Source organism: Pseudomonas sp. Emmai, assembly GCF_055179735.1.
Window position 1 is genome coordinate 1,596,374 of sequence record NZ_CM143685.1, and the last position, 225,752, is coordinate 1,822,125.

Consider the following 225,752-nt stretch of genomic DNA (forward strand, 5'->3'; position numbering starts at 1 on the left):
GTAGCTCCTACAGGAATTTCAGAAGTCTCTGATATTGAGTCGCAGAGGGCTCAATGCTGTACTCCAGGCTCGGTTTGACGAGTTCTTGAGACAGTCGCAATGAAAAAGCCCCCCGCGCTGAAGGGCCGGTCCGACCCGGTGTTCGACCTGTTGGCGCAATCACCTCACAAGGAACGCCTGGCGGATTACCTGGCGCTGTTAAAGCCTCTGGACGATCAGGGCCGCTACCTGCCATTTGATGACCTGCGCTACCGCTGGGCGCCGGGGCTGGATACTCATCTCTGCTGGGCACTGGTCAAGAAGGCCCGAACCGCCCAGTACGCCAGCCTGTTGCCATTGGGTGAACCGATCCAGTGGGGCAGTTTCGTGCTGACACCCGTCGCGCAGAAAGCCATTTCGGCGGTCGATCGGCAAGCCACCACTGCGGCGCTGGCGTACATGAGCAGCCAGATCGGCGAGCACGCGCATTTCAGTTATCTGCTCAATGATCTGATCGAAGACGAGGCCATCAGCAGCAGCCAACTGGAAGGTGCGGCCACCACCACGCGGGTGGCCAAGGACATGCTCAAGCGCAAACGCCTGCCGCGCACGCCGGACGAGCGAATGGTCATTGGTAATTACAAAATGATGAATTTCGCCTGGGACAAGCGTTACGAACCCCTGAGCGTCGAGCTGATCGCAGCGATTCATCGGGTGGGTGTCGAATGTATCGATGACCCGCAATATGCGCCGGGGACCTTCAGGCTCAACGACAACGTCGTGGTGCAGGACGGTGAGGGCAACACCGTCCACACACCGCCTCCCGCAGCGGGGCTTGAGTCACGCTTGCAGGCACTGTCGACGTGGATCAACCAGTCCCACGACGCCTCTGATCAGGTTGATTACCTTCATCCGTTGATCAAGGCCATCGCGCTGCATTTTGCCCTGGGCTATGAGCATCCTTTTCGCGATGGCAACGGCCGTGTCGCACGGGCGCTGTTCTATTGGTTCATGTTCAAGAATGACTTTTCGGCCTTTCGCTACATAGCCATCAGCGTTTTGCTGCGTAACGCGCCGGTGAAGTACGGGCACTCGTATTTGCATACCGAGTCCGATGAGCTGGACCTGACTTACTTCATCGATTTCCAGTGTTCGGTCATCTTGCGGGCCGTCACCGGTTTTACAGAGGTCTATCGCAAAAACCTGGCATACACCGAGCGTTTTGACCGATGGCTGATGGCCTCCGGATTTTTTGACCAGCTCACCGAAAAACAGCGGGCTATTTATCAAGTGGCCAAGAGTGGGGTGGCGAAGGAGTTTACGGCGGCCAATGTGATGGACAATCTGAATTGCTCGTACAAAACAGCAGCGGCCACCCTGAACGGGTTGGTCGATCTGCAGGTGTTCGAGAAACGCAAGATGGGGCAGGAGTGGGTCTTCTTCTTGCGAACAGGCCCGTAAGAACTGCCGAAGGCTGCGATCTTGATCGTTCCCACGCTCTGCGTGGGAATGCCGCCATGGACGCTCTGCGTCCGCTTAAAAAGTGACGCGGAGCGTCACGGGATGCATTCCTTTGCTGCGCGAGGGAACGATCAAACGACCTGCAGCGGGTTTACAGCGTACCAAACACTTTCTTGGCCAAACTGGTCGCCGCAGCGGCCGGGTTCTGGCGAATGGTTTCTTCCTGTTTGCCGATCATCTCGAACAAGCCGTTCAACGCCTGCTCCGTCACGTAGCTTTCGATGTTGGCGCTCTTCGCGTCCACCACGCCCAACGTCGCCGCCTGGCCGGCGAACGAGTTGTATTGTTTGGCCAGGCCGACCTGGTCGGTGGCTTGCTTGACGATCGGCAGGAACTTGGCGCGGATCTGCTCACGGCTGGATTTATCCAGGTACTGCGTGGCCGAGTCCTTGCCGCCGCTGAGGATGCCCTTGGCGTCGGACACACTCATCTTTTTCACCGCATCAACGAGGATCGGCTGGGCCTGGGTCACGGCGGTTTCGGCCGCTTTGTTCATGCTGGTTTCCAGTTGATCAACCTGAGCGCCCATGCCGAAGGCTTTCATCTTGCTGGCGACTTTGCCCAGTTTGCCCGGCAGTTCGATCTTCACGTCCGGGTTGTTGCTGAAACCGCCCGGCGTGCCGAGTTGTTTGACGGCCAGTTGCGCGCCTTGGGTCAGGGCGTCTTTCAAACCACCCGTGGCATCGTTTTGCGACAGGTCATTGAGGGACAGCGCCAGGGCGCTGGCGGAAATCATCAAGCCTGCGCACAGGCCGGCGAAGCGAAGGGTAGGGCGGAGCATGGCGGCTTCCTTGTACGAATAAGGGAAATTAGCGGACGGCGTCGACGCGGATTTTCAGTGGTTGCGGATCGTTGCCGTCGAGTTGCACGGCATGGTGCTCGGTGGTGATGAACATCAGTTCACCGTTCACCTCAATGCGCGCACTGACCGAATAACGATGACTGGGTTTGACCTGCGCCGGGTCGTAGCTCAGGTGAAACGGCAGCGGGACCTGGCCTTTGACCGGGCCTTTCTGCTCATCGAGCACCACGGCGGGGGCGTCGGCCAGGGACACGTCCTGCAGGCTGACGCTCAAGGTGGCGCTCGGCGGCAAGGCGATGCGTTGCAGATAGAACACTTCGCCATCGAGGCTGGTTTTGGCGCCAGGGTGCAGGGTTTGGCAGGCACCGAGCAGAGTGGTCAGGCAAACAAGCATCAGTTTTTTCATCGAGGGCCTCTAAGACATTGGCGCCAGCAGGAACCTGGCGCCCGGGGAATTTAGCGGATTTTGCGGTGCACGTCGAAATTCAAACAATCGGCTGGCCGATAAATGCAGATCAGCGGGCCGAAACTTCTTTAAATCCAAACGGCACGAGTACGGCGAGATCGGGGTAGACAGAGATATCCTGGCCAAATCGGTTTTCCATGCCTTTCAATGTGTAACGTTTACCGGGAACTACTTGTGCCGGATCGTAATTCAGATAAAACGCCGTGGCTGTTTCTTCATCGCACTGTATACGCACCAGTTCAGCGCCCGGCTCATTATGTTCATGGGCGCGGATGGTAATCGCTTGATCGCGCTCGACAAGTTTTGGCTGTTGCGCCTCAACATAAAGTTGCCCGATCGGACTCAGGTGAAGTGTCTGGTAATGGGGCGCCTTGTCGACAGTAATGAAGTAGTCAAGGTCCAGTAACAAGGGCTGGCGGTTATGGCTGAGTTGAACATTGACCTGATATTTGACGCTCACATTTTCATAGTTGTGCGGGAATGAAAAATTCCACTGCCCGTCCGCGATGTCGGGATGAATTCGGTTCATGACAGTGATGGGGCGGGAGGTATTAATGATTTGAATGTTGATGCGTGTCTCACGCTCGCCCTCCGTTGGCACGGAATAAAAAGGCGGGAGCTTGAATGTCAGGGTGATCGTCGAGTTGTTATTCATCGCGATGTCCTTATCGTGATAATGAAAAAACTCAATTTATCCGTTAATTAACTAATAAGGAAACGTCCGTGTTTCCTTGTTAGTTGTCGGGAAGTTACAACGGGCTGGCGTCCGCCGCGTCTTCACTGCGATGCAACGCCACTTGACGGATCGACAAGCGAATCTCCGCCGGCAATACGCGCTTGGCCGCGCCTTCTGCCAACTCGCCGAGCAACTCGTGATAGCTCAGCTTGCCAGCCTCATCGCGCTTGAGTACGTCGAGGTCAAGCAGGGTCTGGATAAAGTGACGGAACAGGCTCTTGTCGAAGAACTCCGGGGCATTCAGGCCATGCAGGATCGACAGGCGCTGGGCCATGACTGTGCACAGGTCTTCCAGCTCTTCGGCGCTGATGCTGTTCTGGCCGCTGTTGAGCAGCAGGGACACCGTCATGTAGAAGCGTTGCAGGGTCTGGGCGATGCTTTTCGACAGCAGGGTCAGCAGCACGAAATGCCGCGAGCTAGGCGCCGGACGCAGGAACACATCGTTCTCGAACCGCAGCAGGCCTTGCTCGACAAAGGCTTCAAGCCATTGATCGACCACCGCCTCCAGTTCATCCATGGACCAGCGAATGAACAGTTCCGATTGCAGGTACGGATACAGCGCGCGGGTGTAGCGCAGAATCTGTTCGCGGCTCATGCGCGACGCGCTCTGGAAGAAGCTCGCCAGCAACGCTGGCAACGCGAAGATGTGCAACACGTTGTTGCGGTAGTAGGTCATCAGGACGGCGTTCTGCTCGTCCAGGTACAGAATCTTGCCCAAGGCATCGCTCTGCTCGGACAGCAGATCCATGTCCTTCACGTGCTCGATCAGCGCGCGACCGTCACCTTCCGGCAACGTGGTGTGCGGCGAGTATGGGACCTTGCGCAACAGCGCCAGATACAAATCAAGCACCCGCGCCATCGCACGATCATCCAGTGCCAGACGGCTGGTGGACAGCAGCGCCAGAGCGACCAGGTTCACCGGGTTGATCGCCGCTGCTTCGTTCAGGTGTTGGGCGACTTTCTCGCCGAGGCGGTTAGTGGTTTCGTTGAGCCAGGCCGGTTTGTACTGCGGGCCCAGTTCCTGTTGGCGCCAGTCCGGCTGTTCGCTGTCGAGGAATTCCGCGAGTTTGATCGGCTCACCGAAGTTCACCGCCACCTGGCCGAAGCGCTGTTTGAGGGCGCCGATGACTTTGAAGATGTCGAAGATCGACTCTTTCTTCTTGCTCGCGCCACGCAGTTCGCCGAGGTAGGTCCGGCCTTCCAGGACACGCTCATAACCGATGTACACCGGGATGAACACGATGGGCATGCGCGACGAACGCAGGAAACTGCGCAGGGTGATCGCCAGCATCCCGGTTTTGGGTTGCAGCATGCGCCCGGTGCGCGAACGACCGCCCTCGACGAAGTACTCGACCGGGAAGCCCTTGGTGAACAGGGTGTGCAGGTATTCGTTGAACACCGAGGTGTAGAGCGGGTTGCCCTTGAAGGTGCGGCGCATGAAGAACGCGCCGCCGCGACGCAGCAGGCTGCCGATCACCGGCATGTTCAGGTTGATGCCCGCCGCAATGTGCGGCGGGGTCAGGCCGTTGCGGAACAGCAAGTAGGACAGCAGCAGATAGTCGATGTGGCTGCGATGGCAGGGCACATAAATGACTTCGTGACCCTGGGCGACTTTCTGCACGCCTTCGATGTGGTTGACCTTCACCCCGTCGTAGATCTTGTTCCAGAACCAGCTCAGCACCACTTCCAGGAAACGGATGGCGGTGTAGGTGTAGTCCGAGGCGATCTCGTTGCCGTAGCGCAGGGCCTGGGCCTTGGCTTTCTCCGGGGAGATGTTCTCGCGCTCGGCTTCGTCGAGGATCGCTTGCTTGACCAAAGGCTGGTTGAGCAGGCCTTTGACCAGGTTGCGGCGGTGGGAAATGTCCGGGCCGATCACCGCAGCCTTCAGGTTGCGGAAGTGCACCCGCAGGATGCGCTGGGCCATGCGCACGGTGCGCTCGTGGCCCTTGTTGTGCTCGATCAGCTCGCGCAGATGGATCGGCGCCGAGAACTGCACCCGAGTCTTGCGCCCCAGCACGATGATGCTGAGCAAGCGGCGCAAACGCCCGGTGACCGCCCAGCTGTCGGCGAACAACAGCTTCCATGGGCTCGACTCGCTGTCCGGTGACTGGCCCCAGAACACGCTGACCGGAATGATCTGCGCATCTTCGGCAGCGTTCTGGCTCAGGGCGCTGAGCAGGCGGGTCAGGGTCGGCGGCGCGCCGCGTTTGTCCTGGCGGCCGAGCCAGTCGGGCTCCGGCGTCAGGTAGAAGAACGCGGCAGGCTCCAGCAGATTACCCACCGACACCGGCAGCACCGGGCGCGGCAGGCCGGCCTTGGTGCACTCGGCGTCGACCACGGCCAGGTCGGTCAGCGAAGGGTTTTGCAGGACGTAGAACACCGGACGGCTGCGGTCGAGGTTGAGGGTAAGGGACGACTGGTTGATCGTCTCCGAGCGAACCCAGAGGTACAACAGTCGGCGCAGGGTGCCAAACACAAGACGACGGAACGGGGAGCGGGTCATACGGCTTCTGCGTGAGTGAATAAAACCGAGCAGTTGCTCGGGGGGCGGACAGTGTGCCGTATTCGCCGAAAATCGGCAAAAAAGCACTCATCCAATCTGTAGTTGAGAGTTTTCGCGCCTGTCATATACTCGACCGCTCAAAATAAAAAGAAGAGGGACTGATACATGGCAACGCGCGAAACCGGCAATGTGAAGTGGTTCAACGACGCCAAGGGCTACGGCTTTATTCAACGCGAGGACGGGGTGGACGTGTTCGTGCACTACCGCGCGATCCGTGGCGAAGGCCACCGTTCGTTGGCTGAAGGCCAGCAGGTTGAATACGCCGTGGTGACGGGGGAGAAGGGGTTGCAGGCTGAGGATGTGGTGGGGTTGTAGACCCGATTCCCGGATTACGCATGACCTGACCGATCGTTCCCACGCTCTGCGTGGGAATGCATCCCGGGACGCTCCGCGTCCCTTCAACGGCCGAACGCGGAGCGTGGGAACGATCAAAATCACCTGTAGGAGCGAGGCTTGCCCGCGAAGCTTTTAGCGCCAGTGATGACGCCTTCGCGGGCAAGCCTCGCTCCTGCAGGTTTGTGGTGATGCTGCTTTTATGCGGTTTTCCAGGTGATTTCTTCTTCGCCGTCAGCGCTGATACGCATCCAGCGATCCGCCGCTTCTTCACCTTCTTCCTCGACCCACGTACCCGGCGCGCAACGCACTTCGACGTTCAACGCGGCAAAGGCTGCACGGGCGCAGGCGATGTCGTCGTCCCACGGGGTCTGGTCGCTTTCCAGGTACAGGCTGTTCCATTTGCCCACGGCTTTCGGCAGCCAGGTCACGGGTACGTCGCCGGCCTTGCACTTGTAGGTCTGGCCTTTCTTTACCCACTCGGTGCAGGTGCCGAGCGCGGTGTTCAGCCACTCTGCGACGGCTTTGTAGTCGACGTCGGCGTCTTTCAGGTAAATCTCGATATCGGGTTGGCGCATGGATGTCCTCACTGCGGTCTTGAAAAATCCATTCGCGGATTTAGCCGGCCTCAAGCTGTTGCTCAAGACCAAAAATTATTGAAGTACGAAGTAATCGTAACGCATCGACACGGTGACCTCGAACGGCTCGACCTGCTCGATGACGGCGGCGCGGCGTTCGGCACTGGCGCGCCAGCCGTGGGGCGTCATGGCTAACAGGTTGGCACGATCCTGACCACTTTCCAGTATCAGTTTGAATGCCAGGGTTTCGCTGTGCGCCAAAGCCATGCCTTCCGGCACCAGGGCCAGGTGCTTGTCGTCGGTGTACTCGCGCACTTCGTCGTACAGGCTTTCGCGCAATTCCATCAGGTGGCCGCTGGTCGGGCCGACTTTCATCAAGCCGCCGCCGGGGCTGAGCAAGCGCTTGGCTTCTTCCCAGTCCAACGGGCTGAAGACACTGGCGAGAAACTGGCAACTGCCGGACGCCAACGGCACCCGCGCCATGCTGGCGATCAACCAGGTCAGCTCGGGGTTACGTTTGCAGGCGCGTTTGACTGCTTCCTTGGAGATGTCGAGGGCGTAGCCGTCAGCATTCGGCAAGGCCTCGGCGATTTGCGCGGTGTAGTAACCCTCGCCACAACCGATGTCGAGCCAGCGCTGGGGCGCGTATTGCGCCGCCAGTTCCGCCAGGCGCTTGGCCACCGGCGCGTAATGCCCGGCGTTCAAGAAATCGCGGCGGGCCTCGACCATCGCCAGGTTATCCCCAGGGTCGCGGCTGTTCTTGTGCTGCACCGGCAACAGGTTCAGGTAACCCTGGCGCGCGCGGTCGAATCGATGCCCGGCGGGGCAGGCCACGCCGTTGTCCACCGCGTTCAGCGGTTCGCTGCAGATCGGGCAGGCAAGCATCAGGCGAGCAACTTGATCAGGGTCTGGTAGTAGATTTCGGTCAGCACGTCGAGGTCAGCGGCCAACACCCGCTCGTTGACCTGATGGATCGTCGCGTTGACCGGCCCCAGCTCAACCACTTGGGTGCCCATGGTCGCGATAAAGCGCCCGTCAGAGGTGCCGCCGCTGGTGGACGCCTTGGTTTCGCGACCGGTGATGTCCTTGATGCTCGATGCCACGGCATCCAGCAACGCGCCCGGTTCGGTGAGGAACGGCAGGCCCGACAGTGCCCAATCCACGTGCCAGTCCAGGCCATGCTTGTCGAGGATGTCAGCGACGCGCTTTTGCAGGCCTTCGACGGTGGATTCGGTGGAGAAGCGGAAGTTGAACACCGCCACCAGGTCACCCGGAATCACGTTGGTCGCGCCGGTGCCGGAGTTGACGTTGGAAATCTGGAAGCTGGTCGGCGGGAAGAAATCGTTGCCGTGGTCCCAATGCTCGGCGGCCAGCTCGGCCAGGGCCGGGGCAGCGAGGTGGATCGGGTTCTTTGCCAGGTGCGGATAGGCCACGTGGCCCTGAATCCCGCGCACGGTCAGCTTGGCGCCGAGGGAGCCGCGACGGCCGTTCTTGACCACATCACCGACCAGCGTCGTGCTCGACGGCTCGCCGACGATGCACCAGTCCAGACGTTCCTTGCGCGCGGCGAGGCGTTCGATCACGGCTTTGGTGCCGTGGTGCGCCGGGCCTTCTTCATCGCTGGTGATCAGGAACGCGACCTTGCCCTTGTGGTCCGGGTAGTCGGCGACGAAACGCTCGGCGGCCACGGTCATGGAGGCCAGGCTGCCTTTCATGTCCGCCGCGCCACGCCCGCAGAGCATGCCGTGTTCGTCGATCAGCGCGTTGAACGGATCGATCTGCCAGGCCGTCACCGGACCGGTCGGGACCACGTCGGTGTGACCGGCGAAGCACAGCACCGGACCGTCGTGTTTGCCGTGGGTGGCCCAGAAGTTATCCACATCTTCGATGCGCATTGGCTCAAGCATGAAACCGGCATCGCCCAGGCGCTGCATCATCTGCTTCTGGCAATCGGCGTCGACCGGCGTCACGGACGGACGGCGGATCAGGTCGATGGCGAGTTGAAGGGTCGGCGAAAGGTCGGCGTGGGCCGTCATGGAAAACTCCGGAAGCTCGATTTGTAGGAGCGAGGCTTGCCCGCGAAGAACGATAATGCGGTGTATCTGTTACACCGAGTCGCTTCATTCGCGGGCAAGCCTCGCTCCTACGGGGGTTAGGCTGGGCGCGCAAAATGGCGGTTATCTTAAAGCAAAACGGCGGCCATTGGCCGCCGTTTAGTGCATCTGGACTGATTTAGACGGCTGGTAGCGGCTCAGCCTCGGCGGCCGGTTTCGGCAGCGAAGACAGGAACGCCATGATCAGCGCCGCCAGGTACGGCAGCGACTGCACCAGCAGCATGATCACCCAGAAGCGGATGTCGTTGCTCGGCAGGCCCTGCACCAGGAAGATCCCCAGCGCCGCGCCCCACAACAGCAGCATGATGAACACCTCTTCCCGCGCCTCCGAAATCGCCACCCAGAAGCCGTGGTTGTCGGCGTTTTTCGGCGTACGGAAGAACGGAATGCTGCTGGTGAAGAAGCCGTACAGCACCGCTTTGGCGATGGTGTGCGACAACGCCAGCCCGGCCAATGCCGCGCAGAACGCATCTTTCAGGTTGACCCCAACTGCACGGCGGTACAGGAAGATGATCTTGGCCACCTTGAACACGAACAGCGCCAACGGCGGGATCGCGAAGATCAGCAGCGGCGGATCGACCCGCTGCGGCACGATGATCATCGCCGCCGACCACAACAGGGCGCCCACGGTGAAGAAGATGTTCATGCCATCCGCGACCCACGGCAACCAGCCCGCGAGGAAGTGGTAACGCTGGCCACGGGTCAGCTCGGTGTCCTTGCCGCGCAGCAGGCTGGCGGTGTGACGCTTGATGATCTGAATCGCGCCATAGGCCCAGCGGAAACGCTGTTTCTTGAAGTCGATAAAGGTATCCGGCATCAGGCCCTTGCCGTAGCTGGTGTGGTAATACGCCGCCGACAAGCCTTTCTCGAACACGCGCAGACCCAACTCGGCGTCTTCACAGATGCACCAGTCAGCCCAGCCAAGCTCCTCGAGCACCGAACGCCGGGTCATGGTCATGGTGCCGTGCTGGATGATCGCGTCACGGTCGTTGCGGGTGACCATGCCGATGTGGAAGAAACCTTTGTATTCCGCGTAGCACAGCTTTTTGAAGGTGCTTTCGTTCTGGTCGCGATAATCCTGTGGCGATTGCACCACGGCGATTTTCGGATCGGCGAAGTGCGGCACCATGTGCTTGAGCCAGTTCGGGTCGACGCAGTAGTCCGAGTCGATCACCGCAATCACTTCGGCATCCTTGGCGGTGTGCGGGATCAGGTAATTCAGCGCGCCACCCTTGAAACCGGCCAACGGGGCGACGTGGAAGAACTTGAAACGCGGACCGAGGGTTTCGCAGTAATCGCGCACCGGTTCCCAGACCGCCGGGTCCTTGGTGTTGTTGTCGATGATCAGGACTTCGAAGTCTGGATAATCGAGGTTGGCCAGGGCGTTGAGGGTCTGTTTGACCATCTCCGGCGGTTCGTTGTAGCACGGTACGTGAATCGAGACTTTCGGTCGGTAGTCCGAATCCCCCACGACCGGCAGGAATTCTCGCCGGCGCTTGTGGGTCCAGACCGCTTCGGCCAGTTCATGGGCTTCGGTCAGCAATACGATAAACACCCCGAGCGCACCGAGGGCGAGCAAGAAGCCCACCGTCAGGCTGAACCAGGTGCTGTATTGCTGGCTGTAGTCGTAGCCGATCCACACCAGAACCGAACCGCACAAAAACGCGATAAAGGTCAGGAAGGTGCGGCCCCGTTGACGCAGGGCCGAGCCGTCGATCATCAGCAAGGTCAGGGACAGCAGCGCCAGCACCGCCGAGCCGATCGCCAGTACCCGCCACTGTGGGATCGCCACGACCGGGCCTTCGAAGTTGAATTTCTGCTGACGCGCGGCGTTGAACACGCCCCAGTAAGCGCCCACCGAACCTTCGTCCGTGGCCTTCCACGGCTGGTCAAACGCTTCGATCACGAAGTAGTTGAAGCCTTGACGATTGAGCTTGTTAACCAGTGTGCGCAAGTAGATCGCCTGGTCCGCCGGGCTCGAATCGGTGCCGCCACGCATGCGGCCGTTGCTCGGCCAGCCAACCTCCGACAGCAGCAGCGGTTTTTTCGGGAACATCTTTTTCAGGTCCCGGGCGCGGTCGAGGACGAACTGGCCGGCCTTGTCCACCGGAACGAATTCCCAGTAAGGCAGAACGTGCGCGGCGATCAGGTCGACGTGCTTGGCCAGTTCCGGGTGTTCTTCCCAGACGTGCCATTGCTCGGACGTGGTCACCGGCACTTTCACGGCGGCGCGCACGCGGTCGAGGATGACGCTGAGTTCCGCTGCGGTAATTTCCTTACGGAAGATCGCCTCGTTACCAACCACCACGCGAACCACGCTGCGGGAAGTGTTGGCCAGTTCGATGGCGCGCAGGATCTCGCGTTCGTTGCGTTCCTGGTCCGGGCTGATCCAGATCCCCAGGGTCACCCGCAGGCCGAACTCTTCCGCCAGTTTGGGGATGTCCTGCAGCGTGCCATCGACCGAGTAGGTGCGGATGTTGTCCGTCAGCTTGCTCATGATCTCCAGGTCGCGACGCATTTCATCGTCGGACGGGTATTGGTCTTTCTGCGGGTACTGGCCTTGTTGGAACGGCGAGTAGGAAAAACCGGAGATCTGTTCAGGCCAATTGGGGGCGGTGACCGGGCGGTTGATCAGCGCCCAGAAGCCGGTAAACAAGGCTGCGATGGCAAGCACCACGACCAGGTTGAGTCCAAATTTACGCGATGACATAGCTTTTTCGGGTTCCAGAGGCTGTGGAACGAAGGAACGGTCGGCATGCTGCCAAGGGGCGCGCATCCTACACCGTGCTTCCGCTTACCGTACAGGCGGCAGCGAAAAGTCTGACGTTGGGCAATCCGCTTTCACATAAGTTCTTACACTTGTCGCTTGTAGCTTAGAACTTGTTGCTGCGTGGCCCTATAATGCGCGCCGGTTTTTGGGGTAATGGTCATGAGTACAGAAGATCCGCGGTTTGCCGGCATCGCTCGGTTGTATGGCATTGAAGGCCTGGAGCGCTTGCGCGCGGCCCATGTGGCGATTGTCGGCGTCGGTGGCGTCGGTTCCTGGGCGGCGGAAGCCGTGGCCCGCTGTGGTGTGGGCGAGATTTCGCTGTTCGACCTGGACGACGTCTGCGTCAGCAACGCCAACCGTCAGTTGCACGCGCTGGACAGCACTGTCGGCAAACCCAAGGTCGAGGTGATGGCCGAGCGCCTGCGAGGGATCAACCCGGATTGCACGGTGCACGCGGTGGCGGATTTCGTGACCCGCGAGACCATGGCCGAGTACATCACGCCGAACATCGATTGCGTGATCGACTGCATCGACAGCGTGAATGCCAAGGCTGCGCTGATCGCCTGGTGCAAGCGGCGCAAGATCCAGATCATCACCACCGGTGGCGCGGGCGGGCAGATTGACCCGACGCTGATCCAGGTCTGCGACTTGAACCGCACTTTCAACGACCCGTTGGCCTCGAAAGTGCGCTCAACCCTGCGCCGGGACTACAACTTCTCCCGCACCGTGACCCGCCATTACAGCGTGCCGTGCGTGTTCTCCACCGAGCAACTGCGCTACCCGAAACCGGATGGCAGCATTTGCTTGCAGAAGAGTTTTGTCGGCGATGGCGTGAAACTGGACTGCGCCGGTGGGTTCGGCGCGGTGATGATGGTGACAGCGACGTTCGGCATGGTCGCGGCGACCAAGGCTGTGGATAAGATTGTGGCGGGCGTGCGGCGCCCGGCGGATCGCATCAAACCTGCCTGACCTCCATGACCTGACAAAACCTGTAGGAGCGAGGCTTGCCCGCGAAGGCGTCGTACCTGACACACCGCTTTCGCGGGCAAGCCTCGCTCCTACAAGGGCGCAGCCAACTCATTCATCCGCTGTAACACGGCATTGAGGCCGTTACTGCGCGAAGGCGACAACTGCCGGCTCAATCCAAGCTGATTGAACCAATCCGGCAAATCCACCTGCTGCAACTCAACCGCCGACAACCCATTGACCCGCGCCAGCAACAAAGCCACCAACCCGCGAATCAACCGCGCATCACTGCTCGCAGCGAACTGCCAATGTCCATCCTGCAATGCCCCAACCAGCCACACCTGGCTTTCACAGCCATGCACCCGGTTAGCCTCGACTTTATCCACATCGCTCAACGCCGGCAGGCGCTCGCCCCATTGCATCAGCAGGCGCGCCCGTTGTTCCCAGCTCCCGGCCTGCTGAAAGGCTTCCAGTGCCGTAACGGCATCGGCCGGCATACTCATCGCAACAGCTCCAGCGCCTGATCCAGCGCTTCAAAGAACCGCTCCAGATCCTCGGAATCGTTGTACAACGCCAACGACACCCGAATCGCCCCGGCCAATTCGAAGCTTTTAAGCAACGGCATGGCGCAGTGGTGACCGGCGCGTACGGCGATGCCCTGTTCGGTCAGCAGGTGCGCCAGATCGGAGTTATGCACACCCTCGACGACAAAGCTGGCCAGTGCCAATTGCGGTTTGCCCAGCAGGCGAATGCCGTTGCGCGCCTCAAGGCCTTTCAATAGATAGTCGTGCAGCGCCGCTTCATGGGCAGACACAGCGTCTTGATCCAAGCCGGAGAGGTAATCCAGGGTCGCCCCCAGGCCGATCACGCTGGCAATCGGCGGCGTACCGGCCTCGAAACCCAACGGCGCCGGGCGGAAGCGGGCGTCGTGGTAGTTGGCGTCCAGCACCATTTCGCCGCCGAATTGCCACGGTCGCAGCTGTTCAAGGGCTGTATTGCGCCCGAACAGCACGCCCAGGCCATCGGGGCCGTAGAGCTTGTGGCTGGAAAATACATAGAAGTCGCAACCCAACGCCTGCACATCATGCCGGCCATGGACCACGCCTTGGGCGCCATCGATCACGGTCAGGGCGTTGTGCGACTTGGCCATTGCCAGCAACTCAGGCAATGGCTGCCAGACGCCGAGTACGTTGGACAGCTGACTGACCGCCAGCAAACGGGTGCGCGGGCCGATCAGTTGCGCGGCGGCTGCGAGGTCGATCACGCCGTTGGCATCCAGCGGCAATACCACCAGTTTCAAGTCGCGACGCAGGGCCAGTTGCTGCCAGGGCAGCAGGTTGGCGTGATGCTCCAGAGCGCTGATGACAATTTCATCGCCCGGGTTGAATAGGTGTTCCAGACCATAGGCCAGGAGGTTCAGCGCGGAGGTTGCGCCGTGAGTAAAAATGATCTGCCCGCAATCGCCCGCGTTGAGCCATTGCGCGACTTTGCTGCGGCTGTCCTCGAACGCCTGGGTGGCGTGGGCGCCGGGCAAGTGTTGCGCCCGATGCACGTTGGCTGCGCCATTGGCGTAGTAATGCGCCAGGGCATCCAGCAGGGCTTGAGGCTTTTGTGTGGTGGCGGCGTTATCCAGATAGGTCTGGTCTTGCCGTTGCAGAGCGGCGATGGCCGGAAAATCGGCGCGCCAGGGAGAAGGAATCATCATGCTATCGGGCCCTGGTAAACATGGGCGGGGGGAACGCCTGACCTTGCCCTTGACCTTGATGTTGATCTTGTAGGAGCGAGGCTTGCCCGCGAAGCTTTTGGCGGCCTCAAGGGCCCCTTCGCGGGCAAGCCTTGCTCCTACAAGGGCAGGGCGCAGGTATCGTCGAACGCTCTGCTTAGTTGTGAGCGTGCAGCGCTTCGTTCAGTTCGATGGCCGATTTGTGGGTTTTGCATTCCACGGCACCGGTTTCCGAATTGCGACGGAACAGCAGGTCAGGTTGACCGGCCAGTTCACGGGCCTTCACCACCTTGACCAGTTTGTTGTGCTCGTCCAGCAGCGCAACCTTGGTGCCGGCGGTCACGTACAGGCCCGACTCAACGGTGTTGCGGTCGCCCAACGGGATACCGATACCGGCGTTGGCGCCGATCAGGCAGCCTTCGCCCACCTTGATCACGATGTTGCCGCCGCCCGACAGGGTGCCCATGGTCGAGCAACCGCCGCCCAGGTCCGAACCCTTGCCGACGAACACGCCAGCCGAGACGCGACCTTCAATCATGCCCGGGCCTTCGGTGCCGGCGTTGAAGTTGACGAAACCTTCGTGCATCACGGTGGTGCCTTCGCCCACGTAGGCGCCCAGGCGGATACGCGCCGCGTCAGCGATACGCACGCCGGCCGGGACCACGTAGTCGGTCATTTTCGGGAACTTGTCCACCGAGAACACTTCCAGCAACTCGCCACGCAGGCGGGCTTCGAGTTGATGCTCGGCCAGTTCGGCCAGATCGATGGCGCCCTGGCTGGTCCAGGCGACGTTCGGCAGCAGCGGGAACACACCGGCCAGGTTCAGGCCGTGGGGCTTGACCAGACGGTGGGACAGCAGGTGCAGCTTGAGGTAAGCCTCAGGCGTGGAGGTCAGTTGCGCGTCGTCGGCCAGAATGGTCGCGACCAGCGGCTTGTGGCTTTCGGCCAGACGGGTCAGCAAAGCAGCTTGGCCGGCGTCGACGCTTTTCAGTGCTTCAGCCAGTTGCGAAGCCTGGGCGGTGGTGAACGCGATGGCCTGGTTGCCTTCGGTGTAACCCAGCACTGGCGCGATGGCCGCGACCAAATCGGCCGACGGGTTGAGCAGTGGCTGTGCGTAAAACACTTCCAGCCAGGCGCCTTGACGGTTTTGAGTGCCGACGCCGAAGGCCAGGCTGAACAGGGAATTGGACATGTTGAGACCTCTAACAAAAAGGAACGGGCTGCCTTACTTGAGTGCGGCCGCGTAGATATCTGGCTTGAAGCCAATCAGGGTTCGGTCACCGAGATCAAGCACCGGGCGCTTGATCATCGAGGGTTGTGCCAGCATCAGTTCGATGGCTTTCGCTTGGTCGAGATCGGCTTTGCGTTCGTCGTCGAGTTTGCGAAAGGTCGTGCCTGCACGGTTCAACACCACTTGCCAGCCGTGCTCGTCGCACCATTGGCTCAGGTGTTCACGGTCGATTCCGACCGCTTTGTAATCATGGAAGTCATAGCTGACAGCGTGTTCATCGAGCCAGGTGCGCGCCTTTTTCATGGTGTCGCAGGCTTTGATGCCGAAAAGGTGCAACGTTTTACTTGAAACGGTCAAGGAATTGCCCCCTTTACAGGTGCTGGAAAAAAATGGTGACGGATTATGCCATGGCCTTCCGGTTAAAGCGCAAAACCTGATGTGGGGTTGCGGGCTGCACGGGCCTGCCAGCAGTCTAGGCGGCAAATATGGCACTTCAAGGATATCTGTCTGATCCCGCTGATGCGGGTCGGCGGGTCACGCCCGATCGGAGGAGAGCCCGTGCCATTGGTGCAAACCGGCGCGGGCGTATTGTGCGAGGTGTTGGGTGAGGTGGAGTTGAGTGAAACCAGGCCAGGACAGCTCAAGTAGCAACTTAATTAGGCTCGTAGGGGTACATGGAACTGATCAATTCTTTATCCAGTTCGCTGAGCGTTGTGTTCTGGACAATTTCAAACTCACCGTCGGTAAATTCCTTTTGGACCATGTAGTGCATGATTGACGTGGTGTCGTAAGGCGTTCGACGTACGGACGCTGGAGGATATGTTGCAAAGAAATTCTGATGGATTTCATCTCTCGATACATTGAGTGCCCGGCCGTAATCTTCGTAAACCTTTTCTTTATTCCAAGGGATCTTTGATTCTGGATGTAAATGTTCATGCAGCAGTCCCAAGGCATGTCCGAATTCATGCAGCACCATGGCCTCAAACCCCTCGTCCGCAGGTTTGACGGCGATGTACATGGTCGGCTTGGACATCGTTCTGAAAAGCAGCGCATCAGTGCCGATGCTTGAAGCGTTTCGAGAGGTGTTGGTGGAGATTCTGATGTCCCCGTCATTCACGGGGCTGAACTCGATAAGCAGGTTGACGTATTGATCCCATTGCCAAATTACATGTTCGATGGCATTGCGCAGTTCGGCGGTTGGGTTGTCGGTAAAAGATATTCTCAATAACCGGTGCGGCGCCCAGTGTTTGTGAAAAGTGGCGGTCGCACGTTTGCCGCGTCCCCCGGATGACTTTTTTCCGGCATTGTCCGGGTTTTCAGCAATGGCAGTGTCGTAGGCTTCTTGTTCGTCGACATGTCGTATCACTGTACAGAGGAGAGGCAGGGTCATATTAACCTCCATGTTTCGTTGGTTGTTGTCTCAATGGGCGAGATTGAAATCAAATCCTCTCCATATAAGAGGACTTGATTGTGGGTCGGGCCAGCCTGGGCAGGTCAAGTAAGTCCAGGTTCGATGATAAAACCTGTGTTCTTTGCGTCCGGGCAAGGATAAGCCTCGGCCATGAACGCCTTGTCCTTTTCACTGAGCATCAGATTCAGGTCAATCTGAAGTGTCGTGGTCCTGGATTAAATCTTGATTGTCTGGACTGCGTATCAAAGCGTTTTAGTCGGGTGCGGGTGAAGTTTGTTATTAATCGATCGGCTGTTCGGCTTTTGGGTAAGCCTTGCGCATGTTTCGCCTGTCAAGTTTGCTGATGCGAGTGTTGTAGCCTACTTCCCAATCTCCCAGCGTGATTTCGTTGGGAATTGAATAGTGCATGATCGACTCCTTGTCGTAGGCACCGCTAAGAAGTCCGTTAGTGGGCAGAGTGCGGAACAAGTTGAAATCGACGTCATCCTCGGTCCATTTATCGAGTGTTTTATAAAACTCGTAAACCTTGGGTTTGTCCCAAGGGATATTCGCCTTGGGGTGCTGATGCTCGTGTTCGAGTCCCAAGGCATGTCCGAACTCGTGCAGCACGGTGGCTTCGAAATCGGTGCCGTCTGAAGGCGTGGCCAGGGTCAGGGTAGGCTGGTCTATCGGAATGCCTAAAGCATCGCTTCCAACAGCAGACGAGTTGTGCTCGGTGCCTGTCTGAATGCGGATGTCGCCGGGCAGGCTCGCGTCAAATGTGAATGTCAGGTTTGTGCTGGGCTGCCATTGCCGAATGATGCTTTCAATAGAATCTTGCAGGCATTGGGGCGCCTCATTGAGAAAAGTGATGTTCAGGGTCCGGTAGTTTCCCCAGAACTTGCTCCAAACACCAACGGAACGTTTACGTCTCCCGCCCGGGGCGGACTTTTTCTCGTTGGCCGGGTTTTCTGTAATAGCGGCCAGATAAGATGCTTCATCACTGATCGGCTTTATTACTTTGCAAGGGTTACGGTTCATGACTAACTTCCATGTGAGTTAAAAAGAATGCCTGAGTTGTTTTGGGTATTCAGGTCCACGGAAGATTAAGCGAGAAAGACTGACTTGTTAAGTTTGAATAAGGTTGGAGCTGTTACTTGATGTTGGCAAGTTCCCGCACGGCATTGCACCGTGCAGGAAATCAATAACTTGTTACTTGCGGGTAATGAACGCGCGAATGCGTTCCGCCGCTTCAACGCACTCTGCCAGCGGTGCAACCAGGGCCATGCGGATGCGCCCGGCACCGGGGTTGAAACCCTCGACATCGCGGGACAAGTACGAACCCGGCACCACCGTCACATGCTCTTTGACAAACAAGTCACGGCAAAACGCTTCGTCATCGCCTTCAATATTCGGCCACAAGTAGAAACCGCCGTCGGGACGTTGCACGTCCATCACCGGGCTGAGGATTTCCAGCACCGCATCGTACTTTTCGCGGTACAGCGCACGGTTGGCGCGCACGTGCACTTCGTCATTCCAGGCGGCGACGCTGGCCAGTTGCGTCTGAACCGGCATCGCGCAGCCGTGATAGGTGCGATACAGCAGGAAGCCTTTCAGGATGTCGGCATCGCCAGCGACGAAGCCCGAGCGCAGCCCCGGCAGGTTGGAACGCTTGGACAGGCTGTGGAACACGACGCAGCGCTTGAAGTCTTTGCGACCCAGTTCCACACAAGCGCTGAGCAGGCCTGGCGGCGGGGTTTGTTCGTCGAAATACAGTTCGCTGTAGCACTCGTCGGCGGCGATCACGAAGTCGTGTTCGTCGGCCAGGGCGATCAGCTTTTTCAGGGTTTCAACCGGGATCAACGCGCCGGTCGGGTTACCTGGGGAGCACAGGAACAGGATCTGGCAGCGTTTCCAGATGTCGGGCGAAACGGCGTCGAAATCCGGGTTGAAACCGTTTTCGTCCAGGCAGGGCAGGTAATGCGGCTTGGCCCCAGCGAGGAACGCGGCGCCTTCGTAGATTTGATAGAACGGGTTCGGGCTGACCACCAGCGCATCTTCGCCACGGTTGACCACGGTCTGGGTGAAGGCGAACAGCGCTTCTCGGGTGCCGTTGACCGGCAGCACATTGCGCGCCGGGTCGAGCCAGCCGTTCGGCACGTTGAAACGACGTTCACACCAGGCCGCAATTGCCTCACGCAGGGCCGGGATGCCGAGGGTGGTCGGGTACACGGCCATCTGATCCAGATTACTGGCCAGGGCTTCGGCGACAAAACTTGGCGAGCGGTGCTTCGGCTCGCCGATGGACAGCGCGATCGGGCGCTTGTCCGGGTTGGGCGTGACGCTACCGAGCAGGGCTCGGAGCTTCTCGAACGGGTAAGGCTGCAACTGGTTCAGAGCGTTGTTCATGCGGGGCCTCTTCTAATGTGGGAGCGGGCTTGTGTGGCGAGGGGGCTTGCCCCCGTTCGGCTGCGCAGCAGTCGCAAAGCCATTGCATGCGGTGTGTCTGAGACACTACGGATGCAGGTTTTGGGGCCGCTTCGCGACCCAACGGGGGCAAGCCCCCTCGCCACAGTAAAACCACCCCCACAGGGGAAATATGTTGGTTCAGATGCTGATGCGCGACAGTTTGATCTCGGGTTCCTGGCTGACGCTAAGCTGCTCGACGATCGCATCCTGCAAACGGCTGCACAGCAACGGGTCGGACAAAGGCTGGTTGTTGGCGTCGGTGATGAAGAACACGTCTTCCACGCGCTCGCCCAGCGTGGCGATCTTGGCGTTCTGCAGCGACAGGTCGAACTCCAGGAAAATCGTGCCGATCCGCGCCAGCAGGCCCGGGCGATCGGGGGCGCTGAGTTCCAGCACGGTCACCGGACGCTGGGCGTCGTTGTGGATCGTCACCTGGGGCGCAAAGGCGAAATGCTTGAGCTGGCGCGGCACCCGGCGCTGGATGATCGTCGGGTAGTCGTCCGGATTGCGCAGGGCCTCGGTCAGGCCGTCGCGGATCTGCTTGACCCGCGCCGGGTTGTCGCCGATCGAGTCGCCGTCGGTGTCGAGCACGATGTAGGTATCGAGGGTGAACTGGCTGCTGGAGGTGATGACCCGGGCGTCGTGAATGTTCAGGTTGAGCTGGTCCATCGCGGCCACGGTTACGGCGAAGAAATCGTGCTGGTCCGGCGCATAGATGAAGATCTGCGTGCCGCCCTCGAATTCGCGCTGGGTGGTCTCCTTGATCAGCACCAGCGGCCCGCCATCAGCCGGCTGTTGCAGGATCGCGTCGCTGTGCCAGGCCACGTCGCCGGCGGTGTGGCGCAGGAAATAGTCATCACCCAGCTGCGCCCACAATTGCTCGACATCGTCCGGATCGGTGCCGCCGCGCACCAGGATATCCAGGGCGGCGCTCTGGGTCTGGCGGATCTGTTCTTCGCGGTCCACCGGATTTTCCAGACCGCGGCGCAAGGCACGCTTGGTCTCGGTGTAGAGCTGGCGCAACAGGCTGGCGCGCCAGGAATTCCACAGCGTCGGGTTGGTGGCGTTGATGTCGGCGACGGTCAGCACGTACAGGTAGTCGAGATGGGTTTCATCGCCGACGATCTGTGCGAAATCGTGGATCACCTGCGGGTCGGACAAGTCCTTGCGCTGGGCGGTGGTCGACATCACGAGGTGGTTTTGCACCAGCCAGACAATCAGGCGGCTGTCCCATGTCGGCAACTGATGGCGCTGGCAGAAGGCTTCGGCATCCACGGCGCCGATGTCCGAATGGTCGCCGTGGCGGCCCTTGCCGATGTCGTGGTACAGGCCGGCGAGGTAGATCAGTTCGGGCTTGGGCAACTTGGCCATGAGCTTGCTGGCCAGCGGGAATTTTTCCGACACCTGGGTGTACTGCAACTTACGCAGATGCTTGATCAGGTTCAGGGTGTGGGCATCGACCGTATAGATGTGGAACAGGTCGTGCTGCATCTGCCCGACGATAAAGCCGAACTCCGGCAAATAGCGCCCGAGGATGCCGTAACGGTTCATCCGTCGCAGGTTGCGGTGGATGCCGATCTTGCATTTGAACAGTTCGATGAACAGGCTGGTGTTGCGGATATCGTTGCGGAAATCGTCGTCGATCAGGTGCCGGTTTTCCCGCAGCAGACGAATGGTATCGGCGCGCACGCCCTTGATTTCCGGCTGTTGGGCCATCAGCACGAAGATTTCGAGCATGGCGAACGGCGTGCGGCGGAACACGTTGTTGTTGCGTGCCTCGATGTAACCATCGTGCAGTTGGAACCGCGAATTGATCGGCTGCGGCGGCGCTTCATCTTCCGGCGCGAGGATGACTTCCTCGAAATGCTGGATGATCAGGTCGCTGAGCTGGGCAATGCTCATGACCACCCGGTAATACTGCTGCATGAAGTTTTCGATGGCTTGCTTGGCGTCATCGCCTTCGAAACCCAGCAGCCCGGCAATGGAGCGCTGGTGGTCGAACAGCAAGCGGTCCTCGGAACGCCCGGCGAGCATGTGCAGGGCGTAGCGGACCTTCCACAGGAATTCCTGGGACGAGGCCAGCAGGGCGTTTTCGCTCTCCACCAGGAAACCTTCGCCGGCCAGGGCCCGCAGGTTCAGGGTGCCGTACTCACGGCGGGCGACCCAGAGAATCGTCTGGATATCCCGCAGGCCGCCGGGCGAGCCTTTGACGTTGGGTTCCAGGTTGTACTCGGTGTCGTTGTACTTGTGGTGACGGGCCTTCTGCTCGGCGCGCTTGGCCAGGAAGAAGTCCTTGCTCGGCCACATGTGCGCGGTGCTGGTGACGTCGAGCATGCGCTGGCGAAGGCGCTCGGGGCCGCAGATGGTGCGGCTCTCCATCAGGTTGGTGACGACAGTCAGGTCGGCGCGGGCCTCGACGGCGCATTCGTCCACCGAACGAACGCTCTGACCGACCTCCAGGCCGATGTCCCACAACAACGTGAGAAAACGTTCGATGGAATCGCGGAAAACTTCGTGGTCGGCGCTGTCCAGCAGGATCAGCAAATCAATGTCGGAGTAGGGGTGCAACTCGCCGCGACCGTAGCCGCCGACCGCCACCAGCGCGATGTCGGCGTCTTCGCTCCAGTTGAACTGCTCCCAGGCCTTTTGCAGGATGTTATCGACGAACCAGGCGCGATCCTCGATCAGCCGGCGAATGTCCCGGCCGCTGCGAAAGCGCCCGTCGAGCACCTCGCGGGCCTGGCGAATCGCCTTCTTGAAGGCCGCGATCGGGCTGGCCTTCAGGGCCAGTTCAGCCTGGAACTGGCCACGGTCGAAGAGTTCGGGATCCACCTGCGGCATCGATTGGCTTTCCTTTCTATAAGCTATAAGGCTAGGGGCAGAACGGGTCGATCAGGCCGAAACACGCGGAATGGTGTCATCGGCGCGCAGGGTGAAGATCTCGTAGCCGGTGTCGGTCACCAGCAGGGTGTGTTCCCACTGGGCGGACAATTTGCGGTCCTTGGTGATCGCGGTCCAGCCGTCGCCCAGGACCTTGGTGTCGGCCTTGCCCTGGTTGATCATCGGCTCGATGGTGAACGTCATGCCCGCTTTCAGCTCCATGCCGGTGCCGGCGCGGCCGTAGTGCAGGATCTGCGGCTCTTCGTGGAACACCTTGCCGATGCCGTGGCCGCAGAACTCGCGAACCACCGAGAAACCGTTCTTTTCCGCGTGCTTCTGGATCACTTCACCGATGTCGCCCAGGCGGCAGCCGGGTTTAACGATTTCGATGGCCTTGTACATGCATTCCTGGGTGACCTGGGACAGGCGCTCGGCCCAGACCGGCACGGTGCCGACGTGGAACATGCGGCTGGTGTCGCCGTGGTAGCCGTCCTTGATCACGGTCACGTCGATGTTCACGGTGTCGCCATTCTTCAGCGGCTTCTCGTTCGGAATGCCGTGGCAGACCACGTGGTTGATCGAGGTGCAGATCGACTTCGGGAAGCCCTTATAGTTGAGCGGGGCTGGGATGGCTTGCTGCTCGTTGACGATGTAGTCGTGGCAGATGCGGTCCAGCTCTTCGGTGGTGACGCCCGGTTTGACATGTTCGGCAATCATTTCCAGCACATCGGCGGCCAGTTTGCCGGCGATCCGCATTTTTGCGATGTCCTCGGGGGTTTTGAGGGTGACGGTCATACAGGCTCTCTCTGCGCTCAACGGCGCTTACTAATTCGAAATGGGCATTGTGCGATCAAGCTTCGCGGCCCTGAAAAACGCGATTCTAACAGACGATCAGCGCAAATCTGAGCCTCTGTGCATCGCTTCTCTCTATAGATAGGCGCATTCTTGAGCGATTCCAAGGGCGTTTATAAAGGCGCGCGCCAGGAATCGAGAATCCGGGTTCCGTTTTTTGCAGCCCTGTGATATAAAATGCGCCGCTTTCCGGGGATACCCCGAGAAGCTTAAATCCACACACGTGTCGACACGATGACCTGGGTGCCTTCAGCTGATGCTGCTGGTTGGTCATTGGGATACGTGGAGGCCAAACCCGACTTATTAAGGAACTATCATGTCCCAAGTCAACATGCGCGATATGCTGAAGGCCGGTGTGCACTTCGGTCACCAAACCCGTTACTGGAACCCGAAAATGGGTAAATACATTTTCGGCGCGCGTAACAAGATCCACATCATCAACCTTGAAAAAACCCTGCCAATGTTCAACGAAGCTCTGACTTTCGTAGAGCGCCTGGCCCAGGGCAAAAACAAGATTCTGTTCGTCGGCACCAAGCGTTCCGCTGGCAAGATCGTTGCTGAAGAAGCAGCACGTTGCGGTTCGCCGTACGTCGATCACCGCTGGTTGGGCGGCATGCTGACCAACTTCAAAACCATCCGTGCTTCCATCAAGCGTCTGCGTGACCTTGAAGTGCAAGCCGAAGACGGTACTTTCGCCAAGCTGACCAAGAAAGAAGCGCTGATGCGCACTCGCGATCTTGAGAAGCTCGATCGTTCCCTGGGTGGTATCAAGGACATGGGCGGTCTGCCAGACGCACTGTTCGTTATCGACGTTGATCACGAGCGCATCGCGATCACCGAAGCCAACAAGCTGGGCATCCCGGTTATCGGCGTAGTCGATACCAACAGCAGCCCGGAAGGCGTTGACTACATCATCCCAGGCAACGATGACGCAATCCGCGCTATCCAGTTGTACATGGGTTCGATGGCTGACGCTGTAATCCGCGGTCGCAACCACGTTGCTGGCGGCACCGAGCAGTTCGTTGAAGAAGCTCCGGTAGCAGCAGCTGAGTAATTGACGCCTTGGCGTTGACTCAGTAAGCAAAAAGGGGGCTTGGCCCCCTTTTTGCCACCTCGAAAACCATTTGTCGGCAGCGCAGCTACAAGTTCTGTAACGTGCAGCGGCCTACAAGGGTGATTCGGGAAGAATTGAACGCCCGTTCGATCGGGTGGAATGGTTGATAACCTATCCAAGAGGATTTTTGAAATGGCAGAGATTACTGCAGCGTTGGTTAAAGAACTGCGTGAGCGTACTGGCGAAGGCATGATGGATTGCAAAAAGGCCTTGACCAAGGCCGGCGGCGACATCGAAAAAGCCATTGATGACATGCGTGCTTCGGGCGCCATCAAGGCTGCCAAGAAAGCTGGCAACGTTGCCGCTGAAGGAGCGATCGCTCTGAAAGAAGACGGTAAAACCGCCGTTCTGCTGGAAGTGAACTCGCAGACCGACTTCCTGGCTTTGCAGGATGACTTCAAGGCATTCGTTGCTTCCAGCGTTGAAAAAGCATTCGCTGACAAGCTGACTGATGTGGCTCCGCTGATCGAAGCTCAAGAAGCTGATCGCCTGGTTCTGGTCGGCAAGGTTGGCGAAAACGTCAACATCCGTCGCCTGGCACGCGTTGAAGGTGACGTTGTTGGTGGTTACCTGCACGGCAACAAGATCGGCGTAGCCGTTGTCCTGAAAGGCGGCACTGTTGAGCTGGCCAAGGACATCGCCATGCACGTAGCGGCGACCAACCCTGAATTCCTGCTGCCATCGGAAGTTTCCGCTGAAGCGGTTGAGCGTGAGAAGGGCGTGTTCCTGACCCTCAACGCCGACAAGATCGCTGGCAAGCCAGAAAACATCGTTGAAAACATGGTCAAAGGCCGTATCAGCAAGTTCCTGGCTGAGGCTTCCCTGGTTGAGCAGGCGTTCGTCAAGAACCCTGAAATCAAGGTTGGCGAACTGGCCAAGAAAGCCGGTGCTGAAATCGTTTCCTTCACCTACTTCAAAGTAGGCGACGGCATCGAGAAGCCGGTCGACAACTTCGCTGAAGAAGTTGCTGCCCAGCTGGCTGCCGCCAAGCAATAAGACGGTTTTTTAACTGTCGCCCTGAAGAGGCTGCCCGCTTACGCGCGCAGCCTCTTTTCAGATGGGCTACCAATTTTTATTGGTTTCCCTTTGGAACTGGCTTACAAAGCCATGTTCCGATGGCGCTGAAGCAGCGCCAAGCTAGAGTGAACGCCAGCTGTAAACAGCTCGCAAAGAATTTTTTAAAATACGCCGCAGGAGAGATTCGCAATGGCTCAGCAGGGCAGTGGTTATCAGGCTCGCTATAAACGCATTCTACTCAAGCTTAGCGGCGAGGCCCTGATGGGCTCGGAAGAGTTCGGGATCGATCCGAAAGTTCTGGATCGCATGGCGCTGGAAGTCGGCCAACTGGTCGGCATCGGTGTACAGGTCGGTCTGGTGATCGGTGGCGGCAACCTGTTCCGTGGGGCAGCGCTGAGCGCGGCCGGCATGGATCGGGTCACCGGCGACCACATGGGCATGCTGGCCACTGTGATGAACGCCCTGGCCATGCGCGACGCGCTGGAACGTGCCAATATCTCGGCCATCGTGATGTCGGCCATTTCCATGGTTGGCGTGACCGATCACTACGATCGCCGCAAGGCCATGCGTCACCTGAACGCCAAGGAAGTCGTGATTTTCGCGGCCGGTACGGGCAATCCGTTCTTCACCACGGATTCGGCAGCTTGCCTGCGTGCAATCGAAATCGATGCCGATGTCGTGCTCAAGGCGACCAAGGTCGATGGCGTCTACACCGCTGACCCATTCAAAGACCCGCATGCCGAGAAGTTCGATCATCTGACTTACGATGAAGTGCTGGATCGCAAGCTGGGCGTGATGGATCTGACGGCCATTTGCCTGTGCCGCGACCACAAGATGCCATTGCGCGTATTTAACATGAACAAGCCCGGCGCCCTGCTGAACATCGTACATGGCGGCGCTGAAGGGACCCTGATCGAGGAAGGCCAACAATGATCAACGAAATCAAGAAAGACGCTCAAGAGCGCATGCAGAAATCCCTGGACTCTCTGAACCATGCATTTGGTCAGATTCGTACCGGCAAGGCTCACCCAAGCATTCTGGGCAGCGTGATGGTGCCGTACTACGGCACAGACACGTCCATCACCCAAGTGGCCAACATCACCGTAAAAGACTCCCGGACCCTTCAGGTCGTGGCGTTTGAGCGCAACATGCTCGCGGCAGTCGACAAAGCGATCCAAAGTGCCGGTTTGAACCTCAACCCGACCAACCTGGGCGAGTTGCTGCTGATCTCCATGCCTGCCCTGACTGAAGAAACCCGCAAGGGCTTCACCAAGCAGGCGCGTAGCGCAGCTGAAGATGCCCGTGTTGCCGTGCGCAATATTCGTCGTGATGCACTTGGCGACCTGAAGAAACTGGTCAAGGACAAGGAAATCAGCGAAGACGAAGAGCGTCGTGCCGCTGCTGATATCCAGAAGCTGACCGACAAGGCTGAGGCCGATATCGACGCAGCGACCAAGCAAAAAGAAGCGGACCTGATGGCCGTATAAGGGTCGCGTTTTCATGGATAAGACCAAGCAGACTGCGCCGTCCGCGGTGCCGCGCCATGTCGCGATCATCATGGATGGTAACAATCGCTGGGCGAAAAAACGCTTTATGCCGGGTGTCGCCGGGCATAAAGCGGGTGTGGATGCGGTTCGTGCGGTTATCGAGGTGTGCGCCGAGGCCAAGGTCGAGGTGCTGACCCTGTTCGCCTTCTCCAGTGAAAACTGGCAGCGCCCGGCCGATGAGGTCAGCGCCTTGATGGACCTGTTCTTCAAGGCGTTGCGTCGCGAGGCCAAGCGCCTCAACGACAACAACATCAGCCTGCGCATCATTGGCGACCGTTCGCGTTTTCACCCCGAGCTTCAGGCAGCGATGCGCGAAGCCGAGGCGATTACCGCCGGCGCCAATCGCTTTATCCTGCAGATCGCCGCCAACTACGGCGGTCAGTGGGATATCGCGCAAGCTGCGCAGCGTCTGGCACGGGAAGTCCAGGCCGGGCATTTGCGCCCGGAAGACATCACCCCGGAACTGCTGCAAACCTGTCTGGTCACCGGCGATCTGCCGTTGCCGGACTTGTGCATCCGTACCGGCGGTGAGCACCGCATCAGCAATTTCCTGCTGTGGCAGCTGGCGTACACCGAGCTGTACTTCTCCGACCTGTTCTGGCCGGACTTCAAACACGAAGCCATGCGCACCGCGCTGGCCGATTTCGCTTCTCGTCAGCGCCGCTTCGGTAAAACGAGCGAGCAGATCGAGTCTGGAGCCCGGGTTTAATGCTTAAACAACGAATCATTACTGCGCTGATCCTGCTGCCGATCGCCTTGTGCGGGTTTTTCCTGCTCGAAGGCTCCGGCTTTGCGCTGTTCATCGGGCTGGTCGTGACCCTGGGTGCATGGGAGTGGGCTCGCCTGGCAGGTTTCACTGCCCAGCCGATTCGCGTTGCCTATGCGGCTGTGGTCGCGCTGATGCTGTTTGTCATGCATGTCCTTCCCGGGCTCGCGCCTTGGGTATTGGGCGCCGCTGTGCTCTGGTGGGCAGTGGCGACGTACTTGGTGCTGACCTATCCGCGCTCCAGCGAACACTGGGCCAGCGCCGCCTGCAAACTGGTGATCGGTCTGTTGATCCTGCTGCCCGCGTGGCAAGGTCTGGTCCAGATCAAGCAAGAGCCCTTGGGCAACTGGCTGATCATGGCGGTCATGGTGCTGGTTTGGGGGGCTGACATCGGTGCGTACTTCTCCGGGCGCAAGTTCGGCAAGCGCAAGTTGGCGCCGCAAGTCAGTCCGGGCAAGAGCTGGGAAGGCGTCTATGGTGGCCTGGCGTTGAGCCTGGTGATCACGCTGGTGGTCGGCCTGGTTCGCGACTGGACGGTGGCGGAGTTGCTTAAAGGCCTGGTCGGCGCCGCATTGATCGTGTTTATTTCGGTGGTGGGCGACCTCACCGAAAGCATGTTCAAGCGTCAGTCCGGGATCAAGGACAGCAGTAATCTGCTGCCCGGTCACGGCGGTGTGCTGGACCGTATCGACAGCCTGACCGCCGCGATACCGGTGTTCGCGGTGTTGTTGTGGATGGCTGCACCGTGAGCCGTCCACAGCAGATTACCGTCCTGGGGGCGACAGGCTCGATTGGCCTGAGCACCCTGGATGTCATTGCGCGTCATCCCGAGCGCTATCAGGTGTTCGCATTGAGCGGTTTTACTCGATTGAGTGAGCTGCTCGCCTTGTGCGTGCGGCATGTACCGCGGTTTGCGGTCGTGCCTGAAGCGGGTGTTGCCCGGGTCCTGCAGGACGACTTGCGCGCTGCCGGCCTGTCGACGCGCGTTCTGGTGGGGGAGGAGGGCCTGTGTCAGGTCGCTGCCGACCCTGAAGTCGATGCGGTCATGGCGGCCATCGTTGGTGCGGCGGGCTTGCGTCCGACCCTGGCGGCGGTCGAGGCGGGCAAGAAGATCTTGCTGGCCAACAAGGAAGCGCTGGTGATGTCCGGCGCCTTGTTCATGCAGGCCGTGCGCCAAAGCGGTTCGGTGCTGCTGCCGATCGACAGCGAACACAATGCGATTTTCCAGTGCATGCCCAACGATTTCGCCCGCGGTCTGGGTGCGGTTGGTGTGCGTCGGATTTTACTGACGGCCTCTGGCGGTCCGTTCCGGCAGACGCCGATGGCGGAATTGGCGCACGTGACCCCCGATCAAGCCTGCGCTCACCCGAACTGGTCGATGGGGCGCAAGATATCGGTCGATTCGGCCAGCATGATGAACAAAGGCCTTGAGCTGATCGAAGCCTGCTGGCTGTTCGATGCCAAGCCATCCCAGGTCGAAGTGGTGATTCATCCCCAGAGCGTTATCCATTCGCTGGTCGACTATATCGATGGTTCGGTATTGGCGCAGTTGGGTAACCCGGATATGCGTACGCCGATTGCCAACGCCCTGGCCTGGCCAGAGCGGATCGACTCGGGTGTCGCCCCGCTGGATCTGTTTGCCATTGCGCGCCTGGATTTCCAGGCGCCCGATGAACAGCGTTTCCCGTGCCTGCGCCTGGCGCGGCAAGCGGCAGAGGCGGGCAACAGCGCGCCGGCCATGCTTAATGCGGCAAATGAAGTGGCGGTCGCGGCCTTTCTCGACGGGCGGGTTCGTTACCCGGAAATCGCGAGTATCATCGAGGAAGTCTTGAATCTCGAGCCTGTGGTGGCGGTGAATGATCTCGAGGCGGTGTTCACCGCAGACGCCAAGGCGCGTGTGCTGGCCGAACAGTGGTTGAGTCGTCACGGGCGATAAGTGCTGCAGTACGTTTGCCCCCATGCAGCACTGGATAGGATTGCGGAGAAAGTAGATGAGCGCGCTCTATATGATTGTCGGCACCCTGGTAGCCTTGGGCGTGCTGGTCACCTTCCACGAATTCGGCCATTTCTGGGTCGCACGTCGCTGTGGGGTCAAAGTGCTGCGTTTCTCCGTGGGCTTCGGCATGCCGTTGCTGCGCTGGCACGACAAGCAAGGCACTGAATTCGTGCTGGCCGCCATTCCGTTGGGTGGCTACGTGAAGATGCTCGACGAGCGCGAAGGCGAAGTGCCGGTCGATCAGCTCGATCAATCCTTCAATCGCAAGTCCGTGCGTCAGCGCATTGCCATCGTTGCGGCGGGCCCGATCGCCAACTTTCTGCTGGCGATGGTGTTTTTCTGGGTGTTGGCCATGCTCGGCAGCGAGCAGGTGCGCCCGGTTATCGGCGCAGTCGAGTCCGGCAGTATCGCCGCCAAGGCGGGTTTGAGCGCGAATCAGGAAATTGTGGCCATTGATGGCGAGCCGACTTCCGGGTGGGCGGCCGTGAACCTGCAGTTGGTCCGTCGCCTTGGCGAGAGCGGTACGTTGCAATTGTTGGTGCGTGAGCAGGGCTCGACGGCCGATTCGCCGCGTGAGCTGGCGCTGGATCACTGGCTCAAGGGTGCCGATGAGCCGGATCCGATTCGCTCGCTGGGTATTCGCCCATGGCGTCCGGCCTTGCCGCCGATCCTGGCGGAACTCGATTCGAAAGGGCCGGCGCAAGCTGCGGGCCTGAAGACCGGTGACCGGTTGTTGGCGCTTGATGGCAAGTCTCTGGATGACTGGCAGCAAGTGGTCGATACAGTACGTATGCATCCGGATACCAAAATCATGCTGCGCGTCGAGCGCGATGGTGCTCAAATCGACGTCCCTGTGACGCTGGCAGCCCGCGGCGGGAGCAAAGCGCCTACGGGTTACCTGGGCGCCGGGGTTAAAGCAGTCGATTGGCCACCAGAGATGATTCGCGAGGTCAGCTACGGTCCGATAGCCGCAATTGGGGAGGGTGCCCGACGCACCTGGACCATGAGTGTACTGACCCTCGATTCGCTCAAGAAAATGTTGTTCGGCGAGCTCTCGGTAAAAAACTTGAGTGGACCGATAACCATTGCTAAAGTGGCGGGCGCTTCTGCCCAGTCGGGTGTCGCTGATTTCCTGAATTTCCTTGCTTATCTGAGTATTAGCTTGGGTGTTCTGAATTTGTTGCCCATTCCAGTACTGGATGGGGGGCATTTGTTGTTTTATCTGATCGAGTGGGTGCGTGGTCGCCCCTTGTCAGATCGGGTGCAGGGTTGGGGGATACAGATCGGTATCAGTTTGGTGGTCGGGGTGATGTTGCTTGCTCTGGTCAATGATCTGGGTCGACTGTAACGCTTCGCTGAATTGCGAATCTGCCGCATTTTGCGGCAGTTTGTTTATTGCCAGTTGGAATAAGAAAGGACTTCATGAAACGTCTGCTGCTAACTGCGGTTCTCACCGTATTGATGATCGCCGAAGTTCACGCCGAGTCCTTCACTATCTCTGATATTCGCGTCAATGGCCTCCAGCGGGTCTCCGCGGGTAGTGTCTTTGGTGCCTTGCCGTTGAACGTCGGTGAACAGGCGGATGATCGTCGCCTGGTGGAATCCACTCGTGCGTTGTTCAAAACCGGTTTCTTTCAAGATATCCAGCTGGGTCGCGAAGGCAATGTCCTCGTTATCACGGTCGTCGAGCGTCCGTCGGTCGCGAGTATCGAGATCGAGGGTAACAAGGCTATCTCCACTGAAGACCTGATGAAGGGCCTCAAGCAATCCGGCCTGTCCGAAGGCGAGATCTTCCAGCGTGCCACCCTCGAAGGTGTGCGTAACGAACTGCAGCGCCAGTATGTCGCGCAGGGTCGTTACTCGGCGACCGTCGACACCGAAGTGGTGGCGCAGCCGCGTAACCGCGTGGCGTTGAAGGTCAATATCAACGAAGGCACCGTTGCCGCTATCCAGCACATCAACGTGGTGGGTAACACGGTCTTCCCCGATGACGACCTGATCGACCTGTTCGAACTCAAGACCACCAACTGGCTGTCGTTCTTCAAGAACGATGACAAGTACGCTCGCGAGAAACTCTCCGGTGACCTGGAGCGTCTGCGCTCCTACTATCTGGACCGCGGCTATATCAACATGGATATCGCTTCGACCCAGGTCTCCATCACCCCGGACAAAAAACACGTCTACATCACGGTCAACGTCAACGAAGGCGAGAAATACACCGTTCGTGACGTGAAGCTCAGTGGTGACCTGAAAGTGCCTGAAGACCAGGTCAAGTCCCTGCTGCTGGTCCAGAAAGGCCAGGTGTTCTCGCGCAAGCTGATGACCACGACTTCGGAACTGATCACGCGTCGTCTGGGTAACGAGGGTTACACCTTCGCCAACGTCAACGGCGTGCCTCAGCCTCACGATGACGATCACACGGTAGACATCACGTTCGCTGTTGATCCGGGCAAGCGTGCCTACGTGAACCGCATCAACTTCCGTGGCAACACCAAGTCCGAAGACGAAGTGCTGCGTCGTGAAATGCGCCAGATGGAAGGTGGCTGGGCTTCGACCTACCTGATCGACCAATCCAAGACCCGTCTTGAGCGTCTGGGCTTCTTCAAGGAAGTGAACGTCGAAACCCCGGCCGTGCCGGGCGTGGACGATCAGGTGGACGTGAACTACAGCGTTGAAGAACAGGCTTCCGGTTCGATTACCGCCAGTGTCGGTTTCGCCCAGAGCGCCGGTCTGATCCTCGGTGGTTCGATCACCCAGAACAACTTCCTGGGTACGGGTAACAAGGTCAGCATCGGACTGACCCGAAGCCAATACCAGAGCCGCTATAACTTCGGTTATGTCGACCCGTACTGGACCGCTGACGGTGTGAGCCTGGGCTACAACGCGTTCTATCGCACCACTGACTACAAAGACCTCGATGTCGATGTTGCAAGCTATGCGGTAGACAGCCTGGGTGCTGGCGTCAGCGTCGGCTACCCGATCAGCGAGACTTCGCGTCTGACCTTTGGCCTGACTGCACAGCAGGACAAGATCAAGACCGGTCAATACACCGTCGACGAGATTTTCGACTTCGTAAACCGTGAAGGCGACAGCTACCTGAACTTCAAGGCGTCCGCCGGCTGGTCCGAGTCCACGTTGAACAAAGGCGTACTGGCGACCCGTGGCCATTCCCAGAGCCTGACTCTGGAAACCACGACCCCTGGCAGCGACCTGTCTTTCTTCAAACTCGATTACCGCGGTCAGTTGTTCCAGCCAATCACCGAGAACTACACCGTACGCCTGCACACCGAACTCGGTTACGGCGACGGCTACGGTTCAACCGACGGCTTGCCGTTCTATGAAAACTACTATGCTGGTGGTTTCAACTCGGTTCGTGGCTTCAAGGACAGTACCCTTGGTCCGCGCAGTACGCCGAGCCGTGGTCAGGGTGTAACGGGTAACGCCGGTACGCTAGCCGACCCGGACCAGGATCCGCTGCCGTTCGGTGGTAACGTCCTGATCCAGGGTGGCGTCGAAGTGTTGTTCCCGCTGCCATTCGTCAAGGATCAGCGTTCCCTGCGTACTTCGGTATTCTGGGATGTGGGTAACGTATTCGACTCCAAGTGCGACAAGACGACGAACGCCAATGTCGGTTCGACCTCTCAAACAGAGTGCAACGACATCAGCCTGAGCAACGTAGCCAGTTCCGTCGGTGTCGGCGTGACATGGGTTACCGCACTGGGTCCTCTGAGCTTCGCGTTGGCCATGCCGGTCAAGAAACCGGATAACGCTGAAACCCAAGTGTTCCAATTCTCCCTCGGCCAGACGTTCTAAGCGTCTGACCCATAACGACAATGGATTTTGTAGGAGTGCATCGTGCGTAAGTTGACTCAATTGGTTCTCCTGGCGACCGTACTGGTAGCAGGTCCGGCTTTTGCCGACATGAAAATCGCCGTCCTGAACTATCAGATGGCCCTGCTTGAATCCGACGCGGCGAAAAAATACGCCGTGGACGCGGAGAAGAAGTTCGGCCCGCAGCTGAGCAAACTCAAGACGCTGGAAAGCAGTGCCAAAGGTATCCAGGATCGTCTGGTAGCCGGTGGTGACAAGATGCAGCAAGGCGAACGCGAACGCCTGGAGCTTGAGTTCAAGCAAAAGGCCCGTGACTTTCAGTTCCAGTCCAAGGAATTGAACGAAGCCAAAGCCGTTGCCGACCGTGAAATGCTGAAGCAGCTCAAGCCGAAACTGGACAGCGCTGTGGAAGAAGTCATCAAGAAAGGTGCTTTTGACCTGGTCTTCGAGCGTGGCGCAGTGATTGATGTCAAACCTCAGTACGACATCACTCGCCAGGTTATCGAGCGCATGAATCAGCTGAAGTAATCCATGACAGCGACTATAAAGCTCGGCCAATTGGCCGAGTTCCTCGGCGCCACCCTACGTGGCGACCCGGAGAAAGAAATTACTGGGCTAGCCACTTTGCAAGAGGCTGGCCCAGCTCAGTTGAGCTTTCTGGCAAACCCGCAATACCGCAAATACCTGCCGGACAGTAAAGCCGCAGCCCTGTTGCTCAAGGCCGCCGACGCTGAAGGTTTTGCCGGTAATGCGCTGGTCGTGCCTGATCCTTACCTGGCTTACGCCCGTATTTCCCATCTGTTCGATCCCAAGCCGAAAGCGGCTGCCGGTATTCATCCGACAGCGGTCGTGGCGGCGGACGCGGTGGTCGATCCGGCGGCAAGCATCGGGGCCTTTGCGGTGATCGAAAGCGCCGCGCGTATTGCCGCGGGTGTGACCGTCGGGGCGCATTGCTTCATCGGTGCGCGATGCGAGATTGGTGAGGGAGGCTGGCTGGCTCCGCGGGTCACGCTGTACCACGACGTGCGCATTGGCAAACGCGTGGTGATTCAGTCGGGTGCCGTGCTCGGTGGTGAAGGTTTCGGTTTTGCCAATGAGAAAGGTGTCTGGCAGAAGATCGCCCAGATTGGTGGCGTGCTGGTCGGCGACGATGTGGAGATTGGCGTGAACACCGCCATCGACCGTGGTGCGTTGGCCGATACCATTCTTGGTAACGGTGTGAAGCTCGACAATCAGATCCAGATCGCCCACAACGTCCAGGTCGGTGATCACACTGCCATGGCCGCGTGCGTGGGGATCTCCGGCAGCACCAAGATCGGCAAGCACTGCATGCTCGCCGGCGGTGTAGGGCTGGTGGGGCATATCGAGATTTGCGACAACGTTTTCCTGACCGGGATGACCATGGTGACCCACTCGATTACCGAGCCGGGTTCCTACTCTTCCGGTACAGCCATGCAACCGGCTGCCGAGTGGCGCAAAAGCGCGGCACGCATCCGTCAGCTCGATGACATCGCGCGGCGTCTGCGACAGCTGGAAAAGCGAGTAGGGGAAGTGACCCCTGGCGGTAATGCTTCATCAGATGGCTGATACCATTTCCATATCAAGTGTGCACAGCCGCTAGACTGCCTCCTTGATTTGCTAGAGGGGTGCGCGTCAGTCGCGCTCTCCCAATCTTTACATAGGCTTCCCCCCGAAATGATGGACATCAACGAGATTCGCGAATACCTGCCTCACCGTTACCCGTTCCTGCTGGTGGACCGGGTCGTGGAACTGGATGTGGAAGGCAAGCGCATTCGCGCCTACAAGAATGTCAGCATCAACGAACCGTTCTTCAATGGTCACTTCCCTGCGCATCCAATCATGCCGGGCGTACTGATCATCGAAGCAATGGCTCAGGCTGCCGGTATCCTTGGTTTCAAAATGCTCGACGTGAAGCCTGCTGACGGCACGCTTTACTACTTCGTCGGCTCTGACAAGCTGCGTTTTCGCCAGCCTGTCACCCCAGGCGATCAGTTGATCCTCGAAGCCCGCTTCATCAGCTGCAAGCGCCAGATCTGGAAGTTCGAATGCCAGGCTTCGGTCGACGGCAAGCCAGTCTGCTCCGCTGAAATCATCTGCGCGGAACGCAAACTATGAGTTTGGTTGACCCTCGCGCAATCATCGATCCGACAGCCATCCTGGCTGACGACGTCGAGGTCGGCCCATGGTCGATCATCGGCGCTGGTGTGGAAATCGGCGAGGGGACAGTGATCGGGCCGCATGTGATTCTCAAGGGCCCGACCCGTATCGGTAAGCACAACCGCATCTACCAGTTTTCCTCGGTAGGTGAGGACACGCCCGATCTGAAATACAAAGGCGAAGAAACTCGCCTGGTCATCGGTGACCACAACGTTATCCGCGAAGGCGTAACGATTCACCGTGGCACCGTGCAGGACCGTTCGGAAACCACGCTGGGTGATCACAACCTGATCATGGCGTATGCCCATATCGGTCACGATAGCGTGATCGGCAACCACTGCATTCTGGTCAACAACACCGCGTTGGCCGGCCATGTGCACGTTGAAGATTGGGCGATCCTGTCCGGCTTCACCCTGGTTCACCAGTATTGCCACATCGGCGCCCATAGTTTCTCCGGCATGGGCACCGCTATTGGCAAGGACGTGCCCGCGTACGTCACGGTATTCGGCAATCCGGCCGAAGCCCGCAGCATGAACTTCGAAGGCATGCGCCGTCGTGGTTTCAGCGAAGACGCGATCCACGCGCTGCGTCGTGCCTACAAGGTGGTTTACCGCCAGGGCCTGACAGTCGAGCAGGCGCTCGCCGAACTGGCCGAACCTTCGGCACAGTTTCCGGAAGTCGCGGTGTTCCGTGATTCCATCCAGTCCTCGACCCGCGGCATCACTCGCTAATCATGGCTAATCTGCGTATTGCGCTGGTAGCGGGTGAGGCTTCCGGTGACATTCTGGGCGCCGGTCTGATGCGCGCGCTCAAGGCCCGGCATCCGGCGGTGGAATTCATCGGTGTCGGTGGTCCGCTGATGCAGGCCGAAGGCCTGACGTCGTACTTCCCGATGGAACGTCTTTCGGTCATGGGCCTGGTGGAAGTGCTGGGCCGCTTGCGCGAACTGCTGGCCCGACGCAAGAAGCTGATTGCGGATCTGATCGCCGAAAAGCCGGACGTATTCATCGGCATCGATGCCCCGGATTTCACCCTCAATATCGAACTCAAGCTGCGTCAGGCCGGGATCAAGACCGTGCATTACGTCAGCCCGTCGGTCTGGGCCTGGCGGCAAAAGCGGGTGTTGAAGATTCGCGAAGGCTGCGACCTGATGCTGACGCTGTTCCCGTTCGAAGCGAAGTTCTATGAAGAGAAAGGCGTGCCGGTGCGGTTTGTCGGGCACTCCCTGGCCGATGCGATTCCGCTGCAAGCCGATCGCGCAGCAGCGCGGGCTGAGCTGGGCTTGCCCGACGGTCCGTTGGTGGCGTTGATGCCCGGTAGCCGTGGCGGTGAAGTCGGCCGTCTCGGCGCGTTGTTCCTCGACACCGCCCAGCGCCTGCGCGCCCTGCGCCCCGGCGTGCGCTTTGTCATGCCATGCGCCAGTCCGCAGCGCCGGGCCCAGCTCGAAGAGCTGTTGGCCGGTCGCGATCTGCCGCTGACCTTGCTCGATGGTAAATCCCATCTGGCCCTGGCCGCCTGCGACGCAGTGTTGATCGCCTCTGGTACGGCGACGCTCGAAGCATTGTTGTACAAACGGCCGATGGTGGTTGCCTATCGCCTGGCACCGCTGACGTTCTGGATTCTCAAGCGCATGGTGAAAAGTCCCTACGTTTCGTTGCCGAACTTGCTGGCCCATCGCCTGCTGGTGCCCGAGTTGCTGCAGGACGATGCGACGGTCGAAGCCCTGGCCCAGACCCTGTCCCCGCTGATCGACGGCGGCGAAGAACAGACCCGCGGCTTTGATGAAATCCACCGCACCTTGCGTCTGGACGCCTCCAACCAGGCGGCGGACGCCGTGCTGAATCTGATCGGCCACGTACAATGAGTAAGACAAGCATGCAAATGGGGCTGGATTTCACCTTGGTCGCTGAAGTGGAAGATTTGGTTGCCGGTGTCGACGAAGTCGGTCGCGGTCCGCTCTGCGGCGCCGTGGTCACGGCTGCGGTGATTCTCGACCCGAATCGGCCGATCCTCGGCCTGAACGATTCGAAGAAGCTCACCGAAGCCCGCCGCGAAAAGCTCTACGACGAAATCTGCGAGAAGGCCCTGAGCTGGCACATCGCCCGGGCCGAAGTCGAAGAAATCGACGAGCTGAACATTCTGCACGCCACCATGCTGGCCATGCAGCGCGCCATCGAAGGCCTGCACATCCAGCCGAAACTGGCGATGATCGACGGCAACCGTTGCCCGAAATTGTCCATGCGCGCCGAAGCGGTGGTGCAGGGCGACGGCAAGGTGCCGGCCATCGCCGCCGCGTCGATTCTGGCCAAGGTCAGTCGCGACCGTGAAATGGCTGCTTTCGAATTGATTTACCCGGGTTACGGCATTGGCGGCCACAAAGGCTACCCGACGCCCGTTCATCTGGAAGCCCTGGCCCGATTGGGGCCGACCCCCATCCATCGCCGTTCGTTCGCCCCGGTCCGCCTGGCTTACGAGGCGCGGGAAAACCTGATCGAGAGTTAGTCGCAAGGCTGATGTTTTTCCCAAGGCCCGGTACAATCCGGGCCTTGTTGTCTTCACGTTTACAGACAGGATCACTATGCCGGCTTCATTCGTTCACCTACGCCTGCACACTGAATATTCCCTGGTCGACGGTCTGGTGCGGATCAAACCGCTGGTCAAGACCCTGGTCGGCATGAACATGCCTGCCGTGGCGGTCACTGACCAGAACAACATGTGTTCCCTGGTCAAATTCTATAAAGCCTCGATGGGCGCGGGCATCAAGCCAATCTGCGGCGCCGACCTGTGGCTGTCGAACAAGGATCCGGATAACGCCCTGAGCCGGATCAGCCTGCTGGCGATGAACGCCGTCGGCTATCGCAACCTCACCGAACTGATCTCCCGTGGCTTCATCGACGGCCAGCGCAACGGCTCGATCATCATCGAGCGCGAATGGGTGGCCGAAGCCAGCGAAGGCTTGATCATGCTGTCGGCGGCGAAAGAGGGCGAAATCGGCCTGGCCCTGCTCGGCGGCAACCCCGCCGAAGCCGAAACCCTGGCGCGTGAATGGATGACGGTGTTCCCGGATCGTTTCTATCTGGAGATCCAGCGCACCAACCGTCCCAACGACGAAGAACAACTGCACGGTGCCGTGGCCCTGGCCGAGAAGATCGGCGCGCCGCTGGTGGCGACCAACGACGTGCGCTTCATCAAGCAGGAAGACTTCGAAGCTCACGAAACCCGCGTTTGCATCGGTGAGGGCCGCGCCCTCGACGATCCGCGGCGTTCGAAAAACTACAGCGACCAGCAATACCTCAAAAGCGCCGAGGAAATGGCCGAGCTGTTCAGCGACATTCCCGAAGCGCTGGAAAACACCGTCGAGATCGCCAAGCGCTGCAACATCGAAGTGAAGCTGGGCAAGCACTTCCTGCCCAACTTCCCGATTCCCGATGGCATGACCATCGACGAGTATTTCCGCAAGGTGTCCTTCGACGGCCTGGAGGAGCGCCTGACCGTCCTGCTGCCCAAGGACACCACCGAAGACTACGAAGCCAAGCGCCAGGTCTACGTCGACCGGTTGAATTTTGAGCTGGATATCATCATCCAGATGGGGTTCCCCGGTTACTTCCTGATCGTGATGGACTTTATCCAGTGGGCCAAGAGCAACGGTGTGCCGGTAGGTCCGGGCCGGGGGTCGGGTGCCGGGTCGCTGGTGGCCTATGTGCAGAAGATCACCGACCTCGACCCGCTGGAATATGACCTGCTGTTCGAACGTTTTCTTAACCCGGAACGGGTATCGATGCCCGACTTCGACGTCGACTTCTGCATGGATGGCCGCGACCGGGTAATCGAATACGTGGCCGAGAAGTACGGCCGCAACGCGGTCAGCCAGATCATCACCTTTGGTTCCATGGCCGCCAAGGCTGTGGTCCGCGACGTGGCGCGGGTGCAGGGCAAGTCCTACGGGCTGGCGGATCGTCTGTCGAAGATGATTCCGTTCGAAGTCGGCATGACCCTGGAAAAAGCCTACGAACAGGAAGAAATCCTGCGCGACTTCATCAAGGTCGATGAAGAAGCCGCGGAAATCTGGGAAATGGCGCGCAAGCTCGAAGGCGTAGTGCGTAACGTCGGCAAGCACGCCGGTGGTGTGGTTATCGCCCCGACCAAGTTGACTGACTTCTCGCCGATCTATTGCGATGAGGCCGGTGACGGTCTGGTCACCCAGTTCGACAAGGACGACGTCGAGGCTGCCGGTCTGGTGAAGTTCGACTTCCTCGGTCTGCGGACCCTGACGGTTATCGACTGGGCGCTGAAAACCATCAACCGCGACCGCGCCAAGGTCGATCAGCCGCCGCTGGACATCGCTTTCATCCCGCTGGATGACAAGCCGACGTACCAGTTGCTGCAAAAAGCTGAAACCACCGCGGTGTTCCAGCTTGAATCCCGCGGCATGAAAGAGCTGATCAAAAAGCTCAAGCCCGACTGCCTGGAAGACTTGATCGCACTGGTGGCCCTGTTCCGTCCGGGGCCGTTGCAGTCAGGCATGGTTGACGACTTTATCAACCGTAAGCACGGTCGCGCCGAATTGGCGTACCCGCACTCGGACTACCAGTACGAAGGCCTCAAGCCGGTATTGGCGCCGACGTACGGCATCATCCTGTACCAGGAACAGGTGATGCAGATCGCCCAGGTCATGGCCGGTTACACCCTCGGTGGTGCGGACATGCTGCGTCGGGCCATGGGTAAGAAAAAACCCGAAGAAATGGCCAAGCAACGCGGCGGTTTCATTGAGGGTTGCGCCACCAACAATATCGACGCCGACCTGGCCGGTAACATTTTCGACCTGGTAGAGAAATTCGCCGGTTACGGCTTCAACAAGTCTCACTCGGCCGCCTACGGTCTGGTGTCGTACCAGACGGCGTGGCTGAAAACCCATTACCCGGCGCCGTTCATGGCCGCGGTACTGTCGGCGGATATGCACAACACCGACAAGGTCGTGACCTTGATCGAAGAAATTCGCACCATGAAGCTGCGTCTCGACGCGCCGGATGTGAATACGTCGGAGTTCAAGTTCACGGTGAACGAGGAAGGCCGGATCATCTACGGCCTCGGCGCGATCAAGGGTGTGGGCGAAGGTCCGGTGGAAGCGATCACCGAGGCGCGTCAGGCCGGTCCATTCAAGGATCTGTTCGACTTCTGCGCCCGGGTTGACCTCAAGCGCATCAACAAGCGGACCCTCGACGGTCTGATCCGCAGCGGTGCGCTGGATCGTCTCGGTCCTTACTTTCATGATGAGCAGAAAGCCTACCAGGCCAATATCGACCGTAACCGGGCGGTGTTGCTCAATGCCATGGAAGGGGCGATCAAGGCTGCCGAACAAACCCTGCGTACCAAAGACAGCGGTCACGTTGACCTGTTTGGCGGCCTGTTCGTCGAAGAAGACGCCGACGTCTACGCCAATAACCGCAAGGCCAAGGAACTGACCCTCAAGGAACGCCTGAAAGGGGAGAAAGACACCCTGGGCCTGTACCTGACCGGTCACCCGATCGACGAATACGAAGGCGAGATCCGCCGTTTCGCCCGCCAGCGCATCATCGACCTGAAACCGGCGCGCGATACCCAAACCGTCGCCGGCATGATCATCGCCCTGCGGGTGATGAAGAACAAAAAGGGCGACAAGATGGGGTTCATCACCCTTGACGACCGCTCGGGCCGGATCGAAGCGTCGCTGTTTGCCGAGGCGTTCCACTCCGCGCAGTCGCTGTTGCAGACCGACGCGATGGTGGTGGTCGAAGGCGAAGTCAGTAACGACGACTTCTCCGGTGGCTTGCGCCTGCGAGTCAAGCGGGTGATGAGCATGGAAGATGCGCGCACCAACCTGGCCGAAAGCCTGCGCCTGAAGCTGCACACCCAGGATTTGAAAGGCGATCAGCTACGCTGGCTGGGTGAGCTGTTCAAGCGTCACCGCGGTGCGTGCCCGATCACCATGGAGTACACCAGTCCTGATGCGAAGGCCTTGCTGCAGTTCGGCGAGACCTGGCGGATCGACCCGGCGGATGCCTTGATTCAAGCCCTGCGTGACCAGTTCGGGCGAGACAACGTCTTCCTCCAATACCGTTGACGGTCAGGCTCTATTGATAGGGCCTGATCTCGACCTGAATTTTTAATCTCGACCTGAACGCGCCTCTCCCTTAAGGTAGGGCGCGAATAGACAACCGGCCGGCCCAAGCTCCCTTGGAAGTCGACCCAAGACGGACGCCTATGAACCCGAATTTTCTAGATTTCGAACAGCCGATCGCCGACCTGCAAGCCAAGATCGAAGAGTTGCGCTTGGTCGGTAATGACAATTCGCTGAATATCGGCGATGAGATCTCCCGCCTGCAGGACAAAAGCAGCACGCTGACCGAAGACATCTTCGGCAAGCTGACCAGCTGGCAGATCGCGCGTCTGGCGCGTCACCCGAAACGTCCATACACCCTGGACTACATCGAACATATCTTCACCGAGTTCGACGAACTGCACGGCGACCGTCACTTCTCCGACGACGCAGCCATCGTTGGCGGCATTGCTCGTCTGGACGACCAGCCGGTGATGATCATCGGTCACCAGAAAGGCCGTGAAGTGCGCGAGAAGGTTCGCCGCAACTTCGGCATGCCGCGTCCGGAGGGCTACCGCAAGGCGTGCCGCCTGATGGAAATGGCCGAGCGCTTCAAGATGCCAATCCTGACCTTCATCGACACCCCGGGTGCTTACCCTGGCATCGACGCTGAAGAGCGCAACCAGAGCGAAGCGATTGCCTGGAACCTGCGTGTCATGGCGCGCCTGAAAACCCCGATCATCGCCACCGTCATCGGTGAAGGTGGTTCCGGCGGTGCGTTGGCGATTGGTGTTTGTGACCAGCTGAACATGCTGCAGTACTCGACCTACGCGGTAATTTCGCCGGAAGGTTGCGCCTCGATCCTGTGGAAAACCGCCGAGAAAGCCCCGGATGCCGCTGAAGCCATGGGCATCACCGCCGAGCGCCTGAAAGGCCTGGGCATCGTGGACAAGGTGATCGGCGAGCCTTTGGGCGGCGCCCACCGCGACCCGGCTGCCGCCGCTGCCTCGATCCGTGCCGAGCTGAGCTCGCAACTGGCGATGCTGAAGAAGTTTGATAATGAAGCGCTGCTCAAGCGTCGTTACGAACGTCTGATGAGCTACGGTCTCTGATCGAACGCTCCTGCATCACCCTGTAGGAGCGGGGCTTGCTGTGGCGAGGGGCTTGCCCCCGTTGGACGACGAAGTAGTCCCAAATGAAGTCGATGCGTTCGGTTGGAATGCATCGACTTTTTGCGACGGCTTTGCCGTCGAACGGGGCAAGCCCCTCGCCACAAGTCATCGCGGGCAAGCTTTGCTCCTACACGGTTTTGGTGCGTCCATGTCACTTCACGCGCAATTGCTCAAGCAACTTGATCCTTGGCGCAATGCCAATACCTGGCGCATCGCCTTCTCCGGCGGCCTGGACTCCACCGTCCTGCTGCACCTTCTAGCTCACCTCGCCAAAATCCAATCCCTGCCGGCGCTCAGCGCGATCCATGTCCATCACGGCCTCCAGGCTGCCGCGGATGCGTGGCCGGAACATTGCCAATCAGTCTGTGATGCCCTCGGTGTGCCGCTAGAGGTTGTTCGCGTGCAGGTTCGACCCGGCGCCAGCCTGGAGCGTGCCGCCCGGGATGCGCGCTATGGCGCCTTCATCGCGGCGACACACATCAACGATGTACTGCTGACCGCCCAGCACCGCGACGATCAGGCCGAAACCCTGTTGTTTCGACTGTTGCGCGGGGCCGGGGTAAGGGGGCTGTCGGGAATGCCGGTCGAACGTGGCTTGGGTCAGGGGCATTTGCTTCGGCCGTTGCTGGAGGTCACTCGGGCGGAACTCGAGGCTTATGCCGTCGAGCATCAATTGAGCTGGATCGAAGATCCTTCGAATGAGGATCAGCAGTTCTCGCGCAATTATCTGCGTCATCAAGTGTTCCCGGTGCTGACCCAGCGTTGGCCGCAAGCGCAGGCGACCATGGCCCGCAGTGCGGCGCATCTGCGCGAAGCCCAAGGGTTACTGGATGAGTTGGCGGTGATCGATTTGGCCGAGGCAGGCAGTCGCAGTGATTTCGATTGGCTGGGATTGCCGTCTCTGGCACTGGCTTCATTGGAAAAACTGTCCGGTGCACGTCAACGCAATGCCTTGAGTTGCTGGTTAAAGACGCGGACACGCCTGCCGGACAGTGACCATTGGTCGGGTTGGCAGGATCTGCGCGATGCCACCGGTGATGCTCGTCCGATCTGGCGTCTGGCGGACGGTGAATTGCACCGGGCGAGCGGGCGTATCTGGTGGCTGTCCGGTGCCTGGCTACGTACGCCACCGGTGGCCGGACGCTGGGCCGATCCCACATTGCCGCTGGCGTTGCCGGACAATGGCTTGCTCACGCTGAGCGGGCAAATCCCCGCTGGCCCGCTGCAGATCCGCTATCGTGAAGGAGGCGAGATCATGCATTTGCCCGACCGCGGTCACCGCGACCTTAAGCGTTTGCTTAACGAAAGGGCTGTCCCGGCATTCGCCCGTGGCAGATTGCCGCTGCTCTATCGCGGCGAGCAACTGCTGGCTGTAGCGGGGTTGCAGGGGTTGAATGGCTGCACAGCGGAAGGCTGGAATTTACAGTGGCAGCCGCAAACCGAAGATCAAGGTTTGAGCTGAAAGGGGCTTTCCGGTAGACTACGCTCCCTTCTTGATACAACTTCTGTGGATTCGCCTGAATTGCAGGAGTTGCCGATTACCAAGCAGTCTTTGCTGGGCGATTCCAAAAAATGTGTAGCGAGCAACGCACCGGTGTTTCATCTCCCGGTCTGTCCCAACGCGGCGGTTTTTTTGAAAGATGCACTGTGATTAATGCAGGTGATCGGGGGCTTCGGCCTTCCTTCGCTTTCCCCGGCGGCTCGGACCGCTTTAACGCAGACTTCTAGGGTTTTTCATGACGCGCTACATATTCGTCACGGGCGGTGTTGTTTCTTCATTGGGGAAAGGCATTGCCTCGGCTTCATTGGCGGCCATCCTGGAGGCGCGGGGACTTAAGGTCACCATGCTGAAGCTGGACCCGTACATCAACGTTGACCCGGGCACCATGAGCCCGTTCCAGCACGGTGAAGTGTTCGTCACCCACGACGGCGCCGAGACCGACCTGGACCTGGGCCACTACGAGCGGTTCATCCGCACGACCATGACCCAGAACAACAACTTCACCACTGGCCGTGTCTACGAACACGTGCTGCGCAAAGAGCGCCGTGGTGATTACCTGGGCGCCACCATCCAGGTGATCCCGCACATCACCGACGAAATCAAGCGCCGGATCATCAAGGGCGCCGGCGATGCCGACGTGGCCATGGTCGAGATCGGTGGCACCGTGGGGGACATCGAGTCGCAACCGTTCCTCGAAGCGATCCGTCAATTGCGTTTCGAAGTCGGCGCCAAGCGCGCGATGCTGATGCACCTGACACTGGTGCCGTACATCGCCACTGCCGGCGAAACCAAAACCAAGCCAACCCAGCACTCGGTCAAGGAACTGCGTTCCATCGGCCTGCAACCTGACGTGCTGGTGTGCCGCTCCGATCACCCGATCGACATCTCGTCCCGTCGCAAGATCGCGCAATTCACCAACGTTGAAGAACGTGCGGTGATCGCCCTGGAAGACGCCGACACCATCTACAAGATCCCGGGCATCCTGCATTCCCAGGGCCTGGATGATTTCGTTGTCGAGCGTTTCGGCCTGCAATGTGGCGGCGCCGATCTGTCCGAGTGGGAAGCCGTGGTCGACGCCAAGCTCAACCCTGAGCACGAAGTCACCATCGCCATGGTCGGCAAGTACATGGAACTGCTGGATGCGTACAAGTCGCTGATCGAAGCGATGAGTCACGCCGGCATCAGCAACCGCACCAAGGTCAACCTGCGCTACATCGATTCCGAAGACATCGAAAACCAGGGTACTGCGCTGCTCGAAGGTGTCGACGCGATCCTCGTACCGGGCGGCTTCGGTCTGCGTGGCGTGGAAGGCAAGATCACTGCCGTTCAATTCGCTCGCGAAAACAAGGTTCCGTATCTGGGCATCTGCCTGGGCATGCAAGTGGCCGTGATCGAGTTCGCTCGTAACGTGCTGGGCTGGAAAGACGCCAACTCCACCGAGTTCGATCGCACCAGCGGTCACCCGGTCGTGGGCCTGATCACCGAATGGGAAGATGCCACCGGCGCGGTCGAAACCCGTACCGAATCGTCCGACCTGGGCGGCACCATGCGCCTCGGCGCACAGGATTGCCTGCTGGAGCCGGGTTCGCTGGTTCACGATTGCTATGCCAAGGACGTGATTGTCGAGCGTCACCGCCATCGCTACGAAGTGAACAACAACCTGCTGCCGCAAATCATGGAAGCCGGGCTGAAAATCTCCGGTCGCTCCGGTGATGGCGCGCTGGTTGAAGTGGTTGAAGCCCCGGATCATCCTTGGTTCGTCGCTTGCCAGTTCCACCCTGAGTTCACCTCGACCCCGCGTGACGGCCACCCGCTGTTCACTGGCTTCGTCAAAGCAGCGTTGACTCAACACCAGAAGAAGGCATAAATCCGATGGCGCAGAAGATCATCCGTGTAGGCGATATCGAGATTGCCAACGACAAGCCAATGGTGCTTTTCGGTGGCATGAACGTGCTGGAAAGCCGCGACATGGCGATGCAGGTCTGCGAAGAATACGTAAAGGTCACCGGGAAACTCGGTATCCCTTACGTGTTCAAGGCCAGTTTCGACAAGGCTAACCGTTCCTCCGTGACCTCTTACCGTGGCCCCGGCCTGGAAGAGGGCATGCGGATCTTCCAGGACATCAAGCAAGCCTTCGGCGTGCCGATCATCACCGACGTCCACGAGCCTGAACAGGCCGCGGTCGTCGCTGAAGTCTGCGACATCATCCAGTTGCCGGCCTTCCTGTCGCGCCAGACCGACCTCGTGGTCGCGATGGCCAAGACCGGCGCGGTGATCAACATCAAGAAAGCCCAGTTCCTTGCACCGCACGAGATGAAACACATCCTGAGCAAGTGCGTGGAAGCGGGTAACGATCAGTTGATCCTCTGCGAGCGCGGTTCGAGCTTCGGCTACAACAACCTGGTCGTCGACATGCTCGGCTTCGGCATCATGAAGCAGTTCGAATACCCGGTGTTCTTCGACGTGACCCACTCGCTGCAAATGCCTGGCGGTCGTTCCGATTCCGCTGGCGGTCGCCGCGCCCAGGTCACCGATCTGGCCAAGGCCGGCATCAGCCAGTCCCTGGCGGGCCTGTTCCTCGAAGCCCACCCGGATCCGGACAACGCCAAATGCGACGGCCCTTGCGCCTTGCGCCTGGACAAACTGGAGCCATTCCTGGCCCAGCTCAAAGCGTTGGACGAACTGGTGAAGAGTTTTCCGACGGTAGAAACCGCGTAAACCTCTTTTCTCCGTGTAGGAGCTGAGCTTGCTCGCGAAGGCGCCCGAGAGAGCGCCGCTAGCCAACCAGTCTTATGTAACAATGCGACCCACAAGTTATAAATCGATCAGTACGAGCGTTTCGTCAACTTTGGAGTGTTTACAACAATGGCAAAAATCGTCGACATCAAAGGTCGTGAAGTTCTCGACTCCCGTGGCAATCCCACCGTCGAAGCGGACGTGCTTCTCGATAACGGCATCATCGGTAGCGCCTGCGCGCCGTCCGGTGCTTCCACTGGCTCGCGTGAAGCACTCGAGCTGCGTGATGGCGACAAGAGCCGTTACCTGGGCAAGGGCGTACTCAAAGCCGTAGGCAACATCAACGGTCCGATTCGCGACCTGCTGTTGGGTAAAGACCCAAGCGACCAGAAAGCCCTCGATCACGCGATGATCAAGCTCGACGGTACTGAAAACAAAGGTTCCCTGGGCGCCAACGCGATCCTCGCCGTTTCCCTGGCTGCCGCCAAGGCCGCAGCACAGGACCAGGACCTGCCGCTGTACGCTCACATTGCCAACCTGAACGGCACCCCGGGTGTCTACTCGATGCCGGTTCCGATGATGAACATCATCAACGGTGGCGAGCACGCCGATAACAACGTCGACATCCAGGAATTCATGGTTCAGCCGGTTGGCGCCAAGTCTTTCTCGGAAGGCCTGCGCATGGGCACCGAGATTTTCCATCACCTCAAAGCGGTGCTGAAGGCCCGTGGCCTGAGCACTGCTGTCGGTGACGAAGGTGGTTTCGCGCCGAACCTGGCGTCCAACGAAGATGCGTTGAAAGTGATCTCCGAAGCCGTGGCCAACGCCGGTTACAAGCTGGGCACCGACGTGACCCTGGCTCTGGACTGCGCGGCCAGCGAATTCTACGAAGACGGTAAATACAATCTGGCCGGCGAAGGCCATGTCTTCACCTCCGAAGGTTTTGCTGACTACCTCAAAGGCCTGACTGAGCGCTACCCGATCATCTCCATCGAAGATGGCCTGGACGAGTCCGACTGGGCTGGCTGGAAAGTCCTCACCGACAAGATCGGCGAGAAAATCCAACTGGTGGGCGACGACCTGTTCGTGACCAACACCAAGATCCTGAAAGAAGGCATCGACAAAAAGATCGCCAACTCGATCCTGATCAAGTTCAACCAGATCGGCACCCTGACCGAAACCCTGGAAGCCATCCAGATGGCCAAGGCCGCAGGTTACACTGCCGTGATCTCGCACCGCTCAGGCGAAACCGAAGATTCGACCATTGCCGATCTGGCCGTGGGCACGTCGGCTGGCCAGATCAAGACCGGCTCCCTGTGCCGTTCCGATCGCGTTTCCAAGTACAACCAACTGCTGCGTATCGAAGAGCAGTTGAATGGCAAAGCCAAGTACAACGGCCGCAGCGAGTTCCGCGGCTAAGCTGTACGTGGTAAAAAAAGACACCGGATTGTGTCGGAAAAATCGCGACAGCGACGTTTTTGCCACTAATCTGATGCCTTAAGAGCACAAGCCTGGGTCTTCCAGGCTTCGTGCTATCAGAAGCTTCATAGTTTTGGCATGGCTGTCTTTTTTCACTGGATACCTGATATTCGATGCGCAGTCCCAATTGGTTGTTCCTCGTCTTGCTCCTGCTGCTGGCTGGCCTGCAGTACCGCCTGTGGGTGGGAAATGGCAGTCTGGCGCAAGTGGCCGAGCTGACTCAGCAGATCGCGGATCAACATGCTGAGAATGAAGGCTTGCTGGAACGCAATCGGGTGATGGACGCCGAAGTCAGCGAGTTGAAAAAGGGCATGGAGACCGTTGAAGAGCGGGCTCGTCATGAGCTGGGCATGGTCAAGGACGGTGAAACCCTTTACCAGTTGGCTCAATGATCCAGACGTTACCGGCCTTCTGGGCCGTGATTCCTGCCGCGGGCGTCGGTGCCCGTATGGCCGCGGACCGTCCCAAGCAATATTTGCAACTGGGCGGGCGCACTATTCTCGAACACAGCCTCGGCTGTTTCCTTGATCATCCGTCCCTGAAGGGGTTGGTGGTCAGTCTTGCTATCGATGATCCTTATTGGCCGAACCTGGCCTGCGCTTCCGATGCTCGCATTCAGCGAGTCGAGGGCGGCGCGGAGCGGTCCGGGTCGGTGCTCAATGCGTTGCTGCATTTGCATGCGTTGGGGGCTGGCGATGAGGATTGGGTGCTGGTGCACGATGCCGCACGGCCGAACCTGGCCCGGGACGATCTCGACAAGTTGTTGAGTGAACTGGCGGACGATCCGGTCGGTGGGTTGTTGGCGGTGCCTGCGCGGGACACCCTCAAGCGCGTCGACAAAAACGGGCGTGTGCTGGAAACCGTGGATCGCAGCGTGATCTGGCAGGCTTACACGCCGCAGATGTTTCGCCTCGGTGCGCTTCATCGGGCGTTGGCGGACAGTCTGGTCGCGGATGTTGTCATCACCGATGAAGCGTCGGCGATGGAATGGTCGGGGCTCGCGCCGCGCTTGATCGAGGGGCGCTCCGACAATATCAAGGTCACTCGGCCTGAAGATCTTGAATGGTTGCGCCAGCGTTGGGCTAACCGCCGCTAAAAGATCGCAGCCTGCGGCCGCTCCTGCAGGGTGTACACAAGTCCCGCGGAGCTGCCGAAGGCTGCGATCTTTAGATCTTCAAACCCTCAATTCCGATACTCCGGCCGCTCAGCCAACCCTTCCTTCAAATAATCCACCAACTTGCGCACCTTCGGCGACAAGTGCCGTTGCTGTGGATAAAGCGCCCACACCGCTGTGTTCGGCGGTTGATGCGCCTCCAGCAATGAAATCAACGCGCCGCTGTGCAGATGCTCCAGCACGTAATAATCCGGCAACTGACACAGCCCGACCCCTTGCAGCGCCGCATCCAACACCGCTTGCCCACTGTTGCAGCGCCAGTTTCCCTGCACCCGTTGCGAAAATTCCCGCCCGTTCTGCTCCAGTTGCCACAGGTCCGAACTGCCGATGAGGCAATTGTGCCGGTTCAATTCCGACAAGCTGTGTGGGCGACCGTACCGTTCCAGGTAGGACGGGGACGCGCACAAATACATGCGTCGCGGTGCCAAACGGGTCGACACCAGCCGCGAGTCTTGCAGGCGACCGAGGCGGATCGCCAGATCCAGGCCTTCGTGCACCAGATCGAGCTGACGGTTGCTCAGTTCAATGTCGATACGCAATTGTGGATAGAGGCCCATGAATCGGGTCACCAGCGGCACAATGAAGCGTTCGCCATACGCCACGGCGCAGGTCATGCGCAGCATGCCCTTGGGTTCGCTGGTCAGGTCACCGACCGCACGCAACGCTTCTTCTCGTCCGTCCTGCAAACGCTGGCAATGTTGCAGGAAGGTTTGCCCGGCCTCGGTCAGGGTGACTCGACGGGTGCTGCGATACAGCAGTCGCGTCTGAAGGCGTTCTTCCAGGCGTACGATTTGTCGACTGACATGGGAGGACGAAACCCCAAGACGCTCCGCCGCCGCGGTGAATTGGCTGCACTCGGCGACGGCGACGAACTCGTCGATCCCTTCCCAGCGGTTTTCGGACATTTAGGATTATCCCTGTACGGCAATAATATTTTGCATTTGCCCCGATTATTCATCGTACGGCGGTGTATTACACTCCTTGTCTCGTTTTTATTCACTGGAGAGTCAGCATGATCAAGTCGCGCGCCGCCGTTGCCTTCGAGGCCAAGAAACCCCTCGAGATCGTTGAAGTCGATGTCGCCATGCCGAAGGCCGGTGAAGTCCTGCTGCGCGTCGTCGCTTCCGGTGTTTGCCACACCGATGCCTATACCTTGTCCGGTGCTGACCCGGAAGGCATCTTCCCGTCGATCCTCGGCCACGAAGGCGGTGCCGTGGTTGAAGCCATTGGCGAAGGCGTGACCTCGGTCGCCGTCGGCGATCACGTGATTCCGCTGTACACCCCGGAATGCCGCCAGTGCAAATTCTGCCTATCGGGCAAAACCAACCTCTGCCAGGCGATTCGCGCCACCCAGGGCAAAGGCCTGATGCCAGATGGCACTTCGCGCTTTTCCTACAAGGGCCAGCCGATTTTCCACTACATGGGCACCTCGACGTTTTCCGAGTACACCGTGTTGCCGGAAATCTCCGTGGCCAAGATCGCCAAAGAAGCGCCCCTGGAAAAAGTCTGCCTGCTGGGCTGCGGTGTCACCACGGGCATCGGCGCGGTGCTCAATACTGCCAAGGTAAAACCGGGCGATACCGTGGCCATTTTCGGCCTCGGCGGCATCGGTCTGTCGGCGGTGATCGGTGCGGTCAAAGCCAAGGCTGCACGCATCATCGCCATCGACATCAATCCTGCCAAATTCGAGATCGCCAAGCAGTTGGGTGCAACCGATTGCGTGAACCCGAAAGACTTCGACCGTCCGATCCAGGAAGTAATCGTCGACATGACCGATGGCGGTGTCGACTTTTCCTTCGAGTGCATCGGCAACGTGCAATTGATGCGTGCGGCCCTTGAGTGCTGCCACAAGGGTTGGGGCGAGTCGGTGATTATCGGCGTGGCCGGTGCCGGCCAGGAGATTTCCACCCGTCCGTTCCAACTGGTCACCGGTCGCGTCTGGCGCGGTTCGGCGTTCGGCGGCGTGCGCGGTCGTACCGAGTTGCCAAGCTACGTCGAAATGGCCGAAACCGGCGAGATCCCGCTGGATACCTTCATCACCCACACCATGGGCCTGGAAGATATCAACAAGGCGTTTGACTTGATGCATGAAGGCAAGAGCATCCGTTCCGTCATTCATTTTTAAGAGCAGCGCCAAGTTGGAAGCTTCAAGCTGCAAGAGCGTGGGCCTTTGCCTCCTCTAGCAGCTTGAAGCTTGGGGCTTGAAGCTGGGAGCATTCCCATGACTTTGGAAAACATCTCGTGCCAGAAAAGCTTCGGCGGCTGGCACAAACGCTACCGTCACCGCTCCGATGTGCTCGGCTGCGACATGGTGTTCGCCGTGTACCTGCCGCCGCAAGCGGAGCAGGGTGGCAAGCTGCCGGTGCTGTATTGGTTGTCCGGCCTGACCTGCACCGACGAGAACTTTATGCACAAGGCCGGCGCCCTGCGCATGGCCGCCGAGCTTGGGCTGATCATCGTTGCGCCGGACACCAGTCCGCGTGGTGCCGATGTGCCGGGTGATCCGGATGGCGCCTGGGACTTCGGGCTCGGCGCCGGCTTCTATCTGAATGCCACGCAGGAACCGTGGTCCCGGCACTATCGGATGCATGACTATGTCGTGCAGGAATTGCCGGCATTGGTCGAGGCGCATTTCCCGGCGTCGGACAAGCGCGGCATCAGCGGCCACTCCATGGGCGGTCATGGGGCCTTGGTCTGCGCGCTGCGCAATCCGGGGCGTTATCAGTCGGTGTCGGCATTTTCACCGATCAACAACCCGATGGATTGCCCGTGGGGACAGAAGGCGTTCTCCCGTTATCTCGGGGAGGACCGCTCGAAGTGGCGCGAATGGGATGCCTGCGCCCTGATCGCCGAGACCGATGAGCAACTGCCGCTGCTGGTCGATCAAGGCGATCGCGACGATTTCCTCGCCACCCAGCTCAAGCCTGAAGCCCTGCAACAAGCGGCCAAACTGGCCGGTCATCCGCTGACGTTGCGCCTGCAACCGGGCTACGACCACAGCTATTTCTTCATCGCCAGCTTCATTGACGACCACTTGCAGCATCACGCACGCGCCCTAGGCGCCTAATGCAGGTAGAATCACGCCCTGACAAAAATCGGGGCGTTTTTTTATGCGTATTGGCCACGGCTATGATGTGCACCGTTTCGCTGAAGGCGATTTCATTACTCTGGGCGGCGTGCGCATTGCACACGGCTTCGGGCTGCTCGCTCACTCCGACGGTGACGTCCTGCTGCACGCCTTGAGCGATGCCTTGCTCGGCGCCGCGGCGCTGGGTGATATCGGCAAGCACTTCCCGGACACCGACCCGACATTCAAGGGCGCCGACAGCCGTGTGCTGTTGCGTCACGTCGTCGCACTGATCCATGCCAAGGGCTGGAAAATCGGCAACGTCGATAACACCATCGTCGCCCAGGCGCCGAAAATGGCCCCGCATATCGAATCGATGCGCGCGCTGATTGCCGCGGATCTTCAAGTTGAGTTGGATCAAGTGAACGTGAAAGCTACCACCACCGAGAAGCTTGGCTTTGTCGGTCGCGAAGAAGGCATTGCCGTGCATTCCGTTGCCTTGTTGCTGCGCGCATGAACGAACTGCAACTGCTCGGCCCGCGCGCCTATGGCGACGCGCTCGGCACCGCGATACTGAAAGCCACGGCGGAAGATTTTCAGGTCGACGAAGTCCTCAACATTCCCTTGAGTGGCGACGGCGAACACCTGTGGATCTGGGTGGAAAAACGCGGTCTGAATACCGAAGAAGCCGCACGCCGGATTGCAAAAGCGGCCGGCGTGCCGTTGCGCACCGTCAGTTACGCGGGCCTCAAGGACCGTCAGGCGCTGACCCGCCAGTGGTTCAGCGTGCAACTGCCGGGCAAGGCCGATCCTGATCTGTCGGCGGCGGAAAACGACACACTGAAAATCCTCAAGACCGGCCGACACAAACGCAAGCTGCAACGCGGTGCCCATTCGGCCAACGGCTTCACCTTGCGTCTGACCCAATTTGCCGGTGACAAGGCGGCAATCGAAGAGCGTCTGCAACTGATCGCCCAAAAAGGTATTCCGAATTATTTCGGCGCCCAGCGTTTCGGGTTTGATGGCGGCAACGTGGTCGATGCCCGGGCCTGGGCGGCGCGCAAGGCGTTGCCAGAACAGCGAAACGTGCGTTCGCGCCTGCTCTCTACCGCCCGCAGTTTTCTGTTCAACCAAGTGCTGGCGGCGCGTGTCGCCAATGGCAGTTGGCAGCGCGCGCAGGTTGGCGATCTGTTGGCTTTCACCGACAGCCGCAGCTTCTTTCCGGCCGGTGAGGCTGAGTGCAGCGATCCGCGCCTGGCGATTCTTGACCTGCATCCGACCGGCCCGCAGTGGGGCGAAGGTGACTCGCCGACCACGGGCGCTGTCCATGAACTGGAGCAGGCAATCGCCAGCCGCGAAGCAGACTTGCGCGATTGGTTGATTAACGCCGGTATGAGCCACGAACGTCGCATCCTGCGGCTGCCCATTGGTGGGTTGACGTGGCATTATCCCGAGCCTGACATTCTGCAACTGGAATTCGTCCTCCCGGCCGGATGCTTCGCCACCGTATTGGTGCGTGAACTTGTCGATCTGGTGCCGGTGGGGCAGACGGACAGCCCATGCGTATTCTGATTTCTAACGACGATGGGGTAACCGCACCCGGTCTCGCCGCGCTTTATGCTGCGCTGGCGGATTTTACCGAGTGCGTGGTTATCGCCCCGGACCAGGACAAAAGCGGCGCCAGCAGTTCGCTGACGCTCGACCGTCCGTTGCACCCGCAAACCCTGGCCAACGGCTTTATCAGCCTCAACGGCACACCCACCGATTGCGTGCACCTGGGCCTCAACGGCTTGCTGGAGCGCGAACCGGACATGGTGGTTTCCGGGATCAACCTGGGCGCTAACCTGGGGGACGACGTGCTGTATTCCGGTACCGTAGCGGCGGCCCTTGAAGGGCGCTTCCTGGAGCGACCTTCGTTTGCCTTTTCGTTGGTCTCACGGCAAATAGAGAACCTTCCCACAGCCGCCTACTTTGCGCGCAAACTGGTCGAAGCCCATGCTGACCTCCAGCTGCCACCGCGCACGGTGCTGAACGTGAATATTCCGAACCTGCCGCTGGACCACATCCGCGGTATTCAGTTGACCCGCCTCGGGCATCGCGCCCGCGCGGCGGCGCCAATAAAAGTCGTCGATCCACGGGGCAAGTCCGGCTACTGGATTGCCGCCTCAGGGGATGCGGAAGACGGCGGTCCGGGTACCGATTTTCATGCGGTGATGCAGGGCTATGTCTCAATCACTCCACTACAACTGGATCGCACCTTCAATGATGCCTTCAGAAGTCTCGATGGCTGGCTGGAGGGGCTGCGTTAATGTCTCGTGAACAAGACGATATGCTGCGTCGTGGCATCGGGATGACCTCCCAACGGACCCGCGAGCGCCTGATTCAGCGGCTGTATGAAGAGGGGATCTCCAACGCCAAGGTGCTGGAAGTCATCCGCCGTACACCGCGTCACCTGTTCGTCGACGAGGCGCTGGCGCACCGCGCCTATGAAGACACCGCGCTGCCGATCGGCAACAACCAGACCATCTCCCAGCCTTATATGGTGGCGCGCATGAGCGAGCTGCTGCTGGAAGCGGGTCCACTGGACAAGGTGATGGAAATCGGCACCGGTTCGGGTTACCAGACCGCCGTGCTGTCGCAACTGGTGGAGCGGGTGTTTTCCGTGGAGCGCATCAAGGTGTTGCAAGATCGGGCCAAGGAACGCCTGGTCGAGCTGAACCTGCGCAACGTGGTGTTTCGTTGGGGCGATGGCTGGGAAGGCTGGCCGGCACTGGCACCGTATAACGGCATTATTGTGACGGCCGTTGCCACCGATGTGCCCCAGGCGCTGCTCGATCAGTTGGCACCGGGCGGACGCCTGGTGATCCCGGTTGGCTCCGGTGAGGTCCAGCAATTGATGCTGATCATCCGTGAAGAACAGGGCTTTTCCAGGCGCGTCCTGGGGGCAGTGCGCTTCGTGCCGTTGCTCAATGGGCCGCTGGCCTGAGCATTTGTTTTCATGCGCTGAATTCTCTTCGATCGGCCGTGTCTTACAGCGGCATCGATCTGTTAAACGGATTTCATCGTCAGACAGCAAACGTGTGCGCGAAGCGAATTCGCTTCATTAAAGGTAAAGCCTGTACAGCCCGTTATACTTGCGACATTTCGTGCCGGAACACGGCAATCCACATTTTCAGCCACCACAAAGGGAGCGGCGGGTGAGTCTCACAGTCATTGCGCAGCGTATGGGTACAACAAGCTTTCAGCGCCTGGTGACTGGCCTTGTCCTGAGCACGTTGCTGGTCGGTTGCTCCAGCACCAAGTCGAGCACCGTCGGCGTAGTGGATCGCAACAACAGGGTCGCCCAGCGTCCGGCAGTGACCACGGGTCAGTATGTCGTTCGACCTAAAGACACCCTGTTCTCCATCGCTTTTCGCTACGGTTGGGACTACAAAGCCCTCGCCGCCCGGAACAATATTCCTACGCCCTACACGATCCATCCGGGTCAGACGATTCGCTTCGATGGTCGTACCGGTTCAACGCCGACGGCGGTCGTCAGTTCGGCAAATTCAACGCCTTCATCGTCGCTGAAAACCACGGTAATCCGGCGCCAGCCGAATGGCGTAACGACCAGTACAGCGGTGGTTGCACCGTCCGTCGCGAACAAGCCGGCACCCGCACCACTGCCTCCTGCAGGCCCGGCCCCGACCGGCTGGGGGTGGCCTTCTAGTGGCATATTAATTGGAAAATTCTCTTCAAACGGTAGTTTGAATAAAGGAATTGATATCGCCGGGGATTTGGGACAGCCTGTTTTAGCTGCGTCTGATGGGACGGTGGTATACGCCGGGAGTGGCTTAAGGGGCTACGGCGAATTAGTCATCATCAAACACAGTGACACCTACGTCAGTGCCTACGGACATAACCGCAGGCTGTTGGTTCGGGAGGGGCAGCAGGTCAAAGTCGGACAGACAATTGCCGAAATGGGGTCAACGGGAACAGACCGGGTGAAACTGCATTTTGAGATTCGCCGACAAGGTAAACCTGTAGATCCGCTGCAATTCCTGCCACGTCGTTGATTTGTTGTCAGCCTGTTCCGTCACGTAGAGGGGACAGGCTCCAGCGTTGCCAAGGATAAAGGCGCCGCTTGAGCTTGGGGTCGAACTCACCAAAGGACTATAACAATGGCTCTCAGTAAAGAAGTGCCGGAGTTTGACATCGACGATGAGGTTCTCCTTATGGAGACCGGCATCGCTACGGATTCGATGTCGAATGATGAAGGGGCTGCTCCACCTTCCGTTCGTGCCAAATCCAAACACTCCGCTTCGCTAAAGCAACACAAGTACATCGACTACACGCGGGCACTCGATGCCACGCAGCTGTACCTCAATGAAATCGGCTTTTCACCACTGCTCTCTCCGGAAGAAGAAGTTCATTTTGCGCGCTTGTCGCAAAGTGGCGATCCGGCCGGGCGCAAGCGCATGATCGAAAGTAACCTGCGGCTGGTGGTGAAAATCGCCCGACGTTACGTCAATCGTGGCTTGTCGCTGCTGGACCTGATCGAAGAGGGCAACCTCGGGCTGATCCGGGCCGTGGAAAAGTTCGACCCCGAGCGCGGCTTTCGCTTTTCGACCTACGCAACCTGGTGGATTCGTCAGACCATCGAGCGCGCGATCATGAATCAGACCCGGACCATCCGGTTGCCGATCCATGTGGTCAAAGAGCTCAACGTGTACCTGCGGGCTGCACGGGAACTGACGCAAAAGCTCGATCACGAACCCTCACCCGAAGAAATCGCCAACCTGCTGGAAAAACCGGTAGGCGAGGTCAAGCGCATGCTGGGCCTGAACGAGCGGGTTTCTTCGGTCGACGTCTCGCTGGGTCCGGATTCGGATAAAACCCTGCTGGACACCCTAACCGACGATCGTCCAACCGATCCATGCGAACTGCTGCAGGACGATGACCTGTCCCAGAGCATCGATCAGTGGCTCTCGGAGCTGACCGACAAGCAACGCGAGGTGGTCATACGCCGCTTCGGGCTGCGCGGTCACGAGAGCAGTACGCTCGAAGATGTAGGCTTGGAAATCGGTTTGACCCGGGAGCGGGTCAGGCAGATCCAGGTGGAAGGCCTTAAGCGACTTCGAGAGATTCTCGAGAAGAACGGCCTGTCGAGTGAGTCGCTGTTTCAATAAGGCATTCACTCAACGGCACCAAAAAGCCCCGACTGGTTCGGGGCTTTTTGCTGTCTGGTAGAAATCTCGGGTTCGTAGACTCGCGCTGTAAGACTTTGCTTACTCTTTCGTAAGTGTTCGTTATTTTTACAGGTTGGCAGTTGTCTATTTTGTCTGCGGCATGGATTTAAATTACTGTTTTATAAGGTTATTTTGTTTTGTTTCTAGCATGTGACAAGCCGTTTCAGCCGTGAAGGGCGGTTGCTCATACCGGGGAATTCTCTAGTATCTGGGGTGTGTCGACGGATAGACACGCCCTTCAAGGATGAGGGGAAAGGACATCGCAGGACGCGATTCATCAGGACGATGAAAAGGAGTACAGGGAATAGGGAAATATGTGGGCGGGTCAAACCGCCCCTTTTTTTGCCTGCAGAAAAACAAAAAGGCCCACGAGGGGCCTTTTCAAGAACGCGGGGTCAATCAGCGTTCGAGGTCTTTGATCTTGCCTTTGACGCCATCCCACTCTTCGGCATCGGGCATCGATTCTTTCTTCTCGGTGATGTTCGGCCAGATTTCGGCGAGCTCAACGTTCAGCTGAATGAATTCCTGCATCTCTTCCGGGACTTCATCTTCGGAGAAGATGGCCACGGCCGGGCATTCTGGTTCGCACAGTGCGCAGTCGATGCACTCATCCGGGTGAATCACCAGGAAGTTCGGGCCTTCGTAAAAGCAGTCCACCGGACAGACTTCTACGCAGTCGGTGTACTTGCACTTGATGCAGTTGTCGGTGACGACGAAGGTCATTTCTAATTTTCTCCTCAGGCGGCGGCAGCGGAGCCCCTTCACGTTGGGGTCGCCAGGTTCGGGAGCGATAGTCTGCTGGCCAGGCTATGAGCCAGCAGCATCCCAAACCGCGCGAGATTCTAACAGCTTGCAGGCAAGTGCGTTAGATCCGTGTCTTTAGTGTATAGAGCATTTCGAGTGCGCGACGCGGACTCATATCGTCCAGGTCCAGTTTGGCCAGTTCGTCCAGCACCGGATGCGGCAGGCTGGCGAACATGTCGCTCTGCTGCGGCGCGGCCGGTTTGCCTTTGACGGGCTTCGGAACTTCGTGGGGCAGGGCGGTGGCTTCCAGGCGACCCAGGTGCTCGCGAGCACGCACGATCACTTCGCTCGGCACACCGGCCAACTGCGCAACGGCCAGGCCGTAGCTTTGGCTGGCGGGTCCCGGCAGCACGTGGTGCAGGAACACGATGCGTTCGTTGTGCTCGGTGGCGTTCAGATGCACGTTGGCCACCAGTGGCTGGGCTTCCGGCAACACGGTCAGTTCGAAGTAGTGGGTCGCGAACAACGTGTAGGCGCGCAGGTGCGCCAGACGCTCGGCGGCGGCCCAGGCCAGGGACAGACCGTCGAAGGTGCTCGTACCGCGTCCGACTTCGTCCATCAGCACCAGGCTGCGTTCGGTGGCGTTGTGCAGGATGTTCGCGGTCTCGCTCATCTCGACCATGAACGTCGAGCGACCGCCCGCCAAATCGTCGCTGGAACCGATCCGGGTGAAGATGCGATCCACCAGCGACAATTCGCAACTGGCCGCCGGCACGAAACTGCCGATGTGCGCCAGCAACACGATCAATGCGGTCTGACGCATGTAGGTGGATTTACCGCCCATGTTCGGACCGGTGATTACCAGCATGCGGGTGTTGTCGTCGAGGCTCAGGTCGTTGGCCACGAACGGCGTGCTCAGCACTTGCTCGACCACCGGGTGACGACCCTGGCTGATGCGCATGCACGGCTCGTCGACGAAGCGCGGGCAGTTCAGGTCGAGGTTCAGTGCGCGTTCGGCGAGGTTGCTCAGCACGTCCAGCTCAGCCAGGGCGGCCGCGGTGTCCTGCAACGGCGGCAATTGTGAAATCAGGTCTTCGAGCAGCGCTTCGTAGAGCATCTTCTCGCGGGCCAGGGCACGGCTCTTGGCTGACAGCGCCTTGTCTTCAAACGCCTTCAGTTCCGGCGTGATAAAACGCTCGGCGCCCTTGAGCGTCTGGCGACGGATGTAGTCCGCCGGCGCCGACTCGGCCTGTTTGCTCGGCAACTCGATGAAGTAACCGTGAATGCGGTTGTAGCCGACTTTCAGATGCGACAGGCCAGTGCGAGCCTTTTCGCGTGCTTCGAGGTCGATCAGGAACTGCCCGGCGTTTTCGCTGAGCGATTGCAGGTCGTCGAGCTCGGCGTCGTAACCGGTTTTCAACACGCCACCGTCACGGATGACCGCCGGCGGGTTGTCAATAATGGCTTTTTCCAGCAACGCCGCCAGTTCCGGGTAGGTGCGGGTGGTCGCGGCCAGTTGGATGATGTGCGGGGCTTCGAGCTCGGTCATGGCCACTTGCAACTCGGGCAGTGCGCCGAGCGCATCGCGCAGACGCGCCAGGTCGCGAGGACGGGCGTTACGCAAACCGATCCGCGCCAGAATCCGCTCGATGTCGCCGATTTCCTTGAGCTGTGGTTGCAGCTTTTCGAAACGGTAGCCGTCGAGCAGGCAAGTGATCGACGTCTGACGCGCCAGCAGCACGGTCAAGTCCCGCAACGGACGGTTCAACCAACGGGTCAGCAAGCGGCTGCCCATGGCGGTCTGGCAGCGATCAACCACCGATTGCAAGGTGTTCTCGCGCCCACCGGCCAGGTTGGTGTCCAGTTCCAGGTTGCGACGGCTCGCGCCGTCCAGCACCACGGTGTCGTCCAGGCGTTCATGACGCAAACTGCGCAAGTGCGGCAGGGCGGTGCGCTGGGTTTCCTTGGCGTAGCTGAGCAAGCAACCGGCGGCGCCGATGGCCAGGGTCAGGTTCTCGCAGCCAAAGCCTTTAAGGTCTTGGGTCGAGAATTGTTGGCAGAGACTTTTCAGCGCCGTGTCGCGCTCAAAATCCCACGGCGCCCGACGACGAACCCCACGGCGTTTTTCCGCCGGCAGATCCTTCGGCCAGTCATCCGGGATCATCAGCTCTACCGGGTTGACCCGCTCCAGCTCCGCCAGCAGGTTTTCCCAGCCCTTGATTTCCAGCACGGTGAAGTTGCCGCTGGTGATGTCCAGCACGGCCAGACCGAACAGACGCTCGTCACCCAGCACCGCCGCGATCAGGTTATCCCGACGCTCATCCAGTAACGCCTCATCACTGACCGTACCCGGGGTGATGATCCGCACCACCTGACGATCCACCGGCCCCTTGCTGGTGGCCGGATCGCCGACCTGCTCACAGATCACCACCGACTCGCCGAGCTTGACCAGTTTCGCCAGGTAACCTTCGGCGGCGTGGTAAGGAATCCCACACATCGGAATCGCCTGGCCCGCCGACTGCCCACGGGCCGTCAGGGTGATGTCCAGCAACTTGGCGGCCTTCTTCGCGTCTTCATAGAAGATCTCGTAGAAGTCACCCATGCGGTAGAACATCAGCTGGTCGGGGTGCTGATTCTTCAGGCGCCAGTATTGCTGCATCATCGGCGTGTGTGAGGACAGATCGGAGATAGCTTTATTCATCGGAAATCAGGAAAACTCGTTGAAAGGTGTAGGGCAAAGGAGGGGCATCGGCCCGGCTTTTCCGCGATGGGCGCAAGGTTAACATGAGCGGTCTGCCGGACGCAGGCATGAAAGGCCCAAGACCCATTGCGCTTTTATTGACGTTTTATGCGCTCTTTATGCAATTCTGCATTTGTTTTCCGGAAAAAGTTCAAGCACTATTCGCGTTATGCAAAAACGCAATGTTTCTTCAGTCTTAAGAGCGCTGCTCGATCAGCACGGGATCTCCCCTACGGAGCTTCACCGTCGCACCGGCGTGCCTCAATCCACACTCTCGCGCATTCTCAGCGGGAAGATCGTCGATCCTTCGGATAAGCACATCTCGAAAATCGCCGAGTACTTCGCCGTGAGCACCGATCAATTGCGCGGGCGCGCGGATGTCGCGCCGGCCGCCGGTGCGGGGCGCGAGTCCATACATTCCGAACTCAAGGACATAAGCTTGTGGGACGACGATACCCCTGTCGATGACGACGAGGTGTCGGTCCCCTTTCTTCGCGAGGTTGAATTGGCTGCTGGATCAGGAAGATTCGTCATCGAAGAAAGCGAGCGCTCCAGCTTGCGCTTCGGCAAGCGCAGTCTGCGTCACAACGGCGTGCAGTTCGACCAGGCCAAGTGCGTGACGGTACGGGGCAACAGCATGTTGCCTGTCCTGCGCGATGGCGCCACCGTCGGCGTGAATGCCGGTAAATGCGGGATTGGCGACATCGTCGATGGCGACCTGTACGCCATCAACCATAACGGCCAGTTGCGGGTGAAACAGCTTTATCGCCTGCCGACCGGTATCCGCCTGCGCAGCTTCAATCGCGACGAGCATCCGGACGAGGACTACACCTTCCAGGAAATCCAGGAAGAGCAGATCGTCATCCTCGGTCACGTTTTCTGGTGGGGCATGTACGCCCGCTAACCAAACCGCTGTCAGATAAAACCCGCCACCCGGCGGGTTTTTTTTCGCCTGTCGAAAACGGCCAACGCCTTGGCTGGCGGGGCTTCCATGCGCCTGTGCATTTGTCGTGCATAAATAAATGCGTTTATGCATTGACTGTATATGCATCCATGCATATTCTTGTCTCAAGCCGCTCAACAAAGCAGCTCGAAACGAAGCTCTTTAGTTCCACCACAAAGGCAGCGATGAACCGGCCTCAACGGTTCAGAGGGTTGGCAACTGACCCGGGTGTGCAGCGTAAAGCACCAGAAGCAGTTATCCGGCGGGCAGGGACCGCGGTCGGAAAAACAATTTGAATGGACTCGTACCGCGCCAGTAGCGCCGAAAAGTCAGCTTCCTTTTTTGCACACAGGATTAAAGGGAAGGCGAAGGACCGCATTACTGAAAAGCCCGGTTAATCGCCGGGCTTTTTGGAATGCCTACCGACCGTCAGGCATTTCAAGTCTCGGCGTCGCCCGGGCAAGAGGAAGGATCCGGCAAAAATCAAAAGGCATTGAAGATGTTGAGAGATTGCAGGTGTGGACATTGCAAACGACTACTCGCCCGAGTGGGTGAGTACACCGAACTCCAGATCAAGTGTTCCCGCTGTGGGACGTTGAATCATGAGAAGGCTGCGAGCCTCGAGCGATCGCCTATGAGCGACATGAAAGCGGAATCCTCCGCAAAAAATCATTCGACTTTATAGGTGATCAAATGGCAGGACGTACACGTACTCCGTTTCAAGGTAGCGGCACTTCGATTCTCCCCGCTTACCAGACAATGACGGCTGGTCAATTTCTCCTCTCGCCGAACGGCCGATTCAAGCTGTTGCTTCAGGCTGATGGCAATCTGGTCCTGCAGGATAATGGCGTAGTTGTATGGGTGGCTAATGAGGCACAGCCTTACAGTTCAACCGTTCCACTGCGTTACAACGTGGCGCCACAGTTCTACATCCAATATGGCGCGTTTCTGGATGATCCGGTTCGCAAGCGCACTTGGTTGTCCAACAACTCCACCTTTACCAGTGAGGACCAGTGGAACCGAACTCACCTTGTATTGCAGGACGACGGGAATATCGTACTTCTTGACTCTCAGGCCATCTGGAACGGCACCCCGTCTATCCCGCTCATTGCTGGCGCCAACTCTTCGGTGGTGATCGGTGGGCCGAATGAGATTGCCAGGGGTATTCCCTATTTTTCCGGTGACAGCGCCCTGATTTTCCAGGGTGACGGGAACGTTGTTGTGTACGGTCCGAACTGGAGCATTCGTTGGGCCAGTTACACGCAGAACAAAGGAGCGGTTCAGGCTGTCGTTCAGGCGGATGGCAACTTCGTTGTTTATGCCGCTAACAATGTCCCTTTGTGGAATTCCGGCACAGCGGGTCAGCCAGGCACCGTTCTGCGTCTGCAACCCAACGGTGGATTCTCCATCGTTAAAGAGACGCCAGTCTGGGCCCGATTCGGGTATCAGCCGACCTACCGTCCAATCCGCCTGATCGACGGTTCTTCCTTCAAAACCTTTGATATCTGGACCTGGAAAATCTGAGCGGCTTGTTGAACTCGTTTTGAACCCTTGCCTCGACGAGTCATTGCCCTACTTGAATCAACCAATCGTACAACTCGCTCACTCAGTGTGAGCGGGTTGTATTGCTGTGGAAAAGGGACGTGCAACACGCATTCAGTGCGTTCTTTAAGGGTTGGCAACAAGAGGACAGATGTTGAGACATCGGGTTACTGATTTAACCGCTTCATTACTGAACCCCTCATTGATTTATCAATCACCCCCAGGAGGCGTGACATGACAAACGAGCAACAAGCGTTGCTGGACATGCCGATCTGGCTTGTCATCGTCCTCGCCCTGGTGGGCGGGGTGTCCGGCGAAATGTGGCGCGCCGACAAGGAAGGCGCCAAAGGCTGGGCGCTGCTGCGGCGCCTGGCGCTGCGCTCCGGAGCCTGCGTGATCTGCGGGGTGTCCGCGATCATGTTGCTGTACGCCGCCGGTGTGTCGATCTGGACCGCGTGTGCGTTTGGCTGCCTGACGGCGATGGCCGGGGCGGACGTGGCTATCGGGCTTTATGAGCGTTGGGCGGCGAAGCGGATTGGTGTTTGCGACGTGCCATCCAACAACAAGAATGCTGAATAAAGGGATAACACGGGATATTTGAAAAGGAGATCAAGCATGTTGAGTGACTTTTGTTGTGGCGAATACGACCGGCGACTTGCAAAAGTACAGGTGCGTCTGAGCGTCCTCTCAGGACGTTTAATTAATTACTGCTGATCTTTGCCCTGCGTGATAGCGGGGCTACTTTTTTCAAACCCGCCCCGCCAATTGGCGGTTTTTTATTGCCCGGTGAATACCCATGAAAATCACCCCCCTGGTCGCACAACTACGCGATCAATGCCCAACCCTGGCCAATCGCATCGCGGCCGGCATCGACCTCGCCTCCCTGCAAGCCAACACCCCCCTCACCACCCCCTGCGCCTACATCGTCCCCCTCGCCGATGTCGCCAGCAAAAGCCTCGCGCAAAACCTGATGCTGCAACCGATCCGCGACCGCTTCGAAGTGACCCTGGTGCTCGACACCACGGACGCTACAAAAGCGCTGGATCTGTTGCACGACCTGCGGGCCGAGCTGTGGCGGGCGCTGGTGGGTTTCAAGCCTGGCACGGACTACGACGCCATCGAATACGACGGCGGTGAATTGCTTTCCATCAACGCCAGCCGCGCGTTGTATCGCCTGCGCTTTTTTGCCGAATTCCAGCTCGGCCGCAACCTGCCAAACCAACCGGCAGAGAGTTGGCACGAGCGTGAACTGGACGGGTTGTCGTCCTTTACCGGGGTCACGGTGCGGGTCGATGCGATCGATCCGGCCGACCCCAATCTGAAACGCCCAGGCCCCGACGGGCGCCTGGAAATGACTTTCTCTGGAGATGTAACCCCATGAGCAAACGCATCACCGTGCTGCCGGCCCCAGGCCGTGTCGTGCCGGACCCGGAAGCGGGCGATCTGTTGCCCCTCGAGGGCCGTGAAGTGCCGGACAACGCCTGGTGGCGTCGACGTCTGGCCGATGGCGATATCACTACCAAAGCCGTGAAAGCGGCCAAACCACAGGGAGCCAAATAATGGCGATCGGATTCAGCAACATCCCCGCGGACATTCGTGTTCCGCTGTTCTACGCCGAGATGGACAATTCGGCGGCCAATAGCGCGTCGTCGGCCATGCGCCGGTTGATCGTCGCTCAGGTTAACGACAACATCGCCCCGGCCGACGTCGGCAAACTGGTGCTGGTGTCCAGCGTTGCACTGGCCAAAAGCATTGGCGGCCAAGGCTCGATGCTGGCCTCGATGTACGAAACCTGGCGCAAGACCGACCCGATCGGCGAGATCTGGTGCCTGCCGCTGCACAACACCACGGGCAGCATTGCCAAAGGTGTGGTGACCCTGACCGGTGCCGCGACCCAGAGCGGTGTGCTCAACCTGTACGTCGGCGGCGTTCGCGTTCAAGCGGCCATCGTCAGCGGTTTCACGGCGGCCCAGGCGGCCAGCGCACTGGCGCTGAAAATCAACGCCTCTGCCGACCTGCCGGTGTCCGCTGTTGCGGCCGACGGCATCGTGACCCTGAGCGCCAAATGGACCGGCGACAGCGGCAACGACATCAGCCTGCAATTCAATCGCCTGGGCAAGAGCAACGGCGAAGAAACCCCGGCCGGCCTGACCTCGGCTGTGACCGCCATGACCGGCGGTGTCGGTGTACCGGATCAAGTGGCTGCCGTTGCGGCACTGGGCGATGAACCGTTCGAGTTCATCTGCATGCCGTTCTCGGACCTGAACACCCTGAACACCTGGCAAGCCGTCATGGATGACAGCGCCGGTCGTTGGTCCTGGGCCAAGCAATTGTTCGGTCATGTCTACAGTGCCAAGCGCGGCACCATCGGTACGTTGGTGGCTGCGGGCCAGGCGCGTAACGACCAGCACATGACCATCCAGGCGCTGGAACCGGGTGTGCCACAACCATTCTGGGTCCAGGCCGCTGCATTGGCCGCGCGCACGTCGGTGTTCATCTCCGCCGATGCCAGCCGTCCGACCCAAAGCGGCAGCCTGCCAGGTCTCGACCCGGCGCCGGCCAGCGAGCGCTTCACCCTGACTGAGCGTCAGTCGTTGCTCAACTACGGCATCGCCACCGCCTACTACGAAGGCGGCTACGTGCGCATCCAGCGCTCGATCACCACCTACCAGAAGAACGCTTACGGCCAGGCCGATAACTCCTACCTGGACAGCGAAACCATGCACCAGTCGGCGTTCATCGTGCGTCGTCTGCAAAGCGTGATCACCAGCAAATACGGGCGCCACAAACTGGCCTCCGACGGCACCCGCTTCGGCGCCGGCCAGCCAATCGTCACCCCGAGCACCATTCGCGGTGAGCTGATTGCCCAGTACGCCAAGCTCGAACTGGAAGGCCACGTGGAAAACGCCGAGCTGTTCGCCGAGCACCTGATTGTCGAGCGCGACGTGCAGGACCCGAGCCGGGTCAACGTGCTGTTCCCGCCGGATTACATCAACGGCCTGCGGGTGTTCGCACTGCTCAACCAGTTCCGCTTGCAGTACGACGACGCCGCTTAACAACAGCGTTTGAACGTGCGATTTCAGCCCACCTCGCGTGGGCTTTTTATTTGAAGGGAGAAACACCATGGGTCAACTGATTGCGGGCACCTGCTACGTCAAAGTGGACGGCGCTCAACTGACCATCAATGGCGGCTGCGAAGCGCCACTGATGTCCACCAAACGTGAAACCGTCGTACCGGGTTTCTACAAGGAAACCGACATCGCACCCTCGTTCAAAGTGACGGCGCTGCACACCCCGGACTTCCCGCTCAAGCAACTGGTGGCGGGCGTGGACATGACCGTCACTTGCGAATTCAGCAACGGCAAAGTCTACGTGCTGGCCGGCGCTTACCTGGTCGATGAGCCGGCGTCCAAGGGCGACGACGCCTCGATCTCGCTGGTCTTCAACGGTGTGAAGGGGACCTGGCAATGAGCGGCGCCGTGAAGCTTCAGGTTGCGATCGAAGCCCACGGCGAGCCTCTGACCGAACTCAACCTGCGCCGTCCGACGGTGCAGGAAGTGCGGGCGATCAAGGCGCTGCCGTACAAGATCGACAAGAGCGAAGAAGTCAGCCTGGACATGGACGTCGCGGCCAAATACATCGCGGTCTGCGCCGGCATTCCACCGTCGTCGGTCAACCAGTTGGACCTGGCTGACCTCAACGCGCTGAGCTGGGCCGTCGCGAGTTTTTTCATGAGTGCGGCGTCGGAGCCATCACCGACCTGATCGCAGTCGCCTATGACCTGGCCTGGTTCTGGAAGGTTGACCCCGAACAGATGATGGCCAGGCCACTGGATGTGCTCCGCGAATCCCTGGAGCACGCGCAACGGATCAATGCGATGCAGCAGGTGCAGTGATGGCAGACGAAGACACGATAAAAAAATCGGTGCTGTTGACCGGCATTGATGAACTGTCCCCCAAGCTGGCCGGCCTTGTTTCAAAGGTCGACAGCTTCAAGAAAAATCTGGAACAGGCCGGCCTCGGCAAACTGGATATCAGCGGCTTGTTCAAGGGCGGTAGCGTGATCACGCCGTTCGTGGACGGGATCAAGGCGTCCGATGCGTTCAAGGGCAAATTGGCCGAGGTGGGTGAAGCGACCAAGGCGGTGGACCTGCCGGGCGCACCCGAAAGTGCTGCGCAAAGCATGAATATTTTCAGCGCATCGATGGCCAAGGTCTCGACCTCCATCGACGCCGCGCTGGCACCGGCGGTCGCGACCCTGGTGGTCGGTCTTGAGCCCTTGTTGACCGGGATCGGCAGTTTGCTCAACGACAATCCGAAACTGGTCGAAAGCCTGGCGATTGGCGCGATGGCGTTCTCGGCCATGCAAACCGCCGTGACCGGTGCGACCCAGGTGTTCGACCTGATGAACATGGTGCTCAAGACCAATCCAATCATGCTGATTGCCATGGGCGTCGCGCTGGCGGCCGGTTTGATCATTGCCAACTGGACGCCGATTTCAGCGTTCTTCACCGGCCTTTGGGACGGCGTAAAAAACGTCGCCACGCAGGCCATGGCGGTGTTGAGCACGGTGTTCAGCTGGACGCCGCTGGGCATGGTGATCGCCAATTGGTCGCCGATTACCGGATTCTTTTCCGGGATCTGGGACGGCATCAAAGCGGTGACCGCGTCGGTGGTGGGCTTCCTCAAAACGGCGTTTTCCTGGACACCCCTGGGGATGATCATCGACAACTGGGCCGGGTTGACCGGTCTGTTCTCGGCGATCTGGGAATTGCTCAAGGCCCTGACGGTGCCGGTGATCGATTTCCTCAAGGGCCTGTTCGACTGGACGCCGCTGGGCATGATCATCAACAACTGGGGCGCGATCACCGGTTTCTTCGGTTCGATCTGGACGGCCCTGCAACCGGCGGCCCAGGTGATCAAGGATTTCTTCGGCACGCTGTTCGACTATTCGCCGCTGGGGATGATCGTCAACAACTGGGGCGCCATCAGCGCGTTCTTTGATCCGCTGTGGGCCGCGCTGCAAACCTCGGCGCAGGTGGTTAAAGACTTCTTCACCAGTGTGTTCGAGTGGTCGCCGATGACCCAGATTGCGGCCAACTGGCAGCCGATCAGCGAAGTGTTTTCGGCGTTGTGGGGCGTGGTGCAAGCGTTGGCCGCGCCGGCGCTGGAGTTCCTGCACGGGATGTTCGAGTGGTCGCCGCTGGGGCAAATCATCAAGAACTGGGAACCGATCACCGAGTGGTTCAGCGGTCTGTGGAAAAAGCTCCAGGAGGTCATCGCACCGATCAAGGAATTGTTCGACGGCGGCTTCGCGGGGGTGATCGCCAAAGTTACCGGCAAGGTTGAAGGTTTGGCCGAGGCCCAGAAGCAAACCAATGCCGAAGGCAAGGGTGAACTGGCGCCGGCGTTTTTTGGAGCCGGCACCGAGCCGGCGTCGACGACAGAACTGGCCCCCGGAAACCTGGCGCAAAAACCGTCGATGCTGACGGGCTCGCTGACACAAAACTCCAGCGCGCTGATCCAGCAAACCGCCGCTAACAACCGCACGCAACTTGAAGGCGGCCTGACCGTGCGCTTCGAAAACGCGCCGGCCGGCCTGCGCACCGATCAGCCGCAAACCAATCAACCGGCGCTGGCGCTCAATTCGCGCATCGGCTACCGCTCACTTTCCCTGGGAGGCTCCAATGAGCTGGCGTGACCGTTTATTGCCGGCGTCCTTTCGAGGTGTCGGTTTCTGGGTCGATCAGGCGAAAACCCCGGTCGGCAAAAAGGGTCAGTTGCATGAGTATCCGCAGCGCGACCTGCCGTTTTTCGAGAACCTCGGCCAGCAAGCGAAGGTCCACGATCTGACGGCGTTTATCGTCGGCCCCGATTGCCTGGAGCAGCGCGACAAGCTGCTCAAGGCGCTGGAGCAGGGCAATGGTGAACTGGTCCATCCGTGGCTGGGACGCTTGCAGGTCAAGGTCGGCGAATGCGACATGACTCACACCCGCCAGGACGGCGGGTTGGTGACCTTTGCCCTGAAGTTTTACCCCGATGAACCACTGCCGTTTCCGACGGCGACGGTCAGCACCCAGCAAGTATTGTTGGTGTCGGCGGACAGTTTTTTAGGTTCGGCGGTGGCGCGTTTCGAAGACGCGATGACCGTGATCAAGGCTGCGCGGATCGGCATTGCCGACCTGCGCAACAGCATCAAGGACATCTATGCGGTGGTTCATCAGCAGTTGCAGCCGCTGATCGATCAATACAAGCAGATCAGCGATCTGGTCAAAGCAGTCAAGGAATTGCCCAAGGAAGTGGCGGCCGAATTCAAGGGATTGGTCGGCGACATCAAGGAGCTGAAAGACTTCGCCCGTGACGGTTATCGTGGCGTGATTGCCAACGTCTCCCAACAGGTCGAAGCCATCCGCAAGGCCGATGCGCCGAAGATCACCACCGGCAAGGACACCACCGCCGCAGCCCAGGCTTTGGCCAATCTGGTGCAGGACACCTTGCTGGTGCAGGCTGCCCAATGGGTCGCCGCGATGCCGGTGGCTTCGAAGGTGGTCAAGCTCGGGTCCACGCCGTCGCTGGAGCAACAAGCCGCGCAACCGGTGCAGCGCCAAGCCGTGCCGGTGGCCGACGATGTTCTGGCCTTGCGCAAGGCCCTCGATGAGGCGATCCAGCAAGCGTCGAACAAGGCGGATCCGGCGCATTATCAGGCCATGACGGATCTGCGGCATAAGCTCAATGCGCATCTGACGGCGGTGGCGTCGTCGGGTGTCCGGCTGGTCAGCAAGTCGTTCCAGGAGAGTTTTCCGGCCCTGGTCATCGCCTATAAGCAACTGGGCGACGCCACGCGGGTCGAGGAAGTGATCCAGCGCAACGGCATTGTTCATCCGGTGTTCTCTCCACCCAATGACCTGAAACTCTCGGGGGAGTAAGCCATGAGTGAAGTGGACAACAAAGTCACCCTGACCGTTGACGGGCTGGAATATGGCGGCTGGAAAAGCGTGCAGATCACGGCCGATCTGGAGCGTCAGTTCCGCACCTTCAAACTCGACATCACCTGGCAATGGCCGGGGCAGACCCTGGTGCGACGGATTCAACCCGGTGCGCCGTGCGAGGTGCGGATCGGCAACGACCTGGTGCTGACCGGGTATGTGTTCAAGGCGCCGATCAGCTATGACGGACGGCAAATCAGCTTGAGCGTCGAGGGCAGTTCGAAAACCCAGGACCTGGTGGATTGCGCGGCGACCAACCGCCCCAACCAATGGCACCAGCAATCGTTGCTGAGCATCGTCGAGGCGCTGGCGTCGTCCTATTCGATCTACGTGGCCAGTGAAATTGCGGAAACCGCCCGGCTCGGCAGTCACACCATCGTGCCGGGGGAGACGGTGTTCCAGTCCATCGACCGCTTGCTCACGTTGTTCCGGGTGTTTTCCACCGACGATGCCCAGGGCCGGGTGGTCCTGGCCCGGCCGGGCAGCGGTGGGCGAGCCAGCGATGTGCTGGAACTGGGCAAGAACATTCTCTCGGCCAACGCGCCGATGGATTACAGCCAGGTGTTCTCCGAATACCGGGTCATTGGCCAGCAGAAAGGTAATGACCAGAAGAGCGGGGCGGCGGTCAGCGAGGTCGAGGCGGTGTCCGCCGACCTGGGCTTCAAGCGCAAGCGGGTCACGGTAATCAATGAAGGCGCGCAGATTACCTCCGAGCTGGCGCTGCAAAGGGCCAACTGGGAAGCCGCCACCCGCGTCGGCAAAGCCTTGACCACCACCTACCAGGTGCAAGGCTGGCGCCAGACCAATGGCGATTTGTGGCGCCATAACACGCTGGTCAAGGTCAAGGACCCGGTGCTGGAAGTGGACGGCGACAGGCTGATTTCCAAAGTTACTTACTCGCTCTCGGCGCAGGGTTGCGTCACCACTCTGCAAGTCGCGCCACCCCATACCTTCGACGCCAATCCGACGCCACCCAAGAAGACCTGAGGCGGCGCGTTCTTACGCCCGATCTTGAAGGAAAACCCATGAGCCTACTGACACGCCTCCTGGCGCGCGGCACTGTCGTGCTCGCCAATTCGGCCACCAAGCTGCAATCGCTGCAAATGCGCCTCACCGCCGGTGAAGTGAACGACGACATGGAACACTTCGAACCCTACGGTTTCACCAGCAATCCGCTGGCCGGCGCCGAGGGCATCGCCACTTTCCTGGGCGGTGATCGTTCCCACGCCATCGTTCTGGTGGTCGCCGACCGCCGCTACCGTCTCAAGGCCCTGGCCCAGGGCGAAGTGGCGATCTACACCGACGAAGGCGACAAGATCCACTTCAAGCGCGGGCGGATCATCGACATCCAGACCGCGACCCTGAACATCCGCGCCAGCAGCGCCGTGAACATCGACACCCCGACCCTGACCCAGACCGGCAAGATCGTCTCCCAAGGCGACCAGGTCGCGGGCGGCATCAGCCAGATCAAACACGTGCACGTCGGCGTGCAGGCGGGCAATGGCCAGACCGGCGTGCCGGCAGGAGGTCAGTGATGTTTATCAGCCAGAACCTCCACGCCGCACTGACCCGTTCGGTGCTGATCAGCCTGTTCACCTGGCGCCGCGCCGCCGATGACGATGCCCTCGATGACGAGGAGCGCTTCGGCTGGTGGGGCGACACGTTTCCCACCGTCGCCGATGACCGCATCGGCTCGCGGCTGTGGCTGTTGCGTCGGGTCAAGCTGACCCGGCAAACGCAAATGGACGCTGAGTTCTATGCCCGCGAAGCCCTGCAATGGCTGATCGACGACGGGCATTGCAGCGCCATCGACATCATCAGCGAACGCCTCGACGCCCAGCGCCTGAACCTGCGCACGGTCCTGACCCTGGCCGACGGCGAGCGCCTGGACATCAACCCTGATAACAGTTGGCAGGTGATCTATGCCGTTTGAAACCCCTTCGCTGCCGGTGCTGATCAAGCGCACCCAAAGCGACCTGGCCAGCGATTCGCTGCGCCAGTCCGATGCGCAAGTGCTGGCCCGCACCCTCGGTGGCGCCGCCTATGGTCTGTATGGCTACCTCGACTGGATCGCCGAGCAGATCCTCCCGGACAAGGCCGACGAATCGACCCTGGAACGCATCGCCGCCCTGCGTCTGAACCAGCCGCGCAAAGCCGCGCAAGCCGCCAGCGGCAGCGTCAGCTTTACCGCCAGCGCCGGTGCCGTGCTGGATGTCGATACGCTGCTGCAATCGAACGACGGTCGCACCTACAAAGTGACCGCGTCCCGCACCACCAGCAATGGCCTCAACAGCACCACCATCGCCGCGCTCGACGCCGGCAGCCTGGGCAATGCCGATGCCGGCATGACGCTGATCCCGGTCCAACCGATCCTGGGGATTGTCGGCAACAGCTTCACGGTGCTGGCGCCGGGGCTGATCGGCGGGGTTGCCCGGGAAAGCCTGGAATCCCTGCGCTCCCGGGTGATCAGTTCCTACCGCATCATCCCCCACGGCGGCTCGACGCAAGACTATGAAACCTGGGCGCTTGAATGCCCTGGTGTGACCCGGGTCTGGTGTCGCAGCCCCTACGAGAAGCTGGGCATCGTTAACGTGTACATCATGCGTGACGACGATCCGCAACCGGTGCCGAATGCTGCGCAACTGGCCGCTGTCCAGGCCTACATCGAACCGTTGCGACCTGTCACGGCTGAGCTGCATGTGCTGCCGCCCGTTCAAGTGCCGGTCACCTACAAATTGACCCTGACCCCCGACACCACCGCCGTGCGCGCCGCGGTCGAAGCGCAATTGCGCGATTTGCATAACCGCGAAGCCGGCCTGGGCGACACCTTGCTGATCAGCCATATCCGCGAAGCGATCAGCAGCGCCACGGGCGAAAGCGACCACACGTTGTCCGCGCCCACCGCCAATGTCGACGCCGACATTAACCAACTGCTGACGTTCGGAGGCTGCATATGGGGGGGCTGAGAACCGCCGCGCAATACCACGCGCAACTGCGCAGCCTGCTACCGAGCGGCCCGGCCTGGGACCCCGAGCGAGTACCGGAACTGGAAGAGGTGCTGGACGGCATCGCCCAGGAACTGGCCCGCCTCGACGCCCGCGCGGCCGACCTGCTCAACGAAATGGACCCGACCGGCGTCAGCGAATTGGTGCCGGATTGGGAGCGGGTGATGAACCTGCCCGACCCATGCCTGGGCGCCACGCCGTTGTTCGACGACCGACGTCTGGCCGTGCGCCGCCGGTTGTTGGCAGTGGGCAGCCAGGCCATCAGTTACTACGTGGAAATCGCCCGCACCCAGGGTTATCCGAACGCCACCATCACCGAACTCGAAGCCCCGCGAATGGGCCGCTCACGGTTTGGCGCGGCGCACTTCGGCACCTGGCAGGCGCAGTTCATGTGGACGCTCAACACCGGCGGCCGCTTGCTGCTGGGTCGGCGTTTTGGCGCGAGCTACTGGGGCGAGCGGTTTGGCATGAACCCGGGCTCGGCCCTGGAATGCCTGATCCATCGCAGCGCCCCGGCGCACACCAAGGTGCATATCAATTATGACTAGGGAGTAGAGGGATGGATTATCCGAAAAGTGTGCCCAGCGCTGGGTTGGTCAATGGGAAGTTTGTGGATGAGAACCCGTTGATGGGCACGCCGGGGTCTTTGATTCCGGCGAGCTGGGGCAATGGGGTCACGAGTGAAATTCTTGAAGTGATTACCGCTGCCGGACTGACACCGAGTGAGTCCAATCTGACTCAGCTTTTGGGAGCAATTCGTAGTGTCAGTCGCTCGTCTGCGGGGCTCGGCATCCAGCGCTTCACTGCAAATGGCAGTTTCACTGTCCCCGCAGGCGTTACGAAGATTTGGCTCAGCGGTTGTGCCGGCGGTGGCGGTGGAGGTGCTTGTCCTGGCGGCACCAGCGCCATTGCTTCAGGAGGTGGCGGCGGTGGTGCCGGTCAACCGATCATCAAACTATTGGTAGCGGTGACGCCTGGTCAGGTGATCCCTATCGTCATCGGCGCTGCGGGAATGGGAGCAACCGCTGGAGTGGCGGCAACGGCGGGTGGCAATACGCTCGTGGGGGCATCAGGGGCTCTGCTTGTGTTGTCCGGAGGCAGTGCAGGCATTGTAGGTGTCAACGCCTCCGGGTTTGTTCCGGGCCCCACTGGAGGGCAGGGCTTTCCCGCCGGCGGTGATGCGACAGACACCGTCGCCAATGTAGCCGCCGGGTACGGGGGATTTGGGGCAAGTGGACCTTTCGGCTCTGGCGGAAGTTCTGCCCGTTCCGGCACGAGTTCAGGGTATGCCGGCAAGCCGGCATATGGTTTCGGCGCTGGCGGCGGTGGTGCGGGAGGCTACTACATTTCGGGTGCAGGCCTGGCCCAGCCAGGTGGTCAGGGAACGCCCGGCCTTATGATCGTCGAATGGTGAAAACATGACAAAACAAGTGCTTTATTGCCGTCACTCAGGTGTGGTCATTGAATGGCAAGACACCGAACTGTTCGCCTATGCAGCGCCCGCGACTGATGCGGCCGTTTTGCAAATTACCGCTGAGCAATGGGTCAGGAAGGAGTTATCTCAACTGGTTTTCAAGGGCGAGCTGACGAACGTCATAGTACCGCAGCCCTCCCCAAGGCATTGCTGGGACGGTAGTCAGTGGGTACTGGATCTCGCCGATGCGCTGGCGTTGAATGATCTGAGCGTTGATCAGCTTTGTGCTCGGGTGGACGAGGCGGCTGACAATGCTCGTCAGATGATCGCTGGCGACCCGCTGCAAGCGATGGAGTACGCCCAAGCCGCCGCTGACGCCCGGGCTTTTATGGAAGAGGGCTATCCGAAAAAAGAAGTACCGCTGTCGGTAGCGGCGTGGGTTGTAAAAGGCCGGACCGCCAAACAGGCTGCCGATCAGATTGTCGCCAAGGCCGCTCAATTCAACGAAAGCCTGCTGACACTTCGAACCCTTCGATTGAAGGCTAAAGCGCAAATCAAAGCTCATATCGCCAAAGGCAAAACAGATCTGGCTAACCAAGTTAGCGAAGAAGCCATTGCGGCGATCCGTAACGTGGTGGGCGAGTTGGTTAGCTAGTTCATTTGAAGTACCCGCTATATCCAACGCCCACTCACCCGTGGGCATTTTTTTTATTCAAACATGAGCTACGTGGCCGTTGTGCCAATTGTCTTGCAGGGCTTTTATTACAGGGAGCAGAACGATGGATTATCCAAAAAGCATTCCCAGTATCGGACTGGTGAATGGGCGGTTTGTCGATGAGAACCCAGTGGCCGGTACACCTGGATCGTTGATTCCGGCGGTATGGGGCAATTCGGTTACGCAAGAGATTTTGAGTGTGGTTGCTGGCGCCGGAATGGCTCCGTCGGAAGCGGACAACGGCCAGTTGCTGAAGGCAATCCAGTCGATCATCGGCGTGACTAGCCCGATGCGTTCGGTGGTTACCCGGCTGGCGGCATCGAAGATGCTGGCACCGGAAGAACTTGGCCTGGTGTTGATTGATGGCAGTCCCGGTGTCACCACCATCACTCTTCCGCCGGCCAACGTTGCCATGGGCGTTCGCGACGTCATTGTTCGACGCGTGGACAACAGCGGCAACCGTCTGGTTATTCAGGCGGCCGGCACTGATCGAATCCGATTTCACACCCATCTATCTGCGACCGGTTACACGTTCCTGGTGCTGATGGGCGGTGGCGACTGGTGGCAGCTGCGCAGCGATGGTGCCGGCAGTTGGTGGCCGGTAGGGCGGTTTGACAATACGCCGTTGGGGCGACCGTTTTTCGAGACGACCACGCTGCTCAGTCCAGGTGGTTATGGCGCGCTCAATGGCACGGTTATGAACCGAGCGCAGTGGCCATGGTTGTGGGATCACGCCCAGCAATCAGGAATGCTCGGCACCGAGGCCACTCGAGTGGGCAACGAAGGCAAATGGACCAGTGGGGATGGGGCGTTGACGTTCCGTGGTCCTGAAGGTCGCGGCGAGTTTCTCAGGGTTTTGGACGAAGGGCGTGGCGTGGATGCGGGGCGCGTCATGGGGGCCTTTCAGCCCGGAACCGCGCATTCCTATGCCATGGGGGCGAATGGCGGCGGTGCAGTAGGGTCGCGATGGAGTGACAGCCTTACCGCCATCGGTGCGGATACCCGTGAGGAGCCTCAATACGTAGGCGGACTTTCCAATGGTGGTCCGATCTATCCCGCTGGAACCAACTATCAAATGGACCCTGCGGGCACCTTGCTCTATGCCTTCAAATCCCGGCCACGCAACATCGCCTATCCCGGCCGTATCAAACTTATCTGAGGTGTCCATGTTTAATTATTTGATTGATAGCGCGGGGGCCTTGTTGGGGCCGGTAGAGTTTTTCGTGACGCCGGGAATCGGTATTCAGCTGCCCAGTAACGCTGTTGAACTTGCCTATGAATTGCCGACCCCGGAACAGGGCCGGACATGGGCGTTGGTCAACAATGTTCCGCGGGAAGTGATTGACCGACGCGGCCTGGTTTATCGCAAAGAGGGTGGTGCGCAGCAGATCTGGAGTGAGCTTGGAGAGTTGCCGGAAAGTTTTACGGCTGAGCCATGGCCGGGTGATTACTACGTTTGGGCTGATAACGCCTGGAAACTTGACGAGGCGGCTCGGTTGTCCGATCTCAAAAATAAAGTCTTGGCCAAGCGCGATGTTTTGCTGCGCGAAGCTGTGCTGCGTATTGCGCCTCTTCAATATGCCGAAGACATCGGTGACGCCGCGCATGATGAGCAACTGGCATTGATGGAGTGGAAGCTCTACAGCGTTGAACTCAACCGTATCGAGCGGCAAGCGGATTTTCCCACTGAAGTCGTTTGGCCTCTGGTTCCAGGAACAATTGCAGCTTGACCGTTTTAATCAAGGAATGAAGAAACATGGATTTTCCAAAAAGTGTTCCCAGCGCCGGACTGGTCAATGGCAAGTTTGCAGATGAAAACCCGCTTTCCGGAACACCCGGTTCGTTGATTCCCGCAACCTGGGGTAATGGTGTCACGCAGGAAATTCTGAATGTCGTTCAGGCGGCGGGTCTTACGCCCGATGAGGCGTCTCAGACCCAATTGCTCGCGGCATTGCGCAGCCCGGCGCTGTTTTTTACGGCGCCGCAATTTGATGCGGGACGGTCAGCGGCAACTTCTGAATTCGTCCAGCGAGCGCTGGGTAACTATGCAAGTTCTCGTGGAATATCCGCAGCGACACAGTTGACCGTCGCGGATGTGGGAACGGCTATCGGACTGGGCGGCAACGTCGCTTATACGGTGACCCTGCCGGACGCTACGACGGTTCCGAACGGAGCAACAATCAGCCTGCATTGCCGCAACAGCGCCGCCGTTACCGTTGCCAGTAAAACCGGTTCACAGATCAGTCCCCAAGGGGCCTATCTCAGTTCAATGGTGATGAACACGGGTGAAAGTGCGCACTTTGTCCGGGAGTCAGGTATCTGGGCGGTTTATGGCACAGCCAGCCTGAAATATGCCGCGTCGTTCTCCGGCGTGGTGGGTACTCCTGGATACCAGAAGTACCCCAGCGGCAACATTGATCAATGGGGTTACGGTACGACGGATGCCAATGGTGAGATCTATGTGACGTTTCTCACTGCGTTTCCAACAGCCTTTTCTTCCATTGTTGCCAACCATGTGGGGGGAGAAGGGGCTGTTGTCATTTTGTACGCGGGCAGCGCCACCAAAACAGGCTGCCGCTTGAGAGTGCGAGACATAAACGGCGGATCAGCCGGCGGATGGGGCGTTTATTACTTTGCCAAGGGTTATTGAATGAACGAGTTCAATGTTTTGTTTAGTGCAAGTACCTGTGGCGTTTATGTGCCAGGAATCAATAGTTCGGATATTCCAGCGGATGTCATTGAAATCCCTCGGGCGTACTGGATATCCCTGCTTCAAGAATTGGCTGTCACTGCAAAGATGATTTCCGTGCGTGCCGATAACGGCTATCCCGTTCTTGTCGATACACCGCCCCTGGCGCCGGAAGACGCCGAGAATATCGAGCGCATCTGGCGTGACGCACAACTCTTAGTGACGGACAGCATGGTCGCTCGTGATCGCGATGAACTGGAGGATGGCGGCGGCACGACGTTGACCACCGATCAATATGCCGAATTGCAAGCCTATCGGCGGGCGCTTCGGGATTGGCCGCAAAACTCACTCTTCCCCTTTACCGAGCATCGACCCGGCACACCGAAATGGTTGCTCGGGTTTCTCTGATACGACGCTTCCGTTTCTGCTGCTGATGCCATAGGGACTCTGACGTTCTTGAACGTTACAGAGCGCAGGAATGTGGATATCGATAAATGATAAAGGACAGTAATAGATGGACTATCCAAACAGTGTTCCCAGTGCCGGCCTGGTCAACGGGCGGTTTGTGGATGAAGATCCGATGGCGGGTACGCCAGGCTCCTTACTTTGTTTTAGGCCAGACCGAAGTACCTAATGAGCCGCGACACTTTCTTCGATGGCAGCAAGTCACTGCTGGAACGGGTGCGACAGTTCACAAAATATCCCAGGCTATTGAGTCGGTCCGAACCTTGGCCGGTAAAGTCGCCACTGTTACGTTTGGGCCAAGTCGGATGCAGCGCGTCCACTCAGGTTTCCATTACGCAATACTTTGGGCCGAGTGGGTCGGCGTCGGTCGACAATACCGTGGGTAACTTCCAACTGACTACGTCGTGGGCCAGGTACACGGCTACCTTCCAGGTTCCATCACTGGCCGGAAAGATGTTGGGGAACGTGAACAATGATTATCTGCGGCTGGCATTCGATTTGCCGTTAAACGTTTTGCAGACCGTGGACCTTGCTCAAATTCAACTTGAAGAAGGCCCGGTTTCCACACCCTTCGAATATCTGTCTATTCCACAGCAACTGATCGATTGTCAGCGCTACTTCGAAAAGTCATTCAATGCCGGGATTTTGCTTCAGGCGGGTAATGGCACCACTACTTGTCAGGCAACGTTCACACAGATTTCAGCCGCTAATAGCGGGCAATATGGGATGACTGTTCCTTTTCTGGTGCAGAAAAGAGCGCAGGCAACCATTGCCATGTTTTCTCCTGGGGACAACAGCAATCAAGTCTGGAACCCGTCAATGGGCAAGGCCTGCACGGGAACGACCGTCCAGGGCCTGACCAATCGCAATATTGCCTTTGCCACAGTAACTGCAGTTGGCAGTGTGCCGGGGCATACCTTGCAACTGGAATGGACCGCGGACGCAGAATTATAGGAAGAAAAAAATATGAGTTATCAATCGACCATTAATGGCGTTTATCGCCTTTATGATCTGTCCTTTGTTCCTTCGGACCCTGCCAATCGAGACTGGCTCGAATACCTTGAGTGGGTGGCGTTGGGGGGTGAAACCTTGCCGTTAGACTCGCCGCCGGAGAACAAGGTATCCGGTCAAGGTGTCTTCGCTTTTCTAAAGCGGATTGTTTAATAAAATCAGCGGCGATCGTATGAATGTCACTACGCAGCAACTCCAAAACATCATGCCCAACGCCCACTCCCAAGCGGGCGTTTTCATTTCCGCCCTCAACACCGCCATGACCCGCCGCAACATCAACACCCCCAAACGCATCGCCGCGTTCCTCGCCCAAGTCGGCCACGAATCGGGACAGTTGCAGTACGTGCGGGAACTGGGCAACAACCAGTATCTGAGCAAGTACGACACCGGCACCCTGGCCTTGCGTTTGGGCAACACTCCAGAGGCTGATGGTGATGGCCAGAAATACCGCGGTCGTGGCCTGATCCAGATTACCGGTCGGAGCAATTACCGAGAGTGCAGCCTCGGCCTGTTTGGCGATGAGCGTCTGCTGGCGCTGCCGGAACTGTTGGAGCAGCCGCAGTGGGCCGCCGAGTCCGCCGCCTGGTTCTGGGAGCTGAACGGCCTCAACGAACTGGCCGACCGCGACCAGTTCAACAGCATCACGCGCCGGATCAACGGCGGGTTGAATGGGCTCGAGGATCGCCTGCAACTCTGGGCACGGGCGAGGGCGGTGCTATGCCAGCCTTCGGCCTGATCTCCTGGCGGGTGATGGGCGTCGTCGTGTTGGCCGGGTTCTCGGCGACGCTGGTCTGGCAGGTTCAGGATTGGCGTTATGGCGGGCAACTGGCGGAACAAGCCAGGTTGCAGACCGAGACGCTGAATCAGCTGACCCAGGCCGCCGCTACGCAACAACAGGCCGAGCAGGACAAGCGTCTGGCCCTGGAGCAACAGTTGTCGGCCAGTGAACAAACCCATTATCGAGCGCTTAGCGATGCCCAACGTGATCAAGGTCGCCTGCGCGATCGTCTTGCCACTGCTGATGTGCGCCTGTCAGTCCTCCTCGATGCCCATGACGTTGCCGCTAGCTGTGCAATGCCAACCGCCGCCGGCACCGGCGGCGTGGATCATGGCGCCCCAAGAGCCCGACTTGACCCGGCGCATGCTCAACGAATTATCGCCATCACCGACGCCGGCGATCGCGGATTGATTGCCTTGCAGGCTTGTCAGGCCTATATCAAGGCCATCGCTCGCTAACATTTTGATCGGTTCTGTATCTTGCAAGCGCGATGTGCTCGTGTACGGTGGTTCCATTCAGCCCGATCAGGAGAGGACCGTGAAAGAAATCACCCAACTGGCCGCTGAACTTGGCAGGCGCCTGCAAGTTCTCAATGCCCACGTCACCACGGCCGAGTCCTGCACTGGCGGCGGAATCGCCGAGGCGATCACCCGCATTCCCGGGAGTTCGGCGTGGTTTGAGGCCGGCTATGTGACGTATTCCAATCGCCAGAAAACCTTGCAACTGAATGTGCCCGAGGGGTTGTTCGAGACGGTGGGGGCGGTCAGTCGCGAGGTGGTCGAGGCCATGGTCCGTGGCGCGCAGGACAAAAGTCACGCGCGGTTTGCGGTCGCGGTCAGCGGTGTGGCGGGGCCGGACGGTGGTTCTGCGAGCAAGCCAGTAGGGACCGTCTGGTTGGCCTGGGGCGTTGGGGAGGTCGTGTTCAGTGAGGTCCAGCACTTCCCTGGTAACCGCGACGAGGTCCGCCGACAAACGGTCAAGGCCGCGCTAGAGGGGCTGCTGCGCCATGCCACTGGAGAAATCTCAAATCAGGGGTAGGCGATCCTGAAACGCTGTGGAATAATACTGGCTACTTATACAGGTGTTGGCCGTCAGGCCTTATTGATTACGTGAGGACTTTAATGGACGACAACAAGAAGAAAGCCTTGGCTGCGGCCCTGGGTCAGATCGAACGTCAATTCGGCAAGGGTGCCGTAATGCGTATGGGCGATCAGGACCGTCAGGCGATCCCGGCTATCTCCACTGGCTCTCTGGGTCTGGACATCGCGCTCGGCATTGGCGGCCTGCCAAAAGGCCGTATCGTTGAAATCTACGGTCCTGAATCCTCCGGTAAAACCACGCTGACACTGTCGGTGATCGCCCAGGCTCAAAAAGCCGGCGCGACCTGCGCATTCGTCGACGCCGAACACGCCCTCGACCCTGAGTACGCCGGCAAGCTGGGCGTCAACGTCGACGACCTGCTGGTTTCCCAGCCGGACACCGGCGAGCAGGCCCTGGAAATCACCGACATGCTGGTGCGTTCCAACGCGGTTGACGTGATCATCGTCGACTCGGTCGCCGCTCTGGTGCCGAAGGCCGAGATCGAAGGTGAAATGGGTGACATGCACGTGGGCCTGCAAGCCCGTCTGATGTCCCAGGCGCTGCGTAAAATCACCGGTAACATCAAGAACGCCAACTGCCTGGTTATCTTCATCAACCAGATCCGTATGAAAATCGGCGTGATGTTCGGCAGCCCGGAAACCACCACCGGTGGTAACGCGCTGAAGTTCTACGCTTCGGTTCGTCTGGATATCCGTCGTACTGGTGCGGTGAAGGAAGGTGACGAGGTTGTCGGTAGCGAAACCCGCGTCAAGGTTGTGAAGAACAAGGTCGCTTCGCCGTTCCGTCAGGCCGAGTTCCAGATTCTTTACGGCAAAGGCATCTACCTCAACGGTGAGATGATCGACCTGGGTGTGTTGCACGGTTTCGTCGAGAAGTCCGGTGCCTGGTACGCCTATGAAGGCACCAAGATCGGTCAGGGCAAGGCCAACTCGGCCAAGTTCCTGGCAGACAATCCGGAAATCGCCGCGAAGCTCGAGAAGCAGCTGCGTGACAAGCTGCTGACTCCAGCACCGGACGTCAAAGCATCGCCAGTCAAAGAGACGGCTGGTGACTTGGCCGACGCTGATATCTGATTGATCCGATGACCGCCGTACTCGATACACTCGTCGCAGTGCGGCGAACCGCCATGGACCTGCTCGCACGACGCGAGCACGGTCGGGTCGAGCTGACGCGTAAACTGCGTCAGCGCGGCGCCCTCCCGGAAATGATCGACACAGCACTCGACCGGTTGACGGAAGAGGGTTTGCTGTCCGAATCCCGTTACCTCGAAAGTTTCGTTTCCTACCGCGCCCGTTCCGGTTACGGCCCTTTGCGCATTCGCGAAGAGCTGGGCCAGCGCGGCCTGCAACGTCCCGATATCGAGCTTGCCTTGCGCGAAAGCGGTATCAACTGGCAGGAACAACTGGAAGACACCTGGCGGCGCAAGTTTGCCGGGCATCTACCGATAGACATGCGCGAGCGCGCCAAGCAAGGGCGCTTCCTGGCTTATCGGGGGTTTTCCATGGAGATGATCAACCGCTTGTTCAGCGGTCGAGGGATGGACGACTAAATAAAAACGGCCCGCTATTTCGATAGCGGGCCGTTTTTTTTGCCTGTTGTTTACGTCACCTTGGACGGTTCCCGGGTGCGCTGTTGCGCCTGGGGTTTGGGCTGCGCCCAGTTTTCCGGCAGGTTGATGAAGTCCACCAACTCCCGCAAGCGCCCATGATCACGGGCATTGAAGGTAAAGGCCAGTCGTGCCAGATGGCTGAACTGCGGCTCATCGTGTTCCTCGCCGCTATACACATGCTGATGGAAGTGGTCGCTCAGGCACAGGTCGGCGAACGCCGTCTGCATGTGTTCAAGCGCGCCATCGCTGAGCTGATGATGCATTCGAATCACGAATTGATGCTTGAGCCAGCGGCTGGAGTGGAAGTTGCTATAGAACTGGTTGATCTCCTCCACCGCTTCTTCGGCGCTGTAGACCAGGCTGACCAGCTTCATGTCGGTGGGCAGGATGTAGCGGTTTTCCTCCAGTTGATGGTGGATGAAGTCCAGCGCGCCCTGCCAGAACGTGCCGCCCGGTGTATCCAGCAACACCACCGGCACCAATGGGCTTTTGCCGGTCTGGATCAACGTCAGCACTTCCAGCGCTTCGTCCAGCGTACCGAAACCGCCCGGGCATAAGACCAGTGCGTCGGCTTCCTTGACGAAGAACAGCTTGCGGGTAAAGAAGAAGTGGAAGGACAGCAGGTTGCTGGTGCCCTGGACGGTCGGGTTGGCATGCTGCTCGAAGGGCAGGGTGATATTGAACCCCAGGCTATGCTCCAGGCCCGCGCCTTCATGGGCGGCGGCCATGATGCCGCCACCGGCTCCGGTGATGACCATCAGGTCCGAGCGTGCCAACGCAGCGCCGAGTTCTCGGGCCATGCCATACAGCGGATGTTCGATCGGCGTACGGGCCGAGCCGAACACAGTGACTTTGCGCCGACCCTTGAACTGTTCCAGCACACGGAAGGCGTGTTCCAGTTCCCTAAGGGCCTGCAGGGTGATCTTGGCGTTCCAGCGGTTGTGATCTTCCTGGGCCATGCGCAGCACGGTCAGGATCATGTCGCGGTAAATCGGGATGTTGGGGCTATTGGGTGAAACCAGGTTGAGTTGCTCTTCGACCTTGCTGGTGAGGTCGTGGCCGCTTTCTTCAAAATGACGGCTGAGGAGGTCATTCGGTTGGTAAGGCATTCAACTTCTCCTTGCATGCAGGCTGTGTTTTTTCCAGCGAGTGAAAAAAACCTTCGCAACAACAAACGCATAGCGGGCCGCTCCTTTTCGGCCTGGCAGTCAATGTGAATACGCTAAATCTAGTTCCTCTGGATCAATTGCGCTGCCTTGATCATTGCGCCGCAAAGTCTTTCCTGGCAACCGCTTATTGACGATTTGCAAGGTGGTTTCACCGCTCGTCTGAACGCAGGCCCGCTGGCTGTGGCTCTGATTTACTAAATTACAGGCGTGACGCGACAACTTTGCGTCAAAGGCAGTACGCGAAGTTCATGCGGTTCAGGGATTTGAGTGGGCAGGGAGGCGGGAAATCATGGCCAGATTGATTCTGGAGATCGATGCGCAACTGTATCGATTATTGAAATCGTCAGCCGAGACCAATCATTTGAGTCTTGAAGAGGAGTGCTGCCGGCGTCTGGGCGGTGGCGAGCGCCGTTCCCGTTATTTGCAGGCCTTGCTGGCAGAACTGCGCGCCGAGGATGAACAGCGGCGCGCCAATTCTCGATGATTACTTCTTCTTGGCCGGGGTTGCTTTTGGGCAATCCGATTCCTGATAACTGGCGGAACCGACCGAGCGGTTGGTCTTGACCTCAGTGAAGTCGTAACGCATGACCGCGCCCTTGGCCATCAGTTTGCGGAACGATGGATTGTTGCAGACTGAGGCGCCCAGCTGGAAATACACGGCTTTCGGATCGGCGCGCATCTTGTCGGCGTGGCTGCTTTGTACGCTCAAGTGGTTGATCAGCGTATTGCCTTCGACGGTGTAGCCCTGATCAAGAATGTCCTCGTTAATCGCCCGCGGTGTGCCGACGCTGCTCTGGACGGCGACGTTGCGCAGCTCTCTGTTGAGGTTCTGCTCACTCAAGGAAGCAGCCTGAGCGCTGAAGGACGACGCCAATAGAACGGCAGCGGTGGGAACGATAAGGCGCAGCATGAAACTCTCCTGGTTCAGTGACTGGTTGGTTCGACCCGTCACGTGACTGTGCGTTCAGTGGCGGCGGATTATAGGGGAGCGGGCCCGGACGGTACAGGCTTGCGCCGGCCGCTCTGATAAACTGCCGGCACTTTCCACCCTGCCGAGTGTTTCTTGTGTCGATTTTCCTTACCTGTCGGCGTCGCCTGCGATGAACCTTCAACTCCCAGGCTTTGCCGCAAACGCCGTGGCCCGCTTGCGCGATGAGCGCGAAGAGGAGGGTATCAAGCCGATTCAGGCGCGCGGCTGGCGCGCAACCCGTTGCCGTGCCTGCCGAGTGATCGAGAGCCATTGCTTGTGCGCCTGGCGTCCGCAGGTCGAGACCCGTTCCGGCGTGTGCCTGATCATGACCAACAAGGAAGTGTTCAAGCCGAGCAATACCGGTTGGCTGATTGCTGACGTCGTGCGTGACAACCATGCCTTCATTTGGTCGCGCACGGAAACCGATCAAAAGCTGCTGGACCTGCTGGCCGACCCGCAATGGCAGCCCTACCTGGTGTTTCCGGGCGAGTACGTCGAGCCTGAGCGCGTGACCAACACCGTCGACCTTGAGAGCAGCAAGCGGCCATTGTTCATTCTGCTGGACGCGACCTGGACCGAAGCCCGGAAAATCTTTCGCAAAAGCCCCTATTTCGACCGGTTGCCGATCCTCAGCCTGCTCCCCGAAAAACTCTCCCGCTACCGCTTGCGCCGCTCGACCCGCAGCGAGCACCTGTGCACCGCCGAAGTGGCGGCGCTGTGCCTGGACCTGGCGGGCGATACCGACGCGGCCTCGGCGCTGGACGCTTACTTCGACGTGTTCAGCCAGCATTACCTGGACGCCAAGCACCAGTTGGATATGAACGTTGCAACACCGGCCCACGCCGAACTGATGCCCTTCGTGCAGAAAACGGTTCCGGTCATCGGCTGATTGTCGCCCATACTGCAAAGAACTGTACCGGCCAAGCACCTTGACCACCCCGTCTTCGCTGGGCATGCTTGGCGCCGATTAGGGCGCGGCCAGAGTTTGAAACGCCGTGTGATCACGTAATTGGCGTTGAACGTGCCCTGTTGGTCCAGCTCCGTGGCTGTACCTTGAGTTGCTTGAAAAACAGGATCATTTGAAAAATGGCCACATACGAAATCCTGATTGCCGATGACCACCCTCTTTTTCGAAGTGCATTACACCAAGCGTTGACCCTGGGCCTGGGCCCGGATGTCCGTCTGGTGGAAGTGGCGAGCATTGCCGAACTTGAAACCCGCCTGGACGAAAAATCCGACTGGGACCTGGTGCTGCTGGACCTGAACATGCCGGGAGCCTACGGTTTTTCCGGGCTGGTGTTGTTGCGCGGTCAGTACCCGCAGATTCCGGTGGTGATGGTCTCGGCCCAGGAAGAAGCCTCGATCATGGTCAAGTCCCGTGAATTCGGGGCCAGCGGTTTCATTCCCAAGTCGAGCGACCTGAGTGTCATTCAGAAAGCCGTGCGTGCGGTGCTCGATGGCGACGTCTTCTGGCCGCCCCAGGCCTTCGAAGCGGTCAGCGTGTCTGCCGAAGCCAAAGCGGCCAGTGAGGGGCTTGCGAGCTTGACGCCCCAGCAGTTCCGGGTGCTGACTATGGTCTGTGAAGGGTTGCTGAACAAGCAGATCGCCTATGAGTTGAGCGTGTCAGAAGCGACGATCAAGGCGCATGTGACGGCGATCTTCCGCAAGCTCAATGTGCGGACCCGGACCCAGGCGGCGTTGCTCTTGCAACAACTTGAGTCAATTGCCAGCCATTAAAGCGCTACGTATTCACGCTTTTTTGACCTTATTTACTCTAGCTTTCCCACTCCCTTTTGGTCAGTTGCCTACCCTATGTCACCTTTCAAAGGCCAGACCGGCCTAAAACGCATCCTCAACGCCTCTGGCTACTCCGTGGATGGCCTGCGCGCAGCCTTTACCGGTGAAGCGGCGTTTCGGCAACTGGTGTTGCTCAACGTCATCCTGATTCCGATTTCGTTCTTCCTGAACGTCAGCCGGGTCGAGCAGGCGCTGCTGATCGCCGTGTGCCTGCTGGCCTTGATCGTCGAGTTGCTCAATTCGGCGGTAGAAGCGGCCATCGACCGCATTTCCCTTGAGTTGCACCCACTGTCCAAGAACGCCAAGGACATGGGCAGCGCTGCGCAGTTGGTAGCGTTGACCATGATTGCGCTGGTGTGGGCGGTGATTCTGCTTTAAGCGATGGTGGGCAGCACGATCTCGTCGCTGCGCTGCACCCCGGCGGTGAAGGCGCGGCACAGGTCGAGGAATTCGCGCATCGCCGGCGTCTGAAATTTCTGTTTGTGCCAGATGAAATAGAACTGCCGGGCCAGGTCCAGGTCCGGTGTCTCCAGCGCCACCAGGCTGCCGCGGCGGAAAGCATCACGCAGCGCCAGCCGCGAAATGCAGCCAATGCCCAGGCCGGATTCCACCGCGCGTTTGATCGCTTCGGTGTGTTCCAGCTCCAGGCGAATATTTAACGAGCTGCGATGGTGACGCATGGCCTGGTCAAAGGTCAGCCGTGTGCCAGAGCCTTGCTCGCGCAGGATCCAGGCCTCGTGGCTCAGTTCTTCCATGGTCGCGATGCCGCGTTTGGCCAGCGGATGCTGGGGCGCGCAGAACACCACCAGCTCATCCTCTACCCAGCTTTGTACTTCGATGTCCGGGTGGCTGCAGTCGCCTTCGATTAGACCCAGATCAATTTCATAGTGGGCGACTTGTTGCACGATGTTGGCCGTGTTCTGTACGTGCAGCTTTACTTGGCTTTCCGGGTGGCGCTGCATGAAGCTGCCGATCAGCAGCGTCGCCAGGTAATTGCCGATGGTCAGGGTCGCGCCGACCGCCAGGGAGCCGAAACCGGACTTGCCGTTGAGCAGGTCTTCGATTTCCTTGGACTGGTCGAGCAGCGCCACGGCCTGGGGCAACAGCTGTTTACCGAGGGCGTTGAGGCTCAGCCGTTTGCCGGCGCGGTCGAACAGCTGACAGCTGGACTGACGCTCCAGCTCGGTGATCGAGGTGCTGGCCGCCGATTGCGAGAGGTTGAGCAGACCCGCAGCACGGGATACGCTTTCCTGCTGAGCGACGGCGACGAAGACTTGAAGTTGACGTAGAGTAAATCGCATATCTATATAACCGATAACCCTTATCTTAATAATCCAGTTAACAGATATTGTGGCTGCCATTAGAATGCGATGCAATTGCGCGCGGCTGGTTCTCTTTCTTTAGAAGAGCAGCGCAGACCCAATCTCCAGGAGTCCCACGTACATGAGCAACATGAACCACGAGCGTGTCCTCAGTGTTCATCACTGGAACGACACTCTGTTCAGCTTCAAGTGCACCCGCGATCCGGGCCTGCGCTTCGAGAACGGTCAGTTCGTGATGATCGGCCTGCAACAGCCCAATGGCCGCCCGCTTATGCGCGCTTACTCGATTGCCAGCCCGAACTGGGAAGAGCATCTCGAGTTCTTCAGCATCAAGGTACCTGATGGCCCGCTGACTTCCCAGTTGCAGCATCTGAAGGAAGGCGACGAGATCATCATCAGCAAGAAGCCTACCGGCACGTTGGTGCTGGACGACTTGAAACCTGGCAAGCATTTGTACCTGCTCAGCACCGGTACCGGTCTGGCGCCGTTCATGAGCGTCATCCAGGATCCGGAAACCTACGAGCGTTTCGAAAAAGTGATCCTGTGCCACGGCGTACGCTACGTCAACGAAGTCGCCTACCGCGAATTCATCACCGAGCACCTGCCGCAGAATGAGTTCTTCGGCGAGGCCCTGCGTGACAAGTTGATCTACTACCCGACCGTGACCCGCGAGCCGTTCGAGAACGAAGGCCGTCTGACTGACCTGATGCGCAGCGGCAAACTGTTCAGCGACATCGGCCTGCCACCGATCAACCCGCAGGACGACCGCGCCATGCTGTGCGGCAGCCCGAGCATGCTCGACGAGACCAGCGAAGTGCTGAACAGCTTCGGCCTGAAAGTCTCACCGCGGATGCGCGAACCGGGTGATTACCTGATCGAGCGGGCGTTCGTCGAGAAGTAAGCTGTTATCCGGGTGACGCAGAGCGTCACTGGATGCATTCCCACGCCGAGCGTGGGAACGATCAGCCCCCGTTGCCAGTCAGGCAATGGGGGCTTTTTTATGCCCGGACGCAAAGCTTGCAGGAGCAAGGCTTGCCCGCGATGGCGTCCGTGAGAGCGCCATCGCGAGCAAGCTTTGCGCCTACGGGTGAGAGATGGGGATGACTTCGAGGACGCGAATCACCCCGGCCTCCGGGTAATGCCAGCGCACATCCAGATCCCAGAACTGCGCGCCATATTCCCGTTCCGGCGTGGGAATCTGGTACGCCGGACGTGGGTCTTGTGCCAGGCATTGCTCGATCAACTCAACCAGCGGCTCTTCAAGACGCTGAGCATGCCCGTGAGCCTGTTGCAGTGCTCCATCCGTCCACTGCACGGGAATCAACTGCGGCGCGGCGCTGGCGATGCTGTTGGAGGCGCTGTCGATGATATCGGCGTAAGGCACGTAGGGTTTGATGTCGAGGATCGGCGTGCCGTCCAGCAAGTCGATGCCGGAGATAAACAGCCGATTGGCTTCAACCTTGTCCAGTTTGACCACGGACTGACCAATGCCGTTAGGCCGATGGGTCGCACGAGTGGCAAACACACCCATGGATTTGTTACCGCCGAGACGAGGAGGGCGGACTTTCAGCCGTGGCTTTTTTTCCAGGGCCTGGTGGAACAGGAACAGCAGCCAGACGTGGCTGACCTGCTCCAGCCCTTGCACCGCGTCGCCCTGATCGAACGGCGCCACCAACTCCAGCACACCGCGAGCGGCCGGGGCCAGTTGCGGTTGGCGCGGGATGGCGAATTTCTCCTTGAAGCAGGAGCGCACGAAGCCGATGGGGGAAACGCTGTAGGTCATGGTTGGGGGATCGAAGCGGGGGAAGAGGCGGGCATGATAACCCACCCACAGATCGTTCCCACGCTCTGCGTGGGAATGCCTCATTGGACGCTCTGCGTCCGCTTTGGGGCGCGGAGCGTCCCGGGCTGCATTCCCACGCGGAGCGTGGGAACGATCAGACGCCACAGGTCGAGTCAGAGGCTGAACCCACCATCCAGCGGGATGATATTCCCGGTCATATAAGCCCCGGCCGTGCTCGCCAGGCTGATCGCCAATGCCGCCATCTCTTCCTCCCGGCCCCAGCGCTTCATCGGGATCAGCGCCGTATCCTGCGCCAGCGCCTGCTCATCATTGCCGATGTGCGCCGTCATCTTGCTCGGAAAGCGCCCCGGCGCGATCACATTGACGTTGATGTGCTGGCTGACCAGCTCCCGCGCCAGGATCCGCGACAATTGATGCAGGGCCGCCTTGCTCGGCCCGTAGGCATACGCCTGCTCACCAAAGGAAGAAATCCCCGCCACCGAGCCGATGTTGATGATTCGCGCGGGATTGGCTTCGGAACCTGCTTTGCGCAACAGCGGCAAAAATTGCTGGATGCAGTTGAACACCGAGGTCACGTTCAACTGCATGACCTTTTCCCAACCCTTGATCGGGTAGCTTTCCAGCGGCGCGCCCCAGGTGGTGCCGGCATTGTTGACCAGAATATCCAGGTGATCGATCTGCTCGCCCAGGCGCGTGGCCAGTTGCAGCACGCCTTCCTCGGTCGCCAGATTCGCCGCGATACCGTGGCAGAGGCCGAACGCACTCAACTCCTCGGCAGTTTGCAGGCAGGCCTCGGCATCCCGGGCGCAGACGTACACGGTCGCGCCGGCCTCGACATAAGCCTTGGCGATCATTTTGCCGATACCACGGGTGCCGCCGGTCACCAGAGCGGTGCGGCCTTGCAGGGAAAAGTAGGGGTGCATGGCGAGTCCTGAAAACTGAAGGGTCAATACACCCTAGTCGTCAGCCGCCGGAAGCGGAGCCACTATTTTTGCGAGGAATGGGAGGCCATTCGGCCCAGCTGCAAGCTACAAGCCAGACACTATCCGCTTGCAGCTTGTAGCTTGCGGCTGTCTTTACGCTCTCACTCGAAGAGTGAGCCCCTTGAGGAAGTTACGCAGCAACTGGTCGCCACAGGTGCGGTAGTTGGTGTGGCCGAACTTGCGGAACAGCGCGCTCAGCTCAGGCTTGGACACCGGGAACTCCGAAGCCTTGAGGATCGCGTGCATGTCGTCTTCCTTCAGTTCGAAGGCCACGCGCAGTTTCTTCAGGATGATGTTGTTGGTCACCGGGGTTTCGATCGGCTGCGGCGGACGGCTTTCGTCCTTGCCGCGCTTGAAGATCACCAGGCCATCAAGGAAGTGCGCCATGACTTCGTCCGGGCAGCGCACGAAGCCTTCTTCGTCTTCCTCTTTCTTGTCGAGGTAGGTCAGCAGGTCTTCCATGGACACGTCCATGCCGCCGGTCTTGATGATCTCGATGACTTTCTTGTCGCTGATGTCGAGCATGTAGCGCACGCTGCGCAGTACGTCGTTATGAATCATGGTGTGCAATCCTGATATCGGCAGTGGGCGCCGCATAAGCAGCGGCGCCGAAAGGTAGGGCGGCGTGAAAAGTCTTAGAACTTCTCTTTGCCGGACAGGTAGCGCCATTGCCCCAGCGGCACTTTGCCGATGGACACGCCGCCGATGCGAATGCGGCGGATAGCGACGACCTTCAGGCCCACGGCCTGGCAGAACAGGGCAATCACGCCCGGTTGTGGGTTCTTCATCGCAAAGCGCAGACGGTTTTCGTTCTGCCAGCTGGCCTTCACCGCCGGCAGTTCCTTACCCTTGTAAGTCAGGCCGTGGTTCAGGCGGTTGAGGCCGTGAGCCACCATGTCGCCTTCAACCTCGACCACATACTCCTGCTCGATTTTGGCGGAGTCGGCGGTCAGCTTGCGCAGGATCTTCCAGTCCTGGGTGAACACCAGCAGACCGCTGGCATTGGCCTGCAAGTCGGTGCTGGCGGTCAGGCGCAGGAAGTGGCCCTTGAGCGGGCGTTTGCTGAAGCGGTGTTCTTCGCTCAGGGTCTCGGCGCTGATGGAGGCCATGGCCGTTTCCGCGTCCATGCCCACGGGCACGTTGAACAGAATGGTCACCGGCTCTGGCGCGGTGGCCTTGGCCTCGGGGTCGAGCTCGACTTTCTGGTTCTCGACCTTGAACTGCGGCTCGTCGATGACTTCGCCGTCCACGGTGACCCAGCCGCCCTCGATGAACAGCTCAGCCTCCCGACGGGAACAGCCGACGAGTTCGATGAGGCGTTTGGAGAGACGAATCGGGTCAGTCATGACAGGGCCGTAACAAAAAAGGGGTGGGCATTGTACCTGCTGGGCGCCGGTTAATCGCGGGTCCATTTGCGCCATGTGGCTTTTAGCCGCGTTGAACGCGCTGATTCGCCTGTTTCATGCGCATGTGCAGCAACGGATAAGGCTGGCCCATGCCGTCATGCTCGGAACGACCGATCACCTCGAACCCCTGTTTGAAGTAAAAGCCCAGCGCCTGCGGGTTCTGTTCGTTGACGTCCAGCTCATCGGCGTGCAGATGTTCGAGGGCATAGCGCAGCAACTGTTTGCCCAGGCCCTGGCCGCGATGGGCCGGGTCGATAAAGAGCATTTCGATCTTGCCCGCCGCCACGCCGGCGAACCCGGTAATGCGCTGGCGCGGGTCTTTGGTGCAGATCAGCATCACCGCGTCGAGGTAGCGGGTCAGCACCAGGTTCTTCAGCAGCTCGATGTAGCTGTCCGGCAGAAAGTCATGGGTGGCGCGCACCGAGGCCTCCCACACTTGGGTGAGTTCTTCGTAGTCGCTGTGTTTCGGTGTGTGGATGGCCGAATGGTGGCGCATGCCCGCCTGCCTCTCATGGATGAATGAAGCGAATCCGTTCTCCACAAAACGATAGACGTAAAAAAGCCCCGCATCTCGTCAAGAGAGCGGGGCTTTTCGTATTTTTTGCGTTTAGATCTGTTCAGCCCACAGGTCGTATTCGTCGGCGTCGGTCACTTTGCACCAGACTTTGTCGCCTGGCTTCAGGTTGCTGCCGTTGTCGATAAACACGTTGCCGTCGATTTCCGGGGCATCGAAGAAGCAGCGGCCAACGGCGCCTTGCTCGTCGACTTCATCGACCAGCACTTCGATTTCACGGCCGACGCGCAGTTGCAGGCGTGCCGAGCTGATGGCCTGTTGGTGCGCCATGAAGCGGTCCCAACGGTCTTGCTTGACGTCGTCCGGCACGATGGCCGCGTCCAGCAGGTTGGCGGGGGCGCCTTCAACCGGCGAGTACTGGAAGCAGCCGACGCGGTCGAGCTGCGCTTCGGTCAGCCAGTTCAGCAGGTACTGGAAGTCTTCTTCGGTTTCGCCCGGGAAGCCGACGATGAAGGTCGAACGGATGATCAGGTCCGGGCAGATTTCGCGCCAGTTCTTGATCCGCGCCAGGGTCTTGTCTTCGAAGGCCGGGCGTTTCATGGCTTTCAGGACTTTCGGGCTGGCGTGCTGGAACGGGATGTCGAGGTACGGCAGGATCTTGCCGGCGGCCATCAGCGGGATCAGCTCGTCGACGTGCGGGTACGGGTAAACGTAGTGCAGACGGACCCAGACACCGAGGCTGCTCAAAGCTTCGCAGAGTTCGGTCATGCGGGTTTTCACCGGCGCGCCGTTCCAGAAGCCGGTGCGGTACTTCACGTCGACGCCATAGGCACTGGTGTCCTGGGAGATCACCAACAGCTCTTTGACGCCGGCCTTGACCAGGCGCTGGGCTTCGTCGAGCACGTCACCGACCGGACGGCTGACCAGTTTGCCGCGCATCGACGGGATGATGCAGAAGCTGCAGCTGTGGTTGCAGCCTTCGGAAATCTTCAGGTACGCGTAGTGGCGCGGGGTCAACTTGATGCCTTGCGGCGGCACCAGGTCGATCAGCGGGTTGTGATCCTGGCGCGGCGGCACGGCGTCGTGCACGGCGTTGACCACTTGCTCGTACTGCTGCGGACCGGTCACGGCCAGCACGCTTGGGTGCACCTTGCGGATGTTGCCTTCTTCGACGCCCATGCAGCCGGTCACGATGACCTTGCCGTTTTCCTTGATGGCTTCGCCGATCACTTCCAAAGACTCGGCCTTGGCCGAATCGATGAAACCGCAGGTGTTGACCACCACGACATCGGCGTCCTCGTAAGTGGACACGACGTCATAGCCTTCCATGCGCAGCTGGGTGAGGATGCGCTCGGAGTCGACCAGTGCTTTGGGGCAACCCAGGGATACGAAGCCAACCTTTGGATTGGCCGTGGCGGGAGTGGTGGACATGTCTAACCTCGGTATTTGTGACGCCTCCAGCCGTGATCGGCAAGGCGACAAACGGGCGCTTTGTTGCGCCTCTGATCAAAAAGTGCGCAATTCTAGCGATGAGAGGCGCACTTGACCAGCTTTATGCAGGGAAATACGACGAGTGCTGCGCTATGCTTCGCGCCGGTACGCTTTACCGAATTTTTACAGTCAACAAATCGTCTGTAACCTTAAGTAAAACAGCGCATGCTGCACGGCAAAGCATAGTGCTTCTTATAAAAAGTCCGGGTCTGGGTAGTAGGAGTTGTGGATGGGGCAGGCAAGTAGTCAGGCGGCGGGCGCCGAGCATTCGGTGGCGAAGCCGATCGGCATGCTGGTCGCGGCGGTCGGGGTGGTTTACGGCGATATCGGCACAAGCCCCCTGTACACCCTTAAAGAAGTGTTCTCCGGCGGCTATGGCGTACCGGTCAACCATGACGGCGTGTTGGGCATCCTGGCGCTGATCTTCTGGTCGCTGATCTGGGTCGTGTCGTTCAAATACATGATGTTCGTGCTGCGCGCCGACAACCAGGGCGAAGGCGGGATCATGGCCTTGACCGCGCTGGCCAGGCGGGCGGCGGCGGGGCATCCGAAGTTGCGCACCTTGCTGGTGGTCTGCGGGCTGATCGGTGCGGCGCTGTTCTATGGCGACAGCATGATCACCCCGGCGATTTCCGTGCTCTCGGCGATTGAGGGCCTGGGGCTGGCATTCGATGGCATCGACCATTGGGTGGTGCCGCTGTCGCTGGTGGTGCTGGTGGCGTTGTTCCTGATCCAGAGCCACGGTACCGCGCGCATCGGCATTCTGTTCGGGCCGATCATGGTCACCTGGTTTCTGGTGCTCGGTGCGTTGGGCGTCTACGGCATCGTGCAGCACCCGGAAGTGTTGAACGCGATGAACCCGGTGTGGGGCGTGCGTTTCTTCATCGTCCACCCGGGCATGGGCGTGGCGATTCTCGGCGCGGTGGTGTTGGCACTGACCGGTGCCGAAGCGCTGTATGCCGACATGGGCCACTTCGGCCGCAAGCCGATTGCCCGTGCCTGGTTCATCCTGGTGCTGCCGGCCCTGGTGCTGAACTACTTCGGCCAGGGCGCCTTGCTGCTCGGCGACCCGGAAGCCGCGCGCAACCCGTTCTACCTGCTGGCGCCGAGCTGGGCGTTGATCCCGCTGGTCGGCCTGTCGACTATGGCCACGGTGATTGCCTCGCAAGCGGTGATTTCCGGCGCGTTCTCCCTGACCCGTCAGGCGATCCAGCTCGGCTACATTCCGCGCATGCACATTCGCCACACCTCCAGCGCCGAACAGGGCCAGATCTACATCGGCGCGGTGAATTGGGCGCTGATGGTCGGCGTGATCCTGTTGGTGTTGGGTTTCGAATCCTCGGGCGCCCTGGCCTCGGCTTACGGCGTCGCCGTGACCGGGACCATGCTGATGACCACCGTGCTGGTGTCGGCCGTGATGTTGCTGCTGTGGAAATGGCCGCCGATTTTCGCCGTGCCGCTGTCGATTGGTTTCCTGCTGGTCGACGGCCTGTACTTCGCCGCCAACGTGCCGAAAATCGCCCAGGGCGGCGCCTTCCCGGTGATCGCCGGGATCGTTCTGTTTGTGCTGATGACCACCTGGAAACGCGGCAAGCAACTGCTGGTCGAGCGCCTTGACGAAGGTGGTTTACCGCTGCCGATCTTCATCAGCAGCATCGCCGTGCAACCACCGCACCGCGTCCAGGGCACCGCCGTGTTCCTCACCGCCCGCCCAGACGCCGTGCCCCACGCGCTGTTGCACAACCTGCTGCATAACCAGGTGCTGCACGAACAAGTGGTGCTGCTGACCGTGGTCTACGAAGACATCCCGCGCGTCCCGGCCTCCCGGCGTTTCGAGGTGGACTCCTACGGCGAAGGCTTCTTCAGGGTGATCCTGCACTTCGGCTTCGTCGACGAACCGGACGTGCCGCAAGCACTGAAACTGTGTCACCTCGACGACCTGGACTTCAGCCCGATGCGCACCACCTACTTCCTCAGCCGCGAAACCGTCATCGCTTCCAAACTCGAAGGCATGGCCCGCTGGCGCGAGGCGTTGTTTGCGTTCATGTTGCAGAACGCCAACGGCAATTTGCGGTTCTTCAATCTGCCGCTGAATCGGGTGATTGAGTTGGGGACGCAGGTGGAGATGTAAACCGGCGCTAGCAAAAAGCCCCCGTCAGCCTTGTGGCTGGCGGGGGTTTTTTTGTGTCTTTAATTTTTCTCAGGCCGCTCTACTTCCGATTCGGTCTTGGTCCGCGCAGGTCGCGGCGTCAGCACCTTCACCACATCATCGATCACGGCCTTGCCCATTGCCGTCAGGTAATGCGCGGCCCAGGCGTGGCGGTCAGTGTCTTTGGCGTAGGCGGCCTCCTTGGCGAAGGATTTGGCGAGGAATAACAGGTCGCAGGCTTGTGACAAGGCATCAACGACGGGGACGCCGGCGCGGACGTTGAATAACGCCTGGTTCGAGCAGTAGATGACGGGGGTGAAGCCGATGGTTTTTAGTTCTGAAATCGCGGTCGAATCAACTTTAGTCATATGTAATTCCTAATTTGAAGGGCTGTCACATTCGTTTCCAAGCGAATGGGTGACAGCTATGCGCGGGTTGGAAAACCGGGAAATTAGGAAACCGGCACGTCCGAAGACGTCCCGCGCACAGCCGCCATAACTCAAGAGCGCAAAATAAAAAGACTTTGCGATCGTGAAGGGCACGCTGTTGCGACTAATTTCGACGGGTTTCCAAGCCCGATCGCTGAATGGTCAGCGACGTCCGGAGAGTATCCCGTCGAAGAAAAGCGCAACAAGGCATCAAAGTGCCCAAAAACCACGATTCGGAGTTTGCCTACAAGGTCTGTCGGCGTCATCTGATATTGCGACACCGTTTAGCGAATGAAACTGGATGGCGAAGAGTTTTATAGGCTGGAGAGGCCGCGATGATTTGTAACGTGGATGTGAACGAGGAAATGCTGGACGAGCATGAAGATCTGCGATTGGACGCCGCGGCCCAGGAGCGGCTTATGAGGTTTGAACCGGTCGATGCGGTTGTCAACCATGAAGAGATGCGGGCTCGATACGCCAAGAAAGACTAAGAACGCTATGGAGAATTTGGATTTTGTTTCTTCCTGACGGCAATGAAGATCCCCTTTGGGAGCGGCGGTCCGACGATTCGACTTGTTCGCGAAAGCGGTGTGTCAGGCGACATCATTGTTGAACGACACACCGCTTTCGCGAGCAAGCCCGCTCCCACAGGGGATTGGTGGTGTGACAGCTGGAATGAAAAAGCCCCCGCAACCATCAAGCTGCGGGGGCTTTTTATTCGGCGGGGGCTCAGATCACTCCTGTGCCGTCGCCTCTTCCTTGGCCTGACGCTTGACGATGATGTCCACCAAGCGCTGTGCCAGCGCCGGGTAGTTCTCGTCGAAGTGATGGCCGCCCGGCAGCTTTATAGCCTCGCCGACAGCGGTCTTGTCTGTGCAGCCGCTCTCGTCGACTTCTTCTTCGCCGTAGATACACACCACTTTGTCGGCAGGCAGCTTGGCCATTTCCGGGCCAGTGGCGGCTTCTTTGCCGGCGTTGCCGAGCCAGCCTTCGACTTCGATTTCGAAGCTGCCGGTGCGGGCGAAGGCGAGCAGGATGATGGCGTCGACCCGTTGCTGTTCCGATTCCGCCAGGCGGTTGTAAATTGCTGGCAGGACGTCGGCACCGAACGAGTAACCGGTCAGGATGAAGCGCTTGGTGCCCCATTTCTGGCGGTAGTGCTGCATCAGCTCGGCGAGGTCCAGGGCGCTTTGTTCCGGGCTCTTGTGCTGCCAGTAGTAGCGCAGGGTGTCGATGCCGACCACCGGGTAGCCGATCTTGGCCATCTCGCCCGCCACGTCGCGATCGAGGTCGCGCCAGCCGCCATCACCGGACAGGAACAGGGTCACGGTGTCCTTGGCCTGGCCGGCCGGGACTTCGACGACCGGAATCTGCAGGCCGCCCGCGGCTTTGTCGCCACCGACGAGGATCTTGCGCAGTTCGTTGTTCAGCACTTGCGGCAGGTTGATGTCGTAGTCGCTGATGCTGGTTTCGGCGTTCGGTTGATCACGCACGAAGCCCGCGCTGGCGTCGTCCGGGTTGTCGTTCCAGGCCACCAGCCAATGGCCGTGGGCGGCGCTTTTTGGCAGCAGGTGGGTGCAACCGGGTTTTTCCAGGGCCAGGTCCACCGAAACGGCCTGGGCCTTGTCGTTTTTCTGCTCGGACAACCAGCGCCAGGCCAGCACGGCGCCAGGGCCGATGCCGCTGACCAGGGTCGCCGGGCCTTTCAGTTCCCGCAGGCCGGATTGCAGGGCGCGGCTTTGCAGCAGGCAGTCTTTGGGCAGGATGACCTGGACAATCTGCGCCGATGCGCTGCGGCTCAGGGTTTTCAGTTGTTGATCACTGAGCTTTTGTTCAGCCGTGACCGCCACCAGCACCTGGGCTTTTGGCGTGGTCCCCGGAATAACCCGGGTCATGGCGGCGCCATCAGCCGGCGTCAGCTGTTCGAGGGTCGGTTCGGGTGCCGGGCGTTTCATGTACCAGTAGCCGCCACCGACAATCAGGGCCAGCACTACCAGTGTGGCCAGTACGTACCGCAAGGAGCGTTGAATCATCAGCGTTTCACCAATCCAGTCAAGCCGCCCGCAATCAGGGCGGCAGTATCGGCCAGGGCAACCAGCGGATCGAGTCCGGCGGGCACGGCCATATAACGGGGTTCCCAGTCAGGCTGGAATTTGTCTTTGAAGCGGCGCAAGCCTTGGAAGTTGTAGAGCTGCTCACCACGGCGGAAGACCATCGAGCCCAGGCGCTGGGTCAGTGGTGCGCCGCGACGGGGTTGTAGACCCGACAGCGGCACCATGCCCAGGCTGAACTTGGCGTATCCATGATTTTTATAATGTTGAATCAGGCCGACCATCATGAACTCCATGGTCAGCTTCGGGGCGTCCGGGTGCGCGCGCATCAGGTCAAGGCTGGCCAAGTCATGGCTGTAGGTCTCGAGCAGGTTGGCGAATGCCACCGGGCGCCCTTCGAAACGAATCACCGCGACGCGGAAATGCTTGAGGTAGTCATCGCTGAAACGGCCGAGGGAGAAGCCTTTCTCGCGCACGTTCTTGCCGGTCAGCCAGGCATCGGAAATCACCTTGAGCTCATCCATCGGCGCGTGGCCCGGCTCATGGATCTCCAGCGACAGGCCGTCACGGGTGCCACGGTTCCAGGTGTAGCGCAGGTCTTTCATCTCTTTGCCCTTGGCTTCGAGATCAAAGCGAAGCAGATCGACCCGGGCTTCTTCGCCAAGCTTGATCGCGGTCAGGCCGATGTCCATGTAGTACGGCAGGTTCTCGGCGCGCACTTGATAGAAGACCGGACGGGCATGATGGATGTCGCAGAGGTCGCGGAACTGCCAGATCATCTCCGCCCGTTGCTGGGTCGGGCCGATCGGGTCGTACAGCGCCACGAGGCTGCGGCCACGGCGGGCGTACATCAGGAACGCCTCATCATTGGGGTGAAACAGCAGCGCCTTGTCGCCGGTCAGGGCGAGACCACCGTCGGGTTGCGACGAAGCCATGAGGATCTTTACCGCGCGATCCAGTTCGTCCGGCGTCGGCAGGTGAATGATCGGGCGCGCGGTGCGCAGCAGCCAGGTCAGGGACACCACCACCAGCAACACCGCAGCGCCCAACAGCGAACGCAAACCACGGGGCGCGTCGGCGTCGAGGGTGAACTGCCACCAGAGTTGATGGCTATACGGAACGTCTTGATAAGCAAACAGCAGCAGCCAGATCGACGCGCCGAGCACGCACAGGCTGGCGACGAGATACAGCGGCGAGAACGGCAGTTCGGTCAGGCGACTGGCGCGATAGAACGAGCGGCGGAACACCCCGAGCAGGCTCGCCGTCAGGGTCATCAGGCAAGCTTCTTCCCAGTCGAAACCCTTGAGCAGCGAGAGCAGGGCGCCGACCAGCAACAGAATGGTGGTCAGCATCCACGCGGCCGACAGGCGACGACGCAGACCCTGGGCCAGCAACAGGCACAGCACGCCGATCAGGCTGGCGCCGAAGTGCGAGGCATCCACCAGGCGATGCGGAATCAGGAAGCCGATGTGCTCCAGGCGCGTGTCGATTTCCGGGGTCGCGCCGGAGAACAGCAGCACCACGCCGGACAGGAACACCAGCAACGCCAGAATCGGTGCCGCCAAACCTGAGGCCGCCCGCAGTGACTGCCGGGACTGGAACAGCCGTTGGCCTTCGTTGATCAGCAGGAACACGCAGGCCACCAGCAACGGCAGCACCACATAAATCAGGCGATACAGTAGAAGCGCAGCGGCCAGTGGTGCAGCGCCGAGGGTGTCAGCGAACGCGGCCAGCAGAATGGCTTCGAACACCCCGACACCGCCGGGCACATGGCTGAGCACGCCAGCGGCCAGGGCCAGCAGATAGATCAGCAGGAAGGCGCCGAAGGGTGGGGCTTCCGGCAGCAACAGATAAAGCACGGTGGCGGCGGCGGCCACGTCCAGGGCAGTAATCACCAGTTGCAGAAGCGTCAGGCGACGGCCCGGCAGGCGCAGGGTGCGGCGTCCAGCCTTGACCAGCAGATTATCCGGGTAAGGCTGCTCTGGCAGGCGACGGCGATAGATGCCGACGACCAGTGCGGTCGTGAGCAGCAACACCGCGGCGGCAATCACGCCCAGCAAGGTCTCCGAGAGGCCCAGTGCGGCGGAGGCGGCGGGCAGATTGCTCAGGGTCGCCAGTGCCGCCAGCGGGGGCAGGGCGCAGCCCAGGGAGAGGCTGGCGAACAACGTCATGTGCGCAACGTCCGCAGCCCCGAGGCCATGACGTGCATATAGACGGTAGCGAACCGAACCGCCCGACAGCATCGACAGGCCAATGGCATTGCCGATGGCAAACGCGGTGAAGCCGCCCAGGGCCAGGGTGCGTGGCGCCAGGGTTACGCCGGCGTAGCGGCTGGCGGACCATTCGTAGCCCAGCAGAATAATGAAGCCGACGATGGTCGCGCCCAGTGCGCCAATCAATGCCGGTTTTGGCACGTCCAGGATCGAATCGTGGAGCGCATACAGATCGAGTTCGCTTAATAAATGGCGACAGGCAATCAGCGCGATAGCGAACAACAGCAAGGTGACCGCAAGACCGATGGGTTGGCGGTATTTGCTGACCAGATCAAGCAGGCGCAAACGCTCGGCCTTGATAGGTTGTGTCGCTGTGACGGTGTCTTGTGGATCAGACGAGTTGGCGCGCATCAATCACCTCTTGGATTGTGCGCGACAGGATGGAGGTATCGAGCCAAGTTACCAATCCCTGTAGAAAAAAATAATCACAAATATTAACGCTTCTCGCCGGTTCGAGGCGATGGCGCGTCATCGGTCTTAGAGGGCCTGCCTGGCACAGAGCATAGTCTGAACTCACAGCCTCGGTGATCCTGAACGGTTCACTGCACAGTGACAGATCATTGTTGCGAAAGGACTTTTTCAACAGATACAAAAAAGGCCACTCTTTCGAGCAGCCTTTTTTGATGTTTGGTTGCGGGAGCCGGATTTGAACCGACGACCTTCGGGTTATGAGCCCGACGAGCTACCAGACTGCTCCATCCCGCGTCTGTGTGGCGGCATTCTACAGGCGAACGACGGAGTGTCAACCGTTAATCCTGAATAGGGTCAAATAAGCGTAAGTGGGCGGCGAACGGTCGCGGGGGAGGCCTAAGTTTCGGAATAGGAACGATTTCTTGTTCCTGCGTCGCCAGCTGTTACTTGCTCGTTTCTATTCAAATTTATAAAAGAGGCGCGCACAAAAAAGGCCACTCTTTCGAGTAGCCTTTCTTGATGTTTGGTTGCGGGAGCCGGATTTGAACCGACGACCTTCGGGTTATGAGCCCGACGAGCTACCAGACTGCTCCATCCCGCGTCTGTGTGGCGGCATTCTACAGGCGAACGCCTGAGTGTCCACCGTTAATCCTGAATAGGGTCAAATAAATGTAAATTGAGCGGCGAACGGACGCTAGGGAGACTTAAGTTGCGGAATCGGAACGATTTCTCGTTTCTGCACCGTCAGCCGTTACCTGCTCTTTCCTATCCAGTATTTACAAAAGCGACGCGCACAAAAAAGGCCACTCTTTCGAGTAGCCTTTCTTGATATTTGGTTGCGGGAGCCGGATTTGAACCGACGACCTTCGGGTTATGAGCCCGACGAGCTACCAGACTGCTCCATCCCGCGTCTGTGTGTCGGCATTCTACAGAGGATCGGCGATCTGTCAACCTTCAACTCAGAGAAAACCTCTTCCCGTTCAATCGCTTAGCTTGAAATTAGAGCTGGGTGATTGGCTGCAAGGTCGGTGTGGCAAGGCTTTAAGCTCTATCGGGTGAGGCTTTACGATTGAAAAAATAAATTCAACTGGTACTTTTCCTGCGGGGGAAAAGAACATTCAGAGTACTGGTGCTATATACAGGTGCCAGTGAGATACTGCCGATCCGGCTCGTCATTACGTCATTTCCTTGCCATGAACACCGCTTTTATATGACCCAACGCAAAATCATCCACGTCGACTGTGACTGTTTCTACGCCGCCATCGAGATGCGTGATGACCCGCGCCTGGCCGGTAAGCCATTGGCGGTGGGCGGGTCGGCGGACCGGCGTGGGGTGATTGCCACCTGTAATTATGAAGCGCGGGCCTACGGCGTGCGTTCGGCGATGTCGTCCGGGCATGCCTTGAAGCTGTGCCCGGACCTGACCATCGTCAAGCCGCGAATGGATGCTTATAGAGAAGCGTCGAAGGAAATTCAGACGATCTTCAGCGATTACACCGACCTGATCGAGCCGCTTTCCCTCGATGAGGCCTACCTGGACGTGTCGGACAGCGCGCATTTCGGCGGCAGCGCCACGCGGATTGCTCAGGACATCCGCCGTCGGGTCTCCAATCAGTTGCACATCACCGTCTCGGCGGGCGTGGCACCGAACAAGTTCCTGGCCAAGATCGCCAGTGACTGGAAGAAGCCCAACGGCTTGTTCGTCATCACCCCGGATCAGGTGGAAGACTTCGTCAGTGGTTTACCAGTGAGCAAGCTGCACGGCGTGGGCAAGGTCACCGCCGACAAACTCGGCAGGCTCGGCATCGTTGATTGTTCGCAGCTGCGCGAGTGGAACAAGTTGGCGCTGGTGCGCGAATTCGGCAGTTTCGGTGAGCGACTCTGGAGCCTGGCCCGTGGGATCGATGAGCGGCTGGTGCACAACGACAACCGTCGGCAATCCATCAGCGTCGAAAATACCTACGACGTGGATCTGCCGGACCTGGTGAGTTGCCTGGATAAACTGCCTGAGCTACTGGAAACCCTCGCCGGGCGCATGGCGCGGATCGATAGCAGCTATCGGCCGGGCAAGCCGTTCGTCAAAGTGAAATTCCACGATTTCACCCAAACCACGCTGGAGCAGGCCGGGGCAGGGCGGGATCTGGGCAGCTATCAGTTGTTGTTGACCCAGGCGTTCAATCGCGGCGGTAAACCGGTGCGGTTGTTGGGGGTCGGGGTGCGGTTGGAGGATTTGCGGGGCGGGTTTGAGCAGATGGAGTTGTTTGAACGGTAGTTTTTGTAGCGAATGTCAGGCCCTCTTCGCGGGCAAGCCTCGCTCCTACAGGTATCAGGTTGAACGCGATTTCGCGTACGACATAAATCCTGTAGGAGCGAGGCTTGCCCGCGAAGCTTTTGTTTTTAATTAGGGTTCGGATCCGCCACCAGTCGCCCGGCATCCCGGGTCAACGACTTGAGGAATTCGGTCTGCAGCTCAGGATCGTTGCGCGTCAGTTCGATCAGGCTCTGTTCCAGCTCGCTGGCTTCTTCTTCCAGACCCAGTTCCGACAGGCGTTTGACCCGGTGTACCCACTGGCTCACTTCATCGTCTTCAAGGTCGTCGTAAATCAGCCCGTGGGCTTCGAGCAACTTGCCGCGCAAGCCACTGCTGACCGCCAGGGACGAGTCGGTGTGCACGTCGTCCTGGGCATCTTCGACCGTGATCAACAGCCGGCTCAGATGATTGATGTCATGTTCGGCGAACGGGCTGTCCAACAGGTTCAGGCGCAATACGCCGTTTTTGTCGGTGGTCAGCTCGAAGGTTTCCTTGCCAGCCTTGACCTGCACCGGGCGCTCGCTCCAGGGCAGGCTCGAGTATTCCGTGCGTTTGTCGCGCTGGACTTCATCGATGCCGGCCAGGTTTTGCTGGGCACGACCGTGAGACTGCACGTTCATGAACGGGTTGATCCCGGCCACACCGTAGCTCAGCCAATCCTTCGTCACGCTGTCCGGCAAGTTGCCGAGGGCAAACACGTTGACCACGTTCGCGCCGACACCGGCCACCACGGCCACCATGCCCAGCGGGATCTCGTAGACCTCCCGCCAGGGTTGGTAAGGCGTGTAGCGGTCGTAGTGACGCGTGACTTCGAATTCAGTGACTTCGAAGGTCTTTTGCTCGTGGATTTTCACCCGACGTTGCGGCAGCTCAAGGACCTTGGGCTCACCGACATCGATCTGCAGGCTGTGATCGAGCAATTTGCGCTCGACCCGTTCCTCGTGCTCGCTGCGTTGTGACATCTGATTGGCACAGCCGCTGACCAGCAGGGTGCCGCACAGGGCGGCACCACCGAGGCCTAAGGTGTTTCGCTTGAACATGACTTCTCTATCTGGTGTCAGCGGCGGATTCGGGCCTGGAGGAAGGACAGCACGTCAGCGACCGGCAGGGCTTGCGCCTCGGCCTCGGTGCGGCTCTTGTATTCCAGATTGCCATCGGCGAGGCCGCGGTCACTGACCACGATCCGGTGCGGAATGCCGATCAGCTCCATGTCCGCGAACTTGATGCCCGGGCTGGTTTTCTTGTCGCGGTCGTCCAGCAGCACTTCGAAGCCGGCCGCGGTCAATTGCGCGTACAGCGTGTCGGTGGCTTCGCGAACCTGCTCGTTGTCGTAGCGCAGCGGTACCAGGGCAATCTGGAAGGGTGCCAGAGTGTCGCTCCAGATGATCCCGTTGGCGTCGTTGTTCTGCTCGATGGCCGCAGCCACCACGCGGGACACGCCAATGCCGTAGCAGCCCATTTCCAGGGTCACCGGCTTGCCGTTCTCGCCCAGCACTTCGCACTTCATCGCTTTGCTGTACTTGTTGCCCAGCTGGAAGATGTGCCCGACTTCGATGCCGCGCTTGATTTCCAGGGTGCCCTTGCCATCCGGGCTTGGGTCGCCGGCCACGACGTTACGCAGGTCGGCCACGGTCGGAACCGGCAGGTCACGCTCCCAGTTCACGCCGAAGTAGTGCTTGTCGTCGATGTTGGCGCCAATGCCGAAGTCGCTCATCAACTCGACCGAACGGTCGATGATGATCGGCAGCGGCAGGTTCAACGGGCCAAGGGAGCCGGCACCGGCGCCAATCGCGTCACGCAATTCGCTTTCCGAGGCCATGACCAGCGGGCTGGCAACGCCTGGCTGTTGGGCAGCCTTGATTTCGTTCAGCTCGTGGTCGCCACGGATGATCAGGGCAATCAGCTTGCCTTTCTCTTCCGCGTGAACCACGAGGGTCTTGATGGTTTTTTCGATCGGCAGATTGAAGCCTTCGACCAGTTGCGCAATGGTCTTGGCGTTCGGGGTGTCGACCAGGCGCAGCTCTTCGGCCGGAGCGGCGCGGGAGGTTTCGCGCGGTACGGCTTCGGCTTTCTCGATGTTCGCGGCGTAGTCGGAACCGTTGCTGAAGGCGATATCGTCTTCGCCGGACTCGGCCAGTACGTGGAACTCGTGGGAGCCGGCACCGCCGATGGAGCCGTTGTCGGCTTCAACCGGGCGGAATTTCAGGCCCAGACGGGTGAACACGTTGCAGTAAGCCTGGTGCATGCGATCGTAGGTGATCTGCAGCGACGGCTGGTCTGCGTGGAAGGAGTAGGCGTCCTTCATGATGAATTCGCGACCGCGCATCAAACCGAAGCGTGGACGGATTTCGTCACGGAATTTGGTCTGGATCTGATACACGTTGATTGGCAGCTGTTTGTAACTGCTCAACTCGTTGCGCATCAGGTCGGTGATCACTTCTTCGTGGGTCGGGCCGGCGCAGAAGTCGCGACCGTGACGATCCTTGAAGCGCAGCAATTCCGGGCCGTATTCTTCCCAGCGCCCGGATTCCTGCCACAGCTCAGCCGGTTGAGTGCTCGGCATCAACACTTCAAGCGAGCCGGCGGCGTTCATTTCTTCACGAACGACGGCTTCGACCTTGCGCATCACTCGCAAACCCATGGGCAGCCAGGTGTACAGGCCCGAGGCGAGTTTGCGGATCATGCCGGCGCGCAGCATCAGCTGATGGCTGATTACGACGGCATCGGAAGGCGTTTCTTTCTGTGTGGCAAGCAAAAATTGACTGGTGCGCATGGTTGGCCGTTGTCGGTTGCTGATGACGAGAAATGACGGAGCATTGTACGGGCGAGATCTGCTGACGTACAGAAGTGCGGCCGGCGGTGTGGCTTGATGGCGGGAAACCTCCCGCCATTCGGGACGTTTCCTATGACTCTTCCACGGCCGGTGTCTGGAGCGGTTCGGGCGTCGGCGTCGGGCCGGCCTTGCGACTCTCCTGGAACCAGTGCAGCGCGATCAGCAGCAGGGTCGGCACGCCGAGCAGGGCTGTGATCAGGAAGAAGTTGTGATAGCCGAATTTCTCCACCATGACCCCGGAGTAGCCGCCGATCAGGCGAGGCAGCAAGAGCATGATCGAGCTGAGCAGGGCGTATTGGGTGGCGGAGAACTTGAGGTTGGTCAGGCTCGACAGGTACGCGACGAACGCCGATGTCGCCAGGCCCGAGCTGAAGTTGTCCAGGGAAATGGTCAGGATCAGCATGTTCAGGTTGGCGCCCATGTCGGCGAGCATCAGGAACAGCAGGTTGGTGCCGGCCGAGGCGATACCGCCGATCAGCAGGATCGGCAGGATACCAAAGCGCACGATCAGCAGGCCGCCCATGCCGGCGCCCACCAGGGTCATGATCAGGCCGAAAATCTTGCTGACGCTGGCGATCTGATCCTTGGTGAAGCCCTGGTCGATGTAGAACACGTTGGCCATCACGCCCATGACCGTGTCGGACATCCGGTAGGTGGCGATCAAGCCGAGCAACAGGAACGCTTGCCAGCGGTAGCGCAGAATGAAGTCGTTGACCGGCGTCAGCACCGGCGCCAGGCCACGGCGGCCCATGGCCGACAGGCACAGGGCGGTCAGCGTGATATAGAGGATGGCCCGCAGGAACGCGCGGTCTTCGAGCAGCAGGTCGAGCAGGCTCTCGCCCTGGAACAGCACGGCGGCGAAATCCGTGTTGTAGAGCTGGGTGAACATGGCCGGCACCGACACCAGCAGCACGATCAGCACAAACACCGAGGCCAATTGATGCGCAAAGCTGTAGCGCCCCGCCTGCAACTGAGTGCGCAACGGCACCGGCGGCTCGCGCATGAACAGGCTGGTCAGCAGTGCGGGGATCATCAGCGCACCGAACAGCACATACGTGCCGGCCCAGGCCGAGTGTTGGTAGTTGAAACCCGTGGAGCCGAAGCCTTCGGCGAAGAACAGCGCGCCGGCGGTGGCCAGCAGCGCGGCGATGCGATAACCGGACATGTAGCTGGCGGCCAGCGCCGCCTGGCGACTGTCTTCGGCGATTTCCAGGCGATAGGCGTCGACGGCAATGTCCTGGGTCGCCGACGCGAAAGCCACGATCACCGCGATGGCGATCAACCAGGACAAATGCTTTTGCGGGTCGCAGAAACCCATGCCGATCAGGCCGAGGATCACCAGCGATTGGGACAGCACCAGCCAGGAGCGGCGTCGACCGAGCTTGCCGAGTAATGGCAGGCGCCATTGATCCAGCAGCGGGGACCACACCCATTTAAAGGCGTAGGCCAGGCCTATCAGGCTTGCATAGCCAATAGTTTCGCGGGCCACACCGGCCTCGCGCAACCAGACCGACAGCGTCGAAAACACCAGCATGTAGGGCAGGCCGGCGGCGAAACCAAGCAACAACAGCACAAGCGTTGATGGGCTGGCATAGGCGGCGAGCGCGGCGCGCCAGGTTTTACGGGGCATGGGCTGGAGTCTGCCTCAAGATTACGGAAACAAAGCGCGCACTCTAACCGCTGTGCTCTACCGGGCGCCAGCCATGACGCTGAATATCAACACGATTGTTCAGGATACTAATGCCTTCGGTGCGCAAACGCGCCCGTTGTTCATCCCCCGATGGGCTTCCCGCCGGCAGACTGATCCGACCACCGGCACCGAGCACGCGGTGCCAAGGCAACCTGGTGTCGCCGGGCAACTGGCTCAGCGTGCGCCCGACCCAGCGTGCCGCGCGCCCCAACCCTGCCAACTCGGCCAATTGTCCATAACTCACCACTTTGCCCTCGGGCACTTGGGCCAGGGTCAGGTACAGCGCCGTGCGTCGGATTTGCGCCGGGCTTTCGTTTTCCGTCGTCTCGTCTGTCACGTCCGCAGTTCCTGAAGAAATTCGATTTTGCGCCCACAGATTAAGTCCAGAAGCAGCAATTGAGAAATGAACTCAATAGAAATAGTCGGGTCAGTCCTTGCTAGCGCCTTGTTCCTTGGGATAATGCCGACTTTTTTTCGCAAACCAGAGCCTTCGATCTGCTTATGTTGTCCAGAACCTTGTTGTGCCTCGCTGTCTTCAGTGCTTCCACGCCTTTGCTCGCCGACACCGTATGGTTGAAAAACGGTGACAAATTGAGCGGCAAGATCACCGTGTTCGATGGCGGCAAACTGCTGATCCAGACCGAATACGCCGGTGCGGTTCCAATCGACTGGAAGCAGGTCAAGACCCTGGAAAGTGATCAGGAATTGTTGGTCAAGCAGGATGCCTACAGCGGCGAGAAGGCCAAATCCTTGAAGGCTGCCGAAGATGGCAAGGTGACCTTGGCCAATGGCGAGGCGCCGAAAACCGTCGAGTTGGCGAGTATCCAGCAGATTCTCAAGCCTAAACCGGTGGTCGAAGACCTGGTCTGGAAGGGTAATGTCGACATGGCCCTGGATTACCAGCGCGCCGAGAAGGACACCGACGACTACGATATCGGCTTCAAGACCACGGCCCGTCATGGCCGCTGGCGGCATACGGCCGAGGGCGAGTACAACCGCGAATTCCAGGATGACGTGGTGACCACCGACAACTGGCGTGCCGAGTACTCCCTTGACCGATTCCTCACCGAGCACTGGTACTGGGATGGTCGCGTGAACTACAAGCGCGACAAGGTCGAAGAATTGTCCCGTCAGCGTGTGGTCGGTACCGGTCCGGGGTATCAGTTCTGGGACAACGAGCTGGGCGCGTTCTCGCTGGGTTCGCTGCTCAACCGCACCGATTACGAATACCGCGATGGCGGCAAGGACAACTTCTATTCCGTGGCCATGAAGTGGGACTACAACCGCTATCTGGTGGGCAAGAAGGTCGAGTTCTTCACTAATGGCGAAGTGGGCAAGCCGCTGTCCGGCGTGGCCGATTACGCGCTCGATGCCGAATTGGGTTTGCGCTACAAAGTCACCGACTGGGCTTCGCTTAACCTCAAGGCCGAGCGCGATATCATCAGCGGCACCAATGATGCTGATTTGAGCAAGACGCGCTATACCGCAGGGTTTGGGGTGGCTTGGTAAAACGCTCAAAGATCAAAAGATCGCAGCCTTCGGCAATGCCTACGATGAATCAACGTTCATCCTGCAGGCACTGCCAAAGGCTGCGATCTTTTTTTTGATGTGATTGCGTCAGGTGCATTCACCTTGACGGACACCGGCCTCGTATCGGCATTCGCCGTTCGGGCTGCCATCCTGTTTCCACAGGCGCATCACGCCTTGCTCACGCCCCTCGACGTAATCGACGGACGTATTCATCTGGCCGTTTTCATACCAGGTGATGGTCGGGCCTTCCAGTTTGCCGTCCTTGTAGGATTTTTGTTCCTTGAGCTGGCCGTTGGCGTACCACTCCTTGAAGTCGCCCTGTTCGCGGTGCTGCTCATCCCACTGCCATTGCACGGTTTGTACGCCCTGGTCGTTCCAGCTGGCATGGCTGCGCTGCACGGAATGCTCGTCGACAAAGACTTTCTGTTTCACCGTGGCGTTGGGGTGATACTCGATTTGCCAGCCTCGCGGCGCATTGTCGACGTAGTCCGTGCTGCTTTGCAGCGAACCGTCCGGGAAGTAGGAAAGGTTGGGGCCGGCCATTTTGCCGTTGACGTACTGACCACGTGACTTGATCTTGCCATCGGGGTAATAGCCGAGGATCGGGCCGTCCAGCACGTCATTGTGATAAGTGAGGCGGCCGATGATCGCGCCGTTTTCGTCGTACTCCAGGTACTCGCCATCCACATGCTTGCCGGCGTGCCAGTTGTAGGCCTCTGCCTTCTTGCCGTTATCGTGGTAGGTGGTTTCCCAGCCTTCCAGGTCATCGTTCAAGTAGTTCGCGCGCTTGATGACAACCCCGCTTTCGGAATAGGTGATTGCCTCGCCCTGGCGTTGGCCCTTGGCATCGTTCTGATAGCTTTGTCCGAGCTTTCCGCTCGAGTAGTAGGTTTTTGAGGCGAGGACGGGCCTGCCTGAGACAAAGTCCTTGGCGTTGACGTAATAGTCGCGGCGCAGTTTGCCTGATTCGACGTAAAAGACTTTGGCGTGCCAGGCCTTGCGTTTGCTGTCGTAGGCCATCGGCATTTTCAGGAAGTAAGCCGCCTGACCTTTGCTGGTTGGTGCGTAGTCTTCGTCCAGATACAGCTTTCCGTCCACCAGGGAGGCGGTCAGGTTGCCGCACTCTTCGGGCGTACACGGACGGACCTTTTCAAAAAAAGCCCGTTTGCCGTCACATTTCGAGAGCGTAATCAACAGTGGTGTTTCGTCGTCGATCAGTTGCTGGACTTCATTGAGGAGTCGACCAAACGATTCGTTGGGTACGCCCACCGATTCCGGTGTGAGGTAGACCTCGTTGCTGCCGCAAGCGTGTGGCGTAGAGAGTTCCAGCAAAGCCGCCGCGCGCAGTTCTGGCTGGGGAATGCCCTGGATGGCAGGGCCTTGGCCGATATAGGTGGCGTGAGTATCCATGCCGACGATGATGGTCGGATGGTCGGGGCGGGGGGTGGCGTGAATCGAGAAGGGGAGTGCGAGCGTGATCAGCGCTGCGCCCAGGGTTTTCCATTGGTTGAACGGCATCCTGCTGCTTCCATGTGATTTTCCAGGTGGCGAATCATATAGAAGGACGAGAAGATGGCTCAACGCAAAAACAGGCGCCCACAAAAAAGCCCCGCTTTTAAGGGCGGGGCTTTTTACTAAAGCAAGTACAAGTTAGATAACTTGAACTTCTTCAGCTTGCATGCCTTTCTGACCGCGGGTAGCGATGAAAGAAACCTGTTGGCCTTCTTTCAGGCTTTTGAAGCCGTCGGATTGGATTGCTTTGAAGTGAACGAACAGGTCGTCACCGGATTGTGGAGTGATGAAGCCGAAGCCTTTTTCATCGTTGAACCACTTAACGGTACCAGTTTGGCGATTAGACATGGTGTAACTCCTTGAACAAAGATAACTGCGACGCAGGAAGAACCCTGGCCGAGACTGAGTGCAAAGAGCAGGAAAAATTCTTGTAGATGGTTGGATCGAAATTCAACATATCGTGTAGAGATTCTCAGTGACACAAGCAGCACAGTGGCGCCACCTTAACCCTTTTTCCGGAACGTGCCAATGCTTCCTGCGAAGGTTTCTCTGTTTTCGTGACTGACGGTGCATCGTTTTGGCGGGAAGACCCGGCAATCAGGGGGGATCGGCGAGAATTAATAGCTGCGCTTTGAACCCGGAGCGCGCGCCTAGTAAGATGCCGGACAGAATTTTTCCACCTCGCTATTCAGGACACCCCGCCATGAGCATCAAATCGGACAAGTGGATTCGCCGCATGGCGCAAGAGCACGGCATGATCGAACCGTTCGTCGAGCGCCAGATGCGCGGCGAAGGTGCCGAGCGCCTGATTTCCTATGGTGTGTCGAGCTACGGCTACGACGTACGTTGCGCCGGTGAGTTCAAGGTGTTCACCAACATCAACTCGGCCATCGTCGACCCGAAGAACTTCGACGAGAAGAGCTTCGTCGACGTGACCAGCGACGTCTGCATCATCCCGCCGAACTCCTTCGCCCTGGCCCGCACCGTGGAATTCTTCCGCATTCCGCGCAACGTGCTGACCATCTGCCTGGGTAAAAGCACCTACGCCCGTTGCGGCATTATCGTCAACGTGACGCCGCTCGAGCCTGAGTGGGAAGGCCACGTGACCCTGGAATTCTCCAACACCACCACCTTGCCGGCGAAAATCTACGCCAACGAAGGCGTCGCACAGATGCTGTTCTTCGAATCCGACGAAGAGTGCGAAGTCTCCTACAAGGACCGTGGCGGCAAGTACCAGGGCCAGCGCGGCGTCACCCTGCCACGCACCTGATCCGTCCATCTGACAGTTCCCGGGAATTCTTCGGCGGGTAGACACTCTATTGGGTGTACTGCCCGGTTTGCGCACAGCGAACCGGGCCATTGCTCAGGAGTGCTCCATGAAGATCGATCCGCAAATCAGCGCCGAACTGGCAAGGCTTGAGCCCAATCAGATTGGCGTTTTGGCCTGGTCCTTGCTGGCGCATCCGCCTATCAGCATGGCAGGCGGCATCCCCGGCCAGCCTGATCCCGATACCCCCAACGAACAACCCACCGAGCCCGGTGAGCCAACCCTGCCGGACGAGCCACCACCCGCGCCGGTTGCTTGATGCCGGTCCTGCGCTCGTCGCACGATGCGTCGTCCTGTAGGAGCGAAGCTTGCTCGCGAAGGCTGCTGTACATCCAACAATGATGTTGGCTGATACGAGGTCATCGCGAGCAAGCTTTGCTCCTATAGGGTGAGCGTCAGCTGACTGGCCATATTTCGTTGTCGCCGATGACAAAAATCCTGCAGCTATCATCCCGCTCGACTTGATACCCGCCGGTAAATGCGCCGAACGCGGGCAACAGGCTGACTTGCTCCCCTAACCTGAAACACGCCAGGCGCAAGCTTTGACGGCCCCGGCCGTTGAGCCGGTAGACCGGATGCACATGCCCCGCGCGCACGTGACGGCTCGGGTGGGGATCAGGCTCGTGTTGCAGGGCAAACGGCCCCAGCAGCAGAGGTTCCGGCACCACCCGAATGTTCAGCGACAACGGCGGATCGCCCGCGCGTTTGTCGTGATTGCCGCGAATCAGCCTCATCGGCAGGTCGCAATGGCGTTCCCGCCACGCGGCCAGGGCCTGCAACGTATCCGCAGCATGGGAGCCGGGGCCGTGGAGAAAGTCGCCAAGGAAAATCAACTGGCGACAGGGCAGGGCAGCCAGCAAGCCATCCAGCGCCGTGATGTTTTGCGCCGTCGTGCCCCTCGGTACCGGTTGACCGAGGCTGCGATAGGCCGCGGCCTTGCCAAAGTGCACATCGGCAACCAGCAGCGCTTGCTGGGCCGGCCAGTGGATGGCTTTCTCGGGCAACAACCAGAGTTCTTCGCCAGCCAGGCGCACAGGGTAGGGCGCGCTCATCAGGCTTTCCCGGTTTCAGCGGTTTTTTCCAGATCGCCGACCATTCGCCTAATGCGATCCGCCAGTTTCTCGGAACTCATGCTTTCGCGCATCCGTTCCACCAGCAGCGGGAAGCCCAGCGGCGTAGGACGCTTGATCGGATGCAGGTCGAATCTCAAGCGATTGATGCGGGCCAAAGTCTGCTCCAGTCGACGAATATCCAATTCTTCCCGTAGGACTTCTTCCCCGGCCTGGGCCAGCAACAGGTTGTCGGCGTCGTATTGCTTGAACACTTCAAAGAACAAACCGCTCGATGCCTGGACCTGTCGCGTGCTTTTGGGCGCGCCGGGGTAGCCGGCGAACACCAGCCCTGCAATGCGTGCGATTTCCCGAAAGCGTCGCAGCGCCAGCTCGCCGGCGTTCAGGCTGGCGAGCACGTCGGGCAGCAGGTGCTCGGCGCTGAACAGTTCGGGATTCAGGTGTTGGGACCAATCGACAGGTGTTGCGCTCAGCAATTCGAGGCCGTAATCGTTCACCGCAATCGAAAACGTCACTGCCTGCCGCTGGCTTACCCGCCAAGCCAACAGACTCGCCAGCCCCAGATGCACCTGGCGCCCCGCAAACGGATAGAGGAACAAGTGCCAGCCTTCACGGGACTTGAGCGATTCCGCCAGCAGGGAATCCACGGTCGGCAATCCGGACCAGCGTTGCTGCACGTCCAGCAGTGGACGCACCGCCGCCATTTCCGGGCCAGCAAAGTCACCGCAAGCCGCCGCACTGAACCGCGCAACCACCGCCTGAGCCAACTCGCTGGACAGTGGCATCCTCCCGCCATTCCAACGGGGCACCGCCGCTTTTTTCACGGTGCTGCGCCGCACGTAGGCCGTCATGTTTTCCACCCGTACCAATTCCAGCAAACGCCCCGCGAACAGAAATCCATCGCCAGGTTTCAGGCGAGCGATAAACCCTTCCTCAACACTGCCCAATTGCTTGCCACCGCCGCCCTTGCTCCAGAACTTCAACTGAATGCTCGCATCGCTGACGATGGTGCCGATGCTCATGCGATGCCGCCGCGCCAGTCGCGCATCCGGCACACGCCACACGCCGTGTTCATCAGGTTCGACCCGGCGATAATCCGGATAGGCTGTCAGGGAAAGTCCGCCGTGGCGTACGAAAGCCAGCGCCCAGGCCCAATCCGCCAGTGTGAGATCCCGATATGCCCAGGCAGCGCGGACTTCTTCGTACAGCTCACCGGGCACAAACCCACCACCCAACGCCATGCTGACCAGATGCTGCACCAGCACGTCCAGCGGCTTGTAGGGCGATTCGCGCGGTTCGATCCGCCGTTGCGCCACGGCGTCCTGCGCGGCGGCCGCTTCGATCAGCTCCAGGCTGTGGGTCGGCACCAACGTCACCCGTGATACGCGTCCTGGGGCATGCCCGGAGCGTCCGGCCCGCTGCATCAGCCGCGCCACGCCTTTGGCCGAGCCGATTTGCAATACGCGCTCCACCGGCAGGAAATCCACGCCCAGGTCGAGGCTGGAGGTGCAGACCACCGCTTTAAGTTGCCCGTCCTTGAGCGCGCGCTCGACCCAGTCACGGGTGTCCCGTGACAGCGAGCTGTGATGCAAGGCGATCAACCCGGCCCAATCCGGGCGGGCTTCCAGTAACGCCTGATACCAGATCTCCGATTGCGCGCGGGTGTTGGTGAACACCAAGGTGCTGGAGCTGGAGTCGAGTTCGGCGACCACCTGCGGCAACATCTTCAACCCGATGTGCCCGGCCCAAGGGAAACGCTCGATGGCGGGTGGCAACAACGTGTCGACCCGCAGCTCCTTGCCGTTTTGGCCCTGGACGCTGATGCCGCCCCCTTGTGGGATCAATACCTGTTCGGCGTGGGCTTGATTCCCCAACGTCGCGGAAACGCCCCACACGATCAATCCGGGATGCCAGCGGCGCAAACGGGCGAGGGCCAATTGCAATTGCACGCCGCGCTTGTTGCCGAGCAATTCGTGCCATTCGTCGACCACCACCATGCGCAAGGTTGATAGCGCGGTTTGCGCATCGGCCCGGGCGAGCATCAGGGTCAGGCTTTCGGGAGTGGTGATCAGTGTGGTGGGCAAGCGCCGGCTCTGACGGGCGCGTTCGCTGCTGCTGGTGTCGCCGGTGCGCAGGCCGACGCTCCACGGTATCTGCAAATCAGCCAGCGGCGCTTCCAGCGCACGGGCGGTGTCGGCGGCCAACGCACGCATCGGGGTTATCCACAGCACCGTCAGCGGTGGCGCAACCGGTTTGCGTTTGCGCGGCGTTTCTACAGGCGCGACCGACGCGGCGTAGCGATTGAGCGCACCGAACCACACCGCGTAGGTTTTACCGGCACCGGTGCTGGCATGCAGCAACCCGGATTCGCCGCGCTTGACCGCCGCCCACACCTGTTTCTGGAAGGCGAAAGGCTTCCAGCCGCGGGCGCTGAACCAGTTTTTTGCGTAGTCGATGGAAGTGCCCATGCCGGCCGTGTGCGCTCTGAAAGTCTTCTTTCAGTGACCGCGCCGGAATGCGAAAGGTTTAATGAAGTAACGCAGCCCTTTTTAACGACATAGGCCTGTAGGAGCGAAGGCGGATTATCAGAAAAAAGAAGATGTTGTCTGGCACTCCGCCTTCGCGAGCAAGCTTCGCTCCTACAGTGGACGGTGTGTTCTGTTCCCGAAACCCACGTTTGTCAACTGTCAGTACTGACAGTTGTTGCATAAGTGCGTACGTGATTTCCTTGTTTGGCCGACGGTCGAAATGAAATCCATCCGTCGCCTGTTATTCATTTTTCAGTGAGATATTGAAATGACGGATGAAAAAGCAACAACGCTGGTAGAAGTTCCCGGGCTCCTGGAGGCCACGGCCACTCATGAGGGGCAAGTGGAAGACTTCAAGGAAGAAGACACGGTCTCTTATCGCTATGTCAGTGATGGAAATCTGCGGTTCCTGGATTCCCGCCCCGCAAATGGTTTTCGGATGAATATCGGGGTGAGTGCGGACGCAGGTACCGGCACGCATGTCATTAACGGGGAGACCACCAATGCACTGGTTGTTTTCAGGGGGCTGAGTCGAACCAATCGGGTGACCGGCGTCATGCGCGTGGACCAAAACGATGCTGCTGGTTTGTCAGGGGCTTTTAATGGCAACACGACGCTTAACGATATTACGTTCGAGATCAGGTGTACTGAGTTCAAGATTGATACAACAACCCGCAAATAACCGTCGTTAAAAATAGCGGGTCGAGATCACGACCCGCTAAGTTATGAAGACCAGACGAATACTATTTGAGGTTGCCACTCAAAAACTGCTTCAACCGCTCACTCTTCGGACTGCCCAACACCTCCTCCGGCGCGCCTTCTTCCTCCACCAGCCCCTGGTGCAGAAACAACACCTGGCTCGACACTTTGCGGGCGAAGCTCATTTCGTGGGTCACCATGATCATGGTCCGGCCTTCTTCAGCCAAACCCTGGATCACGCGCAGTACTTCACCCACCAGTTCCGGGTCGAGAGCCGAAGTCGGTTCGTCGAACAGCATCACTTCCGGTTCCATCGCCAAGGCGCGGGCAATCGCTACACGCTGCTGCTGGCCACCCGAGAGAAACGCCGGGTACTGATCCGCAACACGTGCCGCCAGGCCCACTTTGTCGAGGTAGCGGCGGGCGCGATCCTCGGCTTCCTCCTTGCTGCAACCCAGCACCCGGCGCGGGGCCATGGTGATGTTTTCCAGCACGGTCATGTGGCTCCACAGGTTGAAATGCTGGAACACCATGGCCAGGCGCGTGCGGATGCGTTGCAGTTCAGCGGGATCGGCCACGTGCATGCCGTGACGATCCTTGACCATGCGGATGTCCTTGCCATCCAGGCTCATGGCGCCGTCATTCGGTTGTTCGAGAAAGTTGATGCAGCGCAGGAAGGTACTTTTGCCCGAGCCGCTGGCGCCGATCAGGCTGATGACGTCGCCGGTGTTGGCCTTGAGCGAAACACCTTTGAGCACATGATGGTCGCCATAGCTTTTATGCAGGCCGTCGATGGTCAATTTATACATGGGGCATGCATCCTCAAGGCGAAAGTAGGTAGCCGCTGCGATAGGCTTCGGTGCCCGCGACGTGGGCGATCACCATGCCGGCAGTGGCCATGCGGCGCAGCGAACGGGCGTACATCAACCCGGCGGCGGTGCAATGGATGGGGGTGACGCGGTCAAGGATCGGGTCGATGACTTCGGCAATCTGCTGCCCGGCTTCCAGGTATTGCCCAGGCCGCGCGGTGAACACCAGCAACCCGCCGACCGGCGTGGCCACCGGTTCGACACCGGCCAACGGCGTGGCCGGGTAGGGCAGTTCGGGCAGAGGTGCCGCTTCGCCGGCGATGGCGCCGAAGTGAATCAGGTAATCGATCAACGCCTGGCAATCGGCGCTGGCCAACGGGTGATACACATCGCCCTGGCCGCGTAATTCGACGGTGACCGAGAAACTGCCCAGCGGAATATCGAAGTGCTCGCCAAAGCGCTCCTTCAACTGCCACCAGAGCAGGGTGAAGCATTCATCGAACGACTGGCCGCCGGAATCGGTGGCCAGCAAACTGGCCTCGGCACCGATGTAGCGCGCCAGCGGCTCGACCTGCGGCCAAGCCTCAGGTGTGGTGTAAAGGTGGGCGACGGCTTCGAAATCACAATGCAGGTCCAGCACCATGTCCGCGTCGCAGGCCAGGCGTTGCAGGGTCAGGCGCTGGGATTGCAGTTGGGTGCCGGCCGTCTGGCGGGCGAGGGCGTTGCGCAGGCTGGTGCGGATCAGTTCGAGGTTGTGCTGCGGATCGTCGCCGAGCAGGCCTTCGATCTCGTTGCCCACCTCTTCGCTCAAATCGACGAACCAGCGGTTGAAGTTCTGCCCGCTCTCCAGTTCGTAGCGGCCCAAGGGCACGTCCATCAACACCTGTTCCAGGCCGACCGGGTTGGCCACGGGCACCAACACGATTTCGCTGCGCAGGCGGCCGGCGGCTTCCAGCTGCGTCAAGCGCTGCTTGAGGTGCCAGGCCACCAGCATGCCGGGCATTTCATCGGCGTGCAGGGACGACTGGATGTAGATCTTGCCCGCTCCATTGGCCGGGCCGAAATGGAAGCTGTGGATCTGTCGTGCGGTCCCCGGCAGCGGGGCCAGCAAGTCATGTTTCTGGTGGCGCATTTACGATAGGTCCTAGTGAGTCGGCCCGAGGAAGGCCAGCCATCGGCGTTCGGCGAGACGGAACAGGCCGACCAGCGCAAAGGTCACGGTCAAGTAGATCAGCGCAGCGATGCCGAACGACTGGAAGGTCAGGAAGGTCGCCGAGTTGGCGTCCCGTGCGACTTTCAGGATATCCGGGATGGTCGCGGTGAACGCCACGGTGGTCGAGTGCAGCATCAGGATCACTTCGTTGCTGTAATAAGGCAACGAACGGCGCAAGGCCGACGGCATGATCACGTAGGCATACAGCTTCCAGCCTGTCAGACCATAGGCCTTGGCCGCTTCGACTTCACCGTGGTTCATGCTGCGGATCGCCCCGGCGAAAATCTCCGTGGTGTAGGCGCAGGTGTTCAGGGCGAAGGCCAGGATCGTGCAGTTCATCGCATCGCGAAAGAACGCATCCAGTACCGGTTGCGCACGGACGGCCGCCAGGCTGTAGATCCCGGTGTAGCAGATCAGCAGTTGGATATAGAGCGGCGTGCCACGGAACAGGTACGTGTAGAACTGCACCGGCAGACGAATGTAGAAGTGCGGCGAGACCCGGGCGATGGACAGCGGGATCGACACCAGGAAGCCGATGAAGATCGAGGCGCTGAGCAGCCACAGGGTCATGGCCAGACCGGTGATGTGGTAACCGTCGCTATAGAGGAAGGGTTTCCAGTATTCCTGCAAGAGTTCGATCATCGTACGGCCTCCCGGGAGCCGGCGGCGTAGCGGCGTTCAAGCTTGCGCAGGACGAAGTTGGAGACGCTGGTGATCAGCAGGTAAATCAGTGCTGCCAGGACCAGGAAGTAGAACAGTTGATAGGTGCTTTTACCCGCGTCCTGGGCAGCCTTGACCAGGTCGGCAAGGCCGATGATCGACACCAGGGCAGTGGCCTTGAGCATCACCATCCAGTTGTTGCCGATGCCCGGCAGGGCGAAACGCATCATCTGCGGGAACACCACGATCCAGAAGCGCTGGCCGCGTTTGAGGCCGTAGGCGGTGGCGGCTTCGACCTGACCCCGCGGCACGGCAAGGATCGCCCCGCGGAAGGTTTCAGTGAAGTACGCGCCATAAATGAAGCCCAGGGTGATGACCCCGGCGCTGAACGGGTTGATCTCGATGTATTCCCATTCCATGTATTCGGTGAATGTCGTCAACCAGGTTTGCAGGCTGTAGAAGATCAGCAGCATCAGCACCAGGTCCGGCACGCCGCGAATCAGCGTGGTGTAGACCTGGGCCGGCAAGCGCAACAATTTGGATTTCGACAGTTTGGCACTGGCGCCCAGCAAACCGAGTAAAACGGCCACCAGCAGCGACAATGCCGATAATTTGATGGTCATCCAGGTGCCTTCCAACAGCAAAGGACCGAAGCCCTTGAGGCTGAAGGCTGAGAGCCCCAGGTTTTGTAAGAGGTTTTCGAACATAAATCAGCAACCTGATCGAGTAAAAAAAGCGCCCATCGTGAGATGGGCGCCGGGCATTATTTGCCGCTGTACAGATTCAGATCGCCAAAGTGTTTCTTCTGAATGGTGGCGTAAGTGCCATCGTCGTGTAACGCTTTGATACCTTTATCCAAAAGTGCCTTGAGGTCTTTGTTACCTTTAGAGATACCGATAGCTGTTTTGGCAGGCAGCAGCGGAGCATCAATCGGCTTGCTGACTTCGTAATCAGCCCCTTGTGGCGACTTCAAAAAGCCCAATTCGGCTTGCAGCATGTCCTGGACCCCGGCGTCGAGACGACCGGAAGTCAGGTCCGAATACACCTGATCCTGATTCTGATAGGCCTGGGTTTTCACGCCAGCCTTGTCCAGCACGGCTTTGGCGTAGGCTTCCTGGATGGTGCCTTGTTCGTAGCCGACGGTTTTGCCCTTGAGCGAAGCCACGTCGGTGGTAATGCCAGAACCTTTTTTCGACACGTAAGCGGTTGGGCCGGAGAACAGCTCGCTGGAGAAGTCGATGACTTTTTCGCGGGCTTCGGTGACGGTCATCGAAGAGATCACACCGTCGAATTTATTGGCCTTGAGGCCCGGAATCATGCCGTCGAAATCGCTTTCGACCCATTTGCACTTGACCTTCAACTCGGCACAGATCGCATTGCCCAGGTCGATATCGAAGCCCACCAGGCTGCCATCCGCTGCTTTCGACTCGAACGGTGCATAGGAAGGGTCAACGCCAAAACGCAGTTCTTTGTATTCCTTGGCCAGCGCGGAGCCGGCAGCCATGCACAACGCCAGTGCAGAAAGGGTCAGCAATGCTTTTTTCATTATTCAATCCCTAAGAACCAATATGAGCGCTTGTGGCGCAGAATTATTGTTACTGGAAAGCGTAAGACCTAATGAAAGTAGCAATTTCCGAACCAGAGTCCCGAACAAGCGTTTTAAAAGGTGATTAAAGAGAAGGTTGTGACGCATTTGTGCACGAAAATGGGCGACGTGAATTTCCTGCACCAAGTTGGTTCGCTCGATGATCGTTCCCACGCTCCTGCGTGGGAATGCAGCCCGGGACGCTCCGCGTCCCAAGAGCGGACCCGGAGCATCCGATGAGGCATTCCCACGCGGAGCGTGGGAACGATCAGGTGTCAGCTCAACAAATCCTGCAGTGTGGCGAGGCTATCGGCTTCTTCCACCGACTTGTCCTGCCGCCAGCGCAGCATTCTGGGAAACCGCACCGCAATCCCGCTCTTGTGCCGGCGGGACAGGGCGATGCCTTCAAACCCCAGTTCGAACACCAGGCTTGGTTTCACGCTGCTCACCGGCCCGAACTTTTCCACCGTGGTCTTGCGCACGATGCCGTCGACCTTGCGCATTTCCTCATCGGTCAGCCCGGAATACGCCTTGGCGAACGGCACCAGCGTGCGTTCGCTCGCCTCGGGCGGACCGTCCCACACGGCGAACGTGTAGTCGCTGTAGAGACTGGCCCGGCGACCATGGCCCCGTTGCGCATAGATCAGCACCGCATCGACGCTGAACGGGTCGACTTTCCATTTCCACCACACGCCCATGTCCTTGGTCCGTCCCACGCCATACAGCGCATCCCGGGCCTTGAGCATCATGCCTTCGACGCCGAGCCGCCGAGAGGCTTCCCGTTGCCGGGCGAGGTCGAACCAGTCTTCGCCGGTCAGCACGGGGGAGGCCAGCAGCACCGGGCTGTTACAGGTGGCGATGACCTGCTCCAGTTGGGTGCGGCGTTCAACCTGGGTGTGGTTGCGCCAGTCTTCGCCCTGCCATTCCAGCAAATCGTAGGCGAGCACCACCACCGGCACCTCGTCGAGGATTTTCTTGCCCAGGGTTTTGCGGCCGATTCGCTGTTGCAGCAGGGCAAAGGGTTGCACCGCCGGTGGCGCCGTGGAGTGCGGGTCGAAGGCCTCTTCGGTGGTGGGTTGCGCCGCTTTCCAGGCAACGATTTCACCGTCGATCACCGTGCCATCGGGTAAGCCGTGGGTCAGCGTTTCCAGTTCGGGAAAACGTTCGCTGACCAGTTCCTCGCCCCGGGACCAGATCCACAGCCGGCCCTCACGCTTGACCACTTGGGCGCGGATGCCGTCCCACTTCCATTCCACTTGCCACTGGCTGGCCGGGCCGATCAAGGCTTCGAACTGCTCAACGGGTTGTTGCAGGGCATGGGCAAGGAAAAACGGATACGGTTGGCCCCCGCGCTGGGCATGTTCGTCGTCGGACTGTGGGGCGATGAGTTTCAGGTAACTGGCGGCGCTCGGGCGATTGGACAGGTCGGTGTAACCCACGAGGCGCTGCGCCACGCGTTTGCTGTCGAGCCCGGCCATGGCGGCCAGTGCGCGGGTCACCAGCAGTTTAGAGACGCCCACGCGGAAACTGCCGGTGATCAGTTTGATACACAGCATCAGGCTCGGGCGGTCCAGTTGCGCCCAGAGGGCGGGCAGTTGCCGGGCCAGGAACTCCGGGGTTTCACCGCGCAGGGGCAGCAGTTTGTCTTCGATCCAGGTCGCCAGCCCCTCGGTAGAACTGTGGGGCGTTTCCGGTAGCACCAGCGAGATGGTTTCCGCCAGGTCGCCGACAGCCTGATAACTCTCTTCGAACAGCCACGGCGAGAGCCCGGAAACCTCGACCGCCAGTTCCCGCAGCGCGCGCACCGGCACCAATTGTCGCGGGCGGCCACCGGACAGAAAGTACACCGCCCACGCGGCATCTTCCGGCGCGGCGTGGGCGAAGTAAGCCTGCATCGCCGCCAGTTTGGCGTTGCTTGAGGTGGTGGCGTCGAGTTCGGCGTACAACTCGGCAAAGGCCTTCATGGCAGCACCTCGGCGGGTTCCGGCGTGGCGGCATGATCTTCCTCATCATCGCCGTACTCGGTGCTGAAACCCTGGGCATCCAGCCCTTGTTCGCGCAAATGCCGCACCAGCACGCCGACCGAACCGTGGGTCACCATCACCCGCTCGGCCCCGGTCTGTTCGATGGCCCACAACAGACCGGGCCAGTCGGCGTGATCCGACAGGACGAAACCCCGATCCACCCCGCGCCGCCGCCGCGTGCCGCGCAATCGCATCCAGCCGCTGGCGAAGCCGTCGCTGTAGTCGCCGAACCGACGCATCCACGTGCTGCCACCGGCCGAGGGCGGGGCGAGGACCAGGGCCTGGCGCATCGTCGGATCAGTCTTTTTGACCTCGCCGGCGTAAATCGTGGGCGGCAGGTAAATTCCCGCTTCGCGGTACACGCGGTTGAGCGGTTCCACGGCGCCATGCACCAGAATGGGGCCGATGCTGGCGTCAATGCCGTGCAGAATGCGCTGGGCTTTGCCGAAGGAATAGCAGAACAGCACGCTGGCTTTTTCCGCGTCGATGTTGGCCCGCCACCACTGATTGATCTCGGCAAACACCTGCGCCTGGGGTTGCCAGCGGTAGATCGGCAGGCCGAAGGTCGATTCGGTGATGAACGTGTGGCAACGCACCGGTTCGAAAGGGGCGCAGGTGCCGTCGGGCTCGATTTTGTAGTCCCCGGAAGCGACCCATACTTCACCGCCGTATTCCAAACGGACCTGGGCCGAACCGAGCACATGGCCGGCTGGGTGAAAACTCAAGATGACGCCGTGGTGCAGCAAGCGCTCGCCATAGGGCAGGGTTTGCAGGTTGATGTCCTGGCCCAGGCGCGCGCGCAGAATCCCTTCGCCGGGCGCGGCCGCCAGGTAGTGTTGATTGCCGGTGCGGGCGTGATCGCCGTGGGCATGGGTGATCACCGCCCGCTCCACGGGGCGCCACGGGTCAATGTAGAAATCCCCGGCGGGGCAGTACAAACCTTCGGGGCGCGCGATAACAAGATCCATGTTGTGACCAAAATGGAGTGATTTGTTAGCTATGAGGTTTGCGCGAGGCTGGAAGTTCTATCGGGTTTTAGCGATTGATCGTTCCTACGCTCCGCGTGGGAATGCCTCCAGGGACGCTCCGCGTTCCAATGGGACGCGGAGCGTCCCGGGCAGCATTCCTTTGCTGCGCGTGGGAACGATCATCATCGCGGGTTATTTACCCGGTGTGAGGGTCAATCGCGCCTTGCCATACGCCTTGTCAAAGTTCTGCGGCTGCATCGGCAGGCTCATGTACTGGCCCTTGAGCCACGGATCAATGCTGTCGAGGTAGTTCGGGCTCGCCGGGTTGCCGGACTGGCCGCTGCCGTTCTGGCCCATCAACGGCTCGGACTGGCCGAAGTCGACGATGAAACGCATGGACGGCGCCAGGGTGGTGTTGAAATCCTGGCCCCAGGCGAACGCCGCGGTGTTGAGCGTGGTGTGATCGCCACCGGCCGCGAGCGGGCCACGGACGGTCTGGCCGCTGGCGTTTTTCCACTCGTAGCGATGCAGTTTGCCCCACTGCCAAGCCTTGTGATCGCCACCCAACTGACTGTCGCCGGCACTGATGGCCGCCGCCAGGCTGCGGGCGAGGATCGCCGGTTTGTCTTCTTTCTGCGGCGTGCGCGCGTCATCCCAGAATGGGCTGTCTTCGCGCCCCAGCAGGTGATCGGCCTGGGCCGCGTAGGACAACTTGCCGTTGGCGACAAAGGCTTTCCACGCCGGGCTGCTGTCCGGGCCGAGTTCGTCGAGGAAAATCTGCTTGGCGCTTTCCTGCAGGAACAGCTCATAGATCGCGGCATCGCTGGACGTCGGGCTGAGCTTGCCGTCGAACGCCATCAAGCGCGCCAACGCCTCGCGGGCCTTGCTGCGATCAGTTTCAGGCAAGGTGTCGATCGCCTGCTTCAGTGGTTGGGCCATCCCCGGTGCGGCAAACATTTTTTTCAGTTTGGCGGCGAAGGTGGTGGTCTGGTCGTATTGCATGGCGATCAGGCTGCGGGTGTCGTGCTTACCCGTGCCCGCCAGTTCGGCCAGGCGTTCGCCACGTTCCGGGGCGGACCAGGAATTGGACAATTGCATGCCATAACCATGGGGGATGACCCGCTGGTTGGCGGTGCCGAGCCAGCCTTGGGCCGGGTCCTGGTCGTAGGGGTGCAGCATCGGGTCGGCGTAACCGTCCCAATCGTAGCGACCTTCCCAGCCCGGCGACGGCAGCAAACCTTCGCCTTCGCGACGGTTCGGGTAGCGACCGGTGACTTGCCAACCAATGTTGCTGGCGTCGGCGAAGACCAGATTCAGGGAGATAGCGCGGATTTCGCGGCTGGCGTCCGAGGCTTTCTCCACGGTTTGCGCCCGGGACAGGTCGAAGAACGCATCCAGGGTTTTGTCGTCGGTGAAGCTTGGGGTTTGCAGGGCCAGGCCGAAACCGTTGGCCATGCTCAGGCCCTGGGCACTGTTGAGCAGCGGTCCGTGGCGGGTTTCATACACCGCTTCGCGCAGCGGCCGCTGGCCTTTGACGAAGTAGGTTTCGTTGCGCACCACCACCGGTTGCCATTTGCCGTTGGCTTCGTAAGTCAGGCCATTGCCCTGGCGTTTGATTTTTTCCAGGAACAGGTCCTGGTTATCGCCCATGACCGTGGTCATGCTCCACGCCACTTTGCCGTTGAAACCGCCGAGCACCATCGGCAGACCGGCAATGCTCACGCCCGCCGCCTGATATTTCGGCGCACGGATCTGCACGTAACTGAACAACGACGGCACGCCCAGCGGCCCGTGGCTGTCGCTGGCCAGCAGGCTTTTGCCGCTGCGGCTGCGTTGCGGGCCGATGGCCCAGTTGTTCGACGAGGTGGCGCCGAGCAGATTCAGATCGGAGAGTTGCCCGGTGGCCTTGGTGATTTCCGCCAGGCCCGGGATCGCGCCGTTGAGCTTGATGCCTTGCAGCTTATCGGCTTCGCCCAGTGGCAGCTTCTCGTCCGGTGCGGACGGCGACAGCCATGGCAGCTTGTCGGTGGTGACGGTTTGCGCCAGCACCAGCGAGGAGATTTCTTCTGGCAGGTTGGCCGACTGGCTGAAATTCAACAGGCAGAAAATCAACGCCGAGTCTTCCGGCTTCCAGTATTCCGGCTTGTAGCCGGTGGCCGCGAGGTCCGCCGGCAGTTTGTCGCGGTAGCGGAACAGGTAGGCGTTGACACCCCGGGCATAGACTTCGAAGAAGCGCTTGAGTCGCGGCGACGAGGCTTTGTACAGCTCACCGGCGCTCTTCTTCAGATTGACCGCACGCATGTAGCGGTCAGCGTCGAGCAGATCCGCGCCGGACATTTCTGACAGACGGCCCTCGGCCAACAGGCGCATGGTCACCATTTGCGTGAGGCGATCGCTGGCGTGGACGTAGCCCAGGGCGAACAGTGCGTCGTGGAAGCTGTTGCTTTCGATCAACGGCATGCCCATGGCATTGCGTCGCACCGACACGTTCTGCGCCAGGCCCTTGAGCGGCTGCACGCCGGAGGTGGGCGGGAGGGTGTCCTGGGTGTTCCAGGTCTGACAACCGGTCAGGCTCAAAACACCGGCCACTGCTGCGGCAACGCCGAACCGGGGAAGAAAATGTGTGAGGGCTGGCGAGGCCATGGCAAAGCTCCTGCGGGGGTAGTAACGCAATAAAGGCGCTACGTTAGTGAGCAGGAGGTGGCCGCGCAAGCGGGGCGCAGGTTATTTCTTCAGTGATCGTTCCCATGCTCTGCGTGGGAATGCAGCCCGGGACGCTCCGCGTCCCATCCAAAGCCGAACGCGGAGCGTCCGTTGAGGCGTTCCCACGCAGAGCGTGGGAACGATCAGTCGCATCGATCTCAGGCCTTCGGTGGATTGACCTTCGCCGCCAGCGCATACGCCTTCACCGTCGCCGGGCGGGTCTGGATGTGGGTGAACCAGCGCAGCACATTCGGGAAGTCTTCGAGGTTCTGGCTCTGCCACTTGTGGGACACGACCCACGGGTAGATCGCCATGTCGGCAATGCTGTACTCGTTGCCGGCCACAAATTCATTGCTCGCCAGTTGTTTGTCCAGAACCCCATACAGGCGGGCGGTTTCGTCGATGTAGCGTTTGATCGCGTAAGGGATTTTTTCCGGGGCAAACTGGCTGAAGTGGTGATTCTGCCCGGCCATCGGGCCCAGACCGCCCATCTGCCAGAACAGCCATTGCAACGCCTGCTGGCGCCCGCGCAGGTCCTTGGGCAGGAACTTCCCGGTCTTTTCCGCGAGGTACAGCAGAATCGCCCCGGACTCGAACAACGGCAGCGGCTCGCCGCCATCGGCCGGTTCGTGATCGACGATGGCCGGGATTTTGTTGTTCGGGGAAATCTTCAGGAATTCAGGCTTGAACTGGTCGTTCTGGCTGATGTTGATCGGGTGCACGTCGTACTTGAGGCCGGCCTCCTCGAGGAAAATCGAGATTTTGTGGCCGTTGGGGGTGGTCCAGTAATACAGGTCGATCATGGAGTACTCCAGAAATGGACGTCATTAGGTACGGACAGCAACCGCTCGCATCAGGTCGTCCTGTGTGCACCGCAGACTTGCCTGTAGGAAGAAGTGATGCTCAAGTGCGTGAAATTCAATGACCCGGCATGAGAAAAGTCAGCATGGCGCTAAAGTCGAACGCGGCACTGATCATCATCGATCAACAGAAAGGCATCCTGGAGCCCAGGTTGGGGCGGCGAAACAATCCCCAGGCCGAGGAACGAATCGGTGATTTGCTGGCGCATTGGCGACGCACCGGGCGCCCGGTGATTCACGTGCAGCACCTGTCCCACTCGCCGGACTCAGTGTTCTGGCCGGAGCAATCGGGGGTGGAGTTCCAGGAACGGTTCCAGCCATCGGCCGGGGAACGACTGATCCAGAAACGCGTGCCGGATGCGTTTTGTGCGACGGGACTGGAGGCGGGTTTGCGTGAGGCGGGGATCGGGCAATTGATCATCGTTGGCGTGGCCACCAACAACTCGGTGGAATCCACGGCGCGAACGGCCGGGAACCTGGGGTTTGATGCGTGGGTGGTGGAGGATGCGTGTTTTACCTTCGACAAGGCGGATTTTTTCGGCCACCCCCATTCAGCCGCGGAGGTTCACGCCATGTCACTGGGGAATCTGCATGGCGAGTACGCCACCGTCATCAACACCGCAGAGATCTTGAACGATGACTGAAAACCTGTAGGAGCAAGGCTTGCCCGCGAAGAACGATGACGCGGTTTGCCTGGAAGACCGAGGCGTCCCATTCGCGGGCAAGCCTCGCTCCTACAGGTACCGACGTTTTACGCGCCGTGGCACTTCTTGAATTTCTTGCCGTTGCCGCACGGGCAAGGGTCGTTGCGGCCGACATCTTTCAGGGCGTTGCGCACCGGTTCCTGGTGGGCGTGGCCGCAGTTCGGGCCGTGGACATGGCCATGGTCGTGATCATGGTGGTCATGGGCATGATCGTCGTGATCGTGGTTGCAGTCAGGGCCATGGACATGAGGTTGCTGGGTCATCGGGGTTACTCCGGAATTAAATCGGCGGGGATTATCACGCCATTACGCGCCAGGTGCACGTAGTGCGCGATGAATAGGCCGGTTTCCAGTTCACCTTCCAGGCGATAGGGGATGGGTTGCTTCGGACTTTTCAGCATTTTCACCAGATCCCGCACCTTGGGCCACAGGTTGGTACGGATCGGCACCCTGAAATAGGCGCTGCGTTTGGGGCCGACGGTGAACCAGTGCTCATGCTCGCCTTCGGTCAGCAGCATGTCGCCCAAATGAATGCGGTATTCCAGACCGCGCACGGTCAGGTCACTGTCATTGGGGTTGTCGACGCGAAAGTGCAGGATGAATTTCTGCTCCAGCAGTTTGGCCCGCACGACCTCGACCTTGACCAGGTGCACCTGAGGCTCCGGTTCATCGTCGCTGAACCAGGACGCGCAGCCGCCGAGGCTCAGGATTGCGAGCAGGGTGAGCAGATGTAAGGTGCGGCGTTGACCGGTCATCGTGATGGTTCTCCTTGAACCCCAGTCTAGCCCTTGTAGGAGCAAGCGATGCGGCGACCCGACTTGCCCGCGAAGAACGATAACGCGGACTTTCAGAAAGACCGAGGCGTCCCTTTCGCGGGCAAGCCTTGCTCCTACAAAGAGCCCTACGCGCCGAAATACCCCGCACAACACTTCTTGATGTATTGCAACAATACACTACCAGCGACATCGGCTCAGTCACTGTGTAGGGCGGGCTTGCAGCAAGCATAGCCGGTGGGGTGGCGCACAGCAGCACCCCGGAACGGACGCTGTAGCAAGTATGGTGATTACGCCAATGATTACGATGAACAAGCCAAAAACACGGTTTCACTTGACTTATAGAAAATGTTGTATTTGACAAATGGGGGTTTAGGGCCCATACTGAGCTTAACGGTTATAGCTTTTCGTGAGGCGTATCGAACGCCTGCTTGAAAATATTTTCAGAGTTGGCATAGAAAGTGCTTGCAATTCTGAGGAAGTCGTGCGATAATACCGTGAGAGCTACAAATTCGTGCGGCGATTCCGCTTCACCCCCCAGCTCCACCAGCATCAAACCAAATTCCAAAGCATCCACCGGATCAGCCGCCAAGCTGAATTCCGGTAAAGTCATTTTCAGAATCACCCGCACCGGTCCAAGCGTGAACTTGCGATAGGTGCAGTTGTAGGCCGAGGTTTCCACTGACCTCTCCAATCGCATACGCAAGGCGATGGCCGTTACTTGCCAGACCAGACTGAAATGTCCAAGGACTGCCTGACAGGGGCGGTGGTTGAACTCTGTCACTAATTACCTGAACACTCATGTAGCACTTTATAGGGCACGGCGTAATAGTCCTGCCCTATCTATTTGTTTTAAATCCTAAGTGTGACATCAAACCAACCCATTCAATATCTGTGACAACTCTAATTCAGGAGGTGGCCCCTTATGGCCCTAGTTTTTCAACATTGCGAGACTTGCGGTATCCGCTACGCCAGTCGGACAGTACGTAGCAAGACTTGTTCAAGTGCATGCCGACAACGAGCATGTAGAGCAGCCAAGCAACAAAGTGCAACACAACCAACCATAAAACCAGAAGGAAACAAAACCATGAGTACACAAACACCAATGCTTCATACATTCAGCGAATCTGAATACCGAGAACGCTGCCAGAACGCAAAAGGCTTCTACGAATCACGAATCGAAAAACCGGGCGCCAACGTTGTTGGTGCAGTAGTCGAGTTCGTTTTCAGCACATTAGATGAAGCGCTTGAAACCTATCACCAGCACCGAAAATCTGGATGGCTTCCACTTGATCCAGCGGGAGGACTGCCAACTGCAATGCAATTTGATAGCCCGATGGTTTCCTACATCACGATGTATCTGAGAAAGCCTCCACGCGATCAAGAAAAGGATCTTGTGCAAGTGTGTCAGCAGGTTAGGGAAGATTATGAGGCAGAGCTTGAAACCGCGTTGAATAATGAGATTGACCGCCAGATTGAGCTGGTGCGTTTGAAGGATGAAGAGAATCGCCAAAAGGCTGATGAACAACAACGCTTGAATCGTGAGCAAGAAGTGCGTGATGAACTCGCCGCAACACGTGCCAAGCTCCGTGACGAACTAATCAAATCTGGCAGATTGACCAAAGAAGGCACAGCACAATGACCGATAAAATCGATCCAAGCACACTATCAGGAACTGAGTTGATTCTACGTGAGAAGTACGCAAAAGATACACTTGCTGCAAGCTCTCCAGAGGCCGCTACAGAGGCCGTAATTAAACAAGCTGCACCAGCAGATGAAGAAGCCTCGGAAGAGGCTGTAATCGCATTTAAAGCGGCTCTGGAGTTACTTGCAGCAAGAGAGCGTGCCAACAAGATTATCACACTTGCCAAACAAGCCAAATTGAACAAAGGACATTGATGGAAAAAGCTACACCGCTACAATTCGCTCTGAATAAAGGGCAATGGTTTCAAATCATCAGATTCACCGGTAAAAGCAACATCCCCGCCTTTTGTAACTTGGCCCGCCAATATCTTCGCCGCTTTAGTGCCGATGACCTGGGATTTAGCTACTTGTGGTTCCACGTTGCAAACGATGTCACATACCTTGTTGTCACTGGCACACGTACATCACTCACTGTCTTGTCGTCATACATCGATACACACACCATCCACTTCGAACACGCCGCAATAGTGCGAGAAGGGAGAGGCGTCAAAGGATTCGAGAGTGTTGTCACTGACTTGTACGCACGCCGTGTAGCAGTGAAAGGGAAGCATACACAAGGACGGAGCCTACAATGAGCCTACATAGCGAGATCATTGCCCAGCTAATCGGTGTTCTCAAGTTCAACGTGGACGCCAGTGGGTTGCACCGCTTCAATGCAATGATGAAGACCACCGAAAGACAAATGACTCAACTCGGCAAACAAGCCGATGCACTTCAACGCAAACTCAGTCGGAAATTCGGAATCACCACTACAAGTGCCGAGAGAGCCAAGCTTGATGCTGCTGTAATGAAGTCCCAAAACAAGGAGCTGGCAACGCAACAGAAGATCGCCCGTCTACAGCATGCACAGAACACCGCTGCAATCAGTGCTCAGAAGTTGGTGGCAACAGGGAAGAAGGAAGAAGCATTCCTACAAAGTGCATCTTTGAAGCAACAAGTGACGCAGGCTGTGCTCGCAGCTAAACAACAGAAAGTGCAGCAGGAATTTTTGAAAACCAGGCTAGGTGAGCAGCGTGTTCAAGCTGCATCGGAACAGTCACAAATCCGCCAAGCTCGTCTCCAAGACATCTTGCGTAAGCGTCAGGCCGAAACGATCAAGCTCCAACAGCAAAGCGCTGCACATCAAACCGCACTGCAAAGAGCAGAGATTGCAATGCAAGCCGCAAGGGCTAATGGTATCCGTGCAGCCGAACGTTGGGCAGCTAACAAAGCTTCGAGCGCCACACGCGAAGCCCGTGCAGCGGTGAAGCACGATCAAGCCAGCCAGCGATTTGCCTTCGCGGCTGAAAGACACCAAGCGTGGAAGGATCGCCAGAACGCTCCTAAGGTAATGAACTTCGGTAATTTGGCTGTGGGCCTCTCCAGTGCGTCAGCAGCGCTGTACGGGCTTGTGAAGGGCATCAGCTTCTTGAATGAACGGATTCAACAGCGTCAGGAGAGTGCAAGCACGGCGGAACAGTTCAATACAGCCCTTCAAAGTGCTGGCGGCAAGAATCCGAACAATCAGAAGTTTGCTCGCGATCAGTTTGTGGATATCAGCAACAAGTATGGTCAGGAAGTATCAGTAAACACAGCAAAGAGCTTTGCTCTGTTCGTCCAAGGCCAATTGGCATTAGGTAAGACTCTTACCCAAGCCACCAAGATGTTCGAAGATCAGTCTGCAACGCTGTTAGCTGCTGGGGCAGACAAAGAGCAAGCTAAGCGCGCCTCCTACCAGTTGAATCAAATCAGAGCTAAAGGAAAACCAGAAGGCTCAGACGTTAACGATTTGTTTGACGCCGTGGGCGGTGTAGTTGCTGCCTCTATTCGTCAAGCTGCTGCAACACGTTTGAATTTCAAAGGCAAAGTGGAAGAACAGGCGGGGTGGTTCAAGAAGTCTGTAACTGACGGCAAGATTTTGGCTAAAGACTTCGATCAGGGTATGACTAACTTTCTTAACGCCAACAGAGATCTTCTTGCAAGGCAGATGAATTCCATTGCAGCCAATCAGCAGCGTGCAGAAAACCAAGCCTACTTGAATGACAACACCGTTAACACTAACGGCGAGTTGAAGGCAGTCATTCTGGATAGAATCAAGGCAGAGGGTGAGTTGAATACAGCTCTACAACCTCTGAAAGAGTCTCTGATGCAGTTTGATCAAGGGTTGACCAAGTTCAATACGTCGCTAATTCGAATGATGATTGGTCACGATGCAAATGGTAACGCCACACCAAACGCCATGCAGAAAGATCCTAATCCAGCTCCCGGCTCAGTTGGTGCAGCGATTGGCCCAAGATTGAAGCCAGCCGCACCGAATGAACAAGCGAGTTTGGATGATCGTGCTAAGCCCGGATTGTTGAACGGCCTTCGTCGTTTGTTCACGGGTGCATCTGTTGCAGATGATCAAGCAACAGCACAGGAGAACAGAGAACGTTGGCCGGGGAGGATTGATCCCGTTGAGCTAATGAACTTCGATACCTACCGTCTTACTTCGCGTGATCTTGGTAAAGATCCTGAGAATTTGGCAGATGGGAAGTTTAGACAGTTCCGCCCATACCAGCCGTATACATTTGAAGACACTACCAAGGCAGTCGAGGCCCAGTTGCAAATGCGAGTGCCTGTACAGTCATCATGGCTTGGGCCGGGTGATCTAAACGGGGCCACTGTCAACAAACCGTCGGAGGGTAACGTTGATCAGTCGCAACATACAGAAGTAAATAACAATGTGACCGTGAATATCACAGCACCTCCCGGCTCTGACGAACAGGAAGTGGGGCGTATTGTCCGTGATGAACTTGGCAAGGTGTTGCAAACAACTCGTGCCAATCAGAAAGAGGTGGAGTGATGAAAGGAATCATCCGCGCCATTGCACTTGGTGTGTTCATTCAAGTGATGATAGGAGCCGGACTTTCGGTCTGGCTCTTCAATCACAACAACGATATGGCGTTACAGTATGCCCAAATGGCAGAACGTAACGCTAACACCTACACCGACCAAGTGGTGCGTGACCAGTACAACCGACTCCAAGTTGAGCGAAGTCAGGAGCGTGAAGATTTACATAAGTGGGTGGATCATCGCATCAGCCTCCAGCTCTCCCGCGCCAAGGAAGCCAAACAATGACCTACAACGAAATCGCCCACCAAACAGACTGCAGGGCCGCTTGCGGCTTTTACGTCTCCGAGGTGTACGGTGAGGCTGTAGTGCATCAGATCCCTGCTGTACTGGATACCCTGTGGTTAGCATTGCTCTCAGGTGCAACAGAAGAACTCGCCCAGTTACATATTTTGAGTGATCACCGTCTACCAGTGCCGGAAAAGAAGTAACTGCCCTGTATGTATCTCGGCAACTCCGAGTACATCGTCTACAGGCCGTGTAATTCAACGGGTGTAGCCATTTTGCTTAACTCAAGCCAAGGGTGCGAGAGCACCCAATTTATCCCCAATAGAAGGAATATCCCAATGCGTAAATGTAACTGCCGCAACTGCGGACGTGAGTTCACCGTGGCGAAGCCAATGCCATTTTGCTCAGGCCAATGCCGGGTAGCCCACACATACCAACAGACGATTAACGAAGCCCAATCCAAGACGATCCAAGCAGGAGTCGAATATGACAACAGCAACACCGAAAAAGAATAAGGCTACACGCCGCCCAAGATGTCCGCATTGCCGTAAACAGTTTTATACCCAAAGTGCTAAAGCCATCTTCTGCACTCGCATTTGCAAAGACCGCGCTACAGCAGCCAAGAAACGCACCGTATACATCACCAGGGCCACGGATAGCGCTTTCATGCAAACACTGGCCTTTGAAGCTTCCCGTGCCGGTACATACGAGATCTTCACCAGTCACACCCCTGAATCACTGGCTGAGCTATACGGGCTATACGCCTTCAAGCTCCGTGCAAACCGCTATGGCAGTTCCAGCGATTACGAGCTGTCACACATTGCCCCATCACAAGGGCACGACATCGTGGGGCTCTACCACCCTCAGAACCTGGTAGTAGCACCCAAGGCAATGAACCGTGCTCACGGTAATCAGTATTGGGGCCACGGTCTGAGCGTTGATCGCAACAAGCTGAAATCCCGTTACATGATCGAGAAGGGCACGCCACAGGCGGAAATCATCAAGGGCATCATCCAATATATCGGGCCAGATGTTATTGCCCAAGCGACGAAGCTTGCAGGTATTCAACCACGCAAACGCATCGCTACGCTGAGCTGGCTCCGTGAGCATTTGAACCCACACAACCCGCAACACCGTGGCTGGCTGGACAACCTCGACACAATGCACACCACAGCCCTGACAGCCCTCAAAGCCACACTGTCAGGCAAGCAACCCAGCGGCTACACAATCCCAGCACGCACATACTCACAACTGGAAGTGCTGCTCCTGGGACTGGAGCAACAAGCTCAACACCGCCCTGAGCTGATCGAGGTGCAACACGCCATCAATACAGCGTTAGAGGCATTCATCAGTGCCAACTATTCATCCGATTGGATGGTTGATCGTACCCTTGCCGATGTACTGAGATTCATGCCGGACACGCTCATGACAAAGCCAGAGTTACAGGCCCTGTTCGACGTGTTGCACGGGAAAGAGGTGTACGACATCCGGCCAGTGCTGGACAGCTTCACCCAGCGTTGTAAGGAACGTCAGGGGCTGTCTCAGCCAATCGCGTACAAGGCTCAAGCCCCAAGAGTGCTGGCAACCCTGAAAAGCCCTGTCAGCTTCGCTGCTGAGGCTCGCTCGTTTGCTGAATGTCTGGATGGGGAAGAGGTGAGTGTGGGTGCTGTTCCAGTGCCAGTGTTGGTATTGTCTCAGGCGGATTCGGTGCCACAGCCTGTTGAGCCTCTACCTTGGGACTGACTGGCAGGGGGCGGAAGCCCCGATACACCCACTCAAGAGCATGCAGCGCGCCATAGGCAACACCACCGCCAATAACGGCAACGAGGAATATCCCCACAACGATTTGGCTCGCTGCTGGTGATGCAGGATCGGGGGGTGGGGGCATCGCTGCTGTGAACTCCATCACGCACCAAATACCAGATGCAATTGCCGCTATACACTTGGTCAGCTCCCAGAGCCGTCGCCATCCTTCTGCATGCATCCCATCCACTCCTGTTGTTCACAGCGTGAGCTGTGGTTGATTATACCGCCTTGGGGCGAAACCCTCGATACACCCAGCCCACCGTCGCACCAATGGCATACAACACCAGACCAAATCCAAACCACACACCCACAAAGACGCTCCTGAGCTTGATCTGGTCAGTCCACAGTGAATCAAGTTCAGATTGGCGACGGGTTTCCATATCTCGAATCCTTGCCTCGGTATCCTTGATTGCAGACCCACCGAAGAAGTCCTGACTGAATGTATCTGTGTCGAAGCGCTTGCTCTTGAGCTCTGCCAAGAATCGGCGATCTTGTTCCAGCGGCTTATCGAATTTCATAGCAATGGTTTCTTTGCTGGGTACGAGTTTCTCACCCACCACCATTAGCAAAAGACCGGCGATTACAAACGCCGCCACCCACAACCGTTGCCATCCATTCATGCCAGCTCTCCTTGTCTATCCGCTGTTAACGGACTTCCAGCGTAAACTTGCCGTTGGCCGTATTAAGAAATACAACAGCCATCATATCTGTAGTGTTGTCATACTCATCCGTAATAGGAGTCCAGTATGTGCAGGACAATGTTTTATCTATGATGTGTGAGCCATCGGCGCCGGGTAACAACTTTAAACTTGATAACCTAGAGTTGTGTAGTATGTCTGGAATCAGTTTCTGGCACATGCGTATGGCATTCTCGTAGCTGTTGCCGTTGTCAGCCATTACAGTGAATGGTGCGAGCAAGATGAGCAGTGCGACAATTTTTTTCATTTTTATTCTCTAGTGGTAGGCCATTATCCACGCCGTTGGTGGGGCTGCCCATAACATCCGCCATAACCTCTGAAATCCCACCCAAAAGCCTATAAAAACCTATCGTGTCGGTAGGCTTGATAGATTATATTGATGATGTGCAATCTGCTACACGCCAGTGTTTCCGGGGCCTGTAGGCTGGTGCGATCAAGCTGGCGCTCGTGGGGCTGCTCAAATTAGAGATATTGTTCAAAAACGTAGGTTTAGCCTGAAATCGCCAATTCTTGCAGAAACTCAGCAATCCCGCATCGCAAGATCACAAGTTGACGCAAGTGTCAACCATTTCGTGCTTGTGCGATGTCATTTTCTGTGTGAGGCTGCTCCTGTGCTTCCAACCTTGGAGAATCCCCATGTCCGACTTCACCCAGCAGGAATACCAAGAGACTCTTGCAGCTATCGCCAGCCGCGCTATTACAGAATGTATGGAGCCATACAGGGAAACCGACTGTGGAATGTTCCGCACCCTTCACAACGCCGGTTACATCGACGGAACACAGGTGAGCACGCTCAACAGATTTGTCCTTGTGGACATGGCTCTAACTCCTACCGGCCACAGTTGCCTTGCCGCATTCAGCACCCCTTCGGCGCTATCAAAGAAGTAGACATGTTTGGTAGTGCGATAACCGTCTGTCTGAGGGCTGATTACGCTATCAGATATCTATAGGCGTCTGGGTATCTGATAGATTATCCTTGATCTATCTAATCAATAGCCTAAAGGATAGCCAGCCATGAACGCACACCTCTACCTCCGTGCATCTACCAAGGATCAAGACGCCAACCGTGCCAAGACCTCTCTTGAGACCTTCGCCGCCACTCAGGGTTTGTCTGTTGTAGGTATCTACAGTGAGAACGTATCCGGCACCAAGCTTGAGCGCCCTGAGCTGATGCGCCTGCTAGACACTGCCAATCCCGGCGAAATCCTCCTGTGCGAATCCGTAGACAGGCTGTCACGTCTTTCACAGGCTGACTGGGAAACCCTCAAGGCAACGATCAAGGCCAAGGGCCTACGTCTGGTAGTGGCCGACCTTCCTACAAGCTGGCAGATGGCAGCAGAGGGCATTGCTGGTGAGGTGCTGAGGGTGATCAATGACATGTTGATCGAACTGATGCAGACCATGGCCCGTCTCGATCAGGCCAAGCGTGTGGAGCGCATCAACGAGGGGTTGAAGAACAAGCGTGACGCTGAGCCAGATTGGAGGCCAGCCGGGAAGGGTAAGAACGCCGAACTCTGGAAGAAGGTGCAAGACGCAATGACCAAGCATCCAACCATGAACGCTGATGAACTCGCCAAGCTGGTGGGGTGTGGAGTTGCCACAATCTACCGTATCAAGCGTGAGCTTAAAGCCTGACTCTCAATAGATATACCCAAATGCCCGCCTTGAGCGGGCTTTTTATTGCCAATTGACACAAGCCACATCAGATGATAGGTGTAATGCCTTCTGTAAGCTCCTGTGGTGCTGATACAGGCGTTCTATTTACACAATAGCTACACTGGTAGCTGTAAGCTCTCATAGAGGCGTGTAGAGGATCTCAAGAGTGGCCCTTTCAAATGAGAGCGGTTCTTATTTGGCGATTTAGGCGACTTGGAGTGCTGCCCGGTGTTGCTGGTTGAACAGCGCGGCTGGTTTTCCAGAATCTCACCAGTTTATTTTCTGGCAGTGAATCCAAGACGATTGTCGTAGTGGTCGGATTTTCCGGCGAAAAATTGAAATCTGGAAATATCGCCCCTGCGACAATTCATCGATGAATTCACAGCTCAGTTGGGCAAACGCTCAGGGCGAGGTCAAAAGTAGCTTTGACCTTGGGTTGAGACTCATGGGTGGCATGACTCGCCATCTTCAACGCTGCCCTGTAAGCACTTAGGTTGGCTGCTGGTCTGCTCGACTTGAGAATCCTGAAATGTTCGCAGTGTTTTGCTACAGCCGACTTCACTTCTCCGGTTACCTCTGCTCCAGCATGGGCTTTGACCCCAAGGGCGCTGATTGCATCCGTGTATTGCCTTACCAATCCGACTTCATATTCACTCATGGTGCATCTCCTTAATGGTGTGCCTGATCTTGTCGTGCTGCGTCGTCACGCTTCATCGTTTGGGGGCGGAGTTTTCTCGCTCACGGGCACGCCCGGTTGGAGGAGTTCCGCGACAGCGTTCACAAGCCCGTCCACCGGCCAAGGCTTCGGCAAAAAACAGGTATTGGGGGGTAGCCCTATGAAATGATCAGTCCATCCAGAGGTGACAATCGCCGCGATTTCCGGCCATCGGTTTTGCACCATAGATACGAATTCTGCACCCTGTAGCTGTCCGGGTAGCCCATGGTCAGCTATTACCAGTGAGCACTTGGTGCCTGATCCGAGCAGGTAAACCAACGCGTCATCAGCGGTGCCGAACGCAACACACTGAGCGCCGACATCCGCCAAGATTTCTCTCATGATTTCCCGTAGAAGAGTGTCATCCTCCACCACAATGATTTCGCCATTGATAGGCTGTAGCTGAAAATTCACTTCCATGGCGATGTTGTGCGCCTTCCAGTTTGGGTCTCTGAGTCTTTCACCTTCGGTGTGCTGGGTCTACGTATTTGGCTTGTCGTAATTGCCATAGCTGTAACTAAATTTCGCCGTCTCAAGCTCCGTCTCACGCCTGTACATGTCGCTCAACGTCCAGCGCAATCGCTCGTGTTCCAGCTTCAACGCTGACAGCTCCTTGTTGCTGTCACGCCACATGCAAATCATCCCAGCAAGGTTCTTGTGCGACTGGCGAAGGTCACGCCGTGTCACCTCAAGTTCGGAGTGCAGCAAATCACATTCGTGACGCAGCATGTCGGTGAGGCTGGGCATTCCAAGCTCAAATCCGCTGTCGTCGATTAGGTCGTCTGTCATGTTCGGTAGCGCCGTGTACTGGATACACATACAGTATCGTTTCCAGTGCAGGAGCTTCAAGGTTGGTGTGACGGGTGGCGGTATGGACCGGTATCGATTGTCGGAATCATACAAGTTCTTATATGTCAATGTTTTTATTGACATTTTTTCAGCTCTCGTGTACATTCACCACTCAATACACGGCGGCGGGCAGCGCGGCCCGTCACACACGCAGCGACGTACACACCGCACATTAGGAGTGCAGCCATGAACCGTTCAACGCAGTGCCGCTCTTTAACAACGTGGAATGCAACGGTGCTCGTAATGGGGCGGGTACGGTTGCACCTTGAATAGAATGGCTGTCACACATACGGCCAGGAACTGACGGTTAAGCTGTTGGAAGTGCTGGGAGTTTGATTTCCTGAATCCAGTGCTTCGTTCGCCGCCACTTCGGCATGTCACCATGCAGTTTTTGCAGCTCCGTGAATGCATCAGATGCGCTGTCGATCCGTATTTTGCTGTTTGAATGGGTGACAGCCCCAATGACGGTTTGCTCGGGCTCAGCTTCTTGGCTTCCGTGACTCGTCGCTACAGCGATCAAATACGTTTCGTTGCAGCGTCCATTCTTGCGAACAAAGATCCGCGTCCCTAACCGTTTCGTCAGGTTGTTCGCAGCAACACGCCCCTCAAACGATGTGAGGTCGAGCCTTTCGAAGAAGTCCGATTTGCTCACCACTCGGTCAACTGCCATCTGTTGACGTAGTGTGTCTTTCTCTACATCAATCGCCGCAAGCTGGCTCTCAAGCTCTAGCAGGAGCTTCGCCGTTATCCTGCTGGGATATTCGTTGTGTGCATCTTCGGCAGCAGCAAACTTAGCTCGCAGTTCTTCAATGCGACCTTCTGCAACATCCAGTTTCTTGCGGATAGACCCTGAGCTATTTTGCACGAGACTCAGGGAATCGAGCTTGGCGAGAACTTCGCGGAACACCGTTTCTGTGCGTGTAGCAGTGATGACGCCAGCGTTGCACATGCCTCGGGTGCTATGGCTGCACTTGTAGTATTTCCGGCCCCGCTGGCTCTGTAGGTGCATGGCGGCACCACATTCAAAGCAAAAGAAGACGCCCGCCAGCACGTTGAAGTTGGTGGTCTGTTTGGTGATCTTGTGTGAGCGTCGGGAGCCTCGTGCAGCTTGCGACCTGTAGAACACTTCCTCACTCACTACAGCCGGGAAAAAGCCCTTGATTGGCTCGCCATCTGGTGTCCTGACTCCCTCGATGAAGACGTGAGGCTGATACTCACCCAGCACGGTGCGGCTATCGAGGATGTGGCGAACGGTGCTGAAACCCCAGAGGCCGGAGAAGTTTTTTCTCCCTGCTGAAAACGCCGGGATACCTTCTTGATTCAAGGTGGCAGCGATGTTGCGTGACCCGTGCCCCTGTGTTGATAAATCAAACAGGCGCCGCACAACTTGAGCATGGTCGGGGTTGAGGGCGTAGCCTTCCGGGGTGACATCCAACCAAAGCGGCCTAAGCTTTCCAAGGGGCTTGCCGGTCTCGCGAGCGTCAGCCTGTTTCTTTCGCCATGCGGATGAAACACGGGCGCCCTTGGTGGCTGATTCTTCGTGCGCCCTCGACATGCTGATGATTGAAATGATCAGGTCAATTTCGTTGTAGTCGCGGGTGTACAGGCGCTTGTCTGTGCTGGTGTAAACGTTGATTCCCTTGGCGAGCAGATCAAGGAAGCGGGGTAGGGCGTCCCTTATCTTTTCCCGGCTCAGGCGGTCCAGCGATTCGATGACAAGGAAACTCCCGGTTGGAACAGTGCCGTCCTCGACATAACCGAGGAACCGAGCAAGCTCGCTCGTATCATCAACGTGCTTGCCCTTGTAGGCGGAACGGCCCCGGTCGAAGAACAGGTATTCAGCGGGGTCTGCAAGTTGAAGCCCGCGCTCTACAGCAAACTCCTTCGCGGCTCTCATCTGACGGGCTTCGCTGTCACCCGCTGACTGCTTCGCCGAACTGAAGCGGATGTAACTGAATACCTTGGACATCGTGCTACCTACTGGGGGTAATTGGCCTGTAGGTAATTGTGGCAGCACTTCTTGTATTTCTGCCCGCTCGCACACGGGCAGGCGTCGTTGCGCCCGGCTTTGAGCTGCACGGTCGGGTCGATGAAGTACCAGTGGCCGCTGTTCTGCACAAACGAGGAGCGCTCGCGGTGGCTGTGTTCGCCGGCGCCATCGTGCCAGCGCGCGGTGAAGGTCACGAAGGCGTGTTCCGGTTGCCCGCCAAACACCTCGGAGCTTTCCACTTCAAGGCCCAGCCAGGTGCTTTGCGCGCTCCAGTCGCTGATGGACTGGCGATCCAGGCTGGCCTGTTGGGCGGGCAGGGTGGTTGCCACCAGATAGTCGACAAGCCCCAGCACATAGGCGCTGTAGCGCGAGCGCATCAAGGCTTCGGCACAAGGCGCCGGGTGGCCGGCATGGTAATGGCCGCAGCAGGCGTCGAGCAGGGTGCCGCTGCCGCAAGGGCAAATGGATGTACTCATTGCGTTACCACCAATATTTCCCGAAGTTTTCCGGATTGGCCCAGAACCGCGCGTTGAGCCAGTCAGGCACCTGTTTATAGTCAAGCAGATCATAGGTGAACAGCGTCAGCACCTGATCGTCGCGCTGGAAGCGTTCGCTCGCTTGCAGGGCCAGGGAAAAAAAGTCGGTTTCCTGCCAGCCGCTGGCCGGCAAGTCAGCCAGTACCGCGATGCGACTGGCGTTGAGATTGCGGATCCCGCCCAGCAAATTCAGGCCGTCGCGCTTGGGCAGGTGCTCCAGGCAATCGACCACCAGCGCCAGGTCAAAACGCCGTGCGGCCAGTTCCGCCGGCAAAGGCCCGGGCGCCGTATGGGCGACGCAACTGTCCGGGTGCGCGAGCTTGAAAGCCTCCAGCGCCGGGAACTGGCTGGCACCGATCAGCAACAGGCGCGCGGGGGCGTAGCGGTCAAGCAAAGCGGCCAACGCCTGCTGGGGCGTGCGCGAAGAAATACCTGCAATCATCGAAGATCCTCAATCAGAGCTGCCAAGACTAGCCTGCCCCAACGTTCGGGCCTAGAGCCATTGTGCGGCAAAAGTGCCGATCTGCCGTGAACACGGGGCGAAACGGCAGTGGCCTATTGCTGGCGGAGATTAAAACTCGGGTCTTTACTCCCTGAATCGGTTTTAAGCCGATCCCTCAGGAGAACACTAGATGAGCATAGTTCGGACAGCATTACCCTTGGTTCTGCTAACCAGTGTGTTGACTGGTTGCGCAGGTTTGCAGAAAACCGATTGGCCGACCTGTGCGGCAGTCGGTGGTGTCGTCGGTGCGGGGCTGGGTGCGACGGAAAGCGCATCCTGGGCGGGCGGCGGTGCGCTGTTCGTCGGCGGCATGGCGGCGGCTTATTGCTGGGTGCACGGTGATGGCGACGAAGACGGCGATGGCGTGCCGGACAGCCGCGACAAGTGCCCGGGAACGCCTAAAGGCGTGCAGGTCGATGCTGACGGCTGCCCACCTCCCGTCCCTGCGCCTGTGGTCGAGGAAGTCGTCGTGGTCAAGGAAGAAACCATCGTGATCCGCGATGTGCACTTCCAGTTCGACAAAGCCACGCTCACGCCTTCCGATAAAGAGGTGCTCGATAAAGTCGCCACCCGCCTGAAACAGGAAGCGTCCACCGCACGCCTGACCGTGACTGGCCACACCGACAGCGTTGGCAGCGATGCCTACAACCAGAAACTGTCGGATAAACGTGCGCACTCGGTGGTGGAATACCTGATTCACGACGGCGTACCGCGCAGCAGCTTCGTGTCGGTAACCGGTGCCGGCGAAAGCCAGCCAGTGGCCGATAACAAAACCGCTGACGGTCGCGCGCTGAACCGTCGCACCGAAATCAAAATCGAGCGTTAAAGCGCCTTCCTCTCCGCGGCTTGTGCAGTCGCGGATGCGGGTCTTTACTCCTGTGTAACCGGTATGGGCCGGTAACACAGGAGCATTCACAAATGAGCGTTCTCACAAGGACCGTCTTGCCGGTTCTGCTGCTTGGCAGCGTATTGACCGGTTGCGCTACTCACAGCGATGGCACTGCCCCCCTGAATCAACGTACCTGGCCGATCTGCAGCGTCATTGGCGGCCTGGTCGGCGGTGGCCTGGGTGCCCTCGAAAGTGGCGGTTGGGCGGCCGGTGGTGCGGCGCTCGGTATCGTGACCGGCGGCTTGATCTGCTTTGCCCAGGATGGCGATGAAGACAGCGACGGGGTCTTCGACCGCCGCGATCGTTGCCCCGATACACCGGAAAATACCCCGGTCGATCATCGTGGCTGCCCGTTGCCGCAATACCCGGTCGGTGTGAAATCTGTCGAACCGGCACCGGTCTCTGAAGTCATCACCCTGAGCGATGCCGGCAATGTGCTGTTTGCTTTCGACAAGTCTGATCTGACACCCGCCGCACGCAGCCAACTCGACGCGCTGATGGCCAAGCTGCAAAACGCCGATGTGGTCAGCATCAAGGTGGTGGGCCATACCGACAGCAAAGGGTCGGATGCCTATAACCAGGCCTTGTCGGAACGTCGCGCCAGCAGCGTGGCGGCTTATCTGTTGAGCCAGGGCCTGGCGCCCAACAAACTCACCAGCGAGGGCAAGGGCGAAAGCGAGCCAGTGGCCGATAACGAAACCGAAGAAGGGCGGGCGAAAAACCGTCGTGTGGAACTGCACATCAACCGCTGACGCTTGACGTAGAGCCTCGATCTAGAGCCGCCGGGCGACCAACGTCGCGAATCCGGCGGCCATCTGGATGAATTTTCTCTTGCCCACTGGCGCATCCCTTGTGGAAGCCGTTACTGTGCGCTCAAAGAATAATTCTCAACGGGGGGAGCGTATGAAGGTGTTTTGGGGGCTGGGGAAGCTGTTGACCCTGCTGTTCTGGTTGGTGGTGCTGGTCAATCTGCTGATCCCGTTTTTCAATCCGCTGCACCTGCTGGTCAACATGGCCGGGGCGCTGCTGGCGGTTATCCATTTTCTGGAAGCGCTGCTGTGTTTTCGCAGTCTCAAAGGTCGCGCCCACCCATGGCGTGATCGCCTGAAGATTCTGTTCTTTGGCGTTTTCCACCTGCAAACCATTCCGGCCCCGGCCGTACCAGGGGCTTCCCATGCGTAAACTCTGTCTGCTCGCTGCATTTATCAGCCCACTTGCCTGTGCCCAGGTGGTGAGCGTCGAAACCAACTCGCTGATGCGTTTGCCCAACACGGCCAGCACCTTGCAGTTGGAAAAACTCGAAGTCGCCGATTACGGCACCTTGTTGATTCCCTCGAATGTGACCGAAGTGACGGTCGGCGAACTGCATCTGGGGCGTGACGCGCGAATTGCCATCGTGCCCGGCGAACAGGCGCTGGAATTGAAAGTCAGCCGTGCCGAGTTGTCCGAAGGCAGCCTGATCACCGCGCGCGGTGCACCGGGGACTTACCTGAAGGCTGCGCGCTCTGGGCGCAACCTGAACTTGCAGATCAAAGCGCTGAACGCACCGACCTTAACCGTGGACGCACGCGGCGGTGCGGGTGCGCCGGGGTTTGTCGGCCTGGATGGCGCCAACGGCGAAGAACCAGGCTGCACCTGGGGCCAGGCCGGTCGCGGATTTGACGGCAGCAATGGCAGCGACGGTCAGCCAGGGGCGGCCGGTGCGCTGGTGCGCCTGGAAGTGCCGCGGGATTATCCGGCGGAACAAATCAAGGTCCAGGTCGCTGGCGGTGCCGGTGGTCTGGCCGGCCCTGGTGGTAAACCGGGGGCGGGCGGCAAGGCCAAAGGTTGCCTCGTGTACAAGGCCGATGGCGGCAAGAGCGGGCGTCCTGGCGTTGATGGCCAGCCAGGGCCTGCGGGCGCGGCGGGGGTGGTGACGGTTCAGCGGTTGTAATTTCTACACGGATTGTTCCCACGCTGTGGCGAGGGAGCTTGCTCCCGCTGGGTCGCGAAGCGGCCCCAAACCCATTCAACGCGTTTTTTCAGAATGACTGCGTTGAATGGGTTTACGACTGCTGCGCAGCCGAGCGGGAGCAAGCTCCCTCGCCACAGGTGCTCGATTCGCCTCAGAACATAGGCCGAGCCGCCGCAATCGCCACCAACACCAACCCGACTATCAGATTAATCCCCACCAACTTGCGAATCTTCCCCAGCGCAGCCGCACCCGCCGGCCAATCCTGCGCGTCCACCGCTGTGCGCAACTCCGGAAGCAACAACGCCTGAATCCGGATAAACAGCGCGGTCATCACCACGTACAAACCCATCATCACCTGCACATAGCGCGGCGCCAGCTCAAACCCGGCGTACTGCAAATGAATCATGCCGACACCGCTGATCGGCAACAGCACCACCGCGACCCAGACCCAGCGGAAAAAACCTTGAAACACTTCTACCCACAGCTTCAACCGGCCGGGGCCTTCCAGGGCCTTCATCGCCGCCGGGCGCAGGACCATCCAGGCGAAAAACATTCCGCCCACCCAGACCAGGGCGGACAGGACATGCAGGGTATAAACGAGGCTAAAAGCGGTCATTGAGGTACTCCGTTCTGCGCGGGATTAATTAGCGCGGTATGATAGCCGCCATCCGAAACCACTGAAAATTTATCCAGCGTTTTTTGCGCCCGACAATTCATGATCAGCACCGAACTCAAAACCACGATCCAGGGCGCCTACACGCGTTTTCTTGAAGCCAAGAGCCTCAAGCCGCGTTATGGCCAACGCCTGATGATCGCCGAAATTGCCAAAGTCCTCGGTGACATCGACACCGACGACGAAGGCCGGCGCAGTGGCGACCCCGCGATTGTCGCGGTGGAAGCCGGCACCGGTACCGGCAAAACCGTGGCCTATAGCCTGGCGGCGATCCCGACGGCCAAGGCGGCGGGCAAACGCCTGGTGATTGCCACGGCCACCATCGCCCTGCAAGAGCAGATCGTCTTCAAGGATTTGCCCGACCTGATGCGCAACAGCGGGCTGAATTTCACGTTCGCCCTGGCCAAGGGCCGTGGGCGCTACATGTGCCTGTCCAAGCTCGACATGTTGCTCCAGGAAGGCCACGCACAAACCGCCACCGCGCAGTTGTTCGAAGAAGAAGGCTTCAAGATCGAGGTGGATGAGGCCAGCCAGAAGCTGTTCACCAGCATGATCGAAAAACTGGCCGGCAATAAGTGGGACGGCGACCGCGACAGTTGGTCCACCGCTTTGGAGGACGCCGACTGGGCACGCCTGACCACCGATCACAGCCAGTGCACCAACCGTCATTGCCCGAACTTCGGCCAGTGCGCCTTCTACAAGGCCCGCGAAGGCATGGGCAAGGTTGACGTGATCGTCACCAACCACGACATGGTCCTGGCCGACCTGGCATTGGGCGGCGGCGCCGTGCTGCCGGACCCGCGCGACACCATCTACGTGTTCGACGAAGGCCACCACCTGCCGGACAAGGCGATCGGTCATTTCGCTCACTACACGCGCCTGCGTTCCACCGCCGACTGGCTGGAAACAACGGCGAAGAACCTCACCAAATTGCTGGCCCAGCACCCGTTGCCGGGGGATTTGGGCAAGTTGATCGAACAAGTGCCGGAGCTGGCGCGGGAGATCAAGACCCAGCAGCAGTTCATGTTCACCGCCTGCGAGCAGGTCGCCGACTTCAAACCCGGCGAAGACGTCGAAGGCCGGGAGCGGCCGCGTCATCGTTTCGTGGCCGGGGTCATTCCCGAGCACATGCGCGAGATGGGCATCGAGCTGAAGAAAGCCTTCGCCCGCCTGACCGACCTGTTCACCCGCCTCACCGAACTGCTCAAGGAAGGCATGGACGGCGAGGTCAACATCGGCATCGCCAGCAACCAGGCCGAAGAGTGGTATCCGCTGTTCGGCAGCCTGTTGTCCCGTTCTTCCGGTAACTGGGAGTTGTGGACCGCGTTCACCGCCGAAGACCCGGAAGACAACCCGCCGATGGCCCGTTGGCTGACCCTGGCCGAAAGCGGTTCGCTGTTCGACATCGAGGTCAATGCCAGCCCGATCCTGGCGGCGGAAATGCTGCGTCGTAATCTGTGGAACGTGGCCTACGGCGCGCTGGTGACCTCGGCAACCCTGACCGCACTCGGCACGTTCGACCGCTTCCGCATGCGCGCCGGCCTGCCGAAAAAAGCCGTGACCGCCGTGGTCCCAAGCCCGTTCCATCACGCCGATGCCGGCGTGCTGCGGGTGCCGGACCTGAAGGCCGATCCCCGTGACGCACCGGCCCACACCGCCGCGATCATTCGTGACCTGCCGTCGCTGGTGGAAGGCTCGCGCGGCACGTTGGTGCTGTTCTCCTCGCGCAAACAGATGCAGGACGTGTTCGACGGCCTGGATCGCGACTGGCGCAAGCAAGTGTTCATTCAAGGCAACCTGTCGAAACAGGAAACCCTGAACAAGCACAAGGCGCGGGTCGATGGCGGGGATTCCAGCGTGCTGTTCGGCCTGGCGAGTTTCGCCGAAGGCGTCGACTTGCCCGGTGCCTATTGCGAACACGTGGTGATTGCGAAGATTCCGTTCTCGGTGCCCGACGATCCGGTGGAAGCCGCGTTGGCCGAATGGATCGAAGCCCGGGGCGGCAATCCGTTCATGGAAATCTCCGTGCCCGATGCCTCGCTGAAACTGGTCCAGGCTTGCGGTCGCTTGCTGCGTACTGAAGAAGATCGCGGCACCATCACGTTGCTCGATCGACGGCTGGTGACCCAGCGTTATGGCAAAGCGATCCTCAATGCGTTGCCACCCTTCCGACGTGAAATTTCCTGATACACGCGTGGGCAGTTTTGCCCACGGCGTTGTCTATCTCTCTGTCATCGCTTTTCCATTGGCCATTGTGGGTCGTTAGGGAGAATTTCGTTCTCATGATTCGTCGTTCGTTGCCTGCTGTATTTGCCCTGTTGTTCGCTACGCCGTTGCTGGCCGCCCCTGCGGGCCAGCAGACGCTGTTCAACTTTGTGCGCCCCGCCGATGTGGTCACGGTGGCGACCCAGGACGCCAGCCTGCCGCAATCCAACGCCGAGCAAACGGCCGAAGGCGAAGTGCTGCGCCGGGTGACTTTTAATCCAGTGGCCCAGCCGACCTTGCGTCTGACCCCGCAAACCGGCGCCTGGGACTGGTCGCAGTCGGGCGTCATGACCTTGCGGGTCCAGAGCGCCATGGACTGGGCCGTGACCCTCTACGTGAAAATCCAGAGCAACGATGGCAAGACCCTGGTCAGCCGCGTCGACCTGCCGGCCGGCCCGGCGCAAACCCTGCTGGTGCCTTTGGTCGCCAGTTCGCCATTGAGCCAGGGCATGAAGGCCGGCCCGCCGATGCCGATGACCGTCGACGGTCAGCGCGTGTTGCTGTCCAGCAGCAGCGGTGAGCTGGATCGCAGCCAGGTGGTGTCGGTGAGTTTGTCGATGGACCAGCCGAAAGTCGCCCAAAGTATCCTGCTGGAGCGCTTTGGCGTGCAGGCCGGCGAGGACGTGAGCAAAGCGGTTTACGGCAGCCTTGTCGATGCTTACGGTCAATCGACCCGGGCCAAATGGCCGGAAAAAGTCAGCAGCGACGAGCAACTGAAATCGGCTGCCGCCAAAGAACAGCAACAACTGAAAACCTGGCTGGCCGAGCGCCAGAAGTCGTCCCTGGACAAATTCGGCGGCTGGAACAAAGGCCCGGCCTTCAAGGCCAGCGGCTTTTTCCGCACCGAAAAGCGTGACGGTCGCTGGTACCTGGTGACGCCGGAAGGGCATCCGTTCTACTCCCTGGGCGTGAACACCGTGGCGCCGGACGTCGATCAAACCTACGTCGCCGGTCGCGAGTGGATGTTCGAAAACCTGCCCAAACCCGACGAACCGCTGGCCAGCCACTTTGGCGAAGGCGACAACCGGGGCGGCAACGGCGCCGATCAGGGCCGGGCCTTCAATAACGGTCGCTGGTTTGACTTTTACGGCGCCAACCTGCAACGCCTCTACGGTCAGCCGTGCGCGGTGACCAGCGAAGCGAAGGCGGGCGTCGCCGAAGCCGCCAAAGCTGATGCGGTGGCGCAGACCGCGGAAAAAGCCGCTGAGCAACCTGCCGCACCGACCTCCGCCGAATCCGGTATCGCCGAAGCCGCGAAGACCGGCGCCACCGTCGCCAAAGCCGTCGAACCCTGCAAAGCGGTGGTGGATGAACAACGCTGGACCACGCACACCCTTGATCGCCTGCAAGCCTGGGGCTTCAACACCGTCGGCAACTGGAGCGCCCCGACGCTGGCCAACGCGGACCGCGTGCCGTACACCTTGCCGCTGTCGATCGTCGGCGATTACGCCAGCATCAGCACCGGCAAGGACTGGTGGGGCGGCATGCCTGACCCGTTCGACCCGCGTTTCGCCATGGCCACCGAGCGCGCCGTGGCCATCGCCGCCCGGGATCACCGCGACGATCCGTGGCTGATCGGCTACTTCGCCGACAACGAACTGGCCTGGGCCGGTCCCGGCGACGACCCGAAAGCTCGATACGCATTGGCTTATGGCACGCTGAAAATGACCACCGACGTGCCGGCCAAACGCGCGTTCCTCAAGCAATTGCGCGACAAGTACCGCAACCAGGCGGGCCTGTCGAAAGCCTGGGGCATTGACCTGCCGGCGTGGGAATTGATGGAAGATCCGGGCTTCGAAGCGCCGTTGCCGAGCGCCGATCACCCGGAAATCGAAGCTGACTTCAAATACTTCCAGAAGGTCTTCGCCGACACTTACTTCAAGACCATTTCCGATTCGCTGAAATGGCACGCGCCGAACCAGTTGTTGCTGGGCGGCCGTTTCGCCATCAGCACCCCGGAAGCGGTCGAGTCCTGCGCGCAGTATTGCGATGTGTTGAGCTTCAACATGTACACCCTGCAACCCCAGGACGGTTACGACTTTGCCAAGTTGCGCAGCCTGGATAAACCGGTGCTGATCACCGAATTCAACTTCGGCTCGGCGGATCGCGGCCCGTTCTGGGGCGGCGTGACCCAACTGGCGAAAGAAGAAGACCGTGGTCCGGCCTACGCCAACTTCCTCAAACAGGCGATGAGTGAACCGTCGATTGTCGGCGTGCATTGGTTCCAGTACCTCGATCAACCGGTGACCGGGCGTCTGCTGGATGGGGAGAACGGGCACTTCGGCCTGGTGGGCATCACCGATGTGCCGTTCCAGGGCTTTGTCGACAGCGTGCGTAAAAGCAATTTGCAGACCGTTGATCAACTGGGCAAAGAGGCCGAGAAGGCCAAGGCCGAGGCGGATAAAGCCAGTCACGAAGCCGAGGGCGGCCGCAAAGGCGACGCTGGTAAAGGGCAGGGCGCCGGGCATGCGGGCGGGCATTCGGGTAATGGTCATTAATAGTTGAGACCCCTGTGGAGGGGGCTTGCCCCCGTTCGGCTGCGAAGCAGTCGTAAACCAATGCATGCGGTGTATCTGATACACCTCGGTTGCAGGTTTTGGGGCCGCTTCGCAGCCCAACGGGGGCAAGCCCCCTCGCCACAGGTGCTGTGTTTTCCCTTAAATATCGACACATGTTTTCTGAACAAATCTATAGGCGGCTACACCGCCCAGCCCGCCCTTGTTCCCAAAACCCTTCGGGGCTGGAACAATGCGGACCACTTTGTAGAGCGTTTATCCGGGGGAGTTGCGTTTGCAGATTCAGGGTCATTACGAGCTTAAGTTCGAAGCGGTGCGCGAAGCCTTCGCTGCACTGTTCGACGATCCCCAGGAACGTGGCGCGGCGTTGTGCATCCAGGTCGGCGGTGAAACCGTTCTCGACCTCTGGGCCGGTACCGCCGACAAGGATGGCCTTGAGGCCTGGCACAGCGATACCATCGCCAACCTGTTCTCCTGCACCAAGACCTTCACCGCCGTCACCGCGCTGCAACTGGTGGCCGAAGGCAAACTGCAACTCGACGCCCCGGTGGCCCGCTACTGGCCCGAATTTGCCGCCGCCGGCAAAGCATCCGTGACCCTGCGCCAATTGCTCTGCCACCAGGCCGGCCTGCCGGCCCTGCGCGAGTTGCTGGCGCCCGAAGCCTTGTATGACTGGCAAACCATGGTCGACGCGCTGGCCGCCGAAGAACCTTGGTGGACACCGGGCCAAGGCCACGGCTACGCGGCGATCACCTACGGCTGGCTGGTGGGCGAATTGCTGCGCCGTGTCGACGGTCGTGGCCCCGGCGAATCCATCGTCGCCCGGGTCGCCAAGCCGTTGGGCCTGGACTTCCATGTCGGCCTGGCGGATGAAGAATTCCACCGCGTGGCGCACATCGCCCGGGGCAAGGGCAACGTCGGCGATGCCGCGGCCCAGCGCCTGCTGCAAGTCACGATGCGCGAACCGACGGCCATGACCACCCGGGCCTTTACCAACCCGCCGTCGATCATGACCAGCACCAACAAACCGGAATGGCGGCGCATGCAGCAACCTGCCGCCAACGGCCACGGCAATGCCCGCAGCCTGGCCGGGTTCTACGCCGGCCTGCTGGACGGCAGCCTGCTGGAAAGCGAAATGCTCGACGAGCTGACCCGCGAACACAGCCTCGGCGACGACAAGACTTTACTGACCCGGACCCGTTTCGGCCTGGGTTGCATGCTCGATCAACCGGACGTGCCCAACGCGACCTACGGCCTTGGCCCACGGGCGTTCGGTCATCCGGGCGCAGGCGGCTCCATCGGTTTTGCTGACCCAGAGCACGATGTGGCCTTCGGCTTTGTGACAAATACCTTGGGACCGTACGTCTTGATGGATCCACGCGCGCAGAAGCTCGTACGGGTACTTGCCACTTGTCTGTAAAGCTCTGCTGAAATTTCCTACACAGGAACCTCGTAACCTTTTTCGATTCAAAGCGTCTGTTTATGCGGTCCGATTGGGGCCTGTGTTTATTACTTCATTTTGTGGATATCCAATGTCATCCAATAAAACTCTCGCTTTGGCACTGTGCTTCGCCATCACCGGTTGCGCGCAAACTCCGCAAAATGACGCCGACGGCGCCAGCCACTGGTGGCAGTTCGGTTCTTCCGACAAAGTCGCCGCCAAAGCGCCGGCCCCCGCCGCCGATCCACTGAAAGCGGCGATCACCGCGCCGGTGGTCAAGGCTGAAAGCAGCAGCCATTGGTACTGGCCGTTTGGTTCTGATGACAGCGCCGACAAGCCTGTGGCCAAGGCCGACGTGAAACCTGAAGCCAAACCTGCCGACGTCGCCAAAGCTGACGCCGAGGCGAGTGGCAAGTGGTGGTGGCCGTTCGGTGGCAAAGATCAAAGCACCGCCAAAGCCGTGCCGATGCCCGATCCGAAGGTGACCCAGGCCTGGCTCGACGATTACGAACCGCGCCTGCGTGAAGCGATCAAGGACAGCAACCTGCAACTCGAACGCCGGGACAACGTGCTGGTGGTAACGGCGCCGGTGGACGGCTCGTTCAACCCGGATCGCCCGGCCATGTTGCTGCCGATCACCCTTGGCCCATTCAGCCGCGTCGCGAAAATCCTTGAAGTCGATCCGAAGACCGCTGTGCTGGTCCTCGGTCACAGCGATACCTCCGGCGCAGCGCCGGCCAACGTCAAATTGAGTCAGGAACGTGCGCAGGCTGTGGCCGCGATCTTCCGTCTCAGCGGTTTGCAGCGCGATCGCCTGATGCTTCGCGGCATGGGCGGCGAAGCGCCGCGCGCGGCCAACGACAGCAATGAAGGCCGCGCCTTGAACCGTCGCGTGGAACTGCTGGTGACCCCGCAAAACACCATGGTGGCGTTGCTGAGCAAGTACAACATGCCAGCACCGGCACCGGTCAGGATGGTGGCCGCCCAGGACGTCAAGCCTGTGGCCAAACCGGTGACTCCGGCGCCAGCGGCCAAGAAAGCCGCCGTACCGGCCGCGAAAAAGGCTCCAGCGAAAAAAGCCGCTGCCAAGGCTCCGGCCAAGAAAGCACCCGCCAAGGCCGCGACCCCGGCGAAAAAGCCTGCGTCGGCCAAGGCCGCTGCTGACTCGAAGAAAACCGTCGCCGCGGATGCTGCGAAGAACTGATCGTTGAGAACTGTTCGTTAACCAGAAGGAATGTGCCATGACCCAGGCCCTGGCTGATATGCGTCGCGATTACACCCGTGACGGCCTGACCGAGGCGCAAGCCCCGGCCGAGCCGTTCGCGCTGTTTCATCAGTGGTTCGCCGACGCGGTGAAAACCGAACAGGTGCCGGTCGAGGCCAATGCAATGACCCTGGCCACCGTCGATCTGGACGGTCGGCCCCATTGCCGCATTCTGCTGCTCAAGGGCCTGGATGCTCAGGGCTTCACATTCTTCACCAACTACGACAGCGCCAAGGGTCAGCACCTGGCAGTGAACCCGTTCGCCGCCATGACGTTTTTCTGGCCGACCCTGGAGCGCCAGGTGCGCATCGAAGGGCGGGTGGTGAAGGTTTCGCCTGAAGAGTCCGACGCTTACTTTCAGGTGCGTCCCCTGGGCAGCCGTCTAGGTGCCTGGGCTTCGCCTCAGAGCCGGGTGATTGCCGATCGTGGTGAACTGGAAGAGTTGCTCAAGATCACCGAGCAGCGCTTCAGCGATACCCAGCCACACTGCCCGGAGCACTGGGGCGGTTACCGCTTGCTCCCCGAGCGCATCGAGTTCTGGCAAGGCCGTCCGAGCCGCCTGCACGATCGCCTCAACTACCGCCTGCAAGGCGCCGACTGGATTCTTGAACGTCTGGCACCCTAGGCAGTCTACCGACCGGGATAGCCTGCCGCCGCGGCCTCAAGCCACTGCGGCAGGTCCCGACGCTTGATCTTCTGCGCCTGAGCGTTCGCCAGTTGCTGGAGCATGAAGGCTTTCTTCTGCTCGTCTTTGCCAGCCAGGGCTAACGCCAGATCGCGGTCCATCCAGCGTTTGATCCGGACGTACAACCACCCATGGAAGTACAGACCGGCCACAGTCGTGACGACAATGATGAAGTAATCCATGAAAATTCCTTGGGTCAACGGCGCAGTTTTTGTGATTTGACGCTACTGTGTTGGGAGTTCCGAGGCGCCTGTACCGGGCCTGAATGAAACCAATTTTATCCGGGCGACGCCGTGACACGCGTCAAGCCGCGGAGTTTAATGATGACCTGTCCTTTGGAGTTGATGCTATGCGTAAGTCTGTTCTGCTGGTTGCTTCCTTTTCCACGATGGCGATGTTGCTCACCGGCTGCCAGTCCAGCCTGACCGGTGACTCCTATTCCCGTGACGAAGCGCGTCGTGTGCAGACGATTCGCATGGGCACCATCGAATCCCTGCGCCCGGTGAAAATCGAAGGCACCAAAACCCCAATCGGCGGCATCGCCGGTGCAGCCGTGGGCGGTGTCGGCGGCAGCGCCATCGGCGGCGGTCGCGGCAGTATCGTTGCCGCCGTCATCGGCGCCGTTGCGGGTGGTTTGATTGGTTCGGCCACTGAAGAAGGCCTGACACGTGCTCAGGGCGTTGAAATTACCGTGCGCGAAGACGACGGCAGCATGCGTGCCTATGTGCAGCAGGTTCAGGAGAATGAAGTGTTCCGTGTGGGTGAGCGGGTGCGGATTTCTACTGTTGGCGGGACTAGTCGCGTTTCGCACTAAGCGGAAGCGCAGGGTAAAAGAAAACCCCGATCAGGTGACTGGTCGGGGTTTTTTGTTTGTGGGAGTAAGAGAGACATTCGATTGAGTAGTTGCGCAAAGTCACTCTGCGCACACAAGTTGTACGATGTGATTTGCACCCATGAGGAGTTTTCCGGTCCAGTCTTCCAGTACCTTTATTTGTTCGGGAGACAAGTCGTAACCGTCGAATTCGTCGTCCGGTTGTTGCCAGTTCATCAGCGTTCTCAACGCTTCGCGTCGACTGGCGGGGACATCAACGGTAAGAAGCAGATCTTCAGTCCGACTATCGAAAACTTCTATAACATGTTTCATTTTTCTACTCTCCTAGCCGGATCGGCAGGCTTTGTCTGTTCTCCGGTTTCCGGATCGTACTCTCCAAGATGTTTTCCTTGTTTCGTGTACAACTCAACCTTGCCATGTTGTGAGTCCCATTCATAAATTCTCCCTGACAGATCCTTCCAGCGTCTGCGTTTTTTTCCGCCGCCCCGCACGGAGGTTTTCATCGGCGCAGGTTTTACATCTGGAAAAGCTGGTAATGCTGGTGGCGCTGGGTGGTACTGCTTATCTCCCGGAATATTTAGAACAATGTAAACCGGCCTAACCCCCGACCCCACCGGAAACACAAGAATGAAATCCTTGTACTCAGGCGGATAAACCGGGTTCACGATGATGCTGTCCGCCGCTTTCGTCGGTGGATAAACCCAGATATGCGGGGCTTGTGGCGCGGCTTCCAGAGCGGGAATGCCGAGGATGTCGGAACCATCCACCGCCGGGGTCCAGATCAGCTCAACGCCATTCCCGAGGTCAGCCACTTGCTGGCTGTCGCGCAAATCAAACTGCGCGACATCTACCATTTCCCAATCGCGGTTCTTGCCGGTGTAGAAGGCGTAACCCTTGAGACTGCCATCAGCCTGTTGCTCGATTCTCAACCGAACACGGGTGCGCGCCTGCTTGAGTGCGCGCAATTGTTCTTCGGTGTAGAGCGCGCTATCGCCCAGGCTCGGCGTCCAGAACAGCGCGGCCAAACCTGTCAACGCGGTAGCACCCGCCACACCGATTGCCGGTATGGCCGGAAAGCGTAACGCGAGTCGCCCGATGTCGAGCGGCTGTGTGTTACCGCTGATCGTCTCCAGGTTCAGCAGCCCGGCTTCATCCACCTCGCGAGCACCCAGCCAGGCGATTTCCCCGTAGTCCTTGAGGCTGTCGGTGGGCACCATGCCCGAAGGGTTGGCGTAATCGATGATGGCGTCCGGCAGCTTGCAGGACTTGGCGAAGACGCAGCCCGCGCGAGGGGTTTCATCTTTAGGGGAAGAGGGCGCAAGACTGCGTTCGAAGGCGTCTTGCCGGGCAAGCATGGCGTCGTAGGCGTTCTGTCGGGCGTCCCGCTCAGCCAGTTCGGTGGCGGTCATGAAGCGGTGGGTGACGCGATGCCCGTCACCTGATGGCGGGTTTTTAACCCGTGGGATGTCCTTGTTGCCAGCCACTGATCGTCCTTTCATTCGTCCATCGGCAGCCCCTATAAAGGGGCTGAACGACGTTAACGAATGCGGCTAATCGTGGCTGTAGGACGAGTCTCTGAAGTAACTAGGAGTGTTCTCTGTTTCTCAGGATTGCAGCACAGCACGCTTGCGACTCGCCAGCGCCGTCACCGCATAACCAATCAACGCGGCCAGAATCGAACCGGTCAAGATCCCCATCCGGTCCATCCCGGCGTAGTCGCTGGCGCCCGGCACAAACGCGAGGGAACCGACAAACAGGCTCATGGTGAAACCGATGCCGCAGAGGATTGCCACGCCCAGCACCTGGCCCCAATTGGCGCCTTGGGGCAGGGCGGCGATGCCGATTTTCACGGCTAGCCAGGTCAGGCCGAACACGCCCAGGGTCTTGCCCAGCAGCAGGCCGATGGCGATGCCCATCGGCACGTGGTGGGTGAAGCTTTCCAGGGTCACGCCGCTCAGGGACAGGCCGGCGTTGGCGAAGGCGAACAGCGGCAAAATGCCGTAGGCCACCCACGGGTGCAGGGCGTGTTCCAGGGTCATCAGCGGCGACGGTTCGGCATTCTTGGTACGCAGTGGAATGCAGAACGCCAGGGTCACGCCGGCCAGTGTCGCGTGGACACCGCTCTTGAGTACGCAGACCCAGAGGATCAAACCGATGATCATGTAGGGCCCGAGCTTGACCACGCCGAGCCGGTTCATGGCAATCAACGCGACGATGCACGCCCCGGCCAGGGCCAGAGACAACGTCGACAAGGTGCCGGAGTAGAAAATCGCGATGACAATAATGGCACCGAGGTCGTCGATGATCGCCAGGGTCATCAGGAACAGCTTCAGCGACACCGGTACGCGTTTGCCGAGCAAGGCCAGCACGCCGAGGGCGAAGGCGATGTCGGTGGCCATCGGGATCGCCCAGCCACCCAGCGCCGACGGATCGTCCCGGTTGATGAACCAGTAGATCAGCGCCGGCACCACCATGCCGCCAATCGCCGCCGCGCCGGGCAGGACGATTTGCGAGGGTTTCGACAGCTGGCCGTCGAGGACTTCGCGCTTCACTTCCAGGCCGATCAGCAGGAAGAACATCGCCATCAGGCCGTCGTTGATCCACAGCAGCAGGGGCTTGGCGATTTTCAGCGCGCCGATCTGGGCCACCACGGGGGTGTCCAGCAAGCCGTTATAGAGCCACGACAGTGACGAATTGTTGATGATCAGAGCCAGGGCTGCGGCGGCGATCAATAAAAGACCGCTGGCCGCTTCCAACTGAAAGAAACGCGTGAACGTGCTACGCAGAGGCAAGGTCGCTCTCCATCGATGAATTCAAAAGGTGGCACACCCTAACCCGTACCGTTAGTTGTTAAAACAAAAGTTATATTCTTTTTTGTTATATGCCGTTACGAAGCAAGCGGGCGCAAGGCCCAACGAGCACTGAGCCTAGCAGTTGCCGGACGTATTGGACCTCAGCTGTATCTGTGCGTGATGTAGGTTTTTTCCTAAGCTTGGGGGCTGAGCCTTGCAACAAGGCCGCCCTTACAACGAGATCATCATCATGAGCGACACCCGACAGTGGGCCCGCGAAGCCATCCGGATCATCGAAGCCGACTTCCAGCGCAGCGCCGACACCCACCTGATCCCCTTGCCGCTGCCGGGTCTGCCGGGCATCGAGTTGTACTTCAAGGATGAGTCCAGCCACCCCACCGGCAGCCTGAAACATCGCTTGGCCCGTTCGCTGTTCCTTTATGCGTTGTGTAACGGCTGGCTCAAGCCCGGCGCGCCAGTGATCGAGGCGTCCAGCGGTTCGACGGCGATTTCCGAGGCGTACTTCGCCCGTTTACTGGGCTTGCCGTTTATTGCGGTGATGCCGGCGACCACTTCCAAAGAGAAAATCGCGCAGATCGCGTTCTACGGCGGCAAGAGCCACCTGGTGGATGATCCGACCCAGATCTACGCCGAGTCCGAGCGCCTGGCCCGGGAACACGACGGTCACTTTATCGACCAGTTCACCTACGCCGAGCGCGCCACCGACTGGCGGGCGAACAACAACATCGCTGAATCGATCTTCCAGCAGATGCGCTTCGAACAGCACCCGGAGCCGAGCTGGCTGATCTCCAGCCCCGGCACCGGCGGCACCACCGCGACCCTCGGCCGTTACGTGCGTTATCGCCAGCATTGCACCCGCGTACTGTGTGCCGATGCCGAGCGTTCGGTGTTTTTCGATTACTACCAGACCGGCGATGCCAGTCTGCGCCTGGATTGCGGTTCGCGGATTGAAGGGATTGGCCGACCACGGGTGGAAGCGTCGTTCCTGCCCAAGGTGATCGATGCGATGGTCAAGGTGCCGGATGCGCTGTCGCTGGCAGCCATGCATTACCTGGCGCAACGCTTGGGCCGGCGCGTGGGCGGGTCGAGCGGGACCAACCTGATCGGCGCCTTGATCGCGGCGCAGCAGATGGTGGCGGCGGGGGAGTCGGGGTCGATCGTGGCGATTTTGTGCGACGGCGGCGAACGCTATGCCACCACCTATTACGACCAGGATTGGCTCAAGGGCCAGGGGTATGCGTTGAGTGGCTTGATCGATGCGGTGGCGGCGAGTGTCGAGCGCGGCGAACCGCTGCCGGCCACCGTGCTGCGCGCCAATATCTGACGTGACGATCGTTCCCATGCTCTGCGTGGGAACGATCGTCAACACTGCCCCTGTAGGAGCGAGGCTTGCCCGCGAAGAACGATAACGCGGTCTTTCAGATAGACCGGGGTGCATTCTTCGCGGGCAAGCCTCGCTCCTACAGGGCGGTGTTGTTTTCAGGTTTCGGGGTCAGGCTTCGAGGCCGAGAATGTCGCGAGCAACCGCTTCGGCAATCCGAATCCCATCGACACCCGCCGACAGAATCCCGCCCGCATAACCCGCGCCTTCACCGGCCGGGAACAGGCCTTTGACGTTCAAGCTCTGCATCGACTCGTTACGGGTAATCCGCAACGGCGACGAAGTCCGCGTTTCGATCCCGGTCAACACCGCGTCGTGCAGCGAGTAGCCCCGAATCTGCTTCTCGAACGCCGGCAAGGCTTCGCGAATCGCTTCGATGGCAAACGCCGGCAAGGCCAGGGCCAAATCACCGAAAGAAACACCCGGCTTATAGGACGGTTCGACGCTGCCCACCTCGGTGGACGGCTTGCCCGCGATAAAGTCGCCGACCAGTTGCGCCGGCGCTTCGTAGTTGCTGCCGCCGAGCACAAAGGCGTGGGATTCCAGGCGTTCCTGCAACTCGATACCGGCCAGCGGGCCGCCCGGGTAATCGACTTCCGGGGTGATGCCGACGACGATCCCGGAGTTGGCATTGCGCTCGTTACGCGAGTACTGGCTCATGCCGTTAGTGACCACGCGCCCCGGCTCGGAGGTCGCCGCCACCACGGTGCCGCCCGGGCACATGCAGAAGCTGTAGACCGAACGGCCGTTCTTGGCGTGGTGCACCAGTTTGTAGTCGGCGGCGCCGAGTTTCGGGTGGCCGGCGTATTTGCCCAGGCGCGCGCGGTCGATCAGCGACTGCGGGTGTTCGATGCGGAACCCCACCGAAAACGGCTTGGCTTCCATGAACACGCCGCGGCCGTGGAGCATGCGGAAGGTGTCGCGGGCGCTGTGGCCGAGGGCCAGGATCACGTGTTTGGAATGGATCTGCTCGCCGCCGTTCAACTCGACGCCGACCAGTTGCCCGTCTTCGATCAACACGTCAGTGACCCGCTGCTGGAAGCGCACTTCGCCGCCCAGCGCACGAATCTGCTCGCGCATGTTTTCCACCACGCCGGTCAGACGGAACGTACCGATGTGCGGTTTGCTGACGTAGAGGATTTCTTCTGGCGCGCCGGCCTTCACGAACTCATGCAGGACCTTGCGGCCGATGAATTTCGGGTCCTTGATCTGGCTGTAGAGCTTGCCGTCGGAGAACGTCCCCGCGCCGCCTTCACCGAACTGCACGTTGGACTCGGGGTTGAGCACGCTTTTGCGCCACAGGCCCCAGGTGTCCTTGGTGCGCTGGCGCACTTCGGTACCGCGTTCGAGGATGATCGGCTTGAAGCCCATTTGCGCCAGCAGCAACCCGGCGAAGATCCCGCACGGGCCGAAACCGACCACGATCGGGCGTTGCGCCAGATCGGCCGGCGCATGGCCTACCACTTTGTAGCTGACATCCGGCGCGACGTTGACGTTACGGTCATCGGCGAACGTGTGCAGCAACGCCGCCTCATCCTTGGCGGTGAGGTCGATGGTGTAGATGAAGCACAGTTCGGAGGATTTTTTGCGCGCATCGTAGCTGCGCTTGAACAAGGTGAAGTCGAGCAGGTCATCACTGGCGATGCCCAGGCGCTGCACGATGGCAGGGCGCAGGTCTTCTTCGGGATGGTCGATCGGCAACTTGAGTTCGGTGATTCGTAACATGACAGGATCCGGTTCGCGGGGCGCACAACTGCGCCAAGGCGTTTGAAGGCGGCGATTATAAGCCCCAAACGCCGGCCCCGTGAGGCAAAAACGATCAGTCGTTACGCGAGCCGCCGAAATACCCGCAACCGCGTTGCACCTGGCCGTCGATCCGCAGTTCGGCGCTCATGTGCTGGATGCTGCCGGTGCTGCTGTCGACGCAACGATTGGGCGCGACCCACAGTTCGATGTGCTTGCCGTTGGCTTCGCTGCTGAGGTTGAAGCGACCGTCGCCCAGTTGCTCTTCAACATAGGGCACCGCCAAGGGCGGTTCGCCGGCGCGATCAATCGCCATGCCTTTGCCGCTGACCTTGACGTTCCACTGCGGCCCATGACCGGCGGCCCGCAGAATCAACAGTTTGAAATTGGGATCGTCGCACGCCGTGCCCGAGCGCTCGACGCGGTACAACTGCGCAAGATCGAGGCGGCTGCCATCGATGCGGCCACGCACATCGGCGAACAATTTGCCCTGATCATCGGCCAGGCTCGCGGCTTCTTGCAGCACGCTGGTGCCGCCGCTGTCGTTGACCTCCAGGCTGCGCTGTTCATTGCACGGCTGGAACATCAGCTTGCCGTCCGCCGCGGTCAATTGCCCCTGCATGCGGGTCTGGCCGACATGGGAGGCGCTCTGCCGCGGGCCATCGAACAACTGGCACGCGGCGAATAACGGAAGCAGGGCAACGAGGACAAGGGAACGGGCAACACGCATCTTTGGTTCTCCAGACAAGTGCCGCCACGTTACGCAGCCTGACCGTTCATCACAACCCCGCCTTGTGACGATCCGTGTAGGAGCAAGGCTTGCCCGCGATGGCGTCCTCAAACACACCGCCTGTAGGAGCAAAGCTTGCTCGCGATAGCGATCTCCAGGACGCCATCGCGAGCAAGCTTTGCTCCTACACGGATCGCGCCGCTCTTAACCTACGTGAAAGGTCTGACCGGTCTGCAGGCCTTCCACACTTTTGGCGTAGGCCAACGCCACATCCGCTGCAGGAACCGGCTTGTAGCCGCGGAAGTACGGTGCGTAGCTGCCCATGGCTTCCAGCAGCACGGTCGGGCTGATCGAGTTCACGCGCAGACCGCGGGGCAGTTCGATAGCGGCCGCACGGACGAAGCTGTCCAGTGCACCGTTGACCAATGCAGCCGAAGCGCCGCTGCGAATCGGATCGTGGCTGAGCACGCCCGTGGTGAAGGTAAACGAGGCGCCGTCATTGGCGAATTCACGACCGATCAGCAGCAGGTTCACCTGGCCCATCAGCTTGTCTTTGAGGCCCAGGGCAAAACTGTCCGAGGTCATTTCGTCCAGCGGGGCGAAGGTCACGTTACCGGCGGCACAGACCAGCGCATCGAACTTGCCGGTTTGTTCGAACAGCTTGCGGATCGAGGCGCTGTCGCTGATATCCACATGGAAATCACCGCTGTTACGGCCAATGCGGATGATTTCGTGACGTTGCGACAACTCTTTGTCGACCGCCGAACCGATGGTGCCGCCTGCGCCTATCAAAAGAATCTTCATCGTGCCGTTCCTCGAATGAGTAAAAAGAGAGCTCAGTCTAGAGTGGATTTTCCTGTTGATAAGCGCGCTAATAGGCAACCTTTGGTTTTCTAATGGAAACAATCCATGAGCGAAATGGATGACCTGGCGGCGTTCGCCGTGTTGATCGAAGCCGGGAGTTTTACCCTGGCCGCCCAGCAATTGGGTTGTAGCAAGGGCCAACTGTCCAAACGCATCAGCCTACTGGAGACGCGGTTTTCCGTGGTGCTGCTGCAACGCACCACCCGCCGCCTGAGTCTGACGGCAGCAGGCGCGGCGCTATTGCCGCAAGCCCAGGCGCTTGTCGTCCAGGTGGAGAAAGCGCGTCAGGCCCTGGCGCGGTTGAAGGACGACATGGCCGGCCCGGTGCGGATGACGGTGCCGGTCTCGCTGGGGGAAACCTTCTTCGACGGCTTGCTTCTGGAGTTTTCCGGCAAGTACCCCGAGGTGCAGATCGAGCTGGACCTGAGCAACAGCTATCGCGATCTGTCCCGCGACGGCTTTGACTTGGCGGTGCGCTCCGAGGTGGGCAATGACGAACGTCTGGTGGCCCGTCCGTTGCTGGCCTGGCATGAAATGACCTGCGCCAGCCCGGCCTACCTTGAGCAATACGGCGAACCGTCGACACCGCAAGCACTCGTCGAACACCGGTGCCTGCTCAACAGCCACTACAGCGGCCGCGAAGAATGGCTCTATCACCAGCAACACGAGCTGTTGCGGGTGCGCGTCTCGGGGCCGTTCGCCAGCAACCATTACAGCTTGCTGAAGAAAGCCGCGTTGGCCGGTGCCGGTATTGCGCGATTGCCGTCGTACCTGTTGCAAGCGGAATTGGCTGACGGCCGATTGCGCTGGCTCCTGCGGGATTATCAGACCCGTCGTATGCCGATGTACCTGGTGCATCCGTATCAGGGCGGTTTGCCCAAGCGCACCCAAGTGTTGGCGGATTATCTGATGAGCTGGTTCAAGCGCAGCGGCGAGGCACTGGATCGGTTATAGCCGCCAGTGCCTGCCGTGATCCTGTCGTCTGTAAGCCTGACCATCCTGGGTTGAGCTCAGGCTCCCGGGCGGAGGCTGTCAGGTTTGCTCGGTCCCGGCTTCGACTATCGCGTTACTTGCCACCCCTTGTGATACCGGTGCCAGGTAGGACACTTCTCTGAAAAACTCGTCCCGCACGGGCTCGCTGTTTCCGCCCGAACCCGCGAGCCCCCATGTGACGACTCGATCGTCAGCGGTCAACGCGACGAACGCCTCGGCATTGGCATAAATCGCCCTCACATCGACCAATTGTCTGGCCACCAGTGCGTTATTGCCTCCCCACGCTGCATTGCCCCACGTCACCACGCTGCCGTCGGCGCACAGGGCCGCAAACGCGCCGTTGGTGGCGGCGAGTTGCACAATGTTGCGAAGTGCGGAGATCGCCGGTGGCACGCTGCCGCCCTGAGCGGGGTCACCCCATGCCACGACTTGTTGGTTGTCCAGCAGCGCCACAAAGGCGTAACCCGCCCCCACGATATCAACGATATTGGAAAGATTGAGGATGGCGGCCGGCGGGTTGCCACCCCAGCCTGTTCTGCCCCAGGCCACCACCTGGCCGGTAGCTCTAAGGGCCGCAAATGCATAGCCGCAGCTCGAAATCCTGACGATATCTGTGAGCCTGGTTATCTCGGCGGGCGCAGTACCGCCTGAGCCTGCGAGCCCCCAGGTCACTACCGTGCGATCAAGGGTCAGCGCGGCAAACGCATCGTGGTTGTTGATCACTTCGGTGATGGTGGTGAGCCCTGCAATATCGGCGGGGACGCTGCCACCGTAGGCCGGGTTTCCCCAGGCTGAAACACCGCCGGTGGAACGCAATGCGGCAAATGCAGATCCGGAGCAGGCAATATCACGAATGTCTTTGAGCCTGCTGATATCGGCGGGAACGACGGCGCCATAATCCTTGGCCCCCCAGGCAAGCACTGAGCCATCGTTACGCAGCAGCGCAAACGCCTGGCCCCCACTGAACAGTCTGTTCACATCGCGCAGGCTGGCTACTTCGGTGGGAAGTGCGCCGCCGACCGCGGGATCGCCCCAGGCCCTCACGGAACCGTCATCGAGCAATACGGCAAATGCCCTGGAGGTCCAGGCTACATCTGTGATGGTGCCAGGGGGGATGGGGGCCGGCGGAAGATGGCCGCCATTCGACGAGACTCCCCACGCGATCATGTCGCCCCTGTCGCGCAACGCCACGAACGCAGAGTGAGGGGTACCGGGCGCAGTGAGGTCGCACAGGCCATTACCATAGAAATTGGCTGGATTGAGCCTGAACTGCCGGGCCCCATGTCTTACGAGCAGCGGGCGTCTGGGCTGAGTGTCATCGAAGCGCGCACCCACCGTTTCCACGGCGTCGCCCTCGTAGCGCCAACGCGCCCTGAGCAGGCGTCCGGTCTGTGCATCGAGAGCCGTCACATAACGTGAGCTACCTTTATTCATCCAATAAGACACTGAGGCAACGCGGGCGCCCATGACCAGTAACTGGCCGTCCACCGGATCGACCTCGGCAAGGATTTTCTTCGACCAGCGCCGGCGGTCGGTGGTGTTCAACAATGTGTCGGTGACGGTGTAGTTGATTGAAAGTGTCGAGGGTTTTTGCAGGTTGAGGTACATCTCCATTGTCAGGAGAACGGTATAGGGCTGACCCTCTTGACCGGGCTGCACCGTGTAATAGAACGGTACATTGTTGATTTCTAGTTTGATTCTGTCGTACGCCCGACAGAACGGGTATTGGAGTGTCAACGGCACGCCATTGGTCAACTCCTCGTAACCGATCAGCGCTGGATCGCCCAGTTCCGCCGGCAAACGAATATTCAGCGCCGGATGATCACCCGTCCCGGGCACCTCGTTACCGCCAGGCAGGTTACGGTGGTATTGCACCCCCAGCTCCTGCGAGTCATCGAAGTTGCTGCTGCCACGTTGGTAGCGCAACCGGATGATGTTCAGGCCCTCGTTGAGCTCTGCCTGAGGAAGGTCTAGCTCGACAGGATCATTCTGGGCACTCGGCGGGATCACCCAGGAACCTATTTGCTCGCCATTGACGAACAGTCTGAGGCTCTCATAAGGCGGCGGCGGAATCGGGTCGGCAATCAGCAATGCCGCGTTTTGCCGGGTGGCGTCCAGCGTCACAATCCTGTCGAACGCAGCCTGCCGAAGACCGACATAGGGGATTCCCGGCTGCGGGGAAGGATAGGGAATGATCGGCTCTGTACCGTTTGGAACTCGCGGAGGATAAATAGTGAGCACTTCGGAATCGGATTCATCGGTGGCCATGGACGTGACTCCGTCAATCATTGGATAGGGGGTCTCCAGTGAATACTCGTACCGGCAGTGTGGCTACTGTCAGAACTAACAGGTAGAAAGGGGGACCCGACCGACGGTCAGCTATCGGGCATTGCTGCAGGGTGCTACGCCGCTGCGGCTAATAGATTGAGGTCGGGTGAAAGCGTCAGGTTGAAGGGCGGGTCATCGGTTGAACAGGGATTCAGAACATGGAAGGCGTGGAAGAGCGTGTAAATGAAATGACGTGTGAGTGGCTTTTCCTGCGTACAAAAAAAACGGCCCGAAGGCCGTTTTTTGTTCACCGCAAAACTTCAACCACCCAAGTACGCCTCGCGCACTTTCGGATCAGTCAGCAGCGCTTCACCGGTGCCTTGCATCACCACCCGGCCGTTCTCCAGAACGTACGCGCGGTCAGCGATTTTCAGCGCCTGGTTGGCGTTCTGCTCGACCAGGAACACCGTCACACCGTCCTTGCGCAGCTGTTCGATGATGTCGAAGATCTGCTGGATGATGATCGGCGCCAGGCCCAGAGAAGGCTCGTCGAGCAGCAACAGCTTGGGCTTGCTCATCAGCGCGCGGCCGATGGCGAGCATTTGTTGTTCGCCGCCGGACATGGTGCCGCCGCGTTGGGCAAAACGCTCTTTCAGGCGTGGGAAAAGTCCGAGAACCTTGTCCATCTGTTCCTGATAGTCGCCCTTGTCGGTGAAGAAACCGCCCATGGCGAGGTTTTCTTCCACGGTCAGTCGGGCAAACACCCGACGGCCTTCCGGCACCACGGCAATGCTCTTGCGCATGATCTGCGCCGAGGTCTGCCCCACGAGTTCTTCACCCATGTATTTGATGCTGCCGCTGTGGGCCTGCGGCGAACCGCACAGCGTCATCAGCAGGGTGGATTTGCCTGCGCCGTTGGCCCCGATCAGGGTGACGATTTCGCCCTGGCGGATTTCCACGTTGACGCTGTGCAGGGCCTGGATCTTGCCGTAGAAGGTGGAAACGTTTTCGAATTGCAGCATTTACGCTTCCCCCAGGTAGGCTTTGATCACTTCAGGATTGTCGCGGATCTGTTCCGGCGTGCCGTCGGCCAGGGGCGTGCCCTGGTTGATCACGACGATGTGGTCGGAAATGCTCATGACCAGTTTCATGTCGTGTTCGATCAGCAGCACGGTCACATCATGCTCGTTGCGGAGCACGCTGATCAGCGCCTTGAGGTCTTCGGTTTCCTTCGGGTTCAGGCCAGCGGCCGGTTCGTCGAGCATGAGGATCCGCGGGCGGGTCATCATGCAGCGTGCGATTTCCAGGCGACGTTGCTGACCGTAGGCCAGGGTGCCGGCCGGACGGTTGGCGAAGGCCGTGAGGTTAACCTTGTCCAGCCAGTACTCGGCGAACTCCATGGCCTCGCGTTCGCTCTTGCGGAATGCCGGAGTCTTGAACAGGCCTGCCAGGAAGTTGGTGTTCAGGTGACGGTGCTGGGCGATCAAGAGGTTCTCGACCGCGGTCATGTCTTTGAACAACCGCACGTTCTGGAAGGTGCGCACCACGCCTTTGCGGGCGATCTCGTGGCCGGGCAGGCCTTCGATGGCCTGGCCGTCGAGCAGGATACTGCCGCCGCTCGGCTTGTAGAAACCGGTCAGGCAGTTAAACACCGTGGTCTTGCCGGCGCCGTTAGGGCCGATCAGCGCCACGACCTGTTTTTCGTGCACGGTCAGGGCCACGCCATTGACCGCCAGCAAGCCGCCAAAGCGCATGCTCAGATTTTCGACTTTGAGGATCTCGCGGCTCATTTGCGCAGCTCCATGTGAGGACGTTGCATGGGCAGCAGACCTTGAGGGCGCCAGATCATCATCAGCACCATCAAGGCGCCGAACATCAACATGCGGTATTCACTGAACTCACGCATCATTTCCGGCAACAGGATCATCACCGTGGCCGCCAGGACGACGCCCAGTTGCGAGCCCATGCCGCCCAGCACCACGATGGCGAGGATGGTCGCCGACTCGATGAAAGTGAAGGACTCCGGGGTCACCAGGCCTTGGCGCGCGGCGAAGAAGCTGCCGGCGAAACCGGCGAAGCAGGCACCCAGGGTGAACGCTGACAGCTTGATGATGGTCGGGTTCAGGCCCAACGCACGGCAGGCGATTTCGTCTTCACGCAAAGCTTCCCAGGCACGGCCCAGGGGCATTCGCAGCAAGCGGTTGATCACGAACAACGCGAACAGGGCGAGCAACAGTGCGATCAGGTAAAGGAAGATCACCTTGTTGATCGAGTTGTATTCCAGGCCGAAATACTCGTGGAACGTCTGCATGCCTTCCGCCGCTTTACGCTCGAAGGTCAGGCCGAAGAACGTGGGCTTCTCGATGTTACTGATGCCGTTCGGGCCACCGGTAATGTCGGTCAGGTTACGCAGGAACAGACGGATGATTTCACCGAAGCCCAGGGTCACGATCGCCAGGTAGTCACCCCGCAGGCGCAAGACCGGGAAGCCGAGCAGGAAACCGAACGTCGCCGCCATCAGGCCGGCAATCGGCAGGCAGATCCAGAAGCTCAGACCGTAGTAGTGCGACAGCAGCGCATAACTGTAGGCGCCGACGGCGTAGAAACCGACGTAACCCAGGTCGAGCAGGCCGGCCAGGCCGACCACGATGTTCAGGCCCAGGCCGAGCATCACGTAGATCAGCACCAGCGTCGCGATGTCCACCGCGCCACGGGAGCCGAAGAACGGCCACACCAGGGCACCAATGATCAACGCAATGATGATCCAGCGCTGGGTGGTTGGCAGGGTCAGGAAGCTGCTGGCCTTGGCCGGCATCACCGGCATGTTCGGCGAGGATTTCCACGCCGCGCTGATCTGCTGGTCGAACAGCACCCGCAGGAACATCAGCACCGAACACACGGCGATGGTGATCAGGGTGCTGGTGCTGGTGCCATGCACTTCGAGGTTGATGCCGACGATAGTCAGCTTCAGACCGAGTACCGGGTAGGCCACGGCCCACACCAGCAAGGCGCTGAACAACGCCTGTTTAAGATTCCTAGTCATACTTTTTCAACCTCCGGACGGCCCAACAGGCCGGTAGGCCGGAACAACAACACCAGAACCAATAGGCCGAACGCCACGACGTCCTTGTACTGGTCGCCGAAGATATCGGCACCAAAGGCTTCCGCCACCCCCAGCACAATCCCGCCGAGCATGGCGCCGGGGATGCTGCCGATACCGCCCAGTACCGCGGCGGTGAAGGCCTTGAGGCCGACGAGGAACCCGGCGTTGGGGTTGATCACGCCGTATTGCATGCTCAGCAGCACGGCCGCGACGGCCGCCAGCGCAGCACCGATGACGAAGGTCAGGGCGATGATGTTGTTGGTGTTGATACCCAGCAGGTTGGCCATCTTGATGTCTTCGGCACAGGCACGGCAGGCGCGACCCAGGCGAGAGCGGGAGATGAACAGCGTCAGGCCGAGCATGGCGACGAAGGTCACCACGAACACCACGATTTGCATGTAGGAAATCAGCACTTCATGTGCGCCACCTGGCCCGAAGGTGAAGTTGCCGGGGATCAGGTTGGGGATGGATTTGTCCTTGGAGTCTTGCGCCAGCAGAACCGTGTTCTGCAGGAAAATCGACATGCCGATGGCGGAAATCAGCGGAATCAGACGGTTGCTGCCGCGCAAGGGGCGGTAGGCGATCCGTTCGATGCTGTAGCCGTAGGCACTGGTCACGACGATGGTCGCCAGGAAAGCAGCGGTCATCAACAGCGGCACACTGTCGAGTCCCATCATGGACAGGCCCGCGATGGCGATGAACGCCACGTAGGAACCAATCATGTACACCTCGCCGTGGGCGAAGTTGATCATTCCAATGATGCCGTAAACCATCGTATAGCCGATGGCGATCAGGGCATACGTGCTGCCAATGGTCAGACCATTAACCAGCTGTTGGAAAAAGTGATAGATGTCAGGCATTACAGCGCTCCTAAAAACCTGATACGCATTTCACTGGTGGAGTCATTTTCCCGCTCGAGCCCCGTGGATCTGCATCCACTTCGAATTCGAGGTTTGCCAGCGAACCGCTGATGACGGTTTTGAGATTTTCAGGTGGGGAGACTGGCGGATCACGCCAGCGCGGCCCTATACGTTCGTAAAACAAAGCCCACGGCACGCCGTGGGCTTTATTGGCAGTCAGTCAGGCAACGCCTTACTGAGGCGAAACTTCAGTTTTAGGTTTGCCGAAGTGCCACTCGTAAACCACGAATTTGAAGTCTTTCAAGTCGCCCTTGGCGTCGAAGCTCAGGTCGCCAGTCGGGGTCTTGAAGGTGCCAGCGTGGATGGCCGCGGCCACTTTGGCAGGGTCTTCGCTCTTGGCGGCAGTGATACCACCGGCGATGACTTCAACAGCCGAGTAGGCCGGGAACACGAACGGACCGCTCGGATCTTCTTTCTTGGCTTTGAACGCGTCAGCCAGGGCGACGTTGGCCGGATCCTGGTCGAAGGATTTCGGCAGGGTCACCAACAGGCCTTCGGAAGCGTCTTTGGCGATCTGCGAAATGGAGTCGTTACCCACGCCTTCCGGGCCCATGAACTTGGCTTTCAGGCCTTTTTCCGATGCTTGACGCAGGATCAGACCCAGCTCCGGGTGGTAGCCGCCGTAGTAGACGAAGTCGACGTTGGCTTGCTTGAGCTTGGCGATGATCGAGGAGAAGTCCTTGTCGCCGGCGTTGATGCCTTCGAACACGGCAACTTTTACGTTCTTGCCTTCGAGGGTTTTCTTCACGGCGGTGGCGATGCCTTCACCGTATTGCTGCTTGTCGTGCAGTACAGCAACGATTTTCGGTTTGACGTGATCGGCGATGTAGTTACCGGCGGCAGGGCCCTGGGCGCTGTCGAGGCCGATGGTACGGAAGATCATTTTGTAACCACGGGCGGTGATGTCCGGGCTGGTGGCAGCCGGGGTGATCATGATCACGCCTTCGTCTTCGTAGATGTCCGAAGCGGGTTGAGTGGAGCTGGAGCACAGGTGACCGACCACGAACTTGACGCCGTCGTTGACGACTTTGTTCGCTACAGCAACCGCTTGTTTCGGATCACAGGCATCGTCGTATTCAACGGCTTCGAGCTTCTTGCCGTCGACGCCGCCCTTGGCGTTGATCTGTTCAATGGCCATTTTGGCGCCACTGAACTGCATGTCGCCGTATTGGGCTACCGGGCCGGTCTTGGGGCCGGCGATACCGATCTTGATGGTGTCAGCTGCGAACGAATGGCTGGCAACCCCGGCCAGAACCATAGCGGCAAACAGTTTGGAAATCTGCTTAGTAGCCTTAGTCATAGTGCTCCACTCTTACTGTTGTAGTTTTTATAGTCCTGGCGCCGTAGCAGCAGAACCGGGTCAGATATCTTGGATATCCTCCGGAAAATGCCCCCGGCAACTGTACCGGTACAGTGTAGAGCGCCGATTGTTAGCCTGGGAAGGCAGCGCCGGGGGGCAAAACCTGAGGGTGTCGCTTTTTTGAAAGAAAAATACAGAATTGCGGCGGGGGTTCAGGCTGTATTCACAGCAATCCTTGGCTTTCCTGCGCTTTTCATTCGATGACTCATTTGCATCCGGGTTTTTCTGCCGGACCACCGACGTTATCATTCGCGTCGATTTCTTTTCCGGACAGGACCCATGACTCAAGAACCTAGCACCCTCTATGCCAAGCTGCTTGGTGAGACCGCATCTATTACCTGGAAGGAACTGGAACCGTTCTTCGCCAAGGGTGCCCTATTGTGGGTCGACCCAAGCCTGGATTTGATCGCGGCCGCCGAGGCCGTGGCCACGGACGAAGGCGAGAAAGTGGCTGCCTGGCTGGCCGCCGACAGCCTCGCCAAGCTCTCTGAAACGCGGGCGCTGGATCTTTTCGAGCGCGATCCCGAGCTGTGGGCCGTGGTGGTTTCGCCTTGGATTCTGATCCAGGAAAGGGCGACGAGCTGATAGCCGGCACCAAAAGAGTGCGCGGCTTGGCCGGGTGAAAGTGTGTAGGTGAGTAGCGTGATGGCATGTTGCCGTAGAGAAAGGCCACAGAAGGGTCTTGGCGAGGGTGACGTAAACGTAACGGGAACAGTTTAGTGAGCAGCCTGAGGGCTGCTTAATTGTTTCTGGATGTTGGGATTTGCGCAGGTTTGAGGCCGCCATCGCGAGCAAGCTTTGCTCCTACAGGTTTGGTGGCGTGTGGTCGTTCCCACGCGCAGCAAAGGAATGCAGCCCGGGACGCTCCGCGTCCCATCAGAAGCCGAACGCGGAGCGTCCGTGGATGCATTCCCACGCGGAGCGTGGGAACGATCTACTGTGTCGCGATCTACTGTGTCGCGACCTACTGTGTCGCGACACGGTGCCAAATGAACCGCAGCCCAATGAGCTGCCGAAGGCTGCGATCTTTTCGGGCATTCCCCGTTAAGCGGTTTTACCGGTGTGGTTATTGAGGGAAATAACCTTGGTCTTGCCAATCCGGTGACGATAAATCTCGCGCAGGTACTTGATCGCTTTCTTCACGCAATCACGGGACAAGCGAATGTCGTTGATCGACACAAACTTGTCCTTGTCGCTGATCAGCTCGCGGTACTTCTTCTCGTACATCGGCTTGATCGCATACCAGTTGGTATCGAGGATCTTCGCCGGGTTTTCGAACTCGTTGAGCAGGTCGTCGATCAAGTCTTCGTCGAAGTCTTCATGAATGATGAAGTCGAGGATCGAGTTGTCCAGGGTCTCGTCGAAGCGATATGGGTTCTTCGCGAAGCAGCGCTTGATGAAGGCCACGATCAGGGTCAGGAAGTCGTCCGACAGGCACGGGCTCTTGGCGATCAGGGTGGTCAGCGACAGGTTGGCCGAGGCGCCGATCACCAGCGCGTAACGCTTGAGCGTGGTGTTCGGGAACAGGCTGTTGAGGTGGGTCTTCAAGCGGTTGAGGTCCATGTAGGACAGCTTGTAGTCCTTGGGCAGCGACACGATCGACACCACCGACGAGCAGTTCTTGAAGAAGTGCAGGTCGTGCAACGCGGCCGCGTCGTAGCCGGAATTCTTGTACTGCTCCAGCGACGCGCGATAGCGCTTGGACTCGATCGGCAACAGGCTGATGCCTTCGATGGCCTGGGTGACCTTGTTGAAGTGCGGCAGGTCGATGGAGCGGAAGAACAGGTCGTCGATGTTCAGGCGCTGCGGCTCTTTGTCGAACACCTTGAATTTGTCGCTGCTCGGCGCCGGGGTTTCCGGGACCACGGACTCGGCGTAGGCAATCGCCACCGGGCCGGCCAGGCTCATGAACAGGTCGTTGGCGTCCAGGCGAATGGTTTCGCCGATGTCGATGCCGGCACGTCGGAAATAGTTCTGGTCGTAGTCAGTCGTGACCGCCTGCGCCGTCAGAATGTTGAAGATCTGCTGCGAGATGTATTGGTTGGCGTGCTTTTCCATCGCATTGACATCAATGTTCTGGATGTTGCCGTCATCGCTTTCTTCGGCGTAACGCATGATGTCGTTGGAGATCAGCATCATCGCGTTCCAGGGGCGGATCCGGCCCATGACGCTGGCTTCGCTGCTGTCTTCATTGTCGAAGTTGTACGAAAAGTCCCATTCCTCCGACAGGTATTTGCACAGCAGGCGCCCGGCGTTGATGTGCAGCGCCTCGGACATTTCGCTGCGGTGGTCGGAAATGTTCGGCAGCACGCAGATGCCGCTGGTGAAGATCGGCTCGAAAACGAAAGCGTGGCCGCTTTTGCTGTCGTGCTCGTCCATCGGCTTGGTGTCGAACGTCTTGTTCATGTACGAGTGTTGCTGGGCCAGGCCGAATTCCGAGGCCATGCCCGAACCGGTACCACCGCCGGCGCTGAAGATCGAGAAGTACAGGCGCGACTGGTTGGCCTTGATCCCGCAGCTGTCGATCAGGTACGAGTGGATCATCTTCCAGTCAGGGCTGGAGAAACGCTGGGTGTCCTTGTTCAGGATGATCTTGGCCAGGTACTGGCCCAGGATCGGCGCGTTACCGGCGCCACCGGCGTGGACTTCGGACAAGTCCATGATTTTCATTTTGCTGTAGTCGCGCAGGAAGCCGCTTTTTTCGCCCTTGCGCGAGAAGCGGATGCGTCCGGCGATGTCCTTGTCCAGGTCGCCGAGCATCACCAGCGGCTCGACCAGGAACACCGGTTTGGTGGCCTTGTTCGGCCCCAGGCGCAGATTGTTCCGAATCCATTGGGCCGGGCTGTAGCCTTTTTCGGCGTAGCGTTTGTCCGGCGACAGGCGATCTTCGTTGTTGAATTCGTTGAGGTAGAACTTGCGCGCGTTGTACACCAGTTCGGCGACGTCCAGCGCAATGTTCGAACCGCAGCGGCCGAGGCCGATCAGGCACACCGACGGGAATTCCTGTTCGCTGTGCTGTTCGCTGTCGCCTTCCAGGTGCGGTGGGCGCGGGAATACCATGTCGCGCAGGCCATCGAGGTTATCGAGGATGCGGTCGGTATTGGTTTCGGTGAAGTACAGGTACTGCTGGGTCGCCAGCGGGCGCGACGGGATCAATGGCTTCGACGCTGAAGGGCTGTTGGCCGCAGGGCTCAACGTCAAGTCGGATGCCGCAGTGGCCGGATTGTTTTTAGAGGTCATTGTGCGCCATGTACTTGGACTGGTTGGCTCGACGACAAGGCGTCATCGAACGTCACGGAATGGGATCTCGCGTCTTTTTTGCGCGCGTGTTTTGCCCGAGCGACAAGGGTGTTGGCGGTGCGCCGCTCGGGGGAGTCCTTTCCTGATTTATGATGGATCGGCCAGCATTCGGCGATCTTTAATCAAAAGGAGGCAAAATGATGCCATCGTTACCTGCACTCGGATTCGCCGGGATCGGCCTGATGGGCTTGCCGATGTGCCAGCGTCTGTTGGCCGCGGGCTATCCGCTGACCGTGTGGAATCGCAATCCTCACAAGTGTGCGCCGCTGGTGGAAGCCGGTGCGCGGCAAGTGGCGACGCCGGCTGAACTGTGCGAGCACGCAGACGTGGTGATGCTGTGCCTGGCGGACACCGCCGTGGTGCGCGAGGTGGTGTTCGGCGCTAACGGCGTTGCCGAAGGTGGGAAAAGTACTCAGATGCTGGTGGATTTTTCCAGCCTGGAGCCCACCGCTACCCGGGAAATGGCGGGAGCACTCGCCAGCAAAACCGGCATGACTTGGCTGGATGCGCCGGTGTCGGGCGGGGTGGTCGGCGCGCAGGGGGGCAGCCTGGCGATCATGGTCGGTGGCGAAGCGGCGGACCTTGAACGCGTGCGGCCGGTGTTGCTGAGCCTGGGCCAACGCGTGACGCACATGGGCGCCGTCGGTGCCGGCCAGGTGACCAAGGCCTGCAATCAGATGATCGTCGCCTGCAATGCCCTGGTGATCGCCGAAGTGGTGGCGCTGGCCGAACGCTCCGGTGTCGATGCCAGCCTGATCGCCGAAGCGCTGGCCGGTGGTTTCGCCGACTCAAAACCCTTGCAGATCCTCGCCCCGCAAATGGCCGAAAGCCGCTTCGAGCCGGTGAAATGGCACGTGCGCACGCTGCTCAAGGATCTGGACACGGCGGTGAAGTTTTCTCGCGAACAAGGCTCGGCCACGCCGATCAGCGGATTGGCCGCACAATTGATGCGCCTGCATGGGGGCCAGGGCTTTTTGGAAAAGGATCCGTCAACGTTAGTGCAGTTATACCGCGCGCCAGGCTCAGTGGACTGACCGTGTGCGAGTGCTTGCGCTGGTTGATTTCGTCCAGCACCGGACGCAGTTCTTCCAGCGGCACCGGGCGGCTGAGCAGGTAACCCTGGACGAAATCGCAGCCCAGCCGTTCAAGAAACTCGTATTGCTCGACGGTTTCGACGCCTTCGGTGACCACCTGCAAATGCAGGGTGTGCGCCATGACGATGATTGCCTGGACGATCTCCATGTCCTGGGTCGCCTTGGGGATGTCCTGAATGAATGAGCGATCGATTTTCAGCGTGTTCAGCGGCAGGCGCTTGAGGTAGGCCAGGGATGAATAACCGGTGCCGAAGTCATCGATCGACAGCGACACCCCGAGGGCGCGAATCTGCCGCAGCAGCACGAGGGTGTTGGCGATATTACCCATCAGTGCGTTTTCCGTGACCTCCAGCTCCAGGCGCTGGGGTTCGACGCCGGTCACGTGCAGGGCGTTTTCGATTTCGTTGGCCAGCTCCTCGCGCGCCAGGTTCAGGGGCGAGCAGTTCACGGCAATCTTCAGGGCTTCACAGCCATGGCGGGACAGCTCGCCCAAGTCTTCACAGGCTTTGCGAAGCACCCAGTTGTCCAGTTCAGCGATCAGCCCGTTGGCTTCGGCGATTGCGATGAAACGGTCGGGGGTGAGCAGGCCGTGAATCGGGTGTTGCCAGCGAATCAGCGCTTCGAGCTTGGTGACCTGGCTGGTTTTGAGCTCATAGATCGGTTGGTAATACAGCTTTAGCCCCGTGTCTTCGCGCAGGGCGTGACGCAGTTCTTCTTCCAGTTGCAGTTCCAGGGTGGCCCGGGTCCTGAGGTTCGAGCTGAAGAAGTTCAGGCTATTGCGGCCACAGCCCTTGGACTGATACAGCGCCAGGTCGGCGTTTTTCAGCAGTTCCTCGCAGGTCTTGCCGTCTTCGGGGAACAGGCTGATGCCGATACTGGTGGTCATGACCATGCGCCGGCCGGACAGCTCGATGGGCTCTTTCATTTTCAGCATGATGCGCTGGGCCATGTGCCGGGCTTCTTCGCGGTCATGCAGGCCGATGAGAATGCAGAACTCATCGCCACCAAAGCGCGCCACAACGTCGTCGTGGCTGCGGACCGAACTCTTGATGTGCCCGGCCAGTACCTTGAGCAATTCGTCGCCGGCGTCATGGCCGAGGCTGTCATTGATGCGTTTGAAATGGTCGATATCGAGGAACATCACCGCCAGCATGCCGCCCTCGTTGGTCTTCTCGATCAGTTTTTCGGCAAAGATCTGATTGAAGCCGCGACGGTTGATCAGGTTGGTCAGGGCATCGTAGTGCGCCACCTGTTGCAGCGACATGCGCGCCTGATCCAGTTGAGTGAGCAGAGTGTTGACCCGGCGCAGGTCGTGTTCCTTGATTTGCAATTTCTTGTCGGCCAGTGCCGCGCTGATGCAACTGCCGATGATCAGCAGGGTCATGATCGCCACCGTCAGCCCCAGCTGCAGATGATTGTTTTCACCGGGCAACATCGGCAGGGTGCCAACGGGCACCACCAGTGTCAGCGCCGCCATACCGGTGAAATGCATGCTGACGATGCCGGCGCCGAGCACCAGGCTGGCGGTGAATTTGCGCAGTTGATGATACAAACCGATGCCATCGCGCAGGTGACTGGAAATCAACAGGGCGGCGAGACTGGCGCCTATCGCGATGAAGACGGACAGCGCGAACAGCCAGGGATCGTAAAAAGCCGTGGCGACCGAACGCATGGCGGCCATGCCCACATAGTGCATGGTCGCGATACCCAGGCCGATCCACACGGCCGCGCGCAGGTATTGCCAGACATTCACGTGAGGGTGGCTGAGGGTGTGCATCGCCAGCCACGAAGCCGTCAGGGCAAAGATCAGCGAGAGCAGGGTGATGGGCAGTTGGTAGTGAATGTCCACCGGCGCCTGGAAGGCCAGCATGCTGATGAAGTGCATGGCCCAGATGCCGCCCGCCAGGCACAAGGCACCGACCCAACGCCAGAGCTGTTGGGTGCCGGATTTTTCCACATGACCGACCCGTTCGGTCATGTCCAGCGTGGCGAAGCCGGCCACACAGGCGACCACATACGCCAGCGCGACCAGAAAAGGGTTGTGTGAACAGTTGACGATGACCTGCCCGCCTTCTGGCAGCTCGGTAAGGAACTGCAAACCAAGCCACTCCATAGCACGTCCTGTCTCAGAGTCATCTTGGCCGGCATCATCAACGCCGGCGAATGCTTTGGAGTATAGAGGCCATGTACAGAGCGCAAGACGTAGTGGCAAGTTGACGCTAATGATTTTGGTATTGGCGTTATAACGATTGGCGCTAGGTTTCAGGCGCTCTGCTCATAAGGTATTTCAACGTCGGGATGCAGGGCCGGCAGGCCGAATGCCGCCCGCGCCGCATCGCAATCCACGTTGGCTTCGCCATTGGCCCAGGAGGCGTCGAACTCCCGGCACGTGCTGGAACGCTGATCGTAAATCGAGCACTGCACGGTGCTGCCCACCTCGCCGACCAGGGCGGTGCAGCGGGTGGGTTTGCAGTCTGTCCCGAGCATCGCGACTCGACTGGGGCTGATCGGCGCGACCAGTTCGTCGGGCACCGTCCCACCGGCCGAGGTGCATTCACCCCAGAAAAAAGACACGCGAAAATGAGAACAGCAGGCACCGCAATTCAGACACGGACTGGCTTCGGACATGGGCGATAGTCAAAGAGGGATGGGGGCAACGGTGGGGGAGAACAGGTCGCTATTCTAGGCTTCGGCCCGGACTTGGGAAGGGGGGTGTGCAGGTATATTTTTCAGCCGATTGGCTTGAAATTCCCCGGCACCTGTAGGAGCGAAGCTTGCTCGCGAAAGCGACTGTCTGCCAACGAACATGTTGACTGAACGACCGCTTTCGCGAGCAAGCTTCGCTCCTACAGGGGGCGTGTGTGGCATTGGCTGATATCAGGCTGGCGAATGATCACAGACAGGCCGCGCGCGCCTGACTAGATTGCAGTTTCCGGGGGCAGCGACGCCTTCATAACAATAAAAGAGACGGACCCCATGCAGAACTCGACCCAAGCGGCGAATGCCTGGCGCATTCTGTTCCTGCTGTTCCTGGCCAACCTGTTCAACTTCTTCGACCGCACCATCCCCGCCATCATCATCGAGCCCATTCGCATGGAATGGCACCTGAGCGACTTTCAACTGGGGATCATCGGCACGGCCTTCACCATCGTTTACGCCATTGCCGGCCTGCCGCTGGGGCGGATGGCCGATACCGGTTCCCGGGCCAAATTGATGGGCTGGGGGCTGGCGGTATGGAGCGGGCTGACCGCCGTCAACGGGTTGGTGGGCAATTTCTGGACGTTCCTGCTGGTGCGCATGGGCATCGGCATCGGCGAAGCCAGTTACGCACCGGCCGCCAATTCGCTGATTGGTGACCTGTTCCCGGCGCACCGACGCGCGCGGGCCATGGGGATTTTCATGCTCGGGCTGCCGCTGGGCTTGCTGCTGGCGTTCTTCACCATCGGCTGGATGGTCAAAACCTTCGACAGTTGGCGCGCCCCGTTCTTTATCGCGGCGGTGCCGGGGCTGGTCCTGGCGATCTTCATGTTCTTCATCAAGGAGCCGAAACGCGGCGCGGCGGAAAGCGTGCAAGTGTCCCAGGAGCGCGTGGACCGGCCGATCCGCCGCGTGCTGGCGGTGCCGACGTTCCTGTGGCTGGTGCTGGCCGGGCTGTGTTTCAACTTTGCGACCTATGCCTGCAACTCGTTCCTGGTGCCGATGTTGCAGCGCTATTTCCTGATGCCCTTGCATGAAGCGGCGGTGGCCACCGGGGTCATCGTCGGCGTGACCGGATTGTTCGGCCTGACGTTGGGCGGCTTGATTGCCGACAAGATCCACCAACGCGTCGCCAACGGTCGACTATTGTTTGCCGCGTTCAGTTTGATCGTCTCCACGGTATGCACCGCTTGGGCGCTGCATGCCGGGCGCATCGAAATTGGCGTGTTTGTCGCGGTGTTCAGCCTGGGTTGGCTGTTCGCCTACAACTTCTACACCTGCGTTTATACGGCGATCCAGGACGTGGTCGAACCGCGTCTGCGGGCCACGGCGATGGCGTTGTTCTTTGCCGGGCTGTATTTGCTGGGCGGTGGTTTGGGGCCGGTGGTGGTCGGTGGTTTGTCCGATCACTTCGCCAACACGACGATGCTGGCGGCAGGCGCCGTGGAGATGACCGAGGCGTTCAAAGCGGTCGGGCTGCACGACGCGATGTACCTGATCCCGGTAGCGCTGTTTCTCACCATGGTGTTTCTGTTTATGGCATCGCGGTGTTTTGTGCGCGATGCGAAGCGGATGAAGGAGGGGTTGGTGGCGGTGGTCGAGCCGCAAATCCCTGCCGTCACCGCGTAACCGGAGCGAACACAACACCTGTGGCGAGGGAGCTTGCTCCCGCTAGGGCGCGAAGCGGCCCTGAAATCTCACAGCGACGACTGCTTCGCAGCCGAGCGGGAGCAAGCTCCCTCGCCACAATGGTGTGTGCTGACGCACAAAAAAGGCCCGCATCACGGCGGGCCTTTTTTGTTTCAGCGGTGGAGCAGGGGACTTAACCCGCTACCAACACCCGAATCGCTTCCAGTCGCAACGCAGCCTTGTCGAGCATGGCCAAACCTTGCTCGCGCTGTTTGCGCAGGGCCACCAGTTCGCTGTCGCGCACGGTCGGGTTGACCGCTTGCAACGCGGTCAGGCGCGCCAGTTCTTCGTCGGTGTCGGCGGCCAGGCGACGCTGCGCCTCAGCCACACGCTCGGCGTGACGCGGGGTGATTTTTTCTTCGCCGGCGTTGATCCGTGGCGTCAACTGATCGCGCTGGGCCTGGATGAACTTGTTGGCGCTGGCGCGGGGCACGCTTTCCAGTTGGTCGTTCAGGGTTTCGAACGACACGCGACCGGACAGGTCGTTGCCATTGGCATCCAGCAGGCAGCGCAGGGCGGCCGGCGGCAGATAACGACCCAGTTGCAGCGAGCGCGGGGCAACCACTTCGCTGACGTAGAGCAGTTCCAGTAACACGGTGCCGGGTTTCAGCGCCTTGTTCTTGATCAGCGCCACGGCGGTGTTCCCCATCGAGCCGGACAACACCAGGTCCATGCCGCCCTGCACCATCGGGTGCTCCCAGGTGATGAACTGCATGTCTTCGCGAGACAGCGCCTGGTTGCGGTCGTAAGTGATGGTCACGCCTTCGTCGTCGCCCAGCGGGAAGCTGGCGTCGAGCATTTTTTCGCTCGGTTTGAGGATCAGCGCGTTTTCCGAATGGTCTTCGCTGTCGATACCGAAGGCATCGAACAGGGTTTCCATGTAGATCGGCAGGGCGAACTGATCGTCTTGCTCAAGAATGTCCTCAACCAACTGATCGCCTTCACCCGAACCGCCGGAGTTGAGTTCCAGCAAGCGGTCGCGACCAGTGTGCAGTTCGGCTTCCAGACGCTCACGCTCGCCGCGAGCCTCGTCGATCAGCGCTTGCCATTCGCCGTCGTCGGCGTTTTCCAGCAGCGGCAGCAGGCGCGAACCGAACTGATGCTGCAAGGCGTTGCCGGTCGGGCAGGTGTTGAGGAAGGCGTTCAGCGCTTCGTGATACCACTGGAACAGGCGCTCTTGGGGGCTGGTTTCCAGGTACGGCACGTGCAGCTCGATGATGTGCTTCTGGCCGATCCGGTCCAGACGACCGATCCGCTGCTCCAGCAGGTCCGGGTGCGACGGCAGATCGAACAGCACCAGGTGGTGCGAGAACTGGAAGTTGCGACCTTCACTGCCGATTTCCGAACAGATCAGCACTTGCGCGCCAAATTCTTCGTCGGCGAAGTAGGCGGCGGCGCGGTCACGTTCGAGAATGTTCATGCCCTCGTGGAACACCGTGGCCGGGATGCCGGAACGCACGCGCAGGGCGTCTTCCAGGTCCATGGCGGTTTCGGCGTGGGCGCAGATCACCAGCACTTTGGTGCGCTTGAGCATCTTCAGGGTGTCGATCAGCCACTCGACGCGGGGGTCGAATTTCCACCAGCGTTCTTCTTCGTTGGCGTCCGGCTGGGCCTGGAAGCTGACTTCCGGGTACAGCTCGGCGTGATCGCCCAACGGCAGTTCGAGGTACTCGTCCGGGCACGGCAACGGGTACGGATGCAGTTTGCGCTCCGGGAACCCTTGCACGGCGGCGCGGGTGTTGCGGAACAGCACGCGGCCGGTGCCGTGGCGGTCGAGCAGCTCGCGCACCAGGCGGGCGCTGGCTTCGACGTCGCCATCGTTGACGGCGGTGAGCAAGGCTTCGCCTTCGTTGCCGAGGAAACCGTGGATGGTCTTGTGCGCTTCAGGCGACAGGCGCCCTTTATCCAGCAACTCCTGAACGGCTTCGGCCACCGGGCGATAGTTTTCGCTCTCGGCGCGGAAGGCGTGCAGGTCATGGAAACGGTTCGGATCGAGCAGGCGCAGACGTGCGAAGTGGCTGTCCTGGCCCAGTTGTTCCGGGGTCGCGGTGAGCAGCAACACGCCGGGAATGACTTCGGCCAGTTGCTCGACCAGCGAGTATTCCGCGCTGGCCTTTTCTTCGTGCCACACCAGGTGGTGAGCTTCGTCGACCACCATCAAGTCCCAACCGGCGGCGAACAGCGCGTCCTGGGCCTTCTCGTCGTCCACCAGCCACTCCAGCGCCACGAGGGCGAGCTGGGTGTCTTCGAACGGGTTGGCGGCATCGCTTTCGATGAAGCGTTCTTCGTCGAACAGCGCGACTTGCAGGTTGAAGCGGCGGCGCATTTCTACCAGCCACTGGTGTTGCAGGTTTTCCGGCACCAGGATCAGCACGCGGTTGGCGCGACCCGACAGCAGTTGGCGATGGATCACCAGACCGGCTTCGATGGTCTTGCCCAGGCCCACTTCGTCCGCCAGCAGGACGCGCGGGGCGATCCGGTCGGCGACTTCACGGGCGATGTGCAACTGGTGCGCGATCGGCTGCGCACGCACGCCGCCCAGGCCCCAAAGGGACGACTGCAACTGACGGCTGGTGTGTTCCAGGGTGTGGTAACGCAGGGAGAACCAGGCCAGCGGGTCGATCTGCCCGGCGAACAGACGGTCGCTGGCCAGACGGAACTGAATGAAGTTCGACAGTTGGGTTTCCGGCAGGGTCACCACTTCGTTCTGCGCGTTGAGGCCGTGGTAGACCAGCAGGCCATCGACATCGTCGACTTCCTGTACGGTCAGTTTCCAGCCTTCGAAGTGAGTGATCGAGTCACCCGGGGAAAACCGCACACGTGTGAGGGGCGCATTCCGTAGCGCGTACTGACGAGTGTCGCCAGTGGCCGGATAGAGCACGGTCAACAAGCGGCCGTCCTGTGCCAGAACGGTGCCCAAACCCAGCTCGGCTTCGCTGTCACTAATCCAGCGTTGCCCCGGTTGATACTGCTGCGCCATGCTGCCTGACTCCCACCTTGAAAAAGCGGGCTATCTTAACGGAATGAGCCTTCAGGGCCAAAGGATAACTCGCGTCGGCGCCGGTGAAGGCCCTGAATTTTCGATGTTCGGGAACACCTGGGTTCTGTGTGGTCGGATAAAACATCATTGCGTGTGCGTGCGCTGGTTCACAACTTTGCGACCGATGGCTCAAGTCGCCCCCCGCGCAGCCGACAGCCTGAAGACAGGAGACTAATAATTATGCTGCAACCGATGCTGCCCTTGAGTGCCGTGCCGATCACCTCACAGCACGATCCGATCCGCCAGCGCCCGGACATTGCGCCGGTCGTGCCCGTGCAGGAAAGCTCCAGCGAAACCACGATCGACCTGAAAAGACGCGACCCGGAAGAGGCCGCCCTGCAACTGCGCGAAGAACAGCGCCGTCGGCAGGAGCAGGATCGCCGTCGCCAGGAAGCTGACTCAGATCCCGAAGTGCACCTGGCGATCCCCGGCGACGAGCTCAACGCCGACAACACCGTGCCGGTCGCACCGCTGATCGAAGACGAGCCGCGCCAGGGCCTGTGGGTTGATATCCAGATCTAGCCTGGCGCAACGCGCCTGCTAAAAACTCGCAATCCCCCAAGGCGCTGCCGAAGGCTGCGATCTTTTTCAGCCGTCGCGTTCTTCGGCCAATTCCCGCAAACACCCCTGCAACCGTTCAATCTCCTCCTCGGTGTTCAAGTAACTCACGGCAATCCGCGCAATGCTCTCCAGGCCTCGGGCCTGCATGTCCAGCGGCGTATAAGCCACGCCATTGGCGCCTATGTTGATCCCGTGCCGTGCCAGCCTTAGCTTCAATTCGACACTGTCCCAACCTTCCAGCGTAAACGCGATCAGCCCGGATTGATGGTCGGTGGGGCCGAGGTTGTGCAGTGTCAGGCCGGGGATCGTTGTGAGGTTTTTGCGCAAACCCCGGCTGAGCGAATCGATCCGCCGACGAATGTTTGCCGGGCCCAGGCCATTGCATTCCTCCAGCGCATTGGCCAGCCCGGCCAGCAACGCCACCGACACTTCGCTGGTTTCGAAGCGCCGGGCGTCGTTGCGCAGCGTAAAGCCCTGGCCATCCCACGGCGCCGACAGCACATCCAGTTGCGTGGGTTTGAGCCGTTCCATGAATCCCGGCCGGATATACAGCAGCGCTGTACCGCGCGGCCCGCGCAAGAATTTGCGCCCGGCGCCCTTGAGCACATCGCAATTCAACGCCTGTACATCGCAGGGCAGTTGCCCCAGCGCCTGGCCGGCGTCGATGAAATAGGGGATGCCATGTTGGCGCGCCACCGCGCCGATCGCCTCGGCGGGGTTGATCAGGCCACTGTTGGCGGGCAACCAGGTCAGGGCGATCAGCTTCACCTTGTGGTCGATCATTTGCTCAAGGGCGGTCACGCAGACCGCACCGGTCTTGTCACAAGGGATCACCTCTAATCGCGCCCCGGCTTTTACGGCCTGGGCGATGCAGGCCAGATTGCCGCCCCATTCGTGACGACCGACCAGAATCCGTTCGCCGGGTTGCCACGGCCCCAGCGCATTGAACGCCATGCCCCAGGCCGCCGAGCCGCTGCTGGCGAAGGCGATGGCTTCGGGCACGCTGTTGAGCAGGGTGGCCGCCGCTGCCCGGGCGCGAGCCTGAATGCCTTGATCGGCGGCCTCCATTGGACCGCCGAGGGCTTCGCGTTGCAGTTGCCCGAGGATGGCGTCGAGGGTGGCCTGGGTCGGCAGCGAAGCGCCGCCGTGGTTGAAGTGAATCACGCTGGCGCAACCGGGTGTGGCCGCCCGCAAACGCGCCACTTCAGCAGGTGTCATGGCTTAAGCTCGAAAATCGCGTCGATTTCCACCGCCACGCCACCGGGCAGGCTGGAAACGCCGACCGCCGTGCGCACGTGTCTGCCTTTCTCGCCGAGGGCGTTGACCAGCAGGTTGGAGGCGCCGTTGGCCACCAAGCCCTGGCTCTTGAAATCACCGGCGCTGGCGATGAATACGCCGAGGCGGATGAGGCGCACCAGTTTATTCAAGTCATCACCAAGCGCATTGCTCAGTTGGGCAAGCAAGCCCAGTGCGGCCAGTTCGGCGGCGTTAGCGCCTTCTTCCTCGGAGATCGCCTCCCCCAGTCGACCGATAAAGGTTGGTTTGCCATCGAGCAATGGAATCTGCCCGGAAATGAACAGCTGATTCTGGCTGACCACGTGATTGACGTAGTTGGCGATTGGTTGGCTCGGGGTCGGCAACGTCAAGCCGAGTTGCTGGACCCGTTGGGCGAGTGAATCAGTCATGGTGAATCCTCCTGAATGAAGGGTTCAGCATGTTGGCCTCGCGCGGGCGCGACAAACGGATAGATTTAATCCGACGTATTCAAATAACTCATGTGTCTGAAGTTTCATCCAGCCATTGTGCAAAGCATTCGGCGGCAGGGCTGGGCGGGCGCTCGGGGGTGACCAGCCAATAGCCGATCTCGTTGGTGAACGGCGGGGTATCAAAGGCTTCGACCAGCACGCCTTCCTTCAGCCGACGTTCGATCAAGTGCCGGCGGCCCATGGCGATGCCCTGGCCGGCCACGGCGGCTTCAACGACGATGTTGTAATCGTGGAGCATCACGCTGGGGTAGTGGGTGATGTCGATGCCGTTGTGGGCGCTCCAGTCGATCCACTCGAATGGCTGGTAGGACTTGGCCATCAGCAGCGGGCCTTGGCCGACGCCCTGGGCCTTGAATGCCGGGCTGCACACCGGGGTGATCGTTTCCCCCATGAAACGTCGGGCTTGAACCTTGGGCCAGCCACCCTTGCCGTAACGGATCGCCAGGTCCACTTCGCCGCCATTGACGTCGGCCAGTTGCACCGACGGCAGCAGTTCCACATGAATGTGCGGGTAACGCGTATTGAAACTGGCCAGGCGCGGTGCCAGCCACAGGGTGGCGAACGAAGCGAGCAGGCCGATGCGCAGGGTGGTTTCCTGTTGTTCGTCACCGCGCAGTTCGCGGGTGGCCGAGGCAATGGATTCCAGGGCAGGCTGAATCTGGCGGTAATAGGTTTCGCCGGCTGGCGTCAGATCAATCGCACGGGTGCGTCGGATAAACAGCCGCTGGTTGAGGAACTGCTCAAGTTTCTGCACCTGATGGCTGATCGCACTTTGGGTCACCGACAGCTCATCGGCCGCCTTGTTAAAACTCAAATGCCGCGCCACGGCCTCGAAGGCGCGCAGAGCCATCAAGGGCGGCAGATCCTGGTGCAATTCCACGGTAGGGTCCTTTGGGTTCATCGCAACGGGCCGATTGTGCGGTGAAAATCCGCGCGAGCACATATTTTGTTAAGGCCATGTTCAGCGGGGTGACTGGTCAGCGCGGGCGACACACCGCATTATTGACGCAATCCCGACTGAACGTCCTTTTCCAGCGATGCACTGAACGCCATGAGCCAAGACGACAAACTGATCGACCTTAATGCCGAACGCGCCAAGCGGGTTCATGACCTCAACGACAAGCGCCTGAACGAAGTGCGCCAGGCTTTCGAGCAGGCCATGCCGTTGGGTAAAGCGAAGAAAAAGCCGAAAAACAAACCGAAAAAGCGTTGATACCCCCTGCATCGATTGATGCAGGTCAGTTATTTCCCCTCCTTTACGCCCCGTCGCGGGCGACATTGATCCCGGTCAATTTTCTCTCCTGCCCGATTGGTTAACTTAGCTCCATCGCAACAGGGCAAGTGCAGGAGGCCAGTCATGTTTTTCGACAACGTGGTGATCGCCGGAGTGCTGACAGTCGGCCTCATGGTTCTGTTTTTTGCAGGGTTTGGATATTTCATCTGGAAGGATTCGCATAAGCGCAAACCGTAGTTCTTTCCAGAGCAATGAGCACGCAAGGCATTTTGGGCAACTTCGGTTGCCCTTTTTTTCGTCCACGAAAATCTATCGGTACATGATCGTTCCCACGCTCTGCGCGGGAATGAATCCCGTGACGCTCCGCGTCACAGGTGGACGCGGAGCGTCCATGGCGGCATTCCCACGCAGAGCGTGGGAACGATCATTGGGGTGTTTGGGAGAAATCAGCAGGCATGAAAAAGGCGCGAACCTTACGGAACGCGCCTTTTTCGTTGCAGCGATGTATCAGCTACCCAGTGCCTTCGACGCCAGCCAGAACAGGCCGGCCGACAGGGCCACGGTGGCGGGCAGGGTCAGGACCCAGGCCAGCAGGATGGTCTTGACGGTACCACCTTGCAGGCCGCTTTTGTTGGCGACCATGGTGCCGGCCACGCCCGAAGACAGGACGTGGGTGGTGGACACCGGCAGGCTGAAGATGTTGGCCAGGCCGATCATGCAGGCGGTGGTGATCTGAGCCGACATGCCCTGAGCGTAGGTCATGCCTTGCTTGCCGATCTTCTCGCCGATGGTCAGCACCACGCGCTTCCAGCCAACCATGGTGCCCAGGCCCAGGGCCAGTGCAACCGCCAGAATCACCCAGAACGGCGCGTATTCGGTGGTGGTGGTCAGGTCTTTGCGCAGTTTGTCCAGGTCAGCTTTTTCACGGGCTTGCAGGCCTGGCAGCTTGGCAACCTTGCGTGCCGTGTCATCCAGGCAGAGCAGGTAGCGACGCACTTCGATGCGGCTTTCCGACGTCAGCGAGTGGTAATCGGCTACACCCTTGAGGGTGTCGAGCAGCGCGCTGATGGTCGGTTCGGTCTGTTGCGGGTTGCAACGGAATTTCTCCGGCAGATCACCTTCCACGCTTTTGCCCAGCGCCAGGAATTCACCCAGGGTGTCGGCATTGCGCTTGTAGAACTGGCTCAAGTGCAGGGTCGCATCGCGAGTCCGTTCGATCTGGTAAGTGGTGCTGCTCAGATCGAGAACGAACTGCGCCGGCACGATACCGATCAACACCAGCATGATCAGGCCGATGCCTTTCTGGCCATCGTTGGAACCGTGGACGAAGCTCACGGCCATGGCCGATATCACCAGGACCAGGCGGTTCCAGAACGGCGGGTGCTTCTTGTCGTCGAGCTTGCGGCGCTGGTCCGGGGTCTTGTGCATCTTCGACAACGGGCGCCACCATTTAAGGCCGATCAACACCAGCGCGGCGACAATAAAGCCGGCCATTGGCGAGAACACCAGGGAAGCGCCGATATCGATCGCCTTCTGCCAGTTCACGCCATCGGCCAACGGAATGTCGTTGATCAGGGCGTTGGCCAGGCCGACACCGAGGATCGAACCGATCAGCGTGTGGGAGCTGGAGGCCGGGATACCGAAGTACCAGGTGCCCAGGTTCCAGGTGATGGCGGCGGCGAGCAACGAGAACACCATGGCCAGTCCGTGTCCGGTGTTCACATTGATCAGCAGCTCTACCGGCAGCAGATGGACGATGGCATACGCCACGCCAACACCGCCCAGCAAAACGCCGAGAAAGTTGAACACACCGGAAAAGAACACCGCCAGATGAGGCGGCATGGCTTTGGTGTAGATAACAGTGGCCACCGCGTTTGCAGTGTCATGAAAGCCGTTGATGAACTCGAAGGCGAGGACAAAGGCCAGGGCGAGCAAGAGGCTCACAAGCACCCAAGCATCCAGTCCGCTGAATAAATCGATCATGAAGGTTTTCTGACCCGGTCGTAAGGGGGCGCGATTATGCCAGAAAAGACTAGGAATCGATGCACTAGCTGCTCATCGGTAACATTCTTCAACGAATTAGTTTGTCGCAAAGCCCTAAGCCCGAGGTTTTTACCGGGTTTTGCAACTCATTGATTTTCTTTGAAAAGCCAACAAGCACGCGGGTTTTTCTCGTCGGTGCGAGAGGCGCAGAAGGTTGTATGAAATTTCTGAGAAGAGGGTCGGACATGCGCCATTTGCCTCATCCAGAGGGTGAGGTGGCCGCTGCCCGCTGGTAGCGGGCGCGAAAGGCAACGTCGAAACACCGCGCTTTTAGCGGATGCAAACGCAGGCCCTTGAAGGATTCAGGCCGAGGCGGTCAAGGCTCTTCGGCTTTGAGTTCCTTTTCCATCTTCTGCAGTTCCTGGGTGAATGCCTGATCTTGAACGGTGGCGCGTTTACGCCAGGGCTTGCGTTCCGGTTCGGGCTGGGCGGCGTAGGTGGTGACTTCCCCGCCGTAAACATCCTTGTAACGTTGTTCCTGGCGCTCAAGTTCCGCGCGCAGTTCGTCTTTCGTCACAGTGCTACCTGATTGAGTTGAGATAAATTCTGGTGAAACGCGCTGCTTCAAGTTTATTGACCACGTTCGTCGAAAGGACAATACCTGACGGGGTATCGGCTTTTTAACGACCTAATGATCAACACTTCCATGTTGCAGGCGGCCACGGCACCAGATAAATACAGCTGACGTAGCTTCAGTATCCTGTTTCAGCCAGCGCGTTGGCGGTGCATATCAAATGAGCGTCAGGCGCTTGCTGCGGGCGGCGGCGATGGGACATCGCGCTCCGGGTGGCGTAATCGGCAAGTAAGAAACCGGCGGGCCACTGAGGTGCATTATAGCCGTCGATTCGAAGAACACTATCACCAGGGAGTTAAAAGTGCTTCCTGGCATGTGATGATTTTGTTACTCGTAACTTTATGAGTATTTAGAGTATGCAGGATGCGACTTTTCAGTGACCTGTTTCTGGCGCCAACAAGTCGGACAAGTTCGCTTCATTACTTTGCCCTTTAACAGTCGGCAACCGTTCAATAGTGACAACATCTAACATTGCCGCCCGCGCTTGACGGTAAGGGTGTGTCGATTGCGATTATCGGTCGATGGTTCGATAATCGCCCAATCTTGTCGCTCGTGGCTTGTGTACGGGGCTTGAGCCGCTTGTAATAGCCACTGAGCCGTGTAGGAAAAGGACCTGATATGAACGATCAAATGCGCAATTCCTTCGCGTCAGTGGCGCCGCCGATCGTCGCCTCGCCAGCCAAGCGAATCCAGGCCCTGACTGGCGACCCGGACTTCATGACGTCCCTGGCCCGTGGCCTGGCGGTGGTGCAGGCGTTCCAGGAGCGCAAGCGCCACCTGACCATCGCCCAGATCAGCCACCGCACGGAAATTCCCCGCGCCGCCGTCCGACGTTGCCTGCACACCCTGATCAAACTCGGCTACGCCACCACGGACGGTCGGACCTATTCGCTGCTGCCCAAAGTCCTGACACTCGGCCATGCCTATTTATCCTCGACGCCGCTCGCAGTTTCCGCCCAGCCGTACCTCGACCGCATGAGCGAGCAACTCCATGAGGCCTGCAATATGGCGACCCTGGAAGGTGATGACATTCTGTACATCGCCCGTTCGGCCACCACTCAGCGCCTGATTTCCGTGGACTTGTCGGTGGGCGGGCGGTTGCCGGCTTATTGCACGTCCATGGGCCGGATCCTGTTGGCCGCGCTGGATGACACGAGCCTGGGCGAATACCTCGATCACGCGGAGTTTCAAGCCAAGACCAGCCGCACCCTGCACACCCCCGAAGCGTTGCTCGAATGCCTGCAAGAAGTTCGGCAGCAAGGCTGGTGCATCGTCGATCAGGAACTGGAACAGGGCCTGCGCTCAATTGCGGTGCCGGTGTATGACGCGTCCGGCCAGGTAGTGGCGGCACTCAACGTCAGCACCCACGCCGGACGCGTCAGCCGCAATGAGCTGGAACAACGCTTCCTCCCCGGTTTGTTGAGTGCCAGCCGCGATCTCAGCGCGCAGCTGTTTGCCTAAGCTGTTCGATAAACGCACAGAGTTGCGTTTATCGAATTGACGCTCTTTCCCTCGGATCATTAATGTCGCGGCAGCGTCATCCGGCGCGGTCGACCCTCGGTCACGCCGGACGATGACCCCCATAATAATGAGAAGAGGCCACGCGTCCCTGGCGTGGAATAAAAACAATGAATCAGCCTCAGTCTGCTGTAGGAAACTGCCTCGACGTGCAGTCCTTCATCAATGCCCAACCCATCTCGCGCTACCAGTGGCGAGTGGTGATCCTGTGTTTCCTGATTGTTTTCCTCGATGGCCTCGACACCGCGGCCATGGGCTTCATTGCGCCAGCCCTGTCCCAGGACTGGGGCATCGACCGCGCCAGCCTCGGCCCGGTGATGAGTGCCGCGCTGATCGGCATGGTCTTCGGCGCACTCGGTTCCGGCCCATTGGCTGACCGCTTCGGGCGAAAAATCGTACTGGTCGGCGCGGTATTTCTGTTCGGCATCTTCAGCCTGGCCTCGGCCTACAGCAGCAACGTCGATCAATTGCTGGTGCTGCGTTTCCTCACCGGCCTGGGCCTGGGCGCCGGCATGCCGAACGCCACCACGCTGCTGTCGGAATACACCCCGGAGCGCAAGAAATCCCTGCTGGTGACCAGCATGTTCTGCGGCTTCAACCTCGGCATGGCCGGCGGCGGGTTTATCTCGGCCAAATTGATCCCGGCGTTCGGCTGGCACAGCCTGCTGTTGATCGGTGGGATTTTGCCGCTGATCCTGGCGGTAGTTTTGCTGTTCTGGCTGCCGGAATCGGCGCGTTACCTTGTCGTCCGTAACCGCGGCACCGACAAAGTGCGCAAAACCCTGGCCCCGATCGACCCGGTGGCGGTGGCCCAGGCCTCAAGCTTCAGCGTGCCGGAACAGAAAACCGTGAAGGCGCGCAATGTGTTCGCGGTGATTTTCTCCGGCACCTACAGCACCGGCACCTTGCTGCTGTGGCTGACCTACTTCATGGGGCTGGTGATCGTTTACTTACTGACCAGCTGGTTGCCGACGCTGATGCGTGACAGCGGCGCGAGCATGGAGCAGGCGGCGTTTATCGGCGCGCTGTTCCAGTTCGGCGGGGTGCTGAGCGCCGTCGGTGTGGGCTGGGCGATGGACCGGTTCAATCCCCACAAGGTCATCGGCACTTTCTACCTGCTGGCCGGGGTGTTTGCCTACGCCGTCGGGCAGAGCCTGGGGCATATCACGGTGTTGGCGACCTTGGTGTTGGTGGCCGGAATGTGTGTCAACGGCGCGCAATCGGCGATGCCTTCCCTGGCGGCGCGGTTTTACCCGACCCAAGGCCGGGCGACCGGCGTGTCGTGGATGCTCGGGATTGGCCGTTTCGGCGCGATCCTCGGGGCGTGGATGGGCGCGACATTGTTGGGCCTGGGCTGGAATTTCGAACAGGTGCTGACGGCGCTGGTGATTCCGGCGGCATTGGCGACCACGGCGGTGGTGATCAAGGGCATGGTCAGTCATGCGGATGCGACCTGAGGACAGGCTCAGGAATCTCTATTGGCTTTGAGGGCCTCTTCGCGGGCAAGCCTCGCTCCTACAGGTTTAGGTGTGCGTACGACATGCGCCAATTCTGCAGGAGCGGGCTTGCCCGCGAAGCTTTTAAGGATCGATAGCCAAACAACAATCTGTTCGATAAACGAACACTCAGTCGATTATCGGATTGTTTGACGATTTTCTCAGGCTTACTCTTCAGTGACTCCGGCGCTGAACCTCGCGCCCTTTTCTTCCACTGTCGGTTCACACAAAACGGGAGCCTGCCCCATGGCTGAAATCCTTTCGCTGCACGACGCGGTGAAGCAATTCGTCAACGACGGCGACACCGTCGCGCTCGAAGGCTTCACTCACCTGATTCCGACGGCGGCGGGTCATGAAATCATTCGCCAGGGCAAGAAAGATCTGACGCTGGTGCGGATGACGCCTGACCTGATCTACGACCAGTTGATCGGTGCCGGTTGTGCTCGCAAGCTGATTTTCTCCTGGGGCGGCAACCCCGGCGTGGGTTCGCTGCACCGACTGCGTGACGCCGTCGAGAAGCAGTGGCCGCACCCACTGGAAATCGAAGAACACAGCCACGCCGACCTGGCTAATGCCTACGTCGCTGGCGCTTCCGGCCTACCGTTCGCAGTGTTGCGGGCCTACGCCGGTTCCGACCTGCCGAAGGTCAACCCGCTGATCAAGACCGTGACCTGCCCATTTACCGGCGAAGTGCTGGCCGCCGTGCCTTCGGTGCGCCCGGACATCACCGTGATTCACGCGCAGAAAGCCGACCGCAAAGGCAACGTGCTGCTGTGGGGCATTCTCGGCGTACAGAAAGAAGCCGCGCTGGCGGCCAAGCGCTGCATCGTCACCGTTGAAGAAATCGTCGACGATCTCAATGCACCGATGAACTCGTGTGTGCTGCCAACCTGGGCCCTGAGCGCGGTTTGCCACGTCCCTGGTGGTGCGCATCCGTCCTACGCCCACGGTTACAACGAGCGTGACAACCGCTTCTATCAGGCCTGGGACCCGATTGCCCGGGACCGCGACACCTTCACCGCGTGGATCAACGAGTACATCCACGGCTGCGCTGACTTCAGTGAGTTCCAGGCCAAGCTGGCCGCTGCTTCGGAGGCCAAGTAATGACCTACACCACCAATGAAATGATGACCGTCGCCGCCGCCCGCCGTTTGAAGAACGGTTCGGTGTGCTTCGTCGGCATCGGCCTGCCGTCGAAAGCGGCCAACCTGGCGCGGCTGACGTCTTCGCCGGATGTCGTCCTGATCTACGAATCGGGGCCGATCGGTGCCAAGCCAAGCGTACTGCCGCTGTCGATCGGTGACGGTGAGCTGGCGGAAACCGCCGACACCGTCGTGCCGACCGGTGAGATTTTTCGCTATTGGTTGCAGGGCGGGCGCATCGACGTCGGTTTTCTCGGCGCGGCGCAGGTTGATCGCTTCGGCAATATCAACACCACGGTCGTGGGCGATTATCACCAGCCGAAAGTCCGCCTGCCGGGTGCCGGTGGCGCGCCGGAAATTGCCGGCTCGGCCAAGAGCGTGTTGATCATCCTTAAACAGTCGGCGCGTTCGTTTGTCGACAAACTGGACTTCATCACCTCGGTCGGCCATGGCGAGGGCGGCGATTCGCGTAAGCGTCTGGGGCTGCCGGGCGCCGGACCGGTCGGCATCATCACCGACCTGTGCATCATGGAGCCCGAGGCGCAAACCCATGAATTCGTGGTCACCGCGCTGCACCCCGGCGTGACCCGCGAGCAAGTCACGGCGGCCACTGGTTGGGCGATTCGTTTTGCCGAGCATGTTGAAAACACTGCTGAGCCGACCGAGATTGAACTCAAAGCCTTAAGGGATCTGGAAGCCCGCACTGCCGCCGCCCACGGCCAAGCCCCCGGAGAAGCCTGATGCGTGACGTTTATATCTGCGACGCGATTCGCACCCCCATTGGCCGTTTCGGTGGTGGCTTGTCGGCGGTGCGCGCCGACGACCTGGCTGCCGTACCGATCAAGGCGCTGATGGAACGCAACCCCTCGGTGGACTGGAGCGCGGTGGACGAGGTGTTCCTCGGCTGTGCCAACCAGGCCGGTGAAGACAACCGTAACGTCGCGCGTATGGCGCTGTTGTTGGCGGGGCTGCCGGAAAGCATTCCCGGCGTCACGCTCAATCGCCTCTGCGCCTCGGGCATGGACGCCATCGGCACCGCGTTCCGCGCCATCGCCAGCGGTGAGATGGAACTGGCGATTGCCGGCGGCGTCGAGTCGATGTCCCGCGCGCCGTTCGTGATGGGCAAGGCCGACGCGGCGTTCTCGCGCAACATGAAGCTCGAAGACACCACCATCGGCTGGCGTTTTATCAACCCGTTGATGAAAGCCCAGTACGGCGTCGATGCGATGCCGCAAACCGCCGACAACGTGGCTGACGACTATGAAGTGTCCCGCGAGGATCAGGACGCTTTCGCCCTGCGCAGTCAGCAGCGGACGGCTGCCGCGCAAGCCGCAGGATTTTTCGCTGAAGAAATCGTTGAAGTGCGGATTGCCCACAAGAAAGGGGAAACCGTCGTCACCCAGGACGAACATCCGCGTGCCGATACCACCCTGGAAACACTGGCCAAACTCAAGCCCGTCAACGAACCGGACAAAACCGTCACCGCCGGCAATGCCTCGGGCGTGAACGACGGCGCTGCGGCGCTGATCCTCGCGTCCGCCGAAGCCGTGAAGAAACACGGCCTGACCGCCCGGGCCAAAGTGCTTGGCATGGCGAGTGCCGGGGTTGCCCCGCGCATCATGGGCATCGGCCCGGTCCCCGCCGTGCGCAAACTCACCGAACGTCTCGGCCTGGCCGTCAGCGATTTCGACGTGATCGAGCTCAACGAAGCCTTCGCCAGCCAGGGTTTGGCGGTGTTGCGGGAACTGGGCATTGCGGACGATGCGACTCAGGTCAATCCAAACGGCGGCGCCATTGCCTTGGGCCATCCATTAGGCATGAGCGGCGCGCGGCTAGTACTGACGGCATTGCATCAACTGGAAAAGACCGGTGGCAAGAAAGGTCTGGCGACCATGTGCGTCGGCGTTGGCCAGGGTCTGGCCCTGGCGATCGAACGCGTCTGACAGCCGCCGACTCATAAGAACAGAGGAAAAGCGAAATGACTGACAAGCCTGGTTACCGTCGTCCGAAGGAAGGCACTCAGCCGCAATACCTGCACCCGACCTATCAATCCACCAACCGTCGCGCCCCGTCCAAGCCGTTGGTGTTTTTGCCCCATTCGCTGTCGGAAATCACCGGTCCGACCATCGGCGCCGAACGCATCAACGAACGCGATAACGACCTGACCGCCCAACACGCCGGCGAGCCCTTGGGCGAGCGCATCATCATCCACGGCCGCGTGCTCGATGAAGACGGCTTGCCGGTACCGGGGATTCTGGTGGAGATCTGGCAGGCCAACGCCGCCGGGCGCTACAACCATGCCCGCGATCTGCACGACGCGCCGCTGGACCCGAACTTCACCGGCACCGGCCGCACCGTGACTGACGCCGATGGCTGGTATCAGTTCCAGACCATCAAGCCCGGCGCTTATCCGTGGGGCAATCACCACAACGCCTGGCGCCCGGCGCACATCCATTTCTCGTTGTTCGGGCCGAGCATCCTCACGCGGCTGGTGACTCAGATGTATTTCCCGGGCGATCCGCTGCTGGCCTACGACCCGATCTACAACTGCGTGCCCGATACCCGCGCCAAAGAGCGCTTGATCGCCAGTTTCGATCTGGAAAAAACCATCCCTTCCTATGCCCTCGGTTATCGCTGGGACATCGTCTTGCGCGGCCGCGATGCCACGCCGATGGAGAAATAAGATGACGCTGAACGCGACCACGTCCCACACCGTCGGGCCGTACTACCACATCGGCCTGACCTGGCTGAACCGCGAAGACCTGACCGTCGAGCAAACCCTGGGCCAGCGCGTGGCGATCACCGGGCAAGTGATCGACGGCAATGGCGATGTGGTGAACGACGCCATGCTGGAAGTCTGGCAAGCCAACGCCGCCGGCAAGTACGACCACCCGGAAGACGATCAGGACAAACCCCTGGACCCGAACTTCGAAGGCTTCGGCCGAGTGCCGGTGGACGGGGAAGGGCGGTTTCGCTTTACCACGATCAAGCCCGGTACGGTGCAAGGCCTCAACGGCACGACCCAGGCGCCGCATCTGGTGGTGCTGGTGTTTGCCCGTGGGTTGGTGAAGCACCTGCTGACGCGGATTTACTTTGATGGCGAGCCGACGAACGTGGCGGATCCGTTGTTGGAGTGCGTGCCGGCCGAGCGTCGTGGCACGTTGCTGGCGAAGGCGGATGCGGCGGGTGTTTATCAGTGGAACGTGATTTTGCAGGGGACCGATGCGGAGACGGTGTTCTTCGACTACTGAGTGATCGTTGCTTTTGTGGCGAGGGAGCTTGCTCCTGCTGGCTTGCGAAGCAAGCCCTGTCCCGGTTGGCGCGGTGTATCAGGCTGACCGCGTTGGCCGTTTTTGCGACTGCTGCGCAGTCGAGCGGGAGCAAGCTCCCTCGCCACAGGGACGGTGTTGCGCTCAAGTAATGCATCTGTGGAACAGGACTGTTGCGAAGTGTGTCTAGACTCTCACTGTCCCCATTGAGTGAAAAACAATGACAACGACTACCGCTGCTACCGAACACTACACCGGGGAAGAGCGCAGCAAGCGCATCTTCGCCATTGTCGGCGCCTCGTCCGGCAACCTGGTCGAGTGGTTCGATTTTTACGTGTATGCCTTCTGCGCCATCTATTTCGCCCCGGCGTTTTTCCCGTCCGACAACCCCACGGTCCAACTGGTCAACACCGCCGGCGTGTTCGCTGCCGGGTTCCTGATGCGGCCCATTGGTGGCTGGATTTTCGGTCGCGTGGCGGACAAGCACGGGCGCAAGAATTCGATGCTGATCTCGATTCTGATGATGTGCTTCGGCTCGCTGCTCATCGCCTGCCTGCCGACCTACAAGGACATCGGCGTCTGGGCACCGATCATGCTGCTGTTCGCGCGCCTGCTCCAGGGCCTGTCGGTGGGTGGCGAGTACGGCACCACCGCGACCTACATGAGCGAAGTGGCGCTCAAGGGCCAGCGCGGTTTCTTCGCCTCGTTCCAGTACGTGACGCTGATTGGCGGGCAATTGCTCGCGGTGTCGCTGGTGGTGATCCTGCAGCAGTTCCTCACCGAAGATGATTTGCGCGCCTACGGCTGGCGGATCCCATTTGTGGTGGGTGCCGTGGCGGCGCTTATCTCGCTGTTCCTGCGTCGTTCGCTCAAAGAAACCACCAACAAGGAAATGCGTGAAAACAAAGACGCCGGCAGCATCATGGCGCTGTTCCGCGACCATAAGGCCGCGTTCATCACCGTGCTTGGCTACACGGCCGGTGGTTCGCTGATTTTCTACACCTTCACCACGTACATGCAGAAATACCTGGTGAACACCGCCGGCATGCACGCCAAGACCGCCAGCTACATCATGACCGGCGCGCTCTTCCTTTATATGTGCATGCAGCCGCTGTTCGGCATGCTCGCGGACAAGATCGGCCGGCGTAACTCGATGCTCTGGTTCGGCGCCCTCGGGACCTTGTTCACCGTGCCGATCCTGCTCAGCCTGAAAAGCGTCAGCAGCCCATTCCTGGCCTTTGTGCTGATCACCGTGGCGCTGGCGATCGTCAGTTTCTACACCTCGATCAGCGGCCTGGTCAAAGCCGAGATGTTCCCGCCGGAAGTGCGCGCATTGGGCGTCGGCCTGGCGTACGCCGTGGCGAATGCGATCTTCGGCGGTTCGGCGGAATACGTAGCCCTGAGCCTGAAAGCCGTGGGCATGGAAAACTCCTTCTACTGGTACGTCACGGTGATGATGGCGGTGGCGTTTCTGTTCAGTCTGCGCTTGCCGAAACAGGCGAAGTATTTGCACCACGACCTTTGATCCCTACGCGTGGGCCCGCTCGGCCCACGCCTCCAAGGACTTTTTATGAACCAGCGACCGAACAATCAATTGTTCGATGCCTATTTCACTGCCCGCGATATGCGTGAAGTGTTCTGCGATCAGGGCCGGGTCCAGGCCATGCTCGATTTCGAAGCGGCGCTGGCACGGGCCGAAGTGCGGGTCGGGCTGATCCCGCACACCGCAGTCGCGGCTATCGAAGCCGCCTGCCAGGCCGGGCATTACGATTTCGCCGCCCTCGGTGAAGCGATAGCCACGGCGGGGAATTCGGCGATTCCGTTGGTCAAGGCCTTGGGTAAACAGATTGCGGCGAACGATGCCGAAGCCGAGCGTTACGTACACTTGGGCGCGACCAGTCAGGACGTGATGGATTCAGGCCTGGTGCTGCAATTGCGCCAGGCCCTGGCGCTGATCGAAAGCGATCTGGCACAGCTCGGGGAAATCCTCGCGACCCAGGCCCGGCGCTACGTTGCCACGCCGTTGGCCGGGCGCACCTGGTTGCAACACGCGACGCCGGTCACGCTCGGCATGAAGATCGCCGGCTGGCTCGGCGCCGTGACCCGCAGCCGCCAGCGCTTGCGCGAACTCAAGCCACGGCTGTTGGTGTTGCAATTCGGTGGTGCCTCCGGGACCCTCGCGGCCCTCGGCGAGCAGGCCATGCCGATTGCCAGCGCCCTGGCCGAAGAGATGCAGTTGAGCTTGCCGGAACAACCTTGGCACACCCAGCGTGATCGCCTGGTGGAGTTCGGTTCTGTGCTCGGTCTGATCGCCGGCAGCCTCGGCAAATTCGGTCGCGACATCAGCCTGTTGATGCAGACCGAAGCCGGCGAAGTGTTCGAACCGGCGGCGCCGGGCAAGGGCGGTTCTTCGACCATGCCGCACAAGCGCAACCCCGTCGGCGCGGCGGTGTTGATCGGCGCGGCGACCCGGGTGCCGGGGTTGCTCTCGACCCTGTTCAGCGCCATGCCGCAAGAGCACGAACGCAGCCTGGGCCTGTGGCATGCCGAGTGGGAAACCCTGCCGGAGATTTGCTGCCTGGTGTCTGGCAGTCTGAAACAGGCGCTACTGGTGGCTGATGGGCTGGAAGTGGATGCTGAGCGCATGGCGCGCAACCTCGACCTGACCCAGGGCCTGGTGCTGGCCGAAGCGGTGAGCATCGTCCTCGCGCAACGGGTCGGTCGCGAGACCGCGCATCATCTGCTGGAACACTGCTGCAAACGCGCGGTGGCCGAGCAACGCCATTTGCGCGCCGTCCTCGGCGATGAACCGCAAGTGACGGCGCAACTGTCGGACGCTGAACTGGACCAACTGCTGGACCCTGCCCAGTACCTCGGCCAGGCCCGTACCTGGGTCGAGCGCGCGGTGGCTGAACATTTTGCGTTGACTGCCTGAAGGAGGCTGCCGTGGCATTCGTACAACTCGCCGAGGGCGAACTGCATTACAAGCTAGATGGCCCGGAAGATGCGCCGGTGCTGGTGTTGTCCAACTCTTTGGGCACCGACCTGCACATGTGGGACTCACAGATTGCGGCGTTCACGGAGCAGTTCCGGGTGCTGCGTTTCGACACCCGTGGCCATGGCCAGTCGCTGGTCACGCCGGGGCCTTACAGCATTGAGCAACTGGGCCACGACGTGTTGGCGCTGCTGGATGCCTTGCACATCGAGCGCGCGCATTTTTGTGGCCTGTCCATGGGCGGCTTGATCGGCCAATGGCTGGGGATCAACGCGGGCGAGCGTCTGAACAAGCTGATCGTGTGCAACACCGCGGCGAAAATCGGCGATCCATCGGTGTGGAACCCACGGATCGAAACCGTGTTGCGTGACGGTTCGGCGGCCATGGTTGCGTTGCGTGATGCCTCGATTGCGCGCTGGTTCACCCCGGATTTTGCCGAAGCCAATCCGGCGGCGGCGAAGAAGATCACAGACATGCTCGCCGCCACGTCACCTGAAGGTTATGCGGCCAATTGCGCCGCCGTGCGCGATGCGGATTTCCGTGATCAGCTGTCGTCGATCAAGGTGCCGCTGCTGGTGATCGCCGGCACCGAAGATGCCGTCACGCCGCCGTCCGGTGGGCACTTTATCCAGGCCCACGTGCCGGGCGCCGAGTACGCCGAGTTCTACGCCGCGCACCTGTCCAACGCTCAGGCCGGCGCCGCGTTCAGCGAGCGGGTGCTGGCGTTTTTGTCGAAGTCTTGAGGGGAAATGTGTGGACGAGAAACAACGTTACGACGAGGGTCTGGCAGTGCGCCGCGCAGTACTGGGCGACGCCCATGTCGACCGCAGCCTGAACGCCCTGACCGAGTTCAACTCGGAGTTCCAGGAAATGATCACCCGCCACGCCTGGGGCGACATCTGGACCCGCCCGGGCCTGGAACGCCACACCCGCAGCCTGATCACCATCGCCATGCTGATCGGCATGAACCGCAACGAAGAACTCAAACTGCACCTGCGCGCCGCCGCCAATAACGGCGTGACCCGTGGCGAGATCAAGGAAGTGATCATGCAGAGCGCAATCTACTGCGGGATCCCGGCGGCGAATGCCACGTTCCATTTGGCGGAATCGGTGTGGGATGAGTTGGGGGTTGAGTCGCGGGGCTAGCGTGAAGGCCGCAAAAAAGATCGCAGCCTTCGGCAGCGCCCACAAACACGTAGGCGCTGCCGAAGGCTGCGATCTTTTGATGTTTACACCGTCGCCACAATGAAAATCCGCTTGAACGGAAACAACGTGCGGCCGTCGTTCTCCGGCGGGTAATGCTTATGCACGCGCATCAGGTAGTGATAGATGAATCGCGCCTGTTCCTCAGCCTTCAATCCCAGCAGCACCGGTCGCAAGGCCGAGACCTTGACCCAGTCGTAGATCGGCGATTTGCCGTCCACCACCTGCAACTGTTCGGTTTCCCAGATATCAAGGGATCGGGTGATCGGTGCGAGCAGGCGGTAATAGCCTTCCAGGGACAATAACGTTCGGTGAGCCATCGTCTGGCGCAACTCCGGCGTTCCCAGCGGCACACCACCAGGCCCCGCATCGTCCAGGGTGTCGAGCATCAGTTGGTACCACAAGGCATCCCGCCAGTCGGGCATGTGCGCGGCGAGGCAGCCTCCGGGGTTGAGTTGTCGCAGCAGGCGCGGCAGCAACTGTTGGTGGTCGTCGATAAAGTGCAGCACGGCGGCAGCGAACAGCAGATCCGCTGGCACCTCTGGTTGCCAGGTCAACAGATCGCAGTGTTTCCACCGGGCTTTGATAGGCAGGGCGCGGGCCTCGGCGAGCATGTGCTCGGAGCTGTCCACACCCATTAATCGGGCCCGGGGCCAGCGCTTGGCCAGCAGTTGCGTGGCAATGCCGGTGCCGCAGCCCAAGTCATAGATGTGTGTGGGGTGTTCGAGGTCGATGCGGTCGAGCAATTCGTTGACTGGTCGTTGCCTGAGGCGGGAAAACTGCTGGTAGGCCTTGGCGTTCCAAGTGGTGTCGCCGGGTGGTAGTCGGGTGATCATGAGGTGGTCCTCCGTTGATCAGCGGTGTCTTCCGATGACAGCCTGGCTCAAGTCCTGGGGACCAACATCAACAGATAACGGAAGTAGGGTGTATGGAAAATGCCTGAGTCCTGTCAGGTTTTTTCACTGTAATAGAAGGGCCGCGAAGTGCCACCTGGGCTGACGGGTGGCAAGGGGACCGCGTTATCGTTCTTCGCGGGCAAGCCTCGCTCCTACAGGGACGGTGTAGGAGCGAGGCTTGCCCGCGAAGGCGTCATCGAGCCTTACAACAGACTGATCGGATAGCTCACGATCAAGCGGTTCTCATCAAACTCGTTGTTGCTGAAATCCCGGCGCATGGTCGAGTTGCGCCATTTGAAGTTCAGGTCCTTGAGCGTGCCGCTTTGCACGGTGTAGCCCAGTTCGCTCTCGCGGCCCCATTCCTTGCCGTTGGTGATGGTGCCGGTGTGCACGTTGTCGCCGCTGATGTAACGGTTCATCAGGGTCAGGCCGGGGATGCCGAGGGCGACGAAGTTGTAGTCATGGCGCAACTGCCAGGAGCGTTCCTGGGCATTGTCGTAGCTGTTGTTGTAACTGTCGTTGGCCAACGTGCCGCCGCTGGTGCCGTTGACGCGCATCCAGGCGCTGTCGCCGGTGAGCTTTTGCAGGCCGACGTAGAAGGTGTTGCCGCCGTATTTGGCCGAGAACATGCCCGACCAGGTTTTGTTGTCCAGTTCCCCGGCCCGGGCGCTGCCGTCGTCCTTGCCATAGAAGTAGCCGATATTGGCGCCGAGGGTCCAGTCACCGAGGGGCTGGGTGTGGATCAGGTTGATGAACTGCTGGCTGTAGATGTCCTTGAGTTCGGCGTTCCACAGGCCGATCTGGGTGTGTTTGTCGTTGAACACATATTCGCCGCCCTGAAAGTTGAAGCGGTCGGAGGTGAATGCCGCTTTGCCGACCATCGACATGTCGCTCATGCTGCTGTCGTCCCGTGGGCTGTTGGCGCGGAACTGGCCGCCGTAGAGCGTCAGGCCATCGATTTCCTTCGAGGTGATCTGCCCGCCACGGAAGGTTTGCGGCAGGGAGCGGCCGTCGTCCGAGCGCAGGATCGGCAGCACCGGCATCCATTCGCCGACCTTCACTTCGGTCTGGGACAGCTTGGCCTTGAACGCGACGTTGGTGCGGCCAAAGTTGTCCGCCGGGCGCCCGTCATGGTCCAGCGGCAGCAACTGTGTACCGCCCGTGCCTTTACCGCCGTCGAGTTTCACCGAGTACAACCCCAGCACATCCATGCCGAAACCGACCGTGCCCTGGGTGAAGCCGGACTTGGCGTCAAGGATGAAGCTTTGCGTCCATTCCTCTGCCTTGCCTTGGGCCTTGGTCGGGTTGGTGAAGTTGCGGTTGATGTAGAAATTGCGCAGGTTCAGGTTGACCTTGGCTCCTTCGACAAAACCCGATTCTTCGGCGGCGGCTGGCAGGGCGTTGCCGGCCAGCGCGGCGGCGATGAGGCTGGGAAACAGGTACTGCGCGGTGGAAGGCTTCATGTGCACGGGGCTCTCTAATTGTTAGGGGTGAAACGGGGCGCTGCCGCAACCTGGGGGTGCAGACACAAGATTCGAAATCGGGGGATGAATCGGGAGCGATCAGCCGGACAGGGCAGGGCGTGGGGGCATGGTGGTGAACCTGTTGTTATTGGTTTTGTGGAGCGAATGGTGCGGGGGATCGGCGGCGCGATTCAATTGGCGGGAGCGGGTTTTGGGCGATTATCGAACGACAAAGATCTTCGCTTTTTCCCAAGGCAACAAAAAGCCCACCAATCGGTGGGCTTCTTGTATTTCAAAGCGCTATCAGAACAACTTCAACTTCGGCGCTTCTTCTTTCAGCGGCTCGTTCTTCGCCGTTTGTTCGTTCCAGCCACCACCCAGCGCCTTGTACAGATTGACGGCGCTGTTCAACTGCGCCAGACGGTCGGTGATCAGCGCCTGTTGGGCACTGAACAACTGGCGCTGGGCGTCGAGGAAGGTCAGGTTGCTGTCGACACCAATGCGGTAGCGACGCTCGGCCAGACGGTAGTAGTCCTGGTTGGCGGCGACGAAATCACGCTGGGCCTGCAACTGGTCGGTGTAGGTCTGGCGGGCGGCCAGGCCGTCGGCGACTTCCTGGAAGGCCGTTTGAATGGACTTCTCGTAGTTCGCCACGCCGATGTCTTTCTGGATCTTCGAGTAATCCAGGCTGGCGCGCAGGCTGCCGGCGTTGAAGATCGGCAGGTTGATCTGCGGCGAGAACAGCCAGGTCCCCGAACCACCCTTGAACAGACCGGACAGGTCCGGGCTCAGGGTCCCGGCATTGGCGGTCAGGCTGATGCTCGGGAAGAACGCAGCCCGCGCCGCGCCGATGTTGGCGTTGGCGGCCTTCAGGTTGTATTCGGCCTGAAGGATGTCCGGACGACGTTGCAGCAGGTCCGACGGCAGGCCCGGCGGTACATCGCTCAGCAGGTCGTCAGACAGTGGCTTGGCGGCTTGCAGATTGGCCGGGACACCGGTGCCGAGCAGGAGCACCAGGCTGTTTTCGTCCTGAGCGACCTGACGGGTGTACTTGGCCAGTTGCGCCCGGGCGTTTTCCACCGAGGTACGTGACTGGGCCAGGTCCAGGGCCGAGGCGACCCCGACTTCGTTGCTGCGCGAGGTGAGCTTGTAGCTCTCCTCGAAGGCGCCGAGGGTGTCCTGAGTCAGTTTCAGCAGTTCCTTGTCGGCCTGCCAGGTCATGTAGGCGTTGGCCACACTGGCCACCAGGCTGATCTGCGTGCTGCGCCGTGCTTCTTCGGTGGCGAAGTACTTCTGCAGGGCTTCTTCGCTCAGGCTGCGAACCCGACCGAACAGGTCGAGTTCATAGGCGCTGATGCCGACAGTTGCCGAGTAGGAGCTGGTGATGCCCGCCTGACCGGTTTGCGAAGCGTCCGCCGGAACGCGCTGGCGGCTGCCGGTGCCGTTAGCCGAGATGGCCGGGTACAGATCGGCACGCTGGATGCGGTACTGCGCCGCGAAGGCGTCGATATTCAGGGCCGCGACACGCAGGTCACGGTTGTTTTCCAGGGCGACCTGGATCATCTGTTGCAGCGCCGGGTCATGGAAAAACTGCTTCCAGCCCTGTTCGGCGGCGGCCTGGCTCGGCGCCTGGGCCGGCGAATACGCTGGCCCCTGCGGGAATTGACCTGCCACCGGTGCTGCCGGCTGCTGATAGTCAGGAATCAGCGAGCAGCCACCGAGCACGAAGGCGGCAACAGCTAGGGAGAGTAGCGACTTGCTCATTGGCCAGCCTCTTTAGGATTTTCAATAGCGTCATCCTGATCAGCTTTTTTGCGCTGGCCGATGGACGACACGGTGACGAAGAACAGTGGGACCCAGAAGATCGCCAGGACCGTGGCGGTGATCATACCGCCAATTACCCCGGTACCGATCGCGTGCTGACTGCCCGAACCGGCACCAGTGGAGATGGCGAGCGGAACCACACCAAGGACGAAGGCCAGCGACGTCATGATGATCGGTCGCAGACGCATGCGGCAGGCCTCGATGGCCGCCTCGCGCAGGCTGCGTCCTTGCTCGTGCAAGTCCTTGGCGAACTCGACGATCAGAATGGCGTTTTTCGATGCCAGACCGATGGTTGTCAACAGCCCCACCTGGAAGTACACGTCGTTGGACAGCCCTCGCAGGCTGGTAGCCATCAACGCACCGATGATCCCCAGCGGTACCACGAGCATGACCGCGATCGGAATCGACCAGCTTTCATACAGGGCCGCCAGACACAGGAACACCATCAGCAGCGACAGGGCGTACAACGCCGGCGCCTGGGAACCGGACAAGCGTTCCTCGTACGACAGACCGGTCCAGGAAATCCCCACACCCGCCGGCAGTTTCTTGGCAAGGGCTTCGACTTCGGCCATGGCTTCACCGGTGGAGTAGCCCGGCGCTGGAGCCCCGAGGATTTCCATCGCTTCCACGCCGTTGTAACGGGCCAGTTTCGGCGAACCGTACACCCACTCGCCCTTGGCGAAGGCGGAGAACGGCACCATGGTCCCCGCGCTGTTGCGCACATACCACTTCTTCAAGTCTTCCGGGCTCATCCGCGAGCCTGGCTTGCCTTGAACGTAAACCTTCTTCACCCGACCACGGTCGATAAAGTCGTTCACGTAGCTACTACCGAAGGAAATCGACAGCGTGCTGTTGATGTCGGAGAGGGTCAGGCCCAGGGCGCTGGCTTTCTCGTCGTCGATTTCCAGCTGGTATTGCGGCTCGTCGTTCAGGCCGTTCGGACGCACCTGATACAGCACCTTGCTCTGCGCCGCCATGCCGAGGAACTGGTTACGCGCCGCCATCAGCTTGTCGTGACCGATACCGGCACGGTCTTGCAGGAACACGTCGAAACCGGTGGCGTTACCCAACTCCAGGACCGCCGGCGGTGCGAAGGCAAACACCATCGCGTCGCGGAAGCTGAAGAAGTGTTGCTGGGCGCGACCTGCCAGGGCAAACACGCTGTTGTCAGCGTTACGCTCGCCCCACGGCTTGAGCATGATGAACGCCAGGCCCGAGCTCTGGCCACGACCGGCGAAGTTGAAGCCGTTCACGGTGAACACCGAAGCCACCGCGCCGGATTCTTTCTCCAGCAGGTAGGAACGCATCTCGTCGATCACCACTTGCGTGCGTTCAGCACTGGAACCGGCCGGGGTTTGCACCTGGGCGAACAGTACGCCCTGGTCTTCTTCCGGCAGGAACGCGGTCGGAATGCGGGTGAACAGCCAGATCATGCCGACGATGATCAACAGGTAAGCCAGCAAGTACGGGATCTTGTGCTTGAGCATGTTGCCGACACCGCGCTCGTAGCTTCTGAGGCCACGGTCGAAGTTACGGTTGAACCAGCCGAAGAAGCCGCGTTTAGGAGTGCCGTGCTCGCCTTTCGGTATCGCCTTGAGCATGGTGGCGCAGAGTGCCGGGGTGAAGATCAGGGCAACCAATACCGACAGGGCCATGGCCGAGACGATGGTGATCGAGAACTGCTTGTAGATCACACCGGTGGAGCCGCTGAAGAACGCCATCGGCAGCAGTACCGCCGACAGTACCAACGCGATACCGACCAGCGCGCCCTGGATCTGCCCCATGGATTTCTTGGTGGCCTCCTTGGGTGACAGGCCTTCCTCGCTCATCACCCGCTCGACGTTTTCCACCACGACGATGGCATCGTCCACCAGCAAGCCGATGGCCAGCACCATACCGAACATGGTCAGGGTGTTGATGCTGAAACCGAACGCCGCGAGGATCCCGAACGTACCCAGCAATACCACCGGCACGGTCATCGTGGTGATGATGGTGGCGCGGAAGTTTTGCAGGAACAGGAACATCACCAGGAACACCAGTACGATCGCTTCGACCAGGGTTTCAACCACACCCTTGATCGACTCGGTCACCACTGGCGTGGTGTCATACGGGAATACCACTTCCATCCCTTCCGGGAAGAATGGTTTCAGGCTGTCGATGGTTTTGCGCAGAGCCTTGGCCGTGTCGAGAGCGTTGGCACCGTTGGCCAGTTTTACCGCCAGACCGGAAGCCGGCTTGCCGTTGAACTGCGCCGCGATGCTGGAGTTCTCACCACCGAGGCCGACATCGGCGACATCACCGACACGAACTTGCGAACCATCCTTGTTGACCTTCAGCAGGATCGCCTTGAACTGCTCGGCAGTTTGCAGGCGGGTCTTGCCGATGATCGTGGCGTTCAATTGCTGGCCAGGCAACGCAGGCAGGCCGCCCAGTTGACCGGAGGAGATTTGAACGTTCTGTGCCGAGATCGCGGCACTGACGTCGGCCGGGGTCAGGTTGTAGTTGTTCAACTTGGCCGGGTCGAGCCAGATCCGCATCGCGTACTGGGCACCGAAGACCTGGAAGTCACCGACACCGGCGGTCCGGGAGATCGGGTCCTGCATGTTCGACACGATGTAGTTGGACAAGTCGTCCTTGGACATGCTGCCGTCTTGCGACACCACGCCAATCACCAGCAGGAAGTTTTTCACTGCCTTGGTCACGCGGATCCCCTGTTGCTGCACTTCTTGCGGCAGCAGTGGGGTGGCCAGGTTCAGTTTGTTCTGAACCTGAACCTGCGCGGTGTCGGAGTTGGTGCCCTGCTCGAAGGTGGCGGTAATGGTCATGCTGCCGTCGGAGTTACTTTCCGACGACACATAACGTAGGTTGTCGATACCGTTGAGTTGCTGTTCAATCACCTGGACCACGGTGTCCTGAACCGTTTGGGCCGAAGCGCCCGGGTAGGTCACGGAGATCGCGATGGCTGGAGGCGCAATGCTCGGGTATTGGTTGATCGGCAGTTTGAGGATCGATAGAGCCCCGACCAGCATGATCACCAGGGCAATTACCCAGGCGAAAATCGGACGGTCGATAAAAAATTTCGACATGGTTTACTCCCCTTTGCCGCTGTAAGCCTTGTCAGCTGTTTGAGCGGGGGCCGGGTTCTTGCCAACGTTGGTTGCTTCCGTGGCCTTGACTTCAACGCCAGGCTTGACGAATTGCAGCCCTTCGGTGATCAGGCGATCGCCCGCCTTGAGACCGTCTTCGATCAGCCATTGGCTACCGACGGTGCGGCTGGCCTTCAACTGACGCAGCTCGACCTTGTTGTCCGGACCGACGACCAGTGCGGTCGGGGTGCCTTTGAGGTCGCGGGTCACACCTTGTTGCGGTGCGAGGATCGCTGCGCTGTTCACGCCGGATTGCAGCTGGGCGTGCACGAACATGCCCGGCAGCAGGGTGTGATCAGGGTTGGGGAACACGGCGCGCAAGGTGACGGAACCGGTGGTCTGGTCAACCGAGACTTCGGAGAACTCCAGTTTGCCGTCCTGCTTGTACTGGCTGCCGTCTTCCAGGGTCAGCTTGACCGCGGCCGAGTTGTCGCCAGCCTTTTGCAGGCGACCGCTTTCCAGTTCACGGCGCAGCTCAAGGAGCTCGACCGAAGACTGGGTCACGTCGACGTAGATTGGGTCCAGTTGCTGGATGACGGCCATGGCGTCGGTCTGGCCGCTGGTGACCAGCGCGCCTTCGGTTACCGAAGATCGGCCGATACGACCGGTGATCGGTGCGTAGACCTTGGTGTAGCGCACGTTGATCTGGGCCGATTGCAAGGTCGCTTCCGACTGTAAACGATTGGCCAGGGCCGTGTCGTATTCCTGGCGGCTGACCGCTTGCTCCTTGACCAGTTGCTGGTAACGATCGGAGATCGACTTGGTCTGTTGCAGGTTGGCTTGGGCGCTTTTCAGGGTGGCCTCATAGACCGACGGATCGATCTGATAGAGCTGCTGGCCAGCCTTGACGTCGCCGCCTTCCTTGAACAGGCGCTTGAGAATGATGCCGTTGACCTGCGGGCGAACTTCGGCGATGCGGTACGCACTGGTACGTCCCGGCAGTTCGGATGTCAGGGTAAAGGCTTGAGGTTGCAGGGTGACGACGCCGACCTGAGGGGCGGGAGCGGCAGGAGGTGCCTCTTCCTTTTTACATCCGCTGAGCAGCGATGCCAGGGCGACGGCAGTGACCAGGGCGGTAACAGCTGGCTTGAATTGCATGAAAATCCTCGGGTCAGGCGCGCAAAATGCGCACTAGAAAGGTGGAAGGGTAAAAAAGGTGTGCTGAGTGGATAAGTAGCTTGCTAAGGAATATACTTACGTTCATGGTTGTTTGTAAATACCTTGGCTGCTTACCCACTTCGTTACAAAAGCCGTCAAAGATTTGAATTGTAGGCCGGGGACGATGCCCAAGAGCGCTTGCCCCACTTTTATTCAGCGGCTGTTCAGACATCGCTGAAGCATCCTGATTGAGGTTGTACTGCCATGGTCCGTCGTACCAAAGAGGAAGCTCAAGAAACCCGTAGCCAGATTCTCGAAGCGGCAGAGAAAGCCTTTTATGAAAGGGGCGTGGCGCGCACGACACTGGCGGACATCGCCACCCTGGCCGGCGTAACTCGCGGGGCCATCTACTGGCATTTCAGCAATAAGGCGGATCTGGTGCAGGCCATGCTCGATACCTTGCATGAGCCGCTGGATGAAATGGCCAAGGCCAGCGAGAGTGAGGATGAACTCGATCCGCTGGGCTGCATGCGCAAGCTGCTGACTCATTTGTTTCATCAAGTTGCCTTGGACCCGAAGACCCGTCGCATCAATGAGATTCTGTTTCATAAGTGCGAATTCACCGATGAAATGTGTGACCTGCGCCAGCAGCGCCGTGCGGTCAGCCTCGACTGCAACGTGCGAATCGCCCTGGCCTTGAGTAATGCGGTGAATCGCGGACAGTTGCCCGAAGATCTCGACACGGCCCGCGCGGCGATCAGCCTGCACGCCTACATCGACGGCATCCTGTATCAGTGGCTGCTGGCCCCGGACAGCTTTGAGCTGCACGCCGAAGCCGAGCGCTGGGTCGATACAGGGTTGGACATGCTGCGCCTGAGCCCCAGCCTGCGCAAATGAAACAAAATGCGTATTTGGGACAGGGTGTGTCAACACCCCAGTGGGTAGAAGGCGCTGATTTCTTCACCCCAAGGCATGGTGTGCTTTTATATACGGACTAGTAGCAGGTTGATAGGTAGCGAGCTACGTATTTTGTAGGGAATTTGTTTCGTGCGTGTGAACGACTGTAAATAAACCCGAAAAAGTGACCTTAGCCTGCAATCTTTGAACGCTCTATGCAAAAAGCCCCGGCTCTTTCGAGTCGGGGCTTTTGCGTTTGCGCAGGAGCAGCGTTTGCTCCTGTAAGCACCCTTACAGCGTTGGATAGTCGATATAACCGACCGGACCCTTGGCGTAGAACAGTTCTGGGCGCGCTTCATTAAGCGGCGCATCCGCCTTCAAGCGCGCGGGCAAATCCGGGTTGGCGATGAACGGCACGCCAAACGCGACCGCATCAGCCTTGCCGGAGGCCAGCCAGGCATTGGCGCTGTCCTTGGTGAAGCGCTCGTTGGCGATGTACGGGCCGCCGAAGGCTTCTTTCAGTTGTGGGCCGAGGCTGTCGCCGGCTTCTTTCTCGCGGGAGCAAATGAACGCGATGCCACGCTTGCCCAGTTCGCGAGCGACGTAGGTGAAGGTCTCGGACAGGTTGTCGTCGCCCATGTCATGGGAGTCGGCGCGCGGTGCCAGGTGCACACCGACACGGCCAGCGCCCCAGACTTCGATGGCGGCGTCGGTCACTTCCAGCAGCAGGCGTGCACGGTTTTCCAGGGAACCGCCGTAGTGGTCGGTGCGCTGGTTGGTGCTGCTTTGCAGGAACTGGTCGAGCAGGTAACCGTTGGCGCCGTGGATTTCCACGCCGTCGAAACCGGCAGCCTTGGCGTTTTCGGCGCCGACGCGGTAGGCGTCTACGACATCAGCGATTTCTTCGATTTCCAGAGCCCGTGGCGTTGGATAGTCGGCCAGTGGACGCACCAGGCTGACATGGCCTTTAGGCTGGATGGCGCTCGGTGCGACCGGAGCTTCGCCGTTCAGGTACGACGGGTGGGAGACCCGGCCGACGTGCCACAGTTGCAGGACGATCTTGCCGCCGGCCGCATGGACCGCTTTGGTCACGTTGGCCCAGCCACGCACCTGGTCGTTGGACCAGATACCCGGGGTGTCCGGGTAGCCGACGCCCATCGGCGTGACCGAGGTGGCCTCGCTGAGGATCAGGCCGGCCGAGGCCCGTTGGACGTAGTACTCGGCCATCAGCGCGTTCGGCACACGGCCTTCGTCGGCGCGGCAGCGGGTCAGCGGCGCCATGATGATGCGGTTGGCCAACTCGAGGTCGCCCAGTTTGATTGGATCGAAAATAGTCGTCATGAAATAGCTCTCTTTTGAAGATCAATGAGTAGTGGCAGGGGCCAGTTCGGGATCGCCGCTCTGACGGAAAGTAATCAGGGTCACCAGCAGGGCGAGCACCGCCAGTGCGGCCGCCGCGAGGGGCACGCTGGTCAGGCCGAAGCCGTGGGCGATGACGCTGCCGCCGACCCAGGCACCGAGTGCGTTGCCGACGTTGAAGGCGCCGATGTTCAGGGTCGAGACCAGGTTCGGTGCCGCCTTGCCGAAGGTCACCACGTTGATTTGCAGCGCAGGGACGGCGGCAAATGAAGCGGTGGCCCAGAGGAACAGGGTGATTTCAGTCGGGATCAGCGCGACGCTGGTCCAGGTCAGGACTGTCGAAACCACGGCCATCGAGATGAAGACGCCGATCAGCGTGGCGGCCAGGCGTTTGTCCGCCAGCTTGCCGCCGATGATGTTGCCGACCGTCAGGCCGAGGCCGATCAGCAGCAGGGTCCAGGTCACGCCTTTGGGCGAGACGCCGGTCACATCGCCAAGCAGCGGAGCGACGTAGGTGAAGAGGGTGAACATCGACGCGGCAAACAACGCTGTCATGGTCAGCGACAGCCAGATCCCGGCGCCTTTGAGGGCTCGCAATTCAGCGCGCATATCGAGTTTTTCTTCATCGCGCTTGGCCGGCAGGAAGCGGATCAGGCCGATCAATGCAATCACACCGATCACGGTCACCGCCCAGAAGGTCGAGCGCCAGCCGGCTTCCTGACCGAGCGCGGTGCCCAGCGGTACGCCAAGGACGTTGGCCAGGGTCAAACCGGTGAACATCAGCGCCACGGCCGAAGCGCGCTTGTTGGCCGGCACCAGGCCTGCCGCCACCACCGAACCGATACCGAAGAACGCGCCGTGGCACAGGGCAGTGACCACGCGGGCAAACATCAACACGTTGTAGTCACTGGCCATGGCGCACAGCAGGTTGCCGACGATAAAAATCCCCATCAACGCTACCAGGGCGGCCTTGCGCGGCAGGCGGGCGGTGGCCAGTGCCATGAACGGTGCACCGATGGCCACGCCCAGGGCGTAACCGGTCACCAGCCAGCCGGCGCCGGGGATTGAAACACCCAGGTCAGCCGCCACATCGGGCAGCAGGCCCATGATGACGAACTCGGTGGTGCCGATGGCGAAGGCGCTCAGGGCCAGAATGAGTAGCGAGAGGGGCATTGGTTAATTCCTGGTCGGAGCACTGAGCTCTTTGACGATGGCGTCGAGGGCCGCCTGGATCACGTCCTCGTTGCGTTTGAAGAAGTGCCATTGACCGGCTTTCTGGCTGCTGATCAGACCCGCACGTTGCAATGTGGCCAAATGGGCGGACACGGTCGACTGCGACAAGCCGCAGCGTTGATCGATCTGCCCGGCGCATATGCCGTATTCGTGGTTGTGGATCTGTTCCGGAAACTGGACCTTGGGGTCTTTCAGCCAGATGAGGATGTCTCGGCGTACTGGGTGTGCCAGCGCTTTTATTATTTCGTCGAGGTCAAGGGTCATGGTGTGGGCTCGTAATGAGTAAAACGCTATATCGCGATGGGGCGAACTTTAAATCGTTGAATCGCGATATACCAATATGATTTCGATCTGTAGACCGTGTAAATCGGTATATCGGGTTATAACGATACGTGTTTGTAACAACAGGAGGCGGCAGTGCTAAGCTGCGCGACATGAACTATCTCGCACATCTTCATCTCGGTGGCCAACGCCCCGGTCAATGGCTCGGCAGCCTGTATGGCGATTTCGTCAAAGGGCGCCTGCAAGGGCAGTACACCCCGGACATCGAAGCCGCCATCCAGCTGCATCGCAGCATCGACGTCTTTACCGACCGCCATCCGTTGGTGGACATCGCGTTGTCGCGGTTTACCGTCACGCGTCGGCGCTATGCCGGGATCGTCCTCGATGTGTTTTTCGACCATTGCCTGGCGCGGGACTGGACGCTTTATGCCGATCAGCCGCTGGCGCAATTCACGTCGGACGTTTACCGGGTGCTGTCCAGCGAACCGCAGTTGCCCGAGCGCCTGGCGCAAATCGCGCCGCACATGGTGGCCAATGACTGGTTGGGGTCTTACGAGGATTTCGAGGTGCTGGCGCAGGTGTTGCGGGGGATTTCCCGGCGCTTGACCAAGCCTGAAGAACTGGTCGGGGCGATGCAGGAGTTGCGGGTGTTGTATGAGCCGTTGAGTGATGACTTTCGGCTGTTCTATCCGCAGCTTCAGGATTTCGTCAAAAACCGCTGACACCCATTACCTGTAGGAGCGAGGCTTGCTCGCGAAGGGGCCTTTGAAAGCGCTAAAAGCTTCGCGGGCAAGCCTCGCTCCTACAGAAGCAGAGTTGGCGCGGCGTTCAGTTCGGTTTGATGCGGCATTACGCGGCGATCAGTTCGCCGACACGCCGCGGTTCGGCAGGTTTCGCCACTTCACCAAACAACGCCCGCTGCACCGCCTGCTGCGCTTCGAACGCCAGCGCCGCACGTTCGCGACCTTCGCAGGCAATCGGCTTAAGCAAGTGAATCTCCACCTCGCCCCGGTCATTGGCAAACAAGCGCATCAGGTGCGAGAGCAAATCATCATCACCAATGAACGGCGCCAGCGGATCGATTTCACCATCGCGCAGATAACGGATCGCCACCGGCTGCATCGCGACTTCGGCATCAATCGCCGCTGACAGCAAGCGACCGTGGAAGGTACGCAGCGAACGGCCATCGGTGGTGGTGCCTTCCGGGAACATCAGCAGCGGGTGCTGTTGCTCCAGGTGACGGGTCATCTGCTTGCGGATCAACTGGCTGTCGCCCGAACCGCGACGGATAAACAGGCTGCCCGCCTTGGCCGCCAACCAGCCGGCCACCGGCCAGGTACGCACTTCGGCCTTGGACAGGAACGACAGCGGCGTGATCATCCCCAGCAACGGAATGTCGGTCCAGGACACATGATTACTGACCCAGAGCATCGGCGCCTTCGGCAGTTCACCATGCACCGTCACGCGAAAGGGCAGGGCGTTGCTCAGCCGCGCCATGAAAAACCGCGACCAGCGCTGACGACGGACCATCGAATGGGCAATCCCGGCGCGTTCGAACACGCCGAACACACTGGCCATGGTCAGGCCCAGCGCCACCACAAACAGCACTCGCGCAATTCGCGCGTACACCCGAAGGCGGCTCATTACATAGCCGCCTTGAAGTGTTTGGCGTAACGCGGGCAGAGTTCGTCGCGCTTGAGCAGGATGAATACGTCGGCGACCTGGAAGTCTTCATCCCAGCACGGCTCGCCGCAGATCTTCGCGCCCAGGCGCATGTAGGCCTTGAGCAGCGGCGGCATTTCGGCGATGACGTTGGACGGCAGGTCTAACACAGGCAGCGGTTTTTTCGGCTCGGCCCGCAGGTGTTCGGTGCACAGGTAGCGTTCGCGCAGGCGCTGCATGATGGCGTGGGCCTGGATCCCGCCGTCCTGCATCGGGATGCTCGCGCAACCCATCAAATAGCTGTAGCCGCCCTGGTTCAGGACTTCGGCCAGTTCGCCCCAGAGCACGGCGATGGTGCCGCCGTTGCGGTAGGCCGGGTCGACGCAGGTGCGGCCGATTTCGAGGATCGGGCCTTTCAAGTGGACCAGGCCGTGCAAGCTGAATTCTTCTTCGCTGTAGAACTTGCCCAGGCTGCTGGCGGCGGTGTGGTCGAGCAATCGGGTGGTGGCCACCAGACGACCGGTGTTCAAGTCACGCACGCCGATGTGGGCGCAGTGAACATCATAGTCATCCATGTCCAGACCGCGTTCCGCGCCTTTCAGCTTGGCGTTGAATTCGCCGCTGAATACGTTGAAGCGCAAGGCCTGGGCTTCCTGCAAGGCCTCACTGCCGATCAGGCGTTCGGCTTGCAGGCGGCGTTCATTGCCGGTGTCGCTGATGCGGGCGATCTGAGTCATTGTGAATCTCCGTACGGGCCGTGCACCCGTCGTGGGTTGCAGCCGATCGACTTTCTTTATGCAGCCGTGTTGTGCAAAGTCAGGCTATGTAGCCCCGGTGTCATCGCCGTTAAGCTTTGGTGATGCTTATATGACAGCCCACAAGGAGACTCTTATGCCCTGGCAAACCCTGCTCAATCGCCGCGAACGCCTGCCGGCCAATGCCGACCTGGCCGAAGGCTTTGCGACGTTGTTGCATCAGTTGGGCGCGGTCACGCCGTTCGAACTGGCGGTGGCTGGCGCGCGCTTGATGGCGACGCCGGGGTTGGCGTTTCTGGTGGGTTATCAAGCGGCGTTGCGCGTGTTGTGGCCGAGCGCGCCACAGAGCCTCGGCGCCTTGTGTGCGACCGAACAACGCAGCCTGCGCCCGGCCGACATGCAGACCCGCCTCAAGGATTTGCGTCTGAACGGGCGCAAGGATTTCGTCACCGCCGGCGACGCCGCCGATTGGCTGCTGATCGCTGCTCGCAGCGAAGAACCCGGCGAAGTCCCGCGCCTGAACCTGGCGGTGGTCTATCCCGGCGAGCCAGGCGTGCGCCTGGAAAAACTCCCGGCCATCGCCTTGATGCCGGACATCAGCCACGGCCAGGTATTTCTCGACAACGCCTTCTGCGAGTTGCTGGCCGGCGATGGCTGGGACGCTTACGTCAAACCGTTCCGCACCCTGGAAGACATCTATGTGCTGAGCGCCATGAGCGCGTGGCTGTATGGCGTCGGGCAGGACAGCGACTGGCCGCCAACCCTGCAATTGCGGTTGCTCGCGTTGTTGGCCGGGTGTGCGGAGGTCAGTCGGCAAGCGCCAGGCAATCCGGCCGGGCACGTGGTGCTCGGCGGGTTGTTTGCGCAGTTCGATGGGCTCAAGGCCGAGGTGAATCAGGCGCTGGCTGAAGGGCCGCCGCTTTGGGCGCAGATGTGGCAGCGCGATCAAGCGGTGATGGATCTGGCGGCGGGGGCGCGGGGGAAGCGGTTGGCCAAGGCGTTGGCGGGATCCTTGTCCGGCTGACGGACCTCTTCGCGGGCAAGCCTCGCTCCTACAGGTTTAGCGCAATTCCCTGTAGGAGCGAGGCTTGCCCGCGAAGGCGTCATCATGACCGACGCACATTCCAAAACTGTCATCAACCTCAACTAGGCTCAGCAGGTCCATCCTCCCGAGCCCCCTCCATGTTCAAAGGCTTGTCGCTGTTCATCATGCTGCTGCTCAGCCAAACGGCCCACGCCGAAAACTGGCCCACCGAACAATGGTCGCAAGGCCCGACCATCACCGGCCCGGCCCTGGAAGCCCTGGAAACCTACGCCTTTGCGACCCGCGATGACTCCACCCGAACCGGCATCCGCACCGACGCCTTGCTGGTGATCCGCGACGGTCAACTGATCTACGAACGCTACGCCGGCCCGACCACCGCCGACACCCCGCACCTGACCTGGTCGATCAGCAAAAGCCTGATGGCCACGGTCCTCGGCGTGGCCTATGGCGAAGGCTTGTTCAGGTTGCAGGACCCGGCGGTGAAGTTTTATCCGGCGCTGGAAAACCACCCGACGATTACCCTGGCCGACCTGTTGCATTGGGCCTCCGGCCTGGACTGGCAGGAAGACTACGAATACGCGCCGCTGAAATCCTCGGTGGTGGCCATGCTCTACACCCGCGGTCACGCGAACATGGCCACGTTCACCGCCGCCCACGACGAATACGCGACCCCTGGCCAGGCGTTTCGCTATTCCAGCGGCGACAGCAACCTCCTGTCGGCAGCACTGAAAACCATCGTTGGCCCGAATCGTTATCCCGACTATCCATGGACGGCATTGTTCGAGCCCCTGGGGATTCGGCATGCCGTGTGGGAAACCGACGCCACCGGCACGTTTGTCGCCTCGTCCTATGCCTACCTCACCGCCCGGGACCTGGCGCGGATCGGTCTGTTGATGGCGCGCGATGGTCGTTGGGGCGAGCGGCAATTGGTACCCAAGGACTGGGTCGCCTTCAACCGTGAACCCTTCGCCGGTTATCGCGCCCATCAGGACGAAGCCGTGCCCGGCGGCCAGTGGTGGCTCAACCGCGCAGTGGACGGCGCGGCACCACCTTGGCCGGACGCCCCGGCCGACACCTTCGCCGCGCTGGGGCATTGGGGCCAGGCGCTGTACGTGATCCCCAGCGAAAACCTGGTGATCGTGCGTTATGGCGATGATCGAGACGGGACGTATCGGCACAACGAATTGCTCAACCTCGCGCTCAAGGCGTTTGCCGGGAAGGTGCAGCCATGAGCCGGTTTGTTCGTCGCCGTCCGTTCTCCAGCATTCTTCTTTTGCTGCTGGTTTTACTGCTCGGCTGGATCTGGCAGGAGCGTGTCGCACTGTGGGCGTTTCCGGACATCATCAGCGGCTACACCGCCAAGGAATATTGTTCGTGCCGCTACGTGATGAACAACGACGCCCAGTATTGCCGGGGCTATGTGAAGCAGTGGTTGCCCTTCAGCGGATTTGACGATGACGAAGCGAGCAAGCGCGTGACGGTCAGCGGCCTGGGGCGCAGCAACAGCGCGCAGTGGATCGGCGAACGCCAGGGCTGTCGCCTGCAACCCTGAACCAGATCGCATTCTGTAGGAGCATGGCTTGCCCGCGATGGCGTCCCTGAGATCGCCATCGCAGGCAAGCCTTGCTCCTACAGGTTTCGGTTTGCAACACGCCCACGCCCGGTTAAGGTTCGCTCAGGTTTTCTTGCCCCACGGGTCTTTATGTTCAACCGCTCCTTTTGCAAAACCCTCGCCTTCCTGCTGCTGACCGGCGCCACGCTGTCGGCCCACGCCGATTGGTACCTCGATGGCGAGTCGTCGCGGCTGTCGTTCATCAGCACCAAAAACGCCAATATTTCCGAAGTGCAGCGCTTTCTCGTGCTGCACGGCAAGGTCGATCCCACGGGCCTGGCGCAGGTGGAAGTCGAGATGGATTCAGTGAACAGCGGTATCCCGTTGCGTGACGAGCGGATGCGCAAGGACCTGTTCGAGATCCAGACCTTCCCCGACGCCGTGATCACCGCGCAGATCGACCTGCGCCCGATCAACGACCTGGCCCCCGGCGCCCAGCTGGAATTGCGCTTGCCGCTGACCGTCAGCCTCCACGGCAAGCAACACCAATACACCACTGAACTGTTGGCGACCCGCCTCGATGACCGGCGCTTTCAAGTGGTCACGCTGGAGCCGCTGGTGATCAACGCTGAAGATTTCGACCTGGCCCCAGGGCTGGACAGTTTGCGCAAGGTCGCCGGGTTGTCGGCCATCAGCCTGTCGGTGCCGGTGAGTGCGGTACTGATTTTCACGGCGCGCTGACATGGCCGGTGCCGTATTTCCGTGGCGTGAAGGCAATCACTTTGAACTGCTGATCGACGGTCCGCAGTTCTTTCCGCGCATGTTGGTGGCGATTGCCCGTGCCGAAGAGCAGGTCGAACTGGAGCTGTATCTGGTGGAGGCGGGGGCCTGCGCCGAGGCGATGGTCCAGGCGTTGGTGCAAGCCGCCGAGCGCGGTGTGCGGGTGCGTTGCCTGTTCGATGACTATGGCAGCCTCGCCTTCACCCTGAACCTGCGCCAACGCTTGATGGCGGCGGGGGTGGAACTGCGTTTCTACAATCGCTTGAGCTGGCGGCGTTGGGTCGGCAATTTCTATCGCGACCACCGCAAGTTGTTGCTGGTCGATCAACGTCTGGCGGTGGTCGGCGGCACAGGCGTGACCGACGAATTCTGGACCCCGGGCGAAGACACCAGCGAATGGCACGAAGTGATGGTGGAAATGACCGGCCCGCTGGTGCTCGACTGGCAATTGCTGTTCGACCGTCAATGGATCGCCAACCGCCACCGCCGCGCCTGGAAACCCGCCTCGCATTTCGGCCTGCCGCGTTTGCCGCGTGTGCCGTCCATGGGCGAAGGCATGGGCCGCGTGGCCTATGCCGACGCCCGCCAGCACCGGGACATCCTGCAGTCGTTGTTCCGCGCGTTGAACAGCGGCCAGCAGCGCATCTGGCTGGCCACGCCGTATTTCCTGCCGACCTGGAAAGTCCGTCGCTCGTTGCGCAAAGCCGCCGCGCGCGGTATCGACGTGCGCCTGCTGCTGACCGGGCCGCGCACCGATCACCCGTCGGTGCGCTACGCCGGGCATCGCTACTACCCGCGCCTGCTCAAGGCCGGGGTGAAAATCTTCGAGTACCAGCCGTGTTTCCTGCACCTGAAAATGGTGCTGGTGGACGACTGGGTGAGCATTGGTTCGTGCAATTTCGATCACTGGAATTTGCGCTTCAACCTCGAAGCCAACCTTGAAGCGCTGGACCCCGGATTGACGGCGGCAGTGGCGGCGAGTTTCGAGAAGGACTTTGCCCTGAGCCAGGAAGTCAGCCTGGAGGAATGGCAACGCCGGCCATTGTGGCGGCGGATCAAGCAGAGGGTGTGGGGCTGGGTGGATCGGGTGGTGGTGAATCTGCTGGATCGGCGGGGCTAACCACCCACACCGACGACCTCCTGTAGGAGCGAGGCTTGCCCGCGAAGACGGCATCACATTCGACGAAGATGTTGAATGTGATGCCGTCTTCGCGGGCAAGCCTCGCTCCTACAAGGGCGGGTTGATCGTTCCCACGGTGTTACAGCAATTCAAAGCTCTGCTGCGTCACGTCCTGGGAGTCCAGGCCGATCTGCACGTTGAACTTGCCCGGTTCGGCGCCGTACTTGAGCTGGGCGTTGAAGAACTTCAGGTCGTCTTCGGTAATGGTGAAGTGCACGACTTTCTGTTCGCCGGCCTTGAGCATTATTTTCTGGAAGTTCTTCAGTTCCTTGACCGGGCGGATCATCGAGCCGGTCACGTCCTGGATGTACAACTGCACCACGGTTTCGCCGTCACGCTGGCCAGTGTTTTTCACCATGACGCTGGCGTCGAGCTTGCCGGTCTTGTTCAGGGTGGTCGACGACAGGGCCATGTCTTCCACGCTGAACGTGGTGTAGCTCAGGCCGAAACCGAACGGAAACAGCGGCCCGGTGGTGTCATCGAAATACTGCGAGGTGTAGTTGCCCGGTTTGCCCGGCGTGAACGGCCGGCCGATGCTCAGGTGGTTGTAGTAGGTCGGAATCTGACCCACCGAACGCGGGAAGGTGATCGGCAATTTGCCCGACGGGTTGTAGTCGCCGAACAGCACGTCGGCGATGGCGTTGCCACCTTCGGTGCCGCTGAACCAGGTTTCCAGGATTGCGTCGGCCTGGTCTTTCTCTTCGAGAATCGACAGCGGACGGCCGTTCATCAACACCAGCACCAGCGGTTTGCCGGTGGCTTTCAACGCCTTGATCAACTCGCGCTGGTTGGCCGGGATGTTCAGGTCGGTGCGGCTCGACGACTCGTGGGACATGCCACGGGATTCGCCAACAGCGGCAACCACAACGTTAGCATCCTTGGCCGCTTTCACCGCTTCGTCGATCAGGTCCTTGGCCGAACGCGGATCATCCACCACTTCCGGGGCATCGAAGTTCAGGAAGTTAAGGTAATCGAGGACTTTCTTGTCGCTGGTGATGTTGGCGCCACGCGCATAGATCAGCGTGGCTTTGTCGGCCACGGCGGCGTTCATGCCGTCGAACAGGGTGACCGATTGCGCCGGCTTACCGGCGGCGGCCCAGCTGCCCATCATGTCGATCGGCGCCTTGGCCAACGGACCGACCAGGGCGATCTTCGCGGTTTTCTTCAGGGGCAGGGTGTCGTTCTGGTTTTTCAGCAACACCAGGCTGCGGCGCGCCACATCGCGGGCCTCGGGGCGGTGCAGACGGCTTTCGGCGTAGGTGTCGGCCGGGTCGTCTTCAGCCTTGCCGATGCGCAGGTACGGGTCCTTGAACAGGCCCATGTCGTACTTGGCGGCCAGCACTTCGCGCACGGCGTTGTCGATGTCTTTCTGTTCGATCTCGCCAGCCTTCAACAGCCCCGGCAGCTCTTTGCCGTAGAGGGTGTCGTTCATGCTCATGTCGATGCCGGCCTTGATCGCCAGCTTCGCGGCTTCACGACCATCCGCCGCGACGCCGTGCTTGATCAGCTCGAAAATCGCCCCGTGGTCACTGACCGCCAGGCCCTTGAAGCCCCATTCCTTGCGCAGCAGGTCGTTCATCAGCCAGGTGTTGGCCGTGGCCGGCACGCCGTTGATCGAGTTCAGGGCAACCATCACCCCGCCAGCGCCGGCATCAATCGCGGCGCGGTACGGTGGCAGGTAGTCCTGGTACATCTTGACCGGGCTCATGTCGACCACGTTGTAGTCGCGACCCCCTTCGACCGCGCCATACAAGGCGAAGTGCTTGACGCTGGCCATGATGCTGTCGGCGGCGTTGGCGCCCTGGCCCTGGAAGGCCCTGACCATCACGCCGGCAATGCGCGACACCAGATACGTGTCTTCACCGAAGCCTTCGGAAGTGCGGCCCCAGCGCGGGTCGCGGGAGACATCGACCATCGGCGCGAAGGTGATGTCGAGGCTATCGGCTGCGGCTTCCTTGGCGGCAACGCGCCCGGAGCGGCCGATGGCGTCCATGTCCCAGCTCGATGCCAGGGCAATGGGGATCGGGAAAATGGTGCGGTGGCCGTGGATCACGTCATAGGCGAAGAACATCGGGATCTTCAACCGGCTGCGCATGGCCGCGTCCTGCATCGGACGGTTTTCCGGGCGGGTAATGGAGTTGAACGTGCCCCCGATGTTGCCGGCGGCGATTTCCTTGCGGATCAGCTCCCGAGGCATTTCCGGGCCGATGCTGATCAGGCGCAACTGGCCGATTTTTTCATCGAGGGTCATCTGCTTCATCAGGTTGCTGATGAAAGCGTCCTTGTTCTCCAGAGGTGCGGGTGTCGTGGCGGCCAATACGTGATGACTGGCCAGGCTGACGAACAGGCCCAGCAAACACAGCTTCTTCATGAATAGTTTTCTCAAAGGCCTAAACGGCAGTGAATAGGTGCCGATCAGCCAAAATTTAGGGAGCGACTATTGTTGTTCAGGTAAATGCAGCACACTTCTGACGCGTTTCTTGTACTGGGGGCATCTTTTAGCCCATTGCTCCGCTGCAATCCAGTGGCGGCGGCAGATTATGCCCCAAGAGCCTGGTTCAAAGGTTACGGGCAGTTTTTCAACGGATTGTGCACGGGAGCATCACCTACATGAATGTACGACTCAACTATCGCTCAAGCCTGCACGTCGCGGCGCTGATGCTGCTGACCACGCTGCTGACCGGTTGCGGCATCAACAACATCCCGACCCTCGACGAACAGGCCAAGGCCGCTTGGGGCCAGGTGCAGAACCAGTACCAGCGCCGTGCCGACCTGATCCCCAACCTGGTGGAAACCGTCAAGGGCTACGCCAAGCACGAAGAAGACACCCTGACCGCGGTGATCGAAGCCCGGGCCAAGGCGACGTCGATCCAGGTCGATGCCAATACCCTGGACAACCCGGAAAAACTCAAGCAATTCCAGCAGGCCCAGGATCAACTGACCGGTGCCTTGAGTCGTTTGATGGTGGTGTCCGAACGCTACCCGGACCTCAAGGCCAACCAAAACTTCCTGGCTCTGCAATCGCAACTTGAAGGCACCGAAAACCGCATCGCCGTGGCCCGTCGCGACTTCATCCTGGCGGTGCAGAAATACAACACCGAAATCCGCACCTTCCCGGGTCGGCTGTGGCACAGCGTGATGTACAGCGATTTGCCGATCCGCGAAACCTTCGAAGCCACCAGCCCGGATGCCGATAAAGCGCCGCAAGTTAAATTCTGATGGGCGGCGTACAGCGCGTGCTGCGAGGCACGCTGCTGTCGCTCTGGCTGGTAACCAGTTGCGCCGTGATGGCGCAACAACAGGCTCCAACACCCACGGACGGGTTAGCGTTGCGTCAATCGCAGCCCGTTTCGCAGGTCGAGCCCAAACCGGCCCCCGCGACGGCAATCCCCCTGGAAAGTCTGTTTCCCAAACTGACCGGACGCGTTGTCGACACGGCGCAGTTATTGACACCTTCAGCGGTGGTTTACCTTGAGCAGATGCTCAAGCAACTGGAACAGGCCACGACCGATCAAGTGGTGGTGGTCACGGTCCCGAGCCTGGGTGGCTACAGCATCGAGGAATTCGGTGTGCAACTGGGCCGGCATTGGGGCATCGGGCAGCAGGACAAAAACAATGGCGTCCTGCTGTTGGTGGCGCGCGATGACCGTAAGGTGCGGATTGAAGTAGGGTACGGGCTTGAGGCGCAGATCAATGACATGTGGGCCGGCTTTATCATCAATGAATCGATCGTTCCCTATTTCAAGGATGATCTGTACTCATCGGGGATCATTGCCGGGACTACGTCGATCGTAAGAATGCTTGTGCCAACCGACCTGCCGAGGGTGGTCAATCGTTCCGTGGAAAGGAGCTGGCTGGATTCGATTGACTGGAGTTGGTGGGTAAAGCTCGTGTTCTTTTTTGTTTTTCTGGGGATTCCAATCGTGGGGTTTCTCAGATCGTGGCAAGAGGAAGAATATTTTCCGTCCGAGTCTGACAAATACACGCCGGTCGATGATGACGACAGTCCGCCACGACGGGAACCGAAGGCTGACCAGGAATCGAGTTGGAGCTGGATCAGCAGCTCGAGTACCTCCGACGATTCCAGCAGCAGTTCGAGCTCCGATTCGGACTCGGACCGTTTCTCGGGCGGCGGTGGCAGCTTTGGC

At 59.7% G+C, this 225,752-nt stretch carries 216 protein-coding genes, 3 tRNA genes and 1 pseudogene (1 of these 220 cut by a window edge); 123 read left to right on the forward strand and 97 right to left on the reverse strand.

Annotated elements, in window-relative coordinates; all coding sequences use genetic code 11:
- Window positions 1-99: 99 nt before the first annotated feature.
- Window positions 100-1,440: a Fic family protein gene (locus ACY4LX_RS07030; RefSeq protein WP_463259512.1), complete on the forward strand. Its 1,341-nt coding sequence runs from the start codon at window positions 100-102 to the stop codon at window positions 1,438-1,440.
- A 151-nt stretch (window positions 1,441-1,591) separates the two neighbouring features.
- Here ACY4LX_RS07030 and ACY4LX_RS07035 read toward each other — a convergent pair whose 3' ends face one another.
- From ACY4LX_RS07035 to plsB, 4 genes are all read right to left on the reverse strand, one after another.
- Window positions 1,592-2,281, reverse strand: a complete 690-nt coding sequence (locus ACY4LX_RS07035) for a DUF4197 domain-containing protein (RefSeq protein WP_463259513.1) — start codon at window positions 2,279-2,281, stop codon at window positions 1,592-1,594.
- Between the two features lie 28 nt (window positions 2,282-2,309).
- Window positions 2,310-2,708: a YbaY family lipoprotein gene (locus ACY4LX_RS07040; protein WP_463259514.1), complete on the reverse strand. Its 399-nt coding sequence runs from the start codon at window positions 2,706-2,708 to the stop codon at window positions 2,310-2,312.
- A gap of 109 nt (window positions 2,709-2,817) precedes the next feature.
- A complete protein-coding gene (locus tag ACY4LX_RS07045; RefSeq protein WP_463259515.1) occupies window positions 2,818-3,423 on the reverse strand; it encodes a hypothetical protein in 606 nt (201 codons plus the stop codon).
- 94 nt (window positions 3,424-3,517) lie between these two features.
- Complete coding sequence (gene plsB, locus ACY4LX_RS07050) at window positions 3,518-6,007, reverse strand: glycerol-3-phosphate 1-O-acyltransferase PlsB (protein WP_463259516.1); 2,490 nt, start codon at window positions 6,005-6,007, stop codon at window positions 3,518-3,520.
- 165 nt (window positions 6,008-6,172) lie between these two features.
- Between plsB and ACY4LX_RS07055 the strand changes: the two genes are divergently transcribed.
- On the forward strand, window positions 6,173-6,382 hold the full coding sequence (locus ACY4LX_RS07055; RefSeq protein ID WP_010462862.1) for a cold-shock protein: 210 nt from the start codon (window positions 6,173-6,175) through the stop codon (window positions 6,380-6,382).
- A gap of 218 nt (window positions 6,383-6,600) precedes the next feature.
- Here the strand turns inward: ACY4LX_RS07055 and ACY4LX_RS07060 are convergent, their stop codons facing one another.
- From ACY4LX_RS07060 to ACY4LX_RS07075, 4 genes are all read right to left on the reverse strand, one after another.
- On the reverse strand, window positions 6,601-6,978 hold the full coding sequence (locus tag ACY4LX_RS07060) for a hypothetical protein (RefSeq protein WP_463259517.1): 378 nt from the start codon (window positions 6,976-6,978) through the stop codon (window positions 6,601-6,603).
- Window positions 6,979-7,053: 75 nt separating this feature from the next.
- Window positions 7,054-7,863: a putative RNA methyltransferase gene (locus tag ACY4LX_RS07065; protein ID WP_463259518.1), complete on the reverse strand. Its 810-nt coding sequence runs from the start codon at window positions 7,861-7,863 to the stop codon at window positions 7,054-7,056.
- Entirely contained in the window at window positions 7,863-9,014 is a 1,152-nt protein-coding gene (gene dapE / locus ACY4LX_RS07070) for a succinyl-diaminopimelate desuccinylase (protein ID WP_133837231.1), read from the reverse strand. Before dapE ends, ACY4LX_RS07065 begins: the two co-directional genes overlap by 1 nt.
- 196 nt (window positions 9,015-9,210) lie before the next feature.
- On the reverse strand, window positions 9,211-11,802 hold the full coding sequence (locus tag ACY4LX_RS07075; protein WP_463259519.1) for a glycosyltransferase: 2,592 nt from the start codon (window positions 11,800-11,802) through the stop codon (window positions 9,211-9,213).
- 219 nt (window positions 11,803-12,021) lie between these two features.
- Between ACY4LX_RS07075 and tcdA the strand changes: the two genes are divergently transcribed.
- Window positions 12,022-12,831 carry a tRNA cyclic N6-threonylcarbamoyladenosine(37) synthase TcdA gene (gene tcdA / locus ACY4LX_RS07080; RefSeq protein ID WP_173860471.1) on the forward strand — a complete coding sequence of 270 codons (810 nt, stop codon included), beginning with the start codon at window positions 12,022-12,024 and terminating at the stop codon, window positions 12,829-12,831.
- Window positions 12,832-12,920: 89 nt separating this feature from the next.
- Here tcdA and ACY4LX_RS07085 read toward each other — a convergent pair whose 3' ends face one another.
- From ACY4LX_RS07085 to map, 9 genes are all read right to left on the reverse strand, one after another.
- Window positions 12,921-13,331, reverse strand: coding sequence for a SufE family protein (locus tag ACY4LX_RS07085; RefSeq protein ID WP_149657388.1), 411 nt, complete (start codon window positions 13,329-13,331; stop codon window positions 12,921-12,923).
- A complete protein-coding gene (locus ACY4LX_RS07090) occupies window positions 13,328-14,533 on the reverse strand; it encodes an aminotransferase class V-fold PLP-dependent enzyme (RefSeq protein WP_463259520.1) in 1,206 nt (401 codons plus the stop codon). Before ACY4LX_RS07090 ends, ACY4LX_RS07085 begins: the two co-directional genes overlap by 4 nt.
- Window positions 14,534-14,708: 175 nt before the next feature.
- A complete protein-coding gene (gene dapD, locus ACY4LX_RS07095) occupies window positions 14,709-15,743 on the reverse strand; it encodes a 2,3,4,5-tetrahydropyridine-2,6-dicarboxylate N-succinyltransferase (RefSeq protein WP_149657386.1) in 1,035 nt (344 codons plus the stop codon).
- 33 nt (window positions 15,744-15,776) lie between these two features.
- Window positions 15,777-16,139, reverse strand: coding sequence for an ArsC family reductase (locus ACY4LX_RS07100; protein ID WP_463259521.1), 363 nt, complete (start codon window positions 16,137-16,139; stop codon window positions 15,777-15,779).
- A 295-nt stretch (window positions 16,140-16,434) separates the two neighbouring features.
- Entirely contained in the window at window positions 16,435-17,172 is a 738-nt protein-coding gene (locus tag ACY4LX_RS07105; RefSeq protein WP_463259522.1) for a M12 family metallopeptidase, read from the reverse strand.
- Window positions 17,173-17,472: 300 nt separating this feature from the next.
- Complete coding sequence (locus ACY4LX_RS07110) at window positions 17,473-18,213, reverse strand: M12 family metallopeptidase (RefSeq protein WP_463259523.1); 741 nt, start codon at window positions 18,211-18,213, stop codon at window positions 17,473-17,475.
- Between the two features lie 171 nt (window positions 18,214-18,384).
- A complete protein-coding gene (dapC, locus tag ACY4LX_RS07115; protein ID WP_463259524.1) occupies window positions 18,385-19,581 on the reverse strand; it encodes a succinyldiaminopimelate transaminase in 1,197 nt (398 codons plus the stop codon).
- A gap of 198 nt (window positions 19,582-19,779) precedes the next feature.
- Window positions 19,780-22,482: a [protein-PII] uridylyltransferase gene (locus ACY4LX_RS07120; RefSeq protein WP_463259525.1), complete on the reverse strand. Its 2,703-nt coding sequence runs from the start codon at window positions 22,480-22,482 to the stop codon at window positions 19,780-19,782.
- Window positions 22,483-22,533: 51 nt separating this feature from the next.
- Window positions 22,534-23,316 (reverse strand): type I methionyl aminopeptidase, encoded by a 783-nt coding sequence (map, locus tag ACY4LX_RS07125; RefSeq protein WP_123405751.1) that lies wholly within the window; start codon window positions 23,314-23,316, stop codon window positions 22,534-22,536.
- Between the two features lie 373 nt (window positions 23,317-23,689).
- On the opposite strand from map, the gene rpsB reads away from it, so the two are divergent.
- The 23 genes from rpsB (at window position 23,690) to ispD (ending at window position 49,882) form a co-directional block, all read left to right on the forward strand.
- Window positions 23,690-24,427 (forward strand): 30S ribosomal protein S2, encoded by a 738-nt coding sequence (gene rpsB / locus ACY4LX_RS07130; protein ID WP_003219330.1) that lies wholly within the window; start codon window positions 23,690-23,692, stop codon window positions 24,425-24,427.
- 192 nt (window positions 24,428-24,619) lie between these two features.
- Window positions 24,620-25,483, forward strand: a complete 864-nt coding sequence (gene tsf, locus ACY4LX_RS07135) for a translation elongation factor Ts (RefSeq protein WP_149657381.1) — start codon at window positions 24,620-24,622, stop codon at window positions 25,481-25,483.
- A 210-nt stretch (window positions 25,484-25,693) separates the two neighbouring features.
- Window positions 25,694-26,437, forward strand: a complete 744-nt coding sequence (gene pyrH / locus ACY4LX_RS07140; protein ID WP_003172271.1) for a UMP kinase — start codon at window positions 25,694-25,696, stop codon at window positions 26,435-26,437.
- Window positions 26,434-26,991: a ribosome recycling factor gene (frr, locus tag ACY4LX_RS07145; RefSeq protein ID WP_007949335.1), complete on the forward strand. Its 558-nt coding sequence runs from the start codon at window positions 26,434-26,436 to the stop codon at window positions 26,989-26,991. Before pyrH ends, frr begins: the two co-directional genes overlap by 4 nt.
- 13 nt (window positions 26,992-27,004) lie before the next feature.
- Window positions 27,005-27,760 (forward strand): polyprenyl diphosphate synthase, encoded by a 756-nt coding sequence (gene uppS / locus ACY4LX_RS07150; protein ID WP_133837242.1) that lies wholly within the window; start codon window positions 27,005-27,007, stop codon window positions 27,758-27,760.
- Window positions 27,760-28,566, forward strand: coding sequence for a phosphatidate cytidylyltransferase (locus ACY4LX_RS07155; RefSeq protein ID WP_463259526.1), 807 nt, complete (start codon window positions 27,760-27,762; stop codon window positions 28,564-28,566). Before uppS ends, ACY4LX_RS07155 begins: the two co-directional genes overlap by 1 nt.
- Window positions 28,563-29,753 (forward strand): 1-deoxy-D-xylulose-5-phosphate reductoisomerase, encoded by a 1,191-nt coding sequence (ispC, locus tag ACY4LX_RS07160; RefSeq protein ID WP_463259527.1) that lies wholly within the window; start codon window positions 28,563-28,565, stop codon window positions 29,751-29,753. The genes ACY4LX_RS07155 and ispC overlap by 4 nt, the downstream gene beginning before the upstream one ends.
- Window positions 29,754-29,808: 55 nt before the next feature.
- Window positions 29,809-31,161: a sigma E protease regulator RseP gene (rseP, locus tag ACY4LX_RS07165; protein ID WP_149657378.1), complete on the forward strand. Its 1,353-nt coding sequence runs from the start codon at window positions 29,809-29,811 to the stop codon at window positions 31,159-31,161.
- A 74-nt stretch (window positions 31,162-31,235) separates the two neighbouring features.
- A complete protein-coding gene (gene bamA / locus ACY4LX_RS07170; RefSeq protein WP_463259528.1) occupies window positions 31,236-33,626 on the forward strand; it encodes an outer membrane protein assembly factor BamA in 2,391 nt (796 codons plus the stop codon).
- 42 nt (window positions 33,627-33,668) lie between these two features.
- Complete coding sequence (locus tag ACY4LX_RS07175; protein ID WP_092272436.1) at window positions 33,669-34,172, forward strand: OmpH/Skp family outer membrane protein; 504 nt, start codon at window positions 33,669-33,671, stop codon at window positions 34,170-34,172.
- Between the two features lie 3 nt (window positions 34,173-34,175).
- Complete coding sequence (gene lpxD, locus ACY4LX_RS07180) at window positions 34,176-35,231, forward strand: UDP-3-O-(3-hydroxymyristoyl)glucosamine N-acyltransferase (protein ID WP_463259529.1); 1,056 nt, start codon at window positions 34,176-34,178, stop codon at window positions 35,229-35,231.
- Window positions 35,232-35,339: 108 nt separating this feature from the next.
- The gene (fabZ, locus tag ACY4LX_RS07185; protein ID WP_017336708.1) at window positions 35,340-35,780 is read left to right on the forward strand and encodes a 3-hydroxyacyl-ACP dehydratase FabZ; all 441 of its coding nucleotides are present in this window, start codon (window positions 35,340-35,342) and stop codon (window positions 35,778-35,780) included.
- On the forward strand, window positions 35,777-36,553 hold the full coding sequence (gene lpxA / locus ACY4LX_RS07190; RefSeq protein ID WP_149657375.1) for an acyl-ACP--UDP-N-acetylglucosamine O-acyltransferase: 777 nt from the start codon (window positions 35,777-35,779) through the stop codon (window positions 36,551-36,553). The genes fabZ and lpxA overlap by 4 nt, the downstream gene beginning before the upstream one ends.
- A 2-nt stretch (window positions 36,554-36,555) precedes the next feature.
- Window positions 36,556-37,686 (forward strand): lipid-A-disaccharide synthase, encoded by a 1,131-nt coding sequence (gene lpxB / locus ACY4LX_RS07195; RefSeq protein ID WP_463259530.1) that lies wholly within the window; start codon window positions 36,556-36,558, stop codon window positions 37,684-37,686.
- Window positions 37,687-37,697: 11 nt separating this feature from the next.
- Complete coding sequence (gene rnhB, locus ACY4LX_RS07200) at window positions 37,698-38,324, forward strand: ribonuclease HII (protein ID WP_054047172.1); 627 nt, start codon at window positions 37,698-37,700, stop codon at window positions 38,322-38,324.
- A 76-nt stretch (window positions 38,325-38,400) separates the two neighbouring features.
- Window positions 38,401-41,922, forward strand: a complete 3,522-nt coding sequence (gene dnaE, locus ACY4LX_RS07205) for a DNA polymerase III subunit alpha (RefSeq protein ID WP_149657373.1) — start codon at window positions 38,401-38,403, stop codon at window positions 41,920-41,922.
- 140 nt (window positions 41,923-42,062) lie between these two features.
- Window positions 42,063-43,010, forward strand: a complete 948-nt coding sequence (locus ACY4LX_RS07210; protein WP_149657372.1) for an acetyl-CoA carboxylase carboxyltransferase subunit alpha — start codon at window positions 42,063-42,065, stop codon at window positions 43,008-43,010.
- A 208-nt stretch (window positions 43,011-43,218) separates the two neighbouring features.
- Window positions 43,219-44,532 carry a tRNA lysidine(34) synthetase TilS gene (gene tilS, locus ACY4LX_RS07215; RefSeq protein ID WP_463259531.1) on the forward strand — a complete coding sequence of 438 codons (1,314 nt, stop codon included), beginning with the start codon at window positions 43,219-43,221 and terminating at the stop codon, window positions 44,530-44,532.
- A gap of 274 nt (window positions 44,533-44,806) precedes the next feature.
- Window positions 44,807-46,438: a CTP synthase gene (locus tag ACY4LX_RS07220; protein WP_149657370.1), complete on the forward strand. Its 1,632-nt coding sequence runs from the start codon at window positions 44,807-44,809 to the stop codon at window positions 46,436-46,438.
- Window positions 46,439-46,443: 5 nt separating this feature from the next.
- Complete coding sequence (kdsA, locus tag ACY4LX_RS07225; RefSeq protein ID WP_149657369.1) at window positions 46,444-47,289, forward strand: 3-deoxy-8-phosphooctulonate synthase; 846 nt, start codon at window positions 46,444-46,446, stop codon at window positions 47,287-47,289.
- Between the two features lie 147 nt (window positions 47,290-47,436).
- Complete coding sequence (eno, locus tag ACY4LX_RS07230; RefSeq protein ID WP_123405778.1) at window positions 47,437-48,726, forward strand: phosphopyruvate hydratase; 1,290 nt, start codon at window positions 47,437-47,439, stop codon at window positions 48,724-48,726.
- 173 nt (window positions 48,727-48,899) lie between these two features.
- The gene (ftsB, locus tag ACY4LX_RS07235; RefSeq protein WP_008028992.1) at window positions 48,900-49,178 is read left to right on the forward strand and encodes a cell division protein FtsB; all 279 of its coding nucleotides are present in this window, start codon (window positions 48,900-48,902) and stop codon (window positions 49,176-49,178) included.
- Window positions 49,175-49,882 carry a 2-C-methyl-D-erythritol 4-phosphate cytidylyltransferase gene (gene ispD / locus ACY4LX_RS07240; protein ID WP_149657368.1) on the forward strand — a complete coding sequence of 236 codons (708 nt, stop codon included), beginning with the start codon at window positions 49,175-49,177 and terminating at the stop codon, window positions 49,880-49,882. The genes ftsB and ispD overlap by 4 nt, the downstream gene beginning before the upstream one ends.
- Before the next feature lie 86 nt (window positions 49,883-49,968).
- Here ispD and ACY4LX_RS07245 read toward each other — a convergent pair whose 3' ends face one another.
- Window positions 49,969-50,865, reverse strand: coding sequence for a LysR family transcriptional regulator (locus ACY4LX_RS07245; RefSeq protein ID WP_463259532.1), 897 nt, complete (start codon window positions 50,863-50,865; stop codon window positions 49,969-49,971).
- A 107-nt stretch (window positions 50,866-50,972) separates the two neighbouring features.
- On the opposite strand from ACY4LX_RS07245, the gene ACY4LX_RS07250 reads away from it, so the two are divergent.
- From ACY4LX_RS07250 to rpoS, 8 genes are all read left to right on the forward strand, one after another.
- The gene (locus ACY4LX_RS07250) at window positions 50,973-52,085 is read left to right on the forward strand and encodes an S-(hydroxymethyl)glutathione dehydrogenase/class III alcohol dehydrogenase (RefSeq protein ID WP_027924991.1); all 1,113 of its coding nucleotides are present in this window, start codon (window positions 50,973-50,975) and stop codon (window positions 52,083-52,085) included.
- A gap of 96 nt (window positions 52,086-52,181) precedes the next feature.
- Window positions 52,182-53,027 (forward strand): S-formylglutathione hydrolase, encoded by an 846-nt coding sequence (fghA, locus tag ACY4LX_RS07255; RefSeq protein WP_463259533.1) that lies wholly within the window; start codon window positions 52,182-52,184, stop codon window positions 53,025-53,027.
- A 43-nt stretch (window positions 53,028-53,070) separates the two neighbouring features.
- Complete coding sequence (ispF, locus tag ACY4LX_RS07260) at window positions 53,071-53,544, forward strand: 2-C-methyl-D-erythritol 2,4-cyclodiphosphate synthase (RefSeq protein WP_054047151.1); 474 nt, start codon at window positions 53,071-53,073, stop codon at window positions 53,542-53,544.
- Window positions 53,541-54,599, forward strand: coding sequence for a tRNA pseudouridine(13) synthase TruD (gene truD, locus ACY4LX_RS07265; RefSeq protein WP_463259534.1), 1,059 nt, complete (start codon window positions 53,541-53,543; stop codon window positions 54,597-54,599). The genes ispF and truD overlap by 4 nt, the downstream gene beginning before the upstream one ends.
- A complete protein-coding gene (gene surE, locus ACY4LX_RS07270; RefSeq protein WP_463259535.1) occupies window positions 54,587-55,336 on the forward strand; it encodes a 5'/3'-nucleotidase SurE in 750 nt (249 codons plus the stop codon). The genes truD and surE overlap by 13 nt, the downstream gene beginning before the upstream one ends.
- Before the next feature lie 41 nt (window positions 55,337-55,377).
- Window positions 55,378-56,013, forward strand: a complete 636-nt coding sequence (locus tag ACY4LX_RS07275) for a protein-L-isoaspartate(D-aspartate) O-methyltransferase (RefSeq protein WP_173860469.1) — start codon at window positions 55,378-55,380, stop codon at window positions 56,011-56,013.
- A 211-nt stretch (window positions 56,014-56,224) separates the two neighbouring features.
- Window positions 56,225-57,082, forward strand: a complete 858-nt coding sequence (locus ACY4LX_RS07280) for a peptidoglycan DD-metalloendopeptidase family protein (RefSeq protein ID WP_463259536.1) — start codon at window positions 56,225-56,227, stop codon at window positions 57,080-57,082.
- 105 nt (window positions 57,083-57,187) lie between these two features.
- Window positions 57,188-58,195, forward strand: coding sequence for an RNA polymerase sigma factor RpoS (gene rpoS, locus ACY4LX_RS07285; RefSeq protein WP_054047143.1), 1,008 nt, complete (start codon window positions 57,188-57,190; stop codon window positions 58,193-58,195).
- 459 nt (window positions 58,196-58,654) lie between these two features.
- Here the strand turns inward: rpoS and fdxA are convergent, their stop codons facing one another.
- Window positions 58,655-58,978, reverse strand: coding sequence for a ferredoxin FdxA (gene fdxA, locus ACY4LX_RS07290; protein WP_054047139.1), 324 nt, complete (start codon window positions 58,976-58,978; stop codon window positions 58,655-58,657).
- 142 nt (window positions 58,979-59,120) lie between these two features.
- Entirely contained in the window at window positions 59,121-61,688 is a 2,568-nt protein-coding gene (gene mutS, locus ACY4LX_RS07295) for a DNA mismatch repair protein MutS (RefSeq protein WP_463260570.1), read from the reverse strand.
- 220 nt (window positions 61,689-61,908) lie between these two features.
- Here mutS and ACY4LX_RS07300 point away from each other — a divergent pair, with 220 nt between their 5' ends.
- The 30 genes and pseudogenes from ACY4LX_RS07300 to recX all read left to right on the forward strand — a co-directional run bounded on the left by ACY4LX_RS07300 (window position 61,909) and on the right by recX (window position 83,936).
- Window positions 61,909-62,643 (forward strand): LexA family transcriptional regulator, encoded by a 735-nt coding sequence (locus tag ACY4LX_RS07300; protein WP_149657362.1) that lies wholly within the window; start codon window positions 61,909-61,911, stop codon window positions 62,641-62,643.
- A 538-nt stretch (window positions 62,644-63,181) separates the two neighbouring features.
- Window positions 63,182-63,367 carry a Com family DNA-binding transcriptional regulator gene (locus ACY4LX_RS07305; protein WP_463260571.1) on the forward strand — a complete coding sequence of 62 codons (186 nt, stop codon included), beginning with the start codon at window positions 63,182-63,184 and terminating at the stop codon, window positions 63,365-63,367.
- Between the two features lie 8 nt (window positions 63,368-63,375).
- Window positions 63,376-64,206 carry a putidacin L1 family lectin-like bacteriocin gene (locus ACY4LX_RS07310; RefSeq protein WP_149657360.1) on the forward strand — a complete coding sequence of 277 codons (831 nt, stop codon included), beginning with the start codon at window positions 63,376-63,378 and terminating at the stop codon, window positions 64,204-64,206.
- A gap of 252 nt (window positions 64,207-64,458) precedes the next feature.
- Window positions 64,459-64,803: a phage holin family protein gene (locus tag ACY4LX_RS07315; protein WP_429513815.1), complete on the forward strand. Its 345-nt coding sequence runs from the start codon at window positions 64,459-64,461 to the stop codon at window positions 64,801-64,803.
- A 217-nt stretch (window positions 64,804-65,020) separates the two neighbouring features.
- A complete protein-coding gene (locus ACY4LX_RS07320; protein ID WP_463259537.1) occupies window positions 65,021-65,605 on the forward strand; it encodes a phage tail terminator protein in 585 nt (194 codons plus the stop codon).
- The gene (locus ACY4LX_RS07325; RefSeq protein ID WP_007907211.1) at window positions 65,602-65,784 is read left to right on the forward strand and encodes a DUF2635 domain-containing protein; all 183 of its coding nucleotides are present in this window, start codon (window positions 65,602-65,604) and stop codon (window positions 65,782-65,784) included. Before ACY4LX_RS07320 ends, ACY4LX_RS07325 begins: the two co-directional genes overlap by 4 nt.
- On the forward strand, window positions 65,784-67,280 hold the full coding sequence (locus ACY4LX_RS07330) for a phage tail sheath subtilisin-like domain-containing protein (RefSeq protein ID WP_463259538.1): 1,497 nt from the start codon (window positions 65,784-65,786) through the stop codon (window positions 67,278-67,280). The genes ACY4LX_RS07325 and ACY4LX_RS07330 overlap by 1 nt, the downstream gene beginning before the upstream one ends.
- A gap of 67 nt (window positions 67,281-67,347) precedes the next feature.
- The gene (locus ACY4LX_RS07335; protein ID WP_123511965.1) at window positions 67,348-67,695 is read left to right on the forward strand and encodes a phage tail tube protein; all 348 of its coding nucleotides are present in this window, start codon (window positions 67,348-67,350) and stop codon (window positions 67,693-67,695) included.
- Window positions 67,692-67,988, forward strand: coding sequence for a phage tail assembly protein (locus ACY4LX_RS07340; protein ID WP_054047093.1), 297 nt, complete (start codon window positions 67,692-67,694; stop codon window positions 67,986-67,988). Before ACY4LX_RS07335 ends, ACY4LX_RS07340 begins: the two co-directional genes overlap by 4 nt.
- Window positions 67,989-68,118: 130 nt before the next feature.
- Window positions 68,119-69,924 carry a phage tail protein gene (locus ACY4LX_RS07345; RefSeq protein WP_463259539.1) on the forward strand — a complete coding sequence of 602 codons (1,806 nt, stop codon included), beginning with the start codon at window positions 68,119-68,121 and terminating at the stop codon, window positions 69,922-69,924.
- The gene (locus tag ACY4LX_RS07350) at window positions 69,911-71,149 is read left to right on the forward strand and encodes a DNA circularization protein (protein WP_463259540.1); all 1,239 of its coding nucleotides are present in this window, start codon (window positions 69,911-69,913) and stop codon (window positions 71,147-71,149) included. Before ACY4LX_RS07345 ends, ACY4LX_RS07350 begins: the two co-directional genes overlap by 14 nt.
- Window positions 71,150-71,152: 3 nt before the next feature.
- On the forward strand, window positions 71,153-72,196 hold the full coding sequence (locus ACY4LX_RS07355; protein WP_463259541.1) for a phage baseplate assembly protein: 1,044 nt from the start codon (window positions 71,153-71,155) through the stop codon (window positions 72,194-72,196).
- A 38-nt stretch (window positions 72,197-72,234) separates the two neighbouring features.
- A complete protein-coding gene (locus tag ACY4LX_RS07360) occupies window positions 72,235-72,744 on the forward strand; it encodes a phage baseplate assembly protein V (RefSeq protein WP_463259542.1) in 510 nt (169 codons plus the stop codon).
- Window positions 72,744-73,142 (forward strand): phage GP46 family protein, encoded by a 399-nt coding sequence (locus tag ACY4LX_RS07365; RefSeq protein WP_038979177.1) that lies wholly within the window; start codon window positions 72,744-72,746, stop codon window positions 73,140-73,142. The genes ACY4LX_RS07360 and ACY4LX_RS07365 overlap by 1 nt, the downstream gene beginning before the upstream one ends.
- The gene (locus ACY4LX_RS07370; protein ID WP_463259543.1) at window positions 73,132-74,175 is read left to right on the forward strand and encodes a baseplate J/gp47 family protein; all 1,044 of its coding nucleotides are present in this window, start codon (window positions 73,132-73,134) and stop codon (window positions 74,173-74,175) included. Before ACY4LX_RS07365 ends, ACY4LX_RS07370 begins: the two co-directional genes overlap by 11 nt.
- Window positions 74,163-74,762 (forward strand): YmfQ family protein, encoded by a 600-nt coding sequence (locus ACY4LX_RS07375; RefSeq protein WP_463259544.1) that lies wholly within the window; start codon window positions 74,163-74,165, stop codon window positions 74,760-74,762. The genes ACY4LX_RS07370 and ACY4LX_RS07375 overlap by 13 nt, the downstream gene beginning before the upstream one ends.
- A gap of 11 nt (window positions 74,763-74,773) precedes the next feature.
- Window positions 74,774-75,628 carry a glycine-rich domain-containing protein gene (locus ACY4LX_RS07380; RefSeq protein WP_178117454.1) on the forward strand — a complete coding sequence of 285 codons (855 nt, stop codon included), beginning with the start codon at window positions 74,774-74,776 and terminating at the stop codon, window positions 75,626-75,628.
- Between the two features lie 4 nt (window positions 75,629-75,632).
- A complete protein-coding gene (locus ACY4LX_RS07385) occupies window positions 75,633-76,283 on the forward strand; it encodes a hypothetical protein (protein ID WP_463259545.1) in 651 nt (216 codons plus the stop codon).
- A gap of 124 nt (window positions 76,284-76,407) precedes the next feature.
- Window positions 76,408-77,502 carry a phage tail protein gene (locus tag ACY4LX_RS07390; RefSeq protein WP_463259546.1) on the forward strand — a complete coding sequence of 365 codons (1,095 nt, stop codon included), beginning with the start codon at window positions 76,408-76,410 and terminating at the stop codon, window positions 77,500-77,502.
- 7 nt (window positions 77,503-77,509) lie between these two features.
- Entirely contained in the window at window positions 77,510-78,073 is a 564-nt protein-coding gene (locus ACY4LX_RS07395) for a tail fiber assembly protein (RefSeq protein WP_463259547.1), read from the forward strand.
- Window positions 78,074-78,099: 26 nt separating this feature from the next.
- On the forward strand, window positions 78,100-78,993 hold the full coding sequence (locus ACY4LX_RS07400) for a gp53-like domain-containing protein (RefSeq protein ID WP_463259548.1): 894 nt from the start codon (window positions 78,100-78,102) through the stop codon (window positions 78,991-78,993).
- Entirely contained in the window at window positions 78,994-79,440 is a 447-nt protein-coding gene (locus tag ACY4LX_RS07405; RefSeq protein WP_463259549.1) for a phage tail assembly chaperone, read from the forward strand.
- Between the two features lie 106 nt (window positions 79,441-79,546).
- Window positions 79,547-79,639 (forward strand): annotated as a pseudogene (locus ACY4LX_RS07410) (gp53-like domain-containing protein); the annotation flags it as partial.
- Between the two features lie 323 nt (window positions 79,640-79,962).
- On the forward strand, window positions 79,963-80,451 hold the full coding sequence (locus ACY4LX_RS07415; RefSeq protein WP_463259550.1) for a hypothetical protein: 489 nt from the start codon (window positions 79,963-79,965) through the stop codon (window positions 80,449-80,451).
- A 12-nt stretch (window positions 80,452-80,463) separates the two neighbouring features.
- On the forward strand, window positions 80,464-80,661 hold the full coding sequence (locus ACY4LX_RS07420; protein ID WP_463259551.1) for a hypothetical protein: 198 nt from the start codon (window positions 80,464-80,466) through the stop codon (window positions 80,659-80,661).
- Window positions 80,662-80,680: 19 nt separating this feature from the next.
- Window positions 80,681-81,244, forward strand: a complete 564-nt coding sequence (locus ACY4LX_RS07425; RefSeq protein WP_463259552.1) for a glycoside hydrolase family 19 protein — start codon at window positions 80,681-80,683, stop codon at window positions 81,242-81,244.
- Window positions 81,226-81,744, forward strand: coding sequence for a lysis protein (locus ACY4LX_RS07430; RefSeq protein WP_463259553.1), 519 nt, complete (start codon window positions 81,226-81,228; stop codon window positions 81,742-81,744). The genes ACY4LX_RS07425 and ACY4LX_RS07430 overlap by 19 nt, the downstream gene beginning before the upstream one ends.
- Window positions 81,745-81,823: 79 nt before the next feature.
- A complete protein-coding gene (locus ACY4LX_RS07435; RefSeq protein ID WP_463259554.1) occupies window positions 81,824-82,324 on the forward strand; it encodes a CinA family protein in 501 nt (166 codons plus the stop codon).
- An 83-nt stretch (window positions 82,325-82,407) separates the two neighbouring features.
- Complete coding sequence (gene recA, locus ACY4LX_RS07440) at window positions 82,408-83,460, forward strand: recombinase RecA (RefSeq protein WP_149657340.1); 1,053 nt, start codon at window positions 82,408-82,410, stop codon at window positions 83,458-83,460.
- 8 nt (window positions 83,461-83,468) lie between these two features.
- Entirely contained in the window at window positions 83,469-83,936 is a 468-nt protein-coding gene (gene recX / locus ACY4LX_RS07445) for a recombination regulator RecX (RefSeq protein WP_133837286.1), read from the forward strand.
- Between the two features lie 50 nt (window positions 83,937-83,986).
- Here the strand turns inward: recX and ACY4LX_RS07450 are convergent, their stop codons facing one another.
- Window positions 83,987-85,105 carry an LOG family protein gene (locus ACY4LX_RS07450; protein ID WP_149657339.1) on the reverse strand — a complete coding sequence of 373 codons (1,119 nt, stop codon included), beginning with the start codon at window positions 85,103-85,105 and terminating at the stop codon, window positions 83,987-83,989.
- Between the two features lie 349 nt (window positions 85,106-85,454).
- Here ACY4LX_RS07450 and ACY4LX_RS07455 point away from each other — a divergent pair, with 349 nt between their 5' ends.
- Window positions 85,455-85,649 carry a hypothetical protein gene (locus tag ACY4LX_RS07455; RefSeq protein ID WP_054047053.1) on the forward strand — a complete coding sequence of 65 codons (195 nt, stop codon included), beginning with the start codon at window positions 85,455-85,457 and terminating at the stop codon, window positions 85,647-85,649.
- On the opposite strand, the gene ACY4LX_RS07460 is transcribed toward ACY4LX_RS07455, so the two are convergent.
- Window positions 85,650-86,075: a PA3611 family quorum-sensing-regulated virulence factor gene (locus tag ACY4LX_RS07460; RefSeq protein ID WP_123405872.1), complete on the reverse strand. Its 426-nt coding sequence runs from the start codon at window positions 86,073-86,075 to the stop codon at window positions 85,650-85,652.
- A gap of 190 nt (window positions 86,076-86,265) precedes the next feature.
- Here ACY4LX_RS07460 and ACY4LX_RS07465 point away from each other — a divergent pair, with 190 nt between their 5' ends.
- From ACY4LX_RS07465 to ACY4LX_RS07475, 3 genes are all read left to right on the forward strand, one after another.
- Window positions 86,266-87,024 (forward strand): tRNA-uridine aminocarboxypropyltransferase, encoded by a 759-nt coding sequence (locus ACY4LX_RS07465; protein WP_463259555.1) that lies wholly within the window; start codon window positions 86,266-86,268, stop codon window positions 87,022-87,024.
- 197 nt (window positions 87,025-87,221) lie between these two features.
- Window positions 87,222-87,872: a response regulator transcription factor ErdR gene (erdR, locus tag ACY4LX_RS07470; protein ID WP_149657337.1), complete on the forward strand. Its 651-nt coding sequence runs from the start codon at window positions 87,222-87,224 to the stop codon at window positions 87,870-87,872.
- 75 nt (window positions 87,873-87,947) lie between these two features.
- Entirely contained in the window at window positions 87,948-88,310 is a 363-nt protein-coding gene (locus ACY4LX_RS07475) for a diacylglycerol kinase (RefSeq protein ID WP_463259556.1), read from the forward strand.
- Here ACY4LX_RS07475 and ACY4LX_RS07480 read toward each other — a convergent pair.
- A complete protein-coding gene (locus tag ACY4LX_RS07480; RefSeq protein WP_178128992.1) occupies window positions 88,307-89,233 on the reverse strand; it encodes a LysR family transcriptional regulator in 927 nt (308 codons plus the stop codon). The two genes, ACY4LX_RS07475 and ACY4LX_RS07480, sit on opposite strands and share 4 nt — an antisense overlap.
- 142 nt (window positions 89,234-89,375) lie before the next feature.
- Between ACY4LX_RS07480 and fpr the strand changes: the two genes are divergently transcribed.
- On the forward strand, window positions 89,376-90,155 hold the full coding sequence (gene fpr / locus ACY4LX_RS07485) for a ferredoxin-NADP reductase (RefSeq protein ID WP_003443014.1): 780 nt from the start codon (window positions 89,376-89,378) through the stop codon (window positions 90,153-90,155).
- Between the two features lie 180 nt (window positions 90,156-90,335).
- Here fpr and tsaA read toward each other — a convergent pair whose 3' ends face one another.
- From tsaA to rimO, 6 genes are all read right to left on the reverse strand, one after another.
- Complete coding sequence (tsaA, locus tag ACY4LX_RS07490) at window positions 90,336-91,037, reverse strand: tRNA (N6-threonylcarbamoyladenosine(37)-N6)-methyltransferase TrmO (RefSeq protein WP_463259557.1); 702 nt, start codon at window positions 91,035-91,037, stop codon at window positions 90,336-90,338.
- A 173-nt stretch (window positions 91,038-91,210) separates the two neighbouring features.
- On the reverse strand, window positions 91,211-91,981 hold the full coding sequence (locus tag ACY4LX_RS07495) for an SDR family oxidoreductase (RefSeq protein ID WP_463259558.1): 771 nt from the start codon (window positions 91,979-91,981) through the stop codon (window positions 91,211-91,213).
- 153 nt (window positions 91,982-92,134) lie between these two features.
- Window positions 92,135-92,602 carry a YehS family protein gene (locus ACY4LX_RS07500; RefSeq protein WP_463259559.1) on the reverse strand — a complete coding sequence of 156 codons (468 nt, stop codon included), beginning with the start codon at window positions 92,600-92,602 and terminating at the stop codon, window positions 92,135-92,137.
- A 74-nt stretch (window positions 92,603-92,676) separates the two neighbouring features.
- Window positions 92,677-93,387 carry an rRNA pseudouridine synthase gene (locus tag ACY4LX_RS07505; protein ID WP_463259560.1) on the reverse strand — a complete coding sequence of 237 codons (711 nt, stop codon included), beginning with the start codon at window positions 93,385-93,387 and terminating at the stop codon, window positions 92,677-92,679.
- Between the two features lie 82 nt (window positions 93,388-93,469).
- Window positions 93,470-93,943: a GNAT family N-acetyltransferase gene (locus ACY4LX_RS07510; RefSeq protein ID WP_463259561.1), complete on the reverse strand. Its 474-nt coding sequence runs from the start codon at window positions 93,941-93,943 to the stop codon at window positions 93,470-93,472.
- Between the two features lie 111 nt (window positions 93,944-94,054).
- A complete protein-coding gene (rimO, locus tag ACY4LX_RS07515; RefSeq protein ID WP_123512023.1) occupies window positions 94,055-95,392 on the reverse strand; it encodes a 30S ribosomal protein S12 methylthiotransferase RimO in 1,338 nt (445 codons plus the stop codon).
- A gap of 289 nt (window positions 95,393-95,681) precedes the next feature.
- On the opposite strand from rimO, the gene ACY4LX_RS07520 reads away from it, so the two are divergent.
- On the forward strand, window positions 95,682-97,583 hold the full coding sequence (locus ACY4LX_RS07520; RefSeq protein WP_149657330.1) for a potassium transporter Kup: 1,902 nt from the start codon (window positions 95,682-95,684) through the stop codon (window positions 97,581-97,583).
- A 59-nt stretch (window positions 97,584-97,642) separates the two neighbouring features.
- Here ACY4LX_RS07520 and ACY4LX_RS07525 read toward each other — a convergent pair whose 3' ends face one another.
- Window positions 97,643-97,969 carry a DUF3077 domain-containing protein gene (locus tag ACY4LX_RS07525; RefSeq protein WP_463259562.1) on the reverse strand — a complete coding sequence of 109 codons (327 nt, stop codon included), beginning with the start codon at window positions 97,967-97,969 and terminating at the stop codon, window positions 97,643-97,645.
- 395 nt (window positions 97,970-98,364) lie between these two features.
- Here ACY4LX_RS07525 and ACY4LX_RS07530 point away from each other — a divergent pair, with 395 nt between their 5' ends.
- On the forward strand, window positions 98,365-98,520 hold the full coding sequence (locus ACY4LX_RS07530) for a hypothetical protein (RefSeq protein WP_463259563.1): 156 nt from the start codon (window positions 98,365-98,367) through the stop codon (window positions 98,518-98,520).
- Window positions 98,521-98,763: 243 nt separating this feature from the next.
- Here ACY4LX_RS07530 and ACY4LX_RS07535 read toward each other — a convergent pair whose 3' ends face one another.
- The 5 genes from ACY4LX_RS07535 to ACY4LX_RS07555 all read right to left on the reverse strand — a co-directional run bounded on the left by ACY4LX_RS07535 (window position 98,764) and on the right by ACY4LX_RS07555 (window position 103,674).
- Window positions 98,764-100,062 carry a virulence factor family protein gene (locus ACY4LX_RS07535; protein ID WP_149657325.1) on the reverse strand — a complete coding sequence of 433 codons (1,299 nt, stop codon included), beginning with the start codon at window positions 100,060-100,062 and terminating at the stop codon, window positions 98,764-98,766.
- On the reverse strand, window positions 100,062-102,704 hold the full coding sequence (gene mprF / locus ACY4LX_RS07540; protein WP_463259564.1) for a bifunctional lysylphosphatidylglycerol flippase/synthetase MprF: 2,643 nt from the start codon (window positions 102,702-102,704) through the stop codon (window positions 100,062-100,064). Before mprF ends, ACY4LX_RS07535 begins: the two co-directional genes overlap by 1 nt.
- A gap of 277 nt (window positions 102,705-102,981) precedes the next feature.
- Window positions 102,982-103,058 (reverse strand) — tRNA-Met (locus ACY4LX_RS07545).
- Between the two features lie 230 nt (window positions 103,059-103,288).
- Window positions 103,289-103,365, reverse strand: a tRNA-Met gene (locus ACY4LX_RS07550).
- A gap of 232 nt (window positions 103,366-103,597) precedes the next feature.
- Window positions 103,598-103,674 (reverse strand) — tRNA-Met (locus ACY4LX_RS07555).
- 300 nt (window positions 103,675-103,974) lie between these two features.
- On the opposite strand from ACY4LX_RS07555, the gene dinB reads away from it, so the two are divergent.
- Window positions 103,975-105,036 (forward strand): DNA polymerase IV, encoded by a 1,062-nt coding sequence (gene dinB / locus ACY4LX_RS07560; RefSeq protein ID WP_169371333.1) that lies wholly within the window; start codon window positions 103,975-103,977, stop codon window positions 105,034-105,036.
- Window positions 105,037-105,161: 125 nt separating this feature from the next.
- Here dinB and ACY4LX_RS07565 read toward each other — a convergent pair whose 3' ends face one another.
- The 4 genes from ACY4LX_RS07565 to ACY4LX_RS07580 form a co-directional block, all read right to left on the reverse strand.
- On the reverse strand, window positions 105,162-106,115 hold the full coding sequence (locus tag ACY4LX_RS07565) for a hypothetical protein (RefSeq protein ID WP_149657322.1): 954 nt from the start codon (window positions 106,113-106,115) through the stop codon (window positions 105,162-105,164).
- Between the two features lie 17 nt (window positions 106,116-106,132).
- On the reverse strand, window positions 106,133-107,848 hold the full coding sequence (locus ACY4LX_RS07570) for a proline--tRNA ligase (RefSeq protein ID WP_149657321.1): 1,716 nt from the start codon (window positions 107,846-107,848) through the stop codon (window positions 106,133-106,135).
- Window positions 107,849-107,978: 130 nt separating this feature from the next.
- Window positions 107,979-109,538 (reverse strand): AmpG family muropeptide MFS transporter, encoded by a 1,560-nt coding sequence (locus ACY4LX_RS07575; protein ID WP_149657320.1) that lies wholly within the window; start codon window positions 109,536-109,538, stop codon window positions 107,979-107,981.
- Window positions 109,539-109,581: 43 nt separating this feature from the next.
- Window positions 109,582-109,935, reverse strand: coding sequence for an MGMT family protein (locus ACY4LX_RS07580; RefSeq protein WP_149657319.1), 354 nt, complete (start codon window positions 109,933-109,935; stop codon window positions 109,582-109,584).
- A gap of 164 nt (window positions 109,936-110,099) precedes the next feature.
- Here ACY4LX_RS07580 and ACY4LX_RS07585 point away from each other — a divergent pair, with 164 nt between their 5' ends.
- Window positions 110,100-111,107 (forward strand): DUF481 domain-containing protein, encoded by a 1,008-nt coding sequence (locus tag ACY4LX_RS07585; RefSeq protein ID WP_463259565.1) that lies wholly within the window; start codon window positions 110,100-110,102, stop codon window positions 111,105-111,107.
- Between the two features lie 108 nt (window positions 111,108-111,215).
- Here ACY4LX_RS07585 and ACY4LX_RS07590 read toward each other — a convergent pair whose 3' ends face one another.
- Together ACY4LX_RS07590 and ACY4LX_RS07595 are read right to left on the reverse strand one after the other, a co-directional pair.
- Window positions 111,216-112,646, reverse strand: a complete 1,431-nt coding sequence (locus ACY4LX_RS07590) for a toxin-antitoxin system YwqK family antitoxin (protein WP_463259566.1) — start codon at window positions 112,644-112,646, stop codon at window positions 111,216-111,218.
- A gap of 132 nt (window positions 112,647-112,778) precedes the next feature.
- Window positions 112,779-112,988, reverse strand: a complete 210-nt coding sequence (locus tag ACY4LX_RS07595) for a cold-shock protein (protein ID WP_002554837.1) — start codon at window positions 112,986-112,988, stop codon at window positions 112,779-112,781.
- A gap of 355 nt (window positions 112,989-113,343) precedes the next feature.
- Between ACY4LX_RS07595 and dcd the strand changes: the two genes are divergently transcribed.
- Together dcd and ACY4LX_RS07605 are read left to right on the forward strand one after the other, a co-directional pair.
- On the forward strand, window positions 113,344-113,910 hold the full coding sequence (gene dcd / locus ACY4LX_RS07600) for a dCTP deaminase (protein ID WP_054047011.1): 567 nt from the start codon (window positions 113,344-113,346) through the stop codon (window positions 113,908-113,910).
- A gap of 106 nt (window positions 113,911-114,016) precedes the next feature.
- Window positions 114,017-114,226, forward strand: coding sequence for a hypothetical protein (locus ACY4LX_RS07605; RefSeq protein WP_109628267.1), 210 nt, complete (start codon window positions 114,017-114,019; stop codon window positions 114,224-114,226).
- A gap of 136 nt (window positions 114,227-114,362) precedes the next feature.
- On the opposite strand, the gene pdeM is transcribed toward ACY4LX_RS07605, so the two are convergent.
- Both pdeM and ACY4LX_RS07615 read right to left on the reverse strand, forming a co-directional pair.
- Complete coding sequence (pdeM, locus tag ACY4LX_RS07610; protein ID WP_463259567.1) at window positions 114,363-115,019, reverse strand: ligase-associated DNA damage response endonuclease PdeM; 657 nt, start codon at window positions 115,017-115,019, stop codon at window positions 114,363-114,365.
- Window positions 115,019-117,505, reverse strand: coding sequence for a ligase-associated DNA damage response DEXH box helicase (locus tag ACY4LX_RS07615; protein ID WP_463259568.1), 2,487 nt, complete (start codon window positions 117,503-117,505; stop codon window positions 115,019-115,021). The genes pdeM and ACY4LX_RS07615 overlap by 1 nt, the downstream gene beginning before the upstream one ends.
- 328 nt (window positions 117,506-117,833) lie before the next feature.
- On the opposite strand from ACY4LX_RS07615, the gene ACY4LX_RS07620 reads away from it, so the two are divergent.
- Window positions 117,834-118,247 carry a hypothetical protein gene (locus ACY4LX_RS07620; protein ID WP_463259569.1) on the forward strand — a complete coding sequence of 138 codons (414 nt, stop codon included), beginning with the start codon at window positions 117,834-117,836 and terminating at the stop codon, window positions 118,245-118,247.
- 61 nt (window positions 118,248-118,308) lie between these two features.
- Here the strand turns inward: ACY4LX_RS07620 and ACY4LX_RS07625 are convergent, their stop codons facing one another.
- The 9 genes from ACY4LX_RS07625 to ACY4LX_RS07665 form a co-directional block, all read right to left on the reverse strand.
- On the reverse strand, window positions 118,309-119,073 hold the full coding sequence (locus ACY4LX_RS07625) for an ABC transporter ATP-binding protein (protein ID WP_149657314.1): 765 nt from the start codon (window positions 119,071-119,073) through the stop codon (window positions 118,309-118,311).
- Window positions 119,074-119,086: 13 nt separating this feature from the next.
- Window positions 119,087-120,205 (reverse strand): succinylglutamate desuccinylase/aspartoacylase family protein, encoded by a 1,119-nt coding sequence (locus ACY4LX_RS07630; protein ID WP_463259570.1) that lies wholly within the window; start codon window positions 120,203-120,205, stop codon window positions 119,087-119,089.
- Window positions 120,206-120,217: 12 nt separating this feature from the next.
- The gene (locus ACY4LX_RS07635; RefSeq protein WP_149657312.1) at window positions 120,218-120,928 is read right to left on the reverse strand and encodes an ABC transporter permease; all 711 of its coding nucleotides are present in this window, start codon (window positions 120,926-120,928) and stop codon (window positions 120,218-120,220) included.
- Window positions 120,925-121,653, reverse strand: a complete 729-nt coding sequence (locus tag ACY4LX_RS07640) for an ABC transporter permease (protein WP_463259571.1) — start codon at window positions 121,651-121,653, stop codon at window positions 120,925-120,927. Before ACY4LX_RS07640 ends, ACY4LX_RS07635 begins: the two co-directional genes overlap by 4 nt.
- 56 nt (window positions 121,654-121,709) lie before the next feature.
- Entirely contained in the window at window positions 121,710-122,492 is a 783-nt protein-coding gene (locus ACY4LX_RS07645; RefSeq protein ID WP_123405931.1) for a transporter substrate-binding domain-containing protein, read from the reverse strand.
- 314 nt (window positions 122,493-122,806) lie between these two features.
- Window positions 122,807-124,495, reverse strand: coding sequence for an ATP-dependent DNA ligase (locus ACY4LX_RS07650; RefSeq protein WP_463259572.1), 1,689 nt, complete (start codon window positions 124,493-124,495; stop codon window positions 122,807-122,809).
- Window positions 124,492-125,523 carry a ligase-associated DNA damage response exonuclease gene (locus tag ACY4LX_RS07655; protein WP_463259573.1) on the reverse strand — a complete coding sequence of 344 codons (1,032 nt, stop codon included), beginning with the start codon at window positions 125,521-125,523 and terminating at the stop codon, window positions 124,492-124,494. Before ACY4LX_RS07655 ends, ACY4LX_RS07650 begins: the two co-directional genes overlap by 4 nt.
- A gap of 192 nt (window positions 125,524-125,715) precedes the next feature.
- Entirely contained in the window at window positions 125,716-128,166 is a 2,451-nt protein-coding gene (locus tag ACY4LX_RS07660; RefSeq protein WP_463259574.1) for a penicillin acylase family protein, read from the reverse strand.
- A 218-nt stretch (window positions 128,167-128,384) separates the two neighbouring features.
- Window positions 128,385-129,029: a glutathione binding-like protein gene (locus ACY4LX_RS07665; protein ID WP_463259575.1), complete on the reverse strand. Its 645-nt coding sequence runs from the start codon at window positions 129,027-129,029 to the stop codon at window positions 128,385-128,387.
- 143 nt (window positions 129,030-129,172) lie between these two features.
- On the opposite strand from ACY4LX_RS07665, the gene ACY4LX_RS07670 reads away from it, so the two are divergent.
- Window positions 129,173-129,730 carry a cysteine hydrolase family protein gene (locus tag ACY4LX_RS07670; RefSeq protein ID WP_463260572.1) on the forward strand — a complete coding sequence of 186 codons (558 nt, stop codon included), beginning with the start codon at window positions 129,173-129,175 and terminating at the stop codon, window positions 129,728-129,730.
- Between the two features lie 107 nt (window positions 129,731-129,837).
- Here ACY4LX_RS07670 and ACY4LX_RS07675 read toward each other — a convergent pair whose 3' ends face one another.
- From ACY4LX_RS07675 to ACY4LX_RS07685, 3 genes are all read right to left on the reverse strand, one after another.
- Window positions 129,838-130,053, reverse strand: a complete 216-nt coding sequence (locus ACY4LX_RS07675; protein WP_054046981.1) for an SEC-C metal-binding domain-containing protein — start codon at window positions 130,051-130,053, stop codon at window positions 129,838-129,840.
- Between the two features lie 5 nt (window positions 130,054-130,058).
- Entirely contained in the window at window positions 130,059-130,544 is a 486-nt protein-coding gene (locus ACY4LX_RS07680; RefSeq protein ID WP_463259576.1) for an LEA/WHy family protein, read from the reverse strand.
- 415 nt (window positions 130,545-130,959) lie between these two features.
- Window positions 130,960-131,244: a hypothetical protein gene (locus tag ACY4LX_RS07685; RefSeq protein WP_463259577.1), complete on the reverse strand. Its 285-nt coding sequence runs from the start codon at window positions 131,242-131,244 to the stop codon at window positions 130,960-130,962.
- A gap of 405 nt (window positions 131,245-131,649) precedes the next feature.
- Between ACY4LX_RS07685 and ACY4LX_RS07690 the strand changes: the two genes are divergently transcribed.
- The 6 genes from ACY4LX_RS07690 to ACY4LX_RS07715 all read left to right on the forward strand — a co-directional run bounded on the left by ACY4LX_RS07690 (window position 131,650) and on the right by ACY4LX_RS07715 (window position 137,108).
- The gene (locus tag ACY4LX_RS07690) at window positions 131,650-132,204 is read left to right on the forward strand and encodes a hypothetical protein (RefSeq protein ID WP_463259578.1); all 555 of its coding nucleotides are present in this window, start codon (window positions 131,650-131,652) and stop codon (window positions 132,202-132,204) included.
- Window positions 132,201-132,461: a hypothetical protein gene (locus ACY4LX_RS07695; protein WP_463259579.1), complete on the forward strand. Its 261-nt coding sequence runs from the start codon at window positions 132,201-132,203 to the stop codon at window positions 132,459-132,461. Before ACY4LX_RS07690 ends, ACY4LX_RS07695 begins: the two co-directional genes overlap by 4 nt.
- Window positions 132,462-132,837: 376 nt before the next feature.
- On the forward strand, window positions 132,838-135,090 hold the full coding sequence (locus ACY4LX_RS07700; protein ID WP_463259580.1) for a tape measure protein: 2,253 nt from the start codon (window positions 132,838-132,840) through the stop codon (window positions 135,088-135,090).
- Window positions 135,090-135,365, forward strand: coding sequence for a hypothetical protein (locus ACY4LX_RS07705; protein ID WP_463259581.1), 276 nt, complete (start codon window positions 135,090-135,092; stop codon window positions 135,363-135,365). Before ACY4LX_RS07700 ends, ACY4LX_RS07705 begins: the two co-directional genes overlap by 1 nt.
- Window positions 135,362-135,568 carry a hypothetical protein gene (locus tag ACY4LX_RS07710; RefSeq protein WP_463259582.1) on the forward strand — a complete coding sequence of 69 codons (207 nt, stop codon included), beginning with the start codon at window positions 135,362-135,364 and terminating at the stop codon, window positions 135,566-135,568. The genes ACY4LX_RS07705 and ACY4LX_RS07710 overlap by 4 nt, the downstream gene beginning before the upstream one ends.
- A gap of 283 nt (window positions 135,569-135,851) precedes the next feature.
- Window positions 135,852-137,108, forward strand: a complete 1,257-nt coding sequence (locus tag ACY4LX_RS07715; protein ID WP_463259583.1) for a hypothetical protein — start codon at window positions 135,852-135,854, stop codon at window positions 137,106-137,108.
- A 281-nt stretch (window positions 137,109-137,389) separates the two neighbouring features.
- On the opposite strand, the gene ACY4LX_RS07720 is transcribed toward ACY4LX_RS07715, so the two are convergent.
- Entirely contained in the window at window positions 137,390-137,791 is a 402-nt protein-coding gene (locus tag ACY4LX_RS07720; protein WP_463259584.1) for a hypothetical protein, read from the reverse strand.
- Window positions 137,792-137,816: 25 nt separating this feature from the next.
- Complete coding sequence (locus tag ACY4LX_RS07725; protein ID WP_463259585.1) at window positions 137,817-138,116, reverse strand: hypothetical protein; 300 nt, start codon at window positions 138,114-138,116, stop codon at window positions 137,817-137,819.
- Between the two features lie 389 nt (window positions 138,117-138,505).
- On the opposite strand from ACY4LX_RS07725, the gene ACY4LX_RS07730 reads away from it, so the two are divergent.
- Together ACY4LX_RS07730 and ACY4LX_RS07735 are read left to right on the forward strand one after the other, a co-directional pair.
- Entirely contained in the window at window positions 138,506-138,757 is a 252-nt protein-coding gene (locus tag ACY4LX_RS07730; RefSeq protein WP_463259586.1) for a hypothetical protein, read from the forward strand.
- A gap of 126 nt (window positions 138,758-138,883) precedes the next feature.
- Entirely contained in the window at window positions 138,884-139,504 is a 621-nt protein-coding gene (locus ACY4LX_RS07735; RefSeq protein WP_463259587.1) for a recombinase family protein, read from the forward strand.
- Between the two features lie 400 nt (window positions 139,505-139,904).
- On the opposite strand, the gene ACY4LX_RS07740 is transcribed toward ACY4LX_RS07735, so the two are convergent.
- The 6 genes from ACY4LX_RS07740 to ACY4LX_RS07765 form a co-directional block, all read right to left on the reverse strand.
- Window positions 139,905-140,183, reverse strand: coding sequence for a hypothetical protein (locus ACY4LX_RS07740; protein WP_463259588.1), 279 nt, complete (start codon window positions 140,181-140,183; stop codon window positions 139,905-139,907).
- Window positions 140,184-140,228: 45 nt separating this feature from the next.
- Window positions 140,229-140,660, reverse strand: coding sequence for a response regulator (locus ACY4LX_RS07745; protein ID WP_463259589.1), 432 nt, complete (start codon window positions 140,658-140,660; stop codon window positions 140,229-140,231).
- Between the two features lie 60 nt (window positions 140,661-140,720).
- Window positions 140,721-141,029: a hypothetical protein gene (locus ACY4LX_RS07750; RefSeq protein ID WP_463259590.1), complete on the reverse strand. Its 309-nt coding sequence runs from the start codon at window positions 141,027-141,029 to the stop codon at window positions 140,721-140,723.
- Window positions 141,030-141,396: 367 nt separating this feature from the next.
- A complete protein-coding gene (locus tag ACY4LX_RS07755; RefSeq protein WP_463259591.1) occupies window positions 141,397-143,058 on the reverse strand; it encodes a recombinase family protein in 1,662 nt (553 codons plus the stop codon).
- A gap of 8 nt (window positions 143,059-143,066) precedes the next feature.
- Window positions 143,067-143,555 carry a YchJ family protein gene (locus ACY4LX_RS07760; protein WP_463259592.1) on the reverse strand — a complete coding sequence of 163 codons (489 nt, stop codon included), beginning with the start codon at window positions 143,553-143,555 and terminating at the stop codon, window positions 143,067-143,069.
- 4 nt (window positions 143,556-143,559) lie between these two features.
- Window positions 143,560-144,057: a DUF6231 family protein gene (locus ACY4LX_RS07765; RefSeq protein WP_133837321.1), complete on the reverse strand. Its 498-nt coding sequence runs from the start codon at window positions 144,055-144,057 to the stop codon at window positions 143,560-143,562.
- Window positions 144,058-144,247: 190 nt separating this feature from the next.
- Here ACY4LX_RS07765 and ACY4LX_RS07770 point away from each other — a divergent pair, with 190 nt between their 5' ends.
- From ACY4LX_RS07770 to ACY4LX_RS07785, 4 genes are all read left to right on the forward strand, one after another.
- Window positions 144,248-144,943, forward strand: coding sequence for an OmpA family protein (locus ACY4LX_RS07770; protein ID WP_463259593.1), 696 nt, complete (start codon window positions 144,248-144,250; stop codon window positions 144,941-144,943).
- A gap of 92 nt (window positions 144,944-145,035) precedes the next feature.
- Window positions 145,036-145,758: an OmpA family protein gene (locus ACY4LX_RS07775; protein WP_463259594.1), complete on the forward strand. Its 723-nt coding sequence runs from the start codon at window positions 145,036-145,038 to the stop codon at window positions 145,756-145,758.
- Between the two features lie 151 nt (window positions 145,759-145,909).
- Window positions 145,910-146,188, forward strand: coding sequence for a DUF1145 domain-containing protein (locus ACY4LX_RS07780; protein WP_463259595.1), 279 nt, complete (start codon window positions 145,910-145,912; stop codon window positions 146,186-146,188).
- On the forward strand, window positions 146,181-146,939 hold the full coding sequence (locus ACY4LX_RS07785; RefSeq protein WP_149657302.1) for a collagen-like protein: 759 nt from the start codon (window positions 146,181-146,183) through the stop codon (window positions 146,937-146,939). The genes ACY4LX_RS07780 and ACY4LX_RS07785 overlap by 8 nt, the downstream gene beginning before the upstream one ends.
- Before the next feature lie 172 nt (window positions 146,940-147,111).
- Here the strand turns inward: ACY4LX_RS07785 and ACY4LX_RS07790 are convergent, their stop codons facing one another.
- A complete protein-coding gene (locus ACY4LX_RS07790) occupies window positions 147,112-147,576 on the reverse strand; it encodes a CopD family protein (protein WP_149657301.1) in 465 nt (154 codons plus the stop codon).
- A 99-nt stretch (window positions 147,577-147,675) separates the two neighbouring features.
- Here ACY4LX_RS07790 and dinG point away from each other — a divergent pair, with 99 nt between their 5' ends.
- From dinG to pdxH, 5 genes are all read left to right on the forward strand, one after another.
- The gene (gene dinG, locus ACY4LX_RS07795; protein WP_463259596.1) at window positions 147,676-149,820 is read left to right on the forward strand and encodes an ATP-dependent DNA helicase DinG; all 2,145 of its coding nucleotides are present in this window, start codon (window positions 147,676-147,678) and stop codon (window positions 149,818-149,820) included.
- Between the two features lie 95 nt (window positions 149,821-149,915).
- On the forward strand, window positions 149,916-152,396 hold the full coding sequence (locus ACY4LX_RS07800) for a beta-agarase (protein ID WP_463259597.1): 2,481 nt from the start codon (window positions 149,916-149,918) through the stop codon (window positions 152,394-152,396).
- A 292-nt stretch (window positions 152,397-152,688) separates the two neighbouring features.
- Window positions 152,689-153,834: a serine hydrolase domain-containing protein gene (locus ACY4LX_RS07805; RefSeq protein ID WP_149657298.1), complete on the forward strand. Its 1,146-nt coding sequence runs from the start codon at window positions 152,689-152,691 to the stop codon at window positions 153,832-153,834.
- 112 nt (window positions 153,835-153,946) lie between these two features.
- Window positions 153,947-155,059 carry an OmpA family protein gene (locus ACY4LX_RS07810; RefSeq protein ID WP_463259598.1) on the forward strand — a complete coding sequence of 371 codons (1,113 nt, stop codon included), beginning with the start codon at window positions 153,947-153,949 and terminating at the stop codon, window positions 155,057-155,059.
- 37 nt (window positions 155,060-155,096) lie between these two features.
- The gene (pdxH, locus tag ACY4LX_RS07815; protein ID WP_054046956.1) at window positions 155,097-155,744 is read left to right on the forward strand and encodes a pyridoxamine 5'-phosphate oxidase; all 648 of its coding nucleotides are present in this window, start codon (window positions 155,097-155,099) and stop codon (window positions 155,742-155,744) included.
- Between the two features lie 5 nt (window positions 155,745-155,749).
- Here the strand turns inward: pdxH and ACY4LX_RS07820 are convergent, their stop codons facing one another.
- Window positions 155,750-155,986 carry a hypothetical protein gene (locus ACY4LX_RS07820; protein WP_149657296.1) on the reverse strand — a complete coding sequence of 79 codons (237 nt, stop codon included), beginning with the start codon at window positions 155,984-155,986 and terminating at the stop codon, window positions 155,750-155,752.
- 167 nt (window positions 155,987-156,153) lie between these two features.
- Here ACY4LX_RS07820 and ACY4LX_RS07825 point away from each other — a divergent pair, with 167 nt between their 5' ends.
- Window positions 156,154-156,618 carry an outer membrane lipoprotein gene (locus tag ACY4LX_RS07825; protein WP_149657295.1) on the forward strand — a complete coding sequence of 155 codons (465 nt, stop codon included), beginning with the start codon at window positions 156,154-156,156 and terminating at the stop codon, window positions 156,616-156,618.
- A 99-nt stretch (window positions 156,619-156,717) separates the two neighbouring features.
- On the opposite strand, the gene ACY4LX_RS07830 is transcribed toward ACY4LX_RS07825, so the two are convergent.
- The 3 genes from ACY4LX_RS07830 to nhaA form a co-directional block, all read right to left on the reverse strand.
- Entirely contained in the window at window positions 156,718-156,948 is a 231-nt protein-coding gene (locus ACY4LX_RS07830; RefSeq protein WP_463259599.1) for a DUF7683 domain-containing protein, read from the reverse strand.
- Window positions 156,945-158,120 carry a colicin E3/pyocin S6 family cytotoxin gene (locus ACY4LX_RS07835; RefSeq protein ID WP_463259600.1) on the reverse strand — a complete coding sequence of 392 codons (1,176 nt, stop codon included), beginning with the start codon at window positions 158,118-158,120 and terminating at the stop codon, window positions 156,945-156,947. Before ACY4LX_RS07835 ends, ACY4LX_RS07830 begins: the two co-directional genes overlap by 4 nt.
- Window positions 158,121-158,240: 120 nt before the next feature.
- Window positions 158,241-159,428 carry a Na+/H+ antiporter NhaA gene (gene nhaA, locus ACY4LX_RS07840; protein ID WP_149657291.1) on the reverse strand — a complete coding sequence of 396 codons (1,188 nt, stop codon included), beginning with the start codon at window positions 159,426-159,428 and terminating at the stop codon, window positions 158,241-158,243.
- A 247-nt stretch (window positions 159,429-159,675) separates the two neighbouring features.
- Between nhaA and ACY4LX_RS07845 the strand changes: the two genes are divergently transcribed.
- Window positions 159,676-160,773: a PLP-dependent cysteine synthase family protein gene (locus tag ACY4LX_RS07845; protein ID WP_178129013.1), complete on the forward strand. Its 1,098-nt coding sequence runs from the start codon at window positions 159,676-159,678 to the stop codon at window positions 160,771-160,773.
- A 168-nt stretch (window positions 160,774-160,941) separates the two neighbouring features.
- Here ACY4LX_RS07845 and ACY4LX_RS07850 read toward each other — a convergent pair whose 3' ends face one another.
- The 3 genes from ACY4LX_RS07850 to ACY4LX_RS07860 form a co-directional block, all read right to left on the reverse strand.
- On the reverse strand, window positions 160,942-162,555 hold the full coding sequence (locus tag ACY4LX_RS07850; RefSeq protein ID WP_149657289.1) for an NAD(P)/FAD-dependent oxidoreductase: 1,614 nt from the start codon (window positions 162,553-162,555) through the stop codon (window positions 160,942-160,944).
- A 94-nt stretch (window positions 162,556-162,649) separates the two neighbouring features.
- Window positions 162,650-163,303 carry a COG3650 family protein gene (locus ACY4LX_RS07855; protein ID WP_463259601.1) on the reverse strand — a complete coding sequence of 218 codons (654 nt, stop codon included), beginning with the start codon at window positions 163,301-163,303 and terminating at the stop codon, window positions 162,650-162,652.
- A 204-nt stretch (window positions 163,304-163,507) separates the two neighbouring features.
- On the reverse strand, window positions 163,508-164,107 hold the full coding sequence (locus tag ACY4LX_RS07860; RefSeq protein WP_463259602.1) for a short chain dehydrogenase: 600 nt from the start codon (window positions 164,105-164,107) through the stop codon (window positions 163,508-163,510).
- A 105-nt stretch (window positions 164,108-164,212) separates the two neighbouring features.
- On the opposite strand from ACY4LX_RS07860, the gene ACY4LX_RS07865 reads away from it, so the two are divergent.
- On the forward strand, window positions 164,213-165,121 hold the full coding sequence (locus tag ACY4LX_RS07865; RefSeq protein WP_149657286.1) for a LysR family transcriptional regulator: 909 nt from the start codon (window positions 164,213-164,215) through the stop codon (window positions 165,119-165,121).
- A gap of 78 nt (window positions 165,122-165,199) precedes the next feature.
- Here the strand turns inward: ACY4LX_RS07865 and ACY4LX_RS07870 are convergent, their stop codons facing one another.
- From ACY4LX_RS07870 to ACY4LX_RS07895, 6 genes are all read right to left on the reverse strand, one after another.
- Entirely contained in the window at window positions 165,200-167,428 is a 2,229-nt protein-coding gene (locus ACY4LX_RS07870) for an RCC1 domain-containing protein (RefSeq protein WP_463259603.1), read from the reverse strand.
- Window positions 167,429-167,748: 320 nt separating this feature from the next.
- The gene (locus ACY4LX_RS07875; RefSeq protein WP_059407957.1) at window positions 167,749-168,450 is read right to left on the reverse strand and encodes an ABC transporter ATP-binding protein; all 702 of its coding nucleotides are present in this window, start codon (window positions 168,448-168,450) and stop codon (window positions 167,749-167,751) included.
- Window positions 168,451-169,218: a high-affinity branched-chain amino acid ABC transporter ATP-binding protein LivG gene (gene livG, locus ACY4LX_RS07880; RefSeq protein WP_463259604.1), complete on the reverse strand. Its 768-nt coding sequence runs from the start codon at window positions 169,216-169,218 to the stop codon at window positions 168,451-168,453.
- Complete coding sequence (locus tag ACY4LX_RS07885) at window positions 169,215-170,471, reverse strand: high-affinity branched-chain amino acid ABC transporter permease LivM (RefSeq protein WP_149657282.1); 1,257 nt, start codon at window positions 170,469-170,471, stop codon at window positions 169,215-169,217. The genes livG and ACY4LX_RS07885 overlap by 4 nt, the downstream gene beginning before the upstream one ends.
- Entirely contained in the window at window positions 170,468-171,391 is a 924-nt protein-coding gene (gene livH, locus ACY4LX_RS07890) for a high-affinity branched-chain amino acid ABC transporter permease LivH (protein ID WP_463259605.1), read from the reverse strand. Before livH ends, ACY4LX_RS07885 begins: the two co-directional genes overlap by 4 nt.
- A 232-nt stretch (window positions 171,392-171,623) precedes the next feature.
- The gene (locus tag ACY4LX_RS07895) at window positions 171,624-172,751 is read right to left on the reverse strand and encodes a branched-chain amino acid ABC transporter substrate-binding protein (protein ID WP_463259606.1); all 1,128 of its coding nucleotides are present in this window, start codon (window positions 172,749-172,751) and stop codon (window positions 171,624-171,626) included.
- A gap of 339 nt (window positions 172,752-173,090) precedes the next feature.
- Between ACY4LX_RS07895 and ACY4LX_RS07900 the strand changes: the two genes are divergently transcribed.
- Window positions 173,091-173,396 (forward strand): DUF2288 domain-containing protein, encoded by a 306-nt coding sequence (locus ACY4LX_RS07900; RefSeq protein WP_123405996.1) that lies wholly within the window; start codon window positions 173,091-173,093, stop codon window positions 173,394-173,396.
- A 459-nt stretch (window positions 173,397-173,855) separates the two neighbouring features.
- Here ACY4LX_RS07900 and ACY4LX_RS07905 read toward each other — a convergent pair whose 3' ends face one another.
- The gene (locus tag ACY4LX_RS07905; RefSeq protein WP_463259607.1) at window positions 173,856-176,051 is read right to left on the reverse strand and encodes a hypothetical protein; all 2,196 of its coding nucleotides are present in this window, start codon (window positions 176,049-176,051) and stop codon (window positions 173,856-173,858) included.
- Between the two features lie 197 nt (window positions 176,052-176,248).
- Between ACY4LX_RS07905 and ACY4LX_RS07910 the strand changes: the two genes are divergently transcribed.
- Window positions 176,249-177,145, forward strand: a complete 897-nt coding sequence (locus tag ACY4LX_RS07910; RefSeq protein WP_463259608.1) for an NAD(P)-dependent oxidoreductase — start codon at window positions 176,249-176,251, stop codon at window positions 177,143-177,145.
- Here the strand turns inward: ACY4LX_RS07910 and ACY4LX_RS07915 are convergent.
- Window positions 177,036-179,318, reverse strand: coding sequence for a putative bifunctional diguanylate cyclase/phosphodiesterase (locus ACY4LX_RS07915; protein ID WP_463259609.1), 2,283 nt, complete (start codon window positions 179,316-179,318; stop codon window positions 177,036-177,038). The genes ACY4LX_RS07910 and ACY4LX_RS07915 overlap by 110 nt on opposite strands.
- 149 nt (window positions 179,319-179,467) lie before the next feature.
- On the reverse strand, window positions 179,468-179,833 hold the full coding sequence (locus ACY4LX_RS07920; protein WP_463259610.1) for a YkgJ family cysteine cluster protein: 366 nt from the start codon (window positions 179,831-179,833) through the stop codon (window positions 179,468-179,470).
- A gap of 348 nt (window positions 179,834-180,181) precedes the next feature.
- Here ACY4LX_RS07920 and ACY4LX_RS07925 point away from each other — a divergent pair, with 348 nt between their 5' ends.
- Window positions 180,182-181,531 (forward strand): spinster family MFS transporter, encoded by a 1,350-nt coding sequence (locus ACY4LX_RS07925; RefSeq protein ID WP_463259611.1) that lies wholly within the window; start codon window positions 180,182-180,184, stop codon window positions 181,529-181,531.
- A gap of 193 nt (window positions 181,532-181,724) precedes the next feature.
- On the opposite strand, the gene rapA is transcribed toward ACY4LX_RS07925, so the two are convergent.
- Window positions 181,725-184,571, reverse strand: coding sequence for an RNA polymerase-associated protein RapA (rapA, locus tag ACY4LX_RS07930; protein WP_149657274.1), 2,847 nt, complete (start codon window positions 184,569-184,571; stop codon window positions 181,725-181,727).
- Between the two features lie 240 nt (window positions 184,572-184,811).
- On the opposite strand from rapA, the gene ACY4LX_RS07935 reads away from it, so the two are divergent.
- Window positions 184,812-185,153, forward strand: coding sequence for an aspartate-semialdehyde dehydrogenase (locus tag ACY4LX_RS07935; RefSeq protein WP_149657273.1), 342 nt, complete (start codon window positions 184,812-184,814; stop codon window positions 185,151-185,153).
- A 66-nt stretch (window positions 185,154-185,219) separates the two neighbouring features.
- Here ACY4LX_RS07935 and ACY4LX_RS07940 read toward each other — a convergent pair whose 3' ends face one another.
- The 3 genes from ACY4LX_RS07940 to ACY4LX_RS07950 all read right to left on the reverse strand — a co-directional run bounded on the left by ACY4LX_RS07940 (window position 185,220) and on the right by ACY4LX_RS07950 (window position 187,838).
- Window positions 185,220-186,410 (reverse strand): aminotransferase class V-fold PLP-dependent enzyme, encoded by a 1,191-nt coding sequence (locus ACY4LX_RS07940; protein WP_463259612.1) that lies wholly within the window; start codon window positions 186,408-186,410, stop codon window positions 185,220-185,222.
- The gene (locus ACY4LX_RS07945) at window positions 186,407-186,877 is read right to left on the reverse strand and encodes a RidA family protein (protein ID WP_149657271.1); all 471 of its coding nucleotides are present in this window, start codon (window positions 186,875-186,877) and stop codon (window positions 186,407-186,409) included. The genes ACY4LX_RS07940 and ACY4LX_RS07945 overlap by 4 nt, the downstream gene beginning before the upstream one ends.
- An 88-nt stretch (window positions 186,878-186,965) precedes the next feature.
- Entirely contained in the window at window positions 186,966-187,838 is an 873-nt protein-coding gene (locus ACY4LX_RS07950) for a LysR substrate-binding domain-containing protein (RefSeq protein WP_149657270.1), read from the reverse strand.
- A 171-nt stretch (window positions 187,839-188,009) separates the two neighbouring features.
- Here ACY4LX_RS07950 and ACY4LX_RS07955 point away from each other — a divergent pair, with 171 nt between their 5' ends.
- Both ACY4LX_RS07955 and ccoM read left to right on the forward strand, forming a co-directional pair.
- Complete coding sequence (locus ACY4LX_RS07955) at window positions 188,010-188,171, forward strand: hypothetical protein (RefSeq protein WP_008016476.1); 162 nt, start codon at window positions 188,010-188,012, stop codon at window positions 188,169-188,171.
- A gap of 144 nt (window positions 188,172-188,315) precedes the next feature.
- Window positions 188,316-188,429: a cytochrome c oxidase subunit CcoM gene (gene ccoM, locus ACY4LX_RS07960; RefSeq protein WP_054046898.1), complete on the forward strand. Its 114-nt coding sequence runs from the start codon at window positions 188,316-188,318 to the stop codon at window positions 188,427-188,429.
- Window positions 188,430-188,699: 270 nt separating this feature from the next.
- Here the strand turns inward: ccoM and ACY4LX_RS07965 are convergent, their stop codons facing one another.
- Both ACY4LX_RS07965 and ACY4LX_RS07970 read right to left on the reverse strand, forming a co-directional pair.
- The gene (locus tag ACY4LX_RS07965; protein WP_133837357.1) at window positions 188,700-190,175 is read right to left on the reverse strand and encodes an inorganic phosphate transporter; all 1,476 of its coding nucleotides are present in this window, start codon (window positions 190,173-190,175) and stop codon (window positions 188,700-188,702) included.
- 376 nt (window positions 190,176-190,551) lie between these two features.
- Window positions 190,552-190,752 carry a hypothetical protein gene (locus tag ACY4LX_RS07970; RefSeq protein WP_133837358.1) on the reverse strand — a complete coding sequence of 67 codons (201 nt, stop codon included), beginning with the start codon at window positions 190,750-190,752 and terminating at the stop codon, window positions 190,552-190,554.
- A gap of 675 nt (window positions 190,753-191,427) precedes the next feature.
- Here ACY4LX_RS07970 and pcaR point away from each other — a divergent pair.
- The 11 genes from pcaR (at window position 191,428) to pcaC (ending at window position 202,375) form a co-directional block, all read left to right on the forward strand.
- Window positions 191,428-192,270, forward strand: coding sequence for a pca regulon transcriptional regulator PcaR (pcaR, locus tag ACY4LX_RS07975; RefSeq protein WP_149657268.1), 843 nt, complete (start codon window positions 191,428-191,430; stop codon window positions 192,268-192,270).
- A 167-nt stretch (window positions 192,271-192,437) separates the two neighbouring features.
- Window positions 192,438-193,784, forward strand: coding sequence for a 4-hydroxybenzoate transporter PcaK (pcaK, locus tag ACY4LX_RS07980; protein WP_149657267.1), 1,347 nt, complete (start codon window positions 192,438-192,440; stop codon window positions 193,782-193,784).
- Window positions 193,785-194,069: 285 nt separating this feature from the next.
- Window positions 194,070-194,927, forward strand: coding sequence for a CoA transferase subunit A (locus tag ACY4LX_RS07985; RefSeq protein WP_054046891.1), 858 nt, complete (start codon window positions 194,070-194,072; stop codon window positions 194,925-194,927).
- The gene (locus tag ACY4LX_RS07990) at window positions 194,927-195,706 is read left to right on the forward strand and encodes a CoA-transferase subunit beta (RefSeq protein WP_149657265.1); all 780 of its coding nucleotides are present in this window, start codon (window positions 194,927-194,929) and stop codon (window positions 195,704-195,706) included. The genes ACY4LX_RS07985 and ACY4LX_RS07990 overlap by 1 nt, the downstream gene beginning before the upstream one ends.
- Complete coding sequence (gene pcaF / locus ACY4LX_RS07995) at window positions 195,703-196,908, forward strand: 3-oxoadipyl-CoA thiolase (protein WP_463260573.1); 1,206 nt, start codon at window positions 195,703-195,705, stop codon at window positions 196,906-196,908. The genes ACY4LX_RS07990 and pcaF overlap by 4 nt, the downstream gene beginning before the upstream one ends.
- Window positions 196,909-196,943: 35 nt before the next feature.
- Window positions 196,944-197,648 (forward strand): protocatechuate 3,4-dioxygenase subunit beta, encoded by a 705-nt coding sequence (pcaH, locus tag ACY4LX_RS08000; RefSeq protein ID WP_463259613.1) that lies wholly within the window; start codon window positions 196,944-196,946, stop codon window positions 197,646-197,648.
- 1 nt (window position 197,649) lies between these two features.
- Entirely contained in the window at window positions 197,650-198,216 is a 567-nt protein-coding gene (pcaG, locus tag ACY4LX_RS08005) for a protocatechuate 3,4-dioxygenase subunit alpha (RefSeq protein WP_463259614.1), read from the forward strand.
- A 238-nt stretch (window positions 198,217-198,454) separates the two neighbouring features.
- Window positions 198,455-199,759: an MFS family transporter gene (locus ACY4LX_RS08010; protein WP_463259615.1), complete on the forward strand. Its 1,305-nt coding sequence runs from the start codon at window positions 198,455-198,457 to the stop codon at window positions 199,757-199,759.
- A 45-nt stretch (window positions 199,760-199,804) separates the two neighbouring features.
- Window positions 199,805-201,169, forward strand: coding sequence for a 3-carboxy-cis,cis-muconate cycloisomerase (locus ACY4LX_RS08015; RefSeq protein WP_463259616.1), 1,365 nt, complete (start codon window positions 199,805-199,807; stop codon window positions 201,167-201,169).
- Window positions 201,170-201,180: 11 nt separating this feature from the next.
- On the forward strand, window positions 201,181-201,972 hold the full coding sequence (gene pcaD / locus ACY4LX_RS08020) for a 3-oxoadipate enol-lactonase (protein WP_463259617.1): 792 nt from the start codon (window positions 201,181-201,183) through the stop codon (window positions 201,970-201,972).
- Window positions 201,973-201,982: 10 nt separating this feature from the next.
- A complete protein-coding gene (pcaC, locus tag ACY4LX_RS08025; protein WP_149657258.1) occupies window positions 201,983-202,375 on the forward strand; it encodes a 4-carboxymuconolactone decarboxylase in 393 nt (130 codons plus the stop codon).
- An 83-nt stretch (window positions 202,376-202,458) separates the two neighbouring features.
- Here the strand turns inward: pcaC and ACY4LX_RS08030 are convergent, their stop codons facing one another.
- The 5 genes from ACY4LX_RS08030 to emhA form a co-directional block, all read right to left on the reverse strand.
- A complete protein-coding gene (locus tag ACY4LX_RS08030; RefSeq protein ID WP_463259618.1) occupies window positions 202,459-203,268 on the reverse strand; it encodes a methyltransferase domain-containing protein in 810 nt (269 codons plus the stop codon).
- Window positions 203,269-203,531: 263 nt separating this feature from the next.
- Window positions 203,532-204,791, reverse strand: coding sequence for an OprD family porin (locus tag ACY4LX_RS08035; protein WP_149657256.1), 1,260 nt, complete (start codon window positions 204,789-204,791; stop codon window positions 203,532-203,534).
- A 303-nt stretch (window positions 204,792-205,094) separates the two neighbouring features.
- Window positions 205,095-206,555: an efflux RND transporter outer membrane subunit EmhC gene (gene emhC / locus ACY4LX_RS08040; protein WP_463259619.1), complete on the reverse strand. Its 1,461-nt coding sequence runs from the start codon at window positions 206,553-206,555 to the stop codon at window positions 205,095-205,097.
- Complete coding sequence (gene emhB, locus ACY4LX_RS08045; protein ID WP_463259620.1) at window positions 206,552-209,701, reverse strand: efflux RND transporter permease subunit EmhB; 3,150 nt, start codon at window positions 209,699-209,701, stop codon at window positions 206,552-206,554. Before emhB ends, emhC begins: the two co-directional genes overlap by 4 nt.
- A 3-nt stretch (window positions 209,702-209,704) precedes the next feature.
- The gene (emhA, locus tag ACY4LX_RS08050; RefSeq protein WP_463259621.1) at window positions 209,705-210,859 is read right to left on the reverse strand and encodes an efflux RND transporter periplasmic adaptor subunit EmhA; all 1,155 of its coding nucleotides are present in this window, start codon (window positions 210,857-210,859) and stop codon (window positions 209,705-209,707) included.
- A gap of 264 nt (window positions 210,860-211,123) precedes the next feature.
- On the opposite strand from emhA, the gene emhR reads away from it, so the two are divergent.
- Window positions 211,124-211,756 carry an efflux system transcriptional repressor EmhR gene (gene emhR, locus ACY4LX_RS08055; protein WP_149657252.1) on the forward strand — a complete coding sequence of 211 codons (633 nt, stop codon included), beginning with the start codon at window positions 211,124-211,126 and terminating at the stop codon, window positions 211,754-211,756.
- Between the two features lie 291 nt (window positions 211,757-212,047).
- On the opposite strand, the gene ACY4LX_RS08060 is transcribed toward emhR, so the two are convergent.
- The 3 genes from ACY4LX_RS08060 to ACY4LX_RS08070 are packed head-to-tail and all read right to left on the reverse strand — an operon-like array spanning window position 212,048 to window position 214,612.
- The gene (locus tag ACY4LX_RS08060; protein WP_149657251.1) at window positions 212,048-213,097 is read right to left on the reverse strand and encodes an alkene reductase; all 1,050 of its coding nucleotides are present in this window, start codon (window positions 213,095-213,097) and stop codon (window positions 212,048-212,050) included.
- Between the two features lie 21 nt (window positions 213,098-213,118).
- On the reverse strand, window positions 213,119-214,288 hold the full coding sequence (locus ACY4LX_RS08065; protein WP_463259622.1) for an MFS transporter: 1,170 nt from the start codon (window positions 214,286-214,288) through the stop codon (window positions 213,119-213,121).
- Window positions 214,289-214,291: 3 nt separating this feature from the next.
- On the reverse strand, window positions 214,292-214,612 hold the full coding sequence (locus ACY4LX_RS08070; RefSeq protein ID WP_054046859.1) for an ArsR/SmtB family transcription factor: 321 nt from the start codon (window positions 214,610-214,612) through the stop codon (window positions 214,292-214,294).
- A gap of 170 nt (window positions 214,613-214,782) precedes the next feature.
- Between ACY4LX_RS08070 and ACY4LX_RS08075 the strand changes: the two genes are divergently transcribed.
- Window positions 214,783-215,352: an acyl carrier protein phosphodiesterase gene (locus ACY4LX_RS08075; RefSeq protein ID WP_463259623.1), complete on the forward strand. Its 570-nt coding sequence runs from the start codon at window positions 214,783-214,785 to the stop codon at window positions 215,350-215,352.
- Between the two features lie 127 nt (window positions 215,353-215,479).
- Here the strand turns inward: ACY4LX_RS08075 and ACY4LX_RS08080 are convergent, their stop codons facing one another.
- Together ACY4LX_RS08080 and olsB are read right to left on the reverse strand one after the other, a co-directional pair.
- Window positions 215,480-216,274, reverse strand: coding sequence for a lysophospholipid acyltransferase family protein (locus ACY4LX_RS08080; protein WP_149657248.1), 795 nt, complete (start codon window positions 216,272-216,274; stop codon window positions 215,480-215,482).
- Window positions 216,274-217,029: an L-ornithine N(alpha)-acyltransferase gene (olsB, locus tag ACY4LX_RS08085; RefSeq protein ID WP_149657247.1), complete on the reverse strand. Its 756-nt coding sequence runs from the start codon at window positions 217,027-217,029 to the stop codon at window positions 216,274-216,276. The genes ACY4LX_RS08080 and olsB overlap by 1 nt, the downstream gene beginning before the upstream one ends.
- Before the next feature lie 154 nt (window positions 217,030-217,183).
- On the opposite strand from olsB, the gene ACY4LX_RS08090 reads away from it, so the two are divergent.
- The 5 genes from ACY4LX_RS08090 (at window position 217,184) to ACY4LX_RS08110 (ending at window position 221,544) form a co-directional block, all read left to right on the forward strand.
- Window positions 217,184-218,071, forward strand: a complete 888-nt coding sequence (locus tag ACY4LX_RS08090; protein WP_463259624.1) for an acyl-CoA dehydrogenase middle domain-containing protein — start codon at window positions 217,184-217,186, stop codon at window positions 218,069-218,071.
- 158 nt (window positions 218,072-218,229) lie between these two features.
- A complete protein-coding gene (locus tag ACY4LX_RS08095) occupies window positions 218,230-219,324 on the forward strand; it encodes a serine hydrolase domain-containing protein (protein WP_463259625.1) in 1,095 nt (364 codons plus the stop codon).
- Window positions 219,321-219,644 carry an amidase gene (locus ACY4LX_RS08100; protein WP_463259626.1) on the forward strand — a complete coding sequence of 108 codons (324 nt, stop codon included), beginning with the start codon at window positions 219,321-219,323 and terminating at the stop codon, window positions 219,642-219,644. The genes ACY4LX_RS08095 and ACY4LX_RS08100 overlap by 4 nt, the downstream gene beginning before the upstream one ends.
- Before the next feature lie 150 nt (window positions 219,645-219,794).
- Complete coding sequence (locus ACY4LX_RS08105; protein WP_149657243.1) at window positions 219,795-220,385, forward strand: YceI family protein; 591 nt, start codon at window positions 219,795-219,797, stop codon at window positions 220,383-220,385.
- Between the two features lies 1 nt (window position 220,386).
- A complete protein-coding gene (locus ACY4LX_RS08110; protein ID WP_149657242.1) occupies window positions 220,387-221,544 on the forward strand; it encodes a phospholipase D-like domain-containing protein in 1,158 nt (385 codons plus the stop codon).
- A gap of 139 nt (window positions 221,545-221,683) precedes the next feature.
- Here ACY4LX_RS08110 and bglX read toward each other — a convergent pair whose 3' ends face one another.
- Complete coding sequence (bglX, locus tag ACY4LX_RS08115) at window positions 221,684-223,975, reverse strand: beta-glucosidase BglX (RefSeq protein WP_463259627.1); 2,292 nt, start codon at window positions 223,973-223,975, stop codon at window positions 221,684-221,686.
- Window positions 223,976-224,214: 239 nt separating this feature from the next.
- Between bglX and ACY4LX_RS08120 the strand changes: the two genes are divergently transcribed.
- On the forward strand, window positions 224,215-224,823 hold the full coding sequence (locus tag ACY4LX_RS08120; RefSeq protein WP_149657240.1) for a LemA family protein: 609 nt from the start codon (window positions 224,215-224,217) through the stop codon (window positions 224,821-224,823).
- Window positions 224,823-225,752, forward strand: the 5' portion of a protein-coding gene (locus ACY4LX_RS08125; RefSeq protein WP_463259628.1) for a TPM domain-containing protein. Its footprint extends 27 nt past the window's final position; 930 of the gene's 957 nt are visible here — the first part of the coding sequence; it begins with the start codon at window positions 224,823-224,825; its stop codon lies beyond the right edge, outside the window. Before ACY4LX_RS08120 ends, ACY4LX_RS08125 begins: the two co-directional genes overlap by 1 nt.

Coding starts and splice junctions, on each gene's coding strand:
- ACY4LX_RS08100 (WP_463259626.1), top strand. CDS start 219,321: ATGAGCCGGTTTGTTCGTCGCCGTCCGTTCTCCAGCATTCTTCTTTTG.
- ACY4LX_RS07400 (WP_463259548.1), top strand. CDS start 78,100: ATGGATTTTCCAAAAAGTGTTCCCAGCGCCGGACTGGTCAATGGCAAG.
- ACY4LX_RS07210 (WP_149657372.1), top strand. CDS start 42,063: ATGAACCCGAATTTTCTAGATTTCGAACAGCCGATCGCCGACCTGCAA.
- ACY4LX_RS07800 (WP_463259597.1), top strand. CDS start 149,916: ATGATTCGTCGTTCGTTGCCTGCTGTATTTGCCCTGTTGTTCGCTACG.
- rnhB (WP_054047172.1), top strand. CDS start 37,698: ATGCAAATGGGGCTGGATTTCACCTTGGTCGCTGAAGTGGAAGATTTG.
- ACY4LX_RS07320 (WP_463259537.1), top strand. CDS start 65,021: ATGAAAATCACCCCCCTGGTCGCACAACTACGCGATCAATGCCCAACC.
- lpxB (WP_463259530.1), top strand. CDS start 36,556: ATGGCTAATCTGCGTATTGCGCTGGTAGCGGGTGAGGCTTCCGGTGAC.
- rseP (WP_149657378.1), top strand. CDS start 29,809: ATGAGCGCGCTCTATATGATTGTCGGCACCCTGGTAGCCTTGGGCGTG.
- uppS (WP_133837242.1), top strand. CDS start 27,005: ATGGATAAGACCAAGCAGACTGCGCCGTCCGCGGTGCCGCGCCATGTC.
- ACY4LX_RS07355 (WP_463259541.1), top strand. CDS start 71,153: ATGAGTGAAGTGGACAACAAAGTCACCCTGACCGTTGACGGGCTGGAA.
- fghA (WP_463259533.1), top strand. CDS start 52,182: ATGACTTTGGAAAACATCTCGTGCCAGAAAAGCTTCGGCGGCTGGCAC.
- ACY4LX_RS07820 (WP_149657296.1), bottom strand. CDS start 155,986: ATGGATTACTTCATCATTGTCGTCACGACTGTGGCCGGTCTGTACTTC.
- ACY4LX_RS08065 (WP_463259622.1), bottom strand. CDS start 214,288: ATGCCCCTCTCGCTACTCATTCTGGCCCTGAGCGCCTTCGCCATCGGC.
- ACY4LX_RS07500 (WP_463259559.1), bottom strand. CDS start 92,602: ATGATTCATAACGACGTACTGCGCAGCGTGCGCTACATGCTCGACATC.
- ACY4LX_RS07425 (WP_463259552.1), top strand. CDS start 80,681: ATGAATGTCACTACGCAGCAACTCCAAAACATCATGCCCAACGCCCAC.
- ACY4LX_RS07575 (WP_149657320.1), bottom strand. CDS start 109,538: ATGCCCCGTAAAACCTGGCGCGCCGCGCTCGCCGCCTATGCCAGCCCA.
- ACY4LX_RS07790 (WP_149657301.1), bottom strand. CDS start 147,576: ATGACCGCTTTTAGCCTCGTTTATACCCTGCATGTCCTGTCCGCCCTG.
- ACY4LX_RS07325 (WP_007907211.1), top strand. CDS start 65,602: ATGAGCAAACGCATCACCGTGCTGCCGGCCCCAGGCCGTGTCGTGCCG.
- ACY4LX_RS07905 (WP_463259607.1), bottom strand. CDS start 176,051: ATGACCTCTAAAAACAATCCGGCCACTGCGGCATCCGACTTGACGTTG.
- ACY4LX_RS07710 (WP_463259582.1), top strand. CDS start 135,362: ATGACCTACAACGAAATCGCCCACCAAACAGACTGCAGGGCCGCTTGC.
- kdsA (WP_149657369.1), top strand. CDS start 46,444: ATGGCGCAGAAGATCATCCGTGTAGGCGATATCGAGATTGCCAACGAC.
- ACY4LX_RS07045 (WP_463259515.1), bottom strand. CDS start 3,423: ATGAATAACAACTCGACGATCACCCTGACATTCAAGCTCCCGCCTTTT.
- ccoM (WP_054046898.1), top strand. CDS start 188,316: ATGTTTTTCGACAACGTGGTGATCGCCGGAGTGCTGACAGTCGGCCTC.
- ACY4LX_RS07390 (WP_463259546.1), top strand. CDS start 76,408: ATGGATTATCCAAAAAGCATTCCCAGTATCGGACTGGTGAATGGGCGG.
- ACY4LX_RS07750 (WP_463259590.1), bottom strand. CDS start 141,029: ATGACAGACGACCTAATCGACGACAGCGGATTTGAGCTTGGAATGCCC.
- lpxD (WP_463259529.1), top strand. CDS start 34,176: ATGACAGCGACTATAAAGCTCGGCCAATTGGCCGAGTTCCTCGGCGCC.
- ACY4LX_RS07855 (WP_463259601.1), bottom strand. CDS start 163,303: ATGCGTGTTGCCCGTTCCCTTGTCCTCGTTGCCCTGCTTCCGTTATTC.
- ACY4LX_RS07035 (WP_463259513.1), bottom strand. CDS start 2,281: ATGCTCCGCCCTACCCTTCGCTTCGCCGGCCTGTGCGCAGGCTTGATG.
- bamA (WP_463259528.1), top strand. CDS start 31,236: ATGAAACGTCTGCTGCTAACTGCGGTTCTCACCGTATTGATGATCGCC.
- ACY4LX_RS08035 (WP_149657256.1), bottom strand. CDS start 204,791: ATGAAGCCTTCCACCGCGCAGTACCTGTTTCCCAGCCTCATCGCCGCC.
- ACY4LX_RS07650 (WP_463259572.1), bottom strand. CDS start 124,495: ATGAAGGCCTTTGCCGAGTTGTACGCCGAACTCGACGCCACCACCTCA.
- ACY4LX_RS07495 (WP_463259558.1), bottom strand. CDS start 91,981: ATGCACCCCTACTTTTCCCTGCAAGGCCGCACCGCTCTGGTGACCGGC.
- ACY4LX_RS07655 (WP_463259573.1), bottom strand. CDS start 125,523: ATGGATCTTGTTATCGCGCGCCCCGAAGGTTTGTACTGCCCCGCCGGG.
- ACY4LX_RS07340 (WP_054047093.1), top strand. CDS start 67,692: ATGAGCGGCGCCGTGAAGCTTCAGGTTGCGATCGAAGCCCACGGCGAG.
- ACY4LX_RS07360 (WP_463259542.1), top strand. CDS start 72,235: ATGAGCCTACTGACACGCCTCCTGGCGCGCGGCACTGTCGTGCTCGCC.
- ACY4LX_RS08015 (WP_463259616.1), top strand. CDS start 199,805: ATGAACCAGCGACCGAACAATCAATTGTTCGATGCCTATTTCACTGCC.
- ACY4LX_RS07700 (WP_463259580.1), top strand. CDS start 132,838: ATGAGCCTACATAGCGAGATCATTGCCCAGCTAATCGGTGTTCTCAAG.
- ACY4LX_RS08080 (WP_149657248.1), bottom strand. CDS start 216,274: ATGAGCCGCCTTCGGGTGTACGCGCGAATTGCGCGAGTGCTGTTTGTG.
- ACY4LX_RS07475 (WP_463259556.1), top strand. CDS start 87,948: ATGTCACCTTTCAAAGGCCAGACCGGCCTAAAACGCATCCTCAACGCC.
- ACY4LX_RS07105 (WP_463259522.1), bottom strand. CDS start 17,172: ATGACCCTGCCTCTCCTCTGTACAGTGATACGACATGTCGACGAACAA.
- ACY4LX_RS07605 (WP_109628267.1), top strand. CDS start 114,017: ATGAAGATCGATCCGCAAATCAGCGCCGAACTGGCAAGGCTTGAGCCC.
- ACY4LX_RS07635 (WP_149657312.1), bottom strand. CDS start 120,928: ATGATCGAACTCTTGCAGGAATACTGGAAACCCTTCCTCTATAGCGAC.
- ACY4LX_RS07430 (WP_463259553.1), top strand. CDS start 81,226: ATGCCAGCCTTCGGCCTGATCTCCTGGCGGGTGATGGGCGTCGTCGTG.
- dinB (WP_169371333.1), top strand. CDS start 103,975: ATGACCCAACGCAAAATCATCCACGTCGACTGTGACTGTTTCTACGCC.
- ACY4LX_RS07940 (WP_463259612.1), bottom strand. CDS start 186,410: ATGACACCTGCTGAAGTGGCGCGTTTGCGGGCGGCCACACCCGGTTGC.
- tilS (WP_463259531.1), top strand. CDS start 43,219: ATGTCACTTCACGCGCAATTGCTCAAGCAACTTGATCCTTGGCGCAAT.
- tsf (WP_149657381.1), top strand. CDS start 24,620: ATGGCAGAGATTACTGCAGCGTTGGTTAAAGAACTGCGTGAGCGTACT.
- ACY4LX_RS07925 (WP_463259611.1), top strand. CDS start 180,182: ATGCAGAACTCGACCCAAGCGGCGAATGCCTGGCGCATTCTGTTCCTG.
- dcd (WP_054047011.1), top strand. CDS start 113,344: ATGAGCATCAAATCGGACAAGTGGATTCGCCGCATGGCGCAAGAGCAC.
- ACY4LX_RS07895 (WP_463259606.1), bottom strand. CDS start 172,751: ATGACTAAGGCTACTAAGCAGATTTCCAAACTGTTTGCCGCTATGGTT.
- rpsB (WP_003219330.1), top strand. CDS start 23,690: ATGTCCCAAGTCAACATGCGCGATATGCTGAAGGCCGGTGTGCACTTC.
- ACY4LX_RS08105 (WP_149657243.1), top strand. CDS start 219,795: ATGTTCAACCGCTCCTTTTGCAAAACCCTCGCCTTCCTGCTGCTGACC.
- ACY4LX_RS07370 (WP_463259543.1), top strand. CDS start 73,132: ATGCCGTTTGAAACCCCTTCGCTGCCGGTGCTGATCAAGCGCACCCAA.
- plsB (WP_463259516.1), bottom strand. CDS start 6,007: ATGACCCGCTCCCCGTTCCGTCGTCTTGTGTTTGGCACCCTGCGCCGA.
- ACY4LX_RS07525 (WP_463259562.1), bottom strand. CDS start 97,969: ATGACTAAAGTTGATTCGACCGCGATTTCAGAACTAAAAACCATCGGC.
- ftsB (WP_008028992.1), top strand. CDS start 48,900: ATGCGCAGTCCCAATTGGTTGTTCCTCGTCTTGCTCCTGCTGCTGGCT.
- ACY4LX_RS07625 (WP_149657314.1), bottom strand. CDS start 119,073: ATGTATAAATTGACCATCGACGGCCTGCATAAAAGCTATGGCGACCAT.
- ACY4LX_RS07755 (WP_463259591.1), bottom strand. CDS start 143,058: ATGTCCAAGGTATTCAGTTACATCCGCTTCAGTTCGGCGAAGCAGTCA.
- ACY4LX_RS07040 (WP_463259514.1), bottom strand. CDS start 2,708: ATGAAAAAACTGATGCTTGTTTGCCTGACCACTCTGCTCGGTGCCTGC.
- ACY4LX_RS07375 (WP_463259544.1), top strand. CDS start 74,163: ATGGGGGGGCTGAGAACCGCCGCGCAATACCACGCGCAACTGCGCAGC.
- fdxA (WP_054047139.1), bottom strand. CDS start 58,978: ATGACCTTCGTCGTCACCGACAACTGCATCAAGTGCAAGTACACCGAC.
- ACY4LX_RS07765 (WP_133837321.1), bottom strand. CDS start 144,057: ATGATTGCAGGTATTTCTTCGCGCACGCCCCAGCAGGCGTTGGCCGCT.
- fpr (WP_003443014.1), top strand. CDS start 89,376: ATGAGCAACATGAACCACGAGCGTGTCCTCAGTGTTCATCACTGGAAC.
- ACY4LX_RS07520 (WP_149657330.1), top strand. CDS start 95,682: ATGGGGCAGGCAAGTAGTCAGGCGGCGGGCGCCGAGCATTCGGTGGCG.
- emhA (WP_463259621.1), bottom strand. CDS start 210,859: ATGCAATTCAAGCCAGCTGTTACCGCCCTGGTCACTGCCGTCGCCCTG.
- ACY4LX_RS07860 (WP_463259602.1), bottom strand. CDS start 164,107: ATGAAGATTCTTTTGATAGGCGCAGGCGGCACCATCGGTTCGGCGGTC.
- ACY4LX_RS07990 (WP_149657265.1), top strand. CDS start 194,927: ATGACCTACACCACCAATGAAATGATGACCGTCGCCGCCGCCCGCCGT.
- ACY4LX_RS07395 (WP_463259547.1), top strand. CDS start 77,510: ATGTTTAATTATTTGATTGATAGCGCGGGGGCCTTGTTGGGGCCGGTA.
- ACY4LX_RS07385 (WP_463259545.1), top strand. CDS start 75,633: ATGACAAAACAAGTGCTTTATTGCCGTCACTCAGGTGTGGTCATTGAA.
- ACY4LX_RS07075 (WP_463259519.1), bottom strand. CDS start 11,802: ATGTCATCGCGTAAATTTGGACTCAACCTGGTCGTGGTGCTTGCCATC.
- emhC (WP_463259619.1), bottom strand. CDS start 206,555: ATGAGCAAGTCGCTACTCTCCCTAGCTGTTGCCGCCTTCGTGCTCGGT.
- map (WP_123405751.1), bottom strand. CDS start 23,316: ATGACCGTCACCCTCAAAACCCCCGAGGACATCGCAAAAATGCGGATC.
- recA (WP_149657340.1), top strand. CDS start 82,408: ATGGACGACAACAAGAAGAAAGCCTTGGCTGCGGCCCTGGGTCAGATC.
- ACY4LX_RS07825 (WP_149657295.1), top strand. CDS start 156,154: ATGCGTAAGTCTGTTCTGCTGGTTGCTTCCTTTTCCACGATGGCGATG.
- ACY4LX_RS07060 (WP_463259517.1), bottom strand. CDS start 6,978: ATGCGCCAACCCGATATCGAGATTTACCTGAAAGACGCCGACGTCGAC.
- ACY4LX_RS08075 (WP_463259623.1), top strand. CDS start 214,783: ATGAACTATCTCGCACATCTTCATCTCGGTGGCCAACGCCCCGGTCAA.
- ACY4LX_RS07705 (WP_463259581.1), top strand. CDS start 135,090: ATGAAAGGAATCATCCGCGCCATTGCACTTGGTGTGTTCATTCAAGTG.
- ACY4LX_RS07900 (WP_123405996.1), top strand. CDS start 173,091: ATGACTCAAGAACCTAGCACCCTCTATGCCAAGCTGCTTGGTGAGACC.
- ACY4LX_RS07530 (WP_463259563.1), top strand. CDS start 98,365: ATGATTTGTAACGTGGATGTGAACGAGGAAATGCTGGACGAGCATGAA.
- ACY4LX_RS07365 (WP_038979177.1), top strand. CDS start 72,744: ATGTTTATCAGCCAGAACCTCCACGCCGCACTGACCCGTTCGGTGCTG.
- ACY4LX_RS07675 (WP_054046981.1), bottom strand. CDS start 130,053: ATGACCCAGCAACCTCATGTCCATGGCCCTGACTGCAACCACGATCAC.
- ACY4LX_RS07640 (WP_463259571.1), bottom strand. CDS start 121,653: ATGTTCGAAAACCTCTTACAAAACCTGGGGCTCTCAGCCTTCAGCCTC.
- ACY4LX_RS07865 (WP_149657286.1), top strand. CDS start 164,213: ATGAGCGAAATGGATGACCTGGCGGCGTTCGCCGTGTTGATCGAAGCC.
- ACY4LX_RS07775 (WP_463259594.1), top strand. CDS start 145,036: ATGAGCGTTCTCACAAGGACCGTCTTGCCGGTTCTGCTGCTTGGCAGC.
- recX (WP_133837286.1), top strand. CDS start 83,469: ATGACCGCCGTACTCGATACACTCGTCGCAGTGCGGCGAACCGCCATG.
- dapC (WP_463259524.1), bottom strand. CDS start 19,581: ATGAACAACGCTCTGAACCAGTTGCAGCCTTACCCGTTCGAGAAGCTC.
- ACY4LX_RS07380 (WP_178117454.1), top strand. CDS start 74,774: ATGGATTATCCGAAAAGTGTGCCCAGCGCTGGGTTGGTCAATGGGAAG.
- ACY4LX_RS07155 (WP_463259526.1), top strand. CDS start 27,760: ATGCTTAAACAACGAATCATTACTGCGCTGATCCTGCTGCCGATCGCC.
- ACY4LX_RS07785 (WP_149657302.1), top strand. CDS start 146,181: ATGCGTAAACTCTGTCTGCTCGCTGCATTTATCAGCCCACTTGCCTGT.
- ACY4LX_RS08120 (WP_149657240.1), top strand. CDS start 224,215: ATGAATGTACGACTCAACTATCGCTCAAGCCTGCACGTCGCGGCGCTG.
- erdR (WP_149657337.1), top strand. CDS start 87,222: ATGGCCACATACGAAATCCTGATTGCCGATGACCACCCTCTTTTTCGA.
- ACY4LX_RS07875 (WP_059407957.1), bottom strand. CDS start 168,450: ATGCTGCAATTCGAAAACGTTTCCACCTTCTACGGCAAGATCCAGGCC.
- ispF (WP_054047151.1), top strand. CDS start 53,071: ATGCGTATTGGCCACGGCTATGATGTGCACCGTTTCGCTGAAGGCGAT.
- ACY4LX_RS07870 (WP_463259603.1), bottom strand. CDS start 167,428: ATGGCCACCGATGAATCCGATTCCGAAGTGCTCACTATTTATCCTCCG.
- ACY4LX_RS07565 (WP_149657322.1), bottom strand. CDS start 106,115: ATGTTCAAGCGAAACACCTTAGGCCTCGGTGGTGCCGCCCTGTGCGGC.
- ACY4LX_RS07465 (WP_463259555.1), top strand. CDS start 86,266: ATGAACCTTCAACTCCCAGGCTTTGCCGCAAACGCCGTGGCCCGCTTG.
- ACY4LX_RS07590 (WP_463259566.1), bottom strand. CDS start 112,646: ATGCCGTTCAACCAATGGAAAACCCTGGGCGCAGCGCTGATCACGCTC.
- surE (WP_463259535.1), top strand. CDS start 54,587: ATGCGTATTCTGATTTCTAACGACGATGGGGTAACCGCACCCGGTCTC.
- ACY4LX_RS07510 (WP_463259561.1), bottom strand. CDS start 93,943: ATGCGCCACCATTCGGCCATCCACACACCGAAACACAGCGACTACGAA.
- ACY4LX_RS08060 (WP_149657251.1), bottom strand. CDS start 213,097: ATGACGACTATTTTCGATCCAATCAAACTGGGCGACCTCGAGTTGGCC.
- ACY4LX_RS07680 (WP_463259576.1), bottom strand. CDS start 130,544: ATGACCGGTCAACGCCGCACCTTACATCTGCTCACCCTGCTCGCAATC.
- ACY4LX_RS07305 (WP_463260571.1), top strand. CDS start 63,182: ATGTTGAGAGATTGCAGGTGTGGACATTGCAAACGACTACTCGCCCGA.
- rapA (WP_149657274.1), bottom strand. CDS start 184,571: ATGGCGCAGCAGTATCAACCGGGGCAACGCTGGATTAGTGACAGCGAA.
- ACY4LX_RS07830 (WP_463259599.1), bottom strand. CDS start 156,948: ATGAAACATGTTATAGAAGTTTTCGATAGTCGGACTGAAGATCTGCTT.
- ACY4LX_RS07670 (WP_463260572.1), top strand. CDS start 129,173: ATGGCGCTAAAGTCGAACGCGGCACTGATCATCATCGATCAACAGAAA.
- ACY4LX_RS07740 (WP_463259588.1), bottom strand. CDS start 140,183: ATGAGTGAATATGAAGTCGGATTGGTAAGGCAATACACGGATGCAATC.
- ACY4LX_RS07715 (WP_463259583.1), top strand. CDS start 135,852: ATGACAACAGCAACACCGAAAAAGAATAAGGCTACACGCCGCCCAAGA.
- ACY4LX_RS07455 (WP_054047053.1), top strand. CDS start 85,455: ATGGCCAGATTGATTCTGGAGATCGATGCGCAACTGTATCGATTATTG.
- tcdA (WP_173860471.1), top strand. CDS start 12,022: ATGAGTACAGAAGATCCGCGGTTTGCCGGCATCGCTCGGTTGTATGGC.
- pdeM (WP_463259567.1), bottom strand. CDS start 115,019: ATGAGCGCGCCCTACCCTGTGCGCCTGGCTGGCGAAGAACTCTGGTTG.
- rpoS (WP_054047143.1), top strand. CDS start 57,188: ATGGCTCTCAGTAAAGAAGTGCCGGAGTTTGACATCGACGATGAGGTT.
- ACY4LX_RS08095 (WP_463259625.1), top strand. CDS start 218,230: ATGTTCAAAGGCTTGTCGCTGTTCATCATGCTGCTGCTCAGCCAAACG.
- truD (WP_463259534.1), top strand. CDS start 53,541: ATGAACGAACTGCAACTGCTCGGCCCGCGCGCCTATGGCGACGCGCTC.
- pcaG (WP_463259614.1), top strand. CDS start 197,650: ATGACGCTGAACGCGACCACGTCCCACACCGTCGGGCCGTACTACCAC.
- ACY4LX_RS07460 (WP_123405872.1), bottom strand. CDS start 86,075: ATGCTGCGCCTTATCGTTCCCACCGCTGCCGTTCTATTGGCGTCGTCC.
- ACY4LX_RS07720 (WP_463259584.1), bottom strand. CDS start 137,791: ATGAATGGATGGCAACGGTTGTGGGTGGCGGCGTTTGTAATCGCCGGT.
- livH (WP_463259605.1), bottom strand. CDS start 171,391: ATGCCTGACATCTATCACTTTTTCCAACAGCTGGTTAATGGTCTGACC.
- pcaR (WP_149657268.1), top strand. CDS start 191,428: ATGAACGATCAAATGCGCAATTCCTTCGCGTCAGTGGCGCCGCCGATC.
- ACY4LX_RS07335 (WP_123511965.1), top strand. CDS start 67,348: ATGGGTCAACTGATTGCGGGCACCTGCTACGTCAAAGTGGACGGCGCT.
- olsB (WP_149657247.1), bottom strand. CDS start 217,029: ATGACTCAGATCGCCCGCATCAGCGACACCGGCAATGAACGCCGCCTG.
- ACY4LX_RS07330 (WP_463259538.1), top strand. CDS start 65,784: ATGGCGATCGGATTCAGCAACATCCCCGCGGACATTCGTGTTCCGCTG.
- ispD (WP_149657368.1), top strand. CDS start 49,175: ATGATCCAGACGTTACCGGCCTTCTGGGCCGTGATTCCTGCCGCGGGC.
- bglX (WP_463259627.1), bottom strand. CDS start 223,975: ATGAAGAAGCTGTGTTTGCTGGGCCTGTTCGTCAGCCTGGCCAGTCAT.
- ACY4LX_RS07250 (WP_027924991.1), top strand. CDS start 50,973: ATGATCAAGTCGCGCGCCGCCGTTGCCTTCGAGGCCAAGAAACCCCTC.
- ACY4LX_RS07620 (WP_463259569.1), top strand. CDS start 117,834: ATGACGGATGAAAAAGCAACAACGCTGGTAGAAGTTCCCGGGCTCCTG.
- ACY4LX_RS07450 (WP_149657339.1), bottom strand. CDS start 85,105: ATGCCTTACCAACCGAATGACCTCCTCAGCCGTCATTTTGAAGAAAGC.
- dnaE (WP_149657373.1), top strand. CDS start 38,401: ATGCCGGCTTCATTCGTTCACCTACGCCTGCACACTGAATATTCCCTG.
- ACY4LX_RS07780 (WP_463259595.1), top strand. CDS start 145,910: ATGAAGGTGTTTTGGGGGCTGGGGAAGCTGTTGACCCTGCTGTTCTGG.
- ACY4LX_RS07120 (WP_463259525.1), bottom strand. CDS start 22,482: ATGCCGCAGGTGGATCCCGAACTCTTCGACCGTGGCCAGTTCCAGGCT.
- ACY4LX_RS07965 (WP_133837357.1), bottom strand. CDS start 190,175: ATGATCGATTTATTCAGCGGACTGGATGCTTGGGTGCTTGTGAGCCTC.
- ACY4LX_RS07535 (WP_149657325.1), bottom strand. CDS start 100,062: ATGATTCAACGCTCCTTGCGGTACGTACTGGCCACACTGGTAGTGCTG.
- ACY4LX_RS07065 (WP_463259518.1), bottom strand. CDS start 7,863: ATGCTTGCCTGCCCGATCTGCAGCGAACCGCTGAACGCGGTGGACAAC.
- pcaH (WP_463259613.1), top strand. CDS start 196,944: ATGACTGACAAGCCTGGTTACCGTCGTCCGAAGGAAGGCACTCAGCCG.
- ACY4LX_RS08070 (WP_054046859.1), bottom strand. CDS start 214,612: ATGACCCTTGACCTCGACGAAATAATAAAAGCGCTGGCACACCCAGTA.
- ACY4LX_RS07085 (WP_149657388.1), bottom strand. CDS start 13,331: ATGAGTATGCCGGCCGATGCCGTTACGGCACTGGAAGCCTTTCAGCAG.
- ACY4LX_RS07030 (WP_463259512.1), top strand. CDS start 100: ATGAAAAAGCCCCCCGCGCTGAAGGGCCGGTCCGACCCGGTGTTCGAC.
- tsaA (WP_463259557.1), bottom strand. CDS start 91,037: ATGACCTACAGCGTTTCCCCCATCGGCTTCGTGCGCTCCTGCTTCAAG.
- ACY4LX_RS07915 (WP_463259609.1), bottom strand. CDS start 179,318: ATGGAGTGGCTTGGTTTGCAGTTCCTTACCGAGCTGCCAGAAGGCGGG.
- ACY4LX_RS07315 (WP_429513815.1), top strand. CDS start 64,459: ATGACAAACGAGCAACAAGCGTTGCTGGACATGCCGATCTGGCTTGTC.
- pdxH (WP_054046956.1), top strand. CDS start 155,097: ATGACCCAGGCCCTGGCTGATATGCGTCGCGATTACACCCGTGACGGC.
- ACY4LX_RS07480 (WP_178128992.1), bottom strand. CDS start 89,233: ATGCGATTTACTCTACGTCAACTTCAAGTCTTCGTCGCCGTCGCTCAG.
- ACY4LX_RS07910 (WP_463259608.1), top strand. CDS start 176,249: ATGATGCCATCGTTACCTGCACTCGGATTCGCCGGGATCGGCCTGATG.
- emhB (WP_463259620.1), bottom strand. CDS start 209,701: ATGTCGAAATTTTTTATCGACCGTCCGATTTTCGCCTGGGTAATTGCC.
- ACY4LX_RS07505 (WP_463259560.1), bottom strand. CDS start 93,387: ATGACTGACCCGATTCGTCTCTCCAAACGCCTCATCGAACTCGTCGGC.
- ACY4LX_RS07985 (WP_054046891.1), top strand. CDS start 194,070: ATGGCTGAAATCCTTTCGCTGCACGACGCGGTGAAGCAATTCGTCAAC.
- ACY4LX_RS07665 (WP_463259575.1), bottom strand. CDS start 129,029: ATGATCGACCTGTATTACTGGACCACCCCCAACGGCCACAAAATCTCG.
- ACY4LX_RS07595 (WP_002554837.1), bottom strand. CDS start 112,988: ATGTCTAATCGCCAAACTGGTACCGTTAAGTGGTTCAACGATGAAAAA.
- eno (WP_123405778.1), top strand. CDS start 47,437: ATGGCAAAAATCGTCGACATCAAAGGTCGTGAAGTTCTCGACTCCCGT.
- ACY4LX_RS07110 (WP_463259523.1), bottom strand. CDS start 18,213: ATGAACCGTAACCCTTGCAAAGTAATAAAGCCGATCAGTGATGAAGCA.
- ACY4LX_RS07245 (WP_463259532.1), bottom strand. CDS start 50,865: ATGTCCGAAAACCGCTGGGAAGGGATCGACGAGTTCGTCGCCGTCGCC.
- ACY4LX_RS07630 (WP_463259570.1), bottom strand. CDS start 120,205: ATGCGCCACCAGAAACATGACTTGCTGGCCCCGCTGCCGGGGACCGCA.
- ACY4LX_RS07945 (WP_149657271.1), bottom strand. CDS start 186,877: ATGACTGATTCACTCGCCCAACGGGTCCAGCAACTCGGCTTGACGTTG.
- ACY4LX_RS07745 (WP_463259589.1), bottom strand. CDS start 140,660: ATGGAAGTGAATTTTCAGCTACAGCCTATCAATGGCGAAATCATTGTG.
- rimO (WP_123512023.1), bottom strand. CDS start 95,392: ATGTCCACCACTCCCGCCACGGCCAATCCAAAGGTTGGCTTCGTATCC.
- emhR (WP_149657252.1), top strand. CDS start 211,124: ATGGTCCGTCGTACCAAAGAGGAAGCTCAAGAAACCCGTAGCCAGATT.
- dinG (WP_463259596.1), top strand. CDS start 147,676: ATGATCAGCACCGAACTCAAAACCACGATCCAGGGCGCCTACACGCGT.
- ACY4LX_RS07725 (WP_463259585.1), bottom strand. CDS start 138,116: ATGAAAAAAATTGTCGCACTGCTCATCTTGCTCGCACCATTCACTGTA.
- ACY4LX_RS07345 (WP_463259539.1), top strand. CDS start 68,119: ATGGCAGACGAAGACACGATAAAAAAATCGGTGCTGTTGACCGGCATT.
- ACY4LX_RS07760 (WP_463259592.1), bottom strand. CDS start 143,555: ATGAGTACATCCATTTGCCCTTGCGGCAGCGGCACCCTGCTCGACGCC.
- ACY4LX_RS07920 (WP_463259610.1), bottom strand. CDS start 179,833: ATGTCCGAAGCCAGTCCGTGTCTGAATTGCGGTGCCTGCTGTTCTCAT.
- ACY4LX_RS07730 (WP_463259586.1), top strand. CDS start 138,506: ATGTCCGACTTCACCCAGCAGGAATACCAAGAGACTCTTGCAGCTATC.
- livG (WP_463259604.1), bottom strand. CDS start 169,218: ATGAGCCGCGAGATCCTCAAAGTCGAAAATCTGAGCATGCGCTTTGGC.
- ACY4LX_RS07690 (WP_463259578.1), top strand. CDS start 131,650: ATGAGTACACAAACACCAATGCTTCATACATTCAGCGAATCTGAATAC.
- ACY4LX_RS07935 (WP_149657273.1), top strand. CDS start 184,812: ATGCTGCAACCGATGCTGCCCTTGAGTGCCGTGCCGATCACCTCACAG.
- dapD (WP_149657386.1), bottom strand. CDS start 15,743: ATGTCCAATTCCCTGTTCAGCCTGGCCTTCGGCGTCGGCACTCAAAAC.
- pyrH (WP_003172271.1), top strand. CDS start 25,694: ATGGCTCAGCAGGGCAGTGGTTATCAGGCTCGCTATAAACGCATTCTA.
- ACY4LX_RS08010 (WP_463259615.1), top strand. CDS start 198,455: ATGACAACGACTACCGCTGCTACCGAACACTACACCGGGGAAGAGCGC.
- ACY4LX_RS07770 (WP_463259593.1), top strand. CDS start 144,248: ATGAGCATAGTTCGGACAGCATTACCCTTGGTTCTGCTAACCAGTGTG.
- ACY4LX_RS07275 (WP_173860469.1), top strand. CDS start 55,378: ATGACCTCCCAACGGACCCGCGAGCGCCTGATTCAGCGGCTGTATGAA.
- ACY4LX_RS07695 (WP_463259579.1), top strand. CDS start 132,201: ATGACCGATAAAATCGATCCAAGCACACTATCAGGAACTGAGTTGATT.
- ACY4LX_RS07735 (WP_463259587.1), top strand. CDS start 138,884: ATGAACGCACACCTCTACCTCCGTGCATCTACCAAGGATCAAGACGCC.
- frr (WP_007949335.1), top strand. CDS start 26,434: ATGATCAACGAAATCAAGAAAGACGCTCAAGAGCGCATGCAGAAATCC.
- ACY4LX_RS07090 (WP_463259520.1), bottom strand. CDS start 14,533: ATGATGATTCCTTCTCCCTGGCGCGCCGATTTTCCGGCCATCGCCGCT.
- ACY4LX_RS07420 (WP_463259551.1), top strand. CDS start 80,464: ATGAGTTATCAATCGACCATTAATGGCGTTTATCGCCTTTATGATCTG.
- lpxA (WP_149657375.1), top strand. CDS start 35,777: ATGAGTTTGGTTGACCCTCGCGCAATCATCGATCCGACAGCCATCCTG.
- ACY4LX_RS08030 (WP_463259618.1), bottom strand. CDS start 203,268: ATGATCACCCGACTACCACCCGGCGACACCACTTGGAACGCCAAGGCC.
- ACY4LX_RS07810 (WP_463259598.1), top strand. CDS start 153,947: ATGTCATCCAATAAAACTCTCGCTTTGGCACTGTGCTTCGCCATCACC.
- ACY4LX_RS07405 (WP_463259549.1), top strand. CDS start 78,994: ATGAACGAGTTCAATGTTTTGTTTAGTGCAAGTACCTGTGGCGTTTAT.
- ACY4LX_RS07310 (WP_149657360.1), top strand. CDS start 63,376: ATGGCAGGACGTACACGTACTCCGTTTCAAGGTAGCGGCACTTCGATT.
- dapE (WP_133837231.1), bottom strand. CDS start 9,014: ATGACGGCCCACGCCGACCTTTCGCCGACCCTTCAACTCGCCATCGAC.
- ACY4LX_RS07585 (WP_463259565.1), top strand. CDS start 110,100: ATGTTGTCCAGAACCTTGTTGTGCCTCGCTGTCTTCAGTGCTTCCACG.
- fabZ (WP_017336708.1), top strand. CDS start 35,340: ATGATGGACATCAACGAGATTCGCGAATACCTGCCTCACCGTTACCCG.
- pcaK (WP_149657267.1), top strand. CDS start 192,438: ATGAATCAGCCTCAGTCTGCTGTAGGAAACTGCCTCGACGTGCAGTCC.
- ACY4LX_RS07660 (WP_463259574.1), bottom strand. CDS start 128,166: ATGGCCTCGCCAGCCCTCACACATTTTCTTCCCCGGTTCGGCGTTGCC.
- mprF (WP_463259564.1), bottom strand. CDS start 102,704: ATGCGCGCCAACTCGTCTGATCCACAAGACACCGTCACAGCGACACAA.
- ACY4LX_RS07570 (WP_149657321.1), bottom strand. CDS start 107,848: ATGCGCACCAGTCAATTTTTGCTTGCCACACAGAAAGAAACGCCTTCC.
- ACY4LX_RS07220 (WP_149657370.1), top strand. CDS start 44,807: ATGACGCGCTACATATTCGTCACGGGCGGTGTTGTTTCTTCATTGGGG.
- ACY4LX_RS07350 (WP_463259540.1), top strand. CDS start 69,911: ATGAGCTGGCGTGACCGTTTATTGCCGGCGTCCTTTCGAGGTGTCGGT.
- ACY4LX_RS07615 (WP_463259568.1), bottom strand. CDS start 117,505: ATGGGCACTTCCATCGACTACGCAAAAAACTGGTTCAGCGCCCGCGGC.
- ACY4LX_RS08090 (WP_463259624.1), top strand. CDS start 217,184: ATGCCCTGGCAAACCCTGCTCAATCGCCGCGAACGCCTGCCGGCCAAT.
- ACY4LX_RS07300 (WP_149657362.1), top strand. CDS start 61,909: ATGCAAAAACGCAATGTTTCTTCAGTCTTAAGAGCGCTGCTCGATCAG.
- ACY4LX_RS07645 (WP_123405931.1), bottom strand. CDS start 122,492: ATGAAAAAAGCATTGCTGACCCTTTCTGCACTGGCGTTGTGCATGGCT.
- ACY4LX_RS07850 (WP_149657289.1), bottom strand. CDS start 162,555: ATGTTACGAATCACCGAACTCAAGTTGCCGATCGACCATCCCGAAGAA.
- ACY4LX_RS07055 (WP_010462862.1), top strand. CDS start 6,173: ATGGCAACGCGCGAAACCGGCAATGTGAAGTGGTTCAACGACGCCAAG.
- ACY4LX_RS07955 (WP_008016476.1), top strand. CDS start 188,010: ATGAGCCAAGACGACAAACTGATCGACCTTAATGCCGAACGCGCCAAG.
- ACY4LX_RS08110 (WP_149657242.1), top strand. CDS start 220,387: ATGGCCGGTGCCGTATTTCCGTGGCGTGAAGGCAATCACTTTGAACTG.
- ACY4LX_RS07885 (WP_149657282.1), bottom strand. CDS start 170,471: ATGACTAGGAATCTTAAACAGGCGTTGTTCAGCGCCTTGCTGGTGTGG.